This window comes from Pseudophaeobacter sp. 1A16562, from assembly GCF_041008785.1.
Classification (GTDB): Bacteria; Pseudomonadota; Alphaproteobacteria; order Rhodobacterales; family Rhodobacteraceae; genus Phycobacter; species Phycobacter gallaeciensis_A.
Window position 1 is genome coordinate 1 of record NZ_JAXGFT010000002.1, and the last position, 222,502, is coordinate 222,502.

Consider the following 222,502-nt stretch of genomic DNA (forward strand, 5'->3'; position numbering starts at 1 on the left):
TTTCGTCAAAGGGGTTCATCGACATTTTGACGTTGGCGAGATCGACACCGCTTCCGTCCGCTTTGACGCGGACCTTCACGTTATAGTCAATCACGCGTTTGACAGGCACGAGTACCTTCATGTTCAGACTTCCTTTCGCTTTGGGCGGAGGGGGGGGATCAGGCAGTTGCGAGCGCCCCAAGAATGGCTCGCGCGCGCAGGCGGACGGGTTCATCGACCATGGCGCCATCGACGGTCGTCGCGCCGTCGCCAGAGGCAAGGACCCGTTTTGCCCAGTGGATTTCATTCGCCGAGGGGGCAAAGGCGCGCTGCACCTCACCGACCTGCCGCGGATGGATGCAGAGTTTACCAGACATGCCGAGGGCGCGCGCATGGGCGGCATCCGCCTGGGTTTCGGTCAGATCGTCCAGCCGCGCGGTAACCCCGTCGATGGGTGCGCAGATCCCGGCCAGACGGGCGGCAAGAACCAACTCGCTGCGGGCGGGCAGCAGCACCTCGCGCTGATGTGCAGCACCGATGTCGGCGCAGAAGTCGATCGAGCCGAACACCAGATGTGTCACGCCGGGCACCGCCGCGATGTCGCGGGCCGCCGCCAGCCCTGCGGCGCTTTCGATCAGGGCCAGCAGCGCCACATCAGGGCCGAGCGTTTCGGCCAGATCGGTAATCAAGGCGGGATCTTCGGATTTGGGCAGCATGAGACCAGCCACCGGCAAGGATGCGACGGCTGCGAGATCGGCCGCGTGCCAGGGGGTGCGGGGGGGATTGATGCGTACAATGACGGGCAGCTCGGTGAAATCGCATGTCAGAGCGGCACGGGCGGCCTCCTTGTTGTCGCGCGACACCGCATCTTCGAGATCGAGTATGATCGCGTCGGTTCCGGACCGGGGTGCCTTGGCGAAAATGTCCGGCCGGTCAGCCGGAACGAACAGCGGTGCGCGGATTGCGTCGGACATCACCATTGCGCCTGCGCCTCCATCGCGACAGGGCCACCGGGCGCGGCGGTCCACAGGCTGATCCCAGCCTCAGTCTCGGCGGCGCGCAGGCCAAGCCCTTGCGTGTCGTAGACAGGCGACAGGCTGCGGAAGCTGAAGCGGGCGGGCGCGGCGCCGCGCAGGTCGGCGGCGAATTGCGCCAGCAGGGTTGCCTGCATCGGGCCGTGTACTACCAGCCCGGGATAGCCTTCGTCCTCCTGGCAATAGGGGCGGTCGTAATGGATGCGATGGCCGTTGAAGGTCAGCGCCGAATAACGAAACAGCAATGTCGGCGTGGTGGCGATGTTGCGATTGTGGGGTGCTGCCGGGGCCGTCGCAGCGGGGGAGGGCGGCTTGGCTGTGCCGGTGGGGGCGCCGCGATAGACGATATCCTGTCGTTCCGTGATCAGATCGCCGCTATCGCTGTTGAAATGATGGCGCACGGTTACAAAGCACAGGTCTCCGCTGCGGCCTGTCTTCAAAGCAACATCTTCGATCACTGAACGGCGGGTGACAGTATCGCCGATGCAAAGTGGCGCGTGAAATGTCATCTCTCCGCCCGCCCACATGCGCCGGGGCAGGGGCACGGGTGGCAGAAAGCCGCCGCGTGCCGGATGCCCGTCGGGCCCGAGGGCTGCCGATGGGGCCACCGGCTGACACAGGCAGAGGTGGATCATAGGGGGGGCTTCGGCGTCTTCGTCAAGCGGTCCGTCGCGGTCAAAGGTGGCGTTGAAGCGTTCCACAAGGGTCGGCATCAGCACTTCGGAGCGGGTTTCCTCGTGGCCAATCCAACTGCGCAGGTGGTCAAGATCGATATTCATTTCAGGTCTCCTGTGGTCGGAGTGCGGGCACCGGACCATAATGCGGCGTCTCGCCATGCCAGATCGGGGCGGGCGCCGGGTAGGACACTACGCCGTTCGGAGTCTCGACCGAGATACGGCGCAGGTGCGGGTGGTTTGAGAGGCCTTCCATGTCGTTGACCGAAGCGAGGGCGACATCCGCCACGCGCAGGGCCTCGATGGCCTCGGCGCCAGTTCTGCGGGCGAATCCCCGGGCGACAAGGGCGTCGGTCTGATCCCGGTTCGCCACCCGCGCCACATTGGTGGCAAAGCGGGGATCATCGGCCAGATCGGGCTGATCGAGAAAATCGATGCAGAGTTTCTTCCATTCCCGGTCGCTTTGGATCGAGAGCAGAATCTGCGCGCCGTCGCTGGCCGTGAAGACCCCGTAGGGCGCGATTGACGGATGCGCCATCCCGATCCGCTTGGGTGGTTTGCCGCCTTCGTGGTTCAGCAGCGGCACGGTCAGCCAATCAGCCATGACGTCGAACATCGACAGCGATATCCGTGCGCCCTTTCCGGTCTTGTAACGCCGCAAGACCGCTTCGAGAACGGCGGAATAGGCGGTTGCCCCGGTGGCAATATCGACGATGGAAATGCCGACACGGGAGGGAACTGATGGCCCGCCGGTGATCGAGCACAGCCCGGATTCCGCCTGGATCAGCAGATCGTAGGCCTTGCGCTCTGCCATCGGTCCAGCTTCCCCATAGCCGCTGATCGAACAGGTGATAAGACGCGGGAAGTCCTCGGCCAGCCGATCAGCGCCAAATCCCAGCCGCTCCAGCGCGCCTGTCTTGAGGTTCTGGATCAGCACATCGGCATCGATCAGCAACCGCTCCAGTTCCGCCTTGCCCTCGGGCGCGGCCAGATTCAGCGTTACCGAGGTCTTGCCGCGGTTGAGCCAGACAAAATAGCTCGATTGGCCCTTCGCGACATCGTCATAACCACGGGCGAAATCTCCCTCGGGGCGTTCGATCTTGATCACCTCGGCGCCCGCATCCGCAAGGCGCGCAGTGCAGAAGGGGGCGGCTACGGCCTGTTCGATGGCCACCACCTTCAATCCTTCCAACGGGCGGCTCATCAGAACGACCTCGGCAGGCCCAGCACGTGTTCTGCCACGTAGCTGAGGATGAGATTGGTCGAAATCGGCGCCACCTGATACAGGCGGGTTTCGCGGAATTTACGCTCGACATCGTATTCGCAGGCAAAGCCGAAACCACCGTGGAATTGCAGGCAGGCGTTCGCGGCCTCCCAGCTGGCCTTGGCGGCGAGGTATTTCGCCATGTTCGCTTCGGCGCCACAGGGCTGGCCTGCATCATAAAGCCGACATGCCTTCTGCCGCATCAGGTTGGCAGCTTCGATTTCGACATAAGCTTCGGCGATGGGGAATTGCACGCCCTGGTTCTGGCCGATGGGGCGGCCAAAGACCGTACGTTCAGAGACGTATTGCGTCACACGGTCGGTGAACCAGTAGCCGTCCCCGATGCATTCGGCGGCGATCAGCGTGCGTTCGGCATTGAGCCCGGTCAGGATGTATTTGAAGCCCTTGCCTTCTTCGCCGATCAGGTTCTCCTCGGGGATTTCCAGATTGTCGAAGAACAGCTCGTTGGTTTCGTGGTTGACCATGTTGGGGATCGGCCGGACGGTCATGCCCGACTGCATCGCTTCCTTGATGTCGACAAGAAAGATGGACAGGCCTTCGGATTTCTTCTTTACCTCGGACAGCGGCGCGGTGCGGGCAAGCAGGATCATCAGATCCGAATGCTGGACCCGGCTGATCCAGACCTTCTGGCCGTTCACAACGTATTTGTCGCCTTTCTTGACCGCGGTGGTCTTCAGCTGCGTCGTGTCGGTGCCGGTGGTGGGTTCGGTGACGCCCATGGATTGCAGACGCAATTCGCCGCTGGCCAGTTTTGGCAGGATGCGGCGCTTCTGATCCTCGGACCCATGCCGCACAAGGGTGTTCATATTATACATCTGCCCGTGGCAGGCGCCCGAATTGCCGCCGGCGCGGTTGATCTCTTCCATGATAATCGCCGCTTCGGTCAGGCCAAGGCCGGATCCGCCGTATTCTTCGGGGATGAGCGCCGCCATCCAGCCGGCACGGGTCAGGGCATCGACAAACTCTTCGGGGTAGGCGCGGGCCTCGTCGACTTTGCGGTGATATTCATCCGGGAACTCGGCGCATAGCGCGCGCACCGCATCGCGGATATCCTGAAATTCGTCGGTCTGCTGCTGGTACATTTGGGGTCTCCGGTTTGAGTCTTGCGAAGTCTTCGCCATTGCTCTGGATATGCCCGGCTTGCCCTGCATACATCAAATATCTATTAGTGCTTATAGGTATAACGTTTCTGTATATGGGGCGCGGATCGTGGATCTGAGACAGCTGCGATACTTTCTAGCCATCGTCGAAGAGGGTTCTTTTACTCGGGCAGCGCAGCGGGTGAATGTGGCGCAACCTGCCTTGTCCCTGCATGTGCGCAATATGGAAGAAGCCCTTGGAACGCCATTGTTGCTGCGCGCGCCACAGGGGGTTACCGCAACAGAGGCCGGAGAACTACTTGCCCGTCGCGCACGATCGCTTCTGATGGATCTGGAGCGCACCGAAGAAGATCTGCGCAGTCTGGGCCGGGAGCCGACAGGAACGGTACGTCTGGGGCTGCCGGGGACCATCAGCGGTATTCTGTCGGTGCCGCTGATCGCGCGGTGCCGCGCGCGCTATCCGAAGATTAAGATCGTCATCGCCGAAGCGATGAGCGGCTTTGTCCGCGAATGGCTGCTGGATGGCGGTGTCGATCTGGCGGTTCTATATGCTGAATTGCGGGAAGCCGGGGTGCGGTCCGAACCGCTGCTGGATGAAGAGCTGGTGATGCTGGCCCCGCCTGCGCAGGCCGGGGCAGGGCCGACCCCGCTTGACCACCTTGCGGATATTCCACTGATCCTGCCTAGCGGCGCGCATGGGCTGCGCGCCATGCTGGAGGAAAAGCTGCGCGTGAAAGGTATCTCGGTCGCACCCGATATCGAAGTCGACAGTTACAGCAATATCAAACGGTTGGTTGAGCAGGGCTATGGGTGTTCGGTGTTGCCGTTCCACGCGGTGGCGCAGGAGGCCTCCGCCGGGCGCTTGTCGGTTAGCCCGTTCGACGCACCGGGGCTGTGGCGCCGAACTTACCTAGCCCACACTACCGCGCGGCCGCTGACCCGCGCGGCATCGGCTGTCAGTGAAATCCTGACAACCGTTTCCGCAGAATTGATTGCTGATGGAACCTGGGCCGGGGCGCAACCAATTGCGACAAAGGCTGCGGATACCAATTCCTGACCGGGCAAGACCTTTTGGCAACTGGGGTGCGCTTCCTGCCTGATGGGGAGACCTGTGGGCATTCTTGAAGCTGATGAGAGATTGTCTTTCGAATTTCCCGGTTAATCTTCCGGGGGGATCTGCGGATTGTCTTGTCTTCCCTTAGAAACCGTCAGCGAGGCCCGCGATGTTCGCTTCTCCCCCTGCCATTTTACTCCTCCAATCGAACGGCAACCGCGCGCTGCCGCAGATCCGTCCGGACGCCGCTGATTGGCACATCGGGGGGATGTTCAAATGAGCAGGCCGATCAAGATCGAATTCTTCCACGACACGGTGTGCGCCTGGTGTTTCAATCTTTCATCCCGCCTGCGCACGGTAGCACAGGAAATCAAACTCGATATTCGTCACCGGACCTTCGTGCTGCAGGCCAGCCGCCAGGAAATGGCACAGCGTTGGGGCAGCCCTGAGGCGGCGCGGAGTACCATTCTGGATCATTGGCGCCATTGCCGTGCGGCCAGCGATCAGCCGGAACACATCAATATCAACGCGATGCGGGCGGCCCGTTTCGATTATCCCCATGGCATGAACGCGGCGCTCGCGTGCAAGGCGGCGGAAACTTTTGGTGGTCAGGCGCTGCACTGGGAGATGTTCGACCGGATCCAGCGGGCTCATCTGAGCGAAGCCCGCAATATCGCCGACCCGAAGGTGCTGGTGGATCTGGCGCAGGAACTGGGTCTGACCCCGGATCAGTTCAAGTGCCGCATGGAGGATCCGGCGGTGGCCCGGCAGGTCGACGCTGATCGGCATTTTGCCCGGGTGAACGGCGTGCAGGCAGTGCCGACCCTGATCATCGCTGCAACGGGCACGCGGTTGCTGACTGGTTCTGTCGATGAGTTGCGGTCGCATCTGCGTGTTGTCGCGCGGCAACTGGAACATCTCTGAGCAGGCTACGCCCGGAGTGGCACGCGGGCAAAGCGCTTTGCAGAGCTAGCGCATCGTGTTTTATTTCTGGGAAGCAACGGAGAGAGCCATGGACAAGTTTGGTGTCATGCGGGCCTTCTGCCGCATCGTCGACCGTGGCAGCATGGCGCGCGCGGCTGAGGATCTGGGCGTGTCGTCCAGCTTGCTCAGCCGCGATCTGAAGCTGCTAGAAGAAAGCCTCGGCTGCAGGCTGATCACGCGCACCACCCGCAGCATGTCCCTGACCGAACACGGTCGGCTATATTACGAGCAGGCCGACCGCATCCTGCAGGCCGTTGATCTGGCCGAGCAGCAGGTGCGGTCTGGGGCGCAGGTGATGCGGGGCGAGTTGCGGATCAATGCGCCGCATTCCTTTGGCACGACGATTCTGGCGGATTTGTTGCCCCGGTTCGCCAGTCGCTATCCTGACGTGCAGCTGTCGCTTGTGTTTGACGACAACGTGCTGGATCTGGTTCAGGGCGGCTTTGATGTGGCGATCCGCATCCGTGCAAGCCTGCCGGATTCGGGGTTGATCGCGCGCAAAATTATGCCCGTGCATCAGGGTGTTTTCGCCAGCCCCGAATATCTTGCAGATTGCGGCCAGCCTGAGGCTCCGGAGGATCTGAAAAGACACAGAACACTGTCCTATAGCCTTGCTGAAACTCCGCTGACTTGGGAATTTAATGGGCCGCAAAGACGGGTTACGGTGCCGATTTCGCCCCAGCTGCGCCTTGGCAGCAGCATTGTCCTGCGTGACATGATCAAGGCCGACATGGGGATTGGCAGCTTGCCGAATTTCCTGTCAGCCCCGCTTGAGGCGACGGGCCGGATTGTCCGGGTTCTGCCAGACTGGCACCTGCCAGAACGCACGGTCTACACGCTTGCCGCGTCACGCCTAAGCGCGGATGCTAAGGTGATGGCTTTCAACGATTTCCTGGCTGCGGAATTGGCGGGTCGGCCCTGACAGCCAGCAAGGATGCAGTTGCGGCGCTCCTGGTCGGCGACCGGTCCAAATCCCGGGTTTCCGAATTGACCGTCACACTTCTCATCGTACCTAACGACAGGAGCGCCGCGTGACAGATAGCGGGGCCAAAGAGGGACTTGTGGCCCATAGAGTGACCTCTCGGCACATATTTCAAGTCCGATGCTCAACACCCAGCACCCTACATCCGAAGCGAGACGTTCCGGTCACAATTATCCCGGAAAAGGATGCGAGGGAGGCTTTGGAACGTCGCTGGCCGCCGGGATGCGCAGCCTGAGATTGCATCGATTGGCTGCAAATAGGCGATAATTCGCCGTATGCGCGAGTTATTTTGAACATTGGTCATCATTTGGCCGTAATCTCAACGTAGAGTTTTTCAGTTGCCCGTGGTCCGATGGGCGATTGAAGACCTTCGGCGTCCGTTAGCCATCACAAGGAACGAGGGAACGGGCAATGGAAGGAGGATGCGTATGTTTGCTTTGCCGCCAGACGTCAAAAGCGCCATAGCTACCCAGAACGATCTCGTCCGCGCGGATCTGCCATCCCGTTTCGCGTCGATTACGCTTGTCTCGCTCCTGTCCCTTTTCTTCGTGCCAATCCCAGTGGTGGCCACCATATATCTGGTCTATGGGCTGATCGAGATCATCGGTGTCTACGTCTACAAGAGGCTGAGCAAAGAGGTCACAATCGGCTCGGTCCTCCTGTTCGCCGGATCTGCCTTTGCCGGCGTCTGGGTCTTCAACGCGATCCCGCTGCTTCTGTTTCTTCAGTCAGAACCCTTTCCCAAGCTGATGGGCTCAATGCTGTTGATCATCGCGCTCAATCACAGTGTGGTGGCGCGCTCTGCCTGGATGTTCTTTGGTATCCTGACGGCGGTGCCGATCCTCTGTGTCTTTGGCTATATGATTGGTAGCTTCCTCTATAACTTCGCAAGCCCGGTAGAGATTGTGATCGCGACCATCGTGGTGGTTCTGGGGTCGGCCTATATGCTGCATGCCATGTGGGTGCAGCACCGGCTGACCGGCCGCCTGCGCGAGGCCTTGCGCGAAGCAGAGGCCGGAAGCCGTGCCAAGAGCCGGTTCCTTGCGGCGATGAGCCATGAGATCCGCACCCCTCTCAATGCCATTTGCGCCATGTCCGAACTGATCGAGGATGAACGCACCGACCGGCAGACGCTGCGTGAACGCACCCATCTGCTGCGTAAGTCTGCCCAGGCGCTGACCGGTATTCTGGACGATGTTCTGGATCATGCGAAAATCGAATCCGGACAGTTCGAGCTGAACCTGACAAATGCGGAACCAAGGTCCGAAATCTCCAGCGCGGTGGAAATGTTCCGGGCGCCCGCCGATGAAAAGGGGCTGCAACTGATCGTCGATATCGAAGACAACGTGCCTGCCTATGCGGAATTCGATGCGCTGCGTGTCCGCCAGATCATCGGAAACTTGGTGTCCAATGCGGTTAAATACACCGAGACGGGTCAGGTGCTGGTCGGGGCGCGCGGCGAACAGGTCGATGGTCAGACGGTTCTCACCGTTGAGGTGTCGGATACCGGACGCGGCATGACGCCGGATCAGACCGCACAGCTGTTCACGGAGTTCTACCGGGCAGAGGACAAGAACGCCCTCAGCGTGCCGGGCACGGGTCTTGGTCTATCGATTGCACGGCGTTTTGCGCATATGATGGAGGGTGAAATCACAGTCAGGAGCAGCCCTGGCCGCGGAAGCTGTTTCACCTTTACATGCCCGGTCCGGGTTCTTGAGAATTCGGAGATCGAGGCCCTTTCGCCGCAAACCCCGGCTGAAGACCGCAGCGATCTTGGTGTTCGCTCGATCTTGCTGGTGGATGATACCGCGTCGAACCGGGTGGTGGTGCGTGCCTTCTTGAAAAACAGCGATGTTGAGATTGTCGAGGCAGGGAATGGTGTCGAAGCTCTGGCCTGTCTTGAGAAACGATCGGTGGATCTTGTGCTGCTCGACATGAAGATGCCGGTGATGGACGGCCGCGAAACCCTGGCGGAGCTGGCACGCCGTGGGGGTAGGATAGGCAATACGCCGGTGATCATGCTGACGGCCAACGCTGCGCCAGAGGACCAGGAATTGTTCCTCAAGCTAGGGGCGGCTGGGTATCTGGCAAAACCGGTCAAGAAGTCCGTGCTGCTATCTGAAATCCGAAGGGTTGCAACCGAACGCTTCATCCGCGCCGCCTGATGGCGTCCCGCTGGCCATGGCGCGCCGGGCGTTGGTCAGAGGCTCCGATCCTGAACAATGTCATGGGGAATGATCTGGTTCCGGTACTGAGCGTGCCTGCTGCCTGATCGTTCCGCCACGGTATACAGGTCTGCTGGTAAAGTCCGCCCGCGTCCGACGGCGCTTTCATATTCTCTGAAATAGATCTGTCCGGTCGGACCTGTGCCGGGTTGTTGCCTCGGCTTCGGCGGAACTGCGCCCATCCTTGAGCGGCCTTCAGAGAAAAGGCGCGTATAACGCGCACTTGCCCAAAAGTTGTGCGTGATGAGGTGGGAAACCCTCATCACGGTTAATTTAAAATTTACGATTTCTTGTGAAAGTTGATTCAAATTTGCTGAAAGTTTTCAGCGTCACATTGAGATTATGGAAAAAGGCGGCGGGACAGCCCGATGCAGTCGACAGAAATATCGTTCGACAACTTAGGAGAGACCGGTGCTTTGTTCACCGAGCTCCTGCGCGCGCGTTATCATCATTTTATCGAGGCGCGCGGCTGGGACCTGCCCAACGTGCGCGGGCTTGAGTTTGATCAGTATGATACCCCGGAGAGCATCTATTGTGCGATTCATGATGGCATGACGATCCATGGCGGTTTCCGGGTGACGCCCACCACCGCAAAATGCGGCAGCGCCAGCTATATGTTGCGCGATGCGCAACTGGGCCTGTTGCCGGATCTTCCTGCGGACATTCTGGATGCGCCCGCGCCACAGGACCCGAAGATCTGGGAGGTCAGTAGGGTCTTCGTCGATGATACGCTCAGCAGCCGCGAACGCATGCGTGTGCGCGGACAGTTGGGGGTGAGCTTTGCCCGGCTGGCCAAGGACTGGAACATTGATGCGTTCCTTTGTCTGACCTCTGTTTCGGCTGCTTTGCTGACGCGTCAGGCGGGAATCAACATCACCCCGGCCGGATTGCGCTTCGAAATCGAAGGGGAAACCTGTCAGGCTTACCATCTCAAGGTCGATGCCAAGAGGCTGCGTCGCAGCCGAGCGGCGTGATTCACAGCGGCAGGACTATGCGTCAGGGGCAGGACACTCTGCGCTGACTGTCTGATGACAGGCCCGCAGGGCAAACGAGACGGCAACGCAAAAGGGAGCCCTGATACGGACTCCCTTTCCTTATTTTCACATGTGGGCGTTGTTTACGCTCGGGTTTCAGCGATCAGACCGCGCCAGATCGCCCAGCACATCAGGAGCAGCACCACGGTAAATGGCAGGCCTGTCGAGATGACCATCGCCTGCAGCGAAGCCAGTCCACCGCCGATGAGCAGCGCAATCGCCACGGCGCCCTCGAAGACGCACCAGAACACACGCTGCGGGACCGGTGCATCGACCTTGCCGCCTGCGGTGATGGTATCGATCACCAGCGAACCGGAGTCCGAAGAGGTGACGAAGAACACGACCACCAGGATGATCCCAAGGAAGCTTGTGATCGAGGCCAGCGGCAGTTCGGCCAGCATCTTGAACAGTTTCAGCTCAAGCGGCGCTTCGGTCACGGTGGTGACGCCATCCTGAATGACCTGCTGGATGGCTGTGCCGCCAAAGACGCTCATCCACAGAACGCAGACCATCGAGGGGATCAGCAGCACGCAAATGATGAACTCACGCACGGTGCGGCCACGGCTGACGCGGGCGATGAACATGCCGACAAAGGGCGACCAGCTGATCCACCAGGCCCAGTAGAAGGCGGTCCAGCCTTGGCTGAAGTTGGTGTCTTCGCGGCCAATGGGGTTGGACAATGCGGGCAGATACTGGATGTAGGCAGCAAGGCTGTCCACGAAGCCGGTCAGGATCGCGATCGTGGGTCCGGCGATCAACACGAACAGCAACAGCAGGGCCGCAAGCCCCATGTTGATTTCGGACAGCACTTTCACCCCGCCGTCGAGGCCGCGGATCACCGAGATCAGTGCGATTGCCGTAATGCCGGTGATCAAAACAACCTCGGTCGTCGATCCCACGGGGATGCCGAACAGCTCATTCAGACCTGCATTCGCCTGTGTCGCACCAAAACCAAGCGAGGTTGCAAGGCCAAACAGGGTGGCGAAAACCGCCAGCACGTCGATGGTGTGCCCCGGCCAGCCCCAGACACGTTCGCCCAGGATCGGGTAGAAAGCCGAGCGAATGGTGAGCGGCAACCCCTTGTTGTAGGAAAACAGCGCCAGTGCCAGAGCGACAACCGCGTAGATCGCCCAGGGGTGCAGTCCCCAGTGGAAGATCGTTGCTGCCATACCCAGGCGGACCGAAGCCGCCTGATCCCCGGCGGCTGCCCCCAGCGGTGCCCAATCGGTCCGCGCGCCATCCTCACCAGTGGCAATGCCACCCATTGAGGTCGAATAATGGCTCATCGGTTCGGAAACGCCATAGAACATCAGGCCGATGCCCATGCCGGCGGCGAACAGCATCGCGAACCAGCCGATATAGCTGTAATCCGGTGTCGCATCCGCACCGCCAAGCCGCACCTTGCCCAGAGGCAGCACGATCAGCAGCAGGCAGAATAGGACAAAAATGTTGGCAGCGCCCAGGAAGAACCAGTCAAAGGTGCTGGTCAGATAGGGGCGCAAGCTGCCGAAGATGTCGGCGGATTGCTCTGGCAGGGCCAGCGCGTAGAAAACAAAGGCTACGATGGAAAGCCCGGAAATCAGGAAAACCGGGTTGTGAACATCGAGCCCGAACGGTCCAACTGTCGTTTCGATATTGTCCTGACCAATCGTGTAGTCGGTATCGATGATTTCTGCTGTCCCTTCGGGCTCGGGTATGCCCTGGTTGGTCGTTTCGTCGGCCATTTTGGAGGCCTCCCTTTATCAGATCTTACAAATGCTGTTCGCGGCTCTGTGGTCAGCCGCGCACGACAAACACCGAACATTTCGCATGCTCGGCAATTTTTCCGCCATTCGAGGGCCAGATATAGTCGAGCACGTTGGGCAGATGGCTGGCCATCACTACCAGGTCTGCACCCGTGTCCTTGGTGGCTTTCAGCAGCGCATCGTCGACATCCGTGGTCGGATCGTGGCTGACCACCGGCACTGCCGATGCGGTGAACCCGTGCTCTGCCGCCTGTGCCTTGGCGAATTCATCGAGTTTGACGGCATATTCGGCCGGATTATGCGCAGTGGCGCTGGGCGTAGAGGCGGTCACCCCAACAAACACGACTTCTGCCCCGTAATGCTTTGCGAGATCTGACGTGCACTTTAGGGCCTTCTCAAGATGCCCTTGATGCGCCAAGTCCACCGGCGCCATGATTTTCTTGAACACTCGGTTGTCCTTTCTCTCAGTTTGAAAATTTCGGCGGCTCATGTGTCGCAGCCGACCCCGGCGGGGTTGAAAAACCGCCCATCACATATCGATCACTGGGGTGAAAGTGATTTTTTGATCTGTCTCCTCCTTGAGGAGCGTAACATCAAATCTGAGCCGCAGACAAACGAGGCGTTGAACTTTTGGTAGGGAATGCGGACCTGACGCTTTGGAATTTGCGGACGTTTAACAAAAATATATTTTTGAAAAACAATGTTTTGTTCGAAGGTCACGGGTTGCTTCAGGGCAAGCCGGGCCGGTGAAACGATTTCCAGAGGCGCGCCATCAGGCGCCGCGATCTGGCAAATGCAGCCCGTTCCAGTGGTCGAAATGAACGGGCTGCATTAGTTTTCTGCAGATGGGTTGGTCCGAAATTCGGGGTGGCGAAGAGCGCCATCCCCATCCTGATCTGGCGCATCCGTGCCGCGGAGAGACCGCCGCCTCAGCCCATCGTGTCGAGCAGGCCCTCACCGGCAGAGAGTTCGCACTGGCCGGGGTTTTCCTCGCGGTTGAGGATCGTCACCTTGCCATCCTCGACCAGCATCGCATAGCGTAGCGAGCGACCGATCAGCCCGGCGGGCGGCGCATCAAAGCGCATGCCGATGGCATCGGTAAATTCGCTTTGGGCGTCGGCCAGCATGGTGATACCTGCTTTGTCCGCGCCGGTTGCTTCGCCCCAGGCCTTCATCACGAAGGGATCGTTTGCCGATATGCAGATGATTTCATCCACGCCCTTGGCATCGAACTGATCCTTGGTGCGGATAAAGCTGGGCACATGGGCGGAATGGCAGGTCGGGGTAAAGGCGCCCGGAACGGCAAAGATGGCAACCTTGCGGCCCTTGACCCTCTCGGCCATCTGCACCGGCTCGGGCCCTTCGGCCCCCATTTGCACCAGGGTGGCGTCCGGCAGGGTGTCTCCGACTGAAATCATCGCGCGTTCCTCTTCTGTCGTGATTGCGTTATCTATGGTCCCCCATATAGGGTCCGGTCAGACCGTGACCAGAACATGCGCAGGAGGCAAGAGGGGACATGAGCCACATCGTGGTAATCGGAGCAGGGCAGGCGGGATCTTCTCTTGTGGCCAAATTGCGCAAAGATGGATTTGACGGTGACATCACCCTGATCGGAGCCGAAACCGCGCTGCCTTACCAGCGGCCACCCCTGTCCAAGGCCTACCTGCTGGGTGAGATGGAGAAAGAGCGCCTGTTCCTGCGCCCCGAGAGTTTTTACGCCGACAATGACATCACCCTGAAACTGGGCGCCACCGTCACAGGGATTGATCCGGCGGCAAAGACGGTCAGCCTTGGGGATGAGGTGATCACCTATGATCAACTGGCTCTGACCACCGGTTCCGATCCGCGTCGCCTTCCGGCTGCCATCGGCGGCGATCTTGATGGGGTATTCGTTGTCCGTGGCTTGTCCGATGTGGATGCCATGGCGCCGCATGTGACGACAGGCAAGCGGGTGCTGATCGTGGGTGGTGGCTATATCGGGCTGGAGGCCGCAGCGGTCTGCGCCAAGCGTGGCTTGTCGGTGACCCTGGTCGAGATGGCAGATCGCATCCTGCAACGGGTGGCAGCGCCCGAGACCTCCGATTATTTCCGCGCCCTGCACAAGGGGCACGGTGTCGACATCCGCGAAGGCACGGGGCTGGAGCGGCTGGAAGGCGAAGACGGAAAGGTCGCGCGGGCGGTTCTGGGCGATGGTAGCACGCTGGACGTGGATTTCGTGGTGGTTGGTGTCGGTATCGCCCCGGCGACCACCCTGGCCGAGCAGGCCGGGCTGACGATTGAAAACGGCATCCGGGTCGATGCGCAGGGGCGGACCTCGGACCCTTCGATCTGGGCGGCGGGCGATTGCGCCTCGTTCCCCTACAAGGGGGAACGTATCCGGCTGGAAAGCGTGCCCAATGCCATCGATCAGTCCGAAATCGTGGCGCAGAACATGCTGGGCGCAGGCAAGGATTACGTGGCACAACCTTGGTTCTGGTCCGACCAATATGATGTGAAATTGCAGATCGCGGGCCTCAACAGCGGCTATGACAACGTGGTCACCCGTCAGGGCGAGGGGCAAAGCGTGTCCTTCTGGTATTACAAGGGCGATCAACTGGTGGCGGTCGACGCGATGAACGATCCGCGCGCCTATATGGTCGGCAAACGGCTGATCGATGCGGGCAAGACGGCTGACAAATCCGTAGTCGCCGATCCTGAAGCAGACTTGAAACCGCTGCTGCGGGCATGAGGGTCATCGCGGGTGAGTTTCGCGGTCGCGCGCTGGCGGCCGTGGGCAAGGGCGATGCGGGCGCACATTTGCGCCCGACGACCGACCGGGTGCGCGAAAGCCTGTTCAACGTGCTGATGCACACCGGTGCCATCGGTGGCGCCCGGGTGCTGGATCTCTTTGCCGGAACTGGCGCGCTGGGGCTTGAGGCGCTGTCGCGCGGCGCGGCTTTGGTCACATTTGTCGATGACGGACGCGTGGCGCAGGGGCTGATCCGCAAGAATGTCGGTATTTGCCGGGCCGAGGATCGCACGGCCCTGATCCGCCGCAGCGCCCTGAAGCTGGGGCAGAACCCCGATGCCCCCTATGACGTGATCTTCCTCGATCCGCCCTATGGCAAGGATCTGGGGCAAAAGGCGCTTGCCGTAGCCGATGCTGGCGGCTGGATCGCGCCTGGCGCCCTGATCGTCTGGGAGGAAAATGCTCCGATGACGCCGCCCGAGGGGTATGAGGCGCAGGACAGCCGCAAATACGGCGATACCCATATCTCCCTGATGTGGCGAAGTGTTTCAGGTTGAAATGGGGTGGGCAGGAAATGGCCTGCGTTAGATTTGCTATGTGACGGTTCAGGCAATAGCCCTTGGCGGTATTTGTTCAGGTTGCATTGAAGGAGCCTCAGATGCCCAAGACATTTCCCACGCCGCAATTGGTGATCTTTGACTGCGACGGGGTGCTGGTGGACAGCGAAACCGTGTCCAACCAGGCCATGGTGGACAATTTGGCGCGCCACGGCCTGTCGCTGACCCTGCCAGAGGCCATGGGGCATTTTGTCGGCGGCACCATGATGGGGGTGATGGACAAGGCGCGAAAGCTTGGCGCGGATCTGCCACAGGACTGGGTCGAGGAAATCTACGCCGAAACCTATGCGCGGCTGCGTGCAGGCGTTGGGCTGGTGCCGGGGATCCTGGATCTATTGGCGCGGCTCGATCAGCATAGCATTCCCACTTGCGTTGCCTCCAACGGCAGCGAAGAGAAGATGCGCATCACGCTCGGACAGAACGGGCTGTGGGAGCGGTTCCATCCGCAAGCGATGTTCTCGGCCCATGCGCTGGGCGTTGCGAAACCGGAACCAGGGTTGTTTCTGGCCGCGGCCAGCCATTTCGGGGTAGAGGCGCGCTCCTGTCTGGTGATCGAGGACAGTGCGACCGGTGCGCAGGCCGCATCCCGGGCCGGGATGCGCTGCCTTGGCTTTGCGCCGCACGGGCAGGGCGCGGCGCTGGCTGATCAGGGGGCAGAGGTGTTTACCGGCATGCAGGAGGTGCCAGCCCTGATTGGGCTGACCTGATCAGCCGTAGGTCGGGTGGAACTTGCCCGCAGGCGACAGGGTGAAGATATCGAACCCATCCGCGGTAACCCCGATCGAATGTTCGAACTGTGCTGACAGCGATTTGTCGCGGGTGACGGCGGTCCATTCATCGGCGAGGATCTTGGTCTCGGCGCGGCCCAGGTTCACCATGGGTTCGATGGTGAAGAACATGCCTTCCTCTAGAACCGGACCGGTGCCGGGACGGCCATAGTGCAGCACGTTCGGCGGCGCGTGAAACACCTGTCCCAGACCGTGACCGCAGAAATCGCGCACCACGCTCATGCGCTGGGCTTCTACATAGGCCTGAATGGTGTGACCGATATCGCCAAAGGTGTTTCCGGGTTTCACCGCTTCGATCCCCTTTATCAGGGCGTCATGGGTGACCTGGATCAGCCGCTCGGCCTTGCGGGACAGCTTGCCTGCCACATACATGCGGCTGGTGTCGCCAAACCAGCCATCGACGATCACCGTCACATCGATGTTGAGGATATCGCCGTCCTTGAGCTTCTTGTCACCGGGAATGCCGTGGCAGACCACGTGGTTCACCGAAATGCAGCTGGCGTGCTGATAGCCCTTGTAGCCGACGGTGGCGGATTTCGCGCCTGCATCCTCGACCATCTGGGTGATGATGCGGTCAATTTCGCCAGTGGTCTGGCCGGGAAAGACATGGGGGGCAATATCATCCAGAATGCGTGCGGCCAGAGCGCCTGCCGTGTGCATGCCTGCAAAATCGGCGGGTTCGTGGATGCGGATGCCGTCCTTGGTTGTGCGGCCGTCTTTCGATCTCATCGGGCAGAGCTCCCTCGGGTGTTGTTGTCTTGCTATGTAAGCGGTCTTGGCCAAAAGGGCCAGAGGGGGCGGTGCAGTGACTACAAGGCCGCTGCATCCCCTGCATATCAGGCAGGCAGGGGCGGACCTGCAGGTGCCGGTTTCGTGATTTGAATACGCCACAGCTTTCCCCGAGCGTGCGACCGAATCTGAAATCAACGACAGGAAAACATAATGATCGGCTATGTCACGATTGGTGTCTCGGATATGGAGAACGCCAAAAATTTCTACACTGAACTCTTCGCGGCTGAAGGCGCCAAAGTCCTGATGGACGCAGGCCGCATCGCCTTTATCGGCAAGGACCGTACGGCGCCGATGCTGGCCGTCTGCACCCCGCATAACGGCGATGTCTGCACCAGCGGCAACGGCGGCATGCTGGCCTTTCCGGCCGGGGATAAGGACAACGTGCAGGTGATGTATGACAAGGCGATCAGCCTTGGCGCCACCGACGAAGGCGAACCGGGCGAGCGTGTGCCGGACTTCTTCTATGGTGCCTATGTGCGCGATCCGGACGGCAACAAGCTCTGCTTTTACGTCATGGGCTGAGCCCAGCCCTTTGCAATTTCTCAGGAGGGCAGCCTTTTGGCTGCCTCCACCCACACGCCATCGGGCGAAATCCGCGTGGTGCAGACCAGCCGTTCGACCCCGGTTGCCTGCGCGTCATCAAAGGCCGCGGCGTAGGCCGGGTCGATATCCGCCGCCAATTGGAAGTGGTCGCAATCGGTGCGCTGCACGAGGTAGAGCATCACCGCCCGGTGCCCTTCGGCCACCATATTGGCCAGCTCCCCCAGATGTTTGGTGCCTCGCGCGGTAACGCTGTCGGGGAACTCCGCCAGACCTGGCTGACGCGAAAGCGTCACGCTTTTCACCTCGACATAGCAATCGGGCAGACCTGGCTGGCTCAGTAGGAAATCGATGCGGCTCTTCTCGCCGTATTTCACCTCGGCCCGCACGGTTTCATAGGCGGCAAGCTCGGCAATCTCGCGGGCCTCCAGCGCGGCTTTCAATGCGCGGTTCGGAACCGATGTGTCGACGCCGGTGAAATGGCCGTTTTCGTGATCGACCAGGCGCCAGCCGTATTTCAGTTTCTTCTTTGGATCGTCGTTCGGCTCCAGCCAGATTTTCATCCCAGGTTCAGCCAGCCCCATCATCGATCCGGGGTTGGCGCAATGGGCAGTGATCTCGCGTCCATCCTCCAGCCGACAGTCGGCAAGGAAACGTTTGTAGCGGCGGATCAGCCGGGCGGGGATCAGAGGGGTTCCAAAGCGCATGTTCTTGGGCCTATACCTGCCTTAACACCGGATCAAGAGGAGAGGCGCCATGGGCAATCCAACCGCTGCAATGCTGGTTATCGGGGACGAAATCCTGTCGGGGCGCACGCGCGATTCGAACATGCATTTTCTGGCCGGAGAGTTGACCAAACACGGCATCGACCTGCGCGAAGTTCGCATGATCAGCGACGACGAGGTGGCGATTATCGCAGGTGTCACCGCGCTGTCAGAAACCCATGACCATGTCTTCACCAGCGGCGGTATCGGGCCAACCCATGATGACATCACCGCCGATTGCATCGCCAAGGCATTTGGCGCGCATCTGGATGTCCGGGATGACGCCCGCGCGATCCTGCAGGCCCATTACGACAAATCGGGAACCGAGCTGAACGAAGCACGCCTGCGCATGGCCCGAATCCCGGATGGCGCTGCGCTGATCGACAATCCGGTGTCGGCGGCGCCGGGCTTTACGCTCAAGAACGTGCATGTGATGGCCGGGGTCCCGTCTGTGTTCGAGGCGATGGTGGCCAGCGTCCTGCCCACCCTGACCGGCGGCAACCCGCTGTTGTCGCAGACGCTGCGCGTGATGCGCGGCGAGGGCGAGATCGCAGGCAATCTTTCGGCGCTTGCAGCGGATTTCTCTGATCTGTCGATCGGCTGCTACCCGTTTCAGAAGGACGGGGCTTTCGGGGCCAATGTGGTTGTGCGCGGCGCCGATGGCGCCCGCGTCGACGCGGCGGTCACGCGCCTTGCACGGGAGCTGGACCTGTGAGCACCGATCCCCTGTATTACGCTGTGGTTGATGGCACCTGGCCAGCGGCCTCAAAACGCGATCTTGGCCCAATCACCCTGCGCGAAGGGCAGGGTGGCGGCAGCCGGGTATCGGCGGCCACCACCAATGGTCCGGTCAATAAGGATCAGATTGCCGCTGCCGAAGAGGCCATGCGCGCCATGGGGCAGGAGCCCCTGTTCATGATCCGCGATGACGATGATGTGCTGGATGCGCAGTTGGCGGCGCTGGAGTATGAGATCAAGGATCCGGTCAATATCTGGACCTGCCCCCCGGCAAAGCTGACCGATGTGCCGATCCCGCGGGTCACCACCTTCTGCGTTTGGGAGCCGCTGGAAATCCAGCGTGAGATCTGGATCGCGGGTGGCATCGGGCCGGGGCGTATGGCGGTGATGGAGCGCGCACCGGGGCCGAAGACGGCGCTGCTTGGGCGGTTCAACGACAAACCCGCCGGGGCGGGGTTCGTGGCTATCCACGATGGGGTTGCCATGGTGCACGCGCTGGAAATCCTGCCGCATCAGCGGCGCAAGGGGATGGGCGCCTGGATGGTGCGGCAGGCGGCCTTTTGGGCGGCTGAACAGGGCGCGCGCGAGTTGGCGCTGGTCTGTACCAAGGCGAACGCCGGGGCAAATGGTCTTTATGCCTCACTTGGAATGACCTGCAGCGGGCAGTACCACTACAGGCACAAACCTTGAGGGAGGAGAAAGAAGACCATGACCGATCAGCAAAACCCAACAGCGCTTGACCTGCCGCAGGTGGATCCGCTGCCGCCTGCGACGCAGAAGTATTTCGATATCTGCCAGGACAAGCTGGGCATGGTGCCCAATGTGCTGCGGGCGCATGCCTTTGACATCGAAAAGCTGAACACATTCACCGCGCTCTATAACGATCTGATGCTCGGCGACAGCAACCTGAGCAAGCTGGAGCGGGAGATGATCGCGGTGGTGGTGTCTTCCTACAACCGTTGTTTCTACTGCCTTGCGGCACATGGCGCGGCGGTGCGGCAGCTGTCGGGCGATCCGAAGCTGGGCGAGATGCTGGTAATGAACTACCGGGTCGCGCCGCTGGACGCGCGGCAGCGGGCGATGCTTGATTTTGCCCTGCAACTGACCCGCGCCAGCGCCGAGGTCGAAGAGGCCGACCGGCAGGCCCTGCGTGATGTTGGTTTCAGCGATCGTGACATCTGGGACATTGCCAATGTGGCAGCCTTCTTCAACATGACAAACCGGGTGGCCAGCGGCACCGCTATGGTCCCGAACGACGATTACCACGCCCAGTACCGGTGATTGGGCGGTTTTTCATATCATTGGCGGCGGCCCTGTTTGCCGGGGCCGCGCTTTTTGTCTCGGCGCCTTTGGCCCGGGCTGAAATGTCCTTACCGGTCGGCGCCCAGGCGCTGGCGCTGCGGGAAACCCCGCTGGGCACCTATGCCTTGCCAACCGGCCCTGTGGGCGCCGATGGGGTGCCGTCCCGCGCGATCGAAGGGCGGATTTTGCGCCGCACCTATCGGATCCGGGGCGAGGCGACCGTTTTGCAGGTTCTGGCGCCCTTGCGGGAGCAGTTGCAGGAGACAGGATACGAGCTGCTCTTTCAATGCGAGGCGCGTCAGTGCGGCGGCTTTGATTTCCGATTCGGTATCGAGGTGGTTCCGGCCCCGGATATGGCTGTCAGCATTGGCGATTATCACTTCCTGTCCGCCGTGAAGGGGGCGAGCGCCGTAACTCTGCTGGCCTCGCGCAGTGGCACCTCGGCCTATCTTCAGATCATCGAGGTCTCACCGCCCGAAGCCGCGGCGCTGGAACTGGCCCCATCCATTCCGGCAGGGCAGGCCGAGACGGCAGAAGCTGCCGGAGCGGGTGCCGAAAGCCTGCCAGATGGCAACCCTACCGATCTGGCGCAGGCATTGCTGGAGCAAGGCCGGGCGATCCTGCCGGGGCTTGATTTCGGGACCGGAGATGTGGCGCTGGGCCGCGAAAATTATGATAGCCTGAAAGCACTTGCCGAATTCCTAGCCGAATTTCCAGACTATTCCGTGGTTGTGGTTGGTCACACCGATACGGTTGGCGGGTTGCAGGACAATACCGACCTGTCGCGGCGCCGGGCCGAGGCCGTGAAGACCCATCTTGTGGAGAAGTCCGGGGTGGATGAAACCCGGATTGAGGTGGCCGGTGTCGGCTATCTGGTGCCGGTCGCATCGAACCTCACGGCCGAAGGACGGGAGGCAAACCGCCGGGTCGAGGCGGTGCTGTTGCCACGGCAAAAACCCTGAGGCAGGGCCATCACTGGCCACCGGAAAAGGGCTTGACCAGCGCAAAAGCCTGCTCTACCCCAAGAGCAGGCCGCAGACGCCCGCCCCCCGCAGACGTGTACTCGTCGAGGTGAAGTTCTGTTTATTGCTATTGTTTCTGTCACCTTCTCCGCGTCTCGCGCGGGTGGTAACGCGGGTCCCATCCATTGAGCGAGATCGACGCATGAGGGCTTCAGAGCGATGCAAGATCCGACTCCCAATACATTTCTGACCGGGCGATTGCCGGTCATTTTCGCGAAAACCGCGATACCCATCATATTCGTCATGAGCATGAACGGCCTTCTGACGGTCGCCGATGCCCTGTTTCTGGGGCATTTCGTCGGCCCGCAGGCGCTGGCGGCGGTCACCGTGGTGTTTCCGTTTTACATGCTGATCGTGGCCTGCGCCACGCTGGTCTCTGCCGGCATGTCGAGCCTTCTGGCCCGCCACCTTGGCGGCTCCCGCTTTGATGAGGCCGAGCGTATCTATGCCGCTGCGCATTGGCTTGCCCTAGTCGTGGGGGGCATACTGATCCTGCTTTACCTCGGCTTTGGTGGGCAGCTGATCTGGCTGGCCACCGGCGGCGACAGCGCGCTTGCTGAATTGTCGGCCAGCTATCTTGGCATCCTGATCTTTGCCACGCCGCTGACCTTTGTGCTGGCAGTCAATTCTGACGCCCTGCGCAACGAGGGGCATGTGGGCATGATGGCGGCGATGAGCCTGTTGGTGTCGATAGGCAATATCGGTTTCAACTACCTGATGATCGCGGTGCTGGATCTTGGCGTTGCCGGTTCGGCCTATGGCACGGTCGAGGCGCAGCTGTTGGCGCTGGGCGTGATCCTTGTCTATCGTCACAGCCGTGGCACCCTGCTGCATCCGGTTATGGTGCTGCGCAACGTGATCCTACAGGGCAGCGGGCGCATTCTGGCGCTGGGCGCTCCGCAAAGCCTTGGCTTTATTGGTATTGCGCTTGGCTCCTCGGCGATCCTGACGGCTTTGCAGATGGTGGGCAGTCTGGACTACGAGGTTACGGTCACAGCCTATGGGATCGTGACGCGGGTCGTCACCTTTGCCTTCCTGCCGCTCTTGGGGGTGTCGCAAGCGATGCAGACGATCACCGGCAACAACTGTGGCGCGGGGCTGTGGCAGCGCAGTGATACCAGTCTGCAGATCGCTGTTCTGGTGGCACTGGGGTTCTGCCTGTCTGTGCAGGCGGTGTTCAGCCTGTTTGCGCCGCAGATCGCAGCGGCCTTTGTGACCGACCCTGCCGTGGTGGCAAAGGTGGCCGTTATCATGCCGGTAATGCTGGCCTTGTTTGTCCTGTCGGGGCCTCTGATGATGCTGGCGGCCCATTTCCAGGCCATCGGTGACGCGCGACGCGCTGCTGTGCTGAGCCTGTCAAAGCCCTTTGCCTTTGCCATTCCACTGACCTTTGCCTTGCCGCTGTGGTTTGGTGAAATGGCGATATGGTGGGCGGGGCCATCGTCTGAGGTTCTGCTGCTGCTTTTGGCGGTCTGGGTCCTGTGGACTCGGGCGCGCAGCACCCGGCTCAGCTGGGGCGTATTCACGACAACCGAGGAGGCGCGGTCATGAGCGCAACACTACCGACACTGGTTGAGGCCAAAGCACAGGCCAAACGTCTGCGCATGGGGCTGGAGGCTGAAGGGCGCGAGATCAGCCACAGTCAGAGCCTTGAGCTGGTGGCACGTCAGCATGGGTTTCGCGACTGGAATACCTTTCACGCCGCGATGGGCAACCGGCCGCCAGAGGGATTTACCCCTGGCGGGCGGATTGAGGGGACCTATCTGTCGCAGCCCTTTGCGGCAACGGTTCTGGCCGTCGAAATGCTGCGGCCCGGCTGGTTTCGGCTGGAACTGGATCTGGACGAGGCGGTCGACGTGGTCACATTCGACAGTTTCTCGAACTTCCGTAAACGAATCCGGGGCACAGTCGGCCCCTCGGGCACCTCGCGGGAGCGGACCTCGGACGGGACGCCGCATCTGGTGATCGAGATCTGAGACCTTGTTCCCAAGACAAAAAAAGCCCCCCGCAGTGTGCGGGGGGCAGTTTCACGAGGGAGGGTCGTGTGTTTCAGGGGCCAGTCACCACTTCACCGGGTCGCGGTCGGCAAAGGCATGGACAAGGAAATCAATGAAGGCGCGCACCTTGGGCTGGGTGAATTTCCCAGGCGGGTAGACGGCATAGATGCCCAGAGTTTCGACCGGCAGGTTGGGCATCACGTCTTCGATCAACCCTTCTGACATGGCTTCCGAGTAGAGATAGCTGGGCAGGTAGGCGATGCCGAGGCCGGAGATGGCCGCATTCAGAAGCGATTGTCCGTCGTTCACCGACAGCCAGCCGGTCGTGCGAACCTGACGTTTCTCGCCAGAAGGGGCGGTGATCTTCCAGACATTGCCACTCGACTGGTTGGAATAATGCAGTAGCTTGTGGGTGTTCAGATCGTCGATCTTTTGCGGCCGCCCGTATTGCTCCAGATAGGCGGGCGAGGCGATCATACGTTTGGTAGTTTCGGTCAGCTTGCGGGCTCTGAGCGAGCTGTCTTCCAGCTCGCCGATCCGTAGCGCCATATCAAAACCTTCCGAGATCAGTTCGACATAGCGGTTGTTCAGCACCATGTTGACGGTGATCTCGGGGAAATCGCGCAGGAATTCGGACAGGACCGGCGACAGGTGATTGACGCCGAAATCGGTGGCAACGGAGATCCGCAGCAGGCCCGAGGGCGCGGATTGCATCGAGGTCACCAGCGCATCGGCTTCGCCTGCGTCATTCAGGACGCGCCGCGCCCGGTCGTAATAGGCCAGCCCGATTTCGGTCGGCGATACCCGCCGGGTTGTGCGGTTCAGAAGACGTGCGCCAAGCCGGGCTTCGAGGCTGGAGACGTGTTTGGAGACAGCGGATTTGGAGATCCCCATCTTGCGCGCCGCATCGGTGAACCCGCCCTGGTCCACAACATTTGCGAAGGCCTCCATTTCGGTCAGTCGATCCATCGTTGCCCGTCCTCGTCCTGTTGTCTGACCTCAGGTTTTGACGGGCAATTCGGGCAAGAACGGGGCGAGCTTGGGATAATTGCGGGGTTTTTACTGCATCGTTTACGCTTGCGAAACGAAATCCTGAGGCGCGGGAGGGGCCGGGGGCTGGACAAGAGGCGATGCTTCGCTCCGCACCGAAGCCTTTGCCGGGCAGGGGGCGGTAAATCCCTGCCATCCAATCACGATCTCAAGAGGAGTTTCCTATGCTGACCTGCGTCATCCGTTATCACATCGATCCCACCCAGCGCGATAACTTTGCGCAATACGCCCGCAATTGGGGGCAGGCGATCCCGCGCTGTGGCGCTGACCTGATCGGATATTTCGCGCCGCACGAAGGATCGTCAACGCTGGCCTACGGGATCTATAACGTGGACAGTCTTGCCGCCTATGAAAACTACCGCGCCCGTCTGGCAGAGGATCCTCTGGGACGGGAGAACTACGCATTTGCCCAGCGGGAGAAATTCCTTGTCCGCGAGGACAGGACGTGGCTCAAACGGGTTTCTGAACCACATGGAGACAGCGCATGATCGCGGTAATTTTCGAAGTCACACCGGCAGCGGGTAAGAAAGAGCCTTATCTGCAGGTCGCAGCCCGGATGCGGGATCTGCTGGAGGATATGGAGGGGTTCATCTCGGTCGAACGGTTTCAGAGCCTGACGAACCCCGAAAAGCTGCTGTCGCTGTCCTTCTGGGAGGATGAAGAGGCGGTGGCGCGCTGGCGCGCACTGTCTGAACATCGGGGCGCACAGAAACAGGGGCGGGACAATCTCTTTGCCGGGTATCGCCTGCGTGTGGCCGGGGTGATCCGGGACTATGGTATGGAAGAGCGCGATCAGGCGCCTGAAGACAGCCTCGAGGTGCACGGCTGAACAGGCCGTAGAATGCGCCTGTAGGGCAGGATTTCCGATCCGCTTGAGGCTTGGAGAGGCGAGCCATCATAGCAAGGAGAGGCGCGTTTCTCCCGCTCGTCGTCTGATCTTTTGAAAAAGACCAGCTCCCGTTGGGCGTGGCACCGCGCATCGCGCGGTGCCACGCCCAGGGCCGCCAAGTGGGGCGGTGCAATCGGGCTGCCAGCGGATGCGGGAGAGCGCCGCTGCTGATCGCGGTCTGCCGGACCCGTCAGAGGGTGGCGGCGAGGCGGGTGCCTTGATTGATCGCGCGTTTGGCATCCAGTTCCGCTGCGACATCGGCGCCACCGATCACATGGGCGGTGATGCCTTTCGCCTCTAGCGCATCGGCCAGGGAGCGTTCCGAAAGCTGACCCGCGCAAAGCACGATGGTGTCGGCCGGGATCACAGTTGGGTTTTCCCGCGCCTCGCCAAAGCTGACGTGCAGGCCCGCATCGTCGATCCGCTCGTAATTCACGCCGCCGACGAATTCGACCTCCTTCATCTTCAGCGCGGCGCGGTGGATCCAGCCGGTTGTCTTGCCGAGCCTTTTGCCATGACGCTCCGCTTTGCGCTGCAGCAGGGTGACGTGGCGGGCCGGTGCCTCGGGCTGCGGCCCTTCGGGGGCAAGGCCGGAGCGGTGTTCGGCCGGATCGGTGACGCCCCATTCCTTCATCCAAAGCGGCAGATCTGTGGTCGGGCTTGTTCCTTCGTGTAGCAGGTATTCGGAGACGTCAAAACCGATGCCGCCCGCGCCGATCACTGCGACGCGCGCACCCACCGGGGCCTTGCCCCGCAGCACATCGATATAGCTCAGCACGTTGTCGCGGTCCTGCCCGGGAATACCCGGATCGCGCGGGATGACGCCGGTTGCGATCACCACCTCGTCAAATCCGCTCAGATCCTCGGCTTGGGCCTCGCGGCCCAGTTCCAGCGTGATGTCCGCATCGGCCACCATGCTGCGGTACCAGTCTACCAGTCCCCAGAATTCTTCCTTACCGGGCACCTGCTTGGCCATGTTGAGCTGGCCGCCGATCTCATCCGCCTTGTCAAACAGCGTCACCTTGTGTCCGCGCTCAGCAGCGGTGAGGGCGGTAGAGAGGCCCGCAGGACCAGCGCCCACGATGGCGACAGTTTTGGGCGTAGCCGCCTTTTCGATCACCAGTTCGATCTCGTGGCAGGCCTGCGGGTTCACCAGACAGGAGGTCAGCTTGCCCCCGAACGTGTGATCCAGACAGGCCTGATTGCAGGCGATGCAGGGCGCGATATGGCTGGCTTGCCCGGCCTCGGCCTTGGCCACGAAATGCGCATCCGCCAGCAGCGGGCGGGCCATCGAGACCATATCGGCGCAGCCGGTTTCCAAGACGTCTTCGGCGACCTCGGGCGTGTTGATCCGGTTCGAGGTGATGACGGGGATGGAGACCTTGCCCATCAGTTTCTTGGTGACCCAGGCAAAGGCGGCGCGCGGCACCGATGTTGCGATGGTAGGGATGCGGGCCTCGTGCCAGCCGATGCCAGTGTTGATGATCGTAGCGCCCGCCTGCTCAATCTCCTGCGCCAGCTGCACCACTTCATCATGGGTCGAGCCATCGGGCACCAGATCGATCATCGACAGGCGGTAGATGATGATGAAATCGCTGCCGACGGCCGCGCGGGTGCGGCGCACCACCTCGATCGGCAGGCGCATGCGGTTTTCATAAGATCCGCCCCAGCGGTCGGTGCGTTTGTTGGTATGGGTGACCAGGAACTGGTTCAGGAAATACCCTTCGGAGCCCATGATCTCGACCCCGTCATAGCCAGCCTCTTTTGCCAGCCGGGCTGCATTCACGATGTCCGAGACCTGTTTCTCGATCCCGTCCTCGTCCAGCTCGGTCGGCGGGAAGGGGGAGATCGGCGATTTGATGGCGCTGGGCGCCACGCATTTTGGCCCATAGGCATAGCGCCCGGCGTGCAGGATTTGCATGGCGATCTTGCCGCCTGCCGTGTGCACGCGGTCCGTGACAATGCTGTGGTTCTTCACGTCCTCTTCGGTGGTCATCATCGCGGCCCCGGGCAGGACCGAGCCTTCGAGGTTGGGGCCGATGCCGCCGGTCACCATCAGGGCAACGCCGCCCCTTGCGCGTTCGGCGTAGAATTCCGCCACCCGGTTCCAGTCGCGGGTCTCCTCAAGGCCCGTATGCATGGACCCCATCAGCACGCGGTTTTTCAGCGTGGTAAAGCCAAGATCCAGCGGCGCCAGAAGGTTTGGGTACGCAGTCATGACACTCTCCCTATCGTTTGCCGGGCAGGATCGCGCCACGGCGGGCGTTTGTCACCTGTCAACGCGGCGTCACCCCCTTGCGTGCCCCGGCGGCAGCAGGTCTAATCGCCGGGAACAGACCCAGGGAATGCCTATGACACCGGAAGACATCGCCAAGCTGCCCTACCGCCGCAACGTCGGCGTTATGATGATAAACACCGAAGGGGCGGTCTTTGTCGGACAGCGCGCAGACCGCTACAAGGATGCCTGGCAGATGCCGCAGGGCGGGATCGACGAGGGTGAGGACCCGCGCACCGCGGCGCTGCGGGAGCTGGAGGAAGAAACCGGCGTTCTGCCCTCTCTGGTCGAGATCATCGCCGAATCGGAAGGCTGGCTGCCATATGATCTGCCACATGACGTGGTGCCCAGCTTCTGGGGTGGGCGTTATCGCGGGCAAGAGCAGAAATGGTACCTGATGCGGTTTCTGGGCAGTGACGATCAGGTCAGAATCGACACCGAACATCCGGAATTTTCCGCCTGGTGCTGGCAGCCGGTAGAGCATCTGGTGGAGAAGATCGTCCCCTTCAAGCGCGAGGTCTATGCGCGGGTGGTCGAGGAATTCGAAAGGTACTTATAGAATGGTACGACTTCCCAAGCTGGTTCGCCGGGCGGCGTCGTTGTTTGTATCCTGTGTGGCGCTCGGCGCTGCCACCTCTGCTTCCGCGCTCAGTTGTGTGGCTTGGGGCGTTCCGGACGCCTATCTTGCGGCGGCGAATTCCAACCGCTCCTACGCAATCCTGCAGGGGCGCCTGTCTTTTGATGAACGTCGCCTGCCACGACCGCCTGCCGGAAACCCCAATGCGGCCCCGCCGGTCACCCAGTTTCGCGGAAGTTTCAACGGGGACCTTCTGGGGGCACGGGATTTCGATCAAGCCGTGCGCGCCGATGTGGTGATCGAGGTGCAATGCATGGGGCCGTGGTGCGGCAAGGCCAAATCCGGTGTCGAGTACCTGATTTTTGCCGAACAGCGGGGCAGGGACCTGATCGTCCGTTTCGATCCCTGCGGCAGCTTTGCCTTTGGCGGCGATGTGCACAGCTTTCGCAAGCAGGTGCTGGACTGCCACCGCGGCAAGGCCTGTGTGCCTCTGGCGCCGCAGTAGCAGACGGGGTCACTCCGCAGGCGCGGGGCGCGGGCGTGCCGGTTTGGCTGCAGCCTGACCCAGCCAGACGCTGAACAGGGCAAAGATGGCGCCGGTCAGCTGGTAGATGCTGAAGGTTTCCTGCATCCAGAGCCAGCCCAGGATGACAGCCGTCAGCGGGCTGAGTACCCCCAGAAGCGATACGGCTGAGGGTTCGATGCGCGACAAGCCCCGGAACCACAGAATATAGGTCAGCGCGCCGCCGATCAGGCTCATATAGGCAAGGCCCAGGATATTCTCTGCGGTGAAGACCGGCACCTCGGGCACTGCCAAAAGTGTGACGGGCATCAGCAGGATACCCCCTGCAGTCAGCTGCCAGGCGGTAAAGGTCAGGGGCGGCACCGGCGGCTGCCATTTGCGGGTCAGCACAACCCCGGCCGCCATAGACAGGGCGCCAGCAAGGCCTGCCAGAACTCCGATCATGTCCAGCTTTGCCGCCGGGGTCAGCACCAGCAGGGCAACCCCTGCGATGCTGAGCGCCGCCGCCAAGAGCGACGCAGGCCTGATGGGCGATTGCAGAACCAGCGCCGACAGGAAGACCACGACCAGCGGCTGTATCGCGCCCAGGGTCGCAGCCACCCCGCCGGGCAGGCGGTAGGCGGAGAGAAACAGGAAGCTCCAGAACAGAGAGAAATTCAGAGCGCCAAGCACCATGAGCTTTGGCACCCAGTTGAGCGGTGGCAGCCTGCGCACGAAGAGGAGCAGCAACAGCCCCGCCGGCAAGGCGCGTAGTAGCGCCACGACAAAGGGTGAATGACCGGGCAAGAGGTTGGTCGTCACAATATAGCTGCTGCCCCAAATGGCAGGGGCCAGCGCGGTCAGAAAGAGGTCGCGGGACAGCATGGGGTCTTCTCCAAAATTATCTCGACATCGAAGTAACAATATTTAATCTTGACGTCAAGATGTCTCTCCGCAAAACAGGAAAGATGGATCATGTGGATTTTGTCACCCAGCAATGGGAACGGGAGCGGCCGGACCTTGATGTGTCCGCCATGGGAATAATCGGCCGGGTGGGACGCCTCTATTTGGCCTATCAGGCAGAGATGCAGAAGACGTTTCAACGTTTTGGTCTCAACGCCGCCAAATTCGACGTGCTGGCGACGCTGCGCCGGGCGGGCGCGCCACATGAATTGTCTCCGGGGGATCTCTTGAAGGCGACGATGGTGGCTTCGGGCACGATGACCAACCGGATTGACCGGCTGGAGGCAGACGGGCTGGTGCGCCGCAAGGTGAACCCGGCGGACAGCCGCAGTTTCCTGATTGCCTTGACCGAAAAGGGCGGTGCGCTGATCGACGAGGCCCTGGAGGCGCATGTGGCCACCCAGTCGGGGCTGCTTAAAGGTCTGAAGGCAGAGGAGCTGGACCAGTTCAAAGGCTTGCTGTCCAAGGCATTGATCTCGGCCGGAAGCGATTGAGGCCCTGCGCGGGCTAATGCCCTTGCGTTCTACGCCCGACGAAAGGGAGTGCCCCTTGGGGCATATTCGATGGGCGGGAGTTTTCCCGCCCACGGATTTGGCTCTGTGACTTAGAGCAGCCCTTCGGCCTGCAGCACCGCGCGCATGTCCTTTTCGGGACGCGGGCCGATATGGCTGATCACCTCGGCGGCGCAGATGTTGCCGATCTTGGCGCAGGTCTCCAGATCGCGGCCCGTTGCCAGACCGAAGAGGAACCCGGCCGCGAACTGATCGCCAGCACCGGTAGCATCGACGGGCACGACCTTGGTGACCGGAACATCGATGCGGGTCTCGCCCGCAATCACCGAAACCCCGTCGCCGGAGCGGGTGCAGACCACCAGCGGACAGATTGCGGCGGTCTTGGCCAGGGCCTCCTCCAGATCTTCGGTTTCAAACAGCGAGCGGATTTCGGCTTCGTTGCCGATCACGAATTCCAGTTCATTCTCGATCAGCGACAGGAAATCGGCGCGGTGGCGTTCGACGCAGAAGGGGTCTGAGATGGCGATGCCGGGCTTGCCGCCGCCTTTGCGGCAATCGCGCGCAGCTTCCATGAAGGCGGTCTTGCCCTTGTCCTTGTCAAAGAGATAGCCCTCAAGGAACATGATCTGGGTCTGACCGGCCACCTCGTTCGGCACATCTGCAGAGCTGAGTTCGGAGGAGATGCCAAGATAGGTGTTCATCGATCGCTCACCGTCCGGGGAGACAAAGATCATCGAGCGCGATGTCGGCAGCTCGCCACCCGGGACCGGCGGGTTGACGAAATCGACGCCATCTTCGTTCATCGCATCGGCGTAGAACCGGCCCAGAGCATCGTCATGCACGCGCCCGATAAAGGCCGCATCGATGCCAAGCGCACCTGCACCGGCAATGGTATTGGCGACCGAGCCACCGGGGGTTTGCACGCGGCCTTCCATCGCACCATAAAGCACTTCGCCGCGATCCCGTTCGATCAACTGCATGATGCCTTTCTCGATCCCCATGTGATCGAGAAAGCTGTCATCGCATTGGCTGATCACATCGACGACGGCATTGCCGATGCCGACAATCTGATAGGTCTTCATAGATTCTTGTCCTCATATTGGCACAGGTCGCGGATGATGCAGGTGCCGCACATCGGCTTGCGTGCCTTGCAGTGATAGCGGCCGTGCAGGATCAGCCAGTGATGGGCATGCTGCTGGAAATCGACCGGAATATTGTCTTCGATGGCGCGTTCGACCGCGTCCACATCCTTGCCCGGGCAGATGCCCGAGCGGTTGCCGACCCGAAAGATATGCGTATCCACTGCCTGTGCCGGGTAATGCCACCACATGTTCAGAACCACATTGGCGGTCTTACGGCCGACACCGGGCAGGGATTGCAATGCGGCGCGGGAATTGGGCACCTCGCCGCCGTAGTCGTCGACCAGAATGCGGGCCATCTTGATGACGTTCTTGGCCTTGTTGCGGTAAAGACCGATCGTCTTGATATGTTCGATCAGCCCCTCTTCGCCGAGGTCGAGCATCTTTTGCGGCGTATCGGCGATCTTGAACAGCTCATGCGTTGCCTTGTTGACGCCTGCATCCGTCGCCTGCGCCGACAGGGCGACGGCCACCACCAGCGTATAGGCGTTGACGTGATCCAGTTCGCCCTTGGGTTCCGGCTCGGCGGCCTGAAAACGCGAAAAGATTTCGCGCAGTGTATGATAGTCGAGTTGCTTGGCCATGCTGCTCCTTTTGCCGGTCTGCGGCGAAGGGCGCAAATGAAAAAACTCCAATGGTTTCATCGTGCCGCAGGCGCTGTTGTGCTTGCAACAGATCGCTCGGGCCCCCGCAATGCGCAAATTCCGGGTCGCCGGTCGCCGGTGTCCGCTCTACTGTGTTGCTGGACCCTTTGCAGGAGAACAGGGAAAGATGCGCGAAGCGGGTGAACAGAGCTATCACTATGGCGTCATTGGCCGGGCCATTGAGCTGATCGATGCAGGCGGAGAGGACCTGGGTCTTGCAGAGCTGGCCGCCCACATGAACATGAGCCCGGCGCATTTTCAGCGGGTGTTTTCGGCCTGGGTTGGTGTTTCGCCCAAACGCTATCAGCAGTATCTGCGGCTGGGCCACGCCAAGAGCCTGCTGCAAGAGCGGTTTTCAACCCTTGAAACGGCCCACGCGGTGGGGCTGTCCGGCTCCGGGCGGCTGCACGATCTGTTCCTGCGCTGGGAGGCGATGAGCCCCGGTGAATACGCCCGCAAAGGCGCGGGGCTGACAATCCGTTGGGGGTGGTTCGACAGTCCATTCGGTTTGGCGCTTGTCATGGGCACCGAGAAGGGGATCTGTGGTCTCGCTTTTGCGGCCGAAACCGGGGCTGAGCCGACCCTGGCCGATATGCGCGCGCGCTGGCCAAATGCCGATTATGTCGAAGACTCGATGATGCTGCGCCCCTTGGCCGAGGCGATCTTTGCCCAAAAAGGCGAGGCTGCGCTGCACATGATGGGCGCGCCGCTGCAGATCAAGGTCTGGGAGGCGCTACTGCGGATCCCGTCGGGCCATGTCACCACATACTCCGAACTCGCCCGTGCCATTGATAACCCACGCGCGGTGCGGGCCGTGGGGACGGCTGTGGGCAAGAACCCTATGAGCTGGCTCATTCCCTGCCACCGGGTCCTGCGCAAGGGCGGCGATATCGGTGGCTATCACTGGGGAGTGCCGGTAAAACGCGCGATGCTGGCTTTTGAGGCCGCGCGTGATGACAGCGCGCCGGAGAAAGAAGCGGACTTTCCGGCTGTGACAGGCGAAGCCGAAGAAACTGGGCGGCAAACCGCCTAGGTTTTGCACTCCGCGCTTGAGCAGCAGCGCCGCAGCGATGATATAATCAAATAAAATCAGCGGTGCGTGAGACCTCGCCGGGCAAGGACGAGCCAAGCCCGGACAGAGGCGCGCAAAACAGGCAAGAAGGTTGGCAAAATGACGATTTTGAAATTCTCGACGGTTGCGGCAGTGACGGTTGCGCTGGGCCTTGGCGCCTGCACCGATCCGGCGCTGCTGAACAGCGATGGTACGCCCAGCAAGGAAAAGCAGGGCCTGATTGCAGGCGGCATTCTGGGTGCGGGTATCGGTGCCCTCTCGAATTCCAGCAACAAGACGGGCGCCGTTCTGGGCGGCGCCGCGGTTGGGGCGATTGCGGGCGGGCTGATCGGCAGCCAACTGGACAAGCAGGAAGCCGAGTTGCGTCAGTCGATTTCGAGCGACGGCATCTCGATCGTTAACACCGGCGACAGGCTGGTGGTATCGCTGCCCAATGATCTGACCTTTGCCACCGACAGTTCCGCAATCAGCCCGTCGGTTCGTTCTGACCTGTTGAAAGTGGCGGACAGTCTGGTGCGCTATCCCAACAGTACCGTGCAGGTTATCGGCCATACTGACAGTGACGGCGATGCGGCCTATAATCAGGGCCTGTCCGAGCGTCGCGCCAATGCCGTGGCCGATCAGATCCAGGCGGGCGGTGTGCCCTACAACCGGATCCGCACCATCGGGCGCGGCGAAGAGCAGCCCGTGGCCAGCAATCTGACCGAAGCTGGCAAGGCGCAGAACCGGCGGGTGGAAATCGTCGTCATCCCCACCGGCGGCTGAACCTGGCAGGCCGGGTGATCTGCGCCAGGACGCGCGCTGGCTGTGCATTTCCGCGCCCCCGGGCGCGGGCTTTGCCAGTTGATGCACAACACTTGCGCGGTCATTCGGGTATGAGGCATCCCGGTCTTTGCTTAAGCTATTGGTAAGTCAGGCCTATGACAGGGCCTTGAGTGTCAATGTGTTAGTCAAGGAATGTTCTGATGTCCGATCCGCTACTTCTCACTCTCTCCGGATCCCTACGCGGGGCTGCAACCAATCGCATGCTGCTGAAAGAGGCGGTGCGTCTGTTCGGTGCCTGCTCCCACGTGGAGGGCGACCTGAACCTGCCGCTGTACGATGGCGATGACGAAGATCGCGATGGTGTGCCTGCCGGGGTGCAGCTCTTGGCTGATCAGATCGCTGCGGCGGATGCGGTGTTGATCTCGACCCCAGAGTATAACAAAGGCCCCTCTGGGGTTCTGAAGAACGCGCTGGATTGGGTCAGCCGTACCAAGGGCAAGCCCTGGGCGGGTAAACCCGTGGCCGTCATGTCGGCGGCGGGTGGCCGCTCGGGTGGTGAGCGGGCGCAGATGGTGCTGCGCGGTTTCATGGTGCCGTTTCAGCCGCGCCTTGTGTCCGGGCCCGAGGTGCATCTGGCCAGTTCGTCGAAGGAGTTCGACGAGAGCGGCCAGCTGACAAGCGAGATCTACCGGGGCACGCTGGAAACGCTGATGCAGAACCTGCGCCGCGAAATCGAGCGCTGATCAAACCGTAAAGGGCAGGGGCGCGCCAGTGGTCCTCCTGGCCTTCGGCGGCTTGTCCTTTCCGAAGACGTGGCTAAGGTCACGGCATGAGCGAAGTCAGTCCCACAAATCCCGCCCCCCGTACCGAACCTGGCCCCGATACCAGCTCTGAGGTCCGGCAAACCGATGTCATGGACCCGGCCCGCGCCGCAGCCTTTCAGGTGGCGCTGGGGCAGCAAGCGGAAGTCACCGAGGGCAGCGTTCTGCCGCCGTTCTTTCATCAACTGTATTTCTGGACCCCGCAGCCGCCCGAGGCACTGGGCCGCGATGGTCATCCGCGGGTCGGTGGCACGGGCGGGCTGATCCCCGATCTCGGTCTGCCAAGGCGCATGTGGGCAGGCGGGCAGTTGCAGTTCGACGCGCCCCTGCGGGTCGGCAGTCCGGCAGAAAAACGCTCGGTTCTGGAAAAGGCCGAACATAAAAACGGGCGCAGTGGGCCGCTGGCCTTTGTCACCCTGCGCCATGAGATCTGGCAAGACGGACAGCTGTGCCTCACCGAATGGCAGGATCTAGTCTATCGCGAGGATCCAGACCCACAGGCGCCAAAACCGGTGCCGCCTGAGGCGCGGACGGATGAGCGTGATGCGCGGGAGGCGGCGTTTTCCTCGACGCTGCTGTTTCGTTATTCGGCGCTGACCTTCAACGGGCACCGGATCCACTATGATCTCGATTATGCGCGCGATGTCGAAGGATATAACGGTCTGGTGGTGCATGGTCCGCTTTTGGCGCAACACCTGATGTTGCTCGCCGAAGAGGTGGGGGGCGCCTTGCGCCGTTTCAGCTTCCGCGCCTCATCGCCATTGATGCATTTTGAAACCGCTACGTTCTGTTGCAACGGCGCGGATCTGTGGGTCAGAGGCCCGGATGGGCGCCAATGCATGAGCGCCACGGCAGAGTTCGCATGAGGGAGAGGCTCCCGCCTGCCGGGCCATATTCTGCGAATAGGGCGCTGCCAGTTGGGCCCGGCGCCGCTGCGCGGCGTGAAAAAAAACTGCTGAGAAGCGTTTTGAGGGGCAGATCTGCCCTCAAAAGCGCCTGTTCCAGTCTGGGATGTTCCGCTCCGCCTCAAGGGCAAGGCGCGCGATGCGCGCAGGCTGCGCCTCCCTTGACCCGGAGCGAAACTGCTGGGGATGACGGCGTCAGAGGTTGTCTTCGACGCGGAAGCCTGCAGGGATGGCATTAATCTGGTCCAGCAGCAGGTCGGCCATGACCTCGGCGACCTTGGGGGCCATGCCGAAGCCGATCTTGAAGCCCCCGTTGGCGATGAAATGCCCGCTGCGGCCCGGCCAGAGGCCGAGCATCGGCGCCCGGGATCTCGCGCGCGGGCGCACCCCGGCCCAGCGTTCGATGAGCTCGGCGCCTTGGAGGATGGGTACCGCGGCGCGGGCGCGTGCAAGGATGTCGTCGAGCTGAGCGTCCGTCTCTGTGCCGTTTTCGAACTCCCGCTCGCTGGTGGAGCCGATGGCCACGGTGCCATCCGCATGCGGGATGATGTGCAGGCTGTCGGCGTAAAGCTGCGGGACCTTTCCGGCATCATGGCGCAGCAGGGCAGCCTGTCCCTTGACGCCGTTGCCGATGGTTTTCCCCACGGTTTTGCCCAGCGTTTGGTTCAGCTCCTGCAGCCCGGCATGGCCGGTGGCGTGAACAACCTGACCCTGATCGGTGCCGTCTGCGCCTACAGCCACACCCTGCACCTTCAACGCTGCGACGAGCGCGGCGCAGGCCCGGCGGGGATGCATGCGGGCGCTGAGCGTGTCGTGAATCACAAGGCCGGTGGCACTGGGTGGGGCCCACCCCCCAAACTCCTCTGCCGCGCAGACGCGCCATTCGGCCTGTTGCCCCGCATTGGTGCGCCAGAGATCGGCAGCGGTGCTTTCGCGCTGGCGGGCCAAATCCAGCACTCGATCGTCATTGATGGGCTGCAGACGGCCGGTGCGGCCATAGCCGGGGGAGACACCGCCCGCATGTTCCACATCGCGCCAGAAATCTTGTGCCATCAAAAGACTTTCGAACTGGAACTGTTTCTTGGCATTCCAGTTTTCCGGCACATGCGGGGCGAGGGCACCGACAAGGCCGCCGCTGGAGCCTGCGCCGGGGCCGAAGGGGTCGATCACCTGTACCCTTGCGCCGCGCCTGGCGCAGATCCAGGCGATCGAAAGACCAAAAATGCCCGCGCCGCGCACCGTGATATCTGCCATTGCCATTCGCCCGCCCTTTCGCCAGTGTCGCGCCGTTCCGTGACATCACTTAGGGGAAAACAGCATGGCAGACCAGCAGGCCCGGCTCAGTTGGCGTGATGGCACCATTCCGGTGTCCGATCAGTTCGATGACCCCTATTTTTCGATCCACGACGGGCTGGCCGAGACCGGCCATGTGTTTCTGGCCGGAAATGATCTGCCTGAGCGGTTCCGGCCAGGTTTTCATATTGCGGAGCTGGGGTTCGGCACCGGTCTGAACCTGCTCGCCGCCTGGAAGCTGTGGGAGGACAGCGGGCAGGTGGGCGCATTGCAATTCACCAGTTTTGAGGCCTTTCCGATGGTGCCTGCCGATATGGCCCGGGCGCTGGAGGCCTTTCCTGCGGTCGCGCCCTGGGCCGAAAGGTTCCTCGCGGTCTGGACGGGGCAGGGCAGCTGCGATCTGGGCACGCTTTGCTTCGAGATGATCACCGGCGACGCGCGCCTGTCGCTGCCAGAGTGGACGGGGCAGGCCGATGCCTGGTTTCTGGACGGGTTTTCCCCGGCCAAGAATCCGGAGCTGTGGGGTGAGGATCTGATGGCCGAAGTGGCCCGGCACACCGCCGCTGGCGGCAGCGCCGCGACCTATACGGCGGCGGGTTTCGTGCGCCGGGGCCTGGAGGCGGCGGGCTTTGCCGTCACACGCATCCCCGGCTATGGGCGCAAACGGCATATGACAAAGGCGGAACTGGTATGAGCAGCGCAGAGGTCCACGAGGCAGGCAATAACACGCGGCTGGGCGTGATGCTGATGATTGGCGCCACCATCGTGTTTGCGCTTCAGGACGGGATCTCGCGACATCTGGCCGGGGAATACAACGTCTACATGGTGGTGATGATCCGCTACTGGTTCCTGTCTCTGTTTGTCGTCTCCATCGCTTTGCGGCAGCCGGGCGGTCTGAAAAAGGTGGCGCGGACCCGGCAGATCTGGCTACAGATCTTTCGCGGCTTTGTCTGCGCGGCGGAAATCTGTGTCATGGTTTTGGCCTTTACCCTGCTGGGGCTGGTGGAAAGCCACGCGGTCTTTGTTTCTTACCCGCTGATGATCGCGGCCCTGTCCGGGCCGATCCTGGGGGAGAAGGTCGGGATCTGGCGGTGGAGCGCCATTCTGATCGGTTTCCTTGGGGTGTTGATCATTCTGGAGCCGGGGATCGGCGTGTTCCAACCGGCTGCACTGGTGCCGCTCTTGGCGGCGCTGATGTTCGCTCTTTATGGGCTTCTAACGCGCTATGCCGCGCGCAAGGACAATTCGGCCACCAGTTTCTTTTACGTGGGCGTTGTCGGCGTTGTCTTTATGACGCCGATCGGCCTGTGGAACTGGGAGGCGATGAGCACGCCGGACTGGGGTTGGATGGGGCTATTGTGCCTGACCGGCGCTCTGGGGCACTACCTGCTGATCCGTTGCTATGAGGCGGCAGAGGCAAGCGCGGTGCAGCCCTTTGCCTATCTGCAACTGCCCTGGGCGGCGATGCTGGGGCTTGTGATCTTTTCGGAAACCATCCGGTTCAACGTGGCGCTGGGCGCCGGGATCGTGGTGGCGGCGGGGCTGTTCACCCTATGGCGCGAACGCCGCCAGCGTTGATCCGGTCAACTCCCGCGAAAACGGCACCGGCAGCGGTGTCTGCCCCAGCCGTGCACGATAGACCGGCAGGCTTTCGGTGACGCGCATTACGTAGTTGCGGGTCTCGTTGAAGGGGATGTGCTCGATCCAGTCGATGATGTTCGGGGTGCCGTCGCGGGGGTCGCCATAGCGTTCCATCCAGGCCGCAGGGCGATGCGGGCCTGCGTTATAGCCAGCTGCCATCATCACCACGTTGCCACCGAACTCTTCGGCGAGACGGGCAAGATACTGCGCGCCAAGAGTTGCGTTATAGTCCCATTCAGCGGTCAGGCGGGCAGTCTCGTGCTCGGACAGGATGCCCAGTTCATTCGCCACCAGTTTTGCTGTGGCGGGCATCACCTGCATCAGCCCGCGTGCGCCTGCGTGGCTGATCACGCCGGGGTCGAATTCGCTTTCGCGCCGGGCGATGGCTAGGGTCATCTCGGGCGCCATCGGCAGGTCCTTTTTCGCCACCGGGTGCAGCGGGTAATAGGCGCCTTTCAGCTCGATCCCGGATTGTGCCGCGCGTTTTCCGATCATCACTGCCAGGTGTGGCCGGTCCATTTCCACCGCCATCTGACCCAGCTGAAAGGCCTGCTCGGACGGCAGGCTTTCGGTCAGATGGGTGAGGAACCGTTCGGCCAGCACATCCTCTCCGGCGCGCAGCAGCAGCAGACCCGCTTCGGTGACCGAGGAATTGAGGTAGGGGGCACTGCGCCAGTCCGGCAGCGCAGGCGGATTGGCAAGATCCGGATCGAAAGGTCGACCAAGCGCCTCGGCGGCGAGGATCCCATAAAAGGAGGTTTGATAGGCGGCAGCCCGGGAATAGGCATCATGCGCCTTGTTCACTTCTCCCATCTCGGCATAGGCACGGCCCAACCAGTAGCCGCCGCGCCCGACCGAGATCGGGGTTTCGACCGAGGCGAGGAAGCGCTCGAAATGCTTTGCGGCCAGACCGGGATCGTTCAGCTTGCGCAGGGCAATATAGCCAGCCAGCCATTCGCAGTCAGAATAGCCATAGCCCGCCTCAGGGGTGGAAAAATGATGGGCGGCCAGCTGGTAGGCGCGTTCGTGGTTGCCGTCCCGCATGTCCTGCCGGGCCAGATCGCGGCGGCGGCGCAGCCATTTTTCCGGCGCTCCCAGTTTGTCGGCGCTGGTGCTGCGATCCATCAGCATCTGGATGGCGTCCTCGCGGCGTCCTTTTTTGTCGCGCCAGTCGAACCGGTCGTAGGCCAGACCGGCATCATCCTGCAAATCCGCTGGGATCGCCGCGATCTTGGCATCGACGCCCGGGGCGCGCTGCTGCAGGGCCAGACGGGCCTCGGCCAGCTTGCGCGGACCGTCCGGCACCAGGTCCAGCATGCGCGGCGCGCTGACGTGGTGGCGGTCCCACAAGAGCCGGTTCAGCCGCGCCGTATGATGCGGTTTCAGCAGGGCGCTGAAATCGGCGAGATAGGCGTCCTGTACCTCGGACGTCATCGGCATGGTGCGCCAGGCCATGACGATTTCGGCCTCACCATCGCCCCGGCGCCCCGCCGCGATCAGCGCGCGGCCAAGGCTCAGCGCGCCTTCGGCTGTCTGGGGTCGGTTGCCAGAGTAGAATGACAGAATGGTCTTGGGGTCGGCCGTGGCCAGTGCCGCTTCGCTTTTTTCCCGCAGATAGGGCAGGCCGGGCCAGTCGGGGCGCCGCGCCAGAAAGGCCATGACATCGCGCGCCGAGCCTTCGCCCGCGCGCAGACGGTGCCATTCGATCACATCGCGGGCGACGGTGGCTTCGGGGCCGGCCATCTCTCCGGCGGCGTCCCATTGCTGCCCCCGGACCAGGTCCAGAGCGTCAGCAAGCCTGTCCGCCTGCGCTATCTGCGGGGTAAGCAGGGGCAGGAGTAGCAGAATGAAGGCCAGAATGCGTGTCATGTCTTGCATTTTCTCGTGAACCGGGGATAGAGGCTGTGACGATAATCCGTGACGCGCCGGTATCAACTCAAAACCCGGTCGTGTCCACCATTCCGGCGGCGCTTTGCCTGCCGACCATTCGCAACTAAGGGAGCGTGCCCATGTTCAAAGGCTCTATGCCAGCCCTCGTCACCCCGTTTCGCAACGGCGAGCTGGATCTGGATACGCTCAAACACTTGGTAGAATGGCATATCGAACAGGGGTCGACCGGTATCGTGCCCGTTGGCACCACCGGTGAAAGCCCGACGCTGAGCCATGAAGAACACGAAACCGTGATCGCCGAGGTGGTCAAGGCCGCAGCAGGCCGGGTCCCGGTCATCGCGGGCGCAGGGTCGAACAACACCGTCGAAGCGATTCGTTTTGTCGAGTTTGCGGCGCGTATCGGTGCCGATGCGGCGCTGGTTGTAACGCCCTATTACAACAAGCCGACCCAGCGCGGCATGGTGGCGCATTTCGAAGCCCTGCACGACTGCGCCGATATTCCGATCGTGATCTACAATATTCCGGGCCGCTCGGTCGTCGACATGACACCGGCGACCATGGGTGAGCTGTCCAAGCTGCCGCGTATCGTTGGCGTCAAGGATGCCACCGGCGATCTGGCCCGCGTTAGCCAGCAGCGAGGCTCCTGCGGTCCCGACTTCATCCAGCTGTCGGGTGAGGACGCAACCGCGCTTGGCTTCAATGCCCATGGCGGCGTTGGCTGCATCTCGGTCACCGCAAACGTGGCGCCGAAACTCTGCGCTGAGTTCCAGGCCGCGACCCTTGCAGGCGACTACAAGACCGCGCTGGACTATCAGGACCGCCTGATGCCCTTGCACGAGGCGATCTTTATTGAGCCGGGCCTTGTGGGCGCGAAATACGGCCTGTCCAAGCTGGGCCTGTGCAGCGAAGAGGTCCGCTGCCCGCTGACCACGCTGGAGGACAGCACCAAGGCAGCGATCGACGCGGCCATGAAGCACGCAGGTCTGATCTAAGGCCAACCGGTTTTCCGATTTAAGAAGGCGGCTCCTTTCGGGGCCGCCTTTTTCGTTGTTCAAATCAGATGCGTTCAGCGTTTGCCGTAGTAGAGGCCGACGACATGTTCAGCCTGGGCAAAGAACAGCCAGCGCAGGCAGGCAATCCCTGCGATATGCAGCAGCACCGCGACGCCTGCCATCAGGTGTTTCATCATCACGCTGTCAAACGGCATCACCATCAGGGCAATCGGCAATGCGAACCCCAGGCCAAAGCCGATGACGCGCAATCTCAAGGCGTGTTTGCGCCCCACCACATAAACGAACTCGCGCAGCAGGTAGTTGCTGCCGGTGTGGGGCGGCTCGAATGCGCGCACGCTGCCTTGATTGCCTAGCCCCGTGGCGGTGGCGATGTCGGTGCCGGAGTGCGCCAGCGCCTTGTCCGTCTTGGCCCAATAGGCCAGCTGGATCACGCCTGCGAGTGCTAGCAGCCATGGCGCAAGGCTCTCTTGTCCGGCCAGCAGCGCACCGCCCGCGATGGCGAAGCTGAGGAAGACCAGCGGCGTCAGCGGGCTGTGCCAGCGCGGGATTGTCTTTAGTTGCGTATAGATCATCGCGGTGGTGAAAACGGTGCCGATGCTGAGCGCAGCGCCCAGAAGGCCGAGGAGGCGCCAGTCAGCGTCCCAGAAAACAGCCCCAGCCGCATACAGCCCCATGACCAGCAGCGCGGCGACGGCAGTGCAGCCTTCGCGGCTGAGCCAGCTTGTGCGCCACTGGCTGAAGGCTTTCCAGGCGCGTTCGGGATGACCAAGGTGAAAGGTCGAGGCCAGAAGCCCGCCCACCGCCAGCGCATAGGCGATGAGGTAGAAGACAAAGGCGACCCAGCCGGTGACGGCGGGCATTCCGAGGCCAAGAAAGGCCAGCAGGCCAAAGCCGAGGCCGGAGAGGGTGGTGAAGATGATGACGGAAGGGGCCGGATGCATCAGCTGTCTCCTCCGGGCAGTTTATCAAGCGCCTTGTCGAGCCAGCCAAGGAAACCGCTGGGTTCCTCCGCGACCGGTGCCAGAAGCGGCGCCAGCACGTCGATCTGATCCTCGATCCGGTCCTTGGGGCGGGGCGGCAGGTATTTGTTCACAGGCTTCGTGCCCATTTCCGGCATCAGATCCATGCCGCCGCGCGCTGCGACCAGTTGCGACACTTCGCTGCCGGGATCGTTCAGATCGCCGAAATGCCGCGCACCGGCTGGGCAGGTGCGCACGCAGGACGGGACGCGGTCCTCTTCGGGCAGGTTGTCGTTATAGATACGGTCCACGCAAAGGGTGCATTTCTTCATGACGCCCTCGGCCAGATCCAGCTCACGCGCGCCATAGGGGCAGGACCAGGCACAAAGGCCGCAGCCGATACAATCGCTTTCGTTGACCAGAACGATGCCATCCTCGACCCGCTTGTAGCTGGCGCCGGTGGGGCAGACGGTGACGCAGGGTGCATCTTCGCAATGCAGGCAGGATTTCGGGAAATGCACCAGCTGGGCAGCGGGGGCGGGCTGGGCGCCTGTGGACTGTGGCTGCACCTCATAGGAATGTACCCGGTTGAGGAAGGTGCCCGAGGGATCGGCGCCATAGGGATCCTGATCCGACAGCGGCGCTCCGTAGTTTTCGGTGTTCCAGCCTTTGCAGGAGATCACGCAGGCATGGCAGCCGACGCAGGTATCAAGGTCGATCACCAGCCCCATCTTGCGATTTGTCTGTGTGGGAAGCTCGGTCATTTGCCTACCTTCCATGTCAGTGTGTCCGGACCGGTGCCCACCGGAGATGCAATCGGATCAAGTGCGGGCTGGCTTTCCGCGATGTCGTCTGGCGGGGCGGCCTTTTCGATCTTCACCTTCAGATCGAACCAGGCAGCCTGTCCGGTGATCGGATCCGAGTTTGCCCAGCGAAGACCATCGCCCTTGGGGGGCAAGAGCTCGTGGATCAGGTGATTGAGCAGGAAGCCCTTTGTGGCCTCTGGTGCGTTTTTATCCAGTGCCCAGGCGCCCTTGCGCTTGCCGATGGCGTTCCAGGTCCAGACCGTGTTTTCATTGAGCGCGGCCATCTCCATCACCGGCACGGTGATCTCTCCGTGCGGAGAGGTGACCCGCGCCCAGTCGCCATCCGACAAGCCGTTTTGCTGCATCAGTTTGGTTGGCACATACAGGGGATTGCGCCCGTGCAATTGCCGCAGCCAGGCGTTTTGGCTGCCCCAGGAGTGATACATCGCCATGGGCCGCTGGGTGAGGGCGTTGATGGTGAAACCTTCGTTGCCATGCTGATCGGTCTCGTACCAGATCGGCAGCGGATCCATCGTGGCCTTGATCCGGTCGCGCAGATGGTCGGGGGGCTGTCGCTCCCCATATCCTTCGGCGGCCAGCTGGAATTTCCGCATCGGCTCCACATAAAGCTGGAACAGATAGGGTTCGGGCTTGTCATAGATCCCCATGCCCACGGCCCAATCCTGATAGGCGCTGTTCCAGGGTTTGTAGTAGAGCGCCGCATCGGGGATATGGCTGACGTGAAATCCGCCATTCTCGATATAGCGGTCGAGTTGTTCGGGGTTCACAGCGCCGCGCCCAGACTGTTCGCCATCGCCGCGCCATCCCGCCAGCGGGCCGATGCCGGGCTTACGCTCGTGGTTGACGATATAGTCGGCGTAATCTTGATATTTCGCGCTGCCGTCCTCATTGGTGAAACCGGGCAGTTTCATCCGGTTCGCCAGCTGCACCAGCGCGGTCTGGAACCCGCGCACGTCCCGGTCCGGCTCCACCACCGGCCAGCGGATGGCATCGGCGGCGGCATCCGCCTCGCAGATCGGGCGATCCAGCAGCGAGATGCAATCGTGCCGCTCCAGATAGGTGGTGTCAGGCAGGATCAGGTCGGCATAGGCCACCATTTCCGATGAATAGGCGTCCGAGTAGATGATGCGCGGAATGACATACTCGCCGTCCTCGTCCGTGTCGGTCAGCATCTCGATCACCCCGCGGGTGTTCATCGAAGAGTTCCACGACATATTCGCCATATACATAAACAGTGTGTCGATCTTGTATGGATCGCCTGCATGGGCGTTGGAGATCACCATATGCATGAGGCCATGGGCGCTCATCGGGTTTTCCCAGGTGAAAGCCTTGTCGATGCGGGCCGGGCTGCCGTCTTTGCACAGGGCCAGATCATCGGGGCCATGCACAAACCCCAGATGCGGGCCATCCAGCGCGCAGTCGGGTTTCACGCCGCAGTGCGGTTTGGGATGCGCGGTCGCGGGTTTGGGGTAGGGCGGTTTGAAGCGGAAACCGCCGGGGACCTCGACCGTGCCCAGAAGGATCTGCAGGACGTGCAGCGCACGGCAGGTCTGGAACCCGTTGGCATGGGCCGAGACCCCGCGCATGGAGTGGAAGGATACTGGGCGCCCCACCATCGTCTTGTGAGTCTCGCCGCGGAAATCGGTCCACTCCTGATCAAGCTCGAACGCCTCGTCAAAGGCGACACGGGCAATTTCAGCGGCGATGGCGCGGATGCGACTGGCGGGGATACCGCATTGCTCGGCCACGGTTTCAGGGGCGTAGTCATCAGACAGATACCGCTCGGCCAGCAGGTGGAACACCGGCCTGTGGGTGACACCGGCATGGCGATAGGTGGCATGCAGGTCCGGGCGTACGCCTGGCTGGTCAAAGGGCGTCAGCTTGCCGGTATTGCGGTCTATCACCAACTCCTTGCCAGTCTCATCGCGCAGGAACAGGCCCTGTTCAGGTCCGTCGCTGGCGTTTACCAGCACCGGCGCATTGGTAAAACGGCTGAGATAATCAAGGTCGATCTTACCGGCCTTCAGCAGCACATGCACCATGGAGAGGATGAACAGCCCGTCGGTGCCCGGCGTGATGCCGACCCAGTCATCCGCCACCGCGTTATAGCCGGTGCGGATCGGGTTGACTCCGATCACCCGCGCGCCGCGCGCCTTGATCCGGCCGATACCCATCTTGATCGGGTTGCTATCATGATCCTCGGCCACGCCGAACAGCATGAACAGCTTGGTATGATCCCAGTCGGGCTGACCGAATTCCCAGAAGGCACCGCCCATGGTGTAGATGCCAGCCGTCGCCATATTGACCGAGCAGAAGCCGCCGTGCGCGGCATAGTTGGGGGTGCCGAAATTCTGCGCCCAGAAACTGGTGAAGCTCTGCGACTGATCGCGGCCGGTGAAAAACGCCAGCTTTTCTGGTGCATTCTTGCGCAGCGGCTCCATCCAGGAGGCCGCCAGATCCAGCGCCTCGTCCCAGGTGATTTCCTGAAACTGTCCTGACCCGCGCGGGCCGACCCGCTTCAGCGGCGCACGCAGCCGCGAGGGCGCGTTGTGCTGCATGATGCCAGCGCTGCCCTTGGCGCAAAGAACACCCTTGTTCACCGGGTGGTCGCGGTTGCCCTCGATATAGGCGACCTGTTTCTTGCCATCGCTGCCTGTCTTCATATGCACGTTGATGCCGCAGCGGCAGGCGCACATATAGCAGGTGGTCTGGCGGATCTCCTCGGAAACCGGGGGCGAGGTGTCGATCTGAGGCTGGTTGAAACCCATGGGTCATCCCTGTTCGTCGCGTCGGGGCAGGCTAGGTCGGATCAGTCTGCCGCGCGAGAGTTTTCTGTTTTTCCCGGTTTTTCCGGGAATGTGTTCTTTGAAATCGTTTTGGTGGGGATCAGCGATCTGCAATCGGCACATAACCGCGCGGTTCCGGCCCGTTGTACAGCGTCAGCGGCCGGATCAGGATATTGCCGCGCTGCTGCTCGATGCATTGGATCACCCAGCCTGGCATGCGCCCAATGGCGAAGATCGACACATAGAGGTCCATCGGGATGCCGTGCAGCTGGTAGATCACGCCGGAATAGAAATCGACGTTCACATTAAGGCCGTGGCGGGCATAGGGAGACATGGCCTCGACCACCGCCTGTAGGATTTCGTACCACTCGGGGGCGCCCATTTCCTCGCCCAGCTTGCGCACGCCTTCGCGCATGTGGCGAGCGCGGGGATCTTCCTTGCGGTAGACCCGGTGGCCAAAGCCGGTGACGGCTTCTTTCGCCGCGCGCTTGGCCTTCACGTAGGCGGCGGCCTTGTCCGGGGTGCCGATCTCGTGGACCATTTTCATCACGTCCTCGGCGGCGCCGCCGTGGGCTGGACCCGCGAGGGTCGACAGCGCCGTGACGATGGCGCCATGAAGATTAGCCTCGGTCCCGACTGTGACGCGTGCGGCAAAGCTGGAGGCGTTGGAGCCGTGTTCGGCGTGCAGAATGAAATCCACATCCGCCAGGCGCGCGGCATCCACGCTGGGTTTCTCTCCCTTCAGCATCCACAGCCAGTTGGCTGCATGACCCAGTGTCATGTCCGGCGCCACCGGATTGCGGCCGTTGCGGATTGCTTCATGCGCGGCGATGATCATCGGCACCTGGCTGGTCAGACGCACGCCATTGGCGAGGAAGGCCTCCTCGCCGACCTGCTGGCTGGCAGGCTCTAACGCTGCAAGGGCCGACACACAGGTGCGCAGCACATCCATCGGGTGGCCGTCCTTGCAGGCGCGGATGATTGCGTGGATCTCATCCGGCAGCACCCGCGCCGCTTTCAGATCGGCATCGAAATCCGCCAGTTGCCCTGCGGTTGGCAGCTCGCCGTAGATCAGCAGGTAACAGACCTCTTCAAAGGTGGAATGGGTAGCCAGATCGTGGATGGAATAGCCGCGATAGCTCAGCTCGCCCTTGGCCCCATCAATATCTGAAACGCCGGAGCGTTCGAAGTAGACGCCCTTCAGGCCGCGGTTGATCTTGACGTTTTCGCTCATTGCTGGCTCCTTCGTGTGGCAAGGGAGAATGATATGACTGTTCTGGAAAATGCATTTGAAGCGGCAAAGGCACGGCGGGCGCGGGTGGTTTTCCCGGAAATGGAAGACGCACGGGTGGCAGAGGCCACGCAGCGTCTGCGCGCCGACGGCCTGTGCGACCCCTTGCCGCTGGCGGAGCCGTCCGAGGCCCATGTGGAGGCCTTGGTTACCGCGCGCGGTCTGAAAGAGGTGATCGCAAAACGCATGGTTTCCAAACCCTTGTACCGCGCTGCCGCGATGGTTGCGCTGGGCGAGGCAGATGCGATGGTCGCAGGCGCCGATGTTCCCACCCGCCGGGTGATCGAGGCGGCAAGCATTGGTATTGGGTTGGCCGACGGGGTGTCCTTGCCCTCGTCATTCTTCCTGATGGTATTTCCGGATGGGCGCGAGCTGGTCTTTGCCGACTGCGCGGTGAACGTGGCGCCCGATGCGGCGCAACTTGCCGATATCGCACGCGCTTCGGCGGCCTCCGCCAAGGCCCTGCTGGGCACTGCGCGGGTGGCGATGCTGTCCTTTTCCACCGGCACATCGGGTGACGGCGACAGCGTGGCGCGGGTGCGCGAAGCAGCCGAGCTTGCGGGTTTTGCTGGGCCAGTGCAGGCGGATGCGGCGCTGAACGGTGCCATCGCCGCCAAGAAGGGGATCGAGGCTCTGGATGCCAATGTGCTGATCTTTCCCAGCTTGGATGCGGGCAATATCGGGTACAAGCTGTGCCAGGAACTGGCAGGTGCGCAGGCGCTGGGGCCGTTCCTGCAGGGCTTTGCCCGCCCAGTCTGCGATCTTAGTCGGGGCGCCAGCGTTGACGACATCGTCGCGGCAACGGTGCTGACCGCCGCGCAGGTCTGAGGGATATGCCGGACGCGGCTCATGTCGCCTCCGGCATCAGGGTAAGGGCGTCCATGGCGATCTGCCGCTCTTCATCCGCCGGGATCACCCAGATTTTCACCGCTGAAGACTGGCAATGCAGCGCCATCTGACGGGCCTCATTGGCATCGGGGTCCATACGCACACCAATCCATTCAAGGCCCCGCAGAATTCGCGCGCGGATGGCGGTGGCGTTCTCTCCGATGCCGCCGGTGAATGCGATGGCGTCGATGCCTTCGAGCGCGGCAATCAGACTGCCCGCATGACGCAGGGTCCAGTAGCAGAAGTGATCGATGGCAAAGGCGCTGTCGGCGCTGGGGTCCAGCATCAGTTTGCGCATGTCGGATTTGCCTCCCGAAAGACCCAGAAGCCCGCTTTCGTGGTTGAGGATCGCCTTGGTGCGCTCCAGCCCGTTGTCCTCCACGAGGCGCAGGACGGCATTCGCGTCGATGCCGCCCGACCGCGTACCCATGGTCAGCCCGTCCAGCGGTGAATAGCCCATGGTGGTGGCGATGGATTGCCCGCCCCGGATTGCACAAAGCGAGGCGCCATTGCCCAGATGAAAGGCCAGCAGCCGGGCGGGCAGTTTATCACCAGAGAGGTCCGGCAGGCGCCGCACCAGTGCCGCGTAGGACAGCCCATGGAAGCCATAGCGGCGGATGCCCTTGGTCTCGATCATGCGCGGGATGGCATAACGGGTCGCCACATCGGGATTGGTGGCGTGGAAGGAGGTGTCGAAACTGGCGAACTGCGGTAGGTCCGGGGCGAGTTCCCCCATGGTGTCGATGGCGGCCAGGCTGTGTGGATTGTGCAGCGGCGCCAGCGGGGTGCACTCGGCGATCTCGGCGCGGACCTCGGGCGTGATGCGGGTGGGGGCGGTCAGATTGCGTCCGCCATGCACCACCCGGTGGCCTATCGCCGTCAAGCTGCCTGCCGTGATGCCGCGATCCGCCAGCGCGTTCAGGATGGCCGAAAGCGCGGCCTTATGGTCGATAAAGGGGATTTCGGTCTCGGCGCCGTCCACGATCAGCCGCGAGGCGCCGCCGATCCCGTCGGCAAGACCCTGCACCTGCTCTTCGAACGCGCTGTCGAAGACAGCGAATTTGATGGAAGAGGATCCGGCATTGAGGATCAGAACCCGTGCATCGGCCATCAGAGCACCCGCACGATGTTCAGCACCGAAAGCACGGTCAGCAACAGCACGATACCACGGCGGAAATTCTTCTGGTCGGCGCTGGCAAAGCGCTGGCTGCCGGTCCAGATCCCGGCCCCAAGGATGGGAAAGGCAAGCAGCACCCCGTAAAGCGTGTCGACCCCGGTCAGCCCGTTTGCCGCCATCACCGGCAGGGCCATCATGTCGATGCCGGTCAGAAACACGATCATGGTGGCGCGAAATACGGCAGGGGGGATGGGCTGGGCGGTCAGAAACGCGGCAGCGGGCAGGCCGCCGACACCGGCGCTGTTGGCAATGCCGGCCACAAGACCGACGCCGAGGTTGCCTTTGCCCCCGATGGGGCGGCGCAGCTGCCAGCCGCTGAGCAGGATGAGGCTTAGCATCAGCACAAGTGCCGATATGGCAAGCCGGGCCTGATCTTCGCCCAGGCGGGACATGATGGCGATGGCGGGGACCGTGGCAATGGCGGCCCCGCCCAGCAGCAACAATGCCCGCTGCCAGTCGATATGAGGCCGGATGCCGCGCGCCTGAAAGGCGGTCATCGTGATTTCACAAGCAAAGACCACCGGGATCAGCGGCAGTGGGTTGGTCACCAGCGCTGCCAGAATGATAAAGATTGCCGAGAAGCCAAATCCCGAATAGCCACGGATAAAGGCCGCCACAAACAATGCGGCGGCCAGATAGGCGCCCTGACCTCCATTCAGATCAAATGGCAGATCAAAGGGCAGCATCATTGCGTTCAGCCGACCTGTTGCGGACGCATGTCGTCGGCAGAGATGCCAGCGACCTCGACCGGGTTCTTCATGGCGTCGCGGCGGAAGGGTTCACCCAGTTCCTGGTTGATCATGGCCTCGATGAGGGTGGTGATACCGTTCTTCTGGTCCTCGATCGCCTGTGCCAACGCAGCGGTCAGCTCTTCCATGGTGCGGGCGACGACGCCTTTCAGGCCGCAGGCATTGGCGATCCCGGCATAAGAGACCTGCTGATCCAGCTCGGTGCCGACAAAGTTGTCATCGAACCACAGGGTCGAGTTCCGTTTCTCTGCGCCCCACTGGTAGTTGCGGAATACCACCTGAGTGACAGCGGGCCATTCCTCGCGGCCAATCGCGGTCAGCTCGTTCACGGCGATGCCAAAGGCACCGTCGCCGGAGAAGCCCACGACCGGCACGTCCGGGCAGCCGATCTTGGCGCCTACCACGGCAGGCAGGCCGTATCCGCAGGGACCGAACAGACCCGGTGCCAGATATTTGCGGCCCTCGTCAAAGGACGGATAAGCGTTGCCGATGGCGCAGTTGTTGCCGATGTCGGAAGAGATGATCGCTTCGCGGGGCAGCGCCGACTGGATCGCGCGCCAGGCCATGCGAGGGCTCATCCAATCCGGTTTGTCGGCGCGGGCGCGTTCATTCCAGGTGGTGCCGGGATCGTCATCCTCGTGGTCCATCGAGCTGAGCTGTTGCGCCCAGCGGGATTTGGCTTCGGCGATCCGCGCCTTGCGATCCGCGCGGCCTTCGTCGCCAGCGCTGTCGCTCAACTGGTTCAGGATCGTCGTGGCCACCTTGGCCGCATCGCCAACGATGCCAACCGTCACCGGTTTGGTCAGGCCGATGCGGTCCGGGTTGATGTCGACCTGAATGATCTTGGCTTCGGTGGGCCAATATTCCATCCCATAGCCGGGCAGGGTCGAGAAGGGGTTGAGCCGGGTGCCAAGGCAGAGCACCACATCGGCTTCCTTGATCAGTTCCATACCGGCCTTTGAGCCGTTGTAGCCAAGCGGACCTGCGAACAGCGGATGCGATCCGGGGAAGGCGTCATTGTGCTGGTAGCCGACGCAGACGGGGGCATCGAGACGTTCTGCCAGCGCCTTGGAGGCGGCGATGCCACCCTTGGACAGCACCACACCGGCACCGTTCAGGATCACCGGGTTCTTGGCGTTCGACAGCAGGTCAGCCGCCTGCGCTAGCGCGGTTTCGCCCCCGGTGGGGCGTTCGAATTCGACGATGGCGGGCAGAGCAACGTCGATGACCTGGGTCCACATATCGCGCGGAATGTTCAGTTGCGCCGGGGCCGAGGCGCGTTTGGCCTGCATGATCACCCGGTTCAGAACTTCGGCCACGCGGGAGGGATCGCGCACCTCTTCCTGATAGGCGACCATGTCCTCGAACAGTTTCATTTGCTCGACTTCCTGGAAACCGCCCTGACCGATGGTCTTGTTCGCCGCCTGCGGGGTGACCAGCAGCAGCGGGGTGTGGTTCCAGTAGGCGGTTTTGACGGCGGTGACAAAGTTGGTGATGCCAGGGCCGTTCTGGGCGATCATCATCGACATCTTGCCGGTGGCGCGGGTGTAGCCATCGGCCATCATGCCGGCGCTGCCTTCATGCGCGCAGTCCCAGAAGGTGATGCCTGCCTTGGGAAACAGGTCCGAAATCGGCATCATCGCCGAGCCGATAATCCCGAAAGCATGTTCAATCCCATGCATTTGCAGGGTTTTGACAAAGGCTTCCTCGGTGGTCATTTTCATGGTGTGTTCTCCTGATGAGACGCTGACAGGGCCAGGCCGGCGCCGGGCGTTATATCCGGTTTAGGCTGTCGGAAGGGGAGGGGTTAGGGCCAGATACCTGTCCGGATTAGGGCCAGATATGGCGCGGCCTGATGGGGGTGTATCACGGCTGCAGAAAACGCATGCGCGCCTGTGGCCGCGGCAACCTCAGGACGGTTTCAGCGCCTCGGACAGCAGCGCCAGCCCTGGTTCGATACGGTTTGCCGGGATCGAGGAATAGCCCAGCCGGTAATAGTTCTGCTTGCGGTGTTGGGGCGCAAAGAAGGGCGCGCCGGGTTCGATGATGACGCTCTTTTCCCTCAGGCGCTCTGCTGCGGCGGCGGTATCGACGCCCTCCGGCGCGCGCATCCAGAGGGATGAGCCACCGTAGACGCCAACACCCGAGATCGACAGCCCATGCGCGGCGATGGCCTCTTCGATGACCAGGCGGCGGTTGTGCAGTTCCTTGGCGGTGCGACGGATCTGGGAATCGTAGTGACCGAGGGAGAGGAAATAGGCGACAGTGCGCTGAATGTGCCCAGGCGGGTGGCGCAGCACGCTGGCGCGCAGGGCGCGGGCCTGACGGATGAAGCTTTCGGAGCCTACCAGATAGCCCAGTCGCAGCCCCGGAAACAACGATTTGGAAAAGCTGCCGACATAGACCACGCGCCCGTCGGTATCGAGGGATTTGAGCGCCGGGGAGGGGGCGCCGAGGAAGGACATCTCGAACTCGTAGTCGTCCTCGACAATCACCGCGTCGATCTCGCGGGCGCGCTCCAGCAGTTGCTTGCGCCGGGCCATGGGCATGGTGGCGGTGGTCGGGCTTTGGTGGCTGGGGGTGCAAAAGATCACGTCGGTGTCTTCCGCGATCTGCTCCGGCGGCAGACCGTCGGCATCCACCGGAATACAATCCATCTGGCAGCGCACATGGGTCAGCTGATCGCGCAGGGTGTAATAGGTCGGATCCTCGATCGCCGCTTTACGCCCCCGGTTCAGCAAAAGCTGGATCACCAGCCACAGGGCATTCTGCGCCCCGAGGGTGATCAGGATCTGCTCGGGGCGGGCGGTGACACCACGGCGTGGCAGGGTGTGGCGGGCGATATATTCGATCAGCAGGGGATCATCCTGATCGAAATAGTCGTTGGTCAGCGCGGCAAAGTCTTTCTGCCCCAGCGCCCGCAGCGCGCAAAGCCGCCAGTTGGCATGATCAAACAGCGAGGCATCGGCCTGACCATAGATGAAAGGATAGCGGTAGTTGCGCCAGTCCCGCGGTTTGCGGGGCGTATCGCCACCGGTAAAGGTGCGGGCAATGGCCTGCGACCAGTCTACCGCGTCATCAGAGCGTTGCGGCGGCGTGTAACTGGGCGGCACCGGCGCGTTTTCCGAGACGTAATACCCAGACCGCCCGCGCGACGTCAGATAGTCATTGGCCAGAAGTTCCGTATAGGCCAGCGTCACGGTGATGCGGCTAATGCCAAGGTGGCTGGCCAGTTTGCGCGAGGATGGCAGCTTCTCTCCGACCCGGAAACGGCCCGACAGAACGCCTTCGGCGATCATCTCCTGGATCTGCGCCTGAAGCGTGCCCTGCGCATCCGGGTTGAGAAAGAATGTGTCGACGGAAATGGCCATTCCGGGACAGTAGGCTGGCCTTAGGGCGAGCGCAATCTGGACTTACCATCCCGGATGATTTTTTGAGCTTGATTTTGAGTGTCAAATCGAAATAACTAGTTTTATGGCTTTATTGGAGCATGTCATGCAGTGGGAAGAAGCAGCAGGTGGTTTTGCGGCCATGGGGTCAGAGGCGCGTCTAAAGGTCCTGCGCTGTCTGGTCCGGGCAGGGCGCGATGGATTGCGGGTTCAGGACATTCAGACCCGCACGGGCATCGCGCCCTCGACGCTGGCGCATCATTTGAAATTTCTTTCGGGCGCCGGTGTCGTGGTGCAGGAGAAGGTGGGACGCGCGACGATTAGCCGGGCCGATTTCGACCGGCTGCGGGCGCTGGCGGACTTCATTCTCTGTGAATGCTGCTCGGATCAAATGCAGGAGGCTGCAAACGATGGCTGATCTCACTCAAAATCTCGGGGCCTCGCAGGCGCTGCTGCGCTGGCTCAAAACGCCCTGGGCCGTGATCGTGGCGCTGCTGGTTTCTGTTGCGGTGCTGGATATGGGAAATTTCCAGACCATTGTGATCTTTGCGCTGAATGCGCTGGCCCATACCGGTCGTTACATCCTGTTTGCTGTGCTGCTACTGGCGTATCTGAAGGCAACCGGCGCCGAAGCTCTGGTGGCGCGGGCCTTTGAGGGGCGCGAGGTGCGGATGATCTTTCTTGCGGCGGTGTTTGGCGGACTGGCGCCCTTCTGTTCCTGCGAGGTCATTCCCTTTATCGCCGGGCTGCTGGCTTTGGGCGCGCCGTTGTCGGCTGTCATGGCATTCTGGCTGTCCTCACCGCTGATCGATCCGCCGACGTTGTTGATCACCGCCGGGGCGCTGGGCTGGCCCTTTGCCATCGGCAAGGCGGTTGCTGCCGTGGCGCTGGGGCTGTTCGGGGGCTTCGCGATCAAGGCGCTGATGGGCCACGGTGTCTTCGCAAACCCGCTGAAGCAGGTGCAGAAAACCAGCTGTTGCGGATGCGGTGCGCCAAAGGCCGATGCAAAGCCGGTCTGGGCCTTCTGGTCCGACCCTGAGCGTCGGCAACGGTTCCGTAGCGAATTTGTCGCCAACGGTCTGTTCCTGCTGAAGTGGCTGGCGCTGGCCTATGTGCTGGAGGCGCTGCTGGTGTCCTATGTCCCGGCGGATGTCATTGCGGGTCTGGTCGGCGGTGAAGGCGTGGTGCCGATTGCCGTGGCCGCGCTGGTGGGCATGCCGGCCTACCTCAACTCCTACGTGGCGCCGCCGCTGCTGGCGGGACTGATAGAGCAGGGGATGAGCGCTGGGGCGGCGATGGCCTTTTTGATTGCCGGTGCGGTGAGTTCGATCCCGGCCATGGCTGCGGTCTGGTCGCTGGTGAAGCCGCAGGTCTTTGCCGCCTATCTGGGGCTGGGGGTCAGCGGTGCAATCCTGTCCGGCATTCTGTTTCAGATGCTGTGAGGGGGCGCGGGCGGGGCGCTCCCGCCCGGATCGCGGCAATCGAAGATTGCTCCTCTCCCGTTGGGCCAAGCGCCGCGCTGACGCGCGGCGCTTTTTCTTGCTGAGATAGCCCTTACGGGGCAGGTCTGCCCCGTAAGGGCCGTTTCCGAGTGTCTTAAGATTTGCGCGTCAAGGACAAGCCGCCTGACGGCGGGGCCTTGCGGCCTCCTTGACCCGCGGGGGGATCACCTTTGGGTCATGAATTCCAGGTTTGCGCGGACCGCGGGCCAATCGGCGGCGGTGATGGAGTAGACAGCGGAATCACGCAGGCTGCCGTCGGGCATGATCATGTGCGCCCGCAGGATACCGTCCAGCTGGGCGCCGAGCCGTTCGATTGCGGCGCGGCTTTGCCGGTTGAGGCGGTGGGTGCGGAATTCCACCGCGATGGCATCGCGGTCTTCGAATGCGTGGCGCAGCATCATGAGCTTGCAGGCGGTGTTGATCCCGGTGCGCTGTACCGATTTGCGGTACCAGGTGGAGCCGATTTCGACGCGGCGGTTGCCGTGGTCGATATTCATGTAGGTAGTCATGCCCAGGGCGCGGCCCTGTGGGTCGAGGATGGCGAAAGGCACCATGGATCCTGCCTCCTGAAGCGCGAGGCGGCGGTCGATTTCTGCCGGGACCCGGTCCGGTGTGGGGACCGTAGTGTACCAGAGCCGGTGCAGGGCGCCATCGTCCGCAGCCTCTGCCAGATCCGGGGTGTTATCCCGTGTGAGCGGTGCCAGTGTCACCTTGTCCGAGGTCAGGGTGGATGCTGTCATCCAGAGAGGGCCGGGCATGGCGGGCTTCCTTGTGCTGTGTCGCCCCGCCAGAAAAGAGGAAAGGCGGCCCGGTGCAAAGGGCCGCCTTTCAAAAATCTAAGTAGTCCAATTGGCCTGATCAGCCAAAGACCTTGGTCAGGGCCACGTCCACCGCATCGGTGATGGCGTCGATATCCTCGGCCGTTGCGATCAGTGCCGGGCTGAAGCAGAGGGTGTTGTTCTTGCCGGGGATCGAACGGTTGGTGACGCCAATGATAACGCCTTGGGCGCCGACCTCGGCCACTACGGCCTGTGCCTGTTTCTCGTCCACCGGTTCCTTGCTTTCGCGGTCGGTGACCAGTTCGGCGCCGAGGAACAGACCCTTACCGCGCACATCGCCGATCACGGGGTGTTTTTCCTGCAGCGCCTTGAGGTTGTTCATCATCCGCTCGCCCATGGCGGTGCAGTTGTCGAGCAGGCCCTCGTCTTCGATGATCTGCATGTTGGCCAGCGCGGCAGCGGGACCAGCGGTGCAGCCGCCGAAGGTGGAGATGTCACGGAAATAGTTCATCGGATCGTCCGCGTCGTCCTTGAACATCTCGAAGATTTCTTCGGTGGTGACCATGCAGGCGATCGCAGCATAGCCCGAGGCGACGCCTTTGGCCATGGTGACGAAATCGGGCTGGATGCCGTAGTGCTGGTAGCCGAACCAGGTGCCGGTACGACCGATCCCGCAAACCACCTCGTCGATGTGCAGCAGGATGTCATATTTCTTGCAGATCTCCTGCACCCGCGGCCAATAGCCTTCGGGGGCCTCGATCACGCCGCCGCCGGCAGTCACCGGTTCCAGGCAGAGGGCGCCAACGGTGTCGGGTCCTTCGCGCAGGATAACCTCTTCGATCAGGTTGGCGGCCGCGATGCCGAATTCCTCGCCCGACAGATGCTCAAGACCCAGCTCGTGCTTGCGGTATTCCATGCAGTGGGGCACCCGTACGAAACCGGGGGCAAAGGGGCCGTATTGGGCGTTGCGCTCATCCTGGCCGCCCGCCGACATCGCCGCCAGGGTGGAGCCGTGGTAATCGCGGTCGCGGTAAAGGATCTTGTGCTTCTTGCCGCCGTATTTCTTGTGCGCGATCTGGCGCACCATCTTGAAGGCTTTCTCGTTCGCCTCGGAGCCGGAGTTGTTGTAGTAAACGCGGCTCATGCCGGGCATCTTCTCGATCAGCTTTTCGGCAAAGAGCGAGCCGGGAATAGAACCTGCGGACTGCGCGAAATAGCAAAGCTTCATCAACTGGTCATAGACCGCCTTGCAGATTTCCTCGCGGCCATAGCCGACGTTCACCGTCCAGACCCCACCGGAGACCGCGTCCAGCCATTCCTTGCCGTTCTGGTCCCAGACCCGCATGCCTTTGCCTTCGACGATGATCCGGGGATCGCTGGTCTCAAAGGGTTTGTGCTGGATCAGGTGGTGCCAGACATGCGCCTTGTCGGCGTCAATCACCCGGCTGAGGTCGTTTTCGTTGAACGTGCCGTCCATGACATGTCCTTCCCTAAAAAGTGGTGTTCTGGTCCGGCGCGCAAAACAGCAAGCCGGACTTTTCTGAGTTTGACGAAACGCCAAATCTGCCGCTTGCACTAGGTCCAGATGGTGATGAGCTTTGTGGCCAGTGCAGCGAGTTTCCTGCGCCGCCCGTATCAGGCCCCTGTTTTCAAGGGCAGAACTTCCGTTCTTTGCCTTGGGTGCGCCGCTATGCTCCAGCGGTTTTCCGCATGTGGCCCGGCAGGTTGCCCGAAAATCGGGCGTGGCAGTGTTCCGGGGCGGGTGATCCGGGGATAAACGCGGGTTTTCCCAGTATATCGCGATCCGGTGCAGATCAAAAGAACGTGTGTTCTTTCGTGTGTTAATTGAGAGCGTGCATTTTTCCTATCATGGTCGGGCGCAGCATTGGCCAGCGGAGAATGGGCGTGGCGGAGTTCACAGTGATGGTTGCCCCGAGTGGGGCACGGCGTGGCAAGCGGGATCATTTGAACCTGCCGGTGACACCTGAGGAAATCGCGCAGACGGCCGCGGACTGTTATGTGGCCGGAGCAGGGGCGCTGCACCTGCATGTGCGGGATGAGGAGGGTCGGCATTCGCTGGACGTCGGGCGCTATCGCACGGCGATGGAAGCGGTGCAGGAGGCGGCGCCCGGCATGAAGGTGCAGATCACCACCGAAAGCGCGGGTCTCTTCTCTCCCAAGGACCAGTTACATTGCCTGATGCAGCTGCGCCCGGCGGCGGCCTCGGTCTCGGTCCGGGAAATGGCGCGGGATCTGGCAGTAGCCGCGCGGGCCTATGCATTTAGTGCTGAGGTCGGAACGCGGGTTCAGCATATCCTGTATGGGTCGTCCTGTATCGCGCAGCTGAAGGAATGGTACGGCGATGGCACGGTGCCGCCCTCGATGCACGATGCGATCTTTGTCCTCGGAAGCTACGCACCGCCGGTGTTGGGGCAGCCGGAGGATCTGGCCGGGTTTCTGTCGGCGGCAGCGGATCTGAAACTCAACTGGACCGCCTGCGCCTTTGGCCGCAACGAACGGGCCTGCCTGCTGGCGGCGATTGCTGCCGGAGGGGATGCGCGAATCGGATTTGAGAATAATATTGAAACGCCGGAGGGCGAGATGCTGCAGGACAATGCAGCCTCGGTAGCGGCGCTGGTCAGGGCCGCACAGGATGCCGGTCACAGCCTCAAGGAGGGCTGAAAATGTCTCATGTATTTCCCCGTCATACCAAGGCGAACCTGCCCACTGCCGTGGGGGGCGATGGCTGTTACCTCATTGATTCAACAGGAAAGCGGTATTTCGACGGATCGGGTGGCGCGGCGGTGTCCTGCCTTGGCCATTCCGATGCGGCGGTCATCGCGGCGGTGCAGCAGCAGGTGGGACAGCTGGCTTTTGCCCATACCGGCTTCATGACCTCGGAACCGGCCGAGGCGCTCGCCGATCTGCTGATAGCCAATGCGCCGGGCGATCTGGACCGGGTCTATTTTGTCTCGGGCGGATCCGAGGCGACCGAGGCGGCGATCAAGCTGGCACGACAGTATTTCCTGGAAAAGGGGGAGCCGGAGCGGCGGCACCTGATTGCCCGGCGGCAAAGCTATCACGGCAACACGCTTGGCGCCTTGGCGGCGGGTGGCAATGCCTGGCGGCGGCAGCAGTTCGATCCGCTGCTGATCGGCGTGTCCCATATCGCGCCTTGTTATGAATATGTGGACCGGGCCGAGGGCGAGAGCAGTTTTGACTATGGCCAGCGCGCCGCGGATGAACTGGAGGCGGAGATCCTGCGTCTTGGCCCCGAAACCGTGATGGCCTTCATGGCCGAACCAGTAGTGGGCGCCACATCCGGGGCGGTACCTGCGGTCGAAGGCTATTTCAAACGCATCCGCGAGATCTGCGACAAATATGGCGTGCTGCTGATCCTGGATGAGGTCATGTGCGGCATGGGACGTACCGGTCACCTGTTTGCCTGTGACGCCGACGGTGTCGTGCCCGACATCCTGTGTATCGCAAAGGGGTTGGGTGCGGGTTACCAGCCGATCGGGGCGATGCTATGCTCCCGCCAGATCCATGAGGCCATCGAAGGCGGCAGCGGCTTTTTCCAGCACGGGCATACCTATATCGGCCATCCGGTGGCCACGGCGGCCGGGCTGGCGGTGGTGAGCCAGATGCTGGAGCGGGATCTGGTGACTCGCTGCGCGGCAATGGGCGATCGCCTGCAATCTGCCCTGCAGGAGCGGTTCGGCCAGCATCCCAATGTCGGCGACATTCGCGGGCGTGGTCTGTTTCGGGGCATCGAGCTGGTCCGTGACCGCGACAGCAAGACGCCCTTTGACCCGTCACTTGGGCTGGCGGGGAAGATCAAGAAGGCCGCTTTTGAAGCCGGGCTGATCTGCTATCCGATGTCGGGCACCCGCGATGGCCGCAACGGCGATCACATTCTTCTGGCGCCGCCCTTTATCATTTCGGGGGATCAGATCACCGAGGTGGTCGACAAGCTGGACGTGGCGATAACACAGTCCCTGCCTCAAGGCTGACAGGGGTCATCGTCATGATCATCGCCATCGTCAGAATTCCGCTGGAAGGACCGAAACGGGATGCGGATCTGGTTGCCCGCCAATCCGTTGAAGCGACAAAGATTTTCCACGACGTCAAGGGTTTGAGGCGTAAGTATTTCCTCAACAGCGACGCAGGTGGTGGTGGAATTTACGAGTTCGATACCCGTGCGGATGCCGAAGCCTGGTTCAATGAAGGATGGGCGGACTGGATGGCGGGGCGCTTTGGTGTGCGCCCGACGCTGGAGATCTACGACAATCCTGTCGTGCTCGACAATGAGCAGGATGAGGTGCGGGTGAACGGTGACCGGATTGAACCGCCTTGGATTGACGCAGGCTGAGCATCCCTGATTTGCCCATAGGTCGAAAGCGGGAGACACGCAAAATGCATGCCCAGAGGATTGATTAGTTTGCAATGTCTGGGGGTGAATGGTGGAGCCTAGGGGAGTCGAACCCCTGACCTCTTGCATGCCATGCAAGCGCTCTCCCAACTGAGCTAAGGCCCCATTCACATCCGGCTTGGCTGTTGCCTCATCCGGTGTGAGTGGTCGTTTAAGGGACGATGGAGCAGGCTGCAAGTGCAAAATGCACCATCATTCAGAGTTTTTTTGTGGCCCATCCGGGCCCGGGTGAAGCGGGGCCGAAACTGCCCCGGTCAATCCGCCATTTGGCGGCATCCGGGCCCATACGCGGGCCTTGAATCAGGACTCGTCGTCCTCGGATGCGACGTCGGCGATCTCGTCGAGCGAGACGTTGTCGTCATCGTCATCATCGTCCAGAACGTCATCGCCCAGATCCAGATCGACGTCTTCGTCATCTTCCAGAACTGCGTCGTCCCCGTCCATGTTCTCTTTGGCCTTCATCGATGCAGCATCTTCCGAGTCGGCTTCGATCATGCGGCTCTTGCCGGTGTCGAGGGCAACGACCTCGCCCGTGTAGGGGCTGACGATCGGGTCCTTGTTCAGGTCATAAAAGCGTTTTCCGGTGGTCGGGCAAACGCGCTTTACACCCCATTCTTCCTTGGGCATGTGGATCCCCTTGATTTACTGGTGAGTCGTATCGACGATTCAGGTGCCTTGCCATATGAGGATGGTACTGTCAAAGCCTTTGCCTGCTAGGGAGAGCCGATGAGCGCCCATCATCTGCCGGGGGACCCTCCGGTGCCACTGTTTCTGCGTCGCTCCGCGCGTGCGCGTCGGATCAGCCTGCGGATTTCCGCGCTGGACGGTCGGGTCACGCTGACATTGCCCAAGTCTCTGCCTGAACGCGCGGCCCTGGAATTTGCCGCCGAGAAGGAAGATTGGATCCGCGGGCATTTGGCGCGTCATCCCGGACAGGTCGCGGTGACATTTGGAACGGTGCTGCCGGTGGCCGGGCGCGACTTGCGGGTCGTGCGCGGGCAGGCGCGGGGCGTGCGGGTCGGCGGGGATGAGATCGCGGTCTCTGGTGACCGGCCGGCCCGATCGTTGGAACGCTACCTGCGGGAATTGGCCCGGGATCGGCTGGCCGCGGCGTCGGATGCCTATTCGGCGCAGCTGGGCCGTCCGTTTCACAAGCTGGTTCTGCGCGACACGCGCTCGCGCTGGGGGTCATGTTCCTCGGCCGGGGCGCTGATGTATTCTTGGCGTCTGATCCTCGCCCCGCCAGAGGTCCTGCGTTATGTGGCTGCGCATGAGGTGGCGCATTTGCAGGAAATGAACCACTCGGCAGATTTCTGGACCGTGGTTCAGGATCTTTTCGGCGATCATGAGGCGCCGCGCAGATGGCTGAGGGAGAATGGCAGTCAGTTGCACCGCTACCGGTTCACGGACTGACCAAGGTGGTGCCATCAAGGATGTGCGCGCGTGGCGCATTGACCTTGGTTTCATTTGTGATCACAACAGGCCATGACCTTGTCTACCCGCTCCACATCCGACGGGCTGTCGTCAGCCCATGATCGCGTCTACCGGGCGCTGCGCACGCGTATCATGCACGGAGAGATCGCGCCGGGCGAGGCGCTGACCCTGCGTGGGATTGGACGTGAGTTCGATGTTTCCATGACCCCGGCCCGGGAATCGGTGCGCCGCCTGGTGGCCGAGGGGGCCTTGTTCCTGTCCTCCTCGGGGCGGGTGTCGACACCCGAGCTGAGCAACGAACGGATCGAGGAGCTTGCAGCGCTGCGGTCGCTGCTGGAGGTGGAATTGTCGAGCCGGGCGCTGCCGCGGGCTCATATGGCGCTGATCGACAGGCTGCAGGCGATCAATGTCACCGTGGCCGAAATGGTGTCGAAACGCGATGCGGTGGGATACATCCGCGCCAATCTGGAATTTCACCGCACGCTGTACCTGCGGGCGCAGGCGCCTGCGATGCTGGCGATGGCGGAAACGGTCTGGTTGCAGCTGGGGCCGACCATGCGGGCGCTTTATGGCCGTCTTCGCCGGACCGAACCGCCGCATAATCACAAGCTGATCATCGCGGCATTGAAGGCGGGGGATGAGCCGGGATTGCGGCTGGCGGTGCGGTCGGATGTGACGCAGGGTCTGCGCCTGCTGGCGGGCTAGGGCGCCGGAAAACCAATCCAGGTGTGATTGTGAATGGTGGGGAGGGGCGCTCCCGCCCGGCCTTGGTGTTTCTGCGAAACTCCGCGGCCCGTTGGGCCGGGCGCCGCTGGCAGCGGCGCCGCGGTCAGGTCACATCAGGCCGCGAGGCCCTTGGAGCCGATATCGAGGAATTTCTGGCGGCGGTCCTTGATCAGGGCAGCGCCGTCCTTGTCCTTCAGCTCATCCAGCATCGCTGTGATCGCTGCGCCGACCGAGGCAATGGTGCCGGAGGCATCCCGATGGGCACCGCCCAGCGGTTCGGCGATGATCCGGTCGATGACGGCCAGTTCCAGAAGGTTCTGCGCGGTCAGGCGCAGCGCCTCGGCGGCTTCGCGCATCTTCTCGGCATCCTTCCACAGGATCGAGGCGCAGCCTTCGGGGCTGATCACCGAATAGACCGCATGTTCCAGCATGGCGACCCGGTTGGCGGTGGCAAAGGCGACGGCGCCGCCGGATCCTCCTTCACCGATGATGACCGACACAACCGGCACGCCGATCTGCAGGCTCATTTCAGTGGAACGGGCGATGGCTTCAGACTGGCCGCGTTCCTCGGCGCCCTTGCCGGGGTAGGCGCCGGTGGTGTCCACCAGCGTAATGACCGGCAGGCCGAAGCGCCCGGCCATCTCCATCAGGCGCACGGCCTTGCGGTAGCCTTCGGGGCGGGCCATGCCAAAGTTATGCGCGATGCGGGTCTTGGTATCGGCGCCCTTTTCGTGGCCGATCACCATCACCGGCTGATCGTTGAAACGAGCAAGACCGCCCATGACCGCCAGATCGTCGGCAAAGTTCCGGTCGCCGGCCAGCGGCGTGTATTCGGTGAAAAGCGCATCGATATAGTCGCGGCAATGCGGACGCTCGGGATGGCGCGCGACCTGGCATTTGCGCCAGGGCGTCAGGTCCTTGTAGAGATCCTTCAGCAGCTGTTCGGCCTTGGCATCCAGCGCGGCGGCCTCATCGGCCACGTCCATCTCTTCGTTGGTGCGGGCCAGGGCGCGCAGTTCTTCTGCTTTGCCTTCGATCTCGGCCAGCGGTTTTTCAAATTCCAGATACTGGGTCATGTCGCCTCACTGAGCGCCTTACGGTGCGCGGTTTGTGCGATATATGGCCTTGTCGGGCGCCGGATGCAACTCGCCACACGCATCTGTCTTGTCCCCGGTGGCTCGCGGCGGCGCAGGCCGGTGGCGTTACGCGGGCCAGATCACCGGGTAAAGCGATGCGACCAGCAGCGCCGCCATGGCCCAGTTGAACAGCATCAGGCGGCGTGGATTGGTCAGCACCCGCGCCATTTGCTGCCCCAGCAGGGTCCAGGAACTGACCGAGGGCAGGTTGACCGCCCCAAACAGCGCCGCCACCAGAAGGATCGCCCAAAGGGTCTGATCCGGGGCATAAACGCTGATCGCGGTCAGGGCCATCGCCCAGGCCTTTGGGTTGACCCATTGAAAGGCGGCGGCCTGCAGGAAGGTCATCGGGTTGCCCTTGCCTTCGCCGGTTTCTGCAGGTCCTGCGTTGGCGATCTTCCAGGCCAGATACAGAAGATAGGCCACAGAGGCGACCTTCAGCACGGTATAGCTGACGGGGAAGGCTTCGAAGATCCCGACCAGACCGGCGCCGACCAGAACGACCATGAAGACGAACCCCAACGCCACCCCCAGCATATGCGGGATGGTGCGGCGAAAGCCGAAATTTGCGCCTGAGGCCATCAGCATCAGGTTGTTCGGTCCCGGCGTGATCGACGAGACAAAGGCGAAGAGCGCAAGCGCGAGGAGAAGATCGTATGTCATGGAGAGAATTTGACGCGTCAATGCCCGAATGAAATTGCGTTTTGCTGCGCTGGGTGCGAAAAGTTGCAATTAATGGCTAAAAATGATCGCATAAATCAGCAGATATTGCAGGAGCTGTCCCGCGACGGGCGGATCAGCAACCTAGAGCTGGCTGAGCGTGTGGGCCTGTCCCCCTCGGCTTGTTTGCGGCGGGTGCAGGATCTGGAGCGCGCCGGAGTCATCACCGGGTACAAGGCCGTGCTGAACCGCGAGGCGATGGGGGTGGGCTTTGTCACCTATATCGGTGTCGGCCTGGGCGAACACACGAAGGAGGCGCAAGAGGCGTTTGAGCGCGCCATGCAGGCCGCGCCCGAAGTGGTGGAATGCCACAATATCACCGGCACCATCGAATATCTGTTGCGGGTCGAATGCGCGGATCTGCCCAGCTACAAACGGTTTCACACCGATATTCTGGGCACCTCGCCCTATGTCACCGGGATCACAACCTATGTGGTCATGGGATCGCCCAAGGATATGCGCGCCTAACCCTGTCCCAGAAGGGCCGCCATGGCGGTCTTGGGCGAGGTCAGCACCGGCACATCGCTGTCGATCAGAGGAGCGGCCCCGGCCATCGACGCCTGCGCCAGAACCACGCAAGAGGTGCCAGATGTGAGCGCAAGGCTTGTCCCCACCCAAGCGGCGACTTGTTTGTGGAACTCCTCGGTGTCCCCATTGGTGAAATGGTGCCAAAGGCCGGTCAGAGGCAGGGCGCGGATGTCGGGCGCGCGGCCCTGTTCCGTGAAGGCGCGTTCCAGCAGGGCGGTGGAGGGAAGGCGGGTGCTGTCCAGACAATAGACCAGCATCACCGGGCCACCGGTGCCCGCGGCCTGTTGCATCATCGGCCAGTCAATTCGCGTGGCGCCTGCTTCTTCAGCCACTGCGCCGATGGTGGTGCAGGTGCACAAGGAGGGCCCCTCTGTCGCGCGGATCGCTTCGGCAATTTCCTGACGGAGAGCGGCATCGACGCCGGTCTGGGCCCGTTCAAGCCAGTCGGTACGCACCACATGCGTCAGATCGGCCTCGGGTGCCAGGGCATCGAATGTCGCCACATGCACGTCGGCCGTGTGGAATAAGGTCAGATCTGTCATGTCGGCCCCGCGTTTCTGTCAATTAGTCGCGGAATAGGGCGCCAAAGGCAACGGGGCCGACCCAAAGAATGATCTGGGATTATTGTTTCTGCGCCATGGCCACGACCTGTGCGAACTGCTCCGGGGACAGAACCGTGCGCCAGTGGTCCGCGCAGTTGGAGCGCATGGTCACCAGCTTGACCTCATACTCCCCGACCTTGGCTGCAAGGCTGGCGCGCTCCTCTGCCGGGGCACCGTCCAGAATGGCGGTGCGCAGGGCGGCGCGGGCTGCGATTGCCTCGGCTTCCAGAGCATTGCGTTTGGGCGGGCTGGCCGCCAGCCAGTTCTGCAGATCAGCGCGTTGCTCTGCCGTGAGGCCAAGCGCGGAGGCATTCTGTTTGATCAGCGGCGTCAGGCGCACGATGGGCGCCGAGAGCTCGCTCCGGTTCTTGCCTTGCTGGGCGGGGAGGGCGGTCGCAGTCGCCAGAACAAGTGCTGCGGAAAGAAGGGCTTTTTTCATGTCGTCACCAGTGGTTGCCGATTCTGTCGGTTTCGTTCTGCGGCAACATTCCAGCACTGGAGGGTTCTTGAGTTGATATGTATCAAAAAAATTGAATGTGTTTGGCGAATGCGGAATAAAAATGGGGCGCCCGGATTCCGGACGCCCCATGGTCAACTGCGTTCAAAGGTCAGCCTTTTGCGATCAACTCTGACTGTGCGACGATCACTTCGGCCTGTTTAATCGAAGCGATGTCGACCAGGCGGCCCTTGTATACTGTGGCGCCTTCGCCGTTGGCCTTGGCCTGTTCCATGGCGGCCAGGATCTCTCGCGCTTCGGCGACGGCTTCTTCCGAGGGGGTGAAGACCTCGTTTGCCAGGGCGATCTGTTTCGGATGGATGGCCCATTTGCCGACCATGCCCAGCGTGGCCGAGCGTTTGGCCTGTGCGATATAGCCGTCGTCATCCGAGAAATCACCGAAGGGGCCATCGACCGGCAGAACGCCATGGGTGCGGCAGGCCGCGACGATTGCGGTCTGGGCCCAGTGCCACGGATCGGAATAGTGCCGCGTGTCGCCATGCAGCATGTAGTAGTTTTCCTGAGTGCCGCCGATGCCGGTGGTCTGCATGCCCATGGAGGCGGCGAAGTCGGCGGCGCCAAGGCTCATCGCCTGCAGGCGCGGAGAGGAGGCGGCGATCTCTTCCACATGTGCGATGCCCGCAGCGGATTCGATGATCACCTCAAAGGAAATTGGTTTGGTACGGCCCTTGGCGTTCTCGATGGCGGTGACCAGCGCATCGACAGCATAGACGTCTGCGGCGCAGCCGACCTTGGGGATCATGATCTGGTCCAGACGGTCGCCGGCCTGTTCCAGCAGATCGACCACGTCGCGGTACCAATAGGGCGTGTCCAGACCGTTGATGCGGACAGACATATACTTGTTGCCCCAGTCCACGGTGTTCAGCGCCTCGATGACATTGGCGCGGGCAATGTCCTTGTCGGTGGGGGCGACGGAATCTTCCAGATCCAGATTGATCACATCCGCAGCCGAGGCGGCCATCTTGGCAAAGAGTTTGGTGTTGGAGCCGGGGCCGAACAACTGGCAGCGGTTGGGACGGGCCGGGGCGGCGGGCTGGATGCGGAAGCTCATGTGGGCGCTCCTTGCTGGGAAAGGAAATTACGATTTGACTGGTCATTGTGGTATGAAATTGCGCAACCCCATGCAAGAGGGACTTTGCAGGCGCAGCATCAACTATGCTGCAATCGCAATGAATTCCCGTGTTGCCGCATAATAGTGAGCGAGTAATGCGCCATTGTTGGAATTTTCTTCGATGAAAATGTATTTTTGTAGAAGAAACTTCGATCATGCCTTTCCTGCAAATGCAAAAATGGGACCGCTTCGCAAGGCGGCTCGATTATCGTTCGCGGTGAATCACGTTTAACGGAGGCCCCGAGATGATCGAGACACCCTATCTGCTGTTCCTGGGCGATGCGCCCGATATGCTTGCGGCAAAGGTTGCCATCGGCATCCGCGACTGGCGCCCGGACCACGCGGTCGGGCAGATCTCTCTGCCGGGCTGCGGCGCCGATCTGGGACTGACCGAAATGTCGCTCGAAGAGGCCAAGGCCGCCGGTGCAAAGACGCTGGTGATTGGTGTCGCCAACCGCGGCGGGATCATCTCCCCCGCCTGGAAGGAAGTGCTGATCAAGGCGCTTGAAATGGGTTATGACATCGCGTCCGGCCTACACAACCTGCTGCGCGACGAAGGCGATCTGGTCGCTGCAGCCCAGACCCACGGCGGCACACTGCATGACGTGCGTGTGCCTTCGGTCGGCTACCCGATTGCAAATGGCGTGAAGCGCAAAGGCAAGCGCTGTCTTGCCGTTGGCACCGACTGCTCGGTGGGCAAGATGTACACTGCGTTGGCGATGGACGCCGAGATGCAAAAACGCGGTATGAAATCCACCTTCCGCGCCACCGGCCAGACCGGCATTCTGATCACTGGCCACGGTGTGCCGCTGGACGCTGTGATTGCCGACTTCATGGCAGGCTCCATCGAATATCTGACCCCGGACAACGATGAAGACCACTGGGACATGATCGAAGGGCAGGGCTCCCTGTTCCACATTTCCTATTCCGGTGTGACCATGGCGCTGGTGCATGGCGGTCAGCCCGATGCGCTGATCCTGTGCCACGAGCCGACCCGTGAACATATGCGCGGTCTGCCGGGCTATTCCCTGCCCAGCCTCGAAGAGCTGCGCGATACCGCGCTGCCGCTGGCGCGCAAGGGCAACCCGGATTGTCAGGTTGTCGGTATCTCGGTGAACACTCAGCACCTGAACGAGGAAGAGGCGGTTGCCTACCTTGAGGAAGTGGAAAAGCGCATGGGGTTGCCCGCGGTGGATCCTTACCGCCATGGCGCCGACCGCTTGGTAGACGCGCTCGCCGCAATCTGATTGTTATAAGGGGGCGTCTGGCAGCAGGCGCCCTTTTTATGTGAATTCAGGCGTCTGTGGAGTGCGGCCCTACCCATTCCCAGAAGCCGAACAAAGACCCCGAAAGGATCGAACATGAAAGTCACCGTGACGCCGGATGTATTCAAACTGGCGCGGGCCTTTACCATCTCCCGCGGCTCGCGGACTGAGGCGAAGGTGCTGACCGTCAGGATCGAAAAAGACGGGGCTGTGGGGTGGGGCGAATGTGTGCCTTATGCCCGCTATGATGAAACGCTGGACAGCGTGACCGCCGAAATTACCGGCCTGCCCGACAACTTTACCCGCGAAGAGCTGCAGGACCTGCTGCCTGCCGGTGCGGCTCGCAACGCGGTGGATTGCGCGCTTTGGGATCTTGAGGCGAAACTGGCGGGCAAACGGGTCTGGGAACTGGCCGGTCTGCCGAAACCCGGCCCCGAAATTACCGCCTATACTCTGTCGCTCGACACGCCCGAGGTGATGCAGGAGCAGGCCGCCGAGAATGCTCATCGCCCGCTTTTGAAGATCAAGCTGGGCACCGCCGATGACATGCCGCGACTGGAAGCCGTGCGCGCCGGGGCACCGGACTCGGATATCATTATCGACGCCAACGAAGGCTGGAGCGCCGAGGTCTATGCCGAGCTTGCGCCGCATTTGGTGCGTCTGGGCGTGTCGCTGGTCGAACAGCCCTTGCCTGCCGGTGAAGATGACGCGCTCATTGGCATGGAGCGTCCGGTGCCGGTGTGCGCGGACGAAAGCTGCCATGACCGCGCCAGCCTGCCGAAACTCAAAGGCAAATACGATGTTGTCAACATCAAGCTGGACAAGACCGGCGGCTTGACCGAGGCGCTGAAACTGCGCGAAGCGGCGCTGGCCGAAGGTTACCGCGTGATGGTCGGCTGCATGATGGGCTCGTCGCTGGCGATGGCGCCTGCGGTGCTGCTGGCGCAGGGGGCGATGGTGACGGACCTTGACGGGCCGCTGCTTCTGTCCGAAGACCGCGAAACGACAATGGAATACGATGCTGCCGGTGTGCATCCGCCCAAGGCAGAACTCTGGGGCTGAGGAGATGACAATGACCCGTACTGTTTATGTGAATGGCGAATACCTGCCGGAAGACGAAGCGAAGGTCTCGATCTTCGATCGCGGCTTCCTGATGGCTGATGCGGTATACGAGGTGACCTCGGTTCTGGGCGGCAAGCTGATTGATTTCGAAGGCCACGCGGTGCGCCTGAAACGCTCGCTGGATGAGCTGGACATGCAGGAACCCTGCACCAAGGACGAACTGCTGGAGATCCACCGCAAGCTGGTGGAGCTGAACGGCATCGACGAAGGGCTGGTTTATCTTCAGGTTACCCGCGGGTCCGATGGTGACCGCGATTTCGTTTTCCCCGATCCCGAGACCACCAAACCGTCGATTGTGCTGTTCACCCAGAACAAGCCGGGTCTGGCCGATAGCCCCGCCGCCAAGAAAGGCGCAAAGATCATCTCGATCGAGGACATCCGCTGGGGCCGCCGCGATATCAAGACGGTGCAGCTGCTGTACCCCTCGATGGGCAAGATGATGGCCAAGAAGGCCGGAGCCGATGACGCCTGGATGGTCGAAGACGGCTACGTGACCGAGGGCACTTCGAACAACGCCTATTTCGTCAAGGATGGTGTGATCGTCACCCGCCCGCTCTCCAATGACATCCTGCACGGCATCACCCGCAAGGCCGTGTTGCGCATGGCAGAAGAAGCGCAGCTGAAAATCGAAGAGCGTCTCTTTACCATCGACGAGGCGAAAGAGGCGGACGAGGCCTTTACCACCTCTGCCAGCGCATTCGTGATGCCGGTCGTGGAGATTGACGGCACTGCGCTGGGCGATGGCACACCCGGCCCCATCGCCAAACGCCTGCGCGAGATCTATCTGGATGAATCGGTGAAGGCCGCGATCTGATCGCTGCGCGTATCCGTATCAACAATTAAGGCCGCTCCTGACGGGGCGGCCTTTTGTTGTTTCAGTGGCAGTGCACTCTGCCTGTGCTGGTCTGCATATGGCAGCATTTGCCCGGTGGAGAGCTTTTGCGGCAGCCTCCACCATGCTGGACCAAAGTATCGGCCTGCAGGCCCGCATGCGAGAATGAGGCCCCAAAACTGATGGTCGGTATAGCAGTGGCGAGCGCAATATGTGCGGCCAGAGACAAGGCTTTCATTGAATAAGTCTTCCTTCGATTGCATCAACGTAAACGTCTCGCAACTCTATCGTGATATATCTGTCAAAATACAACCATAAGATGCTTTTGTCCGAGCGGTTGTGAGGCTGCCCGCAACAGAGGCGTTACCCAAAGCGGAAGCTAGAGGCCGTGACGCCGCCAAAGATGTCCTTCTGGTGGTAGACCTGAGTTGCCGGTTCTTTCTCGGCCGCGCCAAGGGCTGTGAAGAGCGGCACAAGGTGATCCTCCTGCGCGTGGCAGGCGCGGGCATAGGGGGCCTGTTCCCAGTTGAGCAGTGCCTCGGTCCGCGCGGCGGCTGGCAGTTGCAGCGCCGCATTCAGCCATGTGTCGAACTCTTCCGAGGGCACCTTGGCCCGGGGGCCGAATTCCCGCAGATTGTGGTAGCTGAGACCGGAGCCAACGATCAGCACGTCCTCGTCACGCAGGGGGGCAAGCGCGCGGCCAAGGGCGAAATGCTCTTCTGGGCTGTAGCCATGGCGCATGGAGACCTGAAATAGCGGAACATCGGCCTCCGGGTACATCAGGGCCATGGGCACGAAGGTGCCATGGTCGTATCCCTGTTCCGCGTCCATCGAGACCGGCAATCCCGCCGCTGCGATCAGATCCGCAGTGTGCTGGGCCAGCTCTGGCGCGCCGGGCGCCGGGTATTGGATTTCGTAGGTCTCTGGCGGGAAGTTGTAATAGTCATAGACCATCGGCGGTTTTGCAGCACTCATCACTGCAAATGTGTCCTTTTCCCAGTGGCCGGAAATCATCAGAACCGCCGAGGGACGGCGCCCGATTTCCTGCGGCATACGGGCAAGCGCATCTGCCAGCGGTGCCAGCGCCTCCCGCATGTTCGGGATCCAGGGCCACGGTCCGCCGCCGTGGGAAATGAAATAGCTTGGCATCCTTGAACGCATCCGAACCTCCATCACACATACTGTTGGTTCAGATGTTAAGGGATCCGGGCCGCCGGGGTTATACCCAGTGGCGAACACCCCCTGTGCGCCGATGGCGACAGGGGGGGCAATCCGCCAGGGATCAGGCCTTGTCTGTGACGTTTTCCTTGAAGGCGACTTCGAACTCGGCCTGTTTTTCCGGGCTGGCTTCGGTCTGGTACTTGGACTTCCACTCATCCATGGTCATGCCATAGTATATTTCGCGGGCTTCATTCTTGTCCATTTCGATGCCGCGTTCGTTTGCTGCTTCCTGATACCAGCGGCTGAGGCAGTTGCGGCAGAACCCGGCCATGTTCATCAGGTCGATGTTCTGCACATCGGTGCGGTCTTCCATCAGATGCTTTTGCAGGCGGCGGAATGCGGCGGCCTGAAGTTCGATCTCGGTTTGCTGGTCCATGGGGATCCTCCCGGTTGTCTTGCGTTCCGTAATATGTGGGTACCACTGTCCAGAGGCAAGCCAAGGTTCGGGGCGCTGCTACAGGCCCGACCCCGCAAGGGCCCGGGGCAGGAGGCTGGCGAGCCGTTCAGCCCAGTGCTGCTGCCCGGCGGCATCGGCGATCAGATCGTTGCGCAGTTCGATCAGCGTGTTGGGGCGACTATGGGCTGTGCCGTGGGTGTCGATGGCATCGCCGGGCAGGTAGCCGGTGTAGGGCTCGTTGATCCCGACACAAAGGTCAGGCTCGGCCTGCAATGTGTCGATCAGCACCGGGGAAAACCGCTCACCTTCGGGGAAGAGCACGCCGATTTGCCAGGGACGTGGGGGACGTCCGCGCAATTGCCGGGTGAAGGAATGCATCGAGACGATGACCGTGTCCGGGCGCGCGGCAAGGCGGCTCACTTCTGCGTGATAGGGGCGGTAGCAGGCCTCAAGCCGCGCCGCGCGCTCTGCCGCATCGGCGTGACGGTTGGCGGGAATGATGGTCCCGTCATAAAGCTTCATCAGCAGAGTTGGATCATCTTCGCCCCGGTTGGGGTCGATCACCAGACGGGAGAAATTGGAGGCCACAACCGGCGCGTCCAGCAGCTCACCCAGATGGCGGGCTACGGTATAGGCCCCCACATCATAAGCGATATGACGCTCCATATCCTCATGCGGCAGGCCAAGGTCGCCGCCGTTGACGAAGGGAGGTACGCGGTTGGTGGCATGGTCGCAGGTGATCAGCCAGCGGGCAGGGCGTTCGGCCCCGTGAACAAAGAAGGGAGTATATGTCATGCGCCTGTCATCGATTGTTGACGATACCTTTAGGGGAGTTGCGGCAAAATGGAAATTGCGCGATAAGCACCGCAAGATATGTTTGCGGTAACACCGCCTATTGCTGAGCTGACACCAGAAGGACCCACCCCATGAAACGTTCCCGCAGTGTGAAGATTGTTGCCACCCTGGGACCGGCGTCCGAAACCTATGAAACGATCCGCGCCCTGCACGAGGCCGGCGCCGACGTGTTCCGCCTGAATATGTCGCACGGGACCCATGCAGAGATCACCCAAAAGCACGAGATCATCCGCAAGGTGGAAAAGGATCTGGACAGCTCGATCGGTATTCTGGCCGACCTTCAGGGTCCCAAGTTGCGCGTGGGCGTCTTTGCGAATGGTTCCGAGGAACTGGAAGAGGGCGCGTCTTTCCGGCTGGATCTGGATCCCACCGATGGTGATGCCACGCGGGTCTGCCTGCCGCATCCCGAGATTTTTCAGGCGCTGGAGCCCGGCGCGCATCTGCTGGTGAATGATGGCAAGATCCGCCTCCGGGTGGAGCGCTGCGGCGCCGATTTTGCCGATTGCAGCGTCGTGACCGGCGGCACCATCTCCAACCGCAAGGGCGTGAACGTGCCCGATGTGGTGCTGCCCCTGGCGGCTCTGTCGGACAAGGACCGTGATGATCTGGAGTTTGCCTGCACCCTGGGTGTGGACTGGATCGCACTGTCCTTCGTGCAGAGGGCCAAGGATGTGTTTGAGGCCAAAGGCCTGGTCGATGGCCGCGCTGCGGTGCTGTCCAAGATCGAGAAACCTTCGGCTGTGGAGCAGTTCGAGGAAATCCTCGATGCCTCGGACGGAATCATGGTGGCGCGGGGCGATCTGGGCGTCGAACTGCCGGTTTCGGCGGTGCCGCCGATCCAGAAACGGCTGGTGCGCAAATGCCGCGCGGCGGCCAAACCGGTGATCGTCGCCACCCAGATGCTGGAAAGCATGATCGAAAGCCCGATGCCCACGCGCGCCGAGGTCTCGGACGTGGCGACCGCGATTTATGAGGGCACCGATGCCATCATGCTGAGCGCTGAATCCGCTGCCGGGCAGTATCCGGTCGAAGCGGTGCGAACCATGGACAACGTCGCCGCCGAGGTGGAGACCGACCCCACCTATGCGCAGATCATCGCCTCTTCGCGCTCTTCCAAGGGCAACACGATTGCGGATGCCATCGTTGCTGCCGCCCGCGAAATTGCCGAGAAGACGGATATCAAGGCGATTTGCTGCTTCACACAGAGCGGCACAACTGCGCTGCTGACCGCGCGGGAACGTCCCGGTGTTCCGATCATCGCGTTGACCCCGCTGGAAGGCACCGCCCGGCGTCTGGCGCTCAGCTGGGGATGCCACTGCGTGGTGACCAGCGGACAGGACCGGTTCAAGGGGGCGGTGGTCAACGCAGCCCGCGCCGCCCGCGCCGGCGGGTTCGCCTCCGAGACGGATCAGATCGTCGTGACCGCAGGCGTGCCGTTCAACGTGCCCGGCACCACCAACATCCTGCGCGTTGCCCCCTGTGATGAACGTTTGATTTACAGCACCGACCCGGAATAAGCTTTCCTCCAGCCCGGCGTCGGGCTGCGGTTGGAGGGATGTTGCGTGAACAGTGACCTGTTTCTGGTGCTTGGCCTTCTGCTTGCATGGCTGGCGATACCGTCCATGTTATCGGCCTATAGCGACAAGCGGCGCCCACAGGTCTCTGTCTTCCTGCTGCTGGGCAGTGCGGGCCTGATCGCCTATGCATTTCTGACGCAGCCGGGCGGTTATCGTCTGCGCGACGTGCCAGATGCGTTTTTCAATGTGATTGGCCAGGTTTTTTAGAAGAAACCGCTTGCCCTTGTGATCCGGTTTTCGTACATGGCGGCCCTGTTCACGTGGCCGGCCAGAGTGGCATGCCGAGTCGCGTATCTACCGAACTCGCATTGAAGGAGACGGAAATGCCCAAAATGAAGACGAAATCGAGCGCCAAAAAGCGCTTCAAGGTGACCGCCACCGGTAAGGTGATGGCAGGTCAGGCTGGCAAGCGCCACGGCATGATCAAACGTCACAAGAAATTCATCCGTGATGCCCGCGGCACCACGACCCTGTCCGCCCCCGACGCCAAGATCGTCAAGGGCTTCATGCCCTACGACCGCTAAGAGGAGATTTGACACATGTCCCGCGTTAAAGGTGGTACCACAACTCACGCCCGTCACAAGAAGGTCATCAAGGCAGCCAAAGGTTACTATGGCCGCCGCAAGAATACCTTCAAGGTCGCCCGTCAGGCCGTCGACAAGGCAAACCAGTACGCAACCCGTGACCGTAAGGCGCGCAAGCGTAACTTCCGCGCCCTGTGGATCCAGCGTATCAACGCTGCCGTCCGCAGCCACGACGAATCGCTGACATACTCGCGCTTCATCAACGGTCTGAACCTGGCCGGTATCGAAGTTGACCGTAAGGTCCTGGCCGATCTGGCCGTGCACGAGCCCGAAGCCTTCGGTGCGATCGTCAAGCAGGCACAGTCCGCACTGGCAGCCTGAAGCGTTCCACGCTGAGATTTAAGAAAGCCGCCCCTCAGGGGCGGCTTTTTTGCGCTTTGGCCAGGGAAACGGATCCCTAAGCTGGGGAAGGCTGGTCCGTCGGGCCTTGCTTTCAGCGGCTGCTGTGGTAGCACGAGCCAAGCAAAATTCAGGGGACCGTCATGGACGATCTTAAGGCAAAATATCTGGGGCAGATCGCCGATGCCCACGACGAGGACGCGCTGGAGGCAATCCGCCTCGCCGCCGTCGGGAAAAAGGGCGAGGTGGCCCTGAAGATGCGGGAATTGGGCAAGATGACGCCTGAGGAGCGCCAGACCGTGGGCCCGGCGCTCAACGCACTCAAGGATGAAATCAACTCTGCGCTGGCCGCCAAGAAGGCCGCGCTGGCCGATGCCGCGCTGGACGAGCGTCTGCGCACTGAGTGGCTGGATGTGACCCTGCCCACGCGCCCGCAGCGCCGCGGCAGCCTGCACCCGATCAGCCAGGCCAGCGAAGAGCTGACTGCGATCTTTGCCGAACTTGGCTTCTCGGTCGCCGAAGGCTCGCGTGTTGAAACCGACTGGTACAACTTCGATGCGCTGAACATTCCTGGCCATCACCCGGCCCGCGCCGAGATGGATACTTTCTACATGCATCGGGCCGAAGGCGATGACCGCCCGCCGCACGTGCTGCGCACGCACACCTCGCCCGTACAGATCCAGTCGATGGAGAAGATGGGCGCCCCGCTGCGCGTCATCTGCCCGGGCGGTGTCTACCGCGCCGACTACGACCAGACCCACACGCCGATGTTCCACCAAGTCGAAGGCCTGGCGCTCGACAAGGACATCTCGATGGCGAACCTCAAGTGGGTGCTGGAGGAATTCGTCAAATCCTTCTTCGAAGTGGACGATGTGGAGCTGCGCTTCCGCGCCTCCCACTTCCCCTTCACCGAGCCTTCGGCCGAGGTGGATATCCGCTGCTCCTGGGATAATGGCCAGCTGAAGATCGGCGAGGGCGACGACTGGATGGAGATCCTTGGTTCCGGCATGGTCCACCCCAAGGTGATTGCCGCCGGTGGCATTGACCCCGAGGTCTACCAGGGCTTTGCCTTTGGCATCGGTATCGACCGTCTGGCGATGCTGAAATACGGCATCCCCGATCTGCGTGCCTTCTTTGACAGCGATCTGCGCTGGCTGCGCCATTATGGCTTCAGCTGCCTGGACGTTCCAACACTGCATGGCGGGTTGAGCCGATAACGCTTGAACCGCAGGGCCTTGGCCCTGCGACGCGCCCGACCCGCCCCATGGGCGGGCGCGTTCCGCACCCACCCCGGGCCGGGCGCGCTGCCAGAAATGGAGTGCCGGGCCGCCAGTCAACCGATTTGCCAAAAGGGCGCTGAGATATGAAATTCACTCTCTCCTGGCTGAAAGACCACCTTGATACCGATGCCTCCGTTGCGGAGATCACCGAGGCCCTGACCGACCTGGGACTGGAAGTCGAAGAGGTCTCGAACCCCGCCGACCGGCTCAAGGATTTTACCCTGGGCTATGTGAAACACGCGGAGAAGCATCCTGATGCGGATAAACTGCGTGTCTGCAAGGTGGACACCGACGAAGGTGAGATGCAGATCATCTGTGGCGCGCCAAATGCCCGGGAGGGCATCACCGTGGTGGTCTGTAAACCGGGCATGTATGTGCCGGGTCTGGATATCACCATCGGCGTTGGCAAGATCCGCGGCGTCGAATCCTTCGGCATGATGGCCTCCGAGCGGGAGCTGGAACTGTCCGATGAACACGACGGCATCATCGAGCTGCCCTCGGGTGCGGTCGGCGACCGGTTCATTGACTGGCTGGCAGAGAACGATCCGGCCAAGGTTGATCCGGTGATCGAGATCGCCATCACTCCGAACCGCCCCGATGCGCTGGGTATCTTTGGCATTGCCCGCGATCTGGCGGCGCGCGGGATCGGCACGCTGAAAACACACGACTACGAGGCGGTCCCGGGTGACTTCGAAAGCCCGGTCAAGGTGACCATCGACGAGGACACGCTGGATGGCTGCCCGCTGTTCACCGGCCGGGTAATCAAGGGCGTCAAGAACGGCCCCAGCCCGCAGTGGCTGCAGGACCGGCTGACAGCCATCGGTCTGCGCCCGATTTCGGCGCTGGTGGATATCACCAACTTCTTCACCTTCGATCAGAACCGTCCGCTGCACGTCTTTGACGTGGCCAAGGTGCAGGGCGATCTGCGGGTGCATCGCGCCAAGGGCGGCGAGACGCTGCTGGCGCTGGATGAAAAGGAATACACCCTTGGCGCAGGCCAGATGGTGATTTCCGATGAAAATGGCCCCGAAAGCATCGCCGGTATCATGGGCGGTGAGGAGACCGGCTGTACCGACGAGACGGTTGATGTATTCCTCGAAAGTGCCTTCTGGGATCATGTGCAAATTGCGACCACAGGCCGTGCGCTCAAGATCAATTCGGACGCGCGCTATCGCTTCGAGCGTGGCGTTGACCCGGAATTCACTCTCGAAGGGCTGCACCGTGCCACTCAGATGATCCTTGATTTGTGTGGCGGCGAGCCGTCCGAAGTGGTGATCGCAGGCGATGTGCCGGATCATTCGCGCGCCTACAAGCTGGACCCGGAGCGGGTGCAGTCGCTGGTCGGTATGGACATCCCCGAAAGCGATCAGCGTCAGACCCTGACCCGCCTTGGCTTCCGGCTGGAGGGCAACCTGGCCCATGTGCCCAGCTGGCGCCCCGACGTGCAGGGTGAGGCCGATCTGGTGGAAGAGGTCGCGCGTATCGCTTCGCTGACCAAGCTGCAGGGCAAGCCGCTGGCGCGCCTGACGCCGGGTATCCCGAAGCCGGTGATGACGCCGCAACAGCGCCGCCAGCAGATGGCGCGGCGCACGGCGGCGAGCCTCGGCTATAATGAAATCGTCAGCTACACCTTCATCGACAAGGCCTCGGCCACGCTGTTTGGCGGTGGCGATGATGCGACCATGCTGGCCAATCCGATTTCCTCGGAAATGTCCCATATGCGGCCGGATCTGCTGGCCGGTCTGTTGCAGGCCGCTGCACGCAATCAGGCGCGGGGCTTCATGGATCTAGCCCTGTTCGAGGCGGGCCCTGTGTTCCACGGCGGTGAGCCGGGCGAGCAGCGTGAACAGATCTCGGGTCTCTTGGTCGGCCGCACTGGCCCCAAGGATGTGCATGGCGCGGCGCGCCCGGTCGATACCTTTGATGCAAAGGCCGACGTCGAGGCGGTTCTGGCCGCTATCGGCGCGCCGGCCAAGGTGCAGGTGCTGCGGGGCGGCGACGCCTGGTGGCATCCGGGCCGTCACGGAAAGATCTGCCTTGGCCCGAAAAAGGTACTCGGCGTCTTTGGTGAGTTGCACCCCAAGGCGCTGAGCGAAATGGGCGTCAAAGGACCTGCCGTGGCCTTTACCATCTGGCCGGACGAGGTGCCGCTGCCGCGTAAATCCGGTGCCACCCGCGCGGCGCTGGACATCAGCGACCTGCAGGCGGTCGAGCGTGACTTTGCCTTTGTGGTGGATGAGAGCGTCGAGGCGCTGACCCTGGTCAATGCCGCTGCCGGTGCCGACAAGGCGCTGATCGAGGACGTGCGCGTCTTTGATGAATTCATCGGCGGCAGCCTGGGTGAGGGCAAAAAATCCCTGGCCATCACCGTGCGCCTGCAGCCGACTGACAAGACGCTGAAGGAAAAAGACATCGAAGCGGTGAGCGAGAAGATCATCGCCAAGGTGAGCAAGGCCACCGGAGGCATTCTGCGGGGCTGATCTGTTGAGCGGAATGGTTGGAATTTCAGGCCGTGCCCGATCCGGGCGCGGCCTTATTTTTGAAAAAAGTGCTCTGCCAGCAGATCGAACACCAGGCGGATCTTGCGGCTGGTGTGCAGCTCCCGGTGGGTGGTCAGCCAGACGGGGAACCGGATCGGCTCCATCTGCGGCAGGAGCCGCTCGACCTCGGGTGTTTGCCGGGCGATGCGATCTGACATGGGGGCGATGCCGAACCCCCGTTTGACCAGTTCCCACGCGACCAGCCCGCTTTGCGATTCATATCGAAAATTGCGCTTTGTCAGGGGAAACCCCAAGGGCGTGAGATGACCGACCATCCCTTCTGCATCGCCGAAGCTGATGAAGTCATGGCTGCTCAGATCCCGGACGTCTTCGGGGCGCCCGGCCTTTGCCAGATATTGCGGCGCGGCATAAAAGCGGGCGGTTTCCTCGTGGATAAGACGGGCGATCAGCTCGGGCTGTTCGGGGCGCACGTGGCGGATGGCGATATCCGCCTCGCGGCGCATCAGATCGCGGATGTCGTTGGAGGCGATGATGTCGATGTGCAGATCCGGCGCCAACTGGCGCAACCGCCGCAGCACATCCGGCAGCAGGTAAGCAGAATAAACATCGCTGGCGGTAATCCGGACGGTGCCGGTGATGGATTCCGATTGTCCCAGCGCCGCAAGGGCGATCCGGTCCGCGGCCAGACCCATGGGGCGGGTATGTTCCAGCAGTTCGACCCCGGCTTGCGTCAGCTGCAGAGATTTGCCGATCCGCTCGAACAGCATCAAGCCAAGGCTTTCCTCCAGCGCAGCCACCTGACGGCTCAGCGTGGGTTGTGTCAGGTTCAGACGCCGGGCCGCCGCAGAGAGAGAGCCCGTCTCGGCGGTGGCGAGAAAGGCGCGGATGTGGTTCCAGTCGAAGGCGTTTGGGGTTCTGGTCATACATTACCGTATATCGTGCCTGCATATTTCGGCAATTCCTGCATGTATGGCTTTCTCGTAGTTTCCTCGCAAAGGAGACAAAACCATGCAGACCTCAATTCAGTTCTGGGACGGAATTGCCGAAAAATATGCCCGCAGTCAGATCCGGGATCCGGCCGCTTATGACTATACGTTGGAACGTACTCAGGCCTATCTGAAACCGGGCGACCGGGTTCTGGAACTGGGCTGCGGCACCGGAACCACCGCGCTGCGCCTCAGGAAGGCGGTCGCCTGTTATACTGCCACCGATCTGGCGCCTTCGATGATCGCCATCGCGCAGCGCAAGAAGGATGAGGCAGGCGTCACCAATCTGCGGTTCGTCGTCTCTGACATTGCAAATGCACCCGTGGGACCCTTTGACGCGGTGATGGCATTCAACCTGTTCCACCTGATAGGGGATCTGGATGGCGCCTTGGCGCATATCTACCGGACCATTCGCCCTGGTGGCACCTTCATCTCGAAAACGCCCTGCCTGGCCGATAGCAAAAGCGCGGTACAGCGTTTGATGATGCGAGTCGCGATTCCGGTGATGCGGCTTGTTGGCAAGGCGCCGCCCTCGGTGGTGCATTTCCTGTCAGTGGCCGATTGGCAGGCACGGCTGGAGGCTGCGGGTTTCGAGATCATCGAGACCGGAAACTACCCGGCCGATCCGCCCAACCGGTTTCTGGTTGCACGCCGCAAGTGATCTGTCGGGGGCGGGGCTGGTCCGTTCGGGCGATCCGGTCTAAGCATGGCGGAACAGCGAATGGAGGGTGCGATGACTTTGAACGTATATCTTTCGGGTGAAATTCACACGGACTGGCGCGAGCAGATCGTGACTGGCGCGGCGGATCTGGACGTGGCTTTCAACAGCCCGGTGACCGACCACGGCGCCAGCGATGATTGCGGTGTGGCCATTTTGGGCGCCGAAGAGAACAAATACTGGCACGATCACAAAGGGGCCATGGTCAACGCGATCCGTACCCGCAAGGGGATCGAGGATGCCGATGTGGTCGTCGTGCGCTTTGGCGACAAGTACAAGCAGTGGAATGCCGCCTTTGACGCAGGCTATGCGGCGGCGCTGGGCAAATCGATCATCGTGCTGAGCCAGCCGGACCATCAGCACGCGCTGAAAGAAGTGCACGCCGCCGCGCTGGCGGTGGCTAAAGAGCCGCGGCAGGTGGTGGAAATCCTGACCTATGTGCTGACGGGCAAGCTGCCCGGGTGAGCGAGGTCATCCTTGAAACCGACCGGCTAATCCTGCGTCCGCACCGGATTGAGGATTTTCCCGATGTGGCCGCGCTTTGGGGTGATCCCGAGGTGGTGAAATACATCGGCGGCGTTCCTTCTGACCCAGAAGCCTCGTGGGCGCGGCTCTTGCGGAACATGGGGCACTGGCAGGCGATGGGCTTTGGCTATTGGGCGGTCACGGATCGCACCGATGGCCGGTTCCTGGGAGAGGTCGGGTTTTCCGACTTCAAGCGCGGCATCGTTCCGCCGCTGAACGGTGTGCCCGAGGCCGGCTGGGTGCTGGCAACCCACGCCCATGGCCGCGGCATCGCGACCGAGGCGGTGCGCTCTATCCATGACTGGGCGGATCGCTGCATGGACTGGTCGGAAACGGTCTGCCTGTTCGACCCGGAACATCTGGTGTCACAGAACGTTGCCCGGAAACTGGGCTACGAGATGCGCGAAGAGGCGGCGGTATATCGGGGCGATCTCACCGTCGTGATGGTCCGGGGTTCCGGCAGCTGATCTGCGGCGCGGCTGCCTTCATCGGCGTCTGCGATTGGGCGCACAGGGGGCCTGGAAACAACAACGCCCCGCCAAAGGCGGGGCGCCAGGCCCAACGGGCAGAGGGTCGCAAGACCCGATAACGGGCGGGAGGCCTACGCCTCCTTTTTCTGGATTTCTACACTGTGCGGGTAGGGGATCGAAATGCCTTCGGCGTCAAAGGCTTCCTTCACCGCCTGTGTCATGGCGAATTTCAGCTCCCAGTAATCCGATGCCTTGCACCACAGGCGCGCGGTCAGATCGACCGAGCTGTCACCAAGGTTGGTCACGCGAACCCAGGGTTCGGGATCAGTCATGACCCGTGCATCGGCGGCAGCCTGTCGCAGGATGATCGCCTTGGCCTTGTCGGCGCTGTCGCCATAATCGATGCCAAAGACCAGGTCCACTCGACGGGTGTCATGGGCCGAGAAGTTGGTGATGATCGATCCCCAGGCCTGACCATTGGGGATGATGATCTGCACGTTGTCCGCAGTGGCCAGTTCCGTCACAAAAAGGTTCAGATCCTTGACCGTCCCGGCGGTGCCGCCGATGTCGACGTATTGACCCAGCTTGTAAGGGCGGAACAGGATCAGCATGAAACCGGCTGCCAGATCGCTCAGCGTGCCTTGTAGGGCCAGACCGATGGCCAGCGTGGCAGCGCCCAGCATGGCGACAAGACTGGTGGCCTCGATGCCGAAGATCCCGAGAACCGCAACCAGCACCACAGCCAGCAGCGCCCAACGGATCATGCTGGCGGCAAAATTGCCTAGCGTCGGATCGATCTGAGGGGTCTTGTTGATGCGGCGGCGCACCATGTTGCTGATCATTCCCGCTGCCACCCAGCCAAGGATAAGAACAACAAGCGCCTTGGCAGCGCTCAGTGCCAGCGGCCAGAGGGCTCCGGCCTGTTCAATCATCTCTTCCATACCAATAGGTCCTCTTTCAATCCTGTCATCCGGCGCGGACCTGCTTTGGTCGACGTCGGATTCTCCGACTCAACCTTATTGTTACTATCAAGATTGTTTGAATTGACAGGGAATTTCTTGGCCGCGTTTGCATTTAGCGACCTTGCGCCGGGCCGCCCGGCTGGTGGTGGCAGATTTCCGGAAGATAAAAATCCCCGCCAGTGCGTAGGCGCTGGCGGGGGGGATATAGCAGGGTGATCCGTAATGATCAGTCAGGTTCGCCGACCGGAACTCAGGATTTGATCGCAAGTGCTGGGGAAACGACATCGATCCCCAGCGCCTTGCCGACGGCATAGTAGGTCAGCTGGCCCGCATGGACGTTCAGCCCGTTCAGAAGATGCGGATCATCGGCGCAGGCCTGTTTCCAGCCTTTGTCCGCCAATGCCAGCAGGAAGGGGAGGGTTGCATTGCCCAGAGCCTGGGTCGAGGTGCGGGCAACGGCGCCTGGCATGTTCGCTACGCAGTAATGCATCACGCCATCGACTTCGTAGATCGGGTCGGCGTGGGTGGTGGCTTTCGAGGTTTCGAAACAGCCCCCCTGATCGATCGCGACATCGACCAGGACAGCCCCCGGCTTCATCTCGCTGAGTTGCGCGCGGGAGACCAGTTTCGGTGCCGCTGCGCCGGGCACCAGCACTGCGCCAACAACCAGATCGGCCTCGCGGACGAGTTCGGCGGTGGCGGCAGCGGTGGAATAGCGGGTGCGGAAGTCTCGGCCAAATACATCATCGAGGTATTTCAGGCGATGCAGGGAGCGGTCCAGAACGGTGACATCGCCGCCCATGCCCGAGGCGATGCGGGCCGCATGGGTGCCGACCACACCACCGCCGATCACCACCACCTTTGCCGGAGGGACGCCGGGTACGCCGCCCATCAGGACGCCGCGGCCGCCATTTGCTTTTTGCAGGGTCCATGCACCGACCTGCGGTGCCAGCCGCCCGGCCACTTCGGACATCGGCGCCAGCAGCGGCAGGCCACCAAAGCTGTCGGTGACGGTTTCATAAGCAATCGCGGTGCAGCCTGAGGCAAGGAGGTCGCGGGTCTGTTCGGGGTCGGGGGCCAGGTGCAGGTAGGTGAACAGCAACTGTCCTTCGCGCAGCATCTTGCGCTCACCGGCTTGCGGTTCCTTGACCTTGACGATCATGTCTGCGGTGGCAAAGATTTCTTCGGCCGTCTCCAGCAGCGTCGCACCGGCGGCGGCATAGTCGGCATCGGTGTATCCGGCACCGGCCCCGGCGCCGGTCTGGATGAAAACGTCATGGCCATGTGCGATGGCTTCGTGGGCCGCGTCGGGGGTCATGCCGACGCGAAATTCCTGCGGTTTGATTTCAGTCGGGCATCCGATTTTCATGTAGCTTCCTCCCTGCTATACTTGAACTCTAGGTTCGCACCTGGGAAATGTGCTGCTTTTTTGGGCGAAATAAAAAGATGCGTGTCGAAGATTATTCGAATAGATGCGGGATATGAGCAAAGTACTACGTAATTATGTCTCTTGATTCGACGGATCGTCGTATTCTGGAGGTCCTGCAACGGCAGGGCCGCATTTCCAACGCGGATCTGAGCGAGCGGGTAAACCTCTCTGCGTCTGCTTGCCACCGCCGGGTGCAGCGTTTGGAGGCTGAAGGCTATATCAAGGATTACGTCGCCCTGCTGGACGCGCGCAAGCTGAGCGTTCCAACAACCGTCTTCGTGGAGATTACCCTGCAGGGGCAGGCGGATGAGCTGTTGGATGCTTTTGAACGTGCGGTGGCGCGGATCCCAGATGTGCTGGAGTGCCACCTGATGGCAGGATCGGCGGATTATATCCTGAAGGTCGTGGCCGAAAATACCGATGATTTTGCCCGCATCCATCGCCAGCATCTGACCCGGCTTCCGGGGGTGGCGCAGATGCAATCGAGTTTCGCGCTGCGCACGGTGTTCAAGACAACGGCGCTGCCCGTCTGAGCTTTCTCTTCGTCGCGCTCCCGCCCGTCGGCGGCTTTGTGAAAAAGACCTCCTCCCGTTGGGCGTGGCAGCCAAGGGGTGCGGACGCAGTCGGGGCCCCCGCGGGCGCGGGAGGGACTCTTGCTTGGCTGGTTTGGCCGGACAGTTGGGTGCTGTGAATGCAGATCGGCGCGTAGAGGGCTTATTTGTCTTACATTTCGCTCCTGCTTCTGGTTCAACAGGAGGACGAGGGAAAGACGGGGGAGCAGATCATGCAGTTCGACTACATCATCGTGGGCGCCGGGAGTGCCGGCTGTGTTCTGGCCAAGCGGCTGAGCGAGGCGGGCAAGCAGGTGCTGCTGCTGGAGGCGGGCGGCCGTGACAATTATCACTGGGTGCATATCCCGATGGGATATCTCTACTGCATCAACAACCCGCGCACCGACTGGATGTATCGCACAGAGGCCGACCCGGGGCTGAATGGTCGGGCGCTGATCTATCCGCGCGGCAAGGTGCTGGGAGGCTGCTCGTCCATCAACGGCATGCTGTATCTGCGTGGGCAGGCAGCGGATTATGATGGTTGGCGCCAGCGCGGCCTCGCGGGCTGGGGCTGGGACGATGTGCTACCCTATTTCAAGAAATCCGAAGATTACGTCGAAGGCCCATCCGAGATGCATGGTGCGGGCGGCGAATGGCGGGTCGAGAACCAGCGCCTGCATTGGGATGTGCTGGATGACTGGATGGAGGCCGCTGCGGCCTGGGGCCTGCCCAAAGTCACGGATTTTAACACCGGCAACAACGAAGGCGTCGGCTATTTCCGGGTCAATCAGCGTGCGGGCTGGCGGATGAATACCGCCAAGGCATTCCTGCGTACGGCGACAGGGCAGGGGCTGAAGGTGGAAACCCAGGCCCATACCCGCCGGATCCTGATCAAAGAGGGCCGCGCGACGGGCGTCGAGTATCAAAAGGGCGGCGAGGTGCATGTCGCCCATGCCGCCGCCGAGGTGATCTTGTCGGCAGGGGCGATCAACAGCCCACAGATCCTGCAGCTATCTGGGCTGGGGCCGGGCGCCTTGCTGCAACAGCACGGGATCGAGGTTCTGCAGGACATGCCGCAGATCGGCGCAAATCTGCAGGACCATTTGCAGCTGCGCTGCGCCTGGCGGCTGGAGGGGGCGCATACGCTCAACACGCTGGCGAATTCTGTGATCGGCAAGGCCAAAATCGGTCTGGAATACGCGCTGAAACGCTCTGGTCCGATGTCGATGGCGCCAAGCCAGCTGGGCGCCTTCTCCCGCTCACGCCCGGATCTGGAAACGCCCGATCTGGAGTATCACGTGCAGCCGCTGACGCTGGAGGCGTTCGGCAAGCCTCTGCATAATTTCCCGGGGCTGACTGCCAGCGTCTGCAACCTGCGCCCCGAAAGCCGGGGCCGGGTCGAGATCGCCTCGGCCGATCCAATGGCCGCGCCGAGTATCCAGCCGAACTACCTGTCTACAGAAGGCGACCGTCAGGTGGCCGTGGCGGCGATCCGGCAGGCGCGGGCGATCATGGAGCAGGCCAAGATGCAGGCCTACTGCCCCGAGGAGATCAAGCCGGGGATCGCATCTGATAACGAGGTCGATCTGATGCAGGCCGCCGGGGATATCGGTACGACGATCTTCCACCCCACCTGCACCGTGCATATGGGCAGCGACGAACGCGCGCCGCTTGACCCCGAATTGCGTCTGCGCGGGGTATCGGGGTTGCGGGTGGTGGATGCCAGCGTGATGCCCACGATCACCAGCGGCAACACCAATGCGCCGACAATCATGATCGCGGAAAAGGCATCTGACATGATCCTTGCAGCTGCGCGCGGCTGAATTCGGCAGAAAGCCGGAAGCCGGTGCTTTTGCGCTTGCACCCGGTCGGGATTTTCGTTTGCCTTTGACCCGGGCGAATTAACGCCCTTTGTGACAGTTCCGGTCAGGCTGGACCGGAACTGCCTATTTCAGGCCATTCGGGCAGCGGGTGCTGCTGTGACATCAAACAATCACATCCGTGCGTTAGAGCGGCCGAAACAGACGAGTAACAACAAGGAGCCGCGCCGTGACCAGCGATACAACCCCTGATTCATTTGATTGGCTGGATGCCGAGCTTCAGGACACGCTGGACGAGGATTTCGAGATTGAATTTGCCGAGCCCATGCTGTCGATGGAGCTGCGCAAGATCTACCGCTCGCAGCATCCCGAAATGCTGGATCGCAAGGTCTACTTCAGAAATCTGTTGCGCCTGCAGGCGGAATTGATCCGGCTTCAGGATTGGGTGCAGCACAGCGGCGCCAAGGTATGCATCCTGTTCGAAGGGCGCGACAGCGCTGGCAAGGGCGGCGTGATCAAGCGGATCACCCAGCGTCTGAACCCGCGTGTTGCCCGCGTCGTGGCCCTGCCCGCGCCCTCGCGCCGAGAGCAGAGCCAATGGTATTTCCAGCGCTACGTGCCGCATCTGCCGGCTGCGGGGGAAATCGTGCTGTTTGACCGGTCCTGGTACAACCGCGCCGGGGTTGAACGGGTAATGGGCTTTGCCAGTGAGGATCAGGTCGAACAGTTCTTTCAGGACGTTCCAGAATTTGAACGGATGCTGGTGCGGTCGGGGATCATCCTGCTGAAATACTGGTTCTCGATTACGGATGAGGAACAGCAGCTGCGGTTCATGATGCGGATCCATGATCCGATGAAGCAGTGGAAGCTGTCGCCGATGGATCTGGAAAGCCGTATCCGCTGGGAACAATATACCAAGGCAAAGGAGGATATGTTCGAACGTACCAACATCCCCGAAGCGCCTTGGTATATCGTTGAAGGCAACGACAAGAAGCGCGAGCGGCTGAACTGCATCGAGCACCTGCTGACCAAAGTGCCCTATGAAGAGGTGCCGCAGGAGAAGGTGTCCTTGCCGGACCGGGAATATAATCCCGACTATGAACGCAGGGTTCTGCCGGACGAGCTGTACGTGCCAAAGATCTACTGAGCGACCTCTGTGTAAAGAGCGAGGGCGGGTTCCCCCGCCGGTTCCAGCACAGCCTGCGGACTGCGCTACCGCCGTTGGGCCCGGCGCCGCGCCGGGGCGCGGCGTGCGCTTGTCTCAGGCTGCCTGCCTCAAGGCCGTTGTGATCTTTATTCGGGCGTGTCCGCCTGATCTGCCATATTGTCGAGAAACCGTTGCAGATACCCGGTGAAGGCGGTGAGCTCCTCGGGGGAGAAACCTTTGAGCAGGTCGCGCTGCCGCTCCAGCGCGCGCGGCAACATCTGGGCGTGCAGGGCATGCCCCGCCTCGGTCAGGAACCAGGATTTGCGCCGCTCATCTCCGCCCCGTACCTCGGCCCGGACGAGACCGGCCTTTTCCATGCGCTGCAGTGCGCGGCTGACGGCGGCCTTGTCGATACCGGTGAGGTTCGCAGCCTGACCGACGGAACAGCCCGGATCGCGCGTCAGCATGACCAGCATGCGCCAGTCCATGACACCGATGCCGAATTCCTTTTGGTAGGCGCGCGCAGCGTTCCGGGTCAGCCGGTTGCCTGCGAATGTCACCGTGACCACCGGGTTGCGGCTGTAGTCCAGTGTCGGGGCGGCGGGGCTGTCCTCACTGCCATCCGGCAGGATCAGGAACAGATCGTCGGGTAAATCGCTCATCCAGGCAGCTTAGGTCAGGCGAGTTGACAAGACAACGGTTGCCGCGCAGTCTTCCCTGAAGCTGACAATCGGGGGGAGGGGCTGCGATGGAAAGGCCAGTTTACAACATCGATCCGCAGGCGTTTTGGCAGGATCCCTATCCGGATCTGGCCCGTATGCGCGCCGAGGCGCCGGTGGCCTATGTGCCACAACTGGATGCGGTTCTGATCACCCGCCGTGACGATATTTTCCGGGAGGAAAAGCGGATCGAGGTGTTTTCCTCGGACCAGCCTGAGGGGCTGATGACCCAGCTGATGGGGCGGAACATGATGCGCAAGGACGGCGCCGCCCATATGGGAGAGCGCAAGGCGATCTTTCCGGCGGTCTCTCCCAAGACGGTGAAACAGCATTGGCTGACGCAGTTCCGTTCCGCGACGGCGCGGATACTTGACGACCTGGCGCCCCGGGGGGGCTGCGATCTGGTGCGTGACTTCGCCATGCCAGTCTCGGCAGAGGCGCTGAAGGCAGTCACCGGTCTGACCCGCATGCGCGCCGAAGAGATGGACGCGGTGAGCCAGGGCATGATCGATGGCTGTGCCAATTATGCAGGTGATCCGGAGGTTGAAGCGCGCTGCAATGACAGCACCCGGCTGATCGACCAGCACATTACCGAGATGTGGCGGAGTGATTCTGGCGCGGATGACTATTCCCTGTTGCGGGTTCAGCAGGCTGCGGGCCTGCCGGAGGATCAGATCAGGGCCAATATCAAGCTGGCGATCTCCGGCGGGCAGAACGAGCCACGCGATGCGATTGCCGGGACCGTCTGGGCCTTGCTGCGCCATCCGGAGCAACTGGAAGATGTCCGCGCGGGCCGTGCCAGCTGGCTGAAGGCGTTCGAGGAATATGCCCGCTGGATGTCCCCCATCGGAATGTCACCGCGCCGGGTGGCGCAGCCTTATGTCCTGCACGAGGTGGCGCTGAAGCCTGAGGACCGGGTGTTTCTGATGTTCGGTTCTGGGAACCGGGACGAGCAGGTGTTTGCACGCCCCGATGCCTTTGACATCCATCAGGATATCAGCGCGGCCATTTCATTTGGCGCCGGTCCACATTTTTGCGCCGGGGCCTGGATATCAAGGGCGCTGATCGCCGAAGCGGCGCTACCGATGCTGTTTGAGCGGCTGCCGGATCTATCCCTTGCGGGGGAGGCACGGTTCGGCGGATGGGCTTTCCGCGGTCCGCTTGAAATGCCGGTGACCTGGGACAAAGGGGAGAGGAGCCGGTAAGTGCGGAGAGCGTCGGGAGGCAGGCACAGATCAGACCAATAAGGGGCTCAAGAGGAAGTCACCCGGAGGGGCAGGCGCCTTGGTGCAGGGAGCAAGGCTATCGCCAGGTTTGGGGGGGAGCGATGTGCCTCCTCCGGGAAATGCCGACCGTTCCAACTTCGGCAACAGGGCCGTCCGCCTTGGGAAACGTGAGGTTTCGGTGCCCTGCTACTAATGATAGCAAAGATGGACTTCGAATACACGTATAAGTTTAACTATTTAGCCGCAGAACCGATATTCCGCCGTAAAATATGTATCTTAGAAACGACAAACCCCCGGGGCGGGCCACGGGGGTCGTCAAAAGCGTCCAGAAAAAACCGGAGGAAGATCTTAGAGGAGACCTTCGCGCTGTGCTTTCTTACGTGCCAGTTTACGGGCACGACGAATCGCTTCAGCTTTCTCGCGCGCTTTTTTCTCGGAGGGTTTCTCGAAATGTTGCTTGAGCTTCATTTCGCGGAACACGCCTTCGCGCTGCAGCTTTTTCTTCAGGGCACGGAGCGCCTGATCGACATTGTTGTCACGAACACTAACCTGCATGTGGTTTTCACCACCTTTCTAAGTTGGGTTGCAAGGATTTGCAGGAGGTGGCCGTATAGCAAAGCCGGTCTAACTTGTCTAGTACTGAGCAAAAGGGCAGATCGCGCAGCGACGCAGGCCCTTAAAGGCGCATTTGTTGACGAGGAGATGCATCATGACTGAGCAAACAGCCACAGAGCAACCGGCCGCCGACACCGGATCGATCGACGCGCTTCTGGATGCGGCGCTCATTCATGTCGCCTTTGACGGCTGGACCGAAGCCACCTTTGCTGCTGCAGTCGAGGATTGCGGTATGGACCCGGTTCTGGCACGCGCCCTGTGTCCGCGCGGGGCAGTGGATCTGGCGCTGGCCTATCACCGGCGCGGCGATGCGCAGATGCTGGAACGGTTGAAGACGGCGGATCTGACGGGGCTGCGGTTCCGGGACAAGATCGCCGCCGCCGTCCGTTTCCGCCTTGAAGCCTCTGACGACAAGGAAGCGGTGCGCCGGGGCGTGACGCTGTTCTCGCTGCCGGTCTATGCCGCCGACGGGGCCAAGGCGATCTGGGGCACGGTGGATGCGATCTGGACCGCGCTGGGCGATACCTCCGAAGATATCAATTGGTACAGCAAACGGGCCACGTTGTCCGGGGTTTATTCCTCGACCGTTTTGTTCTGGCTGGGGGACGACAGCCCGGGCCATCAGGCCACATGGGACTTTCTGGATCGGCGCATCGACAACGTGATGCAGTTCGAAAAGCTGAAGGCCGATGTGCAGAAGAACCCTTTGCTGAAGCCCCTTCTGGCCGGCCCGTCCTGGCTGGCGGATCAGATCCGGCGCCCGTCGACACCCACGGATCTGCCAGGCCGTAGGACTGGCCGCTGATCAAACGCCACGTCCATTCGCCGTTTCAGTACATCCGGACGCAATGCAAACCACCTGCCGGGGTTTGTGCCCCGCACCCAAGGTGATATTCAAAGCGTTAAAACGCACCACGCAAGGGAAAGGATCTTTGCATGACGGAGACATTGCCGGAAACGATGCGCGCGATTGAAATCTCGCAACCCGGAGGCCCCGAGGTTCTGACGCTGACAGACCGGCCCGTTCCGCAGCCAGGCCATGGCCAGCTGCTGCTGAAGGTCGCCTATGCGGGCGTCAACCGGCCGGACGCGTTGCAGCGTGCGGGGGCCTATGATCCGCCTGCCGGTGCCAGCGATCTGCCGGGGCTCGAGGCTTCGGGCGAGGTGGTCGCCATCGGTGCGGGCGTCACCGAATACGCGGTGGGGGACAAGGTCTGTGGCTTGCTGCCCGGCGGTGGCTATGCCGAATACGTGGTCACACCGGCCGCCCATTGTCTGCCCATTCCCAAGGGCATGTCGCTGAAACGCGCGGCCTGCCTGCCGGAAACCTGTTTCACGGTCTGGTCAAACGTCTTTACCCGGGGAGGGCTGAAGGCGGGCGAACGTTTTCTGGTGCACGGCGGCTCATCCGGGATCGGAACGACAGCGATTCAGCTGGCCTCGGCCTTGGGCGCGCGGGTGTTCACCACCGCCGGGTCCGATGCCAAATGTCAGGCCTGTCTCGATCTGGGGGCCGAGCGTGCGATCAACTACCGCGACGAGGATTTCGTGAAAGTTCTTCGCGCTGAGGGCGGCGCCGATCTCATCCTCGACATGGTGGGCGGCGACTATATTCCTCGCAATATCAGGGCGCTGGCCGATGATGGCCGTCTGGTACATATCGCCTTTCTCTCTGGCCCCAAGGCCGAGCTGAACTTTGCCCAGATCATGGCGCGCCGCCTGACGGTGACGGGATCGACCCTGCGCCCGCAAAGCGATCTGGCTAAGGCCCGCATTGCGCAGGACCTGGCCGAGGCGGTCTGGCCGCTGGTCGAGGCAGGCAAGATGGCGCCGGTGATGGACAGCGAATTTGCGCTGGAGGAGGCGGCAGCCGCACACGCGCGGATGGAAAGTTCCGGCCATATTGGCAAGATCGTTCTGAAGGTGGGCTAAGGCCGCTTGCCTGCACGCAAGAAGGGCCGACAGTTGCGTCGGCCCTTTTCTGTGTGCTTCGCTCTATTTCACCGCGCGCCGGTACAGGTGCCAGGTGGCGTGCCCCAGCACCGGCACCACGATGATCAGCCCGGCCAGGAACGGGATCGCACCGATTACCAGCATGCTGCCGACGATCACGCCCCAGGTAATGCAGATCACCGGGTTCTTGCGCAGCACCTTGATCGAGGTGGCCACCGCCACCGGCAGGCCCACGTGGCGGTCCAGCAGCAGCGGGAAAGAGACCAGGCTCATCGCCAGCGCGGCAAAGGCAAAGACGGCCCCTAACGCGCCGCCTGCAATTGCCATGATCCAGCCTTCGCGGGTGGTCACTACAGCGGTGGCGAAGCCGAGCATCGAGGTCGGCGGCTCTGGTCCCAGGGTGCGGATATAGATCATGTCCGCCGCGACCAACCAGATGATGAACAGTGCTGCCAGATAAAAACCCAGCACCAGAATGGCGCCGAAGGCAGGCGAGCGGATAACACCAAAGGCATCCATCCAGCGCGGCTTAAACCCGGCTTCGCGGCGCGAGGACATTTCATACAGCCCGACCGCCGCAACAGGCCCGAGGATCGCAAACCCCATGATCATTGGCACGATCAGCGGCAGCAGATTCATCGACAGGCTCATCACGATCAACGCGATGCCAATCACCGGATAGAACAGCACCAGGAACATCGCATCGCTGCGGCAGGCGGCAAAATCTTCAAGACCTGCGGCCAGTGAATGGATAAGGTCGTCCATCGAAAGCCTGCGCGCCTGAGGCAGCTCCGTGACGTCGCTGCTGCCCATTTCTCCCACCGTCTTGCCGAAATGCTGTCCGGTGGTTTCTGCCCCCTGCAAGAGCCAACTGAGCGGATTACCGATTGTCTTTGCCATGCGCTTGTTCCTCCTCTTCCTCCTCGCGGATTTAAATGGAAGTGCCGTTTAGGCAGGGCCGTGCGCGGCACGTGGAACAATACTAGCACAAAATCGGCCAAAATGCGCTGCACAAGCCAATCAATGTCGCGTGAGGGAAAGCTGCCCAGTGGCGCCTGCCTCCTCTTTTCGCGGCCAAGCCGCCTGTCGGGCGGTGGGGCAGGGGGAGTTTGGGGAGATGGAGGAGGAAGCCAAGCCTCCATAAGGTTCAGCGCACCGGGGCAAATAGTGCATCCTTCAGAGTGCAGTCGCGGATCACGTCCCGGCCGCAGGGCACCGGATCAAGGCTGCGCGACAGGCAGATGCGGGCCTCTTGGATGTGACCATCGCGGCAGGTGATGGTCAGGCTGTCCCGGCTCAGCTGTGGATTTTCCTTCAGAAAGGCTTCCTCGACCAGCGATGCGGGCAGTTTCACCAGTTTGTCCAGCTTGCGGAAGATAGCCGGACGGGTGATCTGTCCATAAGCCTCGCGCGAGAGGGAAAAATACTGGGCAGGGGACAGGCCGGAACAGCTGCCGTGTTTCTTCCATTGATGCCAAGCCAGGCCCGGAGACCCCATGATATCGGCCATCTCGGCGGTCTGGCGGCGGCTTGGCGGGGCCTCGGCGGTGTTGCAGAAATCCGGCCAGCCCCGGTGATACTGCGGCCACAGCCCATGCAGGGTCCAGCCGTGATCATGGCGGCTGTCGCATTGAGCCGATCCCCTGGCATCGCCTTCGATGGCGCACCAGTTCGGTGACCAGCTGAGGCTGAGGACGTAGTAATCGAATTCGCCCGCGACCTCCCGCGACCGGTCGCTGTCGGCGTAACCGGGCAGCGACGCCAGCCCGGAAATCACGGTTGCAATTGCCAGCAAGAACCTGCGCATCGCCTCTTTCCTTATGAAAACAAGGCGACTATATAGGACTGAAGTTCCCCGACAACGGAAACCCGCCCCAGACCTCGGGGCAGCCTAATTCAGGCGACGGGAAAGATGTACGTAGATGTTCGTGGGGCAAACGTGTTTTAAGGAGATAAGCGCATGGCAAAACCGTTGATGACCAAAGCGACCGCCGTGTGGCTGGTGGACAATACCACGATCAGCTTCAAGCAGATCGCCGATTTCGTTGGCATGCACGAGCTGGAGATCCAGGGCATTGCCGACGGTGACGTCGCCGCCGGCGTCAAAGGCTTTGATCCGGTTGCAAACAACCAGCTGACGCAGGATGAGATCGACAAGGCCGAGGCCAATCCGCTGCACAAGCTGAAGCTCAAGTTCAACCCGGCCGCTGCTGGCGAGGAAAAACGCCGCGGACCGCGCTACACACCGCTGTCCAAGCGTCAGGACCGTCCGAACTCGATCCTGTGGCTGGTGAAGTTCCACCCGGAACTCTCCGATGGTCAGATCGCCAAACTGGTAGGCACCACCAAGCCGACGATCCAGTCGATCCGCGAGCGGACCCACTGGAACATTGCCAACATGCAGCCGATCGACCCGGTTGCGCTGGGCCTGTGCAAACAGTCCGAACTGGACTCTGCCGTGCAAAAAGCCGCCGCAAAACGGGCTGCCGAAGGCGGCGTGATGAGCGACGACGAACGCCGCAAGCTGGTGTCGACCGAGCAATCGCTGGAGATGGATGCCGAGCCGAAGATCCCCTCGGCCATCGAAGGGCTGGAAACCTTCACTCTGGGTGGTGGCTCTGCCGAAAGCACCCCGTCCGAAGAGCCGCTGCCCGATGCGGACAGCTTCTTCAACCTGCCCTCGGGCGGTGATGAGGACGACGAGGACGAAGACGGAACCGATCCCCGCTTCTGAAGCGTTCAGACATCAGGGCCGACACGGTCCAACGAATAGGAAAGCTACGTCCGGATCCGGGCGTGGTTTTTTCTTTGTGGCGGTCCTACCAGGCGTCGGCGTAGCGGGGGCCGGGGGGCGCGTGGCCTGCGCTCTCCAACGCGCGGTGCAGCGCGGCGCGGGTCTCTGCCGGGTCGATGACCGCGTCGAATTCCAGCAGGCTGGCAGCATTCAGTGCCTTTCCGCGCTCATACAGGGCATCGACGAGGCGTTGATATTCCGCTTCCCGCTCTGCCGGGTCCTCAATCGCGTTCAGATGGTCGCGGTGGCCCAGCCTGACTGCGCCCTCCAACCCCATGGCGCCGACCTCTCCGGTGGGCCAGGCACAGCAGAAATGCGGACGATCCAACCCGCCGCCCGCCATCGCCATCGCGCCCAGACCATAGGCCTTGCGCAGGATTAGCGTCACCAGCGGTTGGCTGAAATGGGCTCCGGCCAGAAACAGCCGCGAGATATGCGCCACCTGTCCGGTTTTCTCGACCTCGGGGCCGACCATGAAGCCGGGCGTGTCGCATAGGGTGACGACGGGCAGGCCCCAGGCATCACACAGCTGCAGGAAACGCGCGCCCTGGTCACCGGCCTCGGCATCGATGGCGCCGCCAAGGTGCAGCGGGTTGTTCGCCAGCAGCCCCACTGCGCGACCTCTGATCCGGGCAAAGCCGGTGATCATGCCCGCGCCAAACCCGCGGCGCAGCTCCTGAAACGTGTCACTGTCGGCCAGCCCGTCGATGGCTGCGCGCATGTCATAGGCGCGGGTGCGGTCCACAGGCACGACATTGCGCAGGTCCGGGGTTTCCTCTGGGTCATCGGCGGGTGGTGTCTGTGCGGCCTCAAGGCCCAGCAGCCGTTTCGCAGCCACCACAGCCTCGGCTTCGTCTTCGGTCAGAATATCGATCAGCCCGGTGCCTGCCTGCACGTCACTGGGGCCGATCTCCTTCGGGGCGACGACACCCAGCCCGCCGCCTTCTATCATCGCCGGGCCGCCCATGCCGATCCAGCTATTGCGGGTGGCGATCCGGAGGTCGCAGACCCCGTAAAGGGCCGCGTTTCCGGCGAAACAATAGCCCGACACGATGCCGATTTTCGGCCCTTTGTAGGCGGCGAAATGGCGGAAGGAGGTGACATTCAACCAAGCGGCCATGATCAGGGCGGTGTCGCCGTCGTTGGGTCTTCCGCCGCCGCCTTCGGCAAAGAGGACGATGGGCAGCCGGTCGCGGCTGGCGACCTCGATCAGGCGGTCCATCTTACGGTGGTGGTTGAAACCCTGTGTGCCTGCCAGAACCATGTAATCTACCGCCATGGCAGCCACCGTACGCCCAGAAACCGTGCCGATTCCGCAGATGATACCGTCGCCCTGCGTGCGCGCCTGCAGATCGGGCAGCGCCCGCTTGCCGCGTTGGGCCGCCACAGCAAGGGCGCCATATTCGGTGAAACTGCCCGCATCGAACAGATCGTTGATGTTCTCCCTTGCGGTGCGGCCTCCCAGCGCGTGACGTTTGGCGACGGCCTCGGGACGGGCGGCATCGTCCAGCAGCGCCATGCGGGCCGCATATTCCTCCAGATCAGGACGGGCGGTATCGTCGGTTGCGACCTCCTCAACGGACACGCTGCCGGGTTCCAATGTAATCAGCGTTTCACCGCCCTGCAACTCTTGTCCGGCGGTCACATGAACGGCAGTGACAATCCCGCTCTGCTCGGCGCGGATTTCATGGCGCATTTTCATCAGTTCGGTGGCCAGCAACACCGTGCCTGCGGCCACTTCCTGACCCGGAGCGACATGGACTTCGGCGACGATTGCGGCGCTTTCGGCCTTTATGAGTGTCACCAGTACCCCTCCCTGATCGCTGATGTTGTTCTCAGTCAAGCGTTCGCCGGGGGCAGCTGTCAATTTGACCGTGGGGTCACTTTTCCGGATCAGGGCTGGGGCGGGACACAGAAGGTTGTTATCTACCCGCGACTTGGGGGTTTTCGTGCCGACCTCTTGCGGCTAGCGTTGCGCAAAATCGACTGGAGAGATCATCATGAGCCAATATGCAGGAATGACGCAGACCGAAACCGGTGCAGGGGTGCTGTGCGATCTGCGCAGCGACACGGTCACCCGCCCCGACGACGCGATGCGTCAGGCCATGGCGGCGGCCGAGGTGGGCGATGATGTCTATGGCGAGGATCCGCAGGTCAACCAGTTGGAGGCCACCCTGGCCGAGCGTCTGGGCAAGGAAACGGGCCTGTTCCTGCCCACCGGCACCCAGAGCAACCTGACCGCGCTCCTGTCCCATTGCGGGCGTGGAGAGGAAATCATCACCGGCCGCGACTACCACGTCTTCAAATACGAGGCGGCCGGCGCTTCGGTGCTGGGCGGCAGCGCGCTCTACCCGCTGGAGGTGCAGCCCGGCGGTGGACTTGATCCCGCAGCGATCGCGGCAGCGGTCAAACCGGATGATTCCCATATGCCGATCAGCCGCCTGCTGTCCTTGGAGAACACCCACAACGGACAGGCCATTTCGCTGGAGGACATGCGCGCGATGACCGATGCGGGCCGGGCTGCGGGCCTGTCGCTGCATCTGGACGGGGCGCGTTTTTTCAACGCTATCACCGAGCTGGGCTGCTCTGCACCGCATCTGGCGGTTCTGTTCGATACCGTGTCGATCTGCCTGTCCAAGGGGTTGGGCACGCCTGCGGGATCGGTTCTGGTCGGTCCGTCCGATCTGATTGCCCGCGCCCGGCGCTGGCGCAAGATGCTGGGCGGCGGCATGCGCCAGTCCGGGGTGTTGGCTGCGGCAGGTCTGATGGCGCTGGAGCAGAACGTCGACCGTCTGTCAGAGGATCACGCCCGGGCCGCTACGCTGGCAGATGCCTTGCGCGCTCTGGGCGCGGGAGAAGTCACGCAAGCCACGAACATGGTGTTCTTCACCCCGGCAGAGGTGCAGAACGCAGCCCTGCAGGCGCATCTGGCCAAGGCGGGCGTGGTGATTGGGGCAGGGGACAGCGGCCCGATCCGGCTGGTGCTGCACAAGGATGTCACCGATGAGGGCCTCAACGGCGCGATTGCCGCGTTCCAGGCCTTCTTCAGCTAAGGCGTTTCGCGACGGGTTATCCGTTGCACAAACGGGATCAGGGTAAATGCGATTTGCCCTGCCAACCCGATCGCCCCGGCAGGGGTGGCCCAGTGGCTGAAGTAGCTGCTGGGGCGCGCGCCCATCAGGTTGGTGGCGAGTACATATTCCGCGACCATCAGCAGCCCGAAGGCCCAGATCCCCATCCACAGGCGCGCGGCGGCAGGATGCAGATCCTTGCGATTCCGGGTCAGGTGCCGGGCGATCAGCCAGCTGAGGGTGAGCATGATGGGCAGTTCAAGGCAGACCGCCCAGAGTTCATCCATCAGGGGCAGCAGCACGAAGATCCGCAGGCTGCCCAGAACAAATCCGCAGAAGAACACGGCCGCAAAATAAAATATGGCGGCTCTCAGAACCGGGCGGTGCAGGGCGGTTGGCATGGCTGTCCTTCCCCTCTCACCGTCAGAGTTCCTTGCGGGCCTTCAGCGCGGCGCTGATGGTGCCGTCGTCGAGGTAATCCAGCTCGCCGCCGATCGGAACACCCTGCGCCAGTGAGGTAAGTTTGACCTGACCGCTCAGCTGGTCGGCGATGTAATGGGCCGTGGTCTGCCCGTCGATGGTGGCATTCAGCGCCAGGATCACCTCGCTCACCGCTTCGCTGCCGACCCGGTCGACCAGGCGGGGAATGCGCAGATCCTCGGGGCCGATGGCGTCCAGCGCCGAGAGGGTGCCGCCGAGTACGTGATAGCGCCCCTTGAAAACGCCTGCGCGCTCCATCGCCCAGAGATCCGAGACGCTTTCGACGACGCAGATCTCGCCATTGGCGCGGGCCTCACTGTCGCAGATCTCGCAGATGTCCTCGGTCCCCACGTTGCCGCAGTTGAGGCATTCGCGGGCGGTGGTGGCGACGCGGGTCATCATGTCCGACAGCGGTGTCAGCAAAAGCGCGCGTTTGCGGATCAGGTGCAACACTGCCCGCCGGGCCGAACGCGGCCCCATGCCGGGCAGTTTTGCCATCAGATCGATGAGGGTTTCGATGTCGCTGGTAGAGCGGTCTTGCATGGAGGCGGCCTTTGGAGTGTTAGCCCATATAGACGCATCACGGCGGGCAATGGCAAGGGGAAGCGCGATGGATGTTCAGGGTTTGTCTGGGCGGTGCCTGCGCGTCAGATCGGGCAAAGGGCGTATGCCCGTGAGACATGAAAAAGGCGGCCAAGGCCGCCTTTTCGGAACTTTTCAGTCGCGCCTCCGGATCAGAAGGGCAGCTTGATGTCCTTGGGAAGGCCCATGCTTTCCGTGAGGTTGGTCATCTCTTCCTGCGCTTTTTCGGCTGCCTTGGACTGTGCGTCCTTGATGGCGGCCAGGATCAGGTCCTCGACCATTTCCTTGTCATCGCCGTTGAAGATGGACGGGTCGATATCCAGCGCCTTGAGGTCGCCCTTGGCCGAGGCGGTGGCCTTGACCAGGCCCGCGCCTGCTTCGCCGGTAACCATGACGTTGTGCAGGTCTTCCTGCATCTGCGCCATCTTGGTTTGCAGTTCCTGTGCCGATTTCATCATCTTGGCCATATCGCCAAGACCGCCGAGGCCTTTGAGCATGGTGTTTCTCCTAAGTGCGGGGGCGCAGGGCGCCGTAAGTCATCCCCGAACATATCGCAATTGCAAGCGCGATGAACAAGTGGGGGGAGGCGGTGCAGTCTTCGATTATGCCCAAGGCACTCTTATCATCAAAGAAAAGCTCATGATTATCGACGGCAATTGCGGCCGCGAGCATGCCCCAAAGAAAGCCTGCGATTGCAAAGGAGGCGCGCTTTCTGCTGTACAGCGCGAATCCGGCAAGAGCGAAGAGGGCCAAGACAGCAGGCTTGGCCGACAACCGCCAAAGCACATCCCACGCGCTATCGGATAGATCGCCGGTGGCAAAGCAGGTTTTGGCGAAGGCGGTTGTTGGCAGGGTGAACAAGAGGACCGTCAGGCCAGTCGCTACCCGTCTTCGAACGGATCCCATTCGTCTTCTACCTCGGGCAGGGCTTCGGCCTCGACCTCGGCGGCCATTTCCTCGGCGGTACGGATACGGGTGATCCGGGCCTTGGGGAAACTGTCGATCACCGCCTGTACCAGCGGGTGTTCGCTGGCCTTCGTCCGCAATGCGTTTTCGGCGGCATCGCGGATTTCGGCGATCGTCGGGGCCTCGCCGTCGGGTGCGATGGTGACGACCCAGCGGCTGCCGGTCCAGTTTTGCAAGGCGGTGCCGAGGCGCGCAGCAAGGTCTCGGGGCGCATTCGCATGCGGTGTGAATTCGATCCGGCCCGGCTGGTAAGCGACGAGGCGCACGCCTGTTTCCACCTCGACCAGCAGTTTCACATCACGGTTGGTGCGGATCAGTTCCACCACATGCTCGAAGGTCGGGTAGCGGGCGAGGGCCTTTTCTGCGGCCGGTGCCAGCGCAGTGGCTTGTCCCTGCCCTTGGCCGTGCGACATGGTCATGCCGCCGGACGATCCACCGCCCGGTGCGCCTTGCGGCGGAGCAGAGGTGATAGCCGATGCCCCGCCCGCGGCAGGCGCGCCCACGCTTTGCATGGGCATTCCGCCACCACCGCCGGGCGGCGGGGGCGGCATATCCTGCAGCTTGCGGATCAACTCCTCGGGACTGGGCAGATCGGCCACGTGCGTCAGGCGGATCACCGCCATCTCGGCAGCCATCATGGCGTTGGGGGCGGCGGCGACCTCTTCCAGCGCCTTGAGCAGCATCTGCCACATGCGGGTCAGCACCCGCATCGGCAGCGCTTCGGCCATCTGTTGACCGCGGGCGCGCTCATCCGGGCTGATGGTCGGATCCTCTGCCGCGTCTGGCGTAATCTTTACCACCGACACCCAATGGGTGATTTCGGCCAGATCGCGCAGAACAGCCAGCGGATCGGCGCCTTCGGCATATTGCGAGGAGAGCTCGCTGAGCGCCGCAGCCGCATCGCCGCGCAGGATCATATCCATCAGATCCAGCACCCGGCCCCGGTCGGCAAGGCCCAGCATGGCGCGGACCTGATCGGCGGTGGTCTCGCCCGCACCGTGGGAAATCGCCTGATCCAGCAGCGAGGTTGCATCGCGGGCCGAACCTTCGGCGGCGCGGGTGATGAGAGCGAGCGCATCCTCGGCAATCTGGGCGTTTTCGGCAGTTGCGATCTTGCGCAGGAGGGCGATCATCACCTCGGGTTCAATCCGGCGCAGATCGAACCGCTGGCAGCGCGACAGCACCGTCACCGGCACTTTGCGGATCTCGGTGGTGGCGAAGATAAACTTCACGTGGGCGGGGGGTTCCTCCAGCGTTTTCAGCAGCGCGTTGAACGCGCTGGTAGAGAGCATGTGAACCTCGTCGATGATGTAAATCTTATAGCGGGCCGAGGCCGCGCGGTATTGCACCGAATCGATGATTTCGCGGATGTCGCCGACGCCGGTGCGGCTGGCGGCGTCCATCTCCATCACGTCCACGTGGCGGCCTTCCATTATCGCGAGGCAATGCTCGCACTGACCGCAGGGTTCGGTGGTGGGGCCGCCGTTGCCATCGGTGCCGATACAGTTCATCCCCTTGGCAATGATCCGGGCGGTGGTGGTCTTACCCGTGCCGCGAATACCGGTCATGATGAAAGCCTGGGCGATCCGGTTCGCGGCAAAGGCGTTTTTCAGCGTACGCACCATAGCGTCTTGGCCAACCAGATCCGCAAATGTCTCGGGCCGGTACTTGCGGGCGAGGACCTGATACTGGCCGGACGGCTGCTCCGCGTGCTGAACCTCAGCGGTTTGGGTTTCAGGATCGGATGTTGGGGTGTCGCTCATGCTGTCTCGTGCCGGATTCGGAATGGGAGTGGGACCGCCTCATAGGGTAGGGAAGCCCGCGGGCTTCGTCCACCGCTGTTGACCGTCCGGCAGGGCAGGTGGCAGAGTTTTTCCCTGTATGTGGTGGAGAGTGTGTGATGACTGGGATGAGTTCAGATGGGGCAGGCCTGCAGGCCGGGCAGCCCTTTACGATCTACGCGGTGTCCGCCGCCAATGGCATTCTTGCTATCTGCCCGCTGCCCGGTGCCGGGGGCGACTACAAGGGGGATCTTGAGCTGATCCACGACTGGCAGCCCGGTCTGGTCATTTCCATGACCACCGAAGCCGAGCATGTCTCCGTCGGGGCCGCGACGCTGGGGGTTGATCTGCAGAGCATGGGAAGCCGCTGGGTGCATCTGCCGGTGGCGGATTTCGGTGTGCCCGGCCCGGAGGTGAACGAGGCCTGGCCCGGGGTCAGCGCCTCGGCGCGCCAGGCGCTGAACGGTGGCGGCCGCGTTCTAGTGCATTGCCGGGGCGGCTGCGGGCGCTCCGGCATGGTGGTGCTGCGCCTGTTGATCGAATGCGGTGTTGCGCCAGAGGCGGCGCTGAACCGGCTGCGCATGTCTCGCCCCTGCGCGGTCGAGACCGAGGCACAGATGGCCTGGGCCCGCAGCCGCTGAGCCAGAGGCAGCCCGCCGGAGCGGGCCCGGCTGTCATCCCGCTTTCTTCTTCACAGGGCGCGGCATTCATCTGATATAACCGGCGCCCCTCCTGTTGTTTGCTGGGTCGGCCGCTACGCCGCGCTGAGCGGGATGGCTTCTCCGAAGGAGCAGGGGCGATGCGGCAGGTGATCTGCGGGCTGCGCTTGTGGATCGCTGGACAGTAGCGCGTCGGCAAAACGGTCCAGACCGCTGCGCTCTGCTGCGGTGTCCACTTCGCAGAACACCCGGATCCTGTCGTGCGAGGCAAAAAAGCGCGCCGGGCAATGGCGGGTGCAGCCATCGAGCAGGCTGTCGCCGGTGATTTCAAAATCCTCTTCGGTCATATCCCGCGCGGTATCGAGTGCCCCGCACAGGGCCACCAGCATCCGTTCCAGTGCTGGGCAGCTTGCCCCGGTGTGTTGACAGGTTGTTGCCGCAAGTTCATGCGTTTTTGTCGTCCAGATCATCGCGCCCTCCGCGCTGAGGCAGGGGCATAAAGAGGGGGAGAGACATGTGGCCGGATGCTTGTCGGCCAGAACGGGCCGCGCAACAGGAGCCATCTCACCCGCTCCGGACACCCCGCCCGGTTTCGAGTTGTGCGATGGCAGGTCTCCTGACTTGCGGGTCATAGCTTCTCCGGTCCTTCCCGGCCGCAGGTCTGTACCTTGCGTCCAGTGGATCTTCCGGGGTCGCTCTCCGCCTACAGTTGCGGGGGCAGTCGTGGAATTGTTCTGGCCGAGAGAGGCCGGATCGCACCACGTTCCCTTTTCATCCCGGACCCGCAAAAGGCGGATCGCGGAAACCATCTGTGAAATGGGTAGCGGGTCGAAGGGCGAGTCGTCAATTCGCTTGTGTGAAAGTCGGAGAAATCCGCGCCAACGCCAGCAAGCCAGGTCAGCTAGCTGATTTGTGCAGGCGGATGCGGTGCCCTCAGGCCGTGCGGTTCAACCGTTCTTCGGTCAGCCGGGCGAAATCTGCCGCGCGCGCTTTGAATTTTTTATTGAGCGAACCGCGCGCCAGTTTGAAGGATTGCAGCAGCAACCGCCCCGACAGGGTCTTGGCCGTCAGGTTGAGCGAAATTGTTACACGGGTGCGCCGCGGCGACAGCGCCATCAGTTCGATCTCGGTTTCGCCGTTCAGCCCGCTGCTGTCGCCGGACAGCAGAATGCGGGTGACGGGATCATAGGATTTGAGAGCAATGCGCAGCTCGCGCGCCTTGCCGCGAAAGTTGAATTTGGCATCCCAGGCGAGGCCGTTTTCAGGCGTGCTGATATCGCCGATCCGTTGCACGTCGATGCCGCGCCGGATGGCCGAGCGTTCAAAGCTTTCAAAGTCCGACAGGGCTTCAAACACGTCGGCGATCGGTGAATCGATATCTTCTTTACTCGTGAAATCCATGACTCTGACGCCTGCTTGCCTGTTTTGATTGATCAATTCTCAGCGTGGCCGCGATATTCCCTTTAATCCAGTGTATCCGCAAGCCAGTTCTGCAACAGAAAATGTGCAATTGCTCCTTTTCGGGCAGGCTTCAGGATCGGGTGCTCTCCGGCAAAGGCGGTCATCATGTCCTGCTTGCTGACCCAGATCGCGTCCTCGATTTCATGTGGGTCGATGGTCAGCTCGCGATCCAGCGCGATCCCGCGGCAGCCGAACATCAGCGACATGGGAAAGGGCCAGGGCTGGCTGGACAGGTATTCCACCTCTCCGACCTTCACGCCGGATTCTTCCAGAACTTCACGCCGCACGGCGGCCTCAAGCGTTTCGCCGGGTTCAACGAAACCGGCCAGCAGGGAGTACATACCTTCCGGCCATCCGGGAGAGCGGCCCATCAGGACCTCGTCCCCATGGGTAATCAGCATGATCACAACAGGATCGGTGCGGGGAAAATGGCTCGCCTTGCAGCTGGGGCAATTTCTTTGCCAGCCAGCCTGAACCATATCACTGGGGTGGCCACAGCGGGCACAGAACCCATGCGAGCCATGCCAGGAAAACAGCGCCTTGGCGGTGGCGGCCAGCTCGGCCTCCAGCGGGGTCAGCCGGGTCATCACCCTGCGCAGCTCGGCGAAAGCATAACCAGAGGGCAGGTCCGGGTGCTGCTGCTCCGTCACATCGGCAAAACTGGCCAGCGCCATCTCGTCCAGCGCATCGGGCTGCCAACTGCTGATGTCGCAGGCGAAGGCCGGGCTTTGATCCGGCAGGAGGCCGAGAAACAGAGCGGCGTCGCGGCACTCTGCTGCCACCGGATGCGTGGTGGAGATCCAGGCAAGAGCGTCCGGTCCGCGCTCTGGATCTGACCGCTGGCACAGGGGTTTGCCGCGCCACATCATCAGCACCTGTGCATTCTGTGCCCCCCAGGCAGCGTCTAGCGCTTCGGCATCCGCACGCAGATGCGCGCTGCGGTCCAGGCCACCCTTGCCGCCAAATGTCACCTCTTCGGCCCGTTTCATATCGTTGTCCTTCTTTTGGCAGGGGATCCGGCGTTAAGGCCCGATTTCCTGCATTGATGGCGGCAAAACCGCGCAATGACCAGCCTGTTCGGGTAGCGCTGTCGATGCATTTTTATGGTTGTCAGCGGATGTTTAACGCCGGGTCACCGGTCTGCCGCTGGATATTGGCGTTAGACCGGTCAAATTTTCGGCATCAGCGCCACAATCGTTAACATCCTCAAAAATGGTGACTTTGCAAATCAAGGAAACGCTGTTTCAAAGGGTTAACGCGTTCGTGTCAGAACGTGAGAAAAAACGAAGATCGGAAGACGCCGTGCAGGCTGCGGGTAGAGCAATATGACAGGACCGGATCAATCCTTGCCATTGGGGAAGGGGGTGCTGCGCTTGTTGGCAACCACCGATCTGCACAGCAATCTGCTCAGCTACGACTATTATGCCGACCGGCCGGACCCCAGCATCGGCCTGTCCCGCGTCGCGTCCCTGATCGCAGAGGCGCGGCAAGAGGTCCGGGAGGCTGGGGGCACGGTGCTGCTCTTGGACAATGGTGATGGGCTGCAAGGGGCGCCGATTGGTGAAATTTCCTCTGACGACCCGATCGTGCCGCATCCACTGATGCAGGCCTTCGACGTGTTGCAATACGATGCCATCGGGCTTGGAAATCACGACTTCAACTTCGGTCTGGAGACGCTTGAGCAGGTGCTGGAGCAGGCACCCTGTCCGGTGATTTGCTCGAATATGACAGCCGTGGAGGAGGGACGGGAGCTACCTTTCGCCCGCTCCACCATTCTGGAGCGGGAGGTGCCTGCCTGCGCTGGTGCGCCGCCGCTGCGGATCGGGATCCTGTCGGTGCTGCCGCCGCAGACGGTAACTTGGGATGCGCATCTTCTGGAAGGTCAGGTCGTGGTTGCGGACATGGTGCAGGCGGCTGCCGCTGCTGCCAGCGCGCTGCGGCGGGAAGGATGCGATATCGTGATCGCATTGGCGCATACCGGTGTCGGAGGGCTGGAGCGGGTGCCGGGCATGGAGAATGCCTTGCTTCCCATCGCGGCCACGGCGGGAATCGATGCGGTGATCGGCGGGCACACCCACAAGACCCTTCCAGATCCCGAGCACAGTTTCACCAAGCCGGTGGTCATGCCGGGCGCACATGGCTCACACTTGGGGCAGATCGATCTGCAGGTGTCGCACGGCCCGGAGGGGTGGCGGCTGGAAAATTGGGACGCCCGCCTCAAACCCATCTGCAGCAGGGCAGAGAATGGCGATCTGATGTCTCTGGTCGAGGAGGACGCTGAACTGACCCGTGCGCTTGGCCCCGCGCATGATTCAACGCGCGAACGGATGCGTCAGCCCGTTGGCTTCAGTGACGTGCCTTTGCACTCCTTCTTTACTTTCTTTGGGCCCGATCTTGGGCTGGAACTTGCAGCAGCAGCGCAGGCGGCAGCGGTCAGGCCGCTGCTGGAAGGCACTGAGGTTGGCAAACTGCCGCTCTTGTCCGCGGCGGCGCCGGGTAAATTCGGTGGCCGCTCCGGGCCCGGGCATTATACCGACATCGGGCGTGGCGATCTGTGTATGCGCAACGTCGCTGATCTTCACATCTTCCCGAATGAGCTTAGGCTGGTGGTTGCGACCGGCGCGCAGGTGCTGGACTGGCTGGAAATGTCCGCGGGTGTGTTCAAACAAGTCCGCCCCGGCAGTACCGAACAGGAACTGGTTGATCCCAGCCGTGCCGGGCATAATTTTGACGTTCTTTTTGGCCTGCAATACGAAATAGATCTCTCGGCACCGCCGCGGTTTTCGTCCTCTGGCGTGCGGATCAACCCGGCGGCAGGGCGCATTCGACGTCTTCGCGTGCACGGGCGGCCTGTGGCCCCTGCGCAGCGTTTTGCCGTCGTGGTCAACAGTTACAGGGTCAGCGGTGGTGGTAATTTCCAGATGGTCAAAGACGCCGAGAACATCCCGCTGCCGCCGGTGCGAATCCGGGATGTGATCCGGGACTACGTTGCGGGCCGCCTGCCTGAGGATCCACTGGCGCAGGAAGAGTATCCGTGGCGGTTTGCCGAGCTCAACAACGCCGAGGCTGCCGCCTATACCAGCCCGGAGGCGGTGCAGTATCTGGATGAATTGCCGGAGGGGCAGGTGCGCAACTGCGGTATGACACCAAAAGGCTTTCTGAAACTGATGCTTGCCCTCTGAACTGCGGAGCGGTGGATCGGGGAGGCCCCCTTGTCATTGCTGCGGCAGCCGCCTATATCGGGATTCGAGAGGTTGGCGCGGGCAAGCGCCTCGCCAACCTGGTCAGGTCCGGAAGGAAGCAGCCACAACGAGCCCCGCTTGGGTCGATGTCCAACCTCTCACCTTTCCCCAAAATACAGGTCCAGCCCGCCGAAAGGCGTGGGCTGTCTTAATGCCCGCAGAATTGCAGGTTAGTAGCGGCCATTGTCGGCGGGATAGACGCCCAGGATCTCGACGTTGGTGGTAAAATAGGCCAGCTCGTCCATCGCCAGCTGCACGTTCTCATCCTCGGGATGGCCTTCGATATCGGCATAGAACTGTGTCGCCGTGAAGGAGCCGTCGACCATATAGCTTTCCAGCTTGGTCATGTTGATTCCATTGGTGGCAAAGCCTCCCATCGCCTTGTAGAGCGCGGCGGGGATGTTGCGCACCTGGAACACGAAGCTGGTGATCATGCCATGGGCACCGCGACGGCTGTAATCTGGCTCGCGTGACATGATCAGGAACCGCGTGGTGTTGTCGCCGTTGTCTTCGATATGGCGGGCCAGCACATCCAGACCGTAGATCTCTCCGGCCAGCTCGCTGGCGAGGGCGGCAACGTGTTTGTCGCCTGCCTCCGCCACATCGCGGGCGGCCCGTGCGTTGTCGGGGCTGACCCGGCCGGTGATGTCATGTTTACGCAGGAACTGTCCGCATTGCGGTAGAAGAACCAGATGCGATTTCGCCTCGCGGATATCTTCCAGCCGGGCACCGGGCACGCCCAGAAGATTGATATGCACCCGCACAAATGCCTCGTCGACAATATGCAAGCCGCTGTGCGGCAGCAGACGGTGAATATCGGCCACCCGACCATAGGTCGAATTCTCCACCGGCAGCATGGCGAGGTCCGCCTGACCGCTTGTCACTGCTGCGATCGTGTCCTCGAAATTGCGGCAGGGTAGCACTTCCATGTCGTGCCGCGCGTTGCGGCAGGCTTCGTGGCTGTAAGAGCCAAGCTCCCCCTGAATGGCGATTTTTCCGGTCATGAGTGCGACTTTCCTGCAAAACTTGGACAATCGGGCGTTTCGTCGCGCTGTCTACACCTTGCCACTTGAGAGGGGAAGCCTTAGACACCCTCCCAGACAGCTGAAATGGACTCGCGATCATGTTTGACACGATGACCCTTACCAAAGCGACTGCAGGCTTCTGCGGCGCGTTCCTCGTGTTCCTCCTGGGCAAATGGGCCGCAGAGGAACTGTATCATGTGGAGGCCCATGGCGAGGCTTCTTACGTGATTGAAGTGGCAGAGGCAGGTGGTGCAGAAGAAGAAGTGGAAGAAGTCAGCTTTGAAGAGCTGATGGCCTCCGCTGACGTTGGCAAAGGCGCCAAAGTCTTCAAGAAATGCTCCGCGTGCCACAAGCTTGAGGCTGGCGCCAATGCGACCGGTCCTTATCTCTACGGTGTGGTTGACCGTCCCAAGGCAAGCGCCGAAGGATTTGGTTACTCCGGTGCCCTGTCCGGTATGGAAGGCGCATGGACCGCTGAGAACCTCAATGAATTCCTGACCAAACCGTCCGACTACGCACCGGGCACCACGATGAGCTTCTCTGGCCTGAAAAAGGTCAAGGACCGCGTGAACCTGATCGCCTATCTGGACAGCCTCGACGACTAAACCGTCGCTCCGGCTGGTACAGAACCGGATTTGAGTTTTGAAAGGCCGCTGATCCTCAGCGGCCTTTCGCTTTTTGTGGGGCCTGTCGGAGAATATGTGCCGCAAAAGGATGGGAAATTGCCCTGGCCCAACCCGAAAGTGACCGCATCACAACTTGAATGTTGCGCCTGCCTGCCATTAGCTTGAAATACGGTAGAAATCCGGATCGCTTGAACACCGGACAGCGGAGGTTAAGGCAGATGAGATCACAACAGATGACAGCCCGAACGCAGACCATGCGCGGGGGGCTGCCAGCGCAGCTTGGTTTTCTGATGCAGAGCGTGCTGGTGCTGGGCGCGACGATGCTGGCACTGGTTACCGTGCTGGCAGGAACGGCCCGCGCCGAAGAGACAATCATCAAAAGCCATGGGTTCGCGGAATTCGGTGAACTGAAATACCCCGAAGGATTCGCGCATTTCGACTATGTGAACCCGGAGGCGCCGAAGGGCGGGGAACTGTCCTTTTCCGCCGTCGGTACCTTCGACAGCATGAACCCCTTTACCCGCAAGGGGCGGGGCGGGGCGCTGTCCTCCTACCATCTGGAAAGCCTGTTGATCGAATCCTATGACGAACCGGGCTCCTATTACGGGCTGATTGCGGAAAGTCTGGAATACCCCGAAAGCCAGGATTGGGTGATCTTCAACCTGCGCCCCGAAGCGCGGTTTTCGGATGGATCGCCTGTGACCGCCGATGACGTGGTCTTTTCCCATAACATCCTGCTGGATCAGGGGCTGCAATCCTATGCCGAGGCAGTGCGCAAACGCATCCCCAAGGCCGAGGCGCTTGGCCCGCACCGGGTCAAATTCTACTTCTCACCCGATTTCCCGCGCCGCGCGATGATTTCGCAGGTTGCAGGCACGCCCGTCTTCTCCAAGGCCTGGTTCGAAGCCGATCCCGAAAACCGCCGTCTTGATGAGCCGCGTCTGGATCCGGGAATCGGGTCGGGGCCATATGTTCTCGACAGCTTCGACATCAATCAGCGTATCGTCTACCGCCGCAATCCGGATTACTGGGGCGCCGATCTCAATGTGAATGTCGGCCGCCACAACTACGACAGCATCCGGATCGAGTATTTCGGCGATGCCATCGCGGCGATGGAAGGGTTCAAGGCCGGTGTCTACACCCTGCGCCCCGAGAACAGTTCCAAAAGCTGGGCGACCGCCTATGAGTTTGACGCGGTTGCGCGCGGCGATGTCATCAAGGACGAAATCCCCGACGGTAACGTGCCTGCTGCCAATGGTTTTGTTATGAACCTGCTGCGTCCCGTGTTCCAGGACATCCGCGTGCGCGAAGCGGTGCAACTGGCCTTCAACTTCGAATGGACCAACGAAAGCCTGCAATACGGACTATTCCGGCACCGCTCCTCCTTCTGGCAGGACAGCGCGCTGGAGGCCAGGGGCCTGCCGGAAGGGCGCGAAAAAGAAGTGCTCGAGGCGCTGGGCGACCAGATCGACCCCACCATCCTGACCACTGAACCGGTGATGGCGCATGCTTCGAAACCGGGGCGTCCATCGGACCGCCGCAATCTGCGCCGGGCGATGAAACTGCTGGATGAGGCAGGCTGGACCGTTGGCGATGACGGGGTGCGCCGCAATGCGGCGGGCGAGGTCATGCAGATCGAATTCCTGCTCGATAGCCCGACGCTGGAACGCATCGTACAGCCCTATGTCGCGAACCTCATCACCATGGGGATCGATGCCAAGCTGAACCGGGTGGATTTCGCGCAATACACCAGCCGTCGCCGGGAAAAGGATTTCGATATGGTGAGCTTTGCCTATCCGAAGTCGCTGGAACCTTCGACGGGTCTTTATCAACAATTCGGATCGGAGGCGCACCAATATTCGGTGTTCAATCCCGCAGGGCTGGCCGATCCGGCGGTGGACGCGCTGATCGACAATATCGTCAAGGCCACCACCGAGGAGGAACTACACGCCAGCGCCCGCGCGCTGGACCGGGTGCTGCGGGCCAAACGGTTCATGGTTCCCACGTGGTATCTGGACGTGAACTGGATCGCCTACTGGAGCATGTACGAATACCCCGAGAACCTGCCACCCTATGCGCCGGGCACGATGGATCTGTGGTGGGTGAACGCCGAAAAGGAGGCCGCTCTCAAGGCCTCTGGCGCGTTGCGGTAGGCCCGTCCCATGGCAGCCTATATTCTGCGGCGTTTCCTGCTGGTGATCCCGACTCTGTTCGGGATCATGGTGATCAACTTTGCCCTGGTGCAATTTGTGCCGGGCGGGCCGGTGGAACAGATCATTGCCCAGATGCAGGGCAGTGGTGATGTGTTCGAAGGCTTTGCCGGTGGTGGCGGCGATGCGGGGGCCACGGAAACCCTTGGATCGAATGACAACTATGCGGGTCGTCAGGGCCTGCCACCCGAGTTGATCGAAGAGTTGAACGCGCAATTCGGTCTAGACAAGCCGCCGTTGGAGCGGTTCATTCAGATGATCGGCAACTATCTTCGGTTCGATTTCGGCGAAAGTTATTTCCGCAAGATCGATGTCACCGAACTGGTGATGGAGAAAATGCCGGTGTCGATTTCGCTGGGCCTGTGGTCGACCTTGATCGCCTATATGATCTCGATCCCGATGGGCATCCGCAAGGCGCTGAGCGACGGATCCCGCTTTGACACATGGACCAGCGGCATGATCATCGCGGCCTATGCGATCCCCTCGTTCCTGTTCGCGATCCTATTGCTGGTGCTCTTTGCCGGTGGCTCCTATTGGCAGATCTTTCCGCTGCGTGGGCTGACCTCGGACAACTGGGAGGAGCTAAGCCTGCTGGCCAAGATTGGGGATTACTTCTGGCACATCGCGCTGCCGGTCATCGCCTCCACCATCGGGGCCTTTGCGACGCTGACGCTGCTGACCAAGAACTCCTTCCTGGATGAGATCAAGAAACAATACGTGATGACCGCCCGGGCCAAGGGGCTGAGCGAACGACGGGTTCTGTATGGCCATGTGTTCCGCAATGCCATGCTGATCGTGATCGCGGGCTTCCCGGCGGTGTTCATCGGCGTCTTCTTCTCAGGCAGCCTGATCATCGAAACGATCTTCTCGCTCGACGGGCTGGGGCGTCTCGGGTTTGAGGCCGCCGTGGCGCGTGATTATCCGGTGATCTTTGGCACGCTGTTCATCTTTGGCCTGATGAGCCTCGTCGTGGGGATCGTGTCGGACATCATGTATGTGCTGGTCGACCCACGCATCGACTTTGAAAAGAGAGAGGGCTGAGCCATGGCATTGTCCCCACTCAACCAGCGCCGCTGGAACAATTTCCGCCGCAACAAGCGGGCTTTCTGGTCGTTCTGGATCTTTTCGGTGCTGTTCGTGCTGTCGCTGTTTGCCGAGTTCATCGCCAACGACAAACCGATTCTGGTCAGTTATCGCGGCGAATTGCACATGCCGATCTTCAAGTTCTATCCCGAAACCGCCTTTGGCGGCGATTTCAGGACCGAGGCGGTGTACAAGGACCCCGAGGTCGAATGCCTGATCCGCTCGGGCGGCAATCTGGACTGTTTTGATGACCCTGAAGGGATCATGGAACAGATCGCGGCTGGCACCTTTGCAGGGGAAGATTTCCACGAAGGCTGGACCATCTGGCCGCCGATTCCCTACAGCTTTAACACCACGGTGGACCGGCCCGGTGCCGCGCCGCTGCCGCCGAACGGGCAGAACCTCTTAGGCACCGATGATACCAAGCGGGACGTGCTGGCGCGGGTCATCCACGGCTTCCGCCTGTCCATCGTCTTTACCCTGATCGTGACAGGTGCGGCAACCGTTCTCGGCATCGCGGCAGGCGCCGTGCAGGGCTATTTTGGCGGCTGGCTGGATCTTCTGTTCCAGCGGTTCATCGAAATCTGGAGCTCGACCCCGACGCTTTATGTGATCATCATCATGTTCGCGATCCTAGGGCGCAGTTTCTGGCTGCTGGTCTTCCTTATGATCCTGTTCGGCTGGACCGCGCTGGTCGGGGTGGTGCGCGCCGAATTCCTGCGGGCGCGCAATCTGGAGTACGTGCGCGCGGCCAAGGCGCTGGGTGTTGGCAACATGACCATCATGTTCCGCCACATGCTGCCGAATGCCATGGTGGCGACCCTGACGATGATGCCCTTCATCGTGACCGGAACCATCTCATCGCTGGCGGGGCTCGATTTCCTCGGCTTTGGCCTGCCGTCCTCGGCGCCTTCGCTGGGGGAGTTGACCCTCCAGGCGAAACAGAACCTTGAAGCGCCCTGGCTGGCCTTCACCGCCTTCTTCACCTTCGCCATCATGCTGTCGCTTCTTGTCTTTATCTTTGAAGGCATCCGCGACGCCTTCGACCCAAGAAAGACCTTCTCATGACTGCGATACTGGAGGTGAAAGGTCTGCGTGTCTCTTTCCGCCAAGACGGCAAGGAGACCGAAGCGGTCAAAGGCGTGTCCTTTGAGGTGGGGCGTGGCGAAACGGTGGCGCTGGTGGGGGAATCCGGCTCTGGCAAATCCGTGTCGGCTCTGTCGACGGTGTCGCTTCTGGGGGACAGTGCCACGGTGAAGGGATCGGTGCTCTACAACGGCAAGGAGATGGTCGGCGCCGACGAAAAGCATCTGATGAAACTGCGTGGCAACGACATCAGCTTTATCTTTCAGGAGCCGATGACCTCGCTTAATCCGCTGCACACCATTGAAAAGCAACTGTCGGAATCGCTGGCCCTGCATCAGGGGTTGGTGGGGCAGGCGGCGCGGGACCGCATTCTGGAACTGCTGATCAAGGTCGGCATCCGCGATCCGGAAACTCGTCTTGGCGCCTATCCGCACGAGCTGTCCGGTGGGCAGCGGCAGCGGGTGATGATCGCCATGGCGCTGGCCAACAAGCCCGAGATCCTGATCGCGGATGAACCGACCACTGCGCTGGATGTCACTATTCAGGCCCAGATTCTCGAACTTCTGGCCGAGCTGAAGGAAAGCGAAGGCATGGGGTTGTTGTTCATCACCCATGATCTGGCCATCGTGCGGCGCATTGCCGACCGGGTTTGCGTGATGAAGGACGGCGAGATCGTCGAAAACGGTCCTGCCGAGAATATTTTTGCAAACCCGCAGCATCCCTATACGCAGAAATTGCTGGCAGCCGAGCCCTCTGGGCAACCTGCCGCCGTGCCCGAAGGCGCCGAGGAATTGGTCCGAACCTCGGATCTCAAGGTCTGGTTCCCGATCCAGAAGGGGCTGTTGAAGCGCACCGTTGGGCATGTGAAGGCGGTCAATCCGACCTCCATTTCCGTCCGGGCAGGGGAAACCCTTGGCATTGTCGGGGAAAGCGGCTCTGGCAAGACGACCCTGGCGCTGGCCATCATGCGGCTGATTGCGTCGGAGGGTGAGGTGCGATTCCGCGGCGATGACCTGCGGCAATGGTCAACGCGGGATCTGCGGCGCCTGCGCAAGGATATGCAGATCGTGTTTCAGGATCCCTTTGGCTCTCTCAGCCCGCGGATGACCTGCGCACAGATCATTTCCGAAGGTCTGGCGATCCATAAGGTCGACCAGCACCGGAACACCCGCGAGTTGGTGGCTGAGGTGATGCTGGAGGTGGGCCTAGACCCGGCGGCGATGGACCGCTACCCGCACGAGTTTTCGGGCGGACAGCGGCAACGCATCGCCATTGCCCGTGCCATGGTGCTGCGGCCGCGGCTGGTGGTTCTGGATGAGCCGACCTCTGCGCTGGACATGACGGTTCAGGTGCAGATCGTCGATCTGCTGCGCGATCTGCAGACGCGCTATGGACTGGCCTATCTGTTCATTTCACACGATCTGAACGTCGTGCGCGCCATGTCGCACAAGATGATCGTGATGAAACAGGGCGACGTGGTGGAAGCCGGGCAGGCAGACGCGCTGTTTGACAGCCCCCAAGAGGAATACACCCGCCAGCTTCTTGCGGCGACGCGATGAACGGCTGACCCGCCAGCGGCAGGCAGCGGGGCCTTTTGAGGCTCCGGCGCGATACCAAACGGGATATCAGATCGCGGAGCTGTGCCCGGCCTGGTTCACCTCATAGGCGTCCAGACTACGTGCGATCATCCGGGTCAGGGGGCGGGCGCGCTCCGGGATCGACAGCCCTTCCTGCGACAGCTCCACCATGTTCGGAAAGGCGCGGGCTGTTTGCTCCAGCACATCCCGGAGCCATTGCGCCGAAATCTGAAACTTGCCCAGGATATCTTCGGCGCTGATCCTGAAATCGCACATCAGCGATTCGATCATGCGACCCCGCAACTTGTCTTCTCCCTGAAAGACATGTCCGCGCGCGGTTGCAAACTGACCCGTCGCTATCGCCTTTGCGTGGTCGGCGGTGCCGGGGGCGTTCTGGGCGTAGCCCTGCGGGAACCGCGAGATTGCCGAGGCGCCGATGCCGATCAGAACGTCGGCGGGATCCTCGGTATAGCCCTGGAAATTCCGTTTGAGCCGCCCAGAGGTCTGAGCCTTGACCAGACCGTCGTCCGGCCTTGCAAAATGATCGATGCCAATCTCGCGGTAGCCGTCCCACAGGAACAGGCGCCGAGCGGTATCAAAAAGATCCAGCCGATTTTCGGGCGTCGGCAGGGTATCCGTAGGAATCATGGTCTGGCGCCGCGCCATCCAGGGCACATGCGCATATCCAAACAGGGCGACCCGATCCGGTGAGAGGGACAACAGTTTCTGCGCGCTGTCGGTGATCCGCTCCGGCGTCTGATGTGGCAGCCCGAACAGGATGTCAGCATTGATACTGTGGATTCCCCGCGCGCGCAGCATTTCGAAGGTTTCATGCGTCAACTCATAGCTTTGCAGCCGCCCGATTGCGTTCTGGATGGTGGCGTCGAAATCCTGCACTCCGATCGAGGCCCGGTTCATGCCTGCCTCGGCCAAGGCATCCAGCCGCGCCGCGTCGCATTCGTTTGGATCAATCTCGACCGAAAACTTGGTGCCAAGGGCCCATGGCGCTAGATCGGCCTGCGCGGCGGCCAGTTCACGAATCATATCGGCTGATAGCAGCGTCGGTGTGCCACCGCCCCAATGCAGCCGGGACAGGCTGACACCTTCGGGGAGGTGCGATTTCAGCAGCGCGATTTCGGCCTTGAGCGTGTCGAGATAGGCTCTGACCGGGGCGTCTGACTGGGTGCCCTGTGTGCGGCAGGCGCAGAACCAGCACAGCCTGCGGCAGAAAGGCACATGCACATAAAGCGAGATCTGACTGCCAGGCGCGATATCCCTTAGCCAGCCTGAGAAAACACTGGCATTTACGCCGCCTGCAAAGTGCGGCGCCGTGGGGTAGCTGGTATAGCGCGGCACTTTAGCATCGAATAATCCGAGGCTTGCCAATTGTGATTTCTGTTTCATCGGACTATCGTAAATCGTGTACGAGTAACTAGACTTTGACCCAGATCAAGCGGGACACGCCATGACAGCCCCCACGATTTCATCTTTCAACTGTGGTGATTGCCCGATCAGGCATCGCGCGGTCTGTGCGCGCTGCGATTCGGATGAATTGGAAGAGTTGGATGCCATCAAGTATTACCGGACCTATGAGGCGGGGCGCCCGATTATCTGGTCTGGCGACTCGATGAATTTTGTCGGTTCGGTGGTTTCCGGCATCGCGACCCTGACCCAGACAATGGAAGATGGTCGTACCCAGATGGTCGGTCTTCTCCTGCCCAGCGATTTTGTCGGACGCCCCGGGCGCGATGGCGCGGCCTATAACGTGGTCGCCACAACCGAAGTGGTGATGTGCTGTTTCCGCAAGAAACCCTTTGAAGAACTGATGGCGCGTACGCCACATATCGCGCACCGCCTGCTTGAAATGACGCTGGATGAACTGGACGCCGCGCGGGAATGGATGCTGGTACTGGGCCGCAAGACTGCCCGGGAAAAGATCGCCAGCCTGCTATCGATCATTGCCCGCCGGGATGCGTCGCTGACTCCCGCAGGCGCGAAGGATCGGATGGTGTTTGATCTGCCGCTCACGCGGGAGGCGATGGCCGATTATCTTGGCCTGACCCTTGAAACCGTCAGCCGCCAGATGTCGGCACTGAAGAAGGACGGCGTGATCGAGCTCGAAGGCAAACGGCACGTGACCGTACCGGATATGGGGCGCCTGCTGGAAGAGGCAGGCGACGACAGCGACGGTGGTTTCCTCGGCTGAGGTTCAAGCTGCACGCAACTTTGGCGGGTGTATGGGGGCGAAGCAGGTGCGGATCTGTTCGTCCCTTTTTCGTGTCATCTTGGCAAATTGCCTGCGCCCGCACTCTCTTTCAGCCAGTCAGCGACCTGATTGACCGCCGCCGTTGATCCACGGCCCGGCAGGCGCCACAGACGCAGCGCATCCGGCAATGTGACCTCAGTCGCAAAGGGCGCGACCAGCCGTCCTGATTGCAGCAAAGGCGTCAGAAGGGCGGCGTGGCCGATCAGCACCCCTGCGCCGTTCAGGGTTTCCTCCACCGCCAGGGCATAGAGCGAATAGACCGGCCCGCGCGGCGTCACGGCCTCACTGAGGTCCGCTGCCGCCAGCCAATTTGTCCAGTCCCGGTCCCAGGTGGTGTCGGTCAGGCAGGGCACATTTCGCAGATCCTCGGGACGCGAAAGCTGTGCGGCCAGATTGGGGGCACAGACTGGAAATATGACATCTCGTTCCACTGGCTGCCCCTGCGACGGGTCGAAGAACAGACACAGATCATAAGGCGTGCGTTTCAGGTTGGGCGGTGTTTCCAGCGCGGTGACCGAAATGGCAACCTCGGGCATGGCTTGCCGCAGGGCGGGCAAACGTGGGGACAACCAGAACTGCGCGACCGAGGGCAGGGTGGCGATATGCACCACCGCCGGGGCGGCCTCAGCCCGCAGGGTTTGCACCGCCCCGGCCAGCTGATCAAAGGCGGCGGTGAATTCGGGCAGGGCACGCGCGCCCGGTGCGGTCAGTTCCACCGCCTTGGCGCGGCGATGAAACAGCGGCGCTCCCAGCGCATCCTCCAGCGTCTTGATATGCGCCGATACCGCCCCTGGCGTGACGCCAAGTTCCTGCGCTGCAGCGGCAAAACTACCGAGCCGGGCAGCAGCCTCGAAGGCGCGCAAGGCGGTCAGGGGCAGGGATCTGGGACGGGGCGGAGAGACGCTCATGAAAAAAGGCCTAGTTTTTCTAACCCTAATTTTTCGCAAAACTGGTTTGCGCACAAGGGGCACGGCGGCTTCACTGAGGCAACGCAATAGATCCGCAACAGGGATGATCCACATGACTGATCCGGCAAAACAACGCCTTGCACAGCGCCCTTGGGTGCCATCGGCCTGCGAGGCTCATGTGCAGGAGATTGCACAGCAGGCTGCCGCTGCAACGACCGAGAAGCTGTCGGGGCGGATCGATGCGCTGATCCGGCGCAATGCGGAAATCCACGATGAAGAGTGTTTCAACCTCAACCCAGCCACCAACGTGATGAACCCGGCTGCCGAGGCGGTGTTGTCATCCGGGCTCGGCAGTCGGCCGTCGCTGGGCTATCCTGGCGACAAATATGAAATGGGGCTGGAGGCCATTGAGGAGATCGAGGTGATCGCCGCCGAATTGGCCGCCGAGGTGTTTCAGGCGGCCTATGCCGAGGTTCGGGTCGGCTCCGGCGCGCTCGCCAATCTCTATGGTTTCATGGCTCTGACGCAGCCGGGGGACAGTATCATCGCGCCGCCCGCCACCGTGGGTGGACATGTGACGCACCATGAGGCGGGCTGTGCTGGGCTTTACGGGTTGAAAACACATCCGGCGCCAGTGCACGCGGATGGCTACACCGTGGATCTGGATGGCTTGCGCCGTATGGCGCATGAGGTGCAGCCAAGCCTGATCACCATCGGCGGCAGTCTGAACCTCTTTCCGCACCCGGTGGCAGAGGTCCGCGCCATCGCAGATGAGGTCGGCGCAAAGGTGCTGTTCGACGCGGCGCATCAATGCGGCATCATCGCGGGCGGCGCCTGGGCCAATCCGCTGCAAGAGGGCGCCCATCTGATGACGATGAGCACCTACAAGAGCCTTGGCGGACCGGCCGGGGGGCTGATTGTCAGCAATGACGCGGCGGTTGCCGAGCGGCTTGATGCCATCGCCTTTCCGGGGATGACGGCCAATTTTGACGCGGCCAAGACGGCGGCGCTGGCGGTCAGCCTGCTGGACTGGGTCGATTATGGCGCCGCCTATGCCAAGGCGATGATCGACCTGGCGCAGGCGCTGGCGGATGAATTGGAAAAGCTTGGATTGCCGGTGTTCAAGGGCGCAGGAAAGGCAACCCAATCGCATCAGTTCGCGATCGAGGCCGCTGGATTCGGTGGTGGGCAGGCAGCATCCAAAAACCTGCGGAAAGCCGGGTTCCTGGCCTGTGGGATCGGTCTGCCAATTGCCGAGGTGCCGGGTGACATGAACGGTCTGCGCATCGGAACGCCCGAATTGGTGCGCCGGGGTGTCACGCCTGCGGATGCGCCGGAACTGGCGGCGCTGATCGCGCAGGGGCTGACCGGGAACGATCCCGCAGCCGTGGCGCCGCGCACCCGCGCGATGCGGGCACGGTTCCAGGGCATGCATTACGTGCGGGCGTGACCTCGCAGGGCTTCGCAGCTAAGCTGCCTGAAACAGGGGAGAAATCATATGCACTTCGAAAGTCTGATCGGAATGCTGATCATCGGCGCCTTGGCAGGGTGGCTGTCGGGCAAGATCATGCAGGGACGCGGGTTTGGCGTCATTGGCAATATCATCGTGGGGATTGTCGGCGCCTTTCTGGCGGGGGCAATCTTCCCAGCTCTTGGTTTTGCCGTTGGCGGCGGGGTGCTGGCTTCGGTGATCCACGCCACCATCGGCGCGGTGATTCTATTGTTTGTCATAGGGTTGATCCGAAAAGCACGCTGAGCCAGCCCTGCGACAGAATGAAAAAAGGCGCCCCTGATCGGGCGCCTTTTGTTTGCGTCGTTTCTTTGCCAGCCACGAGCGGCCAGTCGGTGAAATCAGTGGGCCATAAAGACTGGAACGGTCGCTTTTTCCAGCATGTTGCGGGTTGCGCCGCCCAGAATCGCCTCGCGGAAACGGGAGTGGCCGTAGGCGCCCATCACGATCATATCCGCACCGGTATCGGTGGCATGGCGGTTCAGGATGTCCGAGACCCGTGGCATCGTCTTGCTGAGCACGTCGATTTCGCATTTTACGCCATGGCGCGAGAGCATCTGCGCCAGCATCCCGCCGGGATCGGACCGTTCCGGGCTGTGCTGCGGCGGGTCGATGACGACGATGCGGGCCACCTCGGCGCCTTCGAGGAAGGGCAGCGCCTTGCGGATAGCGGTCATGGCCTCGATGCTTTCGTTCCAAGCCAGCAGCACGGTTTTCGGCTGGGTGATCGGCTCGGCGTCATCCGGCACCACCAGAACCGGAGTGCGGCCTTCAAACAGGGCCGCTTCAACCACGGGCTCTGCCTCTACGCCGATGCCTTCGCCGTAGGGTTTGCCGAGCACCACCAGATCCGAGAATCGCGCATGATGCGCCACGTGGCGGCCCAGATCGGCCACCGGCGCGATGGCGATATCGGTCGAAAAGGGCGTGCCGCTGCGCTCCATGACCTCTGCGGCGTGGGTTTGGACCTCTGCTGCTTCTTCCTGTGCCCGTACCATGGCTTCCTGGATGATCATGGCATTGGCACCGGCGTAGTAGTACCCCGTTTGGGTCCGGTCCACGCCAAGGCACAGAACCTCGGTATGGCCGGAAAAATGCTCTGCCAGAGCGGCGGCCTGAGCCAGCGGAGCTGCGGCGGTGTTCTGGTCAGTCAGAACGGATAAGAAGGTTTTGTAGGTCATTGTCATCCCTTGGTGGAAATAGCGCAAAATCCCCAGAAGGGACCGCGTTTCAATGGCTGTGCCATAAATGATGTGTCACACTTGTTTGGCAATTGTCTTGATGCAGATCAATGCATGGAAGCGGCGCGTTCTGCATCACAAACTCGGTCTAAAAAGGTCCCGCGTGGCGGAAGAATCGCGCGGTACATGTTAAAGGGACGCAAGATGTCTAATTATCTCAAGCTGATAGCGCTTGGTCTGGTCACGCTCTTTGCGATGATCGGGATCAACTATGCGCGCGATCTGGCTTACCAGGTGCACGCGATCATCGTGATGCTCGTGGCTGGTGGGCTTTTCCTCTACACACTTCGCAAGACGGATGAGCCGGTACCGGCCACCGGCAATCTGGAGCACGAATATTTCGATAGCGTCGTGCGCTACGGGGTCATTGCCACCGCCTTTTGGGGCGTTGTTGGTTTTCTGGCGGGCACGTTTATTGCCTTCCAGCTGGCCTTTCCGGTTCTGAACTTCGACTGGGCGCAGGGCTTTGCCAACTTTGGCCGTCTGCGTCCGCTGCACACCTCGGCGGTGATCTTCGCCTTCGGGGGCAACGCGCTTCTGGCAACCTCTTTCTACGTCGTTCAGCGCACCTCCGCGGCGCGGCTTTGGGGCGGCAACTTGGCGTGGTTCGTGTTCTGGGGCTATCAGCTGTTCATCGTTCTGGCCGCGACCGGCTATGTTCTGGGCGGGACCCAGTCCAAGGAATACGCCGAGCCGGAATGGTATGTTGACCTGTGGCTGACCATCGTATGGGTCGCCTATCTTGCTGTCTTCCTCGGCACGCTGATCAAGCGGAAAGAGCCACATATCTACGTCGCCAACTGGTTCTACCTGGCCTTCATCGTGACCGTCGCGATGCTTCACGTGGTCAACAACCTGACCATCCCGGTCTCCATCTGGGGGTCCAAATCGGTCATCGTCTGGCCCGGCGTGCAGGATGCGATGGTGCAGTGGTGGTATGGCCACAACGCGGTGGGCTTCTTCCTGACCGCTGGCTTCCTCGGCATGATGTACTATTTCATTCCGAAACAGGCCGAACGTCCCGTGTTCAGCTACAAACTGTCGATCATCCACTTCTGGGCGCTGATCTTCATCTACATCTGGGCTGGTCCGCACCACCTGCACTACACCGCGCTGCCTGACTGGGCCTCGACCCTTGGCATGGTGTTCTCGATCGTGCTGTGGATGCCGTCCTGGGGTGGTATGATCAACGGTCTGATGACCCTGTCGGGTGCCTGGGACAAGCTGCGCACCGACCCCGTCATCCGCATGATGGTGATCTCGGTCGGCTTCTACGGCATGTCCACCTTCGAAGGTCCGATGATGTCGATCCGCGCCGTGAACTCGCTGTCGCACTACACCGACTGGACCATCGGTCACGTACACTCCGGCGCTCTTGGCTGGAATGGCATGATCACCTTCGGTGCCCTGTACTTCCTGGTGCCGGTTCTGTGGAAACGTGAGCGTCTCTACTCGCTGCAGATGGTGTCCTGGCACTTCTGGCTCGCCACCATCGGTATCGTTCTCTATGCCGCCTCCATGTGGGTGACCGGCATCATGGAAGGCCTGATGTGGCGCGAAGTGGATGCGAATGGCTTCCTGGTGAACTCCTTTGCCGACACCGTGGCTGCAAAGCTTCCGATGTATGTGGTGCGCGGTCTGGGCGGGGTCATGTACCTCACCGGTGCGATCATCATGTGCTACAACCTCATCATGACCGTCCGTCGGGCGCCGGCTAAAGAAGCCAGCCTGTCGGTCTCGGTCCCGGCTGAATAAGGAGGGCCGGACAATGGCAATTCTCGACAAACATAAAATCCTCGAGACCAACGCGACCCTCCTTCTGGTGTGCAGCTTCCTGGTTGTGACCATCGGTGGTCTGGTGCAGATCGCACCGCTGTTCTGGCTGGAAAACACCATCGAAGAGGTGGAGGGCATGCGTCCCTACACCCCGCTGGAGATGGCTGGTCGCGAAGTCTACATCCGTGAAGGCTGCTATGTGTGCCACAGCCAGATGATCCGCCCCATGCGGGACGAGGTCGAACGCTATGGTCACTACTCGCTGGCGGCGGAATCGATGTACGATCACCCGTTCCAGTGGGGGTCCAAGCGGACCGGGCCGGATCTGGCCCGCGTCGGTGGCCGCTACTCGGATGAGTGGCACGTGGACCACCTGCGCAATCCGCAGTCGGTGGTGCCGGAATCGGTGATGCCCAAATATGGCTTCCTTGAGCGGACCATGCTGGACGGCAAATACATCGGTGACATCATGGCCACCAATGCGATCCTGGGCGTGCCCTACACCGACGAGATGGTCGAAGCCGCGCAAGCCGACTTCATGGCGCAAGCGGATCCCGACAGCGATTACGACGGCCTGATGGAGCGCTATGGCGAAGACATCAATGTGCGTAACTTTGATGGCCAGCCGGGTGTTTCCGAAGCGGACGCTCTGATCGCCTATCTGCAGATGCTGGGGACTCTGGTCGACTTCTCGACCTTCACCCCGGATGCAAGCCGCTAAGCGGGAGGGACAGATGGAAGAATACACACTCCTGCGGCAGTTCGCAGACAGCTGGATGCTGTTGATGCTGTTCGCTTTCTTCATCGGGGTCGTTGTCTGGGTGTTCCGCCCAGGCAGCAACCGGGTCTACCGCGACACGGCAGATATCCCCTTCCGGCATGACGACAAACCCGCCCCAGCAAAGGGTAAAGCCAAGGAGGCGCGGACATGAGTAAGAAACCACAAAAGTTCGATAGCGATCCGAAGACAACCGGCCATCAATGGGACGGGATCGAAGAGTTCGACAATCCGATGCCGCGCTGGTGGCTCTACACCTTCTACCTCTGCATCATCTGGGGCATTGGTTACACCATCGCCTATCCGGCATGGCCGATGATCAACTCGGCCACGGCCGGGGTGCTGGGCTGGTCGACCCGTGCAGATGTGGCCAGTGAAATCGCGGCCGTGGAAGAGGCAAACGCCCCGACCAATGCCAAGCTGGTCGAAACCGACCTGACTGAGATTTCGGCAGACCCGGATCTGAATGCCTATGCCGTGTCGGCTGGCTCCGCCGTGTTCAAGACCTGGTGTGCCCAGTGTCACGGATCTGGCGCTGCAGGTGCCAAGGGTTATCCCAACCTGCTGGACGATGACTGGCTTTGGGGTGGGTCGGTGGAAGACATCCACGCGACTGTGGCCCACGGCATCCGCAACGAGGACAGCGACGATGCGCGCTACTCCGCGATGCCTGCCTTTGGCCGGGATGAGCTGCTCGAAGCCGAAGAGATCGATCAGGTCGTGAACTACGTTATGTCCCTGTCGGGCGAAGCGCAGGATGCCTCCAAAGTCGAAGCAGGCGCTGTTGTTTTTGAAGACAACTGTTCGTCCTGCCACATGGAAGACGGCACCGGTGATCGCGCTCAGGGCGCTCCGAACCTGGCCGATGCGATCTGGCTCTATGGTGGCGATTACGACACGCTGACGGAGACCGTGACCAATGCGCGTTACGGTGTGATGCCGGCCTGGAACCTCCGCCTCAGCGAGGCCGAGATCCGCGCGGTTACCGCCTATGTGCACCAGCTGGGTGGCGGCGAATAAGACTGGGTTCCACAGCAAATATCGGAACACGTAAAAGGGCTGCCCAACGGGTGGCCCTTTTCATTTTGCCCTTGCCCGGGCTGCTTGATTCTGCCGGTTCAGGGGCTTGCCCTGTGGGGGGCGACCGTGCGCCCGGTCTGGCTGCTCAGCATGATCGCCGCAAGGATCAGGGCGCACGCGATGGCCTGCGCCAGAGAGATCCGCTCTCCAAAGGCGATGACACCCACCGCGAACATGGTTGGCAGTTCGATGCTGCCAATGACAGCGGTGCGCGCGGCGCCGATCATCGGGCTGCAGACGGAATAGACCAACTGCGGCACCAGTGCCGTGCCAAGGCTGATCCCCAGCAACAAAAGCCAGCCTTCGCCGCTGTTGGGGACCATTGCGGCCGCATCCGTGGTCATCACCAGCGGCAAGAGGCCCAGAATGGATCCTAACGAGACCGCCGCGATCCGGGCCAAAGGCGGAAGAATGGTCAGCCGGTAGACCAGAACGGTGATGCCAAATCCAAACCCCAAGGGGGCCGCCAGAGAAATCACCAAGGCTGGCAGCGCGGCAGCAGGGACCGCACCCGGGCCGCTGGCGATTGTCGCGGCAACCACGATCAGACCGGCGGCCCAGACGGCGCGCAGGGGCGGTCTGTCACGAAACAGCACCCAGGCGATCAGCAGCGTGAACACCGGGTAGGTCATGTAAAGAACCCCGACCACGGAGACCGGCGCGCTGCGCAGGGCGCTGACATATCCAATCCAGCCAAGCCCCATCAGTGCCCCGGCCGCCATCCCCCACAGGATTGCGCGGGCTTTGTCCCGGTGCAGGAACAGCAGCGGCGAGAGGACCACTGCCGCCAGGGTGAAACGGTAAAAGGCGATGATGTGGGGCGGCATGCCCTGTTCGGTCAGGCTGCGGGCAAAGAACGGCAGCGCCCCAAAGCAGAGCGAAGCAAACAGCACGCCCGCGCTGGCCAGAACAAGCGAGGGGGCGGCAGGAAGCGGGCTGGAAGAGCGATCTGACATCCAAAGCCGATAGCACCGGTTCGGAATTCCGGCAAGAATTCCACGGCGACCTGCGGCGGGCCCAGTCTGAGCTGCGCAGCCGGGCGGCAGTTTCTGTCCAATTGGGCGCCTTTAGTTTGCGTGACTTGATCCGTGTCAAATCGCGTTGGGCTGTCGCGTGCTTATATCGTTTCAAAGAGAAACAGGCCCTGCAGGGTGATAGGCGTCAGGGTGATGCTTTCCTGCCGGGTCCTTCGCATCCCGCCGGTACCGACGTGCTGGTTAGGCGGGTACAGGCGTCGGCTTTTCGATCTGTTCGCGCGTTTCCTGAAAAGCCGACGCTTTTTCTTCCTAGATTTTCTGCGGGTCGATGCAGCGGGTGCGCCGCGCTGGTTGGCTGATGCGCTGTGTAAGCCAGGCTTTGATCCGGCCAAGGCGGCTCCGTGGCTGGGGCAGCGGTTTGGCGGGTGGCATATTCCGCAGGGGGGCGCAGTCTAGGCGGGTCGCGGTGAATACGGTGCGTGCGTAGATGTCGGTCAGCATTTCGATGCCTCCTGAGTTTGAACATGTCCGGTACTGTTGCGCCAAAACGCGTTTCATGCGACTCAGGAAAAAAGTCACTATGTAAGTCAGGATTACATATGGAGTGGTTTAGCCTGCCGCCTCTGGCTGCGCTCAGAGCCTTTTCTGCCTTTGCCGAAACGTCGAATGTGGTGAAGGCAGGGGCGGCGCTGAATGTCAGCCACGCTGCCATTAGCCAACAGCTCAGGGCACTGGAACGCCATATGGGCGTGGCGCTTCTGGACCGCAGTGGCCGGGCGCTGCGGCTGACGCGCGAGGGGGAGCATCTGGCGCGCGGACTGCAACTGGGGTTCAGTGCGATTCAGACAGCGGTTCAGGACCTGACCGTTTCTGGCGCGCAGCGGCCGTTACATGTCAGTTGCACGCCGATGTTTGCCGCCCAGTGGCTCATGCCGCGCTTGGCAGAGTTCCGCGCCCTGCATCCGGAGGTGGATATGGTGCTGGACCCAAGTGGCGAACTGGTCGAGCTGACGCCGGGCGGGATCGACATTGCGCTGCGTTATGGTTCTGGCGATTGGTCCGGGTTGGCGGCTGAGAGGTTGCTGCAATCGCCGATGTCCGTGGTTGCGGCGCCGGATCTACTTGATGGGCGCAGCGTGTCTTCGCCGCAGGACCTGCTCGATTTTCCCTGGCTTGAGGAATTGGGAACCACGGAGGCGGCCAAATGGCTTGTCTCCCGTGGTGTCGTCGACGCCCTACGTGGCCCCCGGGTCCGGCTGCCTGGAAATCTGCTGATGGAGGCGGTGCGCGGCGGGCAGGGCGCGGCGGTCAGCGTGCGCGCCTTTGTCGAAGAGGACATCAGGGCGGGGCGGCTGGTGGACCTGTTCACAGAGGACGACACGCGCGGTTATCACATCGTGACCCGGCCCGGCGTGCTGCGGTCGCAGGCTCGCAAATTCATCGCCTGGCTCAGGAAGCACCGGCAGGTTCCGAATGCTGTGGCGGAGGATGACACCGGCGATAACTGACGGGCGGGACAACACAATTTTGTGAAGCTGCGCCTGTGAGCCCGCCGATCCCGGTTGCGTGCCCATGATCCCTTGATCACAGAGACGTTTGCAGATGCGGAGACGTGCAAAAAGGTCGCGTTGCGCATCCATATAAGGTCGCTGACAACCGTTTCAGACGTATGTCGTCAACCTATCACGGTATGTGGTGGCCGGTTTTTTTGACGTGACCAAAGGGTGGCAGGACGCTGGCAAAGATATTTGTCCGATATCCTTTTTGATCCACGTCAAAGCTGTGCTGCGCCGCATCTGTGAGAACGCAAGACAAAGAGCAAATTCAGTGGAGTGAGTCCGTGAGCGATTCCGATCCCGCCCCAAGCCTTTATGCCGCCAGGGAGCCGATTTTCCCAAGGCGCGTATCGGGCATGTTCCGCAATCTCAAATGGTATCTGATGGCCGTGATGCTGGGCATCTACTACATCACGCCGTGGATCCGTTGGGACCGGGGGCCGTCGTTGCCCGATCAGGCGGTGCTGCTGGATCTTGCCAACCGCCGCTTCTATTTCTTCTGGATCGAAATCTGGCCGCATGAATTCTATTTCGTGGCCGGTCTTCTGATCATGGCGGGGCTGGGCCTCTTCCTGTTCACCTCGGCGCTGGGCCGGGTCTGGTGTGGCTATGCCTGCCCGCAGACTGTCTGGACCGACTTGTTCATTCTGGTGGAACGCTGGATCGAGGGTGACAGGAACGCCCGCCTGCGTCTGCACCGTCAGAAAAAGATGGATTTCCGCAAGGCGCGGCTGCGTGTCACCAAATGGGTGGCCTGGTTCCTGATCGGTCTGGCAACCGGCGGTGCCTGGATCTTCTATTTCTCCGATGCCCCGACACTGCTGCACGATCTGGTGACGCTGCAGGCGCACCCCATCGCCTATACCACCATGTTGGTGCTGACCCTGACCACCTTCTTCTTTGGTGGCTTTGCGCGGGAACAGATCTGCATCTACGCCTGCCCCTGGCCGCGTATTCAGGCGGCGATGATGGATGAGGACACGCTGACCGTCGGCTATCGTGAGTGGCGGGGGGAGCCGCGCGGCAAGCATCGCAAATCTGCCGAGTCGCAGGAAATGGGCGATTGCATCGACTGCATGGCCTGCGTCAACGTCTGTCCGATGGGGATCGACATCCGGGATGGCCAGCAACTGGAGTGCATCACCTGCGCCCTGTGCATCGACGCCTGTGACGATGTCATGGCCAAGATCGGCAAGCCGCGGGGCCTCATCGACTATATGGCGCTGTCGGACGAAGCAAACGAACGCGCTGGTCAGCCACCGCGCAGCGTCTGGAAACATATCCTGCGCCCACGCACGATCATGTATACCTCGCTCTGGGCTGTTGTTGGCTTTGCGCTGGTGTTTGCTCTGTTCATCCGCCCGGATATCGATCTGACCGTCGCACCGGTCCGCAACCCGACCTTCGTTACCCTGTCGGATGGCTCCGTCCGCAACACCTATGATGTGCGCCTGCGCAACAAGCATGGGGAGCCGCGCCAGTTCGAGCTGTCGATCAAGGGTGAGCCGGAAATGCGGATCCAGCTGGAAGGCACGCCCTATGCCTCGGTTCAGGTGCCTGCCGACACCGCCTTCCTGCAACGGGTTTATATTGTTACCCCTAAGGGAGCGCCTGCGTCCGGAGCCGAGTCGACCCCGGTCCGGATCTGGGTCGAAGACCTCAATAGCGGCGAGCGTGCCTACAAGGATACGACCTTCAACGGGAAAGGAAACTGAACCATGTCGGCAGACAAACCCCAGCGTGAGTTCACTGGTCGCCATGCGCTGATGGTGTTTGGCGGCGCTTTCACGGTCATCATCGGCGTCAATATTGCGCTGGCGGTCAATGCAGTGAAAACCTTTCCTGGTCTGGAGGTGAAGAACTCCTACACCGCCAGCCAGGAGTTCGATGCCCGTCGCACCGCCCAAGAGGCTCTGGGCTGGTCGGTCTATGCCTCGGCTCAGGACGGTCAGGTAAAGCTTGAGATCACCGACCGGGATGGCAACCCGGTCGAAGTGGCCAAGCTGACGGCCACTTTGGGCCGGGCAACCCACGTGAAGGACGACCAGAACCCTGATTTCCAGTTCAACGGCCAGGCCTATGTCGCGCCTGCCAAATTGGGCGCTGGGAACTGGAATATCCGGATGGTGGCGCGGGCCCAGAACGGCACTGAGTTCACTCAGCGGGTCATCCTGCACGTGGCAAAAGGGTAACGCAGATGACGGCTCCGATGCGTCCTCAGATGGCGGTGTGTCCGGGCTGCGTTGCGGCGCCGTCTGGAGCTGTGGAACAGGCTCCGACAGACGCACGGCTGGCCTTGTCCCTGCCGTCGATCCACTGTCAGGGCTGCATTTCCGCGGTCGAGCGCGGGCTGAACGCCCATCCGGGCGTAAAATCGGCGCGGGTCAACCTGACCCTGAAACGGGCTCTGATCGAAGCGGAGCCAGATGTTCACGCCGCCGATCTGATCCCGGTGCTCGAAAATCTGGGGTATGAGGCGCATGAGCTGGATGTGACCGCCCTTGCGGCAACCCAGAACGATACCGCAGGCCGGGATCTGCTGATGCGGCTGGCGGTTGCGGGCTTTGCTTCGATGAACGTCATGTTGCTGTCGATCTCTGTCTGGTCCGGAGCTTCGGACGCGACGCGGGACATGTTCCACTGGATCTCGGCGGCGATCACCTTTCCGGCGATCATTTTCTCGGCGCAGCCTTTCTTCAAGAACGCCTGGAGCGCACTGAAGGTCGGGCGCCTCAATATGGATGTGCCCATTGTCCTCGCTCTGGTTCTGGCGCTGGTGACCTCGCTTTGGGAAACCTCGCTGTCGGGGGAACATGCCTATTTCGATGCAGCGCTGACGCTGACCTTTTTCCTGTTGGCAGGCCGTTATCTGGACTATCGCACCCGTGCCGTGGCGCGGTCGGCAGCGCAGGAGCTTGCAGCGCTTGAGGTGCCCCGGGCGATCCGGCTTCTGGACGGTCAGGAATATGAGGTCCCTGTCGCCGATCTGGCCATCGGCGATCTGATCTTGGTGCGTCCCGGCGGGCGTATGCCGGTGGACGGGGAAGTGACCGATGGGCATTCGGAACTGGACCGGTCCCTGCTGACAGGGGAAACGCTGCCAGTCTTTGCCGGTCCCGGCACCGGGGTTTCGGCGGGCGAGGTGAACTTGACCGGGCCACTGACCATCCGCGCAACGGCGGTGGGGGAGGATACCTCTCTGCATCGCATGGCCGATCTGGTGGCGATCGCCGAGTCGGGCCGCTCGCGTTATACATCGCTGGCCGACAAGGCCGCCAAACTCTATGCGCCCGGGGTGCACATCCTGTCGGCGCTCGCCTTTGTGGGCTGGTATCTTTACACCTTTGATGTGCGCACGGCGCTGAACATCGCTGCGGCGGTTCTGATCATCACCTGTCCCTGTGCGCTGGGCCTTGCGGTGCCTGCGGTGACCACCGCAGCCTCGGGACGGCTGTTCAAGAAGGGCATGCTGATCAAGCATTCCACTGCGTTGGAACGGCTTGCGGGCGTGGATACCGTTGTCTTTGACAAGACCGGGACCCTGACGGCTGGCACACCCCAGTTGGTCAATCTGGACGAGATGGCGAAATCCGATTTGGAAATCGCGCTGGCGCTTGCTGCGCCCTCAGCGCATCCGCTTTCGGTGGCGCTGGCACGTGCCGCGCGGGAGGCCGGGATCACTCCGGCGGAGGTTTCTGAGCTGAAAGAGGTGCCGGGCTACGGCACTGAAGGCATCTACCAAGGCCGCCGCGTGCGGTTGGGCCGGGCGGCTTGGGTTGGCGCCGCGCAGGGCAGCCAGACGGCCGCCTGGCTTGATACTGGCGATGGCAATCCGCGCGGTTTCCTGTTCACTGATGCGCTGCGTCCCGGCGCGGCCGAAGCGGTGCGTGCGCTGCAGACGGCGGGTAAGGACGTGTTGCTGATTTCGGGCGATACCACCGGCGCGGTGGAGGCGCTGGCGAAGCGGCTTGGCATCGAGAAATGGGTGGCCGAGGCGCTGCCGGAGGATAAGGCCGGGCGCATCCGCATGCTTGCAGGGCAGGGGCGCAAGGTGCTGATGGTCGGGGACGGTCTGAACGACACTGCGGCCCTCGCGGCAGCGCATGTGTCGATCTCGCCAGCCTCGGCGCTGGATGCGGCACGGGTGGCCTCGGATATCGTGCTATTGGGGCAAGATCTGGAACCCATCGCCGATGCCTGCACCGTGGCGCAAAAGGCGATCCGCCGGATCCGCGAGAATTTCCGCCTTGCCACCCTTTACAACGTGATCGCGGTGCCTTTGGCTGTGGCAGGGCTGGCAACGCCGCTGATCGCGGCGCTGGCGATGTCCAGCTCTTCGATCACCGTATCGCTGAACGCGCTGCGCCTGAAATCCTGAGCTGAGAAAGTCCGCAAGATGAGCGTCCTGTCCTATTTGATCCCAATTTCGCTGATCCTGGGCGGCGCGGCGCTTGTTGCCTTTATCTACACCGTGCGGTCGAACCAGTATGACGATCCCGAAGGCGATGCTCGGCGCATCCTGAGCGATGAATGGGATGATCACCCGAAACCCTGACCCTTGGCGCTGTGCAAGATCACACAAAAGAAAAGGCCCCGTCGTCCGGGGCCTTTGTCGTTTCTGGTGGTCTGGTGCCTTGTCCCTTGCATGGGGCAAGGGGGTCAGGAGGCGGGTCCCAATGTATCGCAGGTCACGTTGCGGGCCTGTAGGCGCCGACAAGCCAGTTCTGCGCTTTCCTTGCTCATGCCAAGAAAGTTGGCTTCAAACCCCAATCTGGATTTGGACACCTTGCGCAGCGAGCCATTGAGCGTTTCCATTTCTGACAGGGCCGTGCGCAGCAGGACCTTTTCCGCTTCATACCGGTTGGTGTAGCGGCCCACGTTGATACCCCAGTAGCGGCCCCCGGAGGTCGAAAGGCGGGTGACAACAACCGGTTCCGGCTCGGCGGCGGTCTCTGCCTTTGCCAATCTGGCCGGGCGGGCGACGGGGCGCAGGCCTTTGAAGAAGGTCTTTACAGCCGCGCCAACGGTCGGTTTCTCGGCAGAGGCGGGAACCACTTTGGCTTCGGTGATCGCGGCTTCGACGCTGGCCTGCAGGATCTCGGGGTCGAGCTTGGGCGTCGATGCCACGGTATCCGCAGCGGTTTCTTCTGTGGCCTGGCTGGCTTCGGCGACCAGCACCGGCGCTGTATCTTCGGCAGGCTCGGTTGCGGGGCGCAGGCGCGGACGCAGGCTGGTTTGGACCCGGCCGCTGACGCGGATGGTCTTGCCTGCGGCACCATCAGCCACCTGGATGTTCTGGTTGCCCACATAGGCGGGCATCGCCGGTTTGCGCAGTTTCGCGTGCGCCGGGGCACGGCGGAAGCCGAGGTCCAAAAGCTCTGCGACCTTGGCGTTGCGCGAGGTCGAGGATTTACCGCCGAAAACGGTAGCGATCACTCGCTCGTTGCCGCGCTTGGCCGAAGCCACGAGGTTGAAACCGGCGGCGCGGGTATAGCCCGTCTTGATCCCGTCAGCGCCCTTGTAGGCCGCCAGAAGGCGGCGGTTTGTGTTGGGCACGACGCGCACGCCGGCGTCGGTGGAGGTGCGCGAAAACAGGTTATAATACTCGGGGTAGTCATAAAGCATGTGACGTCCCAGGGTGGTCATGTCCCGGGCGGTGGACATATGGCCGCTTTCGGTCAGACCGTGGGCGTTCTTGAAGGTCGTGCGGGACATGCCAAGCGCCTTTGCGGTGCGGGTCATGCGGCGGGCAAAGGCGGCTTCGGATCCGGCCAGGGTTTCGCCGATGGCGGTCGCGGCGTCATTGGCTGATTTCACTGCGGCGGCACGGATCAGATATCGAAATGCGATGCGCTGCCCCGAGCGAAGTCCGAGCTTGGAGGGCGGCTCGGAGGCAGCGTTGCTGCTGATGCGAACCTTGGTATCCAGCGATATTTCACCGTTCCGGACTGCTTCAAACGCGATGTAGAGCGTCATCATCTTGGTGAGGGAAGCCGGGTGCAGGCGTGTGTCGGCGTTGCGCGAGTGCAGCACCTCGCCGGTCCGGGCATCCACGACCATTGCCGCATAGGGGGCGGCGGTTGCCTGGGTAGGCGGAAGGCCCACCAACGCGACTGTTAGAACAACACCCAAGGCCCAAGCCATCTGCCGGGCGAATGCCCGCAGGGCGTGGGTCAGCGGAATACACCTGACCTGCACGATATCTGCCATTTTCTGCCTCTCGCCGCCGGTTTTCCGGCTGACTGTTCTACTTCTTTAACAAAAAGGTAGCATGTGATGGCGCTGGAATAAACCATTTCCGTGACCGGTTCTGCGGCTGCGGCTGGCTCACATGCCGACATGTTGTAGCGGCTTTGACTGCGTTGCCTAGATGTGCGTTTGGTTAAAAAAGTGTTGACCAAAAAGGTCGAAAATTGGGCGTCTGGCCCGCTTTGCAGCGCTGAAAAATCAGTCTAGGCGATGCGTTTCGGCAACAGGTTTTTGGCGCGTCGAGCTGTGCGGCTTGCGGGTTGAGTTCTATCCGATTTCCCGGATCAGATCCTGAAGGCAGCCAAGGTCCGAAATCTCGTGATACCGAGGATGCCCCTCAGGTGCCTCGGCGTGCTCAACCTCCCAGATCAGCCCGTGCGGCACATAGGTGCCCCAGCCTCCGGCCTTGATCATCGGTACCACGTCCGAGCGCATGGAGTTTCCCACCATCATTGCCTGCGCCGCGCCGGTCCCGTGCCGCTCGAAGATATCGTGGTAGATAGGGGCGGTTTTTTCCGAAACGATCTCGACCCCATCGAACAGATCGCCCAGCCCCGATTGTGCCAGCTTGCGCTCCTGATCCAGAAGGTCACCTTTTGTAATCAATATGATACGGTAGTCACCAGCCAGTTTCTCCACGGCCTCACGGGCATGGGGCAGCAGGTCGATCGGATAGGACAGCATCATCTGTCCGGCGACGATCAGCTCTTTGATGACGCTGGCCGGGACCTGTGATTCGGTGACATCTATGGCGGTTTCGATCATCGACAGGGTGAAGCCCTTCACGCCGTAGCCATAGCGTCCGAGGTTGCGCTTTTCCGCCTCCAGCAGCCGCGCGGCTAGCGCATCGGGACCCATGTCCTGCGGCGTATGGTCCTGCAACAACTCGGCAAAACGCTCTTGCGTGACACGAAAAAAACGCTCGTTGTGCCAGAGGGTGTCATCGGCATCAAAACCGATTGTCGTCAAATTGCGTGTCACTGAGGCCATACACTCTCTTTTCCTGCGCGGTCAAAACGCTATATATGCGATGAAACCAATCCAAGCACGACCGGAATAGAGACGCTATGCTGCTTCAGCCAGTGATGATGACGGACAACTCGGACGACGACAGCGATCTTGGTGTCCTGACCAAGACCCGGCCGAAAACCCAGCGACCGCCGCGTTACAAGGTTCTGCTGCTCAACGATGACTACACCCCGATGGAATTCGTGGTCATGGTGCTGGAACGGTTCTTTGGCATGACACACGCGCAGGCGTTTGAAATCATGCTGACCGTGCACAAGAAAGGTCTGGCCGTGGTTGGTGTTTTCAGCCACGAGATCGCCGAGACAAAGGTCGCGCAGGTGATGGATTTTGCCCGTCGCCATCAGCATCCGCTGCAATGCACCATGGAAAAAGAAGACTGAAGAGGTCCCGCTATGTCCGTTCGCCTGTCGCTCGCTCTTGAGACGGGCGGCTTTGCGGTGCCTTCAGAGGGCCGTATCGCCGTTTTCCACCCGCGCGCGGAGCACGATCTGTCGTGCCTGCCAAAGGATCAGCTGGTGCTGATCCAGCCGATGCGCGGTGAATACGATGCCTTTGCCGCGCAAGGGTACGATTGTCGCCCCGAATTGCCGGATGACATGCGGTTTGCCGCTGCCGTGGTGTTCCTGTCCCGCGCCAAGGCGCAGTCGCGGATGGCGGTGGCGCAGGCTTCGGCCCTGACGGACGGTCCGGTGCTGGTAGATGGGGCCAAGACGGACGGAATCGATTCCATCCTGAAGGAACTGCGCAAACGCATGTCCCCGTCCGAACCGGTGTCCAAGGCGCATGGCAAGGTCTTCTGGTTCGATGGCGGCGGCGATGCGCTCACTGACTGGTTGCCACCCGCAGACGGCGTTGAAGTGGAGGGCTTCGTGACCGTGCCGGGGGTGTTTTCCGCTGACGGAATCGATCCGGCCTCGAAACTACTGGTCGACGCCCTGCCTGCAAAACTTGGCCGTGCCGTTGCTGATCTCGGCGCAGGCTGGGGGTATCTATCCCGACAAATGCTGAGCCACTCTGAAATCGAAGAGCTGCACCTGGTCGAAGCCAATCATGACGCGCTGTCCTGCGCGCGGCGCAACGTTGCCGATGACCGGGCCCAGTTCCACTGGGCCGATGTTCGCAATTGGAAGGCGCCGGGGCAGATGAACGCGGTGGTGATGAACCCGCCGTTTCACAGCGGCCGCAGCGCTGAGCCGGAGCTGGGTAAGGCCTTCATTTCCAGCGCTGCCGAGATGCTGACCGCTTCGGGCCATCTGTGGATGGTTGCCAACCGGCATCTGCCCTATGAGATCACCCTGTCAGAGCGGTTTGCCGCAGTCGAGGAAGCCGCAGGCGACAACCGGTTCAAGGTCTTGCACGCCAGCCGCCCCAAGCGGCAGCGGCGTTAGGGCGGTAAGGTCACCCCGTATTGCAGGTTTTCAAACCGAATGGTCCGGTCTAGGCTCCGGCTCAGTTTTCACTACGCGACGCAACATTCTGGAGTGCCCGAATGTCCTTTTCGATTTCCGGCAAGACTGCCATCGTGACCGGCGCCTCAAGCGGGATTGGTCTGGCCATTGGCAAGCAGTTCGCGGATGCCGGTGCCAACGTCATGTTTGCCGATACCAACGAGGCGGCCCTGATCGCGGAACTGGGAGAGCAGGCCGACGAAAGCAACATCCGCTACTTCGCCGGGGATCTGCGCGAAAGGCTGACCATTGCCAATCTGTTGTCGGCGACCATCGATGCCTTCGAAGACGTGGATATCCTCGTCAACGGCGCCCGTCAGGTGGTGCCGAGTGATCCGCTGGACCCGAAGGACGAGTCGCTGGAACTGCTGCTGACCGAGAACCTGTTGCCGACCCTGCGTCTGTCGCAACAGGCGGCGCGGCGGATGATCAAGCAAGGCGAGGGGCGCGAGCCGGGCGCTGCGCGCGGGGCCATCATCAACCTGTCGTCGATCGCGGCGCGGCGGACCCACCCCGATCTGATGGCCTATTCGGTGGCTTCGGCGGCGCTGGATCAGCTGACCCGGTCGCTCTCTGTCTCTTATGCGCCGCATGGGGTCCGGGTGAATTCCATTGCCTTTGGCTCGGTAATGAGCGCGTCGCTCAGGGGCACGCTCAAGGATAACCGGGCCTATCGGCAGGATATCGAAGACCACACACCGCTGGGCCGCATCGCCGCACCGACCGAGCTGACCGAAACGGCGCAGTTCCTTGCCTCGGACGCGGCCAGTTTCATGACGGGCCAGATCGTGACGGTCGATGGTGGTCGCACGCTGCTGGATTCCGTTGCCGCTCCTGTTCACTGATGAATGCCGGGACCTGCCTGCGCTCACGCAGCGCGGCGTCCCACAAGTACCGAAAGACGCTCTGAAATGACTGCTGAAATGAAAGACGAAAAAGCCCGCGCTGCCGCCTGGTTCCGCACCCTGCGCGATGAGATCGTCGCGGCCTTCGAGGCGCTTGAGGCGAGCCATGACACCGGCCCCTTCTCTGATCAGGCGCCGGGCCGGTTCGAGGTGAGCGAGACAAAGCGCACCGCGGATGATGGATCGGACGCGGGCGGCGGGCTGATGAGCGTGATGCGGGGCGGCCGTGTCTTTGAAAAGGTCGGCGTCAATATCTCGGAGGTCTACGGCACGCTTGGCGAGCGGGCGCAGAACGCCATGGCGGCGCGCAAGGGCATTCCGGGCATGAAGGACGATCCGCGGTTCTGGGCCTCGGGCATTTCGCTGGTTGCGCATATGCAGAACCCGCATGTGCCTGCAGTTCACATGAACACCCGTATGTTCTGGACACCGCATGCCTGGTGGTTTGGCGGCGGCTCGGACCTCAACCCATGCATCGAGTATGCCGAGGATACCGCCCATTTTCATGCGCAGCAGAAACAGCATCTCGACCCGCATGGCACGGATCTCTATCCGCGTCTGAAGGAATGGGCGGATGAGTATTTCTACATCCCGCACCGCCACCGGGCGCGGGGGGTTGGTGGCATCTTCATGGATGATCGTTGCACCGGTGACTGGCAGGCGGATTTCGCTCTGACCCAGGATATTGGCCGCGCCTTCCTGCCAGCCTATCTGCCGCTGGTGGAAAAACGCCGGGTTCAGCCCTTTGATGACAAGGACAAGGAGGCGCAGCTGGTGCATCGTGGCCTCTATGCCGAGTATAATCTGGTCTATGACCGGGGGACAAAGTTTGGTCTGGAAACCGGGCATGACGCCAATGCGGTTCTGATGAGCCTGCCGCCGCTGGCCAAATGGGTCTGAGTGGCGCAGCAAACTGGCTCCGGGCATATCGGTTTCTGCGGAAATATCCGAGGATGTAGTCCGCGCGGGCCAGAGGCGGGGCAAAAGACTGTGTTTGTTTGTGTGCGGAGGGATGATGCGGTTCTTTTTGATGTCGGCCCTTTGCCTTGTGACACTGGCTGCCTGCGGCACCCGGCCCGAGCCGGAGCGCCCGGCGCCGACCCAGCTTCCGTCCGATGCACAGCTGGCCCGGCTGGTGACCTATCCCCGGTTCGAGGACAGCGATCCTCATTCTTGGGAGGGGCGCACGCCCTACTCCTATGCCATTCACGGGATTGATGTGTCGCGCTGGCAGGGCGACATTGACTGGGACACAGCCAAGGCGGCAGGCGTCTCCTTTGCCTATCTCAAGGCGACCGAGGGCGGGGATCTGCTGGATCCGAAGTTCGGCGACAACTGGCGCGGCGCTGCACGGGCAGGGATGCCGCGCGGGGCCTATCACTATTTCTACTTCTGTCGCCCGGCGCGGGAGCAGGCGCGGTGGTTCATCCGCAACGTGCCGCGTGAGGCAAAGGCGCTGCCCCATGTTCTGGATATGGAGTGGAACCACCACTCAAAGACCTGCAGGCATCGCCCCGATGGTGCGCATATCCGCTCTGAGGCGCGTAAGTTTCTGGATATTCTGGAGGCTCACTATGGCCGCCGCCCGGTCATCTACACCACGGTGGATTTCTTTGCCGAAACCGGCATCGGTCGGCTGCGCGGCACTGAGTTCTGGCTGCGTTCCGTCGCCGGGCATCCGCGCCAGACCTATCCCAGCGCCTTCTGGCGGCTCTGGCAATACACCGGCACCGGGCGGGTGCCGGGGATCGATGGCGACGTGGACCTCAATGTGTTCCACGACAGTCCCGAAAGCTGGTTGCGCTGGTCCGGCCAGTTGGAACAGTAGGGCGCAGGATCAGGCCCGCCGCCAGCCTGCCTCGGCCAAGGCCTGACCATACCCTTTCGCGATGCGCATCTGCTCCCCCAGCCCCTTTTTCAGCAACAGGGCGTGCATGCGTCTGAGCTGCCAGCAGGGCACATGCATCACCATGTGATGCTCCAGATGGTAGTTCACCCAATAGGGCGCCACCAGAAGCCGGGCGAGCGGGCCTGCGCGGGTGGTGCGCACGTTCTGCAGCGGGTTTTCGGATTGCTCGGTGGCGCCATGCTCGGCGATGTTGCGCACCCGCAGCACGAACTGGAACCAAGTGAGATAGGGCAGCAGCCAGAAGGCAAGCCCCCACCACCAGTCGCCAATCAGACTGATGAGCAGGGCAATGCCGAAAAATACCGGCAGTGCCCCCCAAAGGCGCGGCGCCTTGAAGCTTTGGGCGAAATCGGAGTTCGCTGCCTTGATCGCGTCGTCATCTCCGGCCAGCTGCAGGGACATGGCGATCTGGCCCAAAAGCTGTTTGATGCCGGTCTGCCCGGTCAGATCGCGGGTGAACTTGCGCCGCAGCGAGGCGCGGGAGGTGGGGAATTTCGACGACAGAACCAGATCGGGATCCTTGTCGGTCTGGGTGAACCGGTGATGGGTCAGATGGTAATGCCGATAGGCGCCCAGATCCGCCAGAATGGGGCGACCGCAGAGCCAGTCCCCGGCAAGCTCATTCCAGCGGCGGGTCTTGAACAGCGCGTTATGGGCGGCCTCGTGCATCAGGATCGCCAGCCCCAGCTGGCGCGAGCCGATCACCATCACGGCGAGCACAAAGGTCAGAACATTGGGCCAGAGCGCGAAGAGCGCGATCGCCAGGGCAATCGTGCCCCAGCAGTGCAGTAGCAACCACAGTCCCATAGGATCCGATCGTTCCGCCAAAGGGCGAATTTCGTCAGAGCTGAGATATGTTTTTCCCGGTGTCATGCGTGTAGTCCTCCCAAGCCTCAGGCTTCCAGCAGAAGCGCAAACAGGTCAAGAAAACCGTGGCGTCAGGTCCGGGGCAGGGCGGTCAGCCGCGCCAGTCGAAGAAACCTTCCCCGGCCTGTTCCAGCAGCTTTGCGGCCATTTCGCGGCCCAGCTCCGGTCCGTCCTCGATCGCGCAGGTCTGCGCGTCCTGAAGGGCTTCGGAGCCATCGGGGCGCAGCACTTCGCCGCGCAGGCGCAGGGTGGTGCCATCAAGCTCCGCAAGACCCGCGATGGGCGTTTCGCAAGACCCGTCCAGAGCCGCCAGAAAGGCGCGTTCGGCCGCAAGACGCTGTGCGGTCTCTGTATCATGGATGGCCGCCAACATATCGCCTGCGCGGCTGTCATCTGCGCGCCGTTCGATGCCAATGGCGCCCTGCGCCACGGCGGGCAGCATGTCGTCGGTGTCGATGCCGGTTGCGGGCACGTTCTCCATCGCCAGACGATTCAGCCCGGCCATCGCCAGGAAGGTGCATTCGGCCACGCCGTCGTCGAGTTTCTTCAGGCGGGTCTGCACGTTGCCGCGGAACTCCACCACTTTCAGGTCGGGGCGGCGGTTCAGCAATTGCGCGCGGCGGCGCAGCGAGGAGGTGCCCACGACAGAGCCCGGCGCCAGTTCGGTGATCGAGGACAGGCTCGGGGAGATGAAAGCATCGCGCACGTCTTCGCGCGGCAGGTAGCAATCCAGCACCAGACCCACAGGCTGCGCCACTGGCATGTCCTTCATCGAATGCACCGCGATGTCGATGGCGCCGGTCAGCATCGCCTCTTCGATTTCCTTGGTGAAGAGGCCCTTGTTGCCGATCTCCTTCAGCGGGCGGTCCGCTGCGATCAGCGCCTGATTGTCACCGGTGGTTTTGATGACGACGATCTCGAAGGCCTCCTGCGGCAGCTCGAACGCGGCGGCCAGACGGTCGCGCGTCTCATGGGCCTGAGCCAGGGCCAGCGGCGAGCCACGGGTGCCGATCTTCAGGGGCGAAGCGGGGGAGGGCAGGTTCTGTGTCATGTCAGAACCTTTATTCGCGACATTATGCCGTGACAAGCATCGGCCTCACCACCCTTGACAATTTGCCGCTCAGCCTAGACCTCAGTACCCAAGAGAGAAGCGAGGAATCCCATGGCCGAACAGAAGAAACTGCTGCGCGCATTGGCAGGCGAAAAACAGCATGTGCCGCCGATCTGGATGATGCGTCAGGCGGGCCGCTATCTGCCGGAATACCGCGCGACGCGGGCCCAGGCTGGGGATTTCCTGTCGCTGTGCTACAATTCCGAACTGGCTGCCGAGGTCACCCTGCAACCGATCCGCCGCTATGGGTTTGATGCGGCGATCCTGTTTGCCGATATCCTGCTGGTGCCGCAGGCGCTGGGCGCGGATCTGTGGTTCGTCACCGGCGAAGGGCCGCGCCTGTCGACCATCACCACCGATGCGGATTTTGCCAAGCTTGGCCCGGTCAGCGACATCCACGAGACGCTGAACCCGATCTACGACACCTTGCGCATTTTGAAACAGGAATTGCCCAGCGAGACGGCTCTGATTGGGTTTGCCGGGGCGCCCTGGACCGTGGCGACCTATATGATCGCCGGACGCGGCACCCCGGATCAGGGGCCTGCCCATGCGTTGAAGGCAGAAAACCGTCCGCTGTTCGAGGCGCTGCTGGCCCGCATCACCGAGGCGACCATCGATTACCTGTCGAAACAGATCGAGGCGGGCGCCGAAGTGGTGAAGATCTTCGACAGCTGGGCGGGATCCCTGAAGGGCGAGGATTTCCAGAAGTACGCGCTGGAGCCCTGCCGCCAGATCACCGCGGCGCTGAAAGAGCGTCATCCCGGCATCCCGGTCATCGGTTTCCCGCGTGAGGCGGGCGACAAGTATATCGGTTTTGCCAAGGCAACAGGTGTCGATTGCGTAGCGGTGGATAATTCGGTGACCCCGGAATGGGTGGCCGAACATGTGCAGGTCGATGGTTGCGTGCAGGGTAACCTGGCTTCGCGTCACATGGTGACCGGTGGTCAGGATCTGATCGATGATACCCGCCGCATCGTCAACGCCCTGCGCGGCGGCCCGCATATCTTCAACCTTGGCCACGGGATCACCCCGGATGCCGACCCGGACAATGTCCAGCTGATGATCGATACGGTCCGCGAAGCCTGATCGTGCGTCGCGTTCAGCCAATCAATATGTGAGCGAGAGTAATGGATTACAGCAAGCAAGGCGGCCAGAAACCGGGCCGCAACGAACCCCGCCACAGCGAGCATAACGCCAAGGGCACCGACAAGAACCCCTACAGCAAGCGCGAAACCAAAGCAGAGTTGCTGGCCCGCATGAAGAAGGCCGCAGCCGCCCAGAAGGACGGCTGAGCCGCGCCGTTCGGCCTTTTTATTCGGTCAGGGTGCGGGCAATCAGCTCTTTCATGATCTCGTTCGACCCGCCGTAGATCTTTTGCACGCGGGCATCGGCGTACATATTGGCGATTGGGTACTCCAGCATGTAACCGTAGCCGCCGTGCAGCTGCAGGCATTCGTCCACCACATCGCATTGCATCTGGGTGACCCACCATTTCGCCATTGACGCGGTAGCGGCGTCCAGCTCTCCGCGCAGGTGCTTGGCGACGCAGTCATCCAGGAACACGCGGGCGATATGGGCAATGGTCTTGGCCTCGGCCAGCTTGAATCGGGTGTTCTGCATATCGATCAGCGCCTGACCAAAGGCACGCCGCTCTGACGTGTAGGCGATGGTATCCTCCAGCGCCTTCTCGATCACGGCGGCGGCGCCAAGGGCGATCACCAGCCGTTCCTGTGGCAGCGCCTTCATCAACTGATAGAACCCCTGTCCCTCGACCCCGCCAAGCAGATTCTCGGGCGGCACGCGCACCTCGTCAAAGAACAGCTCTGATGTGTCCTGACTCTTGAGGCCCAGTTTCTCGAGGTTGCGACCCCGTGCAAAGCCTTCGGCGCCCTCGGTTTCCACCACCAGAAGCGAGATCCCCTTGGCGCCCTGCGTGGTATCGGTCTTGCAAACAACGATGATCAGATCCGCCTGCTGACCATTGGTGATGAAGGTTTTGGAGCCGTTCAGCACGTAATCGTTGCCGTCGCGCAGGGCGTTTGTCTTTATGTTCTGCAGGTCCGACCCGGTGCCGGGTTCGGTCATGGCGATGGCGCAGACCATTTCGCCGCTGGCCATCTTGGGCAGCCAGCGCTGTTTCTGATCTTCGGTGCCATAATCAAGGATATATCCCGCGCAGATCTGGCTATGGACGGAATTGCCAAAGCCGGAAAACCCGGCGGCGCGGAACTGTTCGGTGGTGATTACCGCCTCGTGCCGGAAATCGCCGCCCATGCCGCCGTATTCCTCGGGGACGCTGGCGCAGAGGAGGCCGAATTCCCCCGCCTTGTTCCAGAACTCCCGGTCTATATGGCCTTGTTTCTGCCAGCGTTCCTCATGCGGGGTCATTTCGGCGGTGAAGAAGCTGCGGCAGCTGTCCTGCAGCATTGCCAGTTCATCCGTCATCCAGGGAGAGACATGCGCTGTCATGGGATCAGTCCTTCTTTCGGCCCAGTTCGGTCAGAATTTCGGTCGCGTGCTGCCCCCGTGCGGGGCTTTCGGGCGCTGTCCAGTCGCCCGCATCAGAGAACCGTGGGGCGGGGGCGGCCTGAAGCGCGCCATGTGCCTCGACCCAGGTGCCGCGGGCGTTCATAGGATGGGTCAGCGCCTCGCCGGGGCTGAGAACAGGCGCGACGCAGGCATCGGTGCCCTCAAAAATACCTGCCCAGTGATCGCGGGGCTGGCTGGCAAAGATCCCGGCCAGACGCCCGGTCAGCGCGGGCCAGAGTGATTTGTCGAACTGACGCTGGAATTCGGTATCCTCCGCAAGATCCAGCAATGACAGGAACTGGGCATAGAATTTCGGTTCCAGGCATTGCACCGACATGAAGCCGCCATCGGCGCAGGCGTAGGTGCGGCTCCAGTGCGGGCCATCAAGCAGATTCTGCCCGCGCGCATCGCCAAAGTTCCCGGCCTGACGGATGCTCATCAGGAGGTTCATCATATGGGCTGAGCCGTCATAGATGGCCGCATCGACCACGCAGCCTTCGCCGCTGGTGCGGGCGCGCAGGATACCGGCGAGCATACCCGCCACCAGATACATGGCACCACCACCGATGTCGCCCACCAGCGTGGCCGGTGTCAGCGGCGCATCGCCGGGATTTGACCCGTACCAAAGCGCGCCGGACAGGGAGATGTAGTTGAGGTCATGCCCCGCGACATGGGACAGGGTACTGTCCTGTCCCCAGCCGGTCATACGGCCAAAGACAAGGGCCGGGTTCACCGCATGGCAGGCCTCGGGCCCGATGCCGAGTTTTTCCATCACGCCGGGGCGGAAACCTTCGATCAGCCCGTCGGCGGTTTCCACCAGCGCCATGAAGGTCTCGATGTCTTCGGGATCCTTCAGATCCAGCTTGATCGATCGCTTGCCGCGATCCAGTACTGAACGCTCCGGCATGCCCGGGGTGACGCCGCCGCCTTTGCGGTGGATGCAGATCACATCGGCGCCCATATCGGCCAGTGTCATCGCGGCGAATGGGCCGGGGCCAAGGCCTTCGACCTCGATGATGCGGGTACCTTCCAGCATTTATGTCGTCTCCCGTAGTAACTCCCGCCCCGGTGTGGGGCGGGCCTGTGCGCTGTTTCAGAGTGTGGCGTGGGTCAGGTGCCGGACAGGCCACCGCCCACGATCAGGGTCTGGCCCGAGACGTAGTTGCTTTCGGGGATGCAGAAGAGATAGACGCCGCCGGCGGCCTCTTCGGGCGTGCCCGCACGGCCCACGGGGATCATCATCTCCATGCCCTGCACCAGTTTCTTGGGGATGCCGATGCCGATCTTGTTGCCTTCGACCTCGATCGATTTTTTTTCGTCCGTGGCCTCGGTCAGGCGGGTGGAGATCATGCCAAAGGCCACCGCGTTGACGTTGACCTTGAAGCGGCCCCATTCCTTGGCCATCGTTTTGGTCAGGCCGATGACGCCGGATTTCGCGGCGGAATAGTTCGCCTGTCCGGGATTGCCACCGGTGCCCGAAATCGACGAGATGTTTACCACCTTGCGGAAGACCTCGCGCCCTTCGGCGGCCTCAGCCGCAGCCGCTTGGGTGATAAAGGGCGACGCTGCGCGCAGGATCTGGAAGGGCGCCTTCAGATGCACGTCGATCATGGCATCGAACTGTTCGTCGCTCATCTTGCCGATGAAGCTGTCCCAGGTGTAGCCGGCATTGTTGACGATGATGTCGATGCTGCCGAACTTGTCGATCCCGGCCTGGATAAAATCATCGGCAAAGCCTGCCGCCGTGACTGATCCGGGAATGGCCAGCGCCTTGCGGCCCATCGCTTGGATTTCGGCAACGACGGCGTTTGCGGGTTCCGCGTCCAGATCGTTCAGCACCACATTGGCGCCGTCCTCGGCCAGTTTCAGCGCGATGGAACGGCCGATACCGCGTCCGGCGCCAGTGACATAGGCGGTCTTGCCTGCAAGTTTGCTCATCTCTTCAGTGTCCTTTGTCGTTATGGCAGCTCAATCAGGGCGGTCCCGGCCAGTTTGACCTCACCGTTCTGATCGGCGGCCTCAATCTCAAGCGCCACCAGATTGCCGTCGCGTTTTTCCACCACCTTGCCGGTGCAGGTGATCACCGCGTGAACCTGGGTGATCGATACAAACCGGGTGGTGAATTCGCGCAAGGCCGATTGCGGTACCCAACCCGTCAACAGGCGGCCCAGATAGGCCATATTCAGCATGCCGTGGGCAAAGACGTCTGGCATGCCTGCGCGTTTCGCGAAATCGATGTCGATGTGGATCGGGTTGTGATCGCCCGAGGCGCCGGCGAACAGCGCCAGCGTGGTTCGGGTGATCTCTTCGGTGGTGAGGGGCGGCAGCTGATCGCCCACATTGATCTCTGCATAGGTTGGCATGGTCATTGCGGGTGCCTCACGATCACTGTGCGGGTCATGCTGCCTGCATCTTCGCCGAGCTGGTTGGTGGCCGAGGTTTTCAGATGCACGAACTCCATGGCGCCGCCTTTCTTGGCGTAGATGTCAGTGACCTTGCTCACCAGGGTAATGGTATCCCCGGCGCACATCGGCGCGCCATAGGTAAAGGCCTGCTCACCATGAAGGACCTTTGCGATGTCGATCTTCAAGAGCGTGATGAAATAGAACGGATCTTCGCGGTCCAGATCCAGCGAGAACAGGTAGGTGGGCGGTGCCAGCAGCCCACGATAGCCCGCCGCCTTCGCGGCCTCCTCATCCAGATAGACGCGGTCGCTCTGGCCGGTTGCGCGGGCAAAATCCCGCAACCGGCCTTTCTCCACCGTGACCGCATAGGGATCGGTCACGTGGCCGATGTAAGAGGTGTCGATCATCGCCGCCTCACTGCGCCTGATACATGGTGACGACGCAGGCGCCGCCAAGGCCGAGGTTGTGCTGCAGCGCCGTGCGGGCGCCTTCGACCTGCGTGCTGCCTGCGGTGCCGCGCAGCTGGCGGGTCAGCTCGTAACATTGCGCAAGGCCGGTCGCGCCAAGGGGATGTCCCTTGGACAAAAGCCCGCCGGAGGGGTTGGTCACATATTTGCCGCCATAGGTGTTGTCGCCATCGGCGATGAACTTGGATGCGCCGCCTTCGGGGCAGAGGCCAAGGCCTTCGTAAGTGATCATCTCGTTATGGGCGAAACAGTCGTGCAGTTCGACCACGTCGACGTCTTCGATGCCGATGCCGGTTTGCTCCTGCACCTGTTTCGAGGCGGCTGCCGTCATGTCGTAGCCGACGACCTTCATCATGTCGTGGGCGTCAAAGGTGCTGGCATAATCGGTGGTCATCGCCTGGCCCGCGATGCGCACGTTGGTGTTCAGCCCGTGTTTCTTGGCATAGGCCTCGCTGACCACGACCGCCGCCGCCGCGCCGCAGGTGGGGGGGCAGGCCATCAGGCGGGTCATCACGCCTTCCCAGATGGTGGGGCTTTCCAGCACATCCTCGGGCGAGAGTTCATTGCGGAACAGGGCCAGCGGATTGTTCACCGCATGGCGGCTGGCCTTGGCCCGGATACGCGCAAGATCCAGCATGGTGGAGCCGTATTTCTCCATATGCGATTTGCCCGCGCCGCCGAAATAGCGCAGCGCCAGCGGGATCTCGGGCTGGCCAACCAGATCGTCGGTTTCCGCGTCAAAGGCATCGAACGGGCTGGGCCGGTCATCCCAGTGCGAGGTCAGCGCGCCGGGTTTCATATGCTCAAAGCCAAGCGCCAGCGCCACATCGACAACGCCCGATTCCACCGCCTGACGCGCCATGAAAAGGGCGGTCGATCCGGTCGAGCAGTTGTTGTTGACGTTCATCACCGGAATGCCGGTCATGCCAACCTTGTAAAGCGCCGCCTGGCCACAGGTGCTGTCCCCATAGACATAGCCCGCATAGGCCTGCTGCACGGCATCATAGGGCAGGCCCGCGTCCTTCAGCGCATCGCGCACGGCGGCAGCGCCCATTTCGGTATAGGGTTCATTCTGGCCGGGTTTGGCGAATTTGGTCATACCCACTCCGGCAACCATCACATGTACAGACATTGGCTCTCTCCCTTGCGCGAGTCGGAATTACACTTCCGGGTTACTTTCGGTTCGGGCTGGGCAAACTGTCAAGAAGAGTGTAACTCATGAGTGTAATTACCGGGCGTCAATAGGTCAGACCTCGCATGGGGTGGGCCGGGGGAAGAACGGCGATGGGCAATAAAACCTGGACGAAAACGGCAGACAGCCGCAGTGCGCAGCGCGAGATCAAACGCCGCGCAGTGCTGATGGCCGGTGCGCGCCTGTTCAACGATCAGGGTTATGAGCAGACCTCGCTTGAGGATATCGCTGCCGCGCTCAACATTACCAAGCGCACGATCTACTATTATGTGCAAAGCAAGGAGGACATCCTGTTCGGTTGCCACCAGCTGAGCCTGGAATTCCTGGGCGAGGTGATGGAGATCAGCCGCGATGACAGCCTGCCAGTGGCAGAGCGGATTTCGCGACTGATCCGCGGCTATTGCGAGTGGGTGTCCACCGATCTTGGCGCCAGCCTGGCCATGGTGCGGGCGCACAGCCTGTCGCCCGAGCGGCGCGAGGCCCTGCACGAGGGTAAGGCGCGGGTGGATTTTCAGCTGCGGATGCTGATTGAGAAGGGGATTCGCGAAGGCGTCATCCGCCATTGTGATCCGCGTCTTGTGGCGGCCGGGGTGTTTGGCGCGCTGAACTGGATCCCTTTCTGGAACCGCACTGACCGGCCGGCTCCCCACGAAGAAATTGCCGAACAGTATCTTGCAATGATCCTGAATGGTTTGCTGCCAGGCGCCGGGGGCAGCAAGCGCTGATCGGTGTCAGGCGCTGTCGCCCAATTGTTTGCGAAAGGCGCGCGGCGGCATGCCGGTGCCCTTGGTGAAGACGCGGCTGAAATGGGCGGGATCGCTGAACCCAAGATCATAGGCGATCTGCGCCGCGCTGAGCGACGTATAAAGCAGCATCCGCCGGGCTTCGCGCAGCATGCGTTCATTCACCAGATGCGATGCGGACTGGCCCGTGACCTGATGCACGATCCGGTTCAGATGGGTCGGGGAGACGGCGAGATCGCGTGCATACTCCGCCAGCGGGCGGCGGCTGCGGAAATGTTGCTCCACGAGGGTTTCAAAGCGGGAAAAGATCGGGTTGCCACCATTCTGACGGTCGCCGCCCTCAGCTGTGTGAATATGGCGGGCGACAAGGGCGGTCAGGGTTCCGGCGAGCGAACGCAGCAGCTGCGCGCGGGCAAAATTCTGGCCGTGGTATTCCTGATAAAGCGTTTCGGCCATGCTGCGCAGGTCGGGCGGCAGCGGCAAAACGCAGGCATGATCCAGCGGGCCGCGCACGCCTTCGCCGCTGCGGATGCAATGATCAACAAGGTCTGAGGGCAGGGTGACAACCCAGCCGCTGGTCTCTGGTTCGAACGTGTAACCGTGAACAACCCCGCGCGGAATATTGACGAAACAGGGGGCGGGCAGGCTATGGGCGTCGCCGTCCAGATCCACCACGCCGCCGCCACTGGTCATGAATAGGACCTGATGCAGCCGGGCGTGCCGGTGCGGTGACAGCTGCCAATCATGCTGCTCGGAGCGGGAGCGGATCGTCTCCACATGCAGCACGTCCGCCAGTTCATCGGTTTCCCCGAACAGGTTGTAGCTGCGGATCTGAAGAGCGCTGGTCATGTGCGAAATGTACAAGAACTTGCGCGCATGGTCCATTCGCAAAACCCGGACCCCGCGTCATATTGCCCGTCACCATGAAACGGAGACGCGCTTATGACCGTGCAGAAAACCCAAGTCGCAATCATCGGAGGCGGTCCTTCGGGCCTGCTGTTGTCGCAGCTGTTGCACCGCAAGGGGATCGATAGCATCGTACTGGAACGGCAATCCCGCGGCTATGTGTTGGGCCGGATCCGGGCGGGTGTGCTGGAGCATGGTTTCGTCAATCTGATGCGCGAGGCAGGCTGCGGAGAGCGCATGGATGCCGAAGGCGAGGTGCACGAAGGTTTCTATATCGCCCATCAGGGGCGCAACGACCGTATCGATCTGGAAAAATACGCAGATGGCGCCACGGTCATGGTCTATGGCCAGACCGAGGTGACGCGCGATCTATACGCCGCCCGCGATGCCATGGACGGGGTCGTCATTCACGAGGCCGCCAATGTGCAGCCGCATGATCTGAAGTCCGATAGCCCCTATGTCACCTACGAAAAAGACGGATCCGAGCACCGGATTGACTGCGATTTCATCGTCGGCGCCGACGGGTTCCACGGGGTCAGCCGCAAATCTATTCCCGGCGATGTGCTGAAGGAATACGAAAAGGTCTATCCCTTTGGCTGGCTGGGCATTCTGTCGGAAACCAAGCCCGTCTCGCCCGAGCTGATCTATGCCCGTCACGAGCGCGGCTTTGCGCTTTGCTCGATGCGGAGTCAGGTGCTGAGCCGCTATTACATTCAGGTGCCGCTGACGGATAAGCCCGAGGACTGGTCGGATGATGCTTTCTGGGCAGAGCTGAAGAGCCGCCTGCCTGAGGATGTGGCCGCTGGTCTGGAAACCGGCCCGTCGATCGAGAAATCCATCGCGCCGCTGCGCAGTTTCGTGGCCGAGCCGATGCGCTATGGCAATCTGTTCCTGGCCGGGGATGCGGCGCATATCGTGCCGCCCACCGGGGCCAAGGGGCTGAATTCGGCGGCGTCGGATATCTACTATCTCTACCATGGCTTTATGGATCACTACCTCAATGGCGACAGCGCCGGGCTGGATGGCTACTCCGAAAAGGCATTGGCCCGGGTCTGGAAGGCAGAACGGTTCAGCTGGTGGATGACCAACCTGTTGCATCTCTTCCCGGATGCGCAGGAAGTGGATCAGCGCCTGCAGTGTATCGATCTCGATTACCTGTTCTCTTCGGATGCGGCGCAGGCTTCGCTCGCCGAAAATTATGTGGGTCTGCCCTACTGACGTCGCGTTCGCACGGCTAGGTCTTAGCCTCCGGGCGTGCTTTCCTCCCTCGGGAAATGAGGGAGGAAAAAATGACGACAGTTGCCTATGAAAAAGACGGCCGGATCGCGCGCATCACTCTGAACCGGCCGGAGACCATGAACGCCATCGACGACCAGATGCCGCGGGATCTTGCGGCGGCCGTCGCGCGCGCAGATGCGGATCCGGGCGTGCATGTGATGGTGCTCTCCGGCGCCGGAGAGGCGTTTTGCGCTGGCTATGATCTGACCTTTTATGCTGAGGGCAACGGGTCGGGGGAGGCCACCCAGCCGATGCCATGGGATCCCATCAAGGACTATCGGTTCATGTGGGAAAACACCCAGCATTTCATGTCGATGTGGCGTGCGGTGAAGCCTGTGGTCTGCAAGGTGCACGGTTTTGCGGTGGCGGGCGGATCGGATATCGCGCTGTGCGCGGATATGACGATCATGGCCGAGGATGCGCAGATCGGATACATGCCCGCCCGCGTCTGGGGCTGCCCGACCACGGCCATGTGGGTCTATCGACTTGGCGCCGAGCGGGCCAAGAGGATGCTGTTCACCGGTGACAAGATTTCGGGGCGCGAGGCAGCCGATATGGGGCTGGTCCTCAAGGCGGTGCCAGCAGAGCAGCTGGACGATGCGGTAGAGGAGATGGCGGCCCGCATGGCCACGGTTCCGATCAACCAACTGGCCATGCAGAAAATGGTGATCAACCAGGCGATCGAGCAGACCGGTTTGATGCAGACCCAGCGGCTGGCGACGGTATTCGACGGCATCACCCGCCATTCGCCAGAAGGCATCGCCTTCAAGGAACGTTCTGAGGAAAAGGGTTGGAAGCAGGCGGTCCGGGAACGCGACGAAGGCACATACGACTGGACCCGGCAGGAGGAAATCCCGAAGGGCAACCGGTAACGGCCGGGCGCCATGCCCTGGGGGGCACGGCGCGGCGGCGCAATAGGGTGTGGTTTGGCGTCAGCCGGGCTGCATGGCCGGTGCGGGCGCCGTCCAGGCCGCCGTCAGGCGGCGACGGGCGATTTGAGGCGCTTCGGCAAGATCCAGCATCGCCACCGCGAAATCCGCATAGGTGATCTGCGACTGGCCCTCTGCGTCGGTGACCAGCGTATCGGTGCCAAATTCATAGTGGCCGGTTCGTGGCCCCGGCAACAGCATCGCGGGCGGGCGCAGGCAGGTCCAGGTGGCAGAGGTTTCCTGTTCCAGAAGGGCATCCTGATCGGCGCAGGCCTGCGCGATGGGGCGCACCGCGTCCGGCAGGAAATCGGGGGCGCTCAGAACCGTGTGGCCGCTGCCATCTGCCAGTTTCAGCAGCGCCGCGCCGCCAGTGATCAGCGCGGGGATCCCCGCTGATGCAGCGACGTTCAGCGCGGCGCGGGTGAGGGGAACCAGGTCTCCCTCGTGCCCTGCAGCGGGGCGCAGGGCGCTGATCACCAGGTCATGTCCGGCTGCGGCATCCGCTGCCGCGTCGGGTTTGCCGAGAAGGTCGAGCGACAGGGCGTCTACGCCGGAGGGTAGGGGGCCGAGCCGACTGGTATCCCGCGCTACGGCTGTGATGTGGTGGCCGCGGCTCACGGCTTCGCGCAGGGTGGCGCTTCCGACATCGCCGGTGGCGCCGAAAAGAATGATTTTCATAAGTGAACTCCTTTTGTCTCGCCGTCGAGATACTTTGTGGGAATCTCGACGTCAAGATAAGTGTCGCCCAAAGCAGTCCGCTCTTTTTGCACAGGTGCTGTTCAGAGTATCAGTTGCTTGGCTTGGCCGGGTCTCGGTAGCGCATCAGAACCGTCCGGTGGTTCAACTCCTGTCCGGTGTGTCGGTCGGTCACTACCGGATCGATCTCCTCGCCGCCGTCCCGGAGGATAAAGGAGAGGGGAGAGGGGGCCTCGCTGGGAAGATTGCTGCGCGCCCAGTCATGCAAGGCGAGCATTACCGGGGCAAAGGCCTTGCCCGATTCGGTTAGTCGGTATTCGTGACGCAGGGGGCGTTCCTGATAGGGGCGGCGCTCCAGCAGGCCCATCGCCTCAAGCCGTTTCAGCCGTTCGGCGAGCAGATGCCGGGTGATCCCGAGGCTTTTCTGGAAGTCGTCGAACCGGCGCACACCCAGGAAACATTCCCGCAAAATCAAAAGGGTCCAGCGGTCGCCCACCACCCCCATCGCCCGCGCCACCGGGCAGGCGGCCTCTTTCATGTCATGCCATTTCATGAGGCAGTTCTAGCATGGATTGACAAGGTTCTCAAATGGAACCGATAATGGGTTCCAAATAGGAACTAACTATTGTGGCAACCATGCAGACCCCGCGAAATCCCGGGCTGCAGCCGCCGCGCCCCGACATCAGGAGGACCAGCCATGGTCAGTGTCACATCGAATGCAACGCTCAAACGCCGCCCACCGCCCGCACTGGCGATGCTCCAGCGGGCATCGGGCATGTTGGAGGCTATTTCTCCGGCGGCGGCCTCTTTCGTGCTGGCGACGCTGTTTACCCGGCCAAGACGGCAAAAGTTGCCGAAATGGGAGCGGGACTGGCTGCTGGCAGCGGCGGCGCGGCCCCTGCGGATGAAATCGGGTGTCGAGATTCCACTTTATGAATGGCGCGCGACGCCACGTGGCCATGGTGTCCTGGATGAGGCGCCTCTGCCGACCATCCTGTTGGTACATGGCATGTCGGGCCGGGCCGGGCAGCTCGGCGGTTTCGCGGCGCCACTGGTCAAGGCCGGGTTCCGGGTCGTGGCCTTTGACGCGCCGGGCCACGGGGCAGCTCCGGGGCGTCGCAGTTCGTTGCCGGAAATGCTGTGGGTAACCGAGGAGGTCGCGGCGCATCTGGGGCCGTTGACCGGGATTATCGCCCACTCCAATGGCGCGGCAGCCACGGTGGCTGCACTGTCGCGGGGACTCCGGGTGCGACGGGTTGCGCTATTGGCGCCGCCGACGGATCTGGCGGCCTATCTGGGTAAGGTCGCTCGGCTTTTGGGCTTTGGGCCGAAGGTGGCAAAAGGCGCGCAGACCCTGCTGGAAAAACGCTATGGTCTTCCATTCGATGCGCTGCGCGGCACTGATCTTGCCCGTGGGTTGGCGCAACCGTCCCTGATCGTGCATGACAATGCGGACCGTGTGGTGCCGGCCTCGGAAGGGCGTGCCTTGGCGGACAGCTGGCCGGGGGCGCGGTTGCATGTGACCGCAGGGCTGGGACACGGCAAGATCCTGCGGGATGACAGTGTAATCGCCCGGGTTGTCGACCATCTGACACCTGAGGTCGCGTCGGTCGAAGAGGAGTGATCAGGGGGTGCCCTTTGCACCCGCGTGACGCTTCCGTCTTGGCAGACGGCAGGGTGGCGGCTAGGTCTGTAAGGGATAAGAGACTGCCGACACCCGGCCATAACGGAGGACCCGCCATGCAGATGAGTGATCAGAAGGAAATTGCCGCCCCGCCGACCGAGGTCTACGCCGCGCTGCTGAACCCGGAGGTGCTGAAAGCCTGCGTGCCTGGCGCCACCGAGGTAACCGGCTCCCCGGAGGAAGGCTTCGAGGCTTCGGTTACCCAGAAGGTCGGGCCGGTCAAGGCGACCTTTAAGGGGCAGGTGACCTTGTCGGATCTGGTTCCGGGCGAAAAGCTGACCATCGCCGGTGAAGGCAAGGGCGGCGCGGCCGGATTTGCCAAGGGCGGCGCAAAGGTGAGCCTGGAACCCTCTGATGGCGGCACCATGCTGAGCTATGAGGTCGAGGCCAAGGTCGGCGGCAAGCTGGCGCAGCTGGGCAACCGGATCATCGACGGCTTTGCCAAGAAGATGGCTGATCAGTTCTTCGTCAACCTGCAGACCCATCTGGCGCCCGAAGCGGAAAACGCTGGGGAAGACGGCGCCGAGGATGGCGGCGAAGAGGGTGAAGGCAAAAAAGGCTGGTTCAAGAAAATGACGGGCGGTTAAGGGGCGGCTGATCGGCGCCCGACCGTAGCAGCCGTAGCCTTTCTCTCTGCGCTGGCGCACATGCAACTGCGCGCCTGACCACTGGTGGCTGGATCAGTGGCTGGATAGCCTGCGCTCAACGAAAATATGGGGAGAGGCCATGTCAGCGATCCTGTCTATACGCGATCTGCGCAAGACCTACGAAGGTGGGTTCGAGGCGCTGAAAGGGGCCTCTCTGGAGATTGAAGAGGGCGAAATCCTTGCCTTGCTCGGGCCGAATGGCGCGGGCAAGACAACCTTGATTTCAACCGTCTGCGGTATCACCACGCCCACGTCAGGCAGCGTCACCGTCGCCGGGCATGATATCCTGCAGGAATTCCGCGCGGCGCGGCGGTTGATCGGGCTGGTGCCGCAGGAAATTAATCTGGAACCGTTTGAAACGGTCTGGAACGCGGTGCGGTTTTCACGCGGCCTGTTCGGCAAGCCCAAGAATGATGCGCTGCTTGAGGAGATCCTGAAGAAGCTGTCCCTCTGGGACAAGCGCAAGAGCCAGATCAAGGAATTGTCCGGCGGCATGAAACGCCGGGTGCTGATCGCCAAGGCGCTAAGCCACGAGCCGCGCGTGCTGTTCCTGGATGAGCCCACCGCCGGTGTCGATGTGGAACTGCGCAAGGACATGTGGGAGGTGGTGCGCGAGCTGAAGGCCGATGGCGTCACCATTATCCTGACCACCCATTACATCGAAGAGGCCGAAGCCATTGCCGACCGGATCGGGGTGATCACCAAGGGGCAGATCCTGCTGGTGCAGGAGAAGGCTGATCTGATGGCGCAGATGGGCCGCAAGCAGCTGGAAGTGCAGCTGACATCGCCGATCACTGAAGTGCCCGAGGCGTTGGCAGCACATGGGCTGGAACTGGGCGCGGACGGGCGGTCACTCATCTACAGCTACGACACAAGGGGTGAGCGGACCGGCATCACCGCGCTGCTCAACGATGTGGCTGCGGCCGGGCTGGTGCTGTCAGATGTGGTGACACGCCAATCCAGCCTTGAAGATATCTTTGTCGGTCTTGTCGCGGGAGAAGAGTCATGAACTGGACGGCGGTTGCATCAATATATCGCTTTGAAATGGCGCGTTTCTTTCGCACGCTGATGCAAAGCTTCCTGTCGCCGGTCCTGTCGACCTCGCTTTATTTCGTGGTCTTTGGCGCCGCCATTGGCAGCCGCATCGACGAGGTCGAGGGCATCGCCTATGGCGCCTTCATCGTGCCGGGGCTGATCATGCTGAGCGTGATCACGCAGAGCATTTCGAACGCCTCCTTTGGGATCTACTTCCCCAAATTCATCGGCACGGTTTACGAGCTGTTGTCGGCGCCGATCAATTTCCTTGAGATTGTCCTCGGCTATGTCGGGGCGGCCGCGACCAAGGCGCTGTTCATTGGGGTGGTGATCCTGTGCACGGCCTCGCTGTTCGTGGAACTGTCCATCGCGCATCCTTTTGCCATGGTGCTGTTCCTGCTGCTGACTTGCCTCAGCTTTGCGCTGTTGGGCTTCATCATCGGTATATGGGCGAAAAACTTTGAACAGCTGCAACTTGTGCCGTTGCTGATCGTGACTCCGCTGGTGTTTCTTGGCGGATCTTTCTACTCGATCTCGATGTTGCCGCCGATCTGGCAGAAAATCACCATGTTCAATCCGGTGGTCTATCTGATCTCGGGCTTCCGCTGGTCCTTCTTTGGCACCGCAGATGTTCCGGTGGGGACCAGCCTCTTGGCCATCTGCGGTTTTACCTGCCTGTGCCTTGCGGTGATCTGGTGGATTTTCAAAACCGGCTGGCGCATCCGGTCCTGATCGCTGGGCGATACAGCGCTGGCAGGCGGGCCGCAACATTCGGACGTTTGCCCGGGGTGGTGCGTTGCAAAATTGCCTGCGCACAGGTGCTTTTTCCCTTTGCGGTCGTTTCCCTGCCCCGGGGACCTTGTTTCGGGGCGGGGGGCATTCTACATCGGCGCCATGATCCTGCGCATACCCTTTGTCAAAAAGCCGCCTCTTGTCTCTGTGGTCCGCCTGTCCGGCGCGATCGGAATGCCGGGACGCGGCAGCCTGAGCGATGCGGCGTTGGCCCCTGTGCTGGAGCGCGCCTTTAGCAAGGGCAAGCCCGCCGCCGTGGCGCTGGAGATCAATTCTCCGGGCGGCTCACCGGTGCAAAGTTCGCTGATCGGCGCGCGCATCCGGCGTCTGGCCGAGGAAAAAGAGATCCCCGTGATCGCCTTTGTCGAGGATGTGGCGGCCTCGGGCGGCTATTGGCTGGCGGCCGCGGCCGATGAAATCTGGGCAGATGACAGCTCTGTTGTTGGCTCGATCGGCGTGATTTCCGCGGGCTTTGGCGCCCATGTGCTGCTGGCCCGTCAGGGCGTGGAGCGCCGGGTCTACACGGCAGGCGAAAGCAAATCGATGCTGGATCCGTTCCGTCCTGAAAACCCCGAAGACGTGGCGCGCCTGAAAAGACTGTTGAACGATATTCACACCAATTTCATCCATCACGTGACCAGCCGTCGCGGCGATGCGCTGAGCAAGGATGAGCCGCTGTTCACCGGCGAGGTCTGGCTGGCCCGGCGGGCAACCGAACTGGGGCTGATCGACGGGATCGCGCATCTGCTGCCGAAACTGAAGCAGCGCTACGGCGACAAGGTGCGGATCCGCCGTTATGGCATGAAACGCCCGTTTCTGAGCCGGTTTGGCATGCAGATGGCACAGGATGCCCTGGGTGGCCTTGAGGAACGCGCGGAATTCGCGCGGTTTGGCCTCTGACGTGCTGCTCAAAATCGTTTCCATTTTCCTGGTTGTTATGGCGGTTATGGCCATGTTCGGAAAGCTCCGGCTGCCCGGGCACAAGCAGCTGAAATCTGCGCGTTGCCCGTCCTGCGGACGCTTTAGGATTGGCAAAGGGCCCTGCGCCTGCGGAAAAGGAGGACCACGGCGATGATGCCTTGGTTGTATTGTGGACTGGGCCTGGTGATCCTGCTGCTGGCCGGGGACGCATTGGTGCGCGGGGCGGTGAACCTGTCGCTGCGCCTTGGCGTTCCGGCCCTGATCGTCAGTCTGACCATCGTGGCCTTTGGTACCTCGGCGCCGGAACTTCTGATTGCCATCAGCGCGGTTATGGAAGGTGCCGACGGCATTGCGATGGGCAACGTCGTAGGATCCAATACAGCCAATATCCTTCTGGTTCTGGGCGTGCCTGCGATCCTGATGCGGCTGGATACCAGCAAATGCGCGACGCAGAAAAACTATGTTTACATGCTCATCGCCTCGGTGCTGTTCATCGCGTTGGCTTTCGTCGGGGTGTTCACCCTGTGGTCGGGGCTGATCCTGCTGGCGGCGCTGGCGATTGTACTGGGCGGCGCATTCCGCGAGGCACGGGCACACCGGCGCAACCGGAATGGGAACGCGGAGGCAGCGGATGATCTGGAAGAGATCGAGGAAGCCGACCCCGACATGCCGTTCTGGCGCATTGGTGTCTATCTCGTTCTGGGGTTGGTCGGCCTGCCACTGGGCGCGGATTTGCTGGTAGACAATGCCACGATCATCGCGCGGATGTATGGCATCAGCGAAACCGTTATTGGTCTGACGTTGGTGGCGATCGGAACCTCCCTGCCGGAACTGGCCACCACGGTCATGGCGGCGCTGCGGCGGCAGGCGGATGTCGCGCTGGGCAATGTCATCGGCTCCAACATGTTCAACCTGCTGGCCATCATCGGTGTGGCAACCTTTGTCGGGCCGATCTCGGTCGATCCCGAATTCCTGCGCTTTGACCTTTGGGTGATGCTGGCGGCCTCGCTGCTTATCTTTCCTTTTGTCTTTTTCAAGATGGACATCACGCGCCGGTGGGGTGGTCTCTTGACCGGGCTTTATGTGCTCTATCTGTGGGTCCTGCTCTGACCACAGAAGCAGGCAGGCAATCAGGGAGGCATCCATGCGGGCTTTGGTGACAGGAGCGGGCAAACGTCTGGGGCAGGCGATGGCCCTGAAACTGGCCCGGCAGGGGTTCGACGTTGCCGTCCATTACGCGACCTCTGAGGCTGAGGCGAATACCACTGCCGATGCGATACGGGGCTTGGGGCGGCGCGCTGAACTGGTGCAGGCGGATCTTCTGTGTGAGGCTGAAGCCGTAGAACTACTGCCTGCGGCTGCCAAGGCGTTGGGCGGTCCGATCACCTGCCTTGTGAACAACGCCTCTATCTTCGAGCATGACAGTTTTGAAACCGCGACGCGGGAAAGCTGGGACCGGCATTTCGGCAGCAACCTGCGTGCTCCCTTCGTGCTGATGCAAGCGATGGCCGCACAAGAGGTCGAGCAGCCGTTTGATGAGAGCAATGAACCGCAGGCCTGGGGGCTGGTGGTCAACATGATCGATCAGCGGGTACGGCGGCTGACGCCTGAGTTCAGCAGCTACACGTTGGCCAAATCCGCCCTCTGGACGCTGACGCAGACGGCGGCGCAGGGGCTGGCGCCCCGGATCCGGGTCAACGCTATCGGGCCGGGACCGACCCTGCAGGGGCCGCGGCAGAGCCCGCAGCAGTTCACCGATCAACGGGCCAGAACCGTCCTGCAGCGGGGCGCCAATCTGGGCGATATCACGGCCGCACTAGGCTATCTTCTGGAGGCGCCAGCGGTTACCGGACAGCTGATCTGTGTCGACGGCGGGCAGCATCTGGCTTGGGAAACGCCGGACGTTGTCGGGCTTGAATAGCCCCTGCCGGACCGGTCTTTGCGAAAAGTTTTGCACCACCAGCGCGATGATCACAAACCCGTTACAAAAGTGTCTTTGTTTTCAAAACCTTGTCAGGTATCGGAAAAATTTCAAAACAAAACCAATATCTTATATATCCGCCTAAATTTTAGGCATTTATCCAAAACCGGTCGAAAACAAGGGAAATCGTTGGATAGCCCGAAGATATCTTCACACTTATCCACAGGAGTGGTGGATTTGTCCGCTCTTGAAACAGGCTGGGAAACATTGCAGCGACATGCGTAGAATCATATGTGTCAGGACATGATTGATCAGACATCAGATGCATCGCCCGCGGAACCGCCGCGCAGCGGTTATGCCGTCATTCAGGACTATGTGAAAACGCTGGATTCCTCGCCCGGCGTTTATCGCATGCTCGATGCCGACAGCCGGGTTCTTTATGTGGGCAAGGCGCGCAATCTGAAGGCGCGGGTGTCGAATTACACCCGGCCGGGCAATAGTCCGCGGATCGAACGGATGATCGCGCTGACCACCTCGATGATGTTCCTGACCACGCGGACGGAAACCGAGGCGCTGCTGCTGGAGCAGAATCTGATCAAGCAGCTGAAGCCGAAGTACAACGTGCTGTTGCGCGATGACAAAAGCTTTCCCAATATCCTGGTGTCCAAGGATCACGCCTATCCGCAGATCAAGAAGCACCGGGGCGCCCGCAAGGAAAAGGGCAGCTATTTCGGCCCCTTCGCCAGCGCAGGCGCGGTGAACCGGACGCTGAACCAGCTGCAGAAAGCATTCCTGCTGCGCAACTGCTCGGACGCAATGTTCGAGAGCCGCACGCGCCCCTGTCTGCAATATCAGATCAAGCGCTGCTCGGCCCCATGCACCGGGGAAATCAGCGCCGAGGACTATGCCGCCAGCGTCCGCGATGCCGAACGGTTCCTATCCGGGCGCTCCACCAAGATCCAGGAGGAACTGGCGGAACAGATGATGGCGGCCTCCGAAGCGATGGAGTTCGAGCGCGCGGCCGCCTTGCGCGACCGGATCAAGGCGCTGACACAGGTGCAAACGGCGCAGGGCATCAATCCGCGCGGTGTGGCCGAGGCGGATGTCATCGGTCTGCACATGGAGGGGGGGCAGGCCTGCGTTCAGGTCTTCTTCATCCGGGCGAACCAGAACTGGGGCAATCAGGATTTCTATCCCCGCGTCGATGCCGACAACAGCCCCGCCGAGGTGATGGAGGCCTTCCTTGGCCAGTTCTACAGCAACAAGGAACCGCCGCGGCAGTTGATCCTGTCTGATGATATCGAGAATGGCGATCTGATGGAACAGGCGCTGAGCGAGAAGGCTGGGCGCCGGGTCGAGGTGATGGTCCCGCAACGCGGTGAAAAGACTGAACTGGTCGCTGGTGCCGTGCGCAATGCCCGCGAAAGCCTGGCCCGCCGCATGGCTGAAAGCGCGACGCAGGCCAAGCTGCTGAAGGGGCTGGCGGAGGCCTTCGGCCTAGACGGTCCGCCAAATCGGATAGAGGTCTACGACAACTCGCATATCCAAGGCACCAATGCGGTCGGTGGCATGATCGTCGCGGGCCCCGAGGGGCTGATGAAGAATGCCTATCGCAAGTTCAACATCAAGGGCGATGACCTGGTGCCGGGTGATGACTTTGGCATGATGAAAGAAGTGCTGAACCGCCGGTTCTCTCGCTTGCTTAAAGAGGATCCCGACCGGGAAAAGGGGCTGTGGCCGGATCTTCTGCTGATCGACGGCGGCGCCGGGCAGGTGTCGGCGGTGGCGGAGATCATGGCAGAACACGGCGTGCAGGATATTCCCATGGTCGGCGTCGCCAAGGGGGTGGATCGCGACCACGGCAAGGAAGAGTTCCACCGGCTGGGCGAGAATGCCTTTGCCCTGCAGCGCAACGATCCGGTGCTTTATTTCATTCAGCGTCTGCGGGACGAGGCGCACAGATTTGCCATCGGCACCCATCGGGCCAAACGGGCCAAGGCGATGGGGGCGACACCGCTGGATGAAGTGGCTGGTGTCGGCGCCAGCCGGAAACGTGCACTGCTAGCCCATTTCGGCAGCGCCAAGGCGGTGAGCCGCGCCAATCTGGCTGACCTCAAGGCGGTGGACGGCATTTCCGAGGCGCTGGCAGAGCGGATCTACGACCACTTCCACGCGCAAGGCTAGGCGTCTGATTTTGGGGTAGGGGGGAAACATGCTATTCTGGGCGCGCGTCCCTAGCCGCCCGGAGGAGCCATGGCTGTTTCCCTGACCGTAAAGCCCGTCGCCTACGACACCTATTCTGTGTCCGGAAAGACGCTGCCGGACATTGCTAAAAGCATCAAGAGCAAGGGGCCCAAGGACCCGAACGACAACAAGAAGGTCACCTTTCTTACCACCACGGAGCTGGAGTGCCTCACCGCCAAGGGCAAATACGTGGCGGATGGCAAGGCAAAGGTCGACAAGAAGACCGGCTGGTTCGAGGTCACGACCAAGGTTTCTACGCTGAAGCTGATCCTGCACACCACGGTGCGATGTCCGAAACGCTCGGTCAGCGGCCTGTCACCGCGGGCACTGATCGAATGGTACCGTTTTTATGCCTGTTGCCTCGCGCATGAGGGGGAACATCTGATCAAGGCCAAGAAGGAATGCGAGAAAATCGCCAAGGAACTGGACAAGCTCAAAGGCACCGGGCTGGCCGAAACCGAGGCGGAAGCCCTCAAGCTTGCTCAGGAAGACCTGATGCGGGTCATCAACATCCACATCTTTGACGACCGCAATCGCCTGAACGAGGTGCACCGGAAGTTCGATCATTCCAGTCATCACGGTGAAAAGAAGGGCGCACTTTTGGATACCTCGGTTGGGTGATCGGACCACATTCCCGGCGCAGCGGATCTGCAGCGACACAATTGGTCGCGGCCGGTCTTTGCCGGACCACGTCAAAATTTGATTAAGCCTGCTTTCCACTTGTGAAACAGCCGGATAATGTGCGTCCATGACGTGGACCTTGCCCAATATCCTGACCATCGTGCGGCTGCTGGCTGCACCCGGTCTTGCCATCATGTTTCTCTACTTCAGCCGTCCGCTGGCGGATTGGTTTGCGCTGTTGCTGTTTGTCGGCGCAGCGGTGACCGATTGGTTCGACGGCTATCTGGCGCGTGCCTGGAAGCAGGAGACCAAGATCGGCGCGATGCTGGATCCGATTGCGGACAAGGCGATGGTGGTGATCGCGCTGATGATCCTTGTTGGCTACGCGGCCGAGCATTGGGCGCCTTGGCTGGTGCTGCCCGCGACGGTTATCCTGTTTCGGGAGGTATTCGTCTCTGGCCTGCGGGAATACCTGGGGGATACGGCTGGCACGCTCAAGGTCACCAAACTGGCCAAGTGGAAGACGACGGCCCAGATGACGGCCATCGCCACCCTGTTTTGCCAAGGGGTGTTCGAGCACTATCTGGTGATGTCCTCCTTCGGGATGGATGATGAGCTGCTGGGGCAGATCCTTGCAGGGGAGGTCGAGGATGTAACCGGCCTCAGATGGAAATTCGAAGGCATGGTCTGGACCGGCCGCATCGGGCTGTGGCTGCTGTGGATTGCAGCGGCGCTGACCCTGATCACCGGGGCCGACTATCTGAAAAAGGCCCTGCCATTTCTGAAGGAGACGCGCTGATGGATGTCTTGTATTTTGCCTGGGTGCGTGAACGGATTGGCCTGCCGCGCGAGCGCGTTGAAACGACGGCGGCAACCGTGTCGGATCTGGTCGAGGAATTGCGCGCACGGGAGCCGCGCTATGCGGCGGCCTTTGCCGATATCTCGGCCCTGCGGGTGGCGCTGGATCAGGAGCTTTCCGATTTTGATGCCCCGCTTGACGGTGTTCGGGAAGTAGCCTTTTTCCCGCCGATGACGGGGGGCTAGGCGATGCGCGTTCTGGTGCAGGAAGGCCCCTTTGATCTTGGGTCGGTCACCGAAGCTTTTGCCGATGCAGTGGCCGGGGCCGGGGCTGTGGTGACATTCACTGGCGTCGTGCGCGATGCAGACACCGGCGATATGGCCGCGATGGAGATTGAGCATTATCCCGGCATGACGCAGAAGGCGCTGGAAAAAATCGCCTCCGAGGCGATGACGCGCTGGGATCTTGCGGATGCGCTGGTAATCCACCGCTACGGACGGCTGGAACCCGGAGAGCGCATCATGATGGTCGCAACCGCCGCTCGCCACCGCAAGGACGCCTTTGAGGCGGCCGAGTTCCTGATGGATTACCTGAAGTCCCGCGCCCCATTCTGGAAAAAAGAGGTCCTGCGGGATGGCGAGGCCGAATGGGTCGCCGCCAAGGACGCCGATGAAGACGCGCTGAAGCGCTGGTAATCCGTCACTTCAAGGACATTTAGAGCCTGCATCCGGCCTGCTGGGGGACCCCGGCGGGGAGCTTTCTGCTGTGTACACTTGGGATTTCGACAGGTTTCACGAATTAAAGTAAGTATACATATAATAATTGACACACGGCATCTCTAAAATGTAAGTGGACTTATCAAGTGCCGAGATCGTGGAGGAAAGCGCATGCAATATCACCTGAACGGATTTCGCCCGGGCGATCCCGCGGTGCACACGGACCTGAGACAAAACGGGGGGGATACGGCGCCGTTGCCCGACACGCTGGACGTTCTGATTGTCGGTACCGGCCCCACGGGTCTGGTGCTTGCCAGCCAGCTGGCTGCGTTTTCGGACATCCGCACCGGGATTGTCGAACAACGTGCTGGCCCCATTCAGGTGGGGCAGGCGGATGGGATTGCCTGCCGCTCGATGGAGATGTTCGAGGCGTTTGGCTTCAGCGAGAAGGTTCTGAAGGAATCCTACTGGGTCAATGAAACCTCGTTCTGGCGCCCAGATGCGGAAAACCCCGGCACGATCACCCGCAGTGGCCGTATTCAGGACACCGAGGATGGGCTGTCCGAATTCCCTCATGTGATCCTCAATCAGGCGCGGGTGCATGATTTCTTTCTGGAGACTATGGCCAATGCGCCGACGGCGATGGCGCCCTGGTACAACCAGCGCATCAAGAATCTGACGGTGACCGGAGATGCGGAGTATCCGGTGACCGTAACGCTGGAGAGCACGGAACCCGGCCATGAGGGAGAAACCCATGAGCTGCGGGCAAAATACGTGGTGGGCTGCGATGGCGCCCGCAGCCGCGTGCGCGAGGCGATTGGGCGCAAGCTGACGGGCGACTCCGCCAATCAGGCCTGGGGCGTGATGGATGTTCTGGCCGTCACCGACTTTCCCGACATCCGCATGAAGGCCACCGTGCATTCCGCGGAAGAGGGCAACCTTCTGGTGATCCCGCGCGAAGGCGGCTACATGGTTCGCCTCTATATCGAACTGGACAAGCTGAAAGAGGATGAGCGGGTCGCCAGCCGTAATATCACCCTCGACAAACTGGTCGCGGCGGCGCAGCGGATCCTGCATCCCTATACGCTGGAGGTGAAGGAAACCGCATGGTGGTCGGTCTATGAGATCGGTCAGCGGCTGTGCGACAAGTTCGACGACGTTCCGGCCGAAAACATCGACAGTCAGCTGCCGCGCGTCTTCATCGCCGGGGATGCCTGCCACACGCACAGTCCAAAGGCGGGGCAGGGCATGAACGTCTCCATGCGCGACGGGTTCAATCTGGGCTGGAAGCTGGCCGCTGTCCTGCGCAAGCAGGCGGTGCCCGAAATACTGCACAGCTACTCTGCCGAACGGCAGGGGGTGGCAAAGATGCTGATCGATTTCGACCGCGAGTTCGCCCGCATGTTCAGCGCCAAGCCCAAGACCGGCGATGCTGAGGGCGGCGTCGATCCCGAGGAGTTCCAGAAATATTTCGTGCAGCACGGGCGGTTCACTGCCGGCACGGCCATCCAATACGCGCCCTCGGTTCTGACCGGAGCGGACACCCATCAGGCACTGGCCAGCGGGTTTCCTCTGGGCATGCGGTTCCATTCGGCGCCGGTGATCCGACTGGCGGATGCGCGTCCCCTGCAACTGGGCCATGTGGTGCGGGCCGATGGGCGCTGGCGCCTCTTCGCCTTTGCCGCGGCCGATGACCGGGGACAGGAAGGCGGCGCTTTGCATGCGCTATGTCAGTATCTGGAAAGCGATGCCGCCTCACCTTTGCGGCGCTACACGGCAGAGGGGGCAGATATCGATTCCGTTCTGGATGTGCGCGCGGTGCTGCAGCAGGAGCACCGCAGCCTGACGCCGGGGGACATGCCCTCACTCCTGCGGCCTCTAAAGGGACGCTACGGGCTGCGCGATTACGAGAAGGTCTTCTGCCCGGATCTGAAATCGGGGCAGGATATCTTTGACATGCGCGGTATTGATCGGAGCCAGGGCTGCATGGTGCTGGTGCGTCCGGATCAGCACGTGGCCCAGGTTCTGCCACTGGATGCCCATGAGGCGCTCAGCCAGTTCTTTGACGGCTTCATGATCCCGGCAGCGGGATAAGAGAGACGGAGCTCTGCAGCCCCGTAACGGGGCTGCGGGCCTTATGCCGCTGCGAAATGGCAGGCGACCTGGCTGGCCCCATTGGGTTTCAGGACAGGTTGCTCCTGTCGGCACAGATCCTGCGCCAGCGGGCAGCGGTCCACAAAGGCGCAGCCTTTTGGCGGATTGATCGGGCTGGGCGGATCGCCGGACAGTTTCAGCGGCCGCACATAGCCTTTGGACTTGCGCCGTGCCAGAGAGGGCGCCGCTGCCAGCAGGGCCTGCGTGTAGGGATGTTTCGGACTGTCGAACAGCTCCTCCCGGCTGGCTTGCTCCACGATCTGGCCCAGATACATCACTGCCACATCATCGCAGAGGTGCCGGACCACGCCCAGATCGTGGCTGATGAACAGGTAGGACAGGCCAAGTTCCCGTTTCAGCCGCGCCAGCAGGTTCAGGATCTGCGCTTGAATGGCCACGTCGAGGGCGCTGACAGGTTCGTCACAGACCAGCAGCCGGGGGTTGGTGGTCAGTGCGCGCGCGATGGAAATCCGCTGCCGCTGCCCGCCCGAGAACTGGTGCGGGAAGAGGTTCAGCTGATCAGGGCGCAGGCCGACCAGTTCGAACAGTTCCTTGACCCGGGCCAGACGGCTGTCGGCATCGCCGATATTCATTAGGTCCATCGGCTCGCGCACGATATCCACCACCCGTGCCCGCGGGTTGAGCGAGGAATAGGGATCCTGAAAGATCAGCTGGATATCGCGCCGCCGGGCGCGCATCGCCTCGTCATCCAGTTGCAGCAGGTCTTCACCGTCGAACAGGATCTCGCCCCCAGCCGCAGGTACCAGCCGGATCGTCGACATGGCCGCGGTGGTCTTGCCCGATCCGCTTTCGCCGACAATGCCAAGGGCACGGCCCCGCTCCAGCGTGAAGGACACGCCCCGCACCGCCTCCAGAAAGGGTTGCGGTGCAAAGAGCGAAGGTTTCGGCAGGGCAAAGCGGACCTTCAGATCCCGTACATCCAGAAGCGTTGTCATATCCGGTTCTCCTCGACCGCGTGGCAGGCCGCGGGATGGTGGCCATGGGTGGCCAGAAGCGGCTTTTCACGGGTGCAGCGATCGGTGCGATGGGCGCAGCGATCAGCAAAGGCGCAGCCCGCCCCCAGCAAATGCAGCGGCGGCACCACGCCGGGGATTTCCGCCAAGGTCTCCGGCATATCGCCTTTGCCAAGGGCCGGGATGCAGGAGATCAGCCCTCGCGCATAGGGGTGTTGCGGATAGTCCAGCACATCGTCGGCGCTGGCTTCCTCGATGACCCGCCCGGCGTACATGACCGCCACCCGGTCCGCCATTTCACTGATTGCGCCCATGTCGTGGGTGATCAGGATGATGGCGGAGCCGAAATCGCGCTGGATTTCGTTCAGCAGGTCAAAGATCTGCGCCTGCACCGTCACATCCAGCGCGGTTGTCGGCTCATCCGCGATCAGCACTTTTGGGCGGCAGCTTACGGCCATGGCGATCATCACCCGCTGGCGCATGCCGCCAGACAGTTGGTGCGGATAATCCCGCGCCCGTGCGTCGGGCGACGGGATACCGACCCGGTCCAGCAGCGCCACCGCATCCCGCAGGGCCTGATCGCGGCTGACGTTCTGGTGCAGCATAATGGCCTCGGCAATCTGATCCCCGACAGTGAACACCGGGTTGAGCGAGGTCATTGGCTCCTGAAAGATCATCGCCATTTCCGAGCCGCGCAGGGCACGCATCCGGGATTCAGAGGCACGGGTCAGATCCTCACCATTGAGGCGGATCGCGCCACCGGCGATGCGGCCGGGCGGGGTTGGGATCAGCCCCATGACCGACAGGGCGGTGATGGATTTTCCGCAGCCGCTTTCGCCCACCACGCCCAGGGTTTCACCGGCGCTGACATGCATCGAAATGCTGTCCAGCGCGGTGACTTCGCCATAGCGGGTATTGAAGGTGACGCGCAGGTCTTCGATTTCGAGAAGGTGGTTCATCGTTCCCTCAGCTTTGGATTGAAGGCATCGTTGAGCCCGTCTCCGATCAGGCTGACGGCAAAGACGGTAAAGAAGATCGCAAGCCCCGGGAAAGTGACCGGCCACCAGGCGTCCAGAATGTATTCGCGGTTGGCTCCGATCATCAGGCCCCAGCTCATGACATTTGGATCGCCAAGTCCAAGGAAGCTCAGCCCTGCTTCGAAGAGGATCGCGACTCCCACAGTCAGCGTGGCTGAGACGATCAGCGGCGGCAGGGCGTTGGGCAGGATCACGGTCCAGATGATGCGTTTGTCCCGGGCGCCAATCGCACGGGCGGCGGTGACGTACTCAAGGTTCTTGATCTTCAGGAACTCGGCCCGTGTCAGGCGCGCGGTCTGCGGCCAGCTAACCACCCCAATGGCAAAGGCGATGGTGAACAGGGTGGGCGACAGCAGCGTCACCAGCACCATGGCAAACAAAAGGGCAGGCAGCACTTGAAAGAACTCGGTGACGCGCATCAAGAGGTTGTCGACCCAGCCGCCATAGTACCCGGCCAAGGCGCCCATCGCGATGCCGATCACCATGGTGATCGCAGCCGCAACCGCCCCGACCGCCAGGGTCGGCCCGCCCCCGGTCAGCATGCCCGCAATGATGTCTCGGCCCAGATAGTCGGTGCCAAGGGGAAACTCGGGCGTCACCCCGGGCGGTTCATGCGGAGCCCAGACGATGTCGAAGGGATCGCCGCTGTAAAAGAAGGTGCCGTATAGCGTCGCGCCGATGATTAGGGTCAGCAGCACCACCCCGAACAAGGCCGGAATGTTGCGGCGGAACATCCGCCAGGCTTCCAGTGCCGGGCTTTGGGCCTGATGCTCGGTCGCAGACGTGTCGGTTGCGGTGTTGTCGGACATCAGCTTTTCTCCCTCAGTCGCGGATCGGCCAGCCGGTAGCTCATGTCCGTCAGGATATTGGCGATCACCACCATGGCGCTGGCAAAGAACAGGACCCCCATGATGGTTGGGTAATCGCGGCGCAGGATGGAATCGAAGGCCAGCCGCCCCATGCCGGGCCAGTTGAACACGGTCTCCACCAGCAGCGCGCCCGAGATCAGGTTGCCGAATTGCAGGCCGGCCACCGTCAGGATCGGCAGGGCCGCGTTGCGCAGCGCATGTTTGAACAGGATCGAGCGCTGCGAGGCGCCCTTGGCCTTGGCGGTGCGAATGTAATCGGATCCCAGCACCTCAAGCATCGAGGCACGCGACAGCCGGGCGTATTGCGCCAGATAGATGATGGCGAGCGTAAAGGCCGGAAGGGCGAGGTGATGCAGCACGTCCAGCGCCTGCACAAAGATCCCCGCATCGCGCAGCTTGACCGATTGCATGCCTTCGACAGGGAAGATCGGCAAAACGCTGGCAAAGAGGATGATCAGCATGATGCCGGTCCAGAACACCGGTACCGCATATCCTATGGTGGCAAAGACCGAGACGAAGGCGCTCATTATCCCATTGGGTTTGCGCGCGGCAATTACGCCGAGGAACACCCCGATGATGATCGACAGGACCTGAGCCGTGACCACCAACAGGATGGTCGGCAGGATGCGCTGGGCGATCAGGGTGGCAACAGGCTGGTTGAAGAAGAAACTTTCGCCAAGGTCGCCTGTCACCACATTGCCGACATAGATGCCCAGCTGCGTGATCAGCGGCTTGTTCAGTCCGTATTCTTCGCGGATGCTTTCCAGCATCTCTTCGGTGGCGCCGCCCATTTCCCCGGCAATCACCACTGCCGGATCACCCGGCGCCAGGCGGATCAGCAAGAAGTTCAGGACCACCACACCCAGCATCAGGACCAGCCCATAGCCAATCCGGCGTATCAAAAACGAAGCATTCATTACATGTCCCCGGCAGAAAGAAAGAGGGCGGGCGCCAGTATTCTGTTTGTCGGCGCCCGCCGGTTCAGCCGATCAGGCCCGGGCTCATTCGCCCCAGGAGACCATGTCCATCGGGTGCATGGTGCCCCAAATGCCAGTGGGAACGTTCATCAGTTTCTTGTCGTAGGCCGTGTGATAGGGCAGCGCGTTGATCCAGTAGACCGGCAGGTCCTTTGCGACGATCTGCTGGAACTCGGCATAAAGCTCCTTACGCTTGGTCGGATCGCTTTCGATGGCGGCGGCGTTCAGCAGTTCATCGACCTTTGCATTGGCGTATTGCTGGGTGTTGGACCAGATCACGCCTTGGCGAATGTTGTCGCTGAGATAAGTACGGTGCACCCCGATTACCGGGTCGCCCCAGTTGAACACGATATCCATCGTCAGTTCAAAGTCATGGCCGCCAACCCGGCCGGCCCAGGTCGGGAAATCTGGCGCGGCGCGCACGGTGACGGCAATACCGATCTTCTTCAGCTGCGATTTCATGTATTCGGCAATCGACTGCTGCTGTTCCTTGGGGCCGGGGATGAAATCAATGGTCAGTTCCATCCCGTCAGCAAACCCGGCTTCGGCCATCAGGGCCTTTGCCTTGTCCAGATCGGCATCATAGGCGGGGATGCTCTCGTCAAAGAAGGGCGAGCTTTCGATGATCGGACCCCGTTGCGGCGTGGAAACGCCTCTGTGCAACGCCTTGGTGATGAAGTCGCGATCCACCGCATAGGCAATCGCCTGACGCACCCGCACGTCGCTCAGCTTGGGGGAGGCGGTGTTGAAGGCCAGCCAGTTGAGCGGACCAACCGCAGCATAGCCTTCGGCGGTGACACCCAGATGGTCGGCTTTTTCAAGGCGGCGGATTTCCTGGCTGCCGGCCATGAAGGGGTACATATCCGCTTCGCCGTTTTCCATCGCGATCAGCAACGCCGAGGGATCCTTGATGATGCGGACGATGATCTCATCCAGCTTGGGGCGCCCGTCGAGGAAGAAATTCGGGTTCTTCTTCAGAACGATGGCCTCGCCTGCTTTGAATTCCTCCAGCATGAAGGGGCCGGAGCCGACGGGTTTGGAATTCATCGGGTGGGATTTGATGTCCTGCCCATCGTCGAATACGTGCTTGGGCAGGACCGGAGCCAGCGCGGGCGACAGCGCCAGCAGCAGCGCCGGGTGCGGATTGCTGAGGTTGATCACAACCGTATGCGCATCTGGCGTGTCGATGCTTTCGACCGGTGCGAACATGGATTTAAAAGGGTGGTTTTCCTTTGTGGTCAGGATGGAATAGGCCACATCTTCCGAGGTGATCGGCTCTCCGTCGTGAAAGGTGGCATTGTCGACCAGGTTCAGCGTGACGGTCAGGCCGTCCTCGGAGGTTTCCCAACTTTTCGCCAGATAGGGCTGCGGCTCCCAGTTTTCGTCATAACGGATGGGCGAGGCAAAAATCTGCGTCGACGGCACGGCGGTTGCGATGCCCGATTGCACCGCGCCGTTCAGGTGTCGCGGCACCTGACTGGAGGCGATGACCAGCGTGCCACCGTCGGCAAATGCGGGCAGGGCGGTAGAGGATAGTGCGGCAAATGCGGCCGCGCCCAAGAGGCGTGACATGAGTTTCATCTGGATCTCCCTGATCGTTTTTTTGCTGTTTCAATCAGGCTAGTCTCGCTCACTCGTCTCAGAAAACAGTCTTTTGCAGGGGTGAAAGTCTCATTTTTTAGCGGAAGATGTGAACAGAGGAGGGTGTTTCCTGCGGGTTAGAAAACAGTAAATCATCAAAATCCCCGCGCTCCGCCACCTCGCGGCAGGAGGCCAGAACCGATTTCACGATGGCAGATTTTTGTGACGCAGGCGTGTAAGCCACTCCATATTGTGGTGATTCCAGATCGCCCTTGATTGGGCGGGCGACATAGCCGCTTTGTCCGACGCGGTCGTTAGGGCCGCAGATATTCATCAGCGCATAGCCAAAGTTCGCTGCAACAAGCCCCCGCAGGACAGACGAGCTTTTGGTGGTATGCGCAATATTCGGGCGCAAGCCACGGGCTTCGAAAAGGCTGCAAAAATAGGCACGTGTCCCCGGTAGGTCCAGAAGGATCATCGGCAATTCCGCCAGATCCTGAAGATCGACCTCCGGCTTTTGGGCCAAGGGTGACTCGTCGGGGATCAGGGCAATCGGCGTGGCACGGAACATCGGAATGAAAGGCTGCGCCTCTGGCGTGGTGCGCCGGTAGGTCAGCGCCACATCGATGGCGCCAGAGCTCAGCAGATCGGCAATCGACTGCATGTCACCCTCTTTCAGCTCGATGCTGATCGACGGGTAGTCTTCGGAAATCCGTTTCAGGATCGGCGGCAGCACATAGGGCGCGGTCGGGGCATAGCAACCCATCCGCAGGGTCCCCGCCAGATCACCGGTCAGGGACATCAGATCCGATTCAAAAATCCTGGATTGCTCAAGAAATTCCTGAACCCGCTCGCCTACGGCCAGCCCGCTGCTGGTTGGGACGATCCCGCGCGCGGGCAGCCGCCGCAAGAGTTCAGTGCCCGTCGTTTGCTCGATCATGTCGATGGCCGCGGTGATCGAGGATTGCGAAATATTCATCTCGACAGCGGCCCGTGCGATGGAGCCGGTCCGCAGCGCCGCATCGAAGTAGCGAAGTTGTTTGAGCGTGAAACGCATAGCAATTCCTGCATTTTTTGCGGGTTACCTCGACAGTAATTACATTTTTCCAATGTTCAAAGCTTGGATATCCCAAAGGGGAACCCAAAGGTGTCCCATGTCAAAAATCACTGTTTTCAAAGCAAAAAAAATCATCACTCAGGATCCGAACACTCCGGTAGCGACCCATGTCGCGGTGCAGGACGGTAAAATTCTGGCTGTTGGCGATGCCGATTGCGCGCAGCAATGGGGCGCTGTCGAACGCGATGACAGCCTCAGTCATGCGGTGCTGATGCCCGGTTTTGTCGAAGGTCATGCTCATATGATGGCTGGGGCGATGTGGAACTATGCCTATGCCGGATATCACGACCGGATCGACCCCGACGGGCGTATGTGGTCGGGCATGACGGACATAGGCGAGGTAATTTCCGGCCTCACGGAGTACGCCGGATCTCTGGGTGAGGACGTGCCACTGATCGGCTGGGGATTTGATCCGATTTTCCTGCCCACCGAGCGGCTGAATCGGCACCATCTGGATGAGATCAGCACCACCCGCCCGATTGCCATCATCTATTCCAATTTCCACCTGATGTGCGTGAACTCGAAGGCGCTGGAACTGGCGGGATACAGCCGGGAAACAAATGCCGAAGGGGTGCTGAAGGGCCCGGACGGCAGCCCGACCGGCGAGTTGCAGGAGATGGCAGCAATGTTCCCGGTGATGCGCCGTCTTGGCATCGATTTCCGCAGTCTGGCCCAGCAGGCGCCATCAATCCAGACCTATGGTGAGGTCGCGAAACGCGCGGGCGTCACCACGATCGCAGATCTCTTCTCTACCATGGAAGACAGCGATCTGGATGTCATGCTCGAGGTGACGGGCGCACCGGATTTCCCGGTCCGCATCGTGCCTGCGCAGGGGGCAATGGGGGCAACGCCCGAACAGATCACCGCCCGGGCCAAAGATCTGCGCGCCCGCTCCACTGACAAGCTGCGCCTCGGGGCGGTCAAGCTGATGACCGATGGCTCGATCCAGGGCTGGACCGCGCGGGTGAAATGGCCCGGCTACGTGGGCGGACAGCCCAATGGCATCTGGAACACTGCACCCGATCAGATCTACGCCCTGTGCGAAGTGATGCAGCGTGAAGGCGTGCAGATGCATATCCACGTCAACGGCGACGAAGCTTCTGAGGTCGCCATTGATGCCATCGAGGCAGCTCTGCGCCGGGCGCCGGGGCAGGGGCATCGCCACGTGCTGCAACATTGCCAGATGATGGGGCGTGATCAGTTCGAACGCTGCGCGGAGCTGGGGATCTGCACCAATATCTTTGCCAATCATATCTGGTACTTCGGCGATCAGCACGCAGAGGCAACCATTGGCGAGGATCGCGCCCTGCGGATGGATGCCTGCCGAGCCGCGCTGGACGCAGGTGTGCATATGACGATCCATTCCGATGCGCCGGTAACGCCGCTGGCGCCGCTGTTCACCGCATGGTGCGCCGTCAATCGCCAGACCATGAGCGGCCGAACCCTGGGCGCGGCGCAACAGATCACCGTGGAAGAGGCCCTGCGCGCGATCACCCTTGGCGCGGCCTATACTCTGCGCCTCGATGATGAGATCGGTAGTATCGAGACTGGTAAGAAAGCCGACTTCGCAGTGCTGGGGGAGGACCCGACCGCGGTGGACCCGATGGCGCTGAAGGACGTGCCGGTTCTGGGCACAGTGTCGGGCGGTCGGGTGCATCTGCTGTGATCCGCCATGATTGACAACCGCCTGCCAATGACCGTGATCGGGGGGTACCTCGGCGCGGGCAAGACCACGCTGATCAATCGCCTTCTGTCGGCGCCGCATGGCCAGCGTCTGATGGTTCTGGTCAATGATTTCGGCGCCATCAATATCGATGCCGAACTGCTGCATAGCGCCGATGAGGACACGCTGACCCTGACCAATGGCTGCGTCTGCTGCACAATGGGGGCGGACCTTTTCATGGCGATTGCCGATGTGCTCGACCGCAATCCGCGCCCGGACCATCTGATCATCGAGGCCAGCGGCATTGCTGATCCGCAAAAGATCGCCAATGCCGCCGTGGCAGAGCCAGAGATGCGTTTTGGCGGTATCGTGACCGTGGTCGATGCGGGCAGCTATCAGAGCCTTTCCAGCGATACGCTGATCGGCCCGCAGATACGCGATCAGGTGGCCTGCGCTGATCTGGTGCTGGTCAGCAAGACCGAAGAAATACCGGCGGCTGTGGCCCTTGGGCTGGCCGCCGACAGCCGGTCGGCCCGGGTTCTGCTGAGCGATGCAGACCATGTGGCCGAACTGCTGCTGTTGCAGCCGGACCCCGGCAGCAAGCCGCAGCGGGGGGCCAAGGCACATCCGGATTACATGCATTGGCATCACAGCACGGATATCGTTCTCAGCCGGGAGGAACTCGCCCGGATCGTTGAGACCCGCCCACCCGGCTTGTTCCGGATCAAGGGGTTCGTGCGTGGCAGGCCGGGGCGGGGCTGGCTTATTCAGGTGGTTGGGCAGGACGTTAGCATTACCCCGGCTGACGTGCCCGGTGACACGCATCTGGTCGGGATCGGCCTCTCCGCTCAGGTCACGGTGCAGGACTGTGAGGCATGGTGGCAGGGGGCAAAACAGCTCTCTGCGGCACCTGCCAAGGCTGATTGAGGTCGATCAAGGACAGCGCAGCCCGTACCAAGTATTCATGTATCCACATTCGGTTCATAGCCAGCGAATGCGGATACAGGCATGGGACAGGAGGCGGCTGCAATGACGCTTTTCAAAGATCGAACAGATGCGGGGCAGGCCCTTGCGGCCGAACTGTCTGGCAAAGGGTATCAAGACCCGGTGATCCTTGCGCTGCCGCGCGGCGGCGTTCCGGTAGCGGCCGAAGTTGCCCGCGCGCTGAATGCTCCGATGGATCTGATCATGGTCCGCAAGATCGGTGCTCCTGAGCAACCCGAACTCGCTGTGGCGGCAGTGGTGAACGGCTCGGAGCCAAAGATTGTCACAAACCGCGAAATCGCCAGATCCTTTGGCCTTGCGGCGGCGGATATCAAACGGATGTCACAGCCCCGGCTGGAGGAAATCAGGCGCCGCCGGGACGTCTATCTGAAAGGGCGCAAGCAGGTGCCGCTTAGGGGGCGGACGGCGATTGTGGTGGATGATGGCATCGCCACCGGGGCCACGGTCCGGGCTTCGCTGCGGGCCGTGCGTGCGCGCAAACCGGCGCGGCTGGTGCTGGCGGTGCCGGTGGCGCCGCGGGATGTTGCCGAGAGTTTGCGCGACGAAGTAGATGAGCTGATCTGTCTGAAAATGCCTTTTCCTTTCGGTTCAATTGGGCGCTTCTACAGCGATTTTTCGCAGACCTCGGATGGAGAGGTCGTCCGCCTTTTGGATGCGGCGGCCAAGGCAGCCTCCGCAGAAACGCCCTGAGATAGGGCCAAGGCAACGCGTCCGGTGGTCCTGTCAAGGATTGTATCCGCCTGCGTTTTCACCCAAGGCTTGTGTCTGGGCACTGGCGGGGTGATCGCAAGTATGCCACCTTTCCCACACCCATGCTGAACCAAATCAGGAGCCTGCATGTCTGATACGGCACTGTCGCCCGATGAGCTGAGACGGGTCTGCGATCCGACGGAGTTCGAGTTTGCAACCACCGCCGATCTTGAGCCGCTTGAAGGGCCGCTGGGGCAGGGCCGGGGAATGGAGGCGATCCGCCTGTCGGCGCAGATGAAACACCGCCGGTTCAATCTTTATGTGCAAGGCCCACGGGGCAGTGGCCGTAAATCCGCCGTGCTGCGCGTGTTGGAGGAAGAGGCCGCCAGCCGCCCCATTCCAAAGGACTGGGTCTATGTGCAGAACTTTGAAGACGCCGATCAGCCCAATGCCATTTGTCTGCCGCGTGGGCAGGGCGTGCGGCTGCGCAACGCGATGGCCCGGCTGCTTGAGGAGTTGGCCAATCATATCCCGGCGCTGCTGGTGTCCGAAGACTACCAGAACAAGCGGATGGCGCTGGAGCAGGATTACAATGCGCGGCGCGAAGAGGCCTTTGATGCGCTGCGTCAGAAGGCCGAAGCCAGGAATGTCGCGATCCTGAGTACGCCGATGGGGTTTTCCCTGGCCGCAAAACGCGACGATGAGATCGTCAAACCGGAGGTGATCGAAAAGCTGCCCGAAGAAGAGCGGATACAGATCCGCGACGCGGTTGCGGAAATTCAGAGCGAGCTGGAGGATTTCCTTCTGGACCAGCCCGAACTGGAGCGGGAACAGCGCGATGCGTTGACCCGGCTCAATGCGGAAATGGCGCGGATCGCAGTGGATGCCGCCGTCGACAGGGCCTGTCGCGGTTTTGTCGAGATCGACGAGCTTGGTCCGTATTTCACGGCCCTGCGGGATGATCTGGTGGCCCATGCGGATCTGTTCCTGTCACTGGACCTGGGGCGCTCCAAGGCGCCGTTTCCCGCCGGGCTGGCTGCCTTGCGCGAGGATCCGCAGTTTCACCGCTATCATGTCAATGTTGTGGTGACCCATGAGGGAGATGCGGACCGGGCGCCGGTAGTTGAGGAAAGCCTGCCGACGCTGGCCAATCTGACCGGGCAGATCGACTATATGGCGATGCAGGGTGTGCTGGTCACCGATTTTACCCAGATCAAACCGGGGGCATTGCATCGGGCAAACGGGGGCTTTCTGGTGCTGGACGCCCGCCGGGTGCTGGCGGAACCCCTGGCCTGGGATGCGCTGAAACGCTGTTTGGAAACAGAGGCGGTCCATGTGATCACCCCGGGTGAACGGCTGGGGCTGATTTCGACCACCACGATGAAACCCGAACCGATCCCGCTGGATGTGCGGGTTGTGCTGGTTGGGGATCGTATGCTGCACATGTTGCTGGCGGAATACGATCCGGATTTTGACAAGTTCTTCCGCGTGACCGCTGATTTCGGGCCTGACATGGTGCGCGATGCGGACAGTATTGCGCTGTTTGCCCGCCGGGTTGCGGCGCTGGTGAAGGAAGAGGCGCTGCGCCCGGTGACCGCTGATGGTGTGGCGGCGCTGATCGATGCCGCCTCGCGCGCCTCGGCGGATCAGGAAAAGCTGAGCCTTCGGATCGAGACCTTGTGGGATACCCTGCGTGAAGGCAATCACTACGCCCGCCAGGGGGGGACTGAGGCCATTTCGGCAAAACATGTAAATGGCGCCATAACTGCCGCCGAAGAACGCCGTGGTCTGATCCGCGACCGGATGCGCGAGATGATCGCGCGGGAGCAGATCCTGATTTCCACTCGGGGCAGTGAAATCGGTCAGATCAACGGGCTGACCGTTTCGGCGCTGGGCGAAGAAAGCTTTGGCGCGCCGGTGCGGATCACCGCCCGCGTTCGCGTAGGGTCCGGACGTGTTGTCGATATCGAGCGCGAGGCCAAGCTGGGCGGTCCGATCCATTCCAAGGCGGTGCTGATCCTCTCTGGCTATCTGGCGGCGCGCTATGTGCCGGACGCACCCCTGTCGCTTTGGGCCAGCCTCGTTTTCGAGCAAAGCTATGGCGGCGTCGAAGGCGACAGCGCGTCGTTGGCAGAACTCTGCGCCCTGATGTCGGCCCTTGCCGAGGTGCCAATCTCACAGTCCTTCGCGGTGACCGGATCGGTGAACCAGATGGGCGATGTCCAACCCATTGGCGGCGTGAATGAGAAGATCGAAGGGTTTTTCGAGGTCTGCCGTACCGAGGGGCTGACAGGCCGTCAGGGGGTTCTGATCCCGCGCAGCAATGTGGAGAACCTCATGTTGAAACCCGAGGTGGTGGAGGCAGTGCGCGCCGGGCAGTTCCAGATCCACGCGGTCAGCCATGTGGATGAGGCCATCGAACAGCTGACCGGCCTGCCTGCCGGGCTGCGCGATCTGCACGGTGCCTTTGAAGACGGGTCGGTCAATGCCAATATAGAGGTCAAACTGCTGGATTTCGCACAGACGCGCGCTGCCATGGGGGGATCATACGAGGCGCCGAACTCTCCGGATCCAGAGGACTGATCCCGGAAGGTCAGGACGCGCTACGCGTCATTTCCATTGCATTTCGGCCCCGGTCAGAGAAATCAGCAACGTATCTTGCGGCATCTGGCCAAGGCCTTCGAACATCTTGATATAATTGAGGTTCGAGTGAATTTCGGCGATCTTGTCGTCTTTAATCCGGAACATCATCTGGCCGTCAAAATCAAAAGGCGGGCGTGTGGGGTGTTTCGTGACAGCTACCGTGAAACAGGTGATTACCCAGTCGCCTAGCTCTTCGAAGACGGAAAAGGACACCTCTGGTGTGCATTCAAGGCGCGCTTTCAGGGCCGAGACGATGTCGATGGGCCTGAAATCCTTGTCTGCCAGATTGGACACCGGGCCACTCGCCTTTGCACCGGTTGAAAACATCTCGTCCTGTATTTGGTCGTTGTTCCGGTACCAGATTTCCTCGAACCAAAACCGCACCAACTCTGCCTTGCTTCCCACCAGTTATTCACCTGTTTAGAGTTCCCGTTTGGCGGGATTTTATGCCGTGTTTACGACCGCCGTCGAGAGCATGAATACGTCGGTCGCGACCTGTGTCAAAAAGGCCAAAATCGGGCGGGATGGCTGCCCTGTGGTTATTCTGGGCAGTCGCGGATTGAGCTGCTAGCCTGATCGAGGCCTCGGGTTTCAATCGCAAATGCGGGGCACAGCGGGGCAGGGATCGGGGAATCCGGGTGCAATTGAGGAGTTGCGCAGCCTGCCGCGCGTCGGGAGGGGAAACGATGAAACACGCTGAGCAACAGGCAGATGTCATTATCGTCGGGGCGGGGCTGGCCGGACTGGTGGCCGCCGCCGAACTGGCGGACCGGGGCAAGACGGTCATGATCGTCGATCAGGAACCCGAAGGTTTTCTTGGCGGGCAGGCTTTCTGGTCGCTGGGCGGGCTGATGTTGATCGACAGCCCCGAACAGCGCCGCATGGGGATCCGTGACAGCCGTGAATTGGCCTATTCTGACTGGATGGGCAGCGCTGGTTTCGACCGTGACGAAGACCTCTGGCCGCGCAAATGGGCCGAAAGCTATATCGATTTTGCGGCCGGTGAGATGCGGCCGTGGTTGCATGACATGGGCATGCGCTGGTTTCCCATCGTCGGCTGGGCCGAGCGGGGCGGCTCCTTTGGTTCGGGGCATGGCAATTCGGTGCCACGGTTCCATCTGACCTGGGGCGTGGGTCCCGGCACGCAGGAGCCGTTCGAGCGCCGGGTCAGGGAGCATGAAAAGGCGGGGCGCATCAGCCTGAAGTTCCGCCATCGCTGTTCACATCTGCTGATGCAGAACGGCGCCTGCACGGGCATCAGCGGTGAGGTTCTTGCCGAAGACACCAGCGCCCGCGGGCAGAAGACCAACCGCGAGGTCATTGGCGATTTTGAATTGCGCGCAGCCAGCGTGGTGGTGGCCTCGGGCGGGATCGGTGGCAACCTGGATCTGGTGCGCAAGGCCTGGCCGACGGACCGGCTGGGGGCCGCGCCAAAACACATGATCGCAGGCGTTCCCGCCCATGTGGACGGCCGTATGGTCGCGATCACCCAGCAGGCCGGTGGCCATGTGATCAACGCCGACCGCATGTGGCATTACACCGAAGGCGTGAAGAACTGGGATCCGATCTGGCCGAACCATGGCATCCGGATCCTGCCGGGACCGTCCTCAATGTGGTTCGATGCGACCGGCAACCGTTTCGCGCCGCCTGCCATGCCGGGCTTCGACAGTCTTGGCACGCTGAAGGCCATTCTGGCCACGGGCTATGATTATTCCTGGTTCATCACCACGCAGAAAATCATCAAGAAGGAATTTGCGTTATCCGGATCAGAGCAGAACCCGGACCTTGCCTCCAAAAGCTGGAAACAGGTCCTAAAACAGCGACTTTTGAATAAGAAGGCGACCCCCAACGTGGAAGCCTTCAAGGAGCACGGCGAGGATTTTGTCGTTGCTGACCGGTTGGAGGATCTGATCGCCAGGATGAATGCACTGCAAGGGAACAGCCTGCTGGATGCCGGAAAAATACGGGACGAAATCACTGCCCGGGACGCGCAGATCGACAACCCGTTCTCAAAAGACGCCCAGATGATGGCGATCCACGCGGCCCGCAATTATCGCGGTGACAGGCTGATGCGCACGGCAAAGCCGCACCGGATCCTGGATCCCGACAACGGTCCGCTGATCGGGGTCCGGCTCAACATCATTACCCGCAAGACGCTGGGCGGTCTTCAGACCGATCTGAATGGGCAACTGGTCGATGCCAATGGCAAGACCATTCCCGGCCTTTTCGCCGCGGGAGAGGTCGCCGGGTTCGGCGGCGGTGGCTATCATGGCTATAACGCGCTCGAGGGCACGTTTCTGGGCGGCTGTATTTTTTCGGGCCGCCAAGTGGGACGGGCGGACAGCATTGCCTGATGACCGGGATCAGTCCTCTAGGTAATTCGCCAGATAGGAATCCAGCAGGGTGAGAAACTCCTGCGCGTAGATATCCGCGTTTTCTGGGTTGGACTGAGCCGCGATCATATCCTCCATGGCAACCGCGATCTGCAGTACCGTCTGGGCCACCACTTTTGGATCGCCACCATGAAACCCGTCCTGACCGCGTTTCCAGCGCATTTCCATCAGTTCGGTGGTGTATTCACGTTCTCGGTCTCGGGCAGCGACTGCTGGGCGGGCCGAGACGAAATAGATCAGCAGCAAACGGTAGTAAGGATTGTTCCGTACATAGTCTCTCTGGGTAAGGATGATGTGATGCAACCTGTCGCGCCAGCCCGGTCTTGTTTCGGTGTTTTCCAGCGTCTCCAGAACCTTGTCCCGCAGTTCCTGCGCGCTTTGCAGGTAGAGCTCGCGCAACACATGCTCCACATCGGAGAAATAGCGGTAAATGGAGCTGACCGGGATCCCGGCATGAGCGGCAATCTGTGTGGTCGTGATCGTTTGCACGGGGTGCTCGGACAAGAGGTCGGCCGTCGCGGTCAGAATGATGTGGATCCGCTGGACAGCGCGGGCCTGTTTCGGCGTGTTCCGTGTTTTCAGCGGACCAAAGACCATGGGTGTTTGTGCGGACGGGGTCATCTTACAGTCTCAGCAGTTGGGCCAGGGCGGCTGCCGAATGGCCTTGCTTTGGCGTCGGCGCGGCCTCTTGGGCTTTGATCAGGTCGTAAAGGGCACTGTTGATGGGGGCTGGACAGTCGGCAGCTGCGGCCAAGCGCAGGATTTCGCCGGTGATCGCATCGATTTCGGTGGGCCTGCCCGCGGCCAGATCGACGGCCATGGAGGTCATCGACGCCGGATCGAGTTTCTGAAGCCGCAGCAATGTCCTATTGAACAGCGCGTCGGGCAAACGCAGCAACCATTGCACCAGCCGCGGGGAGAGGGGACCGACGGTCTGCCAGGTAACCCCTGCTTCGTCATAGACCTGGAGCGCTTCGCGCAACGTGACCGCGTATATCCGGCGGTACCCCGATTGGCAGAGCATGGCATGAAGCGGCAGGCCGCTGAGGGCATTGATCGGATTGATCAGGTTCAACAGCAGCTTGCCGTATTGAATGGGTTTCAGCGCATCCTGCAGCTCTGCCGGGGCGCCGGTGGCCGCAATGATCTCGGCAAGGGCAGTGCTGACTGGGGTGCGTTCCAACTTCAGCTGCCCGGCGCTGGACCTATGCAGGTGGTTGCCGGGTGCCCAGACCACATTAAAGGGCACCATACCGGCGATGACCGGATGAGCGGGAAGGGCGGCACGCAGCTGTTCCACTGCGGACACTCCGTTCAGCAGGCAGAGGATCGGCGTTCCTTCGGTGGCGTAGGCGCGGATCTCTTCGATCGCCCGCTCCAACCCGATGGATTTGAGCGTCAGCACGATAAGATCGGCCTCTGACAAGGCCTCGGGGCTGTCGTGCAGATCCAGAAGCGGCAAGTCAGTGTCCGCCGCCGTGCCGCCGGTCAGTCGCAGCGGTCCGGCACCGATCTGTGCCCAAGTGGCGGCCCGTCCGATCAGGCCTATACGCCCGCCCGCCGCCTGCACGGCCGCTGCCCAATGCGCACCGAGGAAACACCCGATCGCTCCGGCGCCCAGAAAGACAACTCTGCGGGGTGTCACGTTCAATCGAGCGTTCTCCAGACCGAGGCCAGGTCAGACAGTGGAATAAGAAATGGATAGCGCTCTGCCCCCTGACGCGCCGTGCGGCAGTTCTACAATCATTCACCGTTCCGCGGAAATATTTTCCCGTTTTGCGGTAAAATATTGGTTCATAGGCTGATGTGATGCTGCGCAAACGCCCGATTTGCCGAGGTTCAGAGCAATTTCAGGGCACTGCGGAGGCCATGACTGCCGGTAAACTTTGGACAGTTCATTGGTGTGTTGGGCGTCAGCGCAGGTTGGCGATGTTTTCCACCAGCGAAGTGCAGGCATCTGCGATATGCGCCCGGGTAAGTTCCGCAGCGAGGGCAGCATCGCCGGTGCTGCAGGCCTCAAGAATGGCAAGATGCTCTTCATGGGCGCGCTGCATGCCGTTGGATAGCACCAGCTGTGCGCGCAAATATCTGTCGACCCGGTCCATGGCATTGTCGATCACATCGAGATGATATTGCAGGCCGCTGGCCGCGTAGAGCTGCGAATGGAAATCCCGGTTCAGCTGGCCCCAGGTCAGGGGATCGTCCGATGCGGAAAACGCTTCCAGACATTGGCGGGCCTGCTCCAGGACCTCTGGCGTCATCTGCGGGACCGCGCGGCGGATCACTTCGGGTTCGATGAGCGCCCGCAGATCAAAGATCTCCTGTGCCTCTTCCGGGGAGAGGCCAGACACAACCGCGCCCTTGTACCGCTGGGTCTTGACCAGTCCCTGTTCCTCAAGCCGCGAGATCGCCTCGCGGACCGGGATCCGGCTGGTGTTGAACAGCCCGGCGATTTCATCCTGCCGCAGCGGTTCGCCCTCTTTCAGGTCACCTTCGATGATGGCCTTGCGCAGGGCTTCGAAAACGATCGACGAGGCCGAGGCGGTTTTCGAGATGTCGACGGGGTTCAGCTTCATTCGGTTTGGCTCCTCCTGAAGCCTTGATATGATCTTTTGCCTGCTCTGCAAAGGTTTGGCCGAAATTATCCGCTGAAGGTCCGAGGAAGACTACATGCGGAAATCGCTTGCAGAGGCAAGCAGGGAGGAAAGGCGGTAGAGGGACGTGCCTGCCTTTTACGGGCGGTCCGTGCCAAAACCAGCGGTCGTGAAGCTGCCTGTCAGGGCAGCGGAGGCGGTCTGCGGAGTGGTGGCCGCGCGGCTGGCCATGCGCTCAAGGTTCACGATGGTTGAGAGCATGATCCGATCATGGCTCCAGTCGGCAGGGCGTTGCAGCAACAGCGCTGTTGTCATCACCGCAGCAACCATCAGGCCCGAGATGATGGCCCAGCCCAGCGGGCTGGCTTTTGCGCTCTGGTCGGCGGTCACGGCGAGCAGGCGGCGTTCCAGCGCTGATGCGCCACGACCTGTTTCGCGGCGATCCACCAGGGCCACCGCAGGGCTGCGGCGGGCAAACAGTACCGGGTCCTTGGCCGCATGGGCGCAGGCGCGGATCAGGCATTCGCAATAGGCGCGCAGATCGAAATGAGGCCGTGCCATCATCGCCTGATCGCAGGCAAATTCACGCAGCAGCCGCACTTCGCGGCGCCACAGGTAGAAGGCGGGATTCCAGAACAGCAGCGGTCGCAGCGCATCGAGGAGAAATTCGCATTCGATGTCGCGCTGCCGGAAGTGCTGCAATTCATGCGCGACGGTCAGGCGCAGATCCTGCGGATCCTCCAGCAGGGCGGTCGGCAGAACCACGTAGCGCGTAAAAAGACTGCGGGTGGAATAGGCGACGCGGGCCTCATCAGACAACAGCAGCCGCACGCTGCCGATGCGTTTCCAGGTAAAGGCCTGCCGCAGGCTGCTCCGCAGGCGCAGGACCGACACCGCCAATTGCGCCGTGCAGAAGGCTGCGCCTGCGGCCAGAGCGGCCAGCGTCGCCTGTGCCCAGAGAGGTCGATCGCTGGTCAGGGTGCGAACCAGATCCTCGCGCAGGCCCAGAAGATCCTCGAACCGGGTTGCGCTCATCCCGACATGACCCTGCAGATATTGCGCAACCAGAAGGTCCGACAGGTTGGGCGGATGGGCAAAGACCAGGCTGGTCAGGGCCAATACCAGCAGCGGAGACAGTGCGAGCAGCAGCGTCACCGTGTTCAGCAGCTGCAATTGCGGACGGTAGGTTGAGCCGAAAGCGCTGCGGGACAGCAGTTTTCGCGCGACCAGCCAGAGCACCGCGCCCGCAAACAGCAGCAGGTTCAGATCAAGATAGGCATTCAGTAGAGCATCAGGTTGCATTGTCCCCCAGCCTTTCCTCCAGAAGCGCTCTCATCTCTTCGAGCATTTCGTCGGTCACGTCCTCATCATCGACAAGCCGGGCAACAAGGGCGGCCGGGGCTCCGTTGAAGAGTTTGCTCGAAAGGTTTTTCAGAGATGTTTTCTGGTACTCTGCCTTGGGAACAGCGGGGCGGTAGACCAGCGACCGGTCGGCCCGTTCACTGGTAAGAAAACCCTTCTGCTCCATGATTTTCAAGACCGTTGCGACCGAGGTATAGGCGCGTTCCTGCACCTTGTTCAGCTCGGCCAGAATATCGCGCACGGTGCCGCCGCCGGTTTCCCAGACCACGGTCATGAACTCCAGTTCCACTTCGGTGAGGAGCGATTTGTCCTGTTTCTTTCGCATGCGCGCAGTTGCCTGATCCATTTTGGTCTTCCGCTTATGCTAGGGGAAAGGGGGAGGGGTTGAAAACTATTTTTTTAGCAGAGGCCAGGCGCGCAGATCGCTGGTTGCCAGGGCTCGTAGGGCAGAGACCTCTGTGCACCAGCAAAAAAGGCCCGATTTTGCTGAGAAGGCCTTGAGGGGCAGATCTGCCTCTCAAGGCCGTTTTCAAGGGTATTGAAGGTTTGCGCGTCAAGGACAAGCCGCCTTTGGCGGGACCTTCGGCCTCCTTGACCCGCCGGGTGGGGCCGCCGTCACACCTTCCAGAAGCAGAAGACGCCCCAGGCGATAGACAGGCCGAGCGGGATCCACAGGGGCATGCCGATCAGACCGAGCCAGGCCAGAAAGATATAGGCGGTCCCGAGGAGGCTGATGAACAGCCGGTCGCCGCGAGTGGTTTCAAGCCCCAGGACCCCCTTGCGCAGGTCGCCGCCGGGGTGACGGATCTCAAGCGCGATGAGAACGCCGATTGCAGAAAAGATACCGATAAAGACCAGCGCCGTCGGCCAGGTCCAGGCCATCCATGATAGCATGTCAAACCCTCCCCATCGCAAAACCCTTTGCGATGTAGTTGCGGACGAACCAAATCACGATGGCGCCCGGAATGATTGTCAATGTGCCCGCAGCCGCCAGAAGGCCCAGTTCGTAGCCCGCGCTGGAGGCGGTTTTGGTCATGGTGGCGGCGATGGGTTTGGCCGCCACGGCAGTCAGGGTTTTGGCCAGCAGCAACTCCACCCAGGAGAACATGAAGCAGAAGAAGGCAGCAACGCCGACCCCGGCCTTGATCGAAGGGATGAAGATCACGGCAAAGAACCGCGGGAAGGAATAGCCATCCACATAGGCGGTCTCGTCGAGTTCCTTAGGAATGCCGCCCATGAAACCTTCGAGGATCCAGACTGCGAGCGGGATGTTGAACAGGCAGTGCGCCAGCGCCACCGCCAGATGGGTGTCGAACAGCCCGACGGCCGAATATAGCTGGAAAAAGGGCAGGGCGAAGACCGCTGCCGGGGCCATCCGGTTGGTGAGCAGCCAGAAGAACAGCTGCTTGTCACCGAGAAAGCGGTAGCGGCTGAACGCATAGGCGGCCGGCAGGGCCACCGCGACCGAAATCACCGTGTTGATCGTCACGTAGAGGATCGAGTTGATATAACCCCAGTACCAGGTCGGATCGGTGAAGATGACCTTGTAGTTCTCCAGCGTGAAGGTCTGCGGAAAGAGCGAGAATCCCGCGAGGATTTCATTGGTTGTCTTGAAGCTCATCGCCACCAGCCAGTAAATCGGCAGCATGAGGAACAGGATATAGACGATGGGGACGATGGAACGTTTCTGCATCTGATCCCTCCCTTAATTCTGATCGTCTTTGGTCATCAGCGTGTAGAACAGCCAGCTGACCAGAAGCGTGATTGCAAAGTAGATGAGCGACATCGCGGCGGCGGGGCCAAGGTCGAACTGACCCAGCGCGATTTTCACCAGATCGATCGACAGGAGCGTGGTGGAGTTGCCGGGGCCACCGCCGGTCAGAACGAAAGGCTCGGTGTAGATGTTGAAGCTGTCCATGAACCTGAGCAGGATCGCGATGGTCAGGACGGTTTTCATCTTGGGCAGCTGGATGAACCGGAACACCGCCCAGTTAGAGGCGCCGTCGATCTTGGCTGCCTGATAATAGGCGTCGGGGATCGAGACGAGACCCGCATAGGACAGAAGCACCACCAGCGAGGTCCAGTGCCAGACGTCCATGGTGACGATGGTCACCCAGGCCGCGACCGGATCCTGCGTCATGTCGTAGTTGATGCCGAGCGTGTGGTTCAGGAAATAGCCCAGAAGGCCGATATCGGGGAGGGTGAAGATGTTCCACATCGCGCCCACCACGTTCCAGGGGATCAGCATCGGCAGCGCCATCAGCACGAGGCAGACCGGCACCCAGAACCCTTTGCGTGGCATCGACAGCGCAATCGCGATGCCCAAGGGCACCTCGATGATCAGGATCAGGAAGGTAAAGAGGAACTGTCGTCCAAGGGCGGCGTGGAACCGGTCGGAGCGCAGGATCTGTTCGAACCAGTCGAGCCCTTGCCAGAAAAAGACGTTGTCGCCGAAGGTTTCCTGTACCGAGTAGTTGACGACGGTCATCATCGGGATGAGCGCATTAAAGGCCACCAGCAACAGGACCGGCAGCACAAAGAACCATGCTTTTTGGTTTTCGGTTTTCATTTGCTGTTACTCCGGGTCTGTGGCGAGCCAGCCGTCCACGTAAAGGCGGGTCTGGTCTTGGCGGAAGGCGAGGTGGGTTTCATCGCCTTTGTGCGGGGCGGCGCCTTCCCCGATCACGGCGTTGACCTTGTGGCCAAGGCAGTTGCATTCGACCACCGTGTGGCGGCCGATGTCGGACACCTTGGTGACGGTGGCGGGCAGGCCGCTGTCTGAGAGCGAGACGAACTCCGGGCGGATGCCGATCTCGGTCTTGCCATTAGGGGTGCCGCGCACGGGGCCTTCGAGGGCGACTGGCTGGCCGTCGATCTTTGCCTCACCCTCAAACGTGCAGGGCAGGATGTTCATGCCCGGCGAGCCGATGAAATGGCCGACAAACGTATGCGCGGGGCGTTCGAACAGCTCAACCGGCGTGCCGATCTGCACCACTTCGCCAAGCTGCATCACCACCACCTGATCGGCAAAGGTCAGTGCCTCGGTCTGGTCGTGGGTGACGTAGATCATCGTTGCCTTGACCCGCTGGTGCAGCTCTTTCAGCTTCGAGCGCAGCTTCCACTTCAGATGCGGGTCGATCACGGTGAGCGGTTCGTCGAACATGACCACGTTCACATCCTCGCGCACCAAGCCACGGCCCATGGAGATTTTCTGTTTGTTGTCCGGGGAGAGACCAGCGGCCTTCTGATCTAGCATCTCGGTGACTTCCAGCATCTCGGCAATCGCCATGACGCGTTCGCGTACGATGGCCTCGTCCCGGCCACGATTGCGCAGTGGGAAGGCGAGGTTATCGTAAACTGTCATCGTGTCGTAGATCACCGGGAACTGGAACACCTGCGCGATATTGCGCTGGTCGGGGGGCAGTTTGGTGACGTCCTGCCCATCAAACAGGATCTGACCTTCGGATGGCACCAGAAGACCTGAGATGATGTTCAGCAGGGTGGATTTGCCACAACCCGAGGGACCAAGCAGCGCATAGGCGCCGCCGTCGGACCAGTCGAGATCGATCTCCTTCAGGGCGTAGTCGGACGCGGAGGTCGGCGCCGTAAGGTAGCTGTGGCGTAGTTTTGAAAGGGTGATTTTTGCCATAGTCTTGCCTCACGCCACGCGGGAGCCATCGGGTGCAAAGAAATAGCACGCGGATGGATCCATATAGAAATCATGCATTTCACCGACCTGGTAGGGGTGAACCCCGGCCGAAAGGGAGACCCAGCTGCCCTGAGTGCTGCCAAGGCCCAGATCGAAATGGGCGCTGCTTTCGGAGCCCGAAAGCTCGGTCACCTGCACGCGTCCGGCGATGCGGACTGTGGCCTGCGTGGTGGCGACGGGCAGCACGTGATAGGGGCGGATCGCGACGGTATAGGTGCCATCCGCCAGATCTGCGGCGGCGCCCTCCAGAACCCAGGTCACATCCGGGGTCAGCCGGGCCATGTTACCCTGTTTGGTGATTTCGGCGGTGTTGATCGGCGGATCCGAGAACACCCGGGCCGCGGCCACGTTTTGCGGGTCGCGGTAGATCTCGGCAGTGGGGCCGAACTGGGTAACGCGGCCATCGCGCATCAGCGCGGTCTTACCGCCCAGCAGCAACGCCTCTTCGGGTTCCGAGGTGGCATAGACTACAACGGCACCACGTCCGGCGAAAAGCTCTGGCAGTTGGTCGCGCAGTTCTTCGCGCAGTTTGTAATCGAGGTTCGCCAGCGGTTCGTCCAGGAACACCGCCTGGCTTTCCTTGGCAATCGCGCGGGCAAGGGCGCAGCGTTGCTGCTGTCCGCCAGAGAGCTCATGCGGGCGCCGGTGCAGCATCGGGCGCAACTGCAGGATATCCGCGGCGTCTTCTACCCGACCTTCGATTTCGGATTTTGCCATGCCTGCGACCTTCAAGGGGGAGGCGATGTTTTCAAAAACCGTCATGTGCGGGTAGTTGATAAAGAATTGGTGCACCAGGCTAATGTTGCGTTTCTGGGTGTTGAGGCGGGTCACGTCCCGGCCTTCCATCCACACGCTGCCGCTGGCAATCGGGTCCAGCCCGGCCATCAGTTTGATCAATGAGGTCTTGCCCGACCCGGTGGCGCCCAGAAGGACGTTGAAGTGACCGCTCTCCAGTATCAGAGACGTGTCTTTTATGTGCTCAATCGCGCCGACGCGCTTGACCACGTTTTTAAGTTCAAGAGCCATCTTGGTTGGTCTTTCCGGAGAATGGGCCCGCTTGCGCTGCGCCGCTGCGGGCGTCGGCGAGAGAGCCAAAGCGCGATCCGCGCTTCCGTGGGGTTTGCAAATGCCCCGAAGCAGGACATGGGCCGCTTCGGGGTGGGTCGGCCGGGCGGAAAGCCGCCCGGCGGGGAGGGAGCCCTTAGTTCTTGGCCCAGCGGGCAACCAGCTCGTCATAGTTGACGGTCTGGCCCTGAGGCTTCTCGTTCTCCAGCTTCGGCTTGGCGCCGCCATTGGCGTACCACCATTCCGCGTCCTTCTCTTCGTTCAGGCGCGGACCACAGCCGCCGTAGATGTTGGCCTGCTCGTCAGCGCGCTGCATCCGGCTCATGGTGATGTCCATTTCCTGAGCAAGACGATCCATCGCTTCCTGCGGCGTGAAGGCGCCGGAGTTTACGTCACCGATCTGCTGCCACCAGATCTGGGCCAGCTTGGGATAGTCCGGAACGTTCACACCGGTCGGCGACCATGCCACGCGGTCGGGCGAACGATAGAATTCCACCAGACCACCGAGTTTCTCGGCACGTTCAGAGAAGCTCTCGTGGTTGACCGAGCTGTCGCGGATGAAGGTGAGACCCACGTGGGATTTCTTCACGTCCACGGTTTTCGACACCACGAACTGAGCGTAGAGCCATGCAGCCTGCGCGCGGTCCAGCGGAGTGGAGTTGAGGAAGGTCCAGGAACCCACGTCCTGATAGCCGACCTTCTGGCCTTCTTCCCAGTAGGGGCCATGCGGAGAGGGCGCCATGCGCCACAGCGGGGTGCCGCTGTCGTCGACGGTGTTGTTGCCTTCGGACTTCGGCTTCACCATGTCTGCGGTGAAGGCGGTGTACCAGAAGATCTGCTGTGCCACGTTGCCTTGGGCCAGGGCGGGCAGGGACTGGTAGAAGTCATAAGACGCCGCACCCGGAGGCGCGTATTTGCGCAGCCATTCGTCCCATTTGCGGATCGCATAGACCGCAGCCGGGCCGTTCGCGGCACCACCGCGGGTGACGCTGGCGCCAACCGGGTTACAGGTGCCCGCTTCCATGCGGATGCCCCATTCATCGATCGGCACACCGTTCGGCTCACCTTTGGAGCCTGCGCCCGCCATCGACAGCCAGGCGTCGGTCATCCGCCAGCCAAGGTCAGGCGCGCGTTTGCCGTAGTCCATGTGGCCGTAGATATCGACGCCATCGATGTTCTTCACATCTTCCGAGAAGAATTCGGCGATGTCTTCATAAGCGGACCAGTTAACCGGAACGCCCAGATCGTAGCCGTATTTCTCTTTGAAGGCCGCTTGCAGGTCTTCACGGTCGAACCAGTCTTTGCGGAACCAGTAGAGGTTCGCAAACTGTTGGTCGGGCAGCTGGTACAGATCGCCATCGGGACCGGTGGTGAACTGGGTGCCCATGAAGTCGTCGAGGTCGAGACCGGGGTTGGTCACAGCCTTGAAATCGCCTTCCATCATGTCGCTGAGGTTATAAGCAAGCTGCAGACGCGAGTGGGTGCCGATCAGGTCGGAATCGTTGACGTAGGCGTCATAGAGGTTCCGCTTGGTCTGCATTTGGGTCTGAACCGCCTGAACGACTTCGCCCTCACCAAGGATCTGGTGGTTCACCTTGATGCCGGTGATTTCTTCAAAGGCTTTTGTCAGAACTTCCGATTCATAGCTGTGCGTGGGGATGCCCTCGGACAGCACGTTGATTTCCATGCCCTTGTAAGGCTCTGCCGCCTGAATGAACCACTGCATCTCGGACAGTTGTTCTTCCTTGGACAGGGCCGATGGCTGGAATTCTTCATCAATCCATTTCTTGGCAGCTGCCTCGTCGGCATATGCTGCTTGGCCCGCAACCACGGCGCAAACCGCTGCTGCGGACAAAAGATACTTCCGCATCTTTCTCCTCCCTAAAGTCAGTAAGGCCAGATGTGCGTTGCTCGCACCTGACTGCTACAGGAGTTTCATAGGGTGCGGCGGATTGTCAAACTAAAAAATTAGTAATGATGTAAGTGTCTGACAATATTGTGATTAAAGTTGATCTAGAGATACCTGTTTGCAATGCGGGCGCAGCGAAAATCCGCTGCCGCACCGCAGCATCAACCGGATTGGTGGCTCTTGTTGTGGGGATGGCGAGGGCGCTGGGAGAATCGCGTTTTCCCGTCGCGGTGTTCTGAGTTTCCGGCTAAGGAAGGTGCCATGACAGATGAATCCACATTCGAGATCTTTCTGACCGCGGCGCCGGGGCTTGAACAGGCCCTGCTGGCCGAGGCGCGCGAGCTGCAATTTTCCGATCCCCGGGCTGTACCCGGCGGTGTCACGGTGCAGGGCGGCTGGCCCGAGGTCTGGCGCGCCAACCTGTACCTGCGCGGCGCGGCGCGCGTGCTGGCGCGGATCGGTGCTTTCCGGGCCTTCCACCTTGCGCAACTGGACAAACGCGCCCGGAAATTTCCGTGGGCGGATGTACTACGCGCGGATGTTCCGATCCGCGTCGAGGTGGCGACCAACAAGAAGTCAAAAATCTACCACGCAGGCGCTGCCGCCCAGCGGATCGAACGGGCCCTGTCCGAAGAACTGGGCGCCACGATCATTCCGCCCAATGCCAGTGATGAGATGAGCGGCGCAGGCGTGACGCTGAAATGCCGGATTGAGGACAACCTGTGCCAGTTCAGCGTCGATACTTCGGGCGAGGGGCTTCACAAGCGTGGCCACAAATCCGCCGTGGGCAAGGCGCCGATGCGGGAAAATCTGGCGGCGCTGTTTCTGCGCGAATGCGGGTTCGACGGAAGCCAGACAGTAGTGGACCCGATGTGCGGCTCCGGCACCTTCGTGATCGAGGCCGCCGAGATCGCCATGGGGCTGGCGCCCGGGCGCAGCCGCAGCTTTGCCTTTGAGCAACTTGCGACATTTGATCCGGATGCTTTTGCCGCGATGAAGGCCGCAGTCGTTTCGCAGGAGACCCCGGCGCGGTTCTACGGATCCGACCGGAATGCGGGCGCGGTGGAGATGGCCACTGCCAATGCCGCCCGTGCGGGTGTTGCAGGCTGCACGTCCTTTTCGCAGGCTGCGGTAAGCGATCTGATGCCGCCCGAGGGGGCGCCAGGGCTGGTGATCGTGAACCCGCCTTATGGGGCGCGGATCGGCAACAAGAAACTGCTTTTCGCGCTTTACGGCGCGCTGGGGCAGGTCCTGAAAGAGCGTTTTTCCGGCTGGCAGGTGGGTATCGTGACCAGCGAAACCGGTCTGGCAAAGGCGACCCAACTGCCCTTTTTGCCCTTCGGGGCACCGGTCGCACATGGCGGGTTGAAGATCCGTCTGTTCCGGACTGCTCCGCTGCCATGATCCATCGTTCTGATGTGACAATGCTGGCCATACTGCTGAGATCAGTGGCATCTTGGCTGCGCCGGGCTATCTGAACCCGGCGCCAAATCCTGCATTCACGGAGCCGCAGCATGAGCACATTTGACGAAGATCTGTTTCTCAAGGGGCTTGAGCAGCGCCGCGCCACCCTTGGGGCGGAATATGTAGATGCCAATCTAGCCGCTGCGGATGATTTCAGCCGCCCCTTTCAGGAGGCGATGACTGCCTGGTGCTGGGGGTTCGGCTGGGGCGATGATGTCATCGATGCCAAGACCCGGTCGATGATGAACCTTTCCATGATCGGCGCGCTGGGCAAGATGCAGGAGTGGGAAACTCACTGCAAAGGGGCGCTGAACAATGGTGTCACACAGGATGAACTGCGGGCGATTATTCATGTGATCGGGATTTATTGCGGTGTGCCGCAGGCGCTGGAGTGCTTCCGGGTGGCCCGGCGGGTTCTAGCCGAGGCTAACGCGGAGAGCTGAGGCTCAGCCCTTGTCATGGGCCCCGTGATCGGGTGGGATCAGCAGGATGTTTGTTTCCCGGAAGGTCCCTCATGGTTTTGCGTGCTCTGCTCGTTGTTTTTCTGCTGCTGGGCGGCCTCGGCTCGGCCTTGGCCCAGGATCACGCCGCCATTGAGCGCCAGTTCCAGACCTGGTTGCGGCAGGAGGTCTGGCCGCAGGCTCGGCAGGCGGGTGTCTCGCGTCGCACGTTCAAGGCCGCCTTTGACGGCGTGACACTGAACTGGAAGCTGCCCGATCTGGTGCCCCCTGGCGCCCCGGCCAACACGCCGAAAACGCAGCGGCAGGCCGAGTTCGGCAAACCTGGGAAATACTTCGGGCGTGGCACGGTTGATGGCGCCACGGCGACCGGGCGCCAGATGGCCCGGCGCCACAAGGCAAGTCTGACAAGGGTCGAACGGGAGACCGGCGTGCCCGGGCGGATCATCCTCGCGATCTGGGGACGGGAAAGCGCCTATGGGCGGGCGGCCATTCCGCATGACGCCTTTCAGGTCCTCGCCACCAAGGGCTTCATGAGCACGCGCGCGGACTATTTCTCGGCCGAGTTGATCGCGGCGCTGCAGATCGCGGAGGCAGGTCACGTGCCCGCCCATGCAATGAAGAGCAGCTGGGCTGGCGCCCTTGGCCAGCCGCAGTTCATGCCCACGAACTTTCTGCAACATGCCGTAGACGGCGACGGCGACGGCCGCGCGGATATCTGGGGGTCAGAGGCCGACACCATCGCCTCAATCGGGACCTATCTGAAGCGGCATGGCTGGCAAACTGGGCGCGACTGGGGTTTTGAGGTTTCGGTTCCGAGCAGCGTCTCTTGCGCGCTGGAAGGCCCGGATCAGGGCCGCCCAATTTCCGATTGGGAGGAAATGGGGATCACCCGTGTCTCCGGGCGCCCCTTTCCTGAACATGAACGCGGTCAGCAGGGGTATCTGTTGATGCCTGCCGGGCGATACGGACCTGCCTTCGTGGTGACGCCAAATTTCTATGTCCTGAAAGACTACAACATGAGCGATCTATACGCCCTGTTCGTGGGGCATGTGGGGGACCGCATCCAGTTCGGTGTCGGTGACTTTCACGCCCGCTGGGGCAGTGTCGGGGGGCTGCTGCGGTCGGATGTGGCTGCCATGCAGCGTACGCTCATAGGGCAGGGGCATGATGTTGGCGGCGCCGATGGGCTGGCCGGTTACAAGACACGCCGCTCAATCGGGCGCTGGCAGGAGGCCACGGGGCAGTCACCGACTTGTTTCCCCGATCCTGCGATGAAGGCGGCGCTTGCGCGGTGACTGCGCCGCAGCCCGGCGAGGCATGCGATTCTGAAAAACGCGGCGAAAGCGCGGGGTTTCGCTTCGCAGCGGGTGAGGTAGGGGAGGGGGCGTCCAGTCAGCCTAACGCTTGGGTGCCAAGGCTGCGATGGTTTCACAGTGCCTGTCTTTGTGGTCATTTTGTTTGATGGTTTAAGATGCTGTAAATATTGTAAAATTTTAAGACGGCGCATTTTTTTGACCAGAAAATCCTGCAGAGCCGATTTTCCTGCTTGACCCCACCGGCCCCATTCCGTAAATCGCCTCCACACAGCGAGTGGCGGAGTAGCTCAGCTGGTTAGAGCAGCGGAATCATAATCCGCGTGTCGGGGGTTCAAGTCCCTCCTCCGCTACCAAAAACTTCTGCAACGCAAACCACGTTTGCCGCCGTTGGAAGAAAAAATACCCGAAAGCGACATATAGCGCCTGACGCCCGGATCTGATGTTCTGGACGCGTTGTGTTTTGACGCCTGCAGTTTGGGGCCTCTGGCGGCGTGCGGAGCAGTGCTGCGAGGCTGCAGAGGGGCGACCGCATCCTTCTGAGAACACGGTCGCTTGTCTTTAGCTATTATTCTGCTTCACAGCCGTTGACGAAGGTCGCGACAGGCCATTTCTCCTGGCGCAGTGCGGTCTTGCTGACCCAGCCGCTGGCTTCTCCGAAGCGGGCTCGGCACCAGATACCGTCCGAGGCTACAGTGCAGTAATTCACCTTGAGGCATGCGCCCTGCGGCAGTGTACCCACGATCCGCGCATCCCGTCTGGGCTGATCGCGGACATTCAGGTTGACCAGAAGGCCCAGAGAGGCAACGACACCCCCATCTTCGCTCATGACAGGGGCTGCCAGATCGGAACGTTCTGCGCAGTCGCTTGTGTAGCCAAGGTAAATGCAACGGTGTTGGCGCACAGCCTGGCTGAAGGCGGCCTGATAGGCGTCGCCGTTTGGTCGCTCTAGAATGAGGCTGACAAAAGAATCGGACAGATCGCCTGTGACACGGGATTGGTTGCCGCCCAACCGAGCAACAACAACATCCTGCTGAGCATAGAGGACAAGCTGGTTCTGCTCGATGTCCCAGGCTGAAACGCTGTTCAACGGCACAACGCAGTTTTGGCTATTGGCGACGGGGCGCAACTGAGACTCCTCAACTACCCCGTGGAGTTCCACCTTGTTTTCCAGGCTGAGCGAACACGGTGTGGAACTGGTCGAGAATGCGGTGTCGAAGACCACCCAGTTCCCGGAAAAAGCTTCAAGCAGCTGTTCTTTAGTTTGAGCAGACGACGGGGGCGCAATCAGCGTTACAAGCGCGGCAAGCGCACCCAGAGAAAGCGATTTGAGCATTACCATTCCTGTTCCTTGGAAATTATGGTCCGAATGTGGACACCGCGGTGGCGATTTCGGCTCCGTCTTGCGTTACGGATAACTCGACCGAGAGCTTGCCGCCGGGCTGAATCGAAAGGGTCGTCTTGCCTATGACATGACGTTCCCCACGGTGTATTCCGATTGCACGGCTTTGTGTCAGGTTGGAGGTTCCGCCAGAGTCGGATTTGACGATTGTCAGAGCAGCCTGCACCTCACCCTCGTCCAGTCCGATCACGCGACCTTCGATTTCCACACCTTGAGCGGTGGGAATGATCGAAATCTCAGCTGCAGCGGATTGCGCTGTGGCGGTGGATGTTCCCGCGGACATCAAAACGGTGCAGGCAAGTCCAAGGGTCGAAAGCAGTCGACGCATGGCGCAGCCAGCCTAGCGCTTCTGCGTGATCAGAACAGTTCCGCCGTTTGAAATGACGGTTGGCCCCGCTCCATTCACCGCTGACAGTCCATTACCAATCTGCGTGTAGGTGACATTTGTCGAATCACCCGCTACAGACAGGCTGAAACTGTTCTGATTGCCGGTCTGAACCAAGGTGCCGGAATTGTTGGAGCCGGACACGTCGACATTGCCATCGTTGCCATTGCCGGTCTGCAGAAGGCCCGCGGAGTTATTGGTGCCGGTCACTGAGATCTCACCGGTATTCCTGGAGCCGGTTTGGGACAACACGATGGAGGCCAATTCACCGCCAAAGATGGTCGCGGAATTGCCAAGTGGTGATCCGGTTAAGGCATTGTTTTGACTGAAGTAAACAGTTGCGCCTTCGCCTTCTAGAATGATCTCGCCGCTGTTGTAGGTGCCATACTGGCTGGCAGGTGACAGCCCGTCTGGAGCACCGGCGACGAGCGAATTCGTTGCGTCACTTTGGTCAATAAATAGCTCGTTGCCCGCGCTCGTGCCGTCGCCCTGCTCAAGATAAACAACGTTTCCACTGCCAGCAGCAGCCATGGAGGTCAGTGAAAGCGCCACGACGACCGTCATAGGGGTAATATCAAGTAAACGTATCAAAGCAAAAACTCCCCAAAAGTTAACAATACGTTACCATGATGATTGGGAGATCGCTACACTATTTCCGTTTCCATGCTGATGAAACACGGCCACATTTGCATGTCCGGTTTGCATGACGAGCGCTGTGTTGCCGGTGCCGGTTATCTGACCAAAGGCCCGGTTATTGGAACCATTCTGCGCAATGGCGAAAAGGTTGTCTGATCCGAGGACAGACAGGTCGATTTGATTGCCGAAGCCTGTTTGCGACAATACGCCCGGCTGAATAGTTGCGGCGGCAAATGCGGGAAGCGCGGGCCAGCTTTGGCCAAATCCGCCGTTGTCATTTCCTGAGATGGTCAGGGTTATCGTATTTTCTGGCTCGACGAGGACCTCCAGGGTATTGGCCGGTTCTGTTCTGAGTGAAACGACATTGTCCTGAGCTGCTGCCGTTTCGGTGCTGAGGCTCAGCGTGAAAGCTGTCAGGCAAATGAAATGTGCAACCAGAGGTGGTTTGAGCGGTGTCTTCATTGCATATCCTCCTGTGACGGCGAGGCCTTCGGTCAGCGACCTGGGGCAGGCACAGGAAAGGATAGAATAAGGGCGAGTTTGAGGCGGGCTATAGGCGCTTGAAGGAGGCTTTTTGGATGTTTTTATCTTAAATTTAAACAAATTATTACTGTGAGAATTTGCCTTTGATGGCAGTACAGCAAACAGCGGATAAGGCATATGCCTGCTCCGCTGTCTGGCCCAGGATCTGAAACGATCCTGTTATTTCAGAAAGTGAAGTGCCTAAGCGGGCAGAACGAGGTTAACCAATGACCTCGCCGTCTGCCGGCGGCGGCGGCGTTACCGGGCCACCTTCATCGACTGCAGGCGGCAACTGACGCACGCTGGGGGCGGGCGGTGTTGGTCGCGGCTTGGGCCGCGTCTGGGTAATCCGGGCGGCAGAGATCGTCACCGGACGCACCGGGGGGAGCGTCTGGCCGAGGTATTCCCCCAGTTTCTCCTGACGGTACTTCGCAATCAGGCGCTGCTGGGATCCCTTGTCCTTGAAGGCCCACAACCCGACCTCGGCCCCTTCGATGATGGTGCCGTAGACGGCCTTTTCGATGGCCTGTTGCAAGGCAATCAAGCGGGGTTCGTTCCCGGTCACGCCGGCTTCGATTTCAAGCAGCTCGTCCAGCGCGATGTAGCGGAACACGCTACCCCGGATCAGGGAGGAGCCGATTGATTTCTGGGTGACCACGCTGGTGAGGACTTCGCCAGTTTCGGTCGAGACAGCCCGCAGGCTGACGGTCACGGTATCCAGTTGCCACTCGGTATTGCCGCCGATGCCAAGGTATCGTGCGCCTGCGCCACCTGTTTGGGTGTTGCTGTCGTATCCCACGATTCCACCCTGCAGGATGATGCCGGAGTGCAGCAGCGGCGCCAATGCATTCGGATCGATCTCTGTCTCACCGCGATACTGCCGACGCATTTCGGTGAGGATCTGGCGCTCCCGGACGAGGTCCTGCAGGCCGGCGCGATCCAGAACTGTGAACCAGCGGCGTTCACCGGCATCCTGCAGTGCTTTGATCAGAACAGCAGAACCGCCCTGGGACACGGCCCGGGACAGTGTCTGGACGAGTTCGCGCTCTTTGTATTGCCCGGTAAGGTCAGGAAAATCGTAAACGGAGACGGATATGCGGCGTGTCGGTTCTGGCAGCGTGCGCAGGCTCATGTTGACCGGTGTCGGCTGCACAATCGTCGGATCGGCGGTCCCAAAAAATGGTCCTGGCGTCGTGGCGCAGCCAGAGAGAGCAGCGGTACCAGCCACCACCATGGCACGGAGTAGCACTCGCAGGCCTGCTTCTTTACCAAACACCATGTTTATCCTCGTTCTAATTCGTAGCTGTGGCTGCCCGATCTGCCAGGCAATCAGCAAACCTAATCTTAACTTCCAGTTACCAGTTGCGGGACCACGATTTCTGTCACGGTGCCATCCAGGGAGTCGACAATTGTGAGGCTGATGGAATCCACCGTACGCTCAAAGGTGACTTCGGTGGTTCCGAACGTCACTGTGCCCTGATCGGATGGGTTGCTTCCGAAGATCGCCTCGGTCACCTGGCCCGCGAGAGCGGAAAGCAAGCGACCTTCGAGCTGGCGCACGAACAAATCGGCGTTTGTGGTTCCGGTCGGAGATGTTGTTCCGGTCCCTGTGGTCGAGCTGCTTACGGCATCCCGCGCTGTCGCGTCGCGTTGCGCATTCGCAGTCGACAGCAGGTGGGATGAGTTGAGGGGAGCGCCACCGAAGGACGGGTTGATCGGAGTATAGGTCAACTCTCCAGATACACCGGCTCCCGCAAATAAGAGTGCTGATGCAGTGAAGCCAATGAAGGAATTTTTCATATCAACCACCAATCCTACAAACCTGCCGTGATGCGTCGCTAATTGACCGACTCACGGGTGATAACAACCACGCCGACTGGGTGTCCAGCGCCCATCACCTCTAAAAGCGCAGCAAATAGTGACTTGGCGATGACGAATTGTTCAAGTTGAAATAATTCGCATAAGTGTGTTGCGAATCTGTCACTTGTTGATGATGAAGGCTCGCGTCAGGGTTTTTGCGGGAAATTGGGCAATTCTAACAATGGTTGTGTTGACGTTACGAAAGCGCACGCGTTGCGCTTGGATTCGTTGGTGGCTCCCCCGTGAAATTGACGCTTAATTGAAAACAATCGTCCGGATTTGGGGTGAATGGGTGCGGGGTGCGAACGAGTTCGGTTCGGATTGGCTAAAATTATATAAAAATTTGCGACTTGATTACTGAAAGCTTGATTTAAATCATCTCTTAGGTCTCAATGAGGCGGCAGAATTGTTAACAGAAAGTTAACGGTGCGTGGGGGCGCACGAGGGGTGAATGGGCAGAGGAATATCTTTCATAGCCACATCTAAATTCTTGGTGCGTGGGCCCTTTTAAACAGTTGGGTCGGGGCATGCCTGCAATTGATGCAGGACGCCCCGCTGGGGCGGTTCCGAAGTCGAAGGCTTCTTTGGCGGAAGAACCTGGTAACGATAATTGGAGACCAAAATGCGAATTTCAAAACGTTTTCTGGTGGCAACGACTGCGTTGACGCTGAGCATGAGCGTGGCAGCCCATGCTGATGACAACAAGGCCTTTCTGGAACAGATCGGATCCGACAACAGCGCAAGCGTCGATCAGTCGCTGGGCAACACCAACCAGGCAGGTGGTGTGCAAGGTGGTTCGACCGCGGCGGGCAATGCGATGCTGCAGGACGGAAACAACAATGCGCTGAATATCGTCCAGTCCGGTGATGACAACTTCATCGGGGTAAGTCGTTCCGGCAACGGCAACGGCGTGACGCAGACCGGTAACGACAACTCGGCAACGGTGACGCAAAGCTCCGTGACCAACGTCGTTAACGTGATTGAGCAAACCGCGAACTCGTTCTTTGGTTCTACCGGGAACGAGCTGACGATCACCCAGTCTTCGGTCGGCAGCACGCCGCGCGATGTCGGTGGTCCGCTGAGCGGCGATGGCAACTTGCTGACCGCGGTACGCCAGACCTCCATCGGTCCCGTCAAGAACAGCGTGACCGTTTCGCAGAACGTGAATGTTGCCAACACAAGCCGCTACACGCGGAACCAGATCGGTGGCAACCAAGTCCAGAACGAGAACGCCGGTCTGATCTTTGAAGACTCGAACCTGAACCAGGGAAACAACGGTATCGTGCAGGTCGGATCGGGCAACATGGCCAACCTGACCCAGGATGGAACCCGCAACTTCATCCAACTTGTTGATCAGCGTGGCGGTTCCAACCAGGCGACCGCCACTCAGAATGGCGCCTTCAACATGATCGCGACGATCGATCAGGATGGTGGTCTATTTGGCGGATTTAACAACAGCGCAAATGTGTCCCAGAGCGGCTTCGGCAACGGCCGCGACGGGCTGACCTTGCCCAATGCCGGCTCTGTCGGCGCCACCTCTTCGAGCGTCATTCAGAACGGTGATGACAACTCGGTGACCTACAGCGCACAGGGTGACAGCAACGAGTTCGGCTTCACACAGATCGGTACCTTCAATACTGTCGGGTCCGTCTTGATCACCGGTTCGGGCAACCAGACCGCAGGCTATCAGGCTGGTGTCTCCAATACCATCACCATCGCGCCGATCGTTGGCGACGACAACGATGTCGGTGTCAGACAGGTGGGTGCCTTCAATCAGGCAACTTTGGAGCTGACCAACGGAAGTGATCGTAACGCGCTGCTGGTTGATCAGACGGGCGCCTTCAATGATGCCGACATTTTCGTAGAAGGCGATGACAACTTTGCCAGCCTCACCCAGATCGGGACCAACGGCTTCACGCTGAGCATGAGCGGTGATGAGAACAACAACACGACTCTCTCTGGTACCTTCGGCGGCAACGCTGCATCGGTGGGGCTGACCGAAGGCGTGTTCACCCAGGATGGATTGGGTAACTCGTTCGCCGGGGATATCGCCGGATCGAATAACCTGATGGCAGCCCTGCAGGATGGCAACTTTAACACCATCACCGCATCCGTGACGGGCGACGGCAACCAGTCTGCTGTGTCTCAGATGGGTAACTTCAACACCGCGAGCTACACCCAGTCCGGTGGCACCAATAACGCTGGTATCATGCAGTAAAGATTTGGCGGGACCCTTACTGTTTAGGGTCCCGCCTTGTTCTGGGGCATTGGTCCCATTTTTCGATGGAGTACGATTATGAAACGGCTCAAGGCATCTTTTATTACCACGACGGCACTGACGCTTTCGTTTGGCACGGCAGCTTTTGCGGATAGCAACGAAGCCTACCTGGATCAGCAGGACGTTGGGAACAGCGCAATCGTCGATCAGAGCGGCGGCAGCAACAACAAGGCAGGCGATTCCGTACGGCGGATGACTCAGGACGGTGATACCGCCGTTGACGGTTACAACCAGCTGAGCATCACGCAGTCCAGCAGCAACAACGAGATCGGCCTGATCGGATCCGGTGTCTCTCAAACCAGTGGAGCCCAAGGGTCGACTGCAGGTTATGTTACATCGAACGTCGCGACCATCACGCAGTCTGGCGGTGGCAGCAACGTGATTGGGGAGCTGGTTCAAGACCATAACGGTGGCCCGTACAATCCGGGAAATAACGGTGTTCCCAATACTCTGACCGTCACCCAGGACGGAACATCCAACACAATCACCACGATCCTGCAAGAAGGCAAACCGAACGACCGCAACACCGCGACCATCACCATGTCCGGCACCGACGACAATATCGACGTGGTGGAACAGAAGGTGTCGAACGACGGTTCGGGCGACAACACCCTGACCATCACCATGAACGGTACCGCAAACGGTATCGGTGATTTCACCGACTTCGCATATGGGTCTGGCGCACAGGCGGCGCACTTCCGTCAGTTCTATGCAACCCGGACCAATGCCAATGTCATCATCGGCGGCACCGGAAACCTGGTCGGGACCTACCAGCAGGGCAAAAACAACGATGTCGGCACCCTGGATGTTTCCGGTACCGATAACCAGCTGGGTGTGTCTCAGGACGGCAATTTCAACCTCGTCAGCGTTGCCGCAATCACGGGTGAACGCAACAACATCGGCATTCGCCAAATCGGCGACACCAACGGCGCCTCGGTCACCGTGTCTCAGAATGACAACGCATTTGGTGTCCTGCAGGATGGCTACACCAATAGCGCAACGGTTTCCGTCGACGGTAATGGCAACGGGCTGACCAGCAGCACGCCGCCGTTGGCCGGTTCCGCACTGGCAGCCGCGAGCAGCGATCTATCGTTCCAAGCTGGCCTGTTCCAACAACAGGGCAATGACAATACCGTCCTGGCCTCGGTGACCGGTGACAATAACCTGTTCGGCACGCTTCAGTGGGGCAACGACAACAGCATCACCGCGACCGTTGCGGGCAATAACAACCAGTCTGCGGTTGCGCAGCTGGGCAGCAACAACACGGCGAGCTTCTCGCAGTCCGGTGGCACCAATAACGTCGGTATCATCCAGTAATCAATGAGTTATGCGGGGCTGAGACACTACCTTGGCCCCGCGATTTATCAGTTTTTTATTCCGACCTCTGGGGGGAGGTATGATCATGAAACTTATTAAGACGGCTTTTGTAACCTCGACCGCGCTGACCCTTTCGATGGGCACAGCAGCTTTTGCAGACAACAATGCGGCCCATCTGGATCAACAGGGTGACTACAACAACGCCTTGATCATGCAGAACTACGGCGGCAACTCCGGCAACATCGCCGGGAACACGGGCGCCACCAGCATCCTGCAGGATGGCGATGCGAACGACCTCTACGTCAGCCAGCAGGGATCAAACAACCGCGTGGGCAGCGGCACGTTCTTCCAGCGCTCGGATACCAATCTTGGACCAAGCGACCTGGCCAACAAGGCAACGATTACGCAGTTCTCGGACCAGAACACGGTGGAAAAAATCCGCCAGAACGCGATTGGCGCTTCGCTGGCGGCCGGCCCCAACGAAGTCGAGGTCGAACAGGGTACCACCTTGGGCACCGGCGATCTCAATTATATCCGGGACATAGCTCAGGAACGTGGTGCCAATAACTACCTCCTGATCAAGCAGACAGGCGCGTCGAACTACACTTACAGCGCACGCCAGGAAGGCAACGACAATGATGCCAGATTGGTGATTTCCGGGAGCGGGAATGGCGTATCAGGATTGTCCCTGCACCCTGATTATGCCGGTGCGGGCGGGAACACCGGCCTGCTGAGCAACAACAACCATGTAGGGGCGTTCCATTGGGCAGCGATCGAACAGCGCGGCACCGGTAACCGGACGGATCTGACGATCAGCGGAAACAACAACCAGTATGCAATTCAGAATGGCCGCTACAGGAACTCTTCGGAAGACAACATGGCTCAGGGCCTGCTGATCAGCGGTAATGACAACCAGTTGGGCATCAGTCAGGTTGGAAGCCGTAACGATGTTTCCCTTTCTACGATTGCAGGGGATTTCAACTCAATCGGCATTGTACAGACCGTGGATGACAACTGGGCGCAGGTGACGGTCGAGACATCATTCAACAAGGCGCGGGTGATCCAGGATGGCAGCCGCAACAACGTGGACCACTGGGTGAACCTCGGTCACAGCCAAACCGCGACGATCGACATTCTTGGCGACGACAACCAGCTGAACACCCAACAACGCTGGGGCAATGGCAACCAGATGTCCGTAAGCGTAACGGGCAATCGCAACAACGCTGGTGGCACATTGAGCGGCAGTGCCGGCGCTGCATTCGCAGCGGGTGACAGTGTGACCGGCCTGTCGATGTCCGCAGGCTCGCTGTGGCAGCACCTCCACAACAACCAGATGACCATGACCGTTACTGGCGATGATAACCTGTTTGCCGTCTTGCAGCGTGGCAGCGGCAACATGCTGAACGGCACGGTGATCGGATCCTACAACCAGGCAGCTGTCGCGCAAAATGGCAACAACAATACCGTCAATTTTGTCCAGAACGGGTCCTACAACAACCTTGGCATCATCCAATAACCTGATCCTCCGTCGCGGTTGATCTGCGGCGGGGCTCAGCCCTTCTGGCGACATGAATTTGACGGCACACAAGGGCAATTAAGCGAGCGTATTCGGGGTCCTACCTCGACGGAATGACGCACAATATAAATCTGTTAACCATTAGGTTGGGGGAAGTATTATGACAAACCTGAAGACATTCTTGGTGGCATCTACCGCCATGGCTCTGGCCGGTGCGACCTGGGCGGACAGCAACGAAGCCGCTCTTGACCAGAACGGCAGTGGCAACACCGCACTGATCGACCAGAGCGCCGGTGCGAACAACGTAGCTGGTACATCGGCAACTTTCACCGACTATGCAAACCAACCGCTTCTCCAGGATGGGGACAACAACGACCTCACTGTCGATCAGTCTGGTGACGGCAACCTCGTAGGCTATAACGGCAACAGCGGCAGCCCCGCTGGCTATGTTGAGCAGCTTGGCGACGATAACGTTGCCGATATCGAACAGACAACTGACGGTAACGCCGTGATCCGGGTGTCTCAGGAGGGCGACGCTGGCACTGGCACGGATGAAAACATCCTGACCATTCTGCAGACAGGTGGCAACAACAACACGATGCGCACTGTGCTCCAGAAGGCAACCGGCGGCGTTCCGGATCTGGCTAATACTGCGGATCTGAGCCAGGACGGTACTGGCAACCTGATCAATACCGTTCAGCAGTTCGGCGAAGACAACAGCGTGACCGTGCAGATGACCGGCGATGGCAACGGCACCACCGCGCTTTCGGGAGTCGCGGCTGTGGCCAACAACGCCACCTTCATCCAGCGAGGTCTCGGCAACATGATCAATGTCGACATCGATGCCAACAACACCGGTATCGGGGTGGAGCAGCGCGGTGATGGCAACTCGGTCGGTACGCTGGACATCAACGGCGACAACAACGAGATCGGTATCGCGCAGGGTGGTCCTGCCAACCAGTCCGGCCAATCGGGCAACAACAACGTTGTGGCAATGGGTGTGGTCGACGGCGCCTCCAACATCGTCGGGATCCGTCAGTGGAACGATGACAACATGGCGACGCTGAACATCATCGGCGCCTCGGATGACAACATCGTGGATATCATTCAGGAGGATGCATTCGGAACAGGTGGCGAGGCTATCGTCAACATCGAAGGCAGTGCCAACGGCGGCGACGCCAACGACATCTACATTGAGCAACAGGCCTGGGGCTTTGCGGATGTCGGCATCGACGGTGATCGCAACGATATTTCCATTCGCCAGTTCAATGCCGATCAAGCCACCGTTCGCATCGGCGGCATCCCGGAAGGCGATGACAACGTTCTGTCGATCGTGCAGGGCGGGTCCAGCCCCGCCAACCCGAATGTCATGAACGTGTCCATATTTGGTGACGACAATAACTTGTCTGGCGGCTTCAGCGGCAGCGCGCTCACGGCTGCGGTGGCTGCGACCGGCTATCAAACCTGGAACGATCTGCAGCCGGGCGCATTGAGCCAGCAGGGTAAAGGCAACACGATGACGCTGACAGTCGGCGATGTCCTCAGCGAGGCGAGCGGCAACCTCTTCGCTGCAAGCCAGCATGGTAATGACAACACACTGACCGGTGTCATCAATGGTAACTATAACCAAGCTGTCGTCGCACAGATGGGCAACCTGAACACTGCTGCATTCAGCCAGGCCGGGTCCGGTAACAATACTGGTATCATCCAGTAATTTACTTCCGCCGGGGCGGTTTGCCGCCCCGGCACCTACGAAAGGGGAAGGTGTTCCCCAGAAATAAGGGATCAATTCAATGACGCGCACTGCAAAGTTTCTGGCAGCCTCGACAGCGCTTTCGCTTCTGTCGACCGTAGCCTACTCCGGCAGCGGCAACGAAGCGCTACTGAGGCAAGTCGGCAATGCAAACAGCGCGCTTGTCACGCAGTCGGGTGACAACAACAGTGCTTTTGGCTCCGGCGATGGCGGCCTCAACAAGGCAGACATGGTGCAGTCCGGTGATCAGAACGCGCTGGTCATTACCCAATCGGGCGATGGTAACGAGATTGGCATCAGGGGTAGCCTTGTCACCTTTGGCGGCAGCGCCGGTCTGAACCAGACCAACAACAATGCCACCACCGCGGGCAATTTCAACGTGCTGAGCGTCACCCAGTCCACCAACAACAACGCGGTGCAGGGTATTCGCCAGCGGGCCTTTGTCGGGGCAGGGGGCAACAGCATGACGATTACCCAGCAAGGGGGCGATGGCAACCTGATCGGTGATATCAAGCAGTGGCACTACGGAAACTCCGGGGCCAACAGCCAAGGTCAGACGATTGTTATCCGCCAGGATGGTGCCAACAACTGGATACGCGCCGTCTATCAGGATCTGAAGGGTAACGGCAACGAAGGCAACACGATGTATATCGACATCCTGGGCAACAACAACAGCGGCGCCCAGCCGGTCAACTCGGATGCGCGTGCCGGTTACAATGGTGGCGGACAGTTTCGCCAGAACGGCTACGGCAACTATATGGATGTGGACATAACCGGTGACTCCAACGGTTATGGGGTGAACCAGGTTGGCGCCCGCAACTCGATCGGCACGCTGGCCATCAACGGCAATGGCAACGCCTTTGGCATTGAACAGGTGGGTGACGACAATACCGTGACCGTCTTCGGTGGGATCAATGGCAACGACAACGATTTCGGGGTCAACCAGGCAGGATCCTCCAACCTAGTGGATGTTGCGCTTTTCGCCGGTGACCTGAACGAGCTGCTGGTCGATCAGGACGGTGCTGACAACACGTCCTACGTGACCATCGATGGTGACCAGAACGATGGCGACATCACCCAGGGTGGCGGTGGCAGCAATACCGCATCGCTAAGCCAGGTCGGTGACAGCAACGTGGCGACCATCACTCAGTGACGCCGCAGCGTCGGATTGGCGCAATAAATCAATCAGGCCGGGCGCAAGCGCGCCCGGCCCCTGATCCGTAGGAGCCTGTCGTACAATGCGCATTCTCGTTCTTCTCAGCGTTCTTCTTCCTGTGGCGGCTGCCGCGCAGGACAATCTGGTTTTCATTGATCAGATCGGTTTGGAAAACGAGGCGCTGATCGATCAGGTCGGAAGTGGCAACCAATTGGGCCTTGATACGGATGTCGCGCTGCAGGAGGGTTATTATAACAGCCTGATCGTGACCCAGACGGGGGCGGACAACCAAGTGGGCACCATCGGACGGGGCTTTGAGCAAAGCGGCAATTCGCAGACACCTACGATTTTCAACCAGGTCGACATCACCCAAGACTCCAACAGCAACCTTGTGGGAGAGGTACTTCAGGTCGCAACCGGAGCCATCCCATCTGGCGCCAACCGCCTGTTCATTCTGCAAGGACAGTCCGGGTCGGGAGATGGCAACCAGATCATCACCGTAATCCAGGAACAGCTGGACGGAATGCCTGGTCAGATTGCCCAGATTGAACAGATCGGCACTGAAAACACTCTGCTGCGGGTCGAGCAGCGGTCCGAAACGGCCGCGCAATTCGCCGAGAACATCATCCGCGCCAGGTTCACCGGATCCTACAACGGTCGCGGTCAGCTGACCGGGCCTGCTTTGCTGTCCCGCGCCCTCGACAACGCGCTCATCCAGCGTATCGGCTACGATAATATGGGTGCAAACGGCAATGAGATGGATCTGACGGTTTCTGGGGATTTCAACCGCTTTGGCATCTTTCAGGGCGGACGCCGCAATTCGGTCGGTTTCGTCACAATCACCGGCGACACAAACGAAGTGGGGCTGCGCCAGGATGGTTTGCAGAATGATATCACCATGTCCACGGTCGCTGGCGATGAAAACCGGGTCGGGGTGGGGCAGATCGGCACGAACCGCGCCTGGGTGGAGCTGACGGGGTTCAGCAACCGGAACGACATTCTCGGGCTGCAGGAAGGCACCAACGATCTGGAGTTCTATGTCGAAGGAACTGGCAATATCGCCTCAGCGGATCAGAACTATTTGTCAGGATTGGGGGGCAGCAATGCCGCGGAATTCCGCATTCTCGGAGACAACAATTTCCTAGACCTTCTGCAACAGGGGCAAAACACGGCTGTCTTTCTCGTTGAAGGCGACCTGAACAATGCCGCACCTGCAAGCTTCACGGGTGTTGCAGCCAGCGATCCAGGTCTGACGCCGGGTTTCTTCAAGCAACTTGGCTTCGGGAATGATGCCACGACATCCATCACCGGGGATGCAAACCTCGTTGCCGCGGTACAGGACGGTGATGCGAATGGTTTCACGGTCATCATTGTCGGCAATACGAACCAGGCCGCCGTCGCACAGCGCGGAAACGCGAACGACGCGTGGATTTCTCAAAACGGGACCGGAAATACGGCTGCAATCATCCAATAATCTGCACCCCCCTTTTATCTCTGCCAATATCGTGCACTTGCGGAGCGGAGAGGATGTAAGCGCTTTGCCGCGCTACCGGCCTTGGCGGGCGGTTCTGTATAGGGCGCTTCGTCTTGCGCCGCCGAACTGCAACATGGAGTTGGCCAGAAGCGGCTGACGCCCGGTGTCCGTCAGCGGGATGTGACCGCTCCCCCCTGCGACGATGCCGCCTGTCAGGTGGCGGGCGTCGGCGGCGAATTCAGGGGGCAGGTAGGGGCTGGACGCGGCGCTCAATTGGGGCAGGCAAAGCCGCGAGGCCCACAGGAACGGATGAGTCGAGAGACGTGCTTCACCGGACGGATCGAGAAAGAATGCTGCTTTCACGGTTGATTGGCGTGACCATGCTATCGTGTTTGAGAGTGACCAAGAAAGGCGAGCTGCCCCTGAAACTGGCCGCCATAGACGCCGGAAGACCGGGGCATCGTAATGGGAAGAAGCACAAGACCGGCCGCCATGGCAGCGGCCAGTGCCAGTGCAAGAAGAGAAGTCATTTCTTTCATTTGCGGTTTCCACTTCCTGGGCTGAATAGTTTTAAAGACGCACTGGCCGTCTGGCGCATGGCGTACTCAAGGTATCGTTACATGTTTTGTACGGCGTTCCGGGTGCGGGGGTCTTGGCAGGTTCTGCCAGCCATATGACCCTATCTGCCAAACCGGGTGTCCACGCTGCAGTTATTGGGTCGCTGCAGCCTGCCGGTATTGGGCAGGTGCCTGGCCAACCCAGCGTTTGAAGGCGCGGCTGAAAGTACTCTGTTCGGAAAATCCGGTGAGGAATGCGATCTCGGCGATCGAGAAGTCGCTTGTGGTCAGCAGTTCATGGGCAAGTTGGGTTTGGGCCTGTTTCAGGGCCTCTCGATAAGTCAGCCCCTCTTCGGACAGGCGGCGGTAGAGAGTGCGTTCGCTCATCCCCATGGTGCGCGCGATGTCGCCCGCTTGCGGCAAGCCATGTTTCAGGGCCTGTGACAGATGGCGCATCAGATCGGTCATCAGCGGTGGGTTCTTGTGCAAGGCACACATTTCCTCATCCAGATGCCGGACCAGGAAGTCGGACACCGCCTTGTCTCCGAGCCGGACCGGCAGATCCAGCGCGGTGGAGGGCAGGGCGAGGGCGTCCTGGTCGGCGCCGAACCGGACCTCGCAGCCAAAATACTCGGCATAGCGTTCAGGCGTGCCTCGGCAGGAGTGACGAAAGGATGCATAGGAAAACTGGATATCCTGTCCCAACAGGCAGCGGATCTTGTGAGCAAAGCTGGCCAATGCGCATTCATTGCGAAATTGCAGGACGGGATGAGTGACGGAACGCTCTTCGATGATCAGGCGAGCAGGATCCTGAGTGTCATCAAAAAGATAATCGACAGTGTCGGTCATGAGCCGGAAATAGCGCTCGATAAGGCGCATGGAGCTGCGTAGATCAGGTGCCGTCTTGATCGCAAGCCCCAGCACCCCGAGATCGTCCAGCTGGATGGTCTCTGCGTAAGTGGAAATGAGAGCGACCTCATCTTCCTGGGTGCTCCGTATCCAGTCCAGAGCGTTGAAATACTCGGCCTCGGGCATGATCCCATCCGCGCCCGGCCGAAACCGATAAACAACTTCCCCTTCAGAGAGCAAAGCACCGTCGTCCGACATCGTCAGACCAGCGGCATTGGCCATCGTCGCCACAAATGTCGTTGTTACACTTGGCATTCGACTCTCCCTGTTTGGGAAACGAAGATAATTTATCTTTTGATTTAGGGATAGAGACTTCGGGGTGTCCTTGGTGCCTCCACGGGCCTCGAAATTGCGCCTGTCGGCTCCATTTGGGCGCCTGACGCGCTGTGGGCCGGTGGCATCGCCTGCAATTTGGGGCTGGTCCGTCATGATGCGCCTCCTCCCTGATAACCTATGAGTTAACTGATCAGTCAATGCTCTGCAGGGTGTACTGATCGGTACGCAAATGTCAATGTGATTCTTATCTGCTCCGCTCTCTTCACAAGTTGGAGAGGGAAATTTTAATACTTTTCAGTGACTTAATGACTTGCTTTCAAAGCTCAAGCGCGCGTGAGTGAAAGCCGATCGGTACACCTTTGAGGGGTGTTCGGCGGTGCGATCATGAAGCAAGGTCGTGGGCAGGGCGCCGTCTAGGCCGATCGTGATAGCGACATGCCGTGGCGCCCGCAGAACCCAGCCAGACGGAGGCTCGCTGAGTAAATGAAAATCACGCCATATCCGAAGCGTCCTCAGACGCCTGCAACATGGCAGCAGGGCACTGCGACGTTATCCGCAACGGGAAAGGCCCGCCAACTATGGCAGGCGCGGCATCCACCGTGATGCGCCCGAAGTTCTTTGCCTGGTTATTTTACGCCAAGGCCCATCTGCATCAGGGTCCGGCGCACCGGCGCCATCGAATAGAGCGCATTCAGGCCAAAGGCACGTAGATCGCGCAGCGGGCGCGGTGCCAGCATTGAGGTGCGGTTCAATAGGTCGATGCCTTTGACGCGCAGCATGATGTCCTTGTGGCGGGCCTTGTTGTAGGCCTCCAGCATCGCAGCATCGCCCAATCCCTCGGGGCGGGCCTCGGCCAGTTCCAGCAGACAGCGCAGATCACTCAGCGACATGTTCAGCCCTTGGGCGCCGATTGGCGGCACCACGTGGGCCGCCTCTGCCATCAGCGCCAACCGCTCGCCGTTCAGCCGCTCAGCCGACTGGCTGATGATCGGCCAGATGGTCCGGCGGGAGGCCAGCGTCAGATCACCCAGCAAGCCACAGCTGCGCCGGGTCATCGCGGCCTCGAACTCTGCCGTCTCCATCTGCAGCAACTCGCTCGCCCGCGGACCGCGTTCCATCCAGACTACGGCTGAGGACGGCAAGCCTTGATAGTCGGGCAGGGGGACCAGGGTGAATGGCCCGCCCGAGCGGTGGATTTCGGTCGAGACGTTTTCATGTGGGACCGGATGGGTTACCGCAAAGGCCAGCGCCTTTTGCCCGTATCGGGTGGTCTTGACCGGAATGCCTGCGGCCTCTCGCATCGGGGAATTGCGCCCGTCGCAAGCAAGAACCAGTTTCGCCTTTTGCTGGCTGCCGTCGGTCAGGGTCACGCGAGCTTCGTTCAGGCGGGTGAACAACTGCGTGGTGCCAACGCCCGGGCGGAAATCCACATTCGGCAGATCAGCCAGCGCTGCGACCAGCTCCCGGCGCAACAACCAGTTGGGCAGGTTCCAGCCAAAGGGCTGGTCCGAGATATCGGCGGCGTTGAAATCCCGCACCACCCGCGGTTCGGGGTACTCTCCGCCAGCATCGACGATGCGCATGATCTGGAGGGGGGCGGCGTGATCAGCAAGCCGGACCCAAAGGCCGCAACGCTCCAGCAGGTCGCGGGCGGGCTGCAGGACTGCGGTGGTGCGCAGGTCGGAGCCATCGACGTCCCGCTCGGTAATCGGGGGCGCCGGGTCGACGCAGATCACCCGGAACCCGGCAGAGCCAAAAGTGGCGGCGGCTGTCAGTCCGGCGATGCCGCCGCCGGAAATCAGGATGTCACAGGTCTGGTCCATGGCTGCCGCCTTTCATCGTCCGTCTGCCCTGAGATATGCCCCTAGGCAGAGGAATGACAAGCGGCATATGGTCCTTATCCGCGCGTGATCAGGATCAAGAGCGTGAACATCACCGGTACAAGGCACAGGGCCGGTATATAAAGACCGGGAACGCCGAACATGACCACCGAGCAACCCCAGAGGCTGACGAAGGTGCCAAGCGCGTAATAGATGTTGTCCTTGGCGCCATAGGCGACCTCTTTGCAGATCCGGCCCAGAAGGGGGATGGCAAACAGCAGCCGCTGCCAGAGAGACAGGCGTTCGGGGAGGGTATAAGCAGTCATATCGCGTTTCCTGTATGTATTACTGCGGCTTCATCTAGGTCAGGAAAGGTGACTATTGCAGGCGAGATTTCGTCGCAGTCTGCTTACGCGTGGAAAACCGCTCAGCTGAGCCGAAATTTACCGCGGTTCAGCAGCCATTCTGCCGCGCCGGACGACCCGGTGCAGCCATTGAGTGGATAAGGGTACGGGGGAGCGGTGCCGGTTCTACAACAGGCGGCTCAGGAACCCTGTCAGATCATCAGTATGGTGATGGATGTGATCGCCGTCTTGCGGGGCTGGCGCGACATGGACGGTGCGCATGCCCATGGCGTGCGGTGCAGCCAGATTGCGGGGATCATCCTCGAACATGGCAGCGCTTTGTGGCGCAATGCCCGCCTTGGCAAACACAGTGTCGAATGCCTGCCGTTCCGGTTTTGGCCGGTAATCGGCATGTTCGACTCCGTAGATCCCGTCAAACAGCCCAGCCAGACCGCGCGCTTCGAGAACCCGCTCGGCATAGGGGGCGCTGCCGTTGGTATAGACGATCCGCCGCCCCGGCAGATCCCTGATCCGGGCGGCAAGCTCGGCATCCGGGTCCAGCGGCGCAAAGGAAATGTCGTGCACCGCAACCAGATAGGGATCGGGATCGATGCCGTGCTCTTGCATCAGCCCGGCCAGGGTGGTGCCATGTTCACGCCAGTAGTGTTTGCGCAGACGGTCGGCCTCGGCGTGATCCACGCCCAGTTCGGCCATCACATAATCGGTCATCTTGACCTCGATCTGATCGAACAGCCGCGCCGAGGGCGGGTAAAGCGTGTTGTCGAGGTCGAAGACCCAGTGACGGACATGAGAGAAATGTGATTTGACCATGCCCTTCGATTAAGTTGGATGCAGCTGTTTTGCAATGCAGCGCGGCTTTTCTGGCCTGCGTGATTTCGGCGCAAATTGAGCAAGAGACTTGATTGGCCGGGGTCGCACTGTAGAAAAGACCGGATGAAATCCCACGGAAAAACCATGAACCACCACCGCAGCAATCAGAAAGACGCCTATGCGCTGATCCTTGAAGCCATCGACGTAGGCGTCTACCGGCCCGGCGACCGACTGGTGGAAAGTGATCTGGCCGAACGCTTTGGCGTCTCCCGCACGCCGATCCGCGAAGCCCTGCAACGGCTTGAAACGCAATCGCTGCTGGAGCGGGACGGCAGGTCGCTGATCGTGGCCTCGCTGGATCATAACCAGATGGCCGAGCTCTATGTGGTGCGGCGCGAACTGGAAGGTCTGGCCGCGCGGTTGGCAGCCCAGCACGCGACCGAGGAAGAGATCCGTGTCCTGCAGGAGATGGTGAAGGCCGATGATCAGCTGGTCGATGATCCGACCGAGCTGGCCAAGGCGAACCGGCGCTTTCACGAACAGATCCACCTTGCCTCGCACAACCGCTATCTGGTCCAGCAGCTCAATCTGGTGCACCGGACAATGGCGCTGATGGCAACCACTTCGCTGGCGGCCAAGGGACGCGGCAAGATCGCGCAATCCGAGCATAAGGGTATCGTGGATGCGATCAGCAGGCGCGATGCGGATGCTGCGGCAGATGCCCTGAAGGACCATATTTCAATCGCCTTCATGACTCGTCTGAAACAGGATGCTGGCGACCGCAGCAAAGGCTGAGCGTCAGGTTGCGTCTCTTGCAGGCAGGTGAGCTCTGTGCGCTGCTGCAGGCTTCGGCCTGTTTTGTGCTCCGTGTCTGTAGGTCGTGACAATCGTCCGGCGCGTGGATCCCATGATCGGTCTTGTCCCAGAAAAACGGATGAAAAACCAATTCATAGAGGCCCTTGTAGGCGGCAACGACTCCCATAGGATAATAGAACAGAAGGCAAGGTGCCCACAGGGCCAGCCATCGCCGACGGGTCACAAAGGCTGCGACAACAGCCGTTATCTGGTTCAGGAGCTCAAAAATTACGATGCTTGCGACTGCGAGCGCCAGCCAGCCTCCGGGAACCGTGTCTGCGCTGGGATGAGGCAGCCCCAAGGCGACGAGCCAGAAGCTCCACAGGAATGGCGCGAGCAGAAATTGCCCGACAGAGCACAGAAAGAAGATCTGGAAGCCGATGAACCGCGACCAGCCAAGATCCCGAAGAAGCTGTGCCGGGGATCGCATGTGGACGCAATAGGTCACCATGAAACCTTTGAGCCAGCGTGATCTCTGCTTGATCCAGGGCCAGGGGCGGCAATTGGCCTCTTCATAGGTGGTGGAGGCCAGCATCTTGGTGCGATAGCCCGCTCGGAACAGGCGCACACCCAGGTCCGCGTCCTCGGTCACATTGTAGGCGTCCCAGCCGCCGACGCGGTCCAGAATGTCGCGCCTAACGAACATGGTGGTGCCACCGAGAGGCACGACCAGCCCCATGCGGGCAATTCCCTTTAGAATGATGCGGAACCAGCTGGCGTATTCCAGCGTAAAACAACGCGCGATCCAGCTGGCGCGAGGATTGTAATAATCCAGGACGCCTTGCACACAGGCCAGTTCAGGAGGAGCATGGGCAAAGGCCGCAGCCACCCGGTGCAACTGATCGGGCTGCGGCGCATCCTCGGCATCCCAGACGCCGATGATCTCACCCTGGCAGTGGTTCAGCGCGTAGTTCAGCGCCCGGGGCTTGGTCTTCAGGTCCGCATAGGCGGGCACCCTGATCACCCGGATCCAATGGGGCAGCCGGGCCTTTTGCACCGCCCGCAGGGTGATGGCGTCATCCTCTTCCAGCACCAGGAGAACCTCCATAAGGTGGCGCGGATACCGCAGTTTCCGGAGCCGGTGCAATAGCGCGCCGCTGATCTTTGCCTCACGGAACAAGGGTACCAGGACCGAGATGCGGGGCAATTGATCCGGTCGCAAAAGGCTGCGGTGGGGCAGGGGCGGGCGGTAACGCTCTGCAAGAAAGCCTGCGAGACCGATCACCCGAAAGCCAGTAAACAGCAGGAGCAGCGCAAGGGCCAGCGCGTTGAAGGCGTTGAAAACGAACATCGGAACCATAATGGTCAGGCTCAGCACCATCCCCATCCACACCGCCATTGCCATATGAAGCCTGCCATGGGCGAGGAAGCGGCTGCTCATCTCGGACGGCACGCTGACGCTGGCGTTCCGGACCATCCGGTGCCGCAGGGTGCGCGTCAGAAGGTCCTGCACCTGCACCTTGCGGGCAAGAACCGGGATCACTGTGCCAAAGGCATTGCGCAGTTGTGCCTGAACCCGGTCGGCCTGGCTGAGATCGGCCATGGCCACAACGATGGAATCCCCCAGCCGCATCCAGGGCACGGCAGAGTTTCGCAGCCAGAAGGCCGGGGGCATTTTGTGTAGAAGGTTTGGGTCAGGGCGGGCCTTTGCCAGCTCGACATAGCGGAAAATGTCTGGGTCAGAGGCTTTGTTCCCCTGGGACGTTTGCGCGCCTTTTTCAAAGGATCGCGTGGTCCTTGGCAACATGGACTGCAGGCTGTCTGGCGGGGTTTTTCCATGCTGCCGCAGGGTTAGCGCACGAATAGCTGCGTCCGCCGGTGGTCCGGCGCTGGGCGCTGGCGGCTGGCGCGGATTGATCCTTGCCGGAGGGGGGCCGAAAGCGGAATGGTTCCAACTTTTTTGGTTCTGACGCGCGGTGAGATGAACCTGCGCCTGATGCGCCCGGATGAGCGCGCTTGCCGGAGGTCGCAATCCCTGTGTGTGTTTGCTCATGTCAAATCAACCCCAGATGGAAGGTGGGGCTACGGTTGCCGCCCATGGTTAATGGGCGGTTAATAGTGCTGAGCTTGGGGTTTTTCCGGGGGTCTTTTTACGAAGCCTTGCGAGTCGCCATGGCTTCCGCAAAACGTTCGAAAAGGTAAAAACTGTCCTGCGGACCGGGGCTTGCCTCCGGGTGGTGCTGTACAGAATAGACAGGGCGCCCGGTCATGGCGATGCCACAGTTGGAGCCGTCAAAGAGCGAAATGTGGGTCTCTTCCACGCCTTCGGGCAGGGACTGCGCGTCTACTGCGAACCCGTGGTTCATCGAGGTGATCTCAACCTTGCCGGTGGAATGCTCTTTCACCGGGTGGTTCGCCCCATGGTGGCCGTGGTTCATCTTGACCGTCTTACCACCCAGCGCCAGCGCCAGCATCTGGTGTCCAAGGCAGATGCCAAAAACGGGCAGATCGGTGGTGTCGAGGATCGTCTTGATCATCGGCACGGCATAGGCGCCGGTGGCCGCCGGATCGCCGGGGCCATTGGACAGGAACACTCCGTCAGGATTATGGGCGAGCACCTCTTCGGCCGTGGCCGTTGCAGGCAGAACGGTCACATCGCAGCCCGCCGAGGCCAGGCAGCGCAGGATGTTGCGCTTGGCGCCATAGTCGACGGCGACGACTTTGTGCTGGGGGGCCTCCTGACGGGTGTAGCCTTCGGGCCAGGCCCACCGCATTTCGTCCCAGCGATAGCTTTGGGCGCAGGTGACGTCCTTGGCCAGATCCAGACCTTCCAGACCGGACCAGCCACGGGCGGCTGCAACCAATGCTTCCACGTCGAAGTTGCCTTCTGGATCATGCGCCAGTGCCGCATGCGGAGCGCCCTGCTGGCGGATCGCGCGGGTCAGGCGCCGGGTGTCGATGCCGCCGATGGCGATGCGTCCGGTGCGGGTCAGCCAGGCTTTCAGCTCTTCGGTGGCGCGCCAGTTGGAGGCCAACGTCGGATCCCATTTCACCACCATGCCCGCCGCAACCGGATCGCCGGTCTCGTCATCCTCGGGGGTGACGCCGGTGTTGCCGATATGCGGGAAGGTAAAGGTCACGATTTGCCCGGCATAAGACGGGTCGGTCATGATCTCCTGGTAGCCGGTCATCGCGGTGTTGAAACACAGCTCGGCCACGGTTCGTCCTGTTGCGCCGAACCCGGTTCCGTAAAAGACGGTTCCATCAGCAAGCGCAAGACACGCGGTTGGCTTGGACGGTGCGGTATCGGCCATGACACGACTCTCCATGAGGTGAAATTCAAGGGCTTGTAGGGGGTGGTTCAGAGCGGGTCAAGAGCGCTGCGCATCGGCGCGACAAAGCCTGCAGGCAAAGGGCGTCAGAGCGCGCGCTTGAAATGCGGCTTTCAATTGGATAAACGTCCGAATTCCGATGCCATGGGGATGGGTACAGAAAATGGATACGCGTACACGGGTCAATCAGGCCCTGAAGCAGGCCATGAAAGACAAGGCAGCCGAACGGCTGGCAACGCTTCGCCTGATCAATGCCGCGATCAAGGACAAGGAAATCGCCGCGCGCGGTGATGGTGAGGAAGGCAGTATCGGCGATGCTGAAATCCTCGGGATCCTGGGCAAGATGACCAAGCAGCGCAACGAAAGCGCCCGCGCCTATGAAGAGGGCGGTCGTCTGGATCTGGCTGAGCGGGAGCTGGCGGAAATTACCATCATCGAGGAATTCCTGCCCAAACAGCTGACCGAAGAAGAGATCCGCAGCGCGGTCAAGAGCGCGGTCAGCGACACCGGTGCGGCCTCGATCCGGGATATGGGCAAGGTCATGGGTGTTCTTAAGTCCAAATACACCGGGCAGGTCGATTTCGGCCTTGTCGGCCCAATGGTCAAAGACGAGCTGTGCTCTGAAGGCGGCTGCTGAGACAGCTGCCGGATCGGGCATTCGCCATGAAAGATTGAGTGCGTAAAAAGGCCCGCATCGCTGCGGGCTTTTTGCTTTCATGGCAGTTCGGCATCCAGTGCGCCGACTACGGCCCCGGCCTTGCGCAGGAAATCTTCGCGCACCTTTGCGGCAAAGGGATTGGCCTCTGCAATTGCGGCAAAGACGCCAGGGGGATCCCCCTGAACCATCTGCACCGCTTCGACCAGTCGGTCAAAGCTGGCAGTCGTCATCCGGGCGGGCAGGGGGCCCATGTCGGATAGGGTCCGGGCAATTAGGTGCGTTAGCCCCTGAACGGTGGCGGCCTCAATATCGTGCTGTTCTGCGGTGGTCAGAATCACCTGTAGGCCCAACACCGTTCTGAGAAAGGCCGCCAGGGGCAGGTGAGACCTGCCGCGTATGTTGCAAAGGGCAATTTTGTGACCGGCGAGGCCAACGCGGGCGCTTTGCGGGCCAAAAAGAGGGTGGGTGCCCACGAGGTCAACATGATCCGGCAGGCGGCTTTGCATGATTTGTACCGGCTCCAGCTTGACCGAGCCGACATCCGCGACAATGGCGCCGGGCTGAAGGTATGTGCGGATCTCACTACATACGCTCCCGATGGTATGAACCGGCACCGCGAGGATCACCAACGGGCAACCAGCGGCCGTGGCCAGATCGCCGGAGCGCTGGTTCGGTCCTGAGATGGCGTCCGGTGGCAGGGCTGGATCGCAAATCACGAGCGGTACATGCGGCGACAGGTGGCGGGCGATCAGCTTACCGAATTGGCCAAAGCCGATCAGGCCAACCGTGTGGATATGAGGCATTGAAGTCATCGAAACGCTCCGGTGGGCCACGAAACCGGAGGAGTGTCTGATGCTTCTGCTGACCGCCGGATCGCGGCGGGTGAACATCAAAACAAGTGTATGCGGCCGCCGTTATGGAAACAGCGGATAATAAACGGTGCTGAAAAGAGGCGTCGTTTTACACATGCAGGCTGAGTAGCCCGCGGACCGGGGAAAGTCAAAACCCGATTTCAGCAGGCTCAGCCCCGCAGTGCCGATTGCAGGTCGTCATAGAGCGCCTTGCGCTCATCCTCGGACAGGAAGGCGCCGATCTCCACTTCCCGGCCTCCGCCGCGCAGGGTCACGTAATTGGGCACTGGTCCATCGTGGGCGTGCAGTTGGACGGTGGTCCAATGGCGATTGCAATGCCAGCTTTGATGTCCGCCGCGGGGGCCGGTGCGCTCCAGCCGGGCCTCTTCGGGGCCCAGCGTGAGAACCTCCAGGATCTGCCGGTCGCGTCGGCTGCGGTCCAGCGCCCATTTCATGCCGAAGAGGGTGATCAAAAGAAACGGCAAAAGCCCCCAAAGAACGAAGGATCCAAGCAGCGGCAGCAGGGGCACCGCAATCAGAACAGCAGTCAGGGCCAGAAACCGCACGTAGCCTTCGACGGGCAGGGATTGATGCGGCCACAGGTGCAACTCACGAGGGGCATCACCATCTGCGGCGCTGTCGGCGTGGGTCCAGTTGTAGGGCATGAGACGAGCAGGATGTAGGGATTGGATAGAGCTTTGAAGTATGGTCCCGGCGGGCAGGTTTTCAAGGCGCGCTTTGTCGCAAAAGAGAAGATTGAATCTACGAAAAAAAGGCCCCGGAGCATACGCTCCGGGGCCTTTTGTTTTACTGTGCCATCCACCTTTTAGTGGGAGTGGGAACGATCCCAGTCTTCCTGCTTGGGCAGGATTTCAAAGGTGTGCTCGGGCGGCGGCGAGGGCAGCGTCCACTCAAGCGTATCGGCATATTCGTTCCAGTAGTTGTTCTGGGTGATACGTGCGCCGCGCAGCAGCGAGTAGATCACGACACCGAAGAAGAACACGAAGGATGCGAAGGACAGGAACGCGCCGTAGGACGAGATCTTGTTCCAGTAGGCGAAGCCTTCGGGATAGTCGATGTAACGACGCGGCATGCCCTGACGGCCCAGGAAGTGCTGGGGGAAGAAGGTCAGGTTTGCACCGATGAAGAACATCCAGAAGTGAATCTGAGCGCCGATTTCGGAGTACTGCTTGCCGGTCATCTTGCCGAAGTAGAAGTAGATGCCTGCGAAGATCGCGAAGACAGCACCGAGCGACATCACGTAGTGGAAGTGAGCAACCACATAGTAGGTGTCGTGATAGGCACGGTCCACGGCGGCCTGCGACAGAACCACACCGGTCACACCACCAACGGTGAACAGGAACAGGAAGCCGAAAGCGAACATCATGGGCGCTTTGAACTCGATGGAGCCGCCCCACATGGTTGCGATCCAGGAGAAGACCTTAACCCCGGTGGGAACCGCGATGACCATCGTTGCCAGCATGAAGTAGGCCTGCTGGTTCAGCGACATACCAACGGTGTACATGTGGTGCGCCCAGACGACGAAGCCCAGAACACCGATCGCAATGATCGCCCAGACCATCGGCAGGTAACCGAAGACCGGCTTCTTCGAGAAGGTCGCGATCACGTGGGAAATGATACCAAAGCCCGGCAGGATCACGATGTACACTTCCGGGTGGCCGAAGAACCACAGGATGTGCTGGTACAGGATCGGGTCACCACCGCCTGCGGGATCAAAGAAGGTAAAGCCGAAGTTACGGTCCATCAGCAGCATGGTGATGGCGCCAGCCAGAACCGGCAGGGACAGCAGGATCAGCCAGGAGGTGACAAAAATCGACCAGGAGAACAGCGGTACCTTGAACAGGGTCATGCCAGGGGCACGCATGTTCAGGAAGGTGGTGATCATGTTGATCGCGCCGAGGATCGACGAGGCACCCGAAACGTGGACGGCGAAGATCGCCAGGTCCATCGAGAAACCGCCTTCATTGACCGACAGCGGCGGGTAGAGAACCCAGCCCACGCCAGAACCCATCTGGTCGTTGCCGCCCGGTGCCAGCACCGAGGCAACCGCCAGCGAGGTACCAGCCACGTAGAGCCAGAAGCTGAGGTTGTTCATCCGCGGGAACGCCATGTCCGGCGCGCCGATCTGCAGCGGCATGAAGTAGTTGCCGAAACCGCCGAACAGTGCCGGGATGACCACGAAGAACATCATCAGGATGCCGTGCGCGGTGATCAGAACGTTCCAGAGGTGTCCGTTCGGGGTACATTCACCCGGAACAGATGCCGCCATCGTGCTCAAGAAGCCGCTGATGAGACCTTTGTCCAGGTGCTCCATGCACATGTACTGAACGCCGGGGTCCATCAGCTCAAGCCGCATGAACACGGTGAACGCGACGGAAATGAAACCTGCAAGCGCCGAAACGATCAGGTAGAGAATGCCGATATCCTTATGGTTCGTGCTCATGAACCAGCGGGTGAAAAAACCGCGCTCGTCTTCGTGGCCGTGACCATGAATGGCTGCGTCTGCCATTTAAGGTGCCTCCTGTTGCAAAACTTAAGGCCACTGGGAGGGTTTCCGGGCGGCCTAGACTCGATGTTGGTTTTAGAGCGCCCTTAAAGGGCCTTCAATGGCGGAGTTTGATCTGGATCAAGAATAATTGTCGCGGGGGGTGGCTTTTCTGGGGGGCATTCCTATCGCGGATCGGCAATGTTAGACCTGCGCCAGCCCGGCGCGCAAAACCGGGAGACCGCCAAGGATGGAGAGACAGCCGATGCCCGCCTATGATTCTGACAATATCTTTGCAAAATTGCTGCGCGGGGAAATCCCCTCGGCGCGGGTTTATGAAGATGATCATACTCTCGCTTTCATGGATATCATGCCCCGGGCAGATGGGCACCTGCTGGTGATCCCTAAAACACCCTGCCGCAACGTTCTGGATGCCAGCCCCGAACAATTGGCGGCCGTCATGCAGACCGTGCAGAAAATGGGCCACGCGGTGCTCAAGGCTTTTGACGCGGACGGTGTCACCATCCAGCAGTTCAACGAGGCCGCAGGTGGGCAAGAGGTGTTCCACCTGCATTTCCACGTGCTGCCGCGCAAGGAAGGCGACAAGCTGCGCCCGCCGGGCAAAATGGGCGACATGGAGCAGATCCAGGAACACGCGGCCAAGATCCGGGATGCGGTCGCCGGTTGACCGGCTGATGCAATGCTGAGCGACATCGCTGCCGCATCTTTTTGAAGGGCGGCGGCGAATATTAACTCGACCGAAAACTGGGCGTTGTTCGGGGGGCGGACCGACCGGGTGCTGGTCAGGCGTTTTGCCTCTGCCTAAGATGGCCGTCCATGCCCGCCTCCTGCCTCTGGTTCTTCGGCCAGCCTTCTGGGGGCGGGGACACAACAAATTGGTGGGTTTGGGCGGTTCTCTATTGCATTGACTGCCGATGCGGCGCCCCCGGCAGTCAATGTATAAGGTGGCAAAGCGGTCACGTTCTGTGACCGCGTCGACGCCAGACTGGTCCGGGAGCTGCCGGATCGGACATGGAAGGCGATCCTGGGTTCAGGCGGAGCAGGAAGCCCCGTTGGCGGCGGCCTCTGCCCCGAAGACCTCATCGAAGCTGCGGCGCAGGGCGACATCGACATCGGCCATGGTGACGGGCAGGCCCATATCCACCAGACTTGTGACGCCATGCTCCGTGATGCCGCAGGGCACGATTCCGGTGAAATGCTCCAGATCCGGTTCCACGTTGATCGAAATTCCGTGGAAACTCACCCATTTACGCAGGCGGATCCCGATCGCGGCGATCTTGTCTTCGGCCATTTCTCCCGTCGCGGTGCGCGGCTTGTCCGGGCGTTCGATCCAGACGCCGACACGGCCGCAGCGGATGTGTCCGGTCAGGTTGAATTCTGCCAGGGCGCGGATCACCCAGTCTTCCAGCTGCTGCACAAAGCGGCGCACATCATGGCCGCGTTTGCCCACGTCCAGCATCACATAGACAACCCGCTGACCGGGGCCGTGATAAGTATATTGCCCGCCGCGTTTTGACGGGTAGACCGGAAACCGCTCTGGGTCGGTCAGGTCTTCCACCCGCG

The 222,502-nt window shown here is 61.3% G+C and carries 220 protein-coding genes, 2 tRNA genes, 1 other RNA gene, 1 pseudogene and 1 riboswitch (1 of these 225 cut by a window edge); of the genes and pseudogenes, 117 read left to right on the plus strand and 107 right to left on the minus strand.

From position 1 onward, the window contains the following. The 5 genes and pseudogenes from SM764_RS02335 to SM764_RS02355 all read right to left on the minus strand — a co-directional run. Positions 1-121: pseudogene (locus SM764_RS02335) on the minus strand (electron transfer flavoprotein subunit beta/FixA family protein); the annotation flags it as partial. Between the two features lie 37 nt (positions 122-158). After that, positions 159-953 (minus strand): HpcH/HpaI aldolase/citrate lyase family protein, encoded by a 795-nt coding sequence (locus SM764_RS02340; protein ID WP_368947872.1) that lies wholly within the window; start codon positions 951-953, stop codon positions 159-161. Next, positions 953-1,792 (minus strand): HTD2 family dehydratase, encoded by an 840-nt coding sequence (locus SM764_RS02345; protein WP_369000920.1) that lies wholly within the window; start codon positions 1,790-1,792, stop codon positions 953-955. The genes SM764_RS02340 and SM764_RS02345 overlap by 1 nt, the downstream gene beginning before the upstream one ends. Before the next feature lies 1 nt (position 1,793). After that, entirely contained in the window at positions 1,794-2,891 is a 1,098-nt protein-coding gene (locus SM764_RS02350) for a CaiB/BaiF CoA transferase family protein (protein ID WP_368947874.1), read from the minus strand. Continuing rightward, on the minus strand, positions 2,891-4,054 hold the full coding sequence (locus tag SM764_RS02355) for an acyl-CoA dehydrogenase family protein (RefSeq protein ID WP_369000921.1): 1,164 nt from the start codon (positions 4,052-4,054) through the stop codon (positions 2,891-2,893). The genes SM764_RS02350 and SM764_RS02355 overlap by 1 nt, the downstream gene beginning before the upstream one ends. A gap of 127 nt (positions 4,055-4,181) precedes the next feature. Between SM764_RS02355 and SM764_RS02360 the strand changes: the two genes are divergently transcribed. The 5 genes from SM764_RS02360 (at position 4,182) to SM764_RS02380 (ending at position 10,291) form a co-directional block, all read left to right on the plus strand. Next, the gene (locus SM764_RS02360; protein WP_368947875.1) at positions 4,182-5,129 is read left to right on the plus strand and encodes a LysR family transcriptional regulator; all 948 of its coding nucleotides are present in this window, start codon (positions 4,182-4,184) and stop codon (positions 5,127-5,129) included. Positions 5,130-5,402: 273 nt separating this feature from the next. After that, positions 5,403-6,050, plus strand: a complete 648-nt coding sequence (locus SM764_RS02365) for a DsbA family oxidoreductase (RefSeq protein ID WP_368947876.1) — start codon at positions 5,403-5,405, stop codon at positions 6,048-6,050. A gap of 88 nt (positions 6,051-6,138) precedes the next feature. Beyond that, the gene (locus SM764_RS02370) at positions 6,139-7,032 is read left to right on the plus strand and encodes a LysR family transcriptional regulator (protein WP_369000922.1); all 894 of its coding nucleotides are present in this window, start codon (positions 6,139-6,141) and stop codon (positions 7,030-7,032) included. Between the two features lie 488 nt (positions 7,033-7,520). Beyond that, positions 7,521-9,257 (plus strand): ATP-binding protein, encoded by a 1,737-nt coding sequence (locus SM764_RS02375; protein WP_274837256.1) that lies wholly within the window; start codon positions 7,521-7,523, stop codon positions 9,255-9,257. A 428-nt stretch (positions 9,258-9,685) separates the two neighbouring features. Then, the gene (locus SM764_RS02380; protein WP_065271384.1) at positions 9,686-10,291 is read left to right on the plus strand and encodes an acyl-homoserine-lactone synthase; all 606 of its coding nucleotides are present in this window, start codon (positions 9,686-9,688) and stop codon (positions 10,289-10,291) included. A 143-nt stretch (positions 10,292-10,434) separates the two neighbouring features. Here SM764_RS02380 and SM764_RS02385 read toward each other — a convergent pair whose 3' ends face one another. The 3 genes from SM764_RS02385 to SM764_RS02395 form a co-directional block, all read right to left on the minus strand. Next, positions 10,435-12,075: a BCCT family transporter gene (locus tag SM764_RS02385; RefSeq protein ID WP_065271383.1), complete on the minus strand. Its 1,641-nt coding sequence runs from the start codon at positions 12,073-12,075 to the stop codon at positions 10,435-10,437. A gap of 52 nt (positions 12,076-12,127) precedes the next feature. Beyond that, positions 12,128-12,544 (minus strand): universal stress protein, encoded by a 417-nt coding sequence (locus SM764_RS02390; protein WP_065271382.1) that lies wholly within the window; start codon positions 12,542-12,544, stop codon positions 12,128-12,130. 481 nt (positions 12,545-13,025) lie between these two features. Then, positions 13,026-13,514, minus strand: a complete 489-nt coding sequence (locus SM764_RS02395) for a peroxiredoxin (protein ID WP_369000923.1) — start codon at positions 13,512-13,514, stop codon at positions 13,026-13,028. Positions 13,515-13,612: 98 nt separating this feature from the next. On the opposite strand from SM764_RS02395, the gene SM764_RS02400 reads away from it, so the two are divergent. From SM764_RS02400 to SM764_RS02410, 3 genes are all read left to right on the plus strand, one after another. Then, a complete protein-coding gene (locus tag SM764_RS02400; protein ID WP_369000924.1) occupies positions 13,613-14,824 on the plus strand; it encodes an NAD(P)/FAD-dependent oxidoreductase in 1,212 nt (403 codons plus the stop codon). Next, complete coding sequence (rsmD, locus tag SM764_RS02405) at positions 14,821-15,381, plus strand: 16S rRNA (guanine(966)-N(2))-methyltransferase RsmD (protein ID WP_369000925.1); 561 nt, start codon at positions 14,821-14,823, stop codon at positions 15,379-15,381. The genes SM764_RS02400 and rsmD overlap by 4 nt, the downstream gene beginning before the upstream one ends. Positions 15,382-15,482: 101 nt before the next feature. Next, on the plus strand, positions 15,483-16,148 hold the full coding sequence (locus SM764_RS02410) for an HAD family hydrolase (protein WP_369000926.1): 666 nt from the start codon (positions 15,483-15,485) through the stop codon (positions 16,146-16,148). On the opposite strand, the gene map is transcribed toward SM764_RS02410, so the two are convergent. Then, the gene (gene map / locus SM764_RS02415) at positions 16,149-16,958 is read right to left on the minus strand and encodes a type I methionyl aminopeptidase (RefSeq protein ID WP_369000927.1); all 810 of its coding nucleotides are present in this window, start codon (positions 16,956-16,958) and stop codon (positions 16,149-16,151) included. A 213-nt stretch (positions 16,959-17,171) separates the two neighbouring features. On the opposite strand from map, the gene SM764_RS02420 reads away from it, so the two are divergent. Continuing rightward, entirely contained in the window at positions 17,172-17,543 is a 372-nt protein-coding gene (locus SM764_RS02420; RefSeq protein WP_274832622.1) for a VOC family protein, read from the plus strand. 20 nt (positions 17,544-17,563) lie between these two features. Here SM764_RS02420 and sfsA read toward each other — a convergent pair whose 3' ends face one another. Continuing rightward, positions 17,564-18,268, minus strand: a complete 705-nt coding sequence (gene sfsA / locus SM764_RS02425) for a DNA/RNA nuclease SfsA (RefSeq protein WP_368947882.1) — start codon at positions 18,266-18,268, stop codon at positions 17,564-17,566. 49 nt (positions 18,269-18,317) lie between these two features. On the opposite strand from sfsA, the gene SM764_RS02430 reads away from it, so the two are divergent. The 6 genes from SM764_RS02430 to SM764_RS02455 all read left to right on the plus strand — a co-directional run bounded on the left by SM764_RS02430 (position 18,318) and on the right by SM764_RS02455 (position 23,363). Continuing rightward, positions 18,318-19,040 carry a competence/damage-inducible protein A gene (locus tag SM764_RS02430; protein ID WP_369000928.1) on the plus strand — a complete coding sequence of 241 codons (723 nt, stop codon included), beginning with the start codon at positions 18,318-18,320 and terminating at the stop codon, positions 19,038-19,040. After that, positions 19,037-19,753 (plus strand): GNAT family N-acetyltransferase, encoded by a 717-nt coding sequence (locus SM764_RS02435; protein WP_369000929.1) that lies wholly within the window; start codon positions 19,037-19,039, stop codon positions 19,751-19,753. Before SM764_RS02430 ends, SM764_RS02435 begins: the two co-directional genes overlap by 4 nt. An 18-nt stretch (positions 19,754-19,771) precedes the next feature. After that, entirely contained in the window at positions 19,772-20,344 is a 573-nt protein-coding gene (locus SM764_RS02440; protein WP_065271372.1) for a peroxidase-related enzyme, read from the plus strand. Positions 20,345-20,364: 20 nt separating this feature from the next. Continuing rightward, positions 20,365-21,327, plus strand: a complete 963-nt coding sequence (locus SM764_RS02445; protein ID WP_369000930.1) for an OmpA family protein — start codon at positions 20,365-20,367, stop codon at positions 21,325-21,327. A 219-nt stretch (positions 21,328-21,546) separates the two neighbouring features. Beyond that, positions 21,547-22,938, plus strand: coding sequence for an MATE family efflux transporter (locus SM764_RS02450; RefSeq protein ID WP_369000931.1), 1,392 nt, complete (start codon positions 21,547-21,549; stop codon positions 22,936-22,938). After that, positions 22,935-23,363 (plus strand): glyoxalase superfamily protein, encoded by a 429-nt coding sequence (locus SM764_RS02455; protein WP_347509385.1) that lies wholly within the window; start codon positions 22,935-22,937, stop codon positions 23,361-23,363. Before SM764_RS02450 ends, SM764_RS02455 begins: the two co-directional genes overlap by 4 nt. Positions 23,364-23,447: 84 nt before the next feature. On the opposite strand, the gene SM764_RS02460 is transcribed toward SM764_RS02455, so the two are convergent. Then, positions 23,448-24,353 (minus strand): LysR family transcriptional regulator, encoded by a 906-nt coding sequence (locus SM764_RS02460; RefSeq protein ID WP_065271369.1) that lies wholly within the window; start codon positions 24,351-24,353, stop codon positions 23,448-23,450. A 245-nt stretch (positions 24,354-24,598) separates the two neighbouring features. Here SM764_RS02460 and SM764_RS02465 point away from each other — a divergent pair, with 245 nt between their 5' ends. Together SM764_RS02465 and SM764_RS02470 are read left to right on the plus strand one after the other, a co-directional pair. Further along, positions 24,599-24,922 carry an NIPSNAP family protein gene (locus tag SM764_RS02465; protein ID WP_274832630.1) on the plus strand — a complete coding sequence of 108 codons (324 nt, stop codon included), beginning with the start codon at positions 24,599-24,601 and terminating at the stop codon, positions 24,920-24,922. Beyond that, positions 24,919-25,263 (plus strand): antibiotic biosynthesis monooxygenase family protein, encoded by a 345-nt coding sequence (locus SM764_RS02470; RefSeq protein WP_065271367.1) that lies wholly within the window; start codon positions 24,919-24,921, stop codon positions 25,261-25,263. The genes SM764_RS02465 and SM764_RS02470 overlap by 4 nt, the downstream gene beginning before the upstream one ends. Positions 25,264-25,513: 250 nt before the next feature. Here SM764_RS02470 and SM764_RS02475 read toward each other — a convergent pair whose 3' ends face one another. Next, positions 25,514-27,541, minus strand: coding sequence for an FAD-dependent oxidoreductase (locus SM764_RS02475; RefSeq protein ID WP_369000932.1), 2,028 nt, complete (start codon positions 27,539-27,541; stop codon positions 25,514-25,516). A 133-nt stretch (positions 27,542-27,674) separates the two neighbouring features. Between SM764_RS02475 and SM764_RS02480 the strand changes: the two genes are divergently transcribed. Both SM764_RS02480 and SM764_RS02485 read left to right on the plus strand, forming a co-directional pair. Next, the gene (locus SM764_RS02480; RefSeq protein ID WP_368947890.1) at positions 27,675-28,157 is read left to right on the plus strand and encodes an RNA pyrophosphohydrolase; all 483 of its coding nucleotides are present in this window, start codon (positions 27,675-27,677) and stop codon (positions 28,155-28,157) included. Position 28,158: 1 nt separating this feature from the next. Continuing rightward, positions 28,159-28,680: a hypothetical protein gene (locus tag SM764_RS02485; protein WP_369000933.1), complete on the plus strand. Its 522-nt coding sequence runs from the start codon at positions 28,159-28,161 to the stop codon at positions 28,678-28,680. 9 nt (positions 28,681-28,689) lie between these two features. Here the strand turns inward: SM764_RS02485 and SM764_RS02490 are convergent, their stop codons facing one another. Continuing rightward, entirely contained in the window at positions 28,690-29,562 is an 873-nt protein-coding gene (locus SM764_RS02490; RefSeq protein ID WP_369000934.1) for an EamA family transporter, read from the minus strand. Positions 29,563-29,645: 83 nt separating this feature from the next. Here SM764_RS02490 and SM764_RS02495 point away from each other — a divergent pair, with 83 nt between their 5' ends. Continuing rightward, entirely contained in the window at positions 29,646-30,134 is a 489-nt protein-coding gene (locus tag SM764_RS02495; protein WP_274834924.1) for a MarR family winged helix-turn-helix transcriptional regulator, read from the plus strand. Between the two features lie 110 nt (positions 30,135-30,244). Here the strand turns inward: SM764_RS02495 and SM764_RS02500 are convergent, their stop codons facing one another. Both SM764_RS02500 and nth read right to left on the minus strand, forming a co-directional pair. Then, complete coding sequence (locus tag SM764_RS02500) at positions 30,245-31,234, minus strand: adenosine kinase (protein WP_065271362.1); 990 nt, start codon at positions 31,232-31,234, stop codon at positions 30,245-30,247. Further along, entirely contained in the window at positions 31,231-31,875 is a 645-nt protein-coding gene (gene nth / locus SM764_RS02505; protein WP_065271361.1) for an endonuclease III, read from the minus strand. Before nth ends, SM764_RS02500 begins: the two co-directional genes overlap by 4 nt. Before the next feature lie 187 nt (positions 31,876-32,062). Here nth and SM764_RS02510 point away from each other — a divergent pair, with 187 nt between their 5' ends. The 4 genes from SM764_RS02510 (at position 32,063) to SM764_RS02525 (ending at position 35,459) form a co-directional block, all read left to right on the plus strand. Further along, positions 32,063-32,968 (plus strand): methylated-DNA--[protein]-cysteine S-methyltransferase, encoded by a 906-nt coding sequence (locus SM764_RS02510; RefSeq protein ID WP_368947891.1) that lies wholly within the window; start codon positions 32,063-32,065, stop codon positions 32,966-32,968. Between the two features lie 138 nt (positions 32,969-33,106). Next, entirely contained in the window at positions 33,107-33,772 is a 666-nt protein-coding gene (locus SM764_RS02515) for a YiaD family glycine zipper/OmpA-like lipoprotein (RefSeq protein WP_065271359.1), read from the plus strand. Between the two features lie 200 nt (positions 33,773-33,972). Then, positions 33,973-34,515 (plus strand): NADPH-dependent FMN reductase, encoded by a 543-nt coding sequence (locus SM764_RS02520; RefSeq protein WP_369000935.1) that lies wholly within the window; start codon positions 33,973-33,975, stop codon positions 34,513-34,515. A gap of 86 nt (positions 34,516-34,601) precedes the next feature. After that, the gene (locus SM764_RS02525; protein ID WP_490363063.1) at positions 34,602-35,459 is read left to right on the plus strand and encodes an HTD2 family dehydratase; all 858 of its coding nucleotides are present in this window, start codon (positions 34,602-34,604) and stop codon (positions 35,457-35,459) included. Between the two features lie 234 nt (positions 35,460-35,693). Here SM764_RS02525 and SM764_RS02530 read toward each other — a convergent pair whose 3' ends face one another. Beyond that, positions 35,694-36,758, minus strand: coding sequence for an NAD(P)/FAD-dependent oxidoreductase (locus SM764_RS02530; protein WP_369000936.1), 1,065 nt, complete (start codon positions 36,756-36,758; stop codon positions 35,694-35,696). Positions 36,759-36,816: 58 nt separating this feature from the next. Between SM764_RS02530 and mnmC2 the strand changes: the two genes are divergently transcribed. Together mnmC2 and SM764_RS02540 are read left to right on the plus strand one after the other, a co-directional pair. Then, a complete protein-coding gene (gene mnmC2, locus SM764_RS02535) occupies positions 36,817-37,485 on the plus strand; it encodes a tRNA (5-methylaminomethyl-2-thiouridine)(34)-methyltransferase MnmC2 (protein ID WP_369000937.1) in 669 nt (222 codons plus the stop codon). Next, entirely contained in the window at positions 37,482-38,369 is an 888-nt protein-coding gene (locus SM764_RS02540) for a DMT family transporter (RefSeq protein ID WP_274834918.1), read from the plus strand. Before mnmC2 ends, SM764_RS02540 begins: the two co-directional genes overlap by 4 nt. On the opposite strand, the gene SM764_RS02545 is transcribed toward SM764_RS02540, so the two are convergent. Beyond that, positions 38,343-40,301, minus strand: a complete 1,959-nt coding sequence (locus tag SM764_RS02545; RefSeq protein WP_369000938.1) for a lytic transglycosylase domain-containing protein — start codon at positions 40,299-40,301, stop codon at positions 38,343-38,345. The genes SM764_RS02540 and SM764_RS02545 overlap by 27 nt on opposite strands. 140 nt (positions 40,302-40,441) lie before the next feature. Here SM764_RS02545 and dapA point away from each other — a divergent pair, with 140 nt between their 5' ends. After that, entirely contained in the window at positions 40,442-41,314 is an 873-nt protein-coding gene (gene dapA / locus SM764_RS02550) for a 4-hydroxy-tetrahydrodipicolinate synthase (RefSeq protein ID WP_368947895.1), read from the plus strand. Positions 41,315-41,388: 74 nt separating this feature from the next. Here the strand turns inward: dapA and SM764_RS02555 are convergent, their stop codons facing one another. From SM764_RS02555 to SM764_RS02570, 4 genes are all read right to left on the minus strand, one after another. Then, positions 41,389-42,276: a dimethyl sulfoxide reductase anchor subunit family protein gene (locus tag SM764_RS02555; RefSeq protein WP_368947896.1), complete on the minus strand. Its 888-nt coding sequence runs from the start codon at positions 42,274-42,276 to the stop codon at positions 41,389-41,391. Next, the gene (locus SM764_RS02560; RefSeq protein ID WP_369000939.1) at positions 42,276-43,058 is read right to left on the minus strand and encodes a 4Fe-4S dicluster domain-containing protein; all 783 of its coding nucleotides are present in this window, start codon (positions 43,056-43,058) and stop codon (positions 42,276-42,278) included. The genes SM764_RS02555 and SM764_RS02560 overlap by 1 nt, the downstream gene beginning before the upstream one ends. Continuing rightward, positions 43,055-45,889, minus strand: a complete 2,835-nt coding sequence (locus SM764_RS02565) for a molybdopterin oxidoreductase family protein (RefSeq protein WP_369000940.1) — start codon at positions 45,887-45,889, stop codon at positions 43,055-43,057. The genes SM764_RS02560 and SM764_RS02565 overlap by 4 nt, the downstream gene beginning before the upstream one ends. 118 nt (positions 45,890-46,007) lie before the next feature. After that, the gene (locus tag SM764_RS02570) at positions 46,008-47,141 is read right to left on the minus strand and encodes a citrate/2-methylcitrate synthase (RefSeq protein WP_369000941.1); all 1,134 of its coding nucleotides are present in this window, start codon (positions 47,139-47,141) and stop codon (positions 46,008-46,010) included. Positions 47,142-47,174: 33 nt separating this feature from the next. Between SM764_RS02570 and SM764_RS02575 the strand changes: the two genes are divergently transcribed. Next, positions 47,175-48,026: a phosphate acyltransferase gene (locus SM764_RS02575; protein WP_369000942.1), complete on the plus strand. Its 852-nt coding sequence runs from the start codon at positions 47,175-47,177 to the stop codon at positions 48,024-48,026. Between the two features lie 19 nt (positions 48,027-48,045). On the opposite strand, the gene SM764_RS02580 is transcribed toward SM764_RS02575, so the two are convergent. From SM764_RS02580 to pdxR, 4 genes are all read right to left on the minus strand, one after another. Beyond that, a complete protein-coding gene (locus SM764_RS02580; RefSeq protein WP_369000943.1) occupies positions 48,046-49,197 on the minus strand; it encodes an acetate/propionate family kinase in 1,152 nt (383 codons plus the stop codon). Beyond that, positions 49,197-49,952 (minus strand): TSUP family transporter, encoded by a 756-nt coding sequence (locus SM764_RS02585; protein ID WP_274829765.1) that lies wholly within the window; start codon positions 49,950-49,952, stop codon positions 49,197-49,199. The genes SM764_RS02580 and SM764_RS02585 overlap by 1 nt, the downstream gene beginning before the upstream one ends. 5 nt (positions 49,953-49,957) lie before the next feature. Further along, positions 49,958-51,736 carry a sulfoacetaldehyde acetyltransferase gene (xsc, locus tag SM764_RS02590; RefSeq protein ID WP_369000944.1) on the minus strand — a complete coding sequence of 593 codons (1,779 nt, stop codon included), beginning with the start codon at positions 51,734-51,736 and terminating at the stop codon, positions 49,958-49,960. 186 nt (positions 51,737-51,922) lie between these two features. Further along, positions 51,923-53,383, minus strand: coding sequence for a MocR-like pyridoxine biosynthesis transcription factor PdxR (pdxR, locus tag SM764_RS02595; RefSeq protein WP_369000945.1), 1,461 nt, complete (start codon positions 53,381-53,383; stop codon positions 51,923-51,925). 124 nt (positions 53,384-53,507) lie between these two features. Here pdxR and SM764_RS02600 point away from each other — a divergent pair, with 124 nt between their 5' ends. Together SM764_RS02600 and SM764_RS02605 are read left to right on the plus strand one after the other, a co-directional pair. Beyond that, entirely contained in the window at positions 53,508-53,819 is a 312-nt protein-coding gene (locus tag SM764_RS02600; protein ID WP_274832649.1) for an ArsR/SmtB family transcription factor, read from the plus strand. Beyond that, positions 53,812-54,843: a permease gene (locus SM764_RS02605; protein WP_368947905.1), complete on the plus strand. Its 1,032-nt coding sequence runs from the start codon at positions 53,812-53,814 to the stop codon at positions 54,841-54,843. The genes SM764_RS02600 and SM764_RS02605 overlap by 8 nt, the downstream gene beginning before the upstream one ends. 224 nt (positions 54,844-55,067) lie before the next feature. Here SM764_RS02605 and SM764_RS02610 read toward each other — a convergent pair whose 3' ends face one another. Both SM764_RS02610 and SM764_RS02615 read right to left on the minus strand, forming a co-directional pair. Continuing rightward, entirely contained in the window at positions 55,068-55,661 is a 594-nt protein-coding gene (locus SM764_RS02610; RefSeq protein WP_368947906.1) for a GNAT family N-acetyltransferase, read from the minus strand. A 100-nt stretch (positions 55,662-55,761) separates the two neighbouring features. Further along, positions 55,762-57,159, minus strand: a complete 1,398-nt coding sequence (locus SM764_RS02615; protein WP_274829759.1) for an aminotransferase family protein — start codon at positions 57,157-57,159, stop codon at positions 55,762-55,764. 428 nt (positions 57,160-57,587) lie between these two features. Between SM764_RS02615 and SM764_RS02620 the strand changes: the two genes are divergently transcribed. From SM764_RS02620 to SM764_RS02630, 3 genes are read left to right on the plus strand one after another with little or no spacing between them, the layout of a single operon-like run. Further along, entirely contained in the window at positions 57,588-58,364 is a 777-nt protein-coding gene (locus SM764_RS02620) for a beta-keto acid cleavage family enzyme (protein ID WP_369000946.1), read from the plus strand. A 2-nt stretch (positions 58,365-58,366) separates the two neighbouring features. Continuing rightward, positions 58,367-59,695, plus strand: coding sequence for an aspartate aminotransferase family protein (locus SM764_RS02625; protein ID WP_369000947.1), 1,329 nt, complete (start codon positions 58,367-58,369; stop codon positions 59,693-59,695). A 14-nt stretch (positions 59,696-59,709) separates the two neighbouring features. Continuing rightward, positions 59,710-60,054: a hypothetical protein gene (locus SM764_RS02630; RefSeq protein WP_369000948.1), complete on the plus strand. Its 345-nt coding sequence runs from the start codon at positions 59,710-59,712 to the stop codon at positions 60,052-60,054. 89 nt (positions 60,055-60,143) lie between these two features. On the opposite strand, the gene SM764_RS02635 is transcribed toward SM764_RS02630, so the two are convergent. Continuing rightward, a tRNA-Ala gene (locus SM764_RS02635) sits at positions 60,144-60,219 on the minus strand. A gap of 195 nt (positions 60,220-60,414) precedes the next feature. Beyond that, a complete protein-coding gene (locus SM764_RS02640) occupies positions 60,415-60,741 on the minus strand; it encodes a TIGR02300 family protein (RefSeq protein ID WP_065271339.1) in 327 nt (108 codons plus the stop codon). Between the two features lie 99 nt (positions 60,742-60,840). Here SM764_RS02640 and SM764_RS02645 point away from each other — a divergent pair, with 99 nt between their 5' ends. Together SM764_RS02645 and SM764_RS02650 are read left to right on the plus strand one after the other, a co-directional pair. After that, entirely contained in the window at positions 60,841-61,527 is a 687-nt protein-coding gene (locus tag SM764_RS02645) for a M48 family metallopeptidase (RefSeq protein WP_369000949.1), read from the plus strand. Between the two features lie 72 nt (positions 61,528-61,599). Further along, positions 61,600-62,253 (plus strand): GntR family transcriptional regulator, encoded by a 654-nt coding sequence (locus SM764_RS02650; RefSeq protein WP_274829754.1) that lies wholly within the window; start codon positions 61,600-61,602, stop codon positions 62,251-62,253. A gap of 134 nt (positions 62,254-62,387) precedes the next feature. Here the strand turns inward: SM764_RS02650 and SM764_RS02655 are convergent, their stop codons facing one another. Together SM764_RS02655 and SM764_RS02660 are read right to left on the minus strand one after the other, a co-directional pair. Continuing rightward, on the minus strand, positions 62,388-63,350 hold the full coding sequence (locus SM764_RS02655; protein WP_065271336.1) for an acetyl-CoA carboxylase carboxyltransferase subunit alpha: 963 nt from the start codon (positions 63,348-63,350) through the stop codon (positions 62,388-62,390). A gap of 126 nt (positions 63,351-63,476) precedes the next feature. After that, positions 63,477-64,073: a LysE family translocator gene (locus tag SM764_RS02660; protein ID WP_065271335.1), complete on the minus strand. Its 597-nt coding sequence runs from the start codon at positions 64,071-64,073 to the stop codon at positions 63,477-63,479. Positions 64,074-64,145: 72 nt separating this feature from the next. Between SM764_RS02660 and SM764_RS02665 the strand changes: the two genes are divergently transcribed. After that, on the plus strand, positions 64,146-64,598 hold the full coding sequence (locus SM764_RS02665; protein ID WP_065271334.1) for an Lrp/AsnC family transcriptional regulator: 453 nt from the start codon (positions 64,146-64,148) through the stop codon (positions 64,596-64,598). On the opposite strand, the gene SM764_RS02670 is transcribed toward SM764_RS02665, so the two are convergent. The 3 genes from SM764_RS02670 to SM764_RS02680 form a co-directional block, all read right to left on the minus strand. After that, entirely contained in the window at positions 64,595-65,200 is a 606-nt protein-coding gene (locus tag SM764_RS02670; RefSeq protein WP_368947909.1) for a hypothetical protein, read from the minus strand. The two genes, SM764_RS02665 and SM764_RS02670, sit on opposite strands and share 4 nt — an antisense overlap. A gap of 79 nt (positions 65,201-65,279) precedes the next feature. Then, positions 65,280-65,699: a Spy/CpxP family protein refolding chaperone gene (locus SM764_RS02675; RefSeq protein ID WP_369000950.1), complete on the minus strand. Its 420-nt coding sequence runs from the start codon at positions 65,697-65,699 to the stop codon at positions 65,280-65,282. A 169-nt stretch (positions 65,700-65,868) separates the two neighbouring features. Next, the gene (locus SM764_RS02680; protein ID WP_065271331.1) at positions 65,869-66,828 is read right to left on the minus strand and encodes an L-malyl-CoA/beta-methylmalyl-CoA lyase; all 960 of its coding nucleotides are present in this window, start codon (positions 66,826-66,828) and stop codon (positions 65,869-65,871) included. Between the two features lie 305 nt (positions 66,829-67,133). On the opposite strand from SM764_RS02680, the gene dgcN reads away from it, so the two are divergent. From dgcN to SM764_RS02695, 3 genes are all read left to right on the plus strand, one after another. After that, positions 67,134-68,135 carry an N-acetyltransferase DgcN gene (dgcN, locus tag SM764_RS02685; RefSeq protein ID WP_274839897.1) on the plus strand — a complete coding sequence of 334 codons (1,002 nt, stop codon included), beginning with the start codon at positions 67,134-67,136 and terminating at the stop codon, positions 68,133-68,135. 114 nt (positions 68,136-68,249) lie between these two features. Continuing rightward, positions 68,250-69,215 (plus strand): N-acetyl-D-Glu racemase DgcA, encoded by a 966-nt coding sequence (gene dgcA / locus SM764_RS02690; RefSeq protein WP_369000951.1) that lies wholly within the window; start codon positions 68,250-68,252, stop codon positions 69,213-69,215. A 10-nt stretch (positions 69,216-69,225) separates the two neighbouring features. Next, positions 69,226-70,089 (plus strand): D-amino-acid transaminase, encoded by an 864-nt coding sequence (locus tag SM764_RS02695; RefSeq protein ID WP_065271328.1) that lies wholly within the window; start codon positions 69,226-69,228, stop codon positions 70,087-70,089. 381 nt (positions 70,090-70,470) lie between these two features. On the opposite strand, the gene SM764_RS02700 is transcribed toward SM764_RS02695, so the two are convergent. The 3 genes from SM764_RS02700 to SM764_RS02710 form a co-directional block, all read right to left on the minus strand. Continuing rightward, positions 70,471-71,268, minus strand: coding sequence for a DODA-type extradiol aromatic ring-opening family dioxygenase (locus SM764_RS02700; protein WP_274837290.1), 798 nt, complete (start codon positions 71,266-71,268; stop codon positions 70,471-70,473). Between the two features lie 121 nt (positions 71,269-71,389). After that, complete coding sequence (locus SM764_RS02705) at positions 71,390-71,704, minus strand: DUF1244 domain-containing protein (RefSeq protein WP_065271326.1); 315 nt, start codon at positions 71,702-71,704, stop codon at positions 71,390-71,392. A gap of 78 nt (positions 71,705-71,782) precedes the next feature. Next, on the minus strand, positions 71,783-72,520 hold the full coding sequence (locus SM764_RS02710; RefSeq protein WP_369000952.1) for an N-formylglutamate amidohydrolase: 738 nt from the start codon (positions 72,518-72,520) through the stop codon (positions 71,783-71,785). 131 nt (positions 72,521-72,651) lie between these two features. On the opposite strand from SM764_RS02710, the gene pyk reads away from it, so the two are divergent. From pyk to pheT, 6 genes are all read left to right on the plus strand, one after another. Further along, positions 72,652-74,097, plus strand: a complete 1,446-nt coding sequence (gene pyk, locus SM764_RS02715; RefSeq protein WP_065271324.1) for a pyruvate kinase — start codon at positions 72,652-72,654, stop codon at positions 74,095-74,097. Between the two features lie 45 nt (positions 74,098-74,142). Continuing rightward, positions 74,143-74,364, plus strand: coding sequence for a hypothetical protein (locus SM764_RS02720; RefSeq protein ID WP_065271323.1), 222 nt, complete (start codon positions 74,143-74,145; stop codon positions 74,362-74,364). Between the two features lie 116 nt (positions 74,365-74,480). Continuing rightward, positions 74,481-74,681 carry a 50S ribosomal protein L35 gene (rpmI, locus tag SM764_RS02725; protein ID WP_009178285.1) on the plus strand — a complete coding sequence of 67 codons (201 nt, stop codon included), beginning with the start codon at positions 74,481-74,483 and terminating at the stop codon, positions 74,679-74,681. Between the two features lie 15 nt (positions 74,682-74,696). Next, positions 74,697-75,062 (plus strand): 50S ribosomal protein L20, encoded by a 366-nt coding sequence (gene rplT, locus SM764_RS02730; protein WP_065271322.1) that lies wholly within the window; start codon positions 74,697-74,699, stop codon positions 75,060-75,062. A 161-nt stretch (positions 75,063-75,223) separates the two neighbouring features. Further along, the gene (gene pheS, locus SM764_RS02735; protein WP_065271321.1) at positions 75,224-76,297 is read left to right on the plus strand and encodes a phenylalanine--tRNA ligase subunit alpha; all 1,074 of its coding nucleotides are present in this window, start codon (positions 75,224-75,226) and stop codon (positions 76,295-76,297) included. Between the two features lie 146 nt (positions 76,298-76,443). Then, on the plus strand, positions 76,444-78,840 hold the full coding sequence (gene pheT / locus SM764_RS02740; protein WP_369000953.1) for a phenylalanine--tRNA ligase subunit beta: 2,397 nt from the start codon (positions 76,444-76,446) through the stop codon (positions 78,838-78,840). Positions 78,841-78,893: 53 nt separating this feature from the next. Here pheT and SM764_RS02745 read toward each other — a convergent pair whose 3' ends face one another. Then, positions 78,894-79,784, minus strand: coding sequence for a LysR family transcriptional regulator (locus tag SM764_RS02745; RefSeq protein ID WP_274837293.1), 891 nt, complete (start codon positions 79,782-79,784; stop codon positions 78,894-78,896). 85 nt (positions 79,785-79,869) lie between these two features. Here SM764_RS02745 and SM764_RS02750 point away from each other — a divergent pair, with 85 nt between their 5' ends. From SM764_RS02750 to SM764_RS02760, 3 genes are all read left to right on the plus strand, one after another. Beyond that, positions 79,870-80,508: a class I SAM-dependent methyltransferase gene (locus SM764_RS02750; protein ID WP_368947915.1), complete on the plus strand. Its 639-nt coding sequence runs from the start codon at positions 79,870-79,872 to the stop codon at positions 80,506-80,508. Between the two features lie 72 nt (positions 80,509-80,580). After that, complete coding sequence (locus SM764_RS02755) at positions 80,581-81,030, plus strand: YtoQ family protein (RefSeq protein ID WP_369000954.1); 450 nt, start codon at positions 80,581-80,583, stop codon at positions 81,028-81,030. Then, entirely contained in the window at positions 81,027-81,557 is a 531-nt protein-coding gene (locus SM764_RS02760; RefSeq protein WP_369000955.1) for a GNAT family N-acetyltransferase, read from the plus strand. The genes SM764_RS02755 and SM764_RS02760 overlap by 4 nt, the downstream gene beginning before the upstream one ends. A 134-nt stretch (positions 81,558-81,691) precedes the next feature. Here the strand turns inward: SM764_RS02760 and SM764_RS02765 are convergent, their stop codons facing one another. Together SM764_RS02765 and ald are read right to left on the minus strand one after the other, a co-directional pair. Next, positions 81,692-82,501, minus strand: coding sequence for a mechanosensitive ion channel family protein (locus SM764_RS02765; RefSeq protein WP_369000956.1), 810 nt, complete (start codon positions 82,499-82,501; stop codon positions 81,692-81,694). 271 nt (positions 82,502-82,772) lie between these two features. Continuing rightward, on the minus strand, positions 82,773-83,891 hold the full coding sequence (ald, locus tag SM764_RS02770) for an alanine dehydrogenase (protein ID WP_065271315.1): 1,119 nt from the start codon (positions 83,889-83,891) through the stop codon (positions 82,773-82,775). Between the two features lie 134 nt (positions 83,892-84,025). On the opposite strand from ald, the gene SM764_RS02775 reads away from it, so the two are divergent. The 3 genes from SM764_RS02775 (at position 84,026) to ppk2 (ending at position 87,469) form a co-directional block, all read left to right on the plus strand. Then, positions 84,026-84,484, plus strand: a complete 459-nt coding sequence (locus SM764_RS02775) for an Lrp/AsnC family transcriptional regulator (protein WP_065271314.1) — start codon at positions 84,026-84,028, stop codon at positions 84,482-84,484. 251 nt (positions 84,485-84,735) lie between these two features. Then, complete coding sequence (locus SM764_RS02780; RefSeq protein WP_369000957.1) at positions 84,736-86,325, plus strand: GMC family oxidoreductase; 1,590 nt, start codon at positions 84,736-84,738, stop codon at positions 86,323-86,325. A gap of 226 nt (positions 86,326-86,551) precedes the next feature. Continuing rightward, positions 86,552-87,469: a polyphosphate kinase 2 gene (gene ppk2 / locus SM764_RS02785; protein ID WP_065271313.1), complete on the plus strand. Its 918-nt coding sequence runs from the start codon at positions 86,552-86,554 to the stop codon at positions 87,467-87,469. 146 nt (positions 87,470-87,615) lie between these two features. Here the strand turns inward: ppk2 and SM764_RS02790 are convergent, their stop codons facing one another. Further along, on the minus strand, positions 87,616-88,131 hold the full coding sequence (locus SM764_RS02790; RefSeq protein WP_065271312.1) for a MarR family winged helix-turn-helix transcriptional regulator: 516 nt from the start codon (positions 88,129-88,131) through the stop codon (positions 87,616-87,618). Between the two features lie 86 nt (positions 88,132-88,217). Here SM764_RS02790 and SM764_RS02795 point away from each other — a divergent pair, with 86 nt between their 5' ends. Continuing rightward, complete coding sequence (locus SM764_RS02795; RefSeq protein ID WP_368947922.1) at positions 88,218-89,393, plus strand: cytochrome P450; 1,176 nt, start codon at positions 88,218-88,220, stop codon at positions 89,391-89,393. 369 nt (positions 89,394-89,762) lie between these two features. Here the strand turns inward: SM764_RS02795 and rpsU are convergent, their stop codons facing one another. After that, positions 89,763-89,969, minus strand: coding sequence for a 30S ribosomal protein S21 (gene rpsU, locus SM764_RS02800; RefSeq protein WP_005614280.1), 207 nt, complete (start codon positions 89,967-89,969; stop codon positions 89,763-89,765). Positions 89,970-90,123: 154 nt separating this feature from the next. On the opposite strand from rpsU, the gene SM764_RS02805 reads away from it, so the two are divergent. Both SM764_RS02805 and SM764_RS02810 read left to right on the plus strand, forming a co-directional pair. Beyond that, positions 90,124-90,834 (plus strand): COQ9 family protein, encoded by a 711-nt coding sequence (locus SM764_RS02805; RefSeq protein WP_065271309.1) that lies wholly within the window; start codon positions 90,124-90,126, stop codon positions 90,832-90,834. A gap of 143 nt (positions 90,835-90,977) precedes the next feature. Next, on the plus strand, positions 90,978-91,961 hold the full coding sequence (locus tag SM764_RS02810) for an NAD(P)H-quinone oxidoreductase (RefSeq protein WP_065273574.1): 984 nt from the start codon (positions 90,978-90,980) through the stop codon (positions 91,959-91,961). A gap of 63 nt (positions 91,962-92,024) precedes the next feature. Here SM764_RS02810 and SM764_RS02815 read toward each other — a convergent pair whose 3' ends face one another. Further along, positions 92,025-92,882 carry a DUF2189 domain-containing protein gene (locus SM764_RS02815; RefSeq protein WP_369000958.1) on the minus strand — a complete coding sequence of 286 codons (858 nt, stop codon included), beginning with the start codon at positions 92,880-92,882 and terminating at the stop codon, positions 92,025-92,027. A 247-nt stretch (positions 92,883-93,129) separates the two neighbouring features. Next, a complete protein-coding gene (locus tag SM764_RS02820) occupies positions 93,130-93,789 on the minus strand; it encodes a ribonuclease T2 family protein (RefSeq protein WP_368947925.1) in 660 nt (219 codons plus the stop codon). A 153-nt stretch (positions 93,790-93,942) separates the two neighbouring features. On the opposite strand from SM764_RS02820, the gene SM764_RS02825 reads away from it, so the two are divergent. Then, positions 93,943-94,716: a DUF1013 domain-containing protein gene (locus tag SM764_RS02825; RefSeq protein WP_274829733.1), complete on the plus strand. Its 774-nt coding sequence runs from the start codon at positions 93,943-93,945 to the stop codon at positions 94,714-94,716. Between the two features lie 85 nt (positions 94,717-94,801). On the opposite strand, the gene SM764_RS02830 is transcribed toward SM764_RS02825, so the two are convergent. Next, positions 94,802-96,580 (minus strand): carboxyl transferase domain-containing protein, encoded by a 1,779-nt coding sequence (locus tag SM764_RS02830; protein WP_369000959.1) that lies wholly within the window; start codon positions 96,578-96,580, stop codon positions 94,802-94,804. Between the two features lie 196 nt (positions 96,581-96,776). Here SM764_RS02830 and ltaE point away from each other — a divergent pair, with 196 nt between their 5' ends. Continuing rightward, on the plus strand, positions 96,777-97,829 hold the full coding sequence (ltaE, locus tag SM764_RS02835; protein WP_369000960.1) for a low-specificity L-threonine aldolase: 1,053 nt from the start codon (positions 96,777-96,779) through the stop codon (positions 97,827-97,829). On the opposite strand, the gene SM764_RS02840 is transcribed toward ltaE, so the two are convergent. The 5 genes from SM764_RS02840 to SM764_RS02860 form a co-directional block, all read right to left on the minus strand. Beyond that, entirely contained in the window at positions 97,826-98,248 is a 423-nt protein-coding gene (locus tag SM764_RS02840; RefSeq protein WP_368947927.1) for a hypothetical protein, read from the minus strand. The genes ltaE and SM764_RS02840 overlap by 4 nt on opposite strands. A 22-nt stretch (positions 98,249-98,270) precedes the next feature. Then, positions 98,271-98,870, minus strand: a complete 600-nt coding sequence (gene recR / locus SM764_RS02845) for a recombination mediator RecR (protein WP_065271302.1) — start codon at positions 98,868-98,870, stop codon at positions 98,271-98,273. Between the two features lie 191 nt (positions 98,871-99,061). Then, positions 99,062-99,406, minus strand: a complete 345-nt coding sequence (locus tag SM764_RS02850) for a YbaB/EbfC family nucleoid-associated protein (RefSeq protein ID WP_065271301.1) — start codon at positions 99,404-99,406, stop codon at positions 99,062-99,064. A 10-nt stretch (positions 99,407-99,416) separates the two neighbouring features. Continuing rightward, the gene (locus SM764_RS02855) at positions 99,417-99,770 is read right to left on the minus strand and encodes a hypothetical protein (RefSeq protein WP_368947928.1); all 354 of its coding nucleotides are present in this window, start codon (positions 99,768-99,770) and stop codon (positions 99,417-99,419) included. Between the two features lie 20 nt (positions 99,771-99,790). Then, positions 99,791-101,638, minus strand: coding sequence for a DNA polymerase III subunit gamma/tau (locus tag SM764_RS02860; RefSeq protein ID WP_369000961.1), 1,848 nt, complete (start codon positions 101,636-101,638; stop codon positions 99,791-99,793). Between the two features lie 137 nt (positions 101,639-101,775). Between SM764_RS02860 and SM764_RS02865 the strand changes: the two genes are divergently transcribed. Next, positions 101,776-102,297, plus strand: coding sequence for a protein-tyrosine phosphatase family protein (locus SM764_RS02865; protein WP_065271298.1), 522 nt, complete (start codon positions 101,776-101,778; stop codon positions 102,295-102,297). A gap of 113 nt (positions 102,298-102,410) precedes the next feature. On the opposite strand, the gene SM764_RS02870 is transcribed toward SM764_RS02865, so the two are convergent. The 3 genes from SM764_RS02870 to nudC form a co-directional block, all read right to left on the minus strand. After that, a complete protein-coding gene (locus tag SM764_RS02870; RefSeq protein ID WP_274829726.1) occupies positions 102,411-102,785 on the minus strand; it encodes a hypothetical protein in 375 nt (124 codons plus the stop codon). A 119-nt stretch (positions 102,786-102,904) separates the two neighbouring features. Further along, positions 102,905-103,140, minus strand: a riboswitch (cobalamin riboswitch). Between the two features lie 108 nt (positions 103,141-103,248). Next, positions 103,249-103,716, minus strand: coding sequence for an SRPBCC family protein (locus SM764_RS02875; RefSeq protein WP_274829725.1), 468 nt, complete (start codon positions 103,714-103,716; stop codon positions 103,249-103,251). Positions 103,717-103,778: 62 nt separating this feature from the next. Continuing rightward, a complete protein-coding gene (gene nudC / locus SM764_RS02880) occupies positions 103,779-104,765 on the minus strand; it encodes an NAD(+) diphosphatase (RefSeq protein ID WP_369000962.1) in 987 nt (328 codons plus the stop codon). A gap of 357 nt (positions 104,766-105,122) precedes the next feature. Between nudC and SM764_RS02885 the strand changes: the two genes are divergently transcribed. Then, positions 105,123-106,958 (plus strand): 5'-nucleotidase C-terminal domain-containing protein, encoded by a 1,836-nt coding sequence (locus tag SM764_RS02885; RefSeq protein ID WP_369000963.1) that lies wholly within the window; start codon positions 105,123-105,125, stop codon positions 106,956-106,958. A 65-nt stretch (positions 106,959-107,023) separates the two neighbouring features. Beyond that, positions 107,024-107,122, plus strand: an RNA gene (ffs, locus tag SM764_RS02890) — signal recognition particle sRNA small type. A gap of 66 nt (positions 107,123-107,188) precedes the next feature. Here the strand turns inward: ffs and SM764_RS02895 are convergent. Next, positions 107,189-108,022, minus strand: a complete 834-nt coding sequence (locus SM764_RS02895; RefSeq protein ID WP_065271293.1) for a prephenate dehydratase — start codon at positions 108,020-108,022, stop codon at positions 107,189-107,191. Positions 108,023-108,141: 119 nt separating this feature from the next. Here SM764_RS02895 and SM764_RS02900 point away from each other — a divergent pair, with 119 nt between their 5' ends. The 5 genes from SM764_RS02900 to SM764_RS02920 all read left to right on the plus strand — a co-directional run bounded on the left by SM764_RS02900 (position 108,142) and on the right by SM764_RS02920 (position 114,607). Then, positions 108,142-108,648, plus strand: coding sequence for a c-type cytochrome (locus SM764_RS02900; protein WP_368947934.1), 507 nt, complete (start codon positions 108,142-108,144; stop codon positions 108,646-108,648). A gap of 311 nt (positions 108,649-108,959) precedes the next feature. After that, positions 108,960-110,822, plus strand: a complete 1,863-nt coding sequence (locus SM764_RS02905) for an extracellular solute-binding protein (RefSeq protein WP_490363065.1) — start codon at positions 108,960-108,962, stop codon at positions 110,820-110,822. Positions 110,823-110,831: 9 nt separating this feature from the next. Then, the gene (locus SM764_RS02910) at positions 110,832-111,920 is read left to right on the plus strand and encodes a microcin C ABC transporter permease YejB (protein WP_065271290.1); all 1,089 of its coding nucleotides are present in this window, start codon (positions 110,832-110,834) and stop codon (positions 111,918-111,920) included. Between the two features lie 3 nt (positions 111,921-111,923). After that, complete coding sequence (locus SM764_RS02915; protein WP_065271289.1) at positions 111,924-113,030, plus strand: ABC transporter permease; 1,107 nt, start codon at positions 111,924-111,926, stop codon at positions 113,028-113,030. Beyond that, positions 113,027-114,607, plus strand: coding sequence for an ABC transporter ATP-binding protein (locus tag SM764_RS02920; RefSeq protein WP_369000964.1), 1,581 nt, complete (start codon positions 113,027-113,029; stop codon positions 114,605-114,607). Before SM764_RS02915 ends, SM764_RS02920 begins: the two co-directional genes overlap by 4 nt. A gap of 66 nt (positions 114,608-114,673) precedes the next feature. Here SM764_RS02920 and hemN read toward each other — a convergent pair whose 3' ends face one another. After that, the gene (gene hemN, locus SM764_RS02925; protein WP_369000965.1) at positions 114,674-116,029 is read right to left on the minus strand and encodes an oxygen-independent coproporphyrinogen III oxidase; all 1,356 of its coding nucleotides are present in this window, start codon (positions 116,027-116,029) and stop codon (positions 114,674-114,676) included. 61 nt (positions 116,030-116,090) lie between these two features. Between hemN and fnrL the strand changes: the two genes are divergently transcribed. Next, the gene (gene fnrL / locus SM764_RS02930) at positions 116,091-116,831 is read left to right on the plus strand and encodes a transcriptional regulator FnrL (RefSeq protein ID WP_065271286.1); all 741 of its coding nucleotides are present in this window, start codon (positions 116,091-116,093) and stop codon (positions 116,829-116,831) included. Positions 116,832-116,905: 74 nt separating this feature from the next. On the opposite strand, the gene SM764_RS02935 is transcribed toward fnrL, so the two are convergent. Continuing rightward, a complete protein-coding gene (locus SM764_RS02935) occupies positions 116,906-117,799 on the minus strand; it encodes a LysR family transcriptional regulator (protein ID WP_369000966.1) in 894 nt (297 codons plus the stop codon). A gap of 112 nt (positions 117,800-117,911) precedes the next feature. Between SM764_RS02935 and glyA the strand changes: the two genes are divergently transcribed. Next, complete coding sequence (gene glyA, locus SM764_RS02940) at positions 117,912-119,249, plus strand: serine hydroxymethyltransferase (RefSeq protein ID WP_369000967.1); 1,338 nt, start codon at positions 117,912-117,914, stop codon at positions 119,247-119,249. Between the two features lie 48 nt (positions 119,250-119,297). Then, positions 119,298-119,555 (plus strand): GlsB/YeaQ/YmgE family stress response membrane protein, encoded by a 258-nt coding sequence (locus SM764_RS02945; RefSeq protein ID WP_274832689.1) that lies wholly within the window; start codon positions 119,298-119,300, stop codon positions 119,553-119,555. 95 nt (positions 119,556-119,650) lie between these two features. On the opposite strand, the gene SM764_RS02950 is transcribed toward SM764_RS02945, so the two are convergent. Continuing rightward, on the minus strand, positions 119,651-120,490 hold the full coding sequence (locus tag SM764_RS02950) for a universal stress protein (RefSeq protein ID WP_274829716.1): 840 nt from the start codon (positions 120,488-120,490) through the stop codon (positions 119,651-119,653). Positions 120,491-120,694: 204 nt separating this feature from the next. On the opposite strand from SM764_RS02950, the gene ccoN reads away from it, so the two are divergent. Genes ccoN through ccoP form a run of 4 tightly spaced genes read left to right on the plus strand, consistent with a single transcriptional unit; the run spans position 120,695 to position 124,124 of the window. Further along, positions 120,695-122,305 (plus strand): cytochrome-c oxidase, cbb3-type subunit I, encoded by a 1,611-nt coding sequence (gene ccoN / locus SM764_RS02955; protein WP_065271283.1) that lies wholly within the window; start codon positions 120,695-120,697, stop codon positions 122,303-122,305. Between the two features lie 13 nt (positions 122,306-122,318). Then, positions 122,319-123,047 (plus strand): cytochrome-c oxidase, cbb3-type subunit II, encoded by a 729-nt coding sequence (gene ccoO, locus SM764_RS02960; RefSeq protein ID WP_065271282.1) that lies wholly within the window; start codon positions 122,319-122,321, stop codon positions 123,045-123,047. Between the two features lie 13 nt (positions 123,048-123,060). Next, a complete protein-coding gene (locus SM764_RS02965) occupies positions 123,061-123,258 on the plus strand; it encodes a CcoQ/FixQ family Cbb3-type cytochrome c oxidase assembly chaperone (RefSeq protein ID WP_065271281.1) in 198 nt (65 codons plus the stop codon). Then, positions 123,255-124,124, plus strand: a complete 870-nt coding sequence (ccoP, locus tag SM764_RS02970; protein ID WP_065271280.1) for a cytochrome-c oxidase, cbb3-type subunit III — start codon at positions 123,255-123,257, stop codon at positions 124,122-124,124. Before SM764_RS02965 ends, ccoP begins: the two co-directional genes overlap by 4 nt. Before the next feature lie 98 nt (positions 124,125-124,222). Here ccoP and SM764_RS02975 read toward each other — a convergent pair whose 3' ends face one another. Further along, complete coding sequence (locus SM764_RS02975) at positions 124,223-125,140, minus strand: DMT family transporter (RefSeq protein WP_369000968.1); 918 nt, start codon at positions 125,138-125,140, stop codon at positions 124,223-124,225. Positions 125,141-125,470: 330 nt separating this feature from the next. Then, on the minus strand, positions 125,471-125,662 hold the full coding sequence (locus SM764_RS02980; RefSeq protein WP_369000969.1) for a hypothetical protein: 192 nt from the start codon (positions 125,660-125,662) through the stop codon (positions 125,471-125,473). 98 nt (positions 125,663-125,760) lie between these two features. On the opposite strand from SM764_RS02980, the gene SM764_RS02985 reads away from it, so the two are divergent. The 5 genes from SM764_RS02985 to ccoS all read left to right on the plus strand — a co-directional run bounded on the left by SM764_RS02985 (position 125,761) and on the right by ccoS (position 131,272). Continuing rightward, positions 125,761-126,669, plus strand: coding sequence for a LysR family transcriptional regulator (locus SM764_RS02985; protein ID WP_369000970.1), 909 nt, complete (start codon positions 125,761-125,763; stop codon positions 126,667-126,669). A 332-nt stretch (positions 126,670-127,001) separates the two neighbouring features. Continuing rightward, on the plus strand, positions 127,002-128,432 hold the full coding sequence (gene ccoG / locus SM764_RS02990; RefSeq protein ID WP_274832692.1) for a cytochrome c oxidase accessory protein CcoG: 1,431 nt from the start codon (positions 127,002-127,004) through the stop codon (positions 128,430-128,432). 3 nt (positions 128,433-128,435) lie between these two features. Then, entirely contained in the window at positions 128,436-128,909 is a 474-nt protein-coding gene (locus tag SM764_RS02995; protein ID WP_274834865.1) for a FixH family protein, read from the plus strand. 5 nt (positions 128,910-128,914) lie between these two features. Further along, positions 128,915-131,095, plus strand: a complete 2,181-nt coding sequence (locus SM764_RS03000; RefSeq protein ID WP_369000971.1) for a heavy metal translocating P-type ATPase — start codon at positions 128,915-128,917, stop codon at positions 131,093-131,095. Between the two features lie 18 nt (positions 131,096-131,113). Then, entirely contained in the window at positions 131,114-131,272 is a 159-nt protein-coding gene (gene ccoS / locus SM764_RS03005; protein WP_065271273.1) for a cbb3-type cytochrome oxidase assembly protein CcoS, read from the plus strand. 104 nt (positions 131,273-131,376) lie between these two features. On the opposite strand, the gene SM764_RS03010 is transcribed toward ccoS, so the two are convergent. Both SM764_RS03010 and SM764_RS03015 read right to left on the minus strand, forming a co-directional pair. After that, positions 131,377-132,927, minus strand: coding sequence for a serine hydrolase (locus SM764_RS03010; protein ID WP_274829713.1), 1,551 nt, complete (start codon positions 132,925-132,927; stop codon positions 131,377-131,379). 306 nt (positions 132,928-133,233) lie between these two features. Continuing rightward, positions 133,234-133,947, minus strand: coding sequence for an HAD family hydrolase (locus SM764_RS03015; RefSeq protein WP_369000972.1), 714 nt, complete (start codon positions 133,945-133,947; stop codon positions 133,234-133,236). An 86-nt stretch (positions 133,948-134,033) separates the two neighbouring features. On the opposite strand from SM764_RS03015, the gene clpS reads away from it, so the two are divergent. The 5 genes from clpS to SM764_RS03040 all read left to right on the plus strand — a co-directional run bounded on the left by clpS (position 134,034) and on the right by SM764_RS03040 (position 138,176). Then, positions 134,034-134,375: an ATP-dependent Clp protease adapter ClpS gene (clpS, locus tag SM764_RS03020; protein WP_065271271.1), complete on the plus strand. Its 342-nt coding sequence runs from the start codon at positions 134,034-134,036 to the stop codon at positions 134,373-134,375. Between the two features lie 12 nt (positions 134,376-134,387). Beyond that, complete coding sequence (locus tag SM764_RS03025; RefSeq protein WP_369000973.1) at positions 134,388-135,383, plus strand: class I SAM-dependent methyltransferase; 996 nt, start codon at positions 134,388-134,390, stop codon at positions 135,381-135,383. A 101-nt stretch (positions 135,384-135,484) separates the two neighbouring features. Next, entirely contained in the window at positions 135,485-136,288 is an 804-nt protein-coding gene (locus SM764_RS03030; RefSeq protein ID WP_065271269.1) for an SDR family NAD(P)-dependent oxidoreductase, read from the plus strand. 66 nt (positions 136,289-136,354) lie between these two features. After that, positions 136,355-137,248 (plus strand): oxygen-dependent coproporphyrinogen oxidase, encoded by an 894-nt coding sequence (gene hemF, locus SM764_RS03035; RefSeq protein ID WP_368947947.1) that lies wholly within the window; start codon positions 136,355-136,357, stop codon positions 137,246-137,248. Positions 137,249-137,363: 115 nt separating this feature from the next. After that, complete coding sequence (locus SM764_RS03040; RefSeq protein WP_368947948.1) at positions 137,364-138,176, plus strand: glycoside hydrolase family 25 protein; 813 nt, start codon at positions 137,364-137,366, stop codon at positions 138,174-138,176. Positions 138,177-138,185: 9 nt separating this feature from the next. On the opposite strand, the gene SM764_RS03045 is transcribed toward SM764_RS03040, so the two are convergent. Together SM764_RS03045 and hemC are read right to left on the minus strand one after the other, a co-directional pair. Beyond that, complete coding sequence (locus SM764_RS03045; RefSeq protein ID WP_065271267.1) at positions 138,186-139,130, minus strand: fatty acid desaturase family protein; 945 nt, start codon at positions 139,128-139,130, stop codon at positions 138,186-138,188. Between the two features lie 85 nt (positions 139,131-139,215). After that, positions 139,216-140,175, minus strand: coding sequence for a hydroxymethylbilane synthase (hemC, locus tag SM764_RS03050; protein WP_274837316.1), 960 nt, complete (start codon positions 140,173-140,175; stop codon positions 139,216-139,218). A gap of 111 nt (positions 140,176-140,286) precedes the next feature. Between hemC and hemE the strand changes: the two genes are divergently transcribed. After that, positions 140,287-141,321 (plus strand): uroporphyrinogen decarboxylase, encoded by a 1,035-nt coding sequence (hemE, locus tag SM764_RS03055; RefSeq protein ID WP_274829709.1) that lies wholly within the window; start codon positions 140,287-140,289, stop codon positions 141,319-141,321. Between the two features lie 41 nt (positions 141,322-141,362). Then, on the plus strand, positions 141,363-141,527 hold the full coding sequence (locus tag SM764_RS03060; RefSeq protein ID WP_165832675.1) for a hypothetical protein: 165 nt from the start codon (positions 141,363-141,365) through the stop codon (positions 141,525-141,527). A gap of 19 nt (positions 141,528-141,546) precedes the next feature. On the opposite strand, the gene SM764_RS03065 is transcribed toward SM764_RS03060, so the two are convergent. The 6 genes from SM764_RS03065 to SM764_RS03090 all read right to left on the minus strand — a co-directional run bounded on the left by SM764_RS03065 (position 141,547) and on the right by SM764_RS03090 (position 146,768). Next, a complete protein-coding gene (locus tag SM764_RS03065) occupies positions 141,547-142,704 on the minus strand; it encodes an acyl-CoA dehydrogenase family protein (protein ID WP_369000974.1) in 1,158 nt (385 codons plus the stop codon). 4 nt (positions 142,705-142,708) lie between these two features. Next, complete coding sequence (locus SM764_RS03070) at positions 142,709-143,800, minus strand: CaiB/BaiF CoA transferase family protein (RefSeq protein WP_369000975.1); 1,092 nt, start codon at positions 143,798-143,800, stop codon at positions 142,709-142,711. 74 nt (positions 143,801-143,874) lie between these two features. Further along, entirely contained in the window at positions 143,875-144,702 is an 828-nt protein-coding gene (locus tag SM764_RS03075; protein WP_369000976.1) for an SDR family NAD(P)-dependent oxidoreductase, read from the minus strand. 20 nt (positions 144,703-144,722) lie between these two features. After that, a complete protein-coding gene (locus SM764_RS03080) occupies positions 144,723-145,133 on the minus strand; it encodes a MaoC family dehydratase (RefSeq protein WP_369000977.1) in 411 nt (136 codons plus the stop codon). Further along, complete coding sequence (locus SM764_RS03085; protein WP_065271260.1) at positions 145,130-145,576, minus strand: MaoC family dehydratase N-terminal domain-containing protein; 447 nt, start codon at positions 145,574-145,576, stop codon at positions 145,130-145,132. Before SM764_RS03085 ends, SM764_RS03080 begins: the two co-directional genes overlap by 4 nt. Before the next feature lie 7 nt (positions 145,577-145,583). Then, the gene (locus SM764_RS03090; protein WP_368947953.1) at positions 145,584-146,768 is read right to left on the minus strand and encodes a lipid-transfer protein; all 1,185 of its coding nucleotides are present in this window, start codon (positions 146,766-146,768) and stop codon (positions 145,584-145,586) included. Positions 146,769-146,920: 152 nt separating this feature from the next. Between SM764_RS03090 and SM764_RS03095 the strand changes: the two genes are divergently transcribed. Continuing rightward, on the plus strand, positions 146,921-147,553 hold the full coding sequence (locus tag SM764_RS03095; RefSeq protein WP_369000978.1) for a TetR/AcrR family transcriptional regulator: 633 nt from the start codon (positions 146,921-146,923) through the stop codon (positions 147,551-147,553). 6 nt (positions 147,554-147,559) lie between these two features. On the opposite strand, the gene SM764_RS03100 is transcribed toward SM764_RS03095, so the two are convergent. Beyond that, positions 147,560-148,420: a helix-turn-helix domain-containing protein gene (locus tag SM764_RS03100; protein ID WP_274866746.1), complete on the minus strand. Its 861-nt coding sequence runs from the start codon at positions 148,418-148,420 to the stop codon at positions 147,560-147,562. A gap of 93 nt (positions 148,421-148,513) precedes the next feature. Between SM764_RS03100 and pobA the strand changes: the two genes are divergently transcribed. Further along, positions 148,514-149,695 carry a 4-hydroxybenzoate 3-monooxygenase gene (gene pobA, locus SM764_RS03105; RefSeq protein WP_369000979.1) on the plus strand — a complete coding sequence of 394 codons (1,182 nt, stop codon included), beginning with the start codon at positions 148,514-148,516 and terminating at the stop codon, positions 149,693-149,695. A gap of 56 nt (positions 149,696-149,751) precedes the next feature. After that, positions 149,752-150,627 carry a crotonase/enoyl-CoA hydratase family protein gene (locus SM764_RS03110; protein WP_274834849.1) on the plus strand — a complete coding sequence of 292 codons (876 nt, stop codon included), beginning with the start codon at positions 149,752-149,754 and terminating at the stop codon, positions 150,625-150,627. 60 nt (positions 150,628-150,687) lie between these two features. On the opposite strand, the gene SM764_RS03115 is transcribed toward SM764_RS03110, so the two are convergent. Beyond that, on the minus strand, positions 150,688-151,362 hold the full coding sequence (locus tag SM764_RS03115; RefSeq protein WP_368947955.1) for an NAD(P)-dependent oxidoreductase: 675 nt from the start codon (positions 151,360-151,362) through the stop codon (positions 150,688-150,690). Positions 151,363-151,471: 109 nt separating this feature from the next. After that, entirely contained in the window at positions 151,472-151,933 is a 462-nt protein-coding gene (locus tag SM764_RS03120; protein ID WP_369000980.1) for a winged helix-turn-helix transcriptional regulator, read from the minus strand. Positions 151,934-152,077: 144 nt separating this feature from the next. On the opposite strand from SM764_RS03120, the gene SM764_RS03125 reads away from it, so the two are divergent. The 13 genes from SM764_RS03125 (at position 152,078) to SM764_RS03185 (ending at position 164,854) form a co-directional block, all read left to right on the plus strand. Next, entirely contained in the window at positions 152,078-153,004 is a 927-nt protein-coding gene (locus SM764_RS03125) for an alpha/beta hydrolase (protein ID WP_368947957.1), read from the plus strand. A 116-nt stretch (positions 153,005-153,120) separates the two neighbouring features. Further along, positions 153,121-153,651 carry an SRPBCC family protein gene (locus SM764_RS03130; protein WP_369000981.1) on the plus strand — a complete coding sequence of 177 codons (531 nt, stop codon included), beginning with the start codon at positions 153,121-153,123 and terminating at the stop codon, positions 153,649-153,651. A gap of 139 nt (positions 153,652-153,790) precedes the next feature. Then, positions 153,791-154,720 (plus strand): ABC transporter ATP-binding protein, encoded by a 930-nt coding sequence (locus SM764_RS03135; RefSeq protein WP_065271251.1) that lies wholly within the window; start codon positions 153,791-153,793, stop codon positions 154,718-154,720. Beyond that, positions 154,717-155,478 carry an ABC transporter permease gene (locus tag SM764_RS03140; RefSeq protein ID WP_369000982.1) on the plus strand — a complete coding sequence of 254 codons (762 nt, stop codon included), beginning with the start codon at positions 154,717-154,719 and terminating at the stop codon, positions 155,476-155,478. The genes SM764_RS03135 and SM764_RS03140 overlap by 4 nt, the downstream gene beginning before the upstream one ends. A gap of 162 nt (positions 155,479-155,640) precedes the next feature. Continuing rightward, positions 155,641-156,438, plus strand: a complete 798-nt coding sequence (locus SM764_RS03145) for a S49 family peptidase (protein WP_065271249.1) — start codon at positions 155,641-155,643, stop codon at positions 156,436-156,438. 171 nt (positions 156,439-156,609) lie between these two features. After that, positions 156,610-157,569 (plus strand): calcium/sodium antiporter, encoded by a 960-nt coding sequence (locus tag SM764_RS03150; protein ID WP_274829695.1) that lies wholly within the window; start codon positions 156,610-156,612, stop codon positions 157,567-157,569. Next, positions 157,541-158,380, plus strand: a complete 840-nt coding sequence (locus SM764_RS03155; RefSeq protein WP_369000983.1) for an SDR family oxidoreductase — start codon at positions 157,541-157,543, stop codon at positions 158,378-158,380. Before SM764_RS03150 ends, SM764_RS03155 begins: the two co-directional genes overlap by 29 nt. Before the next feature lie 303 nt (positions 158,381-158,683). Further along, entirely contained in the window at positions 158,684-160,564 is a 1,881-nt protein-coding gene (uvrC, locus tag SM764_RS03160; RefSeq protein ID WP_368947960.1) for an excinuclease ABC subunit UvrC, read from the plus strand. Positions 160,565-160,633: 69 nt separating this feature from the next. Beyond that, entirely contained in the window at positions 160,634-161,245 is a 612-nt protein-coding gene (locus tag SM764_RS03165; protein WP_368947961.1) for a DUF922 domain-containing protein, read from the plus strand. Between the two features lie 127 nt (positions 161,246-161,372). Continuing rightward, positions 161,373-162,044, plus strand: coding sequence for a CDP-diacylglycerol--glycerol-3-phosphate 3-phosphatidyltransferase (gene pgsA, locus SM764_RS03170; protein WP_065271245.1), 672 nt, complete (start codon positions 161,373-161,375; stop codon positions 162,042-162,044). After that, entirely contained in the window at positions 162,044-162,289 is a 246-nt protein-coding gene (moaD, locus tag SM764_RS03175) for a molybdopterin converting factor subunit 1 (RefSeq protein ID WP_368947962.1), read from the plus strand. Before pgsA ends, moaD begins: the two co-directional genes overlap by 1 nt. Before the next feature lie 3 nt (positions 162,290-162,292). Beyond that, on the plus strand, positions 162,293-162,739 hold the full coding sequence (locus SM764_RS03180; protein WP_368947963.1) for a molybdenum cofactor biosynthesis protein MoaE: 447 nt from the start codon (positions 162,293-162,295) through the stop codon (positions 162,737-162,739). Between the two features lie 192 nt (positions 162,740-162,931). After that, a complete protein-coding gene (locus tag SM764_RS03185) occupies positions 162,932-164,854 on the plus strand; it encodes an FAD-binding monooxygenase (RefSeq protein ID WP_369000984.1) in 1,923 nt (640 codons plus the stop codon). A 41-nt stretch (positions 164,855-164,895) separates the two neighbouring features. Here the strand turns inward: SM764_RS03185 and SM764_RS03190 are convergent, their stop codons facing one another. The 6 genes from SM764_RS03190 to SM764_RS03215 all read right to left on the minus strand — a co-directional run bounded on the left by SM764_RS03190 (position 164,896) and on the right by SM764_RS03215 (position 171,409). After that, positions 164,896-165,870 carry an ABC transporter ATP-binding protein gene (locus SM764_RS03190; protein WP_274834840.1) on the minus strand — a complete coding sequence of 325 codons (975 nt, stop codon included), beginning with the start codon at positions 165,868-165,870 and terminating at the stop codon, positions 164,896-164,898. Beyond that, on the minus strand, positions 165,867-166,847 hold the full coding sequence (locus SM764_RS03195) for an ABC transporter ATP-binding protein (RefSeq protein WP_274829687.1): 981 nt from the start codon (positions 166,845-166,847) through the stop codon (positions 165,867-165,869). Before SM764_RS03195 ends, SM764_RS03190 begins: the two co-directional genes overlap by 4 nt. Then, positions 166,844-167,734, minus strand: coding sequence for an ABC transporter permease (locus tag SM764_RS03200; RefSeq protein ID WP_368947966.1), 891 nt, complete (start codon positions 167,732-167,734; stop codon positions 166,844-166,846). Before SM764_RS03200 ends, SM764_RS03195 begins: the two co-directional genes overlap by 4 nt. Next, positions 167,734-168,711 (minus strand): ABC transporter permease, encoded by a 978-nt coding sequence (locus tag SM764_RS03205; RefSeq protein WP_368947967.1) that lies wholly within the window; start codon positions 168,709-168,711, stop codon positions 167,734-167,736. Before SM764_RS03205 ends, SM764_RS03200 begins: the two co-directional genes overlap by 1 nt. Before the next feature lie 84 nt (positions 168,712-168,795). After that, entirely contained in the window at positions 168,796-170,352 is a 1,557-nt protein-coding gene (locus tag SM764_RS03210; protein WP_274866731.1) for an ABC transporter substrate-binding protein, read from the minus strand. Between the two features lie 97 nt (positions 170,353-170,449). Next, positions 170,450-171,409: a LysR family transcriptional regulator gene (locus SM764_RS03215; RefSeq protein WP_065271236.1), complete on the minus strand. Its 960-nt coding sequence runs from the start codon at positions 171,407-171,409 to the stop codon at positions 170,450-170,452. A 97-nt stretch (positions 171,410-171,506) separates the two neighbouring features. On the opposite strand from SM764_RS03215, the gene SM764_RS03220 reads away from it, so the two are divergent. From SM764_RS03220 to SM764_RS03235, 4 genes are all read left to right on the plus strand, one after another. Then, positions 171,507-173,135, plus strand: coding sequence for an amidohydrolase (locus SM764_RS03220; RefSeq protein WP_369000985.1), 1,629 nt, complete (start codon positions 171,507-171,509; stop codon positions 173,133-173,135). A gap of 6 nt (positions 173,136-173,141) precedes the next feature. Next, on the plus strand, positions 173,142-174,059 hold the full coding sequence (locus SM764_RS03225) for a CobW family GTP-binding protein (protein ID WP_369000986.1): 918 nt from the start codon (positions 173,142-173,144) through the stop codon (positions 174,057-174,059). A 102-nt stretch (positions 174,060-174,161) separates the two neighbouring features. Then, positions 174,162-174,827: a phosphoribosyltransferase gene (locus SM764_RS03230; protein ID WP_369000987.1), complete on the plus strand. Its 666-nt coding sequence runs from the start codon at positions 174,162-174,164 to the stop codon at positions 174,825-174,827. Positions 174,828-174,974: 147 nt separating this feature from the next. Further along, entirely contained in the window at positions 174,975-177,410 is a 2,436-nt protein-coding gene (locus SM764_RS03235; RefSeq protein ID WP_368947971.1) for a Lon protease family protein, read from the plus strand. A gap of 27 nt (positions 177,411-177,437) precedes the next feature. On the opposite strand, the gene SM764_RS03240 is transcribed toward SM764_RS03235, so the two are convergent. After that, a complete protein-coding gene (locus SM764_RS03240; RefSeq protein WP_368947972.1) occupies positions 177,438-177,875 on the minus strand; it encodes a hypothetical protein in 438 nt (145 codons plus the stop codon). A 281-nt stretch (positions 177,876-178,156) separates the two neighbouring features. On the opposite strand from SM764_RS03240, the gene SM764_RS03245 reads away from it, so the two are divergent. Continuing rightward, positions 178,157-179,824: an FAD-binding dehydrogenase gene (locus SM764_RS03245; RefSeq protein WP_368947973.1), complete on the plus strand. Its 1,668-nt coding sequence runs from the start codon at positions 178,157-178,159 to the stop codon at positions 179,822-179,824. A gap of 9 nt (positions 179,825-179,833) precedes the next feature. Here SM764_RS03245 and SM764_RS03250 read toward each other — a convergent pair whose 3' ends face one another. From SM764_RS03250 to SM764_RS03300, 11 genes are all read right to left on the minus strand, one after another. Beyond that, positions 179,834-180,484: a TetR/AcrR family transcriptional regulator gene (locus tag SM764_RS03250; protein ID WP_369000988.1), complete on the minus strand. Its 651-nt coding sequence runs from the start codon at positions 180,482-180,484 to the stop codon at positions 179,834-179,836. Between the two features lies 1 nt (position 180,485). Beyond that, positions 180,486-181,508, minus strand: coding sequence for a 2-dehydropantoate 2-reductase (locus SM764_RS03255; protein ID WP_369001139.1), 1,023 nt, complete (start codon positions 181,506-181,508; stop codon positions 180,486-180,488). Between the two features lie 268 nt (positions 181,509-181,776). Then, a complete protein-coding gene (locus SM764_RS03260; RefSeq protein ID WP_065271228.1) occupies positions 181,777-182,439 on the minus strand; it encodes a GntR family transcriptional regulator in 663 nt (220 codons plus the stop codon). Between the two features lie 156 nt (positions 182,440-182,595). After that, positions 182,596-183,759, minus strand: coding sequence for a M56 family metallopeptidase (locus tag SM764_RS03265; RefSeq protein WP_369000989.1), 1,164 nt, complete (start codon positions 183,757-183,759; stop codon positions 182,596-182,598). Then, positions 183,749-184,144: a BlaI/MecI/CopY family transcriptional regulator gene (locus tag SM764_RS03270; RefSeq protein WP_274829675.1), complete on the minus strand. Its 396-nt coding sequence runs from the start codon at positions 184,142-184,144 to the stop codon at positions 183,749-183,751. The genes SM764_RS03265 and SM764_RS03270 overlap by 11 nt, the downstream gene beginning before the upstream one ends. A gap of 290 nt (positions 184,145-184,434) precedes the next feature. Then, positions 184,435-184,713, minus strand: a complete 279-nt coding sequence (locus SM764_RS03275; protein ID WP_065271226.1) for a DUF2160 domain-containing protein — start codon at positions 184,711-184,713, stop codon at positions 184,435-184,437. Position 184,714: 1 nt separating this feature from the next. Then, the gene (locus SM764_RS03280; protein ID WP_065271225.1) at positions 184,715-185,512 is read right to left on the minus strand and encodes a carbohydrate ABC transporter permease; all 798 of its coding nucleotides are present in this window, start codon (positions 185,510-185,512) and stop codon (positions 184,715-184,717) included. Positions 185,513-185,524: 12 nt separating this feature from the next. Beyond that, the gene (locus SM764_RS03285) at positions 185,525-186,388 is read right to left on the minus strand and encodes a carbohydrate ABC transporter permease (RefSeq protein ID WP_065271224.1); all 864 of its coding nucleotides are present in this window, start codon (positions 186,386-186,388) and stop codon (positions 185,525-185,527) included. A gap of 6 nt (positions 186,389-186,394) precedes the next feature. Next, entirely contained in the window at positions 186,395-187,468 is a 1,074-nt protein-coding gene (locus tag SM764_RS03290) for an ABC transporter ATP-binding protein (RefSeq protein ID WP_369000990.1), read from the minus strand. A gap of 9 nt (positions 187,469-187,477) precedes the next feature. Next, positions 187,478-188,554: an ABC transporter ATP-binding protein gene (locus tag SM764_RS03295; RefSeq protein ID WP_274829673.1), complete on the minus strand. Its 1,077-nt coding sequence runs from the start codon at positions 188,552-188,554 to the stop codon at positions 187,478-187,480. 175 nt (positions 188,555-188,729) lie between these two features. Next, positions 188,730-190,463 (minus strand): ABC transporter substrate-binding protein, encoded by a 1,734-nt coding sequence (locus SM764_RS03300; RefSeq protein WP_274829672.1) that lies wholly within the window; start codon positions 190,461-190,463, stop codon positions 188,730-188,732. Positions 190,464-190,763: 300 nt separating this feature from the next. On the opposite strand from SM764_RS03300, the gene SM764_RS03305 reads away from it, so the two are divergent. From SM764_RS03305 to SM764_RS03320, 4 genes are all read left to right on the plus strand, one after another. Then, positions 190,764-191,906: a THUMP domain-containing class I SAM-dependent RNA methyltransferase gene (locus SM764_RS03305; RefSeq protein WP_369000991.1), complete on the plus strand. Its 1,143-nt coding sequence runs from the start codon at positions 190,764-190,766 to the stop codon at positions 191,904-191,906. Between the two features lie 110 nt (positions 191,907-192,016). Further along, positions 192,017-192,409 carry a carboxymuconolactone decarboxylase family protein gene (locus SM764_RS03310; RefSeq protein WP_369000992.1) on the plus strand — a complete coding sequence of 131 codons (393 nt, stop codon included), beginning with the start codon at positions 192,017-192,019 and terminating at the stop codon, positions 192,407-192,409. A gap of 71 nt (positions 192,410-192,480) precedes the next feature. Beyond that, positions 192,481-193,722 (plus strand): lytic murein transglycosylase, encoded by a 1,242-nt coding sequence (locus SM764_RS03315; protein ID WP_369000993.1) that lies wholly within the window; start codon positions 192,481-192,483, stop codon positions 193,720-193,722. Between the two features lie 297 nt (positions 193,723-194,019). Further along, positions 194,020-194,096 (plus strand) — tRNA-Met (locus SM764_RS03320). Between the two features lie 212 nt (positions 194,097-194,308). Here SM764_RS03320 and SM764_RS03325 read toward each other — a convergent pair. From SM764_RS03325 to SM764_RS03350, 6 genes are all read right to left on the minus strand, one after another. Further along, on the minus strand, positions 194,309-195,082 hold the full coding sequence (locus tag SM764_RS03325) for an SH3 domain-containing protein (protein ID WP_082996023.1): 774 nt from the start codon (positions 195,080-195,082) through the stop codon (positions 194,309-194,311). A 16-nt stretch (positions 195,083-195,098) separates the two neighbouring features. After that, complete coding sequence (csgH, locus tag SM764_RS03330) at positions 195,099-195,470, minus strand: curli-like amyloid fiber formation chaperone CsgH (RefSeq protein WP_274832729.1); 372 nt, start codon at positions 195,468-195,470, stop codon at positions 195,099-195,101. Between the two features lie 12 nt (positions 195,471-195,482). Then, on the minus strand, positions 195,483-196,091 hold the full coding sequence (locus SM764_RS03335; protein ID WP_369000994.1) for a hypothetical protein: 609 nt from the start codon (positions 196,089-196,091) through the stop codon (positions 195,483-195,485). 57 nt (positions 196,092-196,148) lie between these two features. Next, complete coding sequence (locus tag SM764_RS03340) at positions 196,149-196,823, minus strand: hypothetical protein (RefSeq protein WP_369000995.1); 675 nt, start codon at positions 196,821-196,823, stop codon at positions 196,149-196,151. Positions 196,824-196,905: 82 nt separating this feature from the next. Further along, complete coding sequence (locus tag SM764_RS03345) at positions 196,906-197,964, minus strand: CsgG/HfaB family protein (RefSeq protein ID WP_369000996.1); 1,059 nt, start codon at positions 197,962-197,964, stop codon at positions 196,906-196,908. Positions 197,965-198,029: 65 nt separating this feature from the next. Then, a complete protein-coding gene (locus tag SM764_RS03350; protein WP_065271213.1) occupies positions 198,030-198,485 on the minus strand; it encodes a curli assembly protein CsgF in 456 nt (151 codons plus the stop codon). A gap of 682 nt (positions 198,486-199,167) precedes the next feature. Between SM764_RS03350 and SM764_RS03355 the strand changes: the two genes are divergently transcribed. From SM764_RS03355 to SM764_RS03380, 6 genes are all read left to right on the plus strand, one after another. Then, complete coding sequence (locus SM764_RS03355; RefSeq protein WP_369000997.1) at positions 199,168-200,763, plus strand: beta strand repeat-containing protein; 1,596 nt, start codon at positions 199,168-199,170, stop codon at positions 200,761-200,763. Between the two features lie 78 nt (positions 200,764-200,841). Beyond that, positions 200,842-202,140, plus strand: coding sequence for a hypothetical protein (locus SM764_RS03360; protein ID WP_369000998.1), 1,299 nt, complete (start codon positions 200,842-200,844; stop codon positions 202,138-202,140). An 85-nt stretch (positions 202,141-202,225) separates the two neighbouring features. After that, on the plus strand, positions 202,226-203,656 hold the full coding sequence (locus SM764_RS03365; protein WP_369000999.1) for a hypothetical protein: 1,431 nt from the start codon (positions 202,226-202,228) through the stop codon (positions 203,654-203,656). A 160-nt stretch (positions 203,657-203,816) separates the two neighbouring features. Continuing rightward, complete coding sequence (locus tag SM764_RS03370) at positions 203,817-205,370, plus strand: hypothetical protein (RefSeq protein ID WP_369001000.1); 1,554 nt, start codon at positions 203,817-203,819, stop codon at positions 205,368-205,370. Positions 205,371-205,449: 79 nt separating this feature from the next. Beyond that, positions 205,450-206,562, plus strand: a complete 1,113-nt coding sequence (locus tag SM764_RS03375; protein WP_369001001.1) for a hypothetical protein — start codon at positions 205,450-205,452, stop codon at positions 206,560-206,562. 85 nt (positions 206,563-206,647) lie between these two features. Next, positions 206,648-208,039, plus strand: coding sequence for a hypothetical protein (locus SM764_RS03380; RefSeq protein WP_369001002.1), 1,392 nt, complete (start codon positions 206,648-206,650; stop codon positions 208,037-208,039). 383 nt (positions 208,040-208,422) lie between these two features. Here the strand turns inward: SM764_RS03380 and SM764_RS03385 are convergent, their stop codons facing one another. The 5 genes from SM764_RS03385 to SM764_RS03405 form a co-directional block, all read right to left on the minus strand. Continuing rightward, positions 208,423-208,578, minus strand: a complete 156-nt coding sequence (locus SM764_RS03385; protein ID WP_274839873.1) for a hypothetical protein — start codon at positions 208,576-208,578, stop codon at positions 208,423-208,425. A gap of 171 nt (positions 208,579-208,749) precedes the next feature. Then, positions 208,750-209,760, minus strand: coding sequence for a helix-turn-helix domain-containing protein (locus SM764_RS03390; protein ID WP_369001003.1), 1,011 nt, complete (start codon positions 209,758-209,760; stop codon positions 208,750-208,752). Between the two features lie 647 nt (positions 209,761-210,407). Continuing rightward, complete coding sequence (locus SM764_RS03395; protein WP_274837377.1) at positions 210,408-211,604, minus strand: UbiH/UbiF family hydroxylase; 1,197 nt, start codon at positions 211,602-211,604, stop codon at positions 210,408-210,410. A 74-nt stretch (positions 211,605-211,678) separates the two neighbouring features. Then, entirely contained in the window at positions 211,679-211,927 is a 249-nt protein-coding gene (locus tag SM764_RS03400) for a hypothetical protein (RefSeq protein ID WP_274829657.1), read from the minus strand. 204 nt (positions 211,928-212,131) lie between these two features. After that, entirely contained in the window at positions 212,132-212,776 is a 645-nt protein-coding gene (locus SM764_RS03405) for a pyrimidine 5'-nucleotidase (protein WP_065271203.1), read from the minus strand. Positions 212,777-212,920: 144 nt separating this feature from the next. Between SM764_RS03405 and SM764_RS03410 the strand changes: the two genes are divergently transcribed. Then, positions 212,921-213,571, plus strand: a complete 651-nt coding sequence (locus SM764_RS03410; protein ID WP_274866705.1) for a GntR family transcriptional regulator — start codon at positions 212,921-212,923, stop codon at positions 213,569-213,571. On the opposite strand, the gene SM764_RS03415 is transcribed toward SM764_RS03410, so the two are convergent. After that, the gene (locus SM764_RS03415) at positions 213,525-215,624 is read right to left on the minus strand and encodes a glycosyltransferase (RefSeq protein ID WP_490363064.1); all 2,100 of its coding nucleotides are present in this window, start codon (positions 215,622-215,624) and stop codon (positions 213,525-213,527) included. The genes SM764_RS03410 and SM764_RS03415 overlap by 47 nt on opposite strands. 97 nt (positions 215,625-215,721) lie before the next feature. After that, positions 215,722-216,885 (minus strand): glutamine-hydrolyzing carbamoyl-phosphate synthase small subunit, encoded by a 1,164-nt coding sequence (carA, locus tag SM764_RS03420; RefSeq protein ID WP_065271201.1) that lies wholly within the window; start codon positions 216,883-216,885, stop codon positions 215,722-215,724. 181 nt (positions 216,886-217,066) lie between these two features. Between carA and SM764_RS03425 the strand changes: the two genes are divergently transcribed. Beyond that, complete coding sequence (locus SM764_RS03425) at positions 217,067-217,540, plus strand: GatB/YqeY domain-containing protein (RefSeq protein ID WP_065271200.1); 474 nt, start codon at positions 217,067-217,069, stop codon at positions 217,538-217,540. A gap of 77 nt (positions 217,541-217,617) precedes the next feature. On the opposite strand, the gene SM764_RS03430 is transcribed toward SM764_RS03425, so the two are convergent. The 3 genes from SM764_RS03430 to SM764_RS03440 form a co-directional block, all read right to left on the minus strand. Next, on the minus strand, positions 217,618-218,373 hold the full coding sequence (locus tag SM764_RS03430) for a prephenate dehydrogenase/arogenate dehydrogenase family protein (protein WP_368947992.1): 756 nt from the start codon (positions 218,371-218,373) through the stop codon (positions 217,618-217,620). Positions 218,374-218,582: 209 nt separating this feature from the next. After that, positions 218,583-219,077 carry a DUF2244 domain-containing protein gene (locus SM764_RS03435; protein ID WP_368947993.1) on the minus strand — a complete coding sequence of 165 codons (495 nt, stop codon included), beginning with the start codon at positions 219,075-219,077 and terminating at the stop codon, positions 218,583-218,585. Positions 219,078-219,238: 161 nt separating this feature from the next. Continuing rightward, positions 219,239-220,942 carry a cytochrome c oxidase subunit I gene (locus tag SM764_RS03440; protein WP_065271198.1) on the minus strand — a complete coding sequence of 568 codons (1,704 nt, stop codon included), beginning with the start codon at positions 220,940-220,942 and terminating at the stop codon, positions 219,239-219,241. A gap of 241 nt (positions 220,943-221,183) precedes the next feature. Between SM764_RS03440 and SM764_RS03445 the strand changes: the two genes are divergently transcribed. After that, entirely contained in the window at positions 221,184-221,606 is a 423-nt protein-coding gene (locus SM764_RS03445) for an HIT family protein (RefSeq protein WP_274832745.1), read from the plus strand. Positions 221,607-221,969: 363 nt separating this feature from the next. On the opposite strand, the gene lipB is transcribed toward SM764_RS03445, so the two are convergent. Beyond that, positions 221,970-222,502, minus strand: the 3' portion of a protein-coding gene (gene lipB, locus SM764_RS03450) for a lipoyl(octanoyl) transferase LipB (protein WP_274829651.1). It continues 151 nt past the right edge of the window; only the last 533 of its 684 coding nucleotides appear in the window; the start codon falls outside the window, past its right edge — the gene reads right to left on this strand; it ends in the stop codon at positions 221,970-221,972.

Bases quoted from the DNA above. Each gene is read 5' to 3' on its own strand.
- SM764_RS02340 (WP_368947872.1), bottom strand. From the start codon at position 953: ATGTCCGACGCAATCCGCGCACCGCTGTTCGTTCCGGCTGACCGGCCG.
- SM764_RS02345 (WP_369000920.1), bottom strand. From the start codon at position 1,792: ATGAATATCGATCTTGACCACCTGCGCAGTTGGATTGGCCACGAGGAA.
- SM764_RS02350 (WP_368947874.1), bottom strand. From the start codon at position 2,891: ATGAGCCGCCCGTTGGAAGGATTGAAGGTGGTGGCCATCGAACAGGCC.
- SM764_RS02355 (WP_369000921.1), bottom strand. From the start codon at position 4,054: ATGTACCAGCAGCAGACCGACGAATTTCAGGATATCCGCGATGCGGTG.
- SM764_RS02365 (WP_368947876.1), top strand. From the start codon at position 5,403: ATGAGCAGGCCGATCAAGATCGAATTCTTCCACGACACGGTGTGCGCC.
- SM764_RS02370 (WP_369000922.1), top strand. From the start codon at position 6,139: ATGGACAAGTTTGGTGTCATGCGGGCCTTCTGCCGCATCGTCGACCGT.
- SM764_RS02375 (WP_274837256.1), top strand. From the start codon at position 7,521: ATGTTTGCTTTGCCGCCAGACGTCAAAAGCGCCATAGCTACCCAGAAC.
- SM764_RS02380 (WP_065271384.1), top strand. From the start codon at position 9,686: ATGCAGTCGACAGAAATATCGTTCGACAACTTAGGAGAGACCGGTGCT.
- SM764_RS02385 (WP_065271383.1), bottom strand. From the start codon at position 12,075: ATGGCCGACGAAACGACCAACCAGGGCATACCCGAGCCCGAAGGGACA.
- SM764_RS02395 (WP_369000923.1), bottom strand. From the start codon at position 13,514: ATGATTTCAGTCGGAGACACCCTGCCGGACGCCACCCTGGTGCAAATG.
- SM764_RS02400 (WP_369000924.1), top strand. From the start codon at position 13,613: ATGAGCCACATCGTGGTAATCGGAGCAGGGCAGGCGGGATCTTCTCTT.
- rsmD (WP_369000925.1), top strand. From the start codon at position 14,821: ATGAGGGTCATCGCGGGTGAGTTTCGCGGTCGCGCGCTGGCGGCCGTG.
- SM764_RS02410 (WP_369000926.1), top strand. From the start codon at position 15,483: ATGCCCAAGACATTTCCCACGCCGCAATTGGTGATCTTTGACTGCGAC.
- map (WP_369000927.1), bottom strand. From the start codon at position 16,958: ATGAGATCGAAAGACGGCCGCACAACCAAGGACGGCATCCGCATCCAC.
- SM764_RS02420 (WP_274832622.1), top strand. From the start codon at position 17,172: ATGATCGGCTATGTCACGATTGGTGTCTCGGATATGGAGAACGCCAAA.
- sfsA (WP_368947882.1), bottom strand. From the start codon at position 18,268: ATGCGCTTTGGAACCCCTCTGATCCCCGCCCGGCTGATCCGCCGCTAC.
- SM764_RS02430 (WP_369000928.1), top strand. From the start codon at position 18,318: ATGGGCAATCCAACCGCTGCAATGCTGGTTATCGGGGACGAAATCCTG.
- SM764_RS02440 (WP_065271372.1), top strand. From the start codon at position 19,772: ATGACCGATCAGCAAAACCCAACAGCGCTTGACCTGCCGCAGGTGGAT.
- SM764_RS02450 (WP_369000931.1), top strand. From the start codon at position 21,547: ATGCAAGATCCGACTCCCAATACATTTCTGACCGGGCGATTGCCGGTC.
- SM764_RS02455 (WP_347509385.1), top strand. From the start codon at position 22,935: ATGAGCGCAACACTACCGACACTGGTTGAGGCCAAAGCACAGGCCAAA.
- SM764_RS02460 (WP_065271369.1), bottom strand. From the start codon at position 24,353: ATGGATCGACTGACCGAAATGGAGGCCTTCGCAAATGTTGTGGACCAG.
- SM764_RS02465 (WP_274832630.1), top strand. From the start codon at position 24,599: ATGCTGACCTGCGTCATCCGTTATCACATCGATCCCACCCAGCGCGAT.
- SM764_RS02470 (WP_065271367.1), top strand. From the start codon at position 24,919: ATGATCGCGGTAATTTTCGAAGTCACACCGGCAGCGGGTAAGAAAGAG.
- SM764_RS02475 (WP_369000932.1), bottom strand. From the start codon at position 27,541: ATGACTGCGTACCCAAACCTTCTGGCGCCGCTGGATCTTGGCTTTACC.
- SM764_RS02480 (WP_368947890.1), top strand. From the start codon at position 27,675: ATGACACCGGAAGACATCGCCAAGCTGCCCTACCGCCGCAACGTCGGC.
- SM764_RS02485 (WP_369000933.1), top strand. From the start codon at position 28,159: ATGGTACGACTTCCCAAGCTGGTTCGCCGGGCGGCGTCGTTGTTTGTA.
- SM764_RS02490 (WP_369000934.1), bottom strand. From the start codon at position 29,562: ATGCTGTCCCGCGACCTCTTTCTGACCGCGCTGGCCCCTGCCATTTGG.
- SM764_RS02495 (WP_274834924.1), top strand. From the start codon at position 29,646: ATGGATCATGTGGATTTTGTCACCCAGCAATGGGAACGGGAGCGGCCG.
- SM764_RS02500 (WP_065271362.1), bottom strand. From the start codon at position 31,234: ATGAAGACCTATCAGATTGTCGGCATCGGCAATGCCGTCGTCGATGTG.
- nth (WP_065271361.1), bottom strand. From the start codon at position 31,875: ATGGCCAAGCAACTCGACTATCATACACTGCGCGAAATCTTTTCGCGT.
- SM764_RS02510 (WP_368947891.1), top strand. From the start codon at position 32,063: ATGCGCGAAGCGGGTGAACAGAGCTATCACTATGGCGTCATTGGCCGG.
- SM764_RS02515 (WP_065271359.1), top strand. From the start codon at position 33,107: ATGACGATTTTGAAATTCTCGACGGTTGCGGCAGTGACGGTTGCGCTG.
- SM764_RS02520 (WP_369000935.1), top strand. From the start codon at position 33,973: ATGTCCGATCCGCTACTTCTCACTCTCTCCGGATCCCTACGCGGGGCT.
- SM764_RS02525 (WP_490363063.1), top strand. From the start codon at position 34,602: ATGAGCGAAGTCAGTCCCACAAATCCCGCCCCCCGTACCGAACCTGGC.
- SM764_RS02530 (WP_369000936.1), bottom strand. From the start codon at position 36,758: ATGGCAATGGCAGATATCACGGTGCGCGGCGCGGGCATTTTTGGTCTT.
- mnmC2 (WP_369000937.1), top strand. From the start codon at position 36,817: ATGGCAGACCAGCAGGCCCGGCTCAGTTGGCGTGATGGCACCATTCCG.
- SM764_RS02540 (WP_274834918.1), top strand. From the start codon at position 37,482: ATGAGCAGCGCAGAGGTCCACGAGGCAGGCAATAACACGCGGCTGGGC.
- SM764_RS02545 (WP_369000938.1), bottom strand. From the start codon at position 40,301: ATGACACGCATTCTGGCCTTCATTCTGCTACTCCTGCCCCTGCTTACC.
- dapA (WP_368947895.1), top strand. From the start codon at position 40,442: ATGTTCAAAGGCTCTATGCCAGCCCTCGTCACCCCGTTTCGCAACGGC.
- SM764_RS02555 (WP_368947896.1), bottom strand. From the start codon at position 42,276: ATGCATCCGGCCCCTTCCGTCATCATCTTCACCACCCTCTCCGGCCTC.
- SM764_RS02560 (WP_369000939.1), bottom strand. From the start codon at position 43,058: ATGACCGAGCTTCCCACACAGACAAATCGCAAGATGGGGCTGGTGATC.
- SM764_RS02565 (WP_369000940.1), bottom strand. From the start codon at position 45,889: ATGGGTTTCAACCAGCCTCAGATCGACACCTCGCCCCCGGTTTCCGAG.
- SM764_RS02570 (WP_369000941.1), bottom strand. From the start codon at position 47,141: ATGAGCGAAAACGTCAAGATCAACCGCGGCCTGAAGGGCGTCTACTTC.
- SM764_RS02575 (WP_369000942.1), top strand. From the start codon at position 47,175: ATGACTGTTCTGGAAAATGCATTTGAAGCGGCAAAGGCACGGCGGGCG.
- SM764_RS02580 (WP_369000943.1), bottom strand. From the start codon at position 49,197: ATGGCCGATGCACGGGTTCTGATCCTCAATGCCGGATCCTCTTCCATC.
- SM764_RS02585 (WP_274829765.1), bottom strand. From the start codon at position 49,952: ATGATGCTGCCCTTTGATCTGCCATTTGATCTGAATGGAGGTCAGGGC.
- xsc (WP_369000944.1), bottom strand. From the start codon at position 51,736: ATGAAAATGACCACCGAGGAAGCCTTTGTCAAAACCCTGCAAATGCAT.
- pdxR (WP_369000945.1), bottom strand. From the start codon at position 53,383: ATGGCCATTTCCGTCGACACATTCTTTCTCAACCCGGATGCGCAGGGC.
- SM764_RS02600 (WP_274832649.1), top strand. From the start codon at position 53,508: ATGCAGTGGGAAGAAGCAGCAGGTGGTTTTGCGGCCATGGGGTCAGAG.
- SM764_RS02605 (WP_368947905.1), top strand. From the start codon at position 53,812: ATGGCTGATCTCACTCAAAATCTCGGGGCCTCGCAGGCGCTGCTGCGC.
- SM764_RS02610 (WP_368947906.1), bottom strand. From the start codon at position 55,661: ATGCCCGGCCCTCTCTGGATGACAGCATCCACCCTGACCTCGGACAAG.
- SM764_RS02615 (WP_274829759.1), bottom strand. From the start codon at position 57,159: ATGGACGGCACGTTCAACGAAAACGACCTCAGCCGGGTGATTGACGCC.
- SM764_RS02625 (WP_369000947.1), top strand. From the start codon at position 58,367: ATGTCTCATGTATTTCCCCGTCATACCAAGGCGAACCTGCCCACTGCC.
- SM764_RS02630 (WP_369000948.1), top strand. From the start codon at position 59,710: ATGATCATCGCCATCGTCAGAATTCCGCTGGAAGGACCGAAACGGGAT.
- SM764_RS02640 (WP_065271339.1), bottom strand. From the start codon at position 60,741: ATGCCCAAGGAAGAATGGGGTGTAAAGCGCGTTTGCCCGACCACCGGA.
- SM764_RS02645 (WP_369000949.1), top strand. From the start codon at position 60,841: ATGAGCGCCCATCATCTGCCGGGGGACCCTCCGGTGCCACTGTTTCTG.
- SM764_RS02650 (WP_274829754.1), top strand. From the start codon at position 61,600: ATGACCTTGTCTACCCGCTCCACATCCGACGGGCTGTCGTCAGCCCAT.
- SM764_RS02655 (WP_065271336.1), bottom strand. From the start codon at position 63,350: ATGACCCAGTATCTGGAATTTGAAAAACCGCTGGCCGAGATCGAAGGC.
- SM764_RS02660 (WP_065271335.1), bottom strand. From the start codon at position 64,073: ATGACATACGATCTTCTCCTCGCGCTTGCGCTCTTCGCCTTTGTCTCG.
- SM764_RS02665 (WP_065271334.1), top strand. From the start codon at position 64,146: ATGGCTAAAAATGATCGCATAAATCAGCAGATATTGCAGGAGCTGTCC.
- SM764_RS02670 (WP_368947909.1), bottom strand. From the start codon at position 65,200: ATGACAGATCTGACCTTATTCCACACGGCCGACGTGCATGTGGCGACA.
- SM764_RS02675 (WP_369000950.1), bottom strand. From the start codon at position 65,699: ATGAAAAAAGCCCTTCTTTCCGCAGCACTTGTTCTGGCGACTGCGACC.
- SM764_RS02680 (WP_065271331.1), bottom strand. From the start codon at position 66,828: ATGAGCTTCCGCATCCAGCCCGCCGCCCCGGCCCGTCCCAACCGCTGC.
- dgcN (WP_274839897.1), top strand. From the start codon at position 67,134: ATGATCGAGACACCCTATCTGCTGTTCCTGGGCGATGCGCCCGATATG.
- dgcA (WP_369000951.1), top strand. From the start codon at position 68,250: ATGAAAGTCACCGTGACGCCGGATGTATTCAAACTGGCGCGGGCCTTT.
- SM764_RS02695 (WP_065271328.1), top strand. From the start codon at position 69,226: ATGACCCGTACTGTTTATGTGAATGGCGAATACCTGCCGGAAGACGAA.
- SM764_RS02700 (WP_274837290.1), bottom strand. From the start codon at position 71,268: ATGCGTTCAAGGATGCCAAGCTATTTCATTTCCCACGGCGGCGGACCG.
- SM764_RS02705 (WP_065271326.1), bottom strand. From the start codon at position 71,704: ATGGACCAGCAAACCGAGATCGAACTTCAGGCCGCCGCATTCCGCCGC.
- SM764_RS02710 (WP_369000952.1), bottom strand. From the start codon at position 72,520: ATGACATATACTCCCTTCTTTGTTCACGGGGCCGAACGCCCTGCCCGC.
- pyk (WP_065271324.1), top strand. From the start codon at position 72,652: ATGAAACGTTCCCGCAGTGTGAAGATTGTTGCCACCCTGGGACCGGCG.
- rpmI (WP_009178285.1), top strand. From the start codon at position 74,481: ATGCCCAAAATGAAGACGAAATCGAGCGCCAAAAAGCGCTTCAAGGTG.
- rplT (WP_065271322.1), top strand. From the start codon at position 74,697: ATGTCCCGCGTTAAAGGTGGTACCACAACTCACGCCCGTCACAAGAAG.
- pheS (WP_065271321.1), top strand. From the start codon at position 75,224: ATGGACGATCTTAAGGCAAAATATCTGGGGCAGATCGCCGATGCCCAC.
- pheT (WP_369000953.1), top strand. From the start codon at position 76,444: ATGAAATTCACTCTCTCCTGGCTGAAAGACCACCTTGATACCGATGCC.
- SM764_RS02745 (WP_274837293.1), bottom strand. From the start codon at position 79,784: ATGACCAGAACCCCAAACGCCTTCGACTGGAACCACATCCGCGCCTTT.
- SM764_RS02750 (WP_368947915.1), top strand. From the start codon at position 79,870: ATGCAGACCTCAATTCAGTTCTGGGACGGAATTGCCGAAAAATATGCC.
- SM764_RS02755 (WP_369000954.1), top strand. From the start codon at position 80,581: ATGACTTTGAACGTATATCTTTCGGGTGAAATTCACACGGACTGGCGC.
- SM764_RS02765 (WP_369000956.1), bottom strand. From the start codon at position 82,501: ATGGAAGAGATGATTGAACAGGCCGGAGCCCTCTGGCCGCTGGCACTG.
- ald (WP_065271315.1), bottom strand. From the start codon at position 83,891: ATGAAAATCGGATGCCCGACTGAAATCAAACCGCAGGAATTTCGCGTC.
- SM764_RS02775 (WP_065271314.1), top strand. From the start codon at position 84,026: ATGTCTCTTGATTCGACGGATCGTCGTATTCTGGAGGTCCTGCAACGG.
- SM764_RS02780 (WP_369000957.1), top strand. From the start codon at position 84,736: ATGCAGTTCGACTACATCATCGTGGGCGCCGGGAGTGCCGGCTGTGTT.
- SM764_RS02790 (WP_065271312.1), bottom strand. From the start codon at position 88,131: ATGAGCGATTTACCCGACGATCTGTTCCTGATCCTGCCGGATGGCAGT.
- SM764_RS02795 (WP_368947922.1), top strand. From the start codon at position 88,218: ATGGAAAGGCCAGTTTACAACATCGATCCGCAGGCGTTTTGGCAGGAT.
- rpsU (WP_005614280.1), bottom strand. From the start codon at position 89,969: ATGCAGGTTAGTGTTCGTGACAACAATGTCGATCAGGCGCTCCGTGCC.
- SM764_RS02805 (WP_065271309.1), top strand. From the start codon at position 90,124: ATGACTGAGCAAACAGCCACAGAGCAACCGGCCGCCGACACCGGATCG.
- SM764_RS02815 (WP_369000958.1), bottom strand. From the start codon at position 92,882: ATGGCAAAGACAATCGGTAATCCGCTCAGTTGGCTCTTGCAGGGGGCA.
- SM764_RS02820 (WP_368947925.1), bottom strand. From the start codon at position 93,789: ATGCGCAGGTTCTTGCTGGCAATTGCAACCGTGATTTCCGGGCTGGCG.
- SM764_RS02825 (WP_274829733.1), top strand. From the start codon at position 93,943: ATGGCAAAACCGTTGATGACCAAAGCGACCGCCGTGTGGCTGGTGGAC.
- ltaE (WP_369000960.1), top strand. From the start codon at position 96,777: ATGAGCCAATATGCAGGAATGACGCAGACCGAAACCGGTGCAGGGGTG.
- SM764_RS02840 (WP_368947927.1), bottom strand. From the start codon at position 98,248: ATGCCAACCGCCCTGCACCGCCCGGTTCTGAGAGCCGCCATATTTTAT.
- recR (WP_065271302.1), bottom strand. From the start codon at position 98,870: ATGCAAGACCGCTCTACCAGCGACATCGAAACCCTCATCGATCTGATG.
- SM764_RS02850 (WP_065271301.1), bottom strand. From the start codon at position 99,406: ATGCTCAAAGGCCTCGGCGGTCTTGGCGATATGGCCAAGATGATGAAA.
- SM764_RS02860 (WP_369000961.1), bottom strand. From the start codon at position 101,638: ATGAGCGACACCCCAACATCCGATCCTGAAACCCAAACCGCTGAGGTT.
- SM764_RS02865 (WP_065271298.1), top strand. From the start codon at position 101,776: ATGACTGGGATGAGTTCAGATGGGGCAGGCCTGCAGGCCGGGCAGCCC.
- SM764_RS02870 (WP_274829726.1), bottom strand. From the start codon at position 102,785: ATGATCTGGACGACAAAAACGCATGAACTTGCGGCAACAACCTGTCAA.
- SM764_RS02875 (WP_274829725.1), bottom strand. From the start codon at position 103,716: ATGGATTTCACGAGTAAAGAAGATATCGATTCACCGATCGCCGACGTG.
- nudC (WP_369000962.1), bottom strand. From the start codon at position 104,765: ATGAAACGGGCCGAAGAGGTGACATTTGGCGGCAAGGGTGGCCTGGAC.
- SM764_RS02895 (WP_065271293.1), bottom strand. From the start codon at position 108,022: ATGACCGGAAAAATCGCCATTCAGGGGGAGCTTGGCTCTTACAGCCAC.
- SM764_RS02900 (WP_368947934.1), top strand. From the start codon at position 108,142: ATGTTTGACACGATGACCCTTACCAAAGCGACTGCAGGCTTCTGCGGC.
- SM764_RS02905 (WP_490363065.1), top strand. From the start codon at position 108,960: ATGCAGAGCGTGCTGGTGCTGGGCGCGACGATGCTGGCACTGGTTACC.
- SM764_RS02910 (WP_065271290.1), top strand. From the start codon at position 110,832: ATGGCAGCCTATATTCTGCGGCGTTTCCTGCTGGTGATCCCGACTCTG.
- SM764_RS02915 (WP_065271289.1), top strand. From the start codon at position 111,924: ATGGCATTGTCCCCACTCAACCAGCGCCGCTGGAACAATTTCCGCCGC.
- SM764_RS02920 (WP_369000964.1), top strand. From the start codon at position 113,027: ATGACTGCGATACTGGAGGTGAAAGGTCTGCGTGTCTCTTTCCGCCAA.
- hemN (WP_369000965.1), bottom strand. From the start codon at position 116,029: ATGAAACAGAAATCACAATTGGCAAGCCTCGGATTATTCGATGCTAAA.
- fnrL (WP_065271286.1), top strand. From the start codon at position 116,091: ATGACAGCCCCCACGATTTCATCTTTCAACTGTGGTGATTGCCCGATC.
- SM764_RS02935 (WP_369000966.1), bottom strand. From the start codon at position 117,799: ATGAGCGTCTCTCCGCCCCGTCCCAGATCCCTGCCCCTGACCGCCTTG.
- glyA (WP_369000967.1), top strand. From the start codon at position 117,912: ATGACTGATCCGGCAAAACAACGCCTTGCACAGCGCCCTTGGGTGCCA.
- SM764_RS02945 (WP_274832689.1), top strand. From the start codon at position 119,298: ATGCACTTCGAAAGTCTGATCGGAATGCTGATCATCGGCGCCTTGGCA.
- SM764_RS02950 (WP_274829716.1), bottom strand. From the start codon at position 120,490: ATGACCTACAAAACCTTCTTATCCGTTCTGACTGACCAGAACACCGCC.
- ccoN (WP_065271283.1), top strand. From the start codon at position 120,695: ATGTCTAATTATCTCAAGCTGATAGCGCTTGGTCTGGTCACGCTCTTT.
- ccoO (WP_065271282.1), top strand. From the start codon at position 122,319: ATGGCAATTCTCGACAAACATAAAATCCTCGAGACCAACGCGACCCTC.
- SM764_RS02965 (WP_065271281.1), top strand. From the start codon at position 123,061: ATGGAAGAATACACACTCCTGCGGCAGTTCGCAGACAGCTGGATGCTG.
- ccoP (WP_065271280.1), top strand. From the start codon at position 123,255: ATGAGTAAGAAACCACAAAAGTTCGATAGCGATCCGAAGACAACCGGC.
- SM764_RS02975 (WP_369000968.1), bottom strand. From the start codon at position 125,140: ATGTCAGATCGCTCTTCCAGCCCGCTTCCTGCCGCCCCCTCGCTTGTT.
- SM764_RS02980 (WP_369000969.1), bottom strand. From the start codon at position 125,662: ATGCTGACCGACATCTACGCACGCACCGTATTCACCGCGACCCGCCTA.
- SM764_RS02985 (WP_369000970.1), top strand. From the start codon at position 125,761: ATGGAGTGGTTTAGCCTGCCGCCTCTGGCTGCGCTCAGAGCCTTTTCT.
- SM764_RS02995 (WP_274834865.1), top strand. From the start codon at position 128,436: ATGTCGGCAGACAAACCCCAGCGTGAGTTCACTGGTCGCCATGCGCTG.
- SM764_RS03000 (WP_369000971.1), top strand. From the start codon at position 128,915: ATGACGGCTCCGATGCGTCCTCAGATGGCGGTGTGTCCGGGCTGCGTT.
- ccoS (WP_065271273.1), top strand. From the start codon at position 131,114: ATGAGCGTCCTGTCCTATTTGATCCCAATTTCGCTGATCCTGGGCGGC.
- SM764_RS03010 (WP_274829713.1), bottom strand. From the start codon at position 132,927: ATGGCAGATATCGTGCAGGTCAGGTGTATTCCGCTGACCCACGCCCTG.
- clpS (WP_065271271.1), top strand. From the start codon at position 134,034: ATGCTGCTTCAGCCAGTGATGATGACGGACAACTCGGACGACGACAGC.
- SM764_RS03025 (WP_369000973.1), top strand. From the start codon at position 134,388: ATGTCCGTTCGCCTGTCGCTCGCTCTTGAGACGGGCGGCTTTGCGGTG.
- SM764_RS03030 (WP_065271269.1), top strand. From the start codon at position 135,485: ATGTCCTTTTCGATTTCCGGCAAGACTGCCATCGTGACCGGCGCCTCA.
- hemF (WP_368947947.1), top strand. From the start codon at position 136,355: ATGACTGCTGAAATGAAAGACGAAAAAGCCCGCGCTGCCGCCTGGTTC.
- SM764_RS03040 (WP_368947948.1), top strand. From the start codon at position 137,364: ATGCGGTTCTTTTTGATGTCGGCCCTTTGCCTTGTGACACTGGCTGCC.
- SM764_RS03045 (WP_065271267.1), bottom strand. From the start codon at position 139,130: ATGACACCGGGAAAAACATATCTCAGCTCTGACGAAATTCGCCCTTTG.
- hemC (WP_274837316.1), bottom strand. From the start codon at position 140,175: ATGACACAGAACCTGCCCTCCCCCGCTTCGCCCCTGAAGATCGGCACC.
- hemE (WP_274829709.1), top strand. From the start codon at position 140,287: ATGGCCGAACAGAAGAAACTGCTGCGCGCATTGGCAGGCGAAAAACAG.
- SM764_RS03060 (WP_165832675.1), top strand. From the start codon at position 141,363: ATGGATTACAGCAAGCAAGGCGGCCAGAAACCGGGCCGCAACGAACCC.
- SM764_RS03065 (WP_369000974.1), bottom strand. From the start codon at position 142,704: ATGACAGCGCATGTCTCTCCCTGGATGACGGATGAACTGGCAATGCTG.
- SM764_RS03070 (WP_369000975.1), bottom strand. From the start codon at position 143,800: ATGCTGGAAGGTACCCGCATCATCGAGGTCGAAGGCCTTGGCCCCGGC.
- SM764_RS03075 (WP_369000976.1), bottom strand. From the start codon at position 144,702: ATGAGCAAACTTGCAGGCAAGACCGCCTATGTCACTGGCGCCGGACGC.
- SM764_RS03080 (WP_369000977.1), bottom strand. From the start codon at position 145,133: ATGACCATGCCAACCTATGCAGAGATCAATGTGGGCGATCAGCTGCCG.
- SM764_RS03085 (WP_065271260.1), bottom strand. From the start codon at position 145,576: ATGATCGACACCTCTTACATCGGCCACGTGACCGATCCCTATGCGGTC.
- SM764_RS03090 (WP_368947953.1), bottom strand. From the start codon at position 146,768: ATGTCTGTACATGTGATGGTTGCCGGAGTGGGTATGACCAAATTCGCC.
- SM764_RS03095 (WP_369000978.1), top strand. From the start codon at position 146,921: ATGGGCAATAAAACCTGGACGAAAACGGCAGACAGCCGCAGTGCGCAG.
- SM764_RS03100 (WP_274866746.1), bottom strand. From the start codon at position 148,420: ATGACCAGCGCTCTTCAGATCCGCAGCTACAACCTGTTCGGGGAAACC.
- pobA (WP_369000979.1), top strand. From the start codon at position 148,514: ATGACCGTGCAGAAAACCCAAGTCGCAATCATCGGAGGCGGTCCTTCG.
- SM764_RS03110 (WP_274834849.1), top strand. From the start codon at position 149,752: ATGAGGGAGGAAAAAATGACGACAGTTGCCTATGAAAAAGACGGCCGG.
- SM764_RS03115 (WP_368947955.1), bottom strand. From the start codon at position 151,362: ATGAAAATCATTCTTTTCGGCGCCACCGGCGATGTCGGAAGCGCCACC.
- SM764_RS03120 (WP_369000980.1), bottom strand. From the start codon at position 151,933: ATGAAATGGCATGACATGAAAGAGGCCGCCTGCCCGGTGGCGCGGGCG.
- SM764_RS03125 (WP_368947957.1), top strand. From the start codon at position 152,078: ATGGTCAGTGTCACATCGAATGCAACGCTCAAACGCCGCCCACCGCCC.
- SM764_RS03130 (WP_369000981.1), top strand. From the start codon at position 153,121: ATGCAGATGAGTGATCAGAAGGAAATTGCCGCCCCGCCGACCGAGGTC.
- SM764_RS03135 (WP_065271251.1), top strand. From the start codon at position 153,791: ATGTCAGCGATCCTGTCTATACGCGATCTGCGCAAGACCTACGAAGGT.
- SM764_RS03140 (WP_369000982.1), top strand. From the start codon at position 154,717: ATGAACTGGACGGCGGTTGCATCAATATATCGCTTTGAAATGGCGCGT.
- SM764_RS03145 (WP_065271249.1), top strand. From the start codon at position 155,641: ATGATCCTGCGCATACCCTTTGTCAAAAAGCCGCCTCTTGTCTCTGTG.
- SM764_RS03150 (WP_274829695.1), top strand. From the start codon at position 156,610: ATGATGCCTTGGTTGTATTGTGGACTGGGCCTGGTGATCCTGCTGCTG.
- SM764_RS03155 (WP_369000983.1), top strand. From the start codon at position 157,541: ATGTGCTCTATCTGTGGGTCCTGCTCTGACCACAGAAGCAGGCAGGCA.
- uvrC (WP_368947960.1), top strand. From the start codon at position 158,684: ATGATTGATCAGACATCAGATGCATCGCCCGCGGAACCGCCGCGCAGC.
- SM764_RS03165 (WP_368947961.1), top strand. From the start codon at position 160,634: ATGGCTGTTTCCCTGACCGTAAAGCCCGTCGCCTACGACACCTATTCT.
- pgsA (WP_065271245.1), top strand. From the start codon at position 161,373: ATGACGTGGACCTTGCCCAATATCCTGACCATCGTGCGGCTGCTGGCT.
- moaD (WP_368947962.1), top strand. From the start codon at position 162,044: ATGGATGTCTTGTATTTTGCCTGGGTGCGTGAACGGATTGGCCTGCCG.
- SM764_RS03180 (WP_368947963.1), top strand. From the start codon at position 162,293: ATGCGCGTTCTGGTGCAGGAAGGCCCCTTTGATCTTGGGTCGGTCACC.
- SM764_RS03185 (WP_369000984.1), top strand. From the start codon at position 162,932: ATGCAATATCACCTGAACGGATTTCGCCCGGGCGATCCCGCGGTGCAC.
- SM764_RS03190 (WP_274834840.1), bottom strand. From the start codon at position 165,870: ATGACAACGCTTCTGGATGTACGGGATCTGAAGGTCCGCTTTGCCCTG.
- SM764_RS03195 (WP_274829687.1), bottom strand. From the start codon at position 166,847: ATGAACCACCTTCTCGAAATCGAAGACCTGCGCGTCACCTTCAATACC.
- SM764_RS03200 (WP_368947966.1), bottom strand. From the start codon at position 167,734: ATGTCCGACAACACCGCAACCGACACGTCTGCGACCGAGCATCAGGCC.
- SM764_RS03205 (WP_368947967.1), bottom strand. From the start codon at position 168,711: ATGAATGCTTCGTTTTTGATACGCCGGATTGGCTATGGGCTGGTCCTG.
- SM764_RS03210 (WP_274866731.1), bottom strand. From the start codon at position 170,352: ATGAAACTCATGTCACGCCTCTTGGGCGCGGCCGCATTTGCCGCACTA.
- SM764_RS03215 (WP_065271236.1), bottom strand. From the start codon at position 171,409: ATGCGTTTCACGCTCAAACAACTTCGCTACTTCGATGCGGCGCTGCGG.
- SM764_RS03220 (WP_369000985.1), top strand. From the start codon at position 171,507: ATGTCAAAAATCACTGTTTTCAAAGCAAAAAAAATCATCACTCAGGAT.
- SM764_RS03225 (WP_369000986.1), top strand. From the start codon at position 173,142: ATGATTGACAACCGCCTGCCAATGACCGTGATCGGGGGGTACCTCGGC.
- SM764_RS03230 (WP_369000987.1), top strand. From the start codon at position 174,162: ATGACGCTTTTCAAAGATCGAACAGATGCGGGGCAGGCCCTTGCGGCC.
- SM764_RS03235 (WP_368947971.1), top strand. From the start codon at position 174,975: ATGTCTGATACGGCACTGTCGCCCGATGAGCTGAGACGGGTCTGCGAT.
- SM764_RS03245 (WP_368947973.1), top strand. From the start codon at position 178,157: ATGAAACACGCTGAGCAACAGGCAGATGTCATTATCGTCGGGGCGGGG.
- SM764_RS03250 (WP_369000988.1), bottom strand. From the start codon at position 180,484: ATGACCCCGTCCGCACAAACACCCATGGTCTTTGGTCCGCTGAAAACA.
- SM764_RS03260 (WP_065271228.1), bottom strand. From the start codon at position 182,439: ATGAAGCTGAACCCCGTCGACATCTCGAAAACCGCCTCGGCCTCGTCG.
- SM764_RS03265 (WP_369000989.1), bottom strand. From the start codon at position 183,759: ATGCAACCTGATGCTCTACTGAATGCCTATCTTGATCTGAACCTGCTG.
- SM764_RS03270 (WP_274829675.1), bottom strand. From the start codon at position 184,144: ATGCGAAAGAAACAGGACAAATCGCTCCTCACCGAAGTGGAACTGGAG.
- SM764_RS03275 (WP_065271226.1), bottom strand. From the start codon at position 184,713: ATGCTATCATGGATGGCCTGGACCTGGCCGACGGCGCTGGTCTTTATC.
- SM764_RS03280 (WP_065271225.1), bottom strand. From the start codon at position 185,512: ATGCAGAAACGTTCCATCGTCCCCATCGTCTATATCCTGTTCCTCATG.
- SM764_RS03285 (WP_065271224.1), bottom strand. From the start codon at position 186,388: ATGAAAACCGAAAACCAAAAAGCATGGTTCTTTGTGCTGCCGGTCCTG.
- SM764_RS03290 (WP_369000990.1), bottom strand. From the start codon at position 187,468: ATGGCAAAAATCACCCTTTCAAAACTACGCCACAGCTACCTTACGGCG.
- SM764_RS03295 (WP_274829673.1), bottom strand. From the start codon at position 188,554: ATGGCTCTTGAACTTAAAAACGTGGTCAAGCGCGTCGGCGCGATTGAG.
- SM764_RS03300 (WP_274829672.1), bottom strand. From the start codon at position 190,463: ATGCGGAAGTATCTTTTGTCCGCAGCAGCGGTTTGCGCCGTGGTTGCG.
- SM764_RS03305 (WP_369000991.1), top strand. From the start codon at position 190,764: ATGACAGATGAATCCACATTCGAGATCTTTCTGACCGCGGCGCCGGGG.
- SM764_RS03310 (WP_369000992.1), top strand. From the start codon at position 192,017: ATGAGCACATTTGACGAAGATCTGTTTCTCAAGGGGCTTGAGCAGCGC.
- SM764_RS03315 (WP_369000993.1), top strand. From the start codon at position 192,481: ATGGTTTTGCGTGCTCTGCTCGTTGTTTTTCTGCTGCTGGGCGGCCTC.
- SM764_RS03325 (WP_082996023.1), bottom strand. From the start codon at position 195,082: ATGGTAATGCTCAAATCGCTTTCTCTGGGTGCGCTTGCCGCGCTTGTA.
- csgH (WP_274832729.1), bottom strand. From the start codon at position 195,470: ATGCGTCGACTGCTTTCGACCCTTGGACTTGCCTGCACCGTTTTGATG.
- SM764_RS03335 (WP_369000994.1), bottom strand. From the start codon at position 196,091: ATGACGGTCGTCGTGGCGCTTTCACTGACCTCCATGGCTGCTGCTGGC.
- SM764_RS03340 (WP_369000995.1), bottom strand. From the start codon at position 196,823: ATGCCTTATCCGCTGTTTGCTGTACTGCCATCAAAGGCAAATTCTCAC.
- SM764_RS03345 (WP_369000996.1), bottom strand. From the start codon at position 197,964: ATGGTGTTTGGTAAAGAAGCAGGCCTGCGAGTGCTACTCCGTGCCATG.
- SM764_RS03350 (WP_065271213.1), bottom strand. From the start codon at position 198,485: ATGAAAAATTCCTTCATTGGCTTCACTGCATCAGCACTCTTATTTGCG.
- SM764_RS03355 (WP_369000997.1), top strand. From the start codon at position 199,168: ATGCGAATTTCAAAACGTTTTCTGGTGGCAACGACTGCGTTGACGCTG.
- SM764_RS03360 (WP_369000998.1), top strand. From the start codon at position 200,842: ATGAAACGGCTCAAGGCATCTTTTATTACCACGACGGCACTGACGCTT.
- SM764_RS03365 (WP_369000999.1), top strand. From the start codon at position 202,226: ATGAAACTTATTAAGACGGCTTTTGTAACCTCGACCGCGCTGACCCTT.
- SM764_RS03370 (WP_369001000.1), top strand. From the start codon at position 203,817: ATGACAAACCTGAAGACATTCTTGGTGGCATCTACCGCCATGGCTCTG.
- SM764_RS03375 (WP_369001001.1), top strand. From the start codon at position 205,450: ATGACGCGCACTGCAAAGTTTCTGGCAGCCTCGACAGCGCTTTCGCTT.
- SM764_RS03380 (WP_369001002.1), top strand. From the start codon at position 206,648: ATGCGCATTCTCGTTCTTCTCAGCGTTCTTCTTCCTGTGGCGGCTGCC.
- SM764_RS03385 (WP_274839873.1), bottom strand. From the start codon at position 208,578: ATGAAAGAAATGACTTCTCTTCTTGCACTGGCACTGGCCGCTGCCATG.
- SM764_RS03390 (WP_369001003.1), bottom strand. From the start codon at position 209,760: ATGCCAAGTGTAACAACGACATTTGTGGCGACGATGGCCAATGCCGCT.
- SM764_RS03395 (WP_274837377.1), bottom strand. From the start codon at position 211,604: ATGGACCAGACCTGTGACATCCTGATTTCCGGCGGCGGCATCGCCGGA.
- SM764_RS03400 (WP_274829657.1), bottom strand. From the start codon at position 211,927: ATGACTGCTTATACCCTCCCCGAACGCCTGTCTCTCTGGCAGCGGCTG.
- SM764_RS03405 (WP_065271203.1), bottom strand. From the start codon at position 212,776: ATGGTCAAATCACATTTCTCTCATGTCCGTCACTGGGTCTTCGACCTC.
- SM764_RS03410 (WP_274866705.1), top strand. From the start codon at position 212,921: ATGAACCACCACCGCAGCAATCAGAAAGACGCCTATGCGCTGATCCTT.
- SM764_RS03415 (WP_490363064.1), bottom strand. From the start codon at position 215,624: ATGAGCAAACACACACAGGGATTGCGACCTCCGGCAAGCGCGCTCATC.
- carA (WP_065271201.1), bottom strand. From the start codon at position 216,885: ATGGCCGATACCGCACCGTCCAAGCCAACCGCGTGTCTTGCGCTTGCT.
- SM764_RS03425 (WP_065271200.1), top strand. From the start codon at position 217,067: ATGGATACGCGTACACGGGTCAATCAGGCCCTGAAGCAGGCCATGAAA.
- SM764_RS03430 (WP_368947992.1), bottom strand. From the start codon at position 218,373: ATGACTTCAATGCCTCATATCCACACGGTTGGCCTGATCGGCTTTGGC.
- SM764_RS03435 (WP_368947993.1), bottom strand. From the start codon at position 219,077: ATGCCCTACAACTGGACCCACGCCGACAGCGCCGCAGATGGTGATGCC.
- SM764_RS03440 (WP_065271198.1), bottom strand. From the start codon at position 220,942: ATGGCAGACGCAGCCATTCATGGTCACGGCCACGAAGACGAGCGCGGT.
- SM764_RS03445 (WP_274832745.1), top strand. From the start codon at position 221,184: ATGCCCGCCTATGATTCTGACAATATCTTTGCAAAATTGCTGCGCGGG.